This is a genomic window from Micromonospora sp. CA-111912 (assembly GCF_050948415.1).
Lineage (GTDB): Bacteria > Actinomycetota > Actinomycetes > Mycobacteriales > Micromonosporaceae > Micromonospora.
Map to the genome: position 1 here is coordinate 6,574,005 of NZ_CP192007.1, position 223,889 is coordinate 6,797,893.

The 223,889-nt window shown below is 73.7% G+C and carries 218 protein-coding genes, 1 tRNA gene, 5 pseudogenes and 2 riboswitches (2 of these 226 cut by a window edge); of the genes and pseudogenes, 92 read left to right on the plus strand and 132 right to left on the minus strand.

Annotation, left to right across the window (positions count from 1 at the left end):
- A protein-coding gene (locus ACQPZO_RS27880; protein WP_433344846.1) for a sensor histidine kinase crosses the window boundary here: on the minus strand, positions 1-1,084 show its 5' portion. It extends 218 nt beyond the left edge of the window; the window shows 1,084 of its 1,302 coding nt (coding positions 1-1,084); it begins with the start codon at positions 1,082-1,084; the stop codon falls past the left edge of the window.
- Between the two features lie 212 nt (positions 1,085-1,296).
- Here ACQPZO_RS27880 and phoU point away from each other — a divergent pair, with 212 nt between their 5' ends.
- A complete protein-coding gene (gene phoU, locus ACQPZO_RS27885; RefSeq protein ID WP_433344848.1) occupies positions 1,297-1,950 on the plus strand; it encodes a phosphate signaling complex protein PhoU in 654 nt (217 codons plus the stop codon).
- A 61-nt stretch (positions 1,951-2,011) separates the two neighbouring features.
- On the opposite strand, the gene ACQPZO_RS27890 is transcribed toward phoU, so the two are convergent.
- On the minus strand, positions 2,012-2,779 hold the full coding sequence (locus tag ACQPZO_RS27890; RefSeq protein ID WP_433344850.1) for a phosphoglyceromutase: 768 nt from the start codon (positions 2,777-2,779) through the stop codon (positions 2,012-2,014).
- A 151-nt stretch (positions 2,780-2,930) separates the two neighbouring features.
- On the opposite strand from ACQPZO_RS27890, the pseudogene ACQPZO_RS27895 reads away from it, so the two are divergent.
- A pseudogene (locus ACQPZO_RS27895) lies at positions 2,931-4,297 on the plus strand (MDR family MFS transporter).
- Between the two features lie 81 nt (positions 4,298-4,378).
- Positions 4,379-5,680 carry an MFS transporter gene (locus ACQPZO_RS27900; RefSeq protein ID WP_433344852.1) on the plus strand — a complete coding sequence of 434 codons (1,302 nt, stop codon included), beginning with the start codon at positions 4,379-4,381 and terminating at the stop codon, positions 5,678-5,680.
- 430 nt (positions 5,681-6,110) lie between these two features.
- Here the strand turns inward: ACQPZO_RS27900 and ACQPZO_RS27905 are convergent, their stop codons facing one another.
- The 3 genes from ACQPZO_RS27905 to mshA form a co-directional block, all read right to left on the minus strand.
- Positions 6,111-7,160, minus strand: a complete 1,050-nt coding sequence (locus ACQPZO_RS27905; protein ID WP_433351302.1) for a hypothetical protein — start codon at positions 7,158-7,160, stop codon at positions 6,111-6,113.
- Between the two features lie 188 nt (positions 7,161-7,348).
- A complete protein-coding gene (locus ACQPZO_RS27910; protein ID WP_433344854.1) occupies positions 7,349-7,876 on the minus strand; it encodes a YbjN domain-containing protein in 528 nt (175 codons plus the stop codon).
- A 97-nt stretch (positions 7,877-7,973) separates the two neighbouring features.
- A complete protein-coding gene (mshA, locus tag ACQPZO_RS27915; RefSeq protein ID WP_433344855.1) occupies positions 7,974-9,338 on the minus strand; it encodes a D-inositol-3-phosphate glycosyltransferase in 1,365 nt (454 codons plus the stop codon).
- A gap of 192 nt (positions 9,339-9,530) precedes the next feature.
- On the opposite strand from mshA, the gene ACQPZO_RS27920 reads away from it, so the two are divergent.
- Both ACQPZO_RS27920 and ACQPZO_RS27925 read left to right on the plus strand, forming a co-directional pair.
- Positions 9,531-10,298 (plus strand): SDR family oxidoreductase, encoded by a 768-nt coding sequence (locus ACQPZO_RS27920; protein ID WP_433344857.1) that lies wholly within the window; start codon positions 9,531-9,533, stop codon positions 10,296-10,298.
- A gap of 42 nt (positions 10,299-10,340) precedes the next feature.
- Complete coding sequence (locus ACQPZO_RS27925) at positions 10,341-11,120, plus strand: class I SAM-dependent methyltransferase (RefSeq protein WP_433344859.1); 780 nt, start codon at positions 10,341-10,343, stop codon at positions 11,118-11,120.
- A 160-nt stretch (positions 11,121-11,280) separates the two neighbouring features.
- Here ACQPZO_RS27925 and ACQPZO_RS27930 read toward each other — a convergent pair whose 3' ends face one another.
- Positions 11,281-12,321: a UDP-N-acetylmuramate dehydrogenase gene (locus ACQPZO_RS27930; RefSeq protein ID WP_433351303.1), complete on the minus strand. Its 1,041-nt coding sequence runs from the start codon at positions 12,319-12,321 to the stop codon at positions 11,281-11,283.
- 119 nt (positions 12,322-12,440) lie between these two features.
- Between ACQPZO_RS27930 and ACQPZO_RS27935 the strand changes: the two genes are divergently transcribed.
- The 5 genes from ACQPZO_RS27935 to ACQPZO_RS27955 all read left to right on the plus strand — a co-directional run bounded on the left by ACQPZO_RS27935 (position 12,441) and on the right by ACQPZO_RS27955 (position 17,256).
- Entirely contained in the window at positions 12,441-13,199 is a 759-nt protein-coding gene (locus ACQPZO_RS27935; RefSeq protein WP_433344861.1) for a maleylpyruvate isomerase family mycothiol-dependent enzyme, read from the plus strand.
- A gap of 283 nt (positions 13,200-13,482) precedes the next feature.
- Entirely contained in the window at positions 13,483-14,862 is a 1,380-nt protein-coding gene (locus tag ACQPZO_RS27940; protein ID WP_433344862.1) for a GH1 family beta-glucosidase, read from the plus strand.
- A gap of 19 nt (positions 14,863-14,881) precedes the next feature.
- A complete protein-coding gene (locus ACQPZO_RS27945; protein WP_433344863.1) occupies positions 14,882-15,889 on the plus strand; it encodes a LacI family DNA-binding transcriptional regulator in 1,008 nt (335 codons plus the stop codon).
- 57 nt (positions 15,890-15,946) lie between these two features.
- Entirely contained in the window at positions 15,947-16,363 is a 417-nt protein-coding gene (locus ACQPZO_RS27950; protein WP_433344864.1) for a RidA family protein, read from the plus strand.
- On the plus strand, positions 16,360-17,256 hold the full coding sequence (locus ACQPZO_RS27955; protein WP_433344866.1) for a GNAT family N-acetyltransferase: 897 nt from the start codon (positions 16,360-16,362) through the stop codon (positions 17,254-17,256). The genes ACQPZO_RS27950 and ACQPZO_RS27955 overlap by 4 nt, the downstream gene beginning before the upstream one ends.
- Positions 17,257-17,320: 64 nt before the next feature.
- Here the strand turns inward: ACQPZO_RS27955 and ACQPZO_RS27960 are convergent, their stop codons facing one another.
- Positions 17,321-17,845 (minus strand): hypothetical protein, encoded by a 525-nt coding sequence (locus ACQPZO_RS27960; RefSeq protein ID WP_433344868.1) that lies wholly within the window; start codon positions 17,843-17,845, stop codon positions 17,321-17,323.
- Between the two features lie 219 nt (positions 17,846-18,064).
- Positions 18,065-18,733: an SDR family NAD(P)-dependent oxidoreductase gene (locus ACQPZO_RS27965; RefSeq protein WP_433344870.1), complete on the minus strand. Its 669-nt coding sequence runs from the start codon at positions 18,731-18,733 to the stop codon at positions 18,065-18,067.
- A 144-nt stretch (positions 18,734-18,877) separates the two neighbouring features.
- Between ACQPZO_RS27965 and ACQPZO_RS27970 the strand changes: the two genes are divergently transcribed.
- On the plus strand, positions 18,878-19,264 hold the full coding sequence (locus tag ACQPZO_RS27970) for a winged helix-turn-helix transcriptional regulator (RefSeq protein ID WP_433344871.1): 387 nt from the start codon (positions 18,878-18,880) through the stop codon (positions 19,262-19,264).
- 39 nt (positions 19,265-19,303) lie between these two features.
- Here the strand turns inward: ACQPZO_RS27970 and ACQPZO_RS27975 are convergent, their stop codons facing one another.
- Positions 19,304-19,567, minus strand: a complete 264-nt coding sequence (locus tag ACQPZO_RS27975; protein ID WP_433351305.1) for a hypothetical protein — start codon at positions 19,565-19,567, stop codon at positions 19,304-19,306.
- A gap of 426 nt (positions 19,568-19,993) precedes the next feature.
- On the opposite strand from ACQPZO_RS27975, the gene ACQPZO_RS27980 reads away from it, so the two are divergent.
- Entirely contained in the window at positions 19,994-20,215 is a 222-nt protein-coding gene (locus ACQPZO_RS27980) for a helix-turn-helix transcriptional regulator (protein WP_433344873.1), read from the plus strand.
- Positions 20,216-20,398: 183 nt separating this feature from the next.
- On the opposite strand, the gene ACQPZO_RS27985 is transcribed toward ACQPZO_RS27980, so the two are convergent.
- Together ACQPZO_RS27985 and ACQPZO_RS27990 are read right to left on the minus strand one after the other, a co-directional pair.
- Positions 20,399-20,908 (minus strand): O-acetyl-ADP-ribose deacetylase, encoded by a 510-nt coding sequence (locus ACQPZO_RS27985; RefSeq protein WP_433344874.1) that lies wholly within the window; start codon positions 20,906-20,908, stop codon positions 20,399-20,401.
- A 1-nt stretch (position 20,909) separates the two neighbouring features.
- Positions 20,910-21,734 (minus strand): EI24 domain-containing protein, encoded by an 825-nt coding sequence (locus ACQPZO_RS27990; protein ID WP_433344876.1) that lies wholly within the window; start codon positions 21,732-21,734, stop codon positions 20,910-20,912.
- A gap of 34 nt (positions 21,735-21,768) precedes the next feature.
- Between ACQPZO_RS27990 and ACQPZO_RS27995 the strand changes: the two genes are divergently transcribed.
- Positions 21,769-22,758, plus strand: coding sequence for a helix-turn-helix transcriptional regulator (locus tag ACQPZO_RS27995; RefSeq protein WP_433344877.1), 990 nt, complete (start codon positions 21,769-21,771; stop codon positions 22,756-22,758).
- A 36-nt stretch (positions 22,759-22,794) separates the two neighbouring features.
- On the opposite strand, the gene ACQPZO_RS28000 is transcribed toward ACQPZO_RS27995, so the two are convergent.
- Positions 22,795-23,712 (minus strand): SDR family oxidoreductase, encoded by a 918-nt coding sequence (locus ACQPZO_RS28000; protein WP_433344879.1) that lies wholly within the window; start codon positions 23,710-23,712, stop codon positions 22,795-22,797.
- A gap of 77 nt (positions 23,713-23,789) precedes the next feature.
- Between ACQPZO_RS28000 and ACQPZO_RS28005 the strand changes: the two genes are divergently transcribed.
- On the plus strand, positions 23,790-24,482 hold the full coding sequence (locus ACQPZO_RS28005) for a nucleotidyltransferase domain-containing protein (protein WP_433351307.1): 693 nt from the start codon (positions 23,790-23,792) through the stop codon (positions 24,480-24,482).
- 7 nt (positions 24,483-24,489) lie between these two features.
- Here ACQPZO_RS28005 and ACQPZO_RS28010 read toward each other — a convergent pair whose 3' ends face one another.
- From ACQPZO_RS28010 to ACQPZO_RS28025, 4 genes are all read right to left on the minus strand, one after another.
- Positions 24,490-25,377 carry an alpha/beta fold hydrolase gene (locus ACQPZO_RS28010; RefSeq protein WP_433344881.1) on the minus strand — a complete coding sequence of 296 codons (888 nt, stop codon included), beginning with the start codon at positions 25,375-25,377 and terminating at the stop codon, positions 24,490-24,492.
- Positions 25,374-25,691 carry a DUF2516 family protein gene (locus ACQPZO_RS28015; protein ID WP_433344883.1) on the minus strand — a complete coding sequence of 106 codons (318 nt, stop codon included), beginning with the start codon at positions 25,689-25,691 and terminating at the stop codon, positions 25,374-25,376. Before ACQPZO_RS28015 ends, ACQPZO_RS28010 begins: the two co-directional genes overlap by 4 nt.
- 82 nt (positions 25,692-25,773) lie before the next feature.
- The gene (locus tag ACQPZO_RS28020) at positions 25,774-26,499 is read right to left on the minus strand and encodes a hypothetical protein (protein ID WP_433344885.1); all 726 of its coding nucleotides are present in this window, start codon (positions 26,497-26,499) and stop codon (positions 25,774-25,776) included.
- Positions 26,496-27,113, minus strand: coding sequence for a helix-turn-helix domain-containing protein (locus tag ACQPZO_RS28025; protein ID WP_433344887.1), 618 nt, complete (start codon positions 27,111-27,113; stop codon positions 26,496-26,498). Before ACQPZO_RS28025 ends, ACQPZO_RS28020 begins: the two co-directional genes overlap by 4 nt.
- A gap of 112 nt (positions 27,114-27,225) precedes the next feature.
- Here ACQPZO_RS28025 and ACQPZO_RS28030 point away from each other — a divergent pair, with 112 nt between their 5' ends.
- On the plus strand, positions 27,226-28,023 hold the full coding sequence (locus tag ACQPZO_RS28030) for an alpha/beta fold hydrolase (RefSeq protein ID WP_433344889.1): 798 nt from the start codon (positions 27,226-27,228) through the stop codon (positions 28,021-28,023).
- A 52-nt stretch (positions 28,024-28,075) separates the two neighbouring features.
- Here ACQPZO_RS28030 and ACQPZO_RS28035 read toward each other — a convergent pair whose 3' ends face one another.
- The 6 genes from ACQPZO_RS28035 to mtfM all read right to left on the minus strand — a co-directional run bounded on the left by ACQPZO_RS28035 (position 28,076) and on the right by mtfM (position 32,584).
- On the minus strand, positions 28,076-29,035 hold the full coding sequence (locus ACQPZO_RS28035; protein ID WP_433344891.1) for an asparaginase: 960 nt from the start codon (positions 29,033-29,035) through the stop codon (positions 28,076-28,078).
- Positions 29,036-29,197: 162 nt separating this feature from the next.
- Entirely contained in the window at positions 29,198-30,028 is an 831-nt protein-coding gene (locus ACQPZO_RS28040) for a 3-keto-5-aminohexanoate cleavage protein (protein WP_433344892.1), read from the minus strand.
- Between the two features lie 56 nt (positions 30,029-30,084).
- Positions 30,085-31,197: a YgfZ/GcvT domain-containing protein gene (locus ACQPZO_RS28045; protein WP_433344893.1), complete on the minus strand. Its 1,113-nt coding sequence runs from the start codon at positions 31,195-31,197 to the stop codon at positions 30,085-30,087.
- The gene (locus ACQPZO_RS28050; RefSeq protein WP_433344895.1) at positions 31,194-31,622 is read right to left on the minus strand and encodes a Fur family transcriptional regulator; all 429 of its coding nucleotides are present in this window, start codon (positions 31,620-31,622) and stop codon (positions 31,194-31,196) included. The genes ACQPZO_RS28045 and ACQPZO_RS28050 overlap by 4 nt, the downstream gene beginning before the upstream one ends.
- A gap of 149 nt (positions 31,623-31,771) precedes the next feature.
- Positions 31,772-32,365: an FABP family protein gene (locus ACQPZO_RS28055; protein ID WP_433344896.1), complete on the minus strand. Its 594-nt coding sequence runs from the start codon at positions 32,363-32,365 to the stop codon at positions 31,772-31,774.
- 114 nt (positions 32,366-32,479) lie between these two features.
- Positions 32,480-32,584: a small membrane protein MtfM gene (gene mtfM / locus ACQPZO_RS28060; RefSeq protein ID WP_036376929.1), complete on the minus strand. Its 105-nt coding sequence runs from the start codon at positions 32,582-32,584 to the stop codon at positions 32,480-32,482.
- A 23-nt stretch (positions 32,585-32,607) separates the two neighbouring features.
- On the opposite strand from mtfM, the gene ACQPZO_RS28065 reads away from it, so the two are divergent.
- Complete coding sequence (locus ACQPZO_RS28065; RefSeq protein WP_433344897.1) at positions 32,608-32,970, plus strand: DsrE family protein; 363 nt, start codon at positions 32,608-32,610, stop codon at positions 32,968-32,970.
- A gap of 31 nt (positions 32,971-33,001) precedes the next feature.
- Here the strand turns inward: ACQPZO_RS28065 and ACQPZO_RS28070 are convergent, their stop codons facing one another.
- Positions 33,002-33,853: a hypothetical protein gene (locus tag ACQPZO_RS28070; protein WP_433344899.1), complete on the minus strand. Its 852-nt coding sequence runs from the start codon at positions 33,851-33,853 to the stop codon at positions 33,002-33,004.
- Positions 33,854-33,996: 143 nt separating this feature from the next.
- On the opposite strand from ACQPZO_RS28070, the gene ACQPZO_RS28075 reads away from it, so the two are divergent.
- Genes ACQPZO_RS28075 through ACQPZO_RS28085 form a run of 3 tightly spaced genes read left to right on the plus strand, consistent with a single transcriptional unit; the run spans position 33,997 to position 35,065 of the window.
- Positions 33,997-34,374, plus strand: coding sequence for a DUF2089 domain-containing protein (locus tag ACQPZO_RS28075; RefSeq protein ID WP_433344900.1), 378 nt, complete (start codon positions 33,997-33,999; stop codon positions 34,372-34,374).
- Positions 34,374-34,631: a hypothetical protein gene (locus ACQPZO_RS28080; protein ID WP_433344901.1), complete on the plus strand. Its 258-nt coding sequence runs from the start codon at positions 34,374-34,376 to the stop codon at positions 34,629-34,631. The genes ACQPZO_RS28075 and ACQPZO_RS28080 overlap by 1 nt, the downstream gene beginning before the upstream one ends.
- A gap of 11 nt (positions 34,632-34,642) precedes the next feature.
- The gene (locus ACQPZO_RS28085; protein ID WP_433344903.1) at positions 34,643-35,065 is read left to right on the plus strand and encodes an SHOCT-like domain-containing protein; all 423 of its coding nucleotides are present in this window, start codon (positions 34,643-34,645) and stop codon (positions 35,063-35,065) included.
- Positions 35,066-35,191: 126 nt separating this feature from the next.
- Here the strand turns inward: ACQPZO_RS28085 and ACQPZO_RS28090 are convergent, their stop codons facing one another.
- From ACQPZO_RS28090 to ACQPZO_RS28110, 5 genes are all read right to left on the minus strand, one after another.
- Positions 35,192-35,902 carry a hypothetical protein gene (locus tag ACQPZO_RS28090; RefSeq protein WP_433344904.1) on the minus strand — a complete coding sequence of 237 codons (711 nt, stop codon included), beginning with the start codon at positions 35,900-35,902 and terminating at the stop codon, positions 35,192-35,194.
- A 1,136-nt stretch (positions 35,903-37,038) separates the two neighbouring features.
- A complete protein-coding gene (locus tag ACQPZO_RS28095; protein ID WP_433351309.1) occupies positions 37,039-37,650 on the minus strand; it encodes a LuxR C-terminal-related transcriptional regulator in 612 nt (203 codons plus the stop codon).
- Between the two features lie 23 nt (positions 37,651-37,673).
- Entirely contained in the window at positions 37,674-38,912 is a 1,239-nt protein-coding gene (locus tag ACQPZO_RS28100; protein WP_433344905.1) for a sensor domain-containing protein, read from the minus strand.
- A 40-nt stretch (positions 38,913-38,952) separates the two neighbouring features.
- Entirely contained in the window at positions 38,953-39,822 is an 870-nt protein-coding gene (locus ACQPZO_RS28105; protein WP_433344906.1) for a hypothetical protein, read from the minus strand.
- Between the two features lie 300 nt (positions 39,823-40,122).
- Positions 40,123-40,293 carry a helix-turn-helix domain-containing protein gene (locus ACQPZO_RS28110; RefSeq protein ID WP_433344907.1) on the minus strand — a complete coding sequence of 57 codons (171 nt, stop codon included), beginning with the start codon at positions 40,291-40,293 and terminating at the stop codon, positions 40,123-40,125.
- Here ACQPZO_RS28110 and ACQPZO_RS28115 point away from each other — a divergent pair.
- Positions 40,284-40,514: a hypothetical protein gene (locus tag ACQPZO_RS28115; protein ID WP_433344909.1), complete on the plus strand. Its 231-nt coding sequence runs from the start codon at positions 40,284-40,286 to the stop codon at positions 40,512-40,514. The genes ACQPZO_RS28110 and ACQPZO_RS28115 overlap by 10 nt on opposite strands.
- 43 nt (positions 40,515-40,557) lie before the next feature.
- On the opposite strand, the gene ACQPZO_RS28120 is transcribed toward ACQPZO_RS28115, so the two are convergent.
- The gene (locus ACQPZO_RS28120; RefSeq protein ID WP_433344910.1) at positions 40,558-40,797 is read right to left on the minus strand and encodes a winged helix-turn-helix domain-containing protein; all 240 of its coding nucleotides are present in this window, start codon (positions 40,795-40,797) and stop codon (positions 40,558-40,560) included.
- 327 nt (positions 40,798-41,124) lie between these two features.
- Here ACQPZO_RS28120 and ACQPZO_RS28125 point away from each other — a divergent pair, with 327 nt between their 5' ends.
- Together ACQPZO_RS28125 and ACQPZO_RS28130 are read left to right on the plus strand one after the other, a co-directional pair.
- Entirely contained in the window at positions 41,125-41,388 is a 264-nt protein-coding gene (locus ACQPZO_RS28125) for a DivIVA domain-containing protein (RefSeq protein ID WP_433344911.1), read from the plus strand.
- Entirely contained in the window at positions 41,385-41,645 is a 261-nt protein-coding gene (locus ACQPZO_RS28130) for a hypothetical protein (RefSeq protein WP_433344913.1), read from the plus strand. Before ACQPZO_RS28125 ends, ACQPZO_RS28130 begins: the two co-directional genes overlap by 4 nt.
- A gap of 46 nt (positions 41,646-41,691) precedes the next feature.
- Here the strand turns inward: ACQPZO_RS28130 and ACQPZO_RS28135 are convergent, their stop codons facing one another.
- The 5 genes from ACQPZO_RS28135 to ACQPZO_RS28155 all read right to left on the minus strand — a co-directional run bounded on the left by ACQPZO_RS28135 (position 41,692) and on the right by ACQPZO_RS28155 (position 45,261).
- On the minus strand, positions 41,692-42,012 hold the full coding sequence (locus ACQPZO_RS28135; protein ID WP_433344914.1) for a DUF1416 domain-containing protein: 321 nt from the start codon (positions 42,010-42,012) through the stop codon (positions 41,692-41,694).
- Between the two features lie 3 nt (positions 42,013-42,015).
- A complete protein-coding gene (locus tag ACQPZO_RS28140; RefSeq protein WP_405115975.1) occupies positions 42,016-42,864 on the minus strand; it encodes a sulfurtransferase in 849 nt (282 codons plus the stop codon).
- Positions 42,865-43,068: 204 nt separating this feature from the next.
- On the minus strand, positions 43,069-43,146 hold the full coding sequence (locus ACQPZO_RS28145) for an Ms5788A family Cys-rich leader peptide (RefSeq protein ID WP_350888370.1): 78 nt from the start codon (positions 43,144-43,146) through the stop codon (positions 43,069-43,071).
- Positions 43,147-43,251: 105 nt separating this feature from the next.
- A complete protein-coding gene (locus tag ACQPZO_RS28150) occupies positions 43,252-44,040 on the minus strand; it encodes an LmeA family phospholipid-binding protein (RefSeq protein WP_433344916.1) in 789 nt (262 codons plus the stop codon).
- 165 nt (positions 44,041-44,205) lie between these two features.
- Complete coding sequence (locus ACQPZO_RS28155; protein WP_433344917.1) at positions 44,206-45,261, minus strand: hypothetical protein; 1,056 nt, start codon at positions 45,259-45,261, stop codon at positions 44,206-44,208.
- A gap of 298 nt (positions 45,262-45,559) precedes the next feature.
- On the opposite strand from ACQPZO_RS28155, the gene ACQPZO_RS28160 reads away from it, so the two are divergent.
- The 7 genes from ACQPZO_RS28160 to pstB all read left to right on the plus strand — a co-directional run bounded on the left by ACQPZO_RS28160 (position 45,560) and on the right by pstB (position 53,106).
- Positions 45,560-46,228, plus strand: coding sequence for a winged helix-turn-helix transcriptional regulator (locus tag ACQPZO_RS28160; RefSeq protein ID WP_405116659.1), 669 nt, complete (start codon positions 45,560-45,562; stop codon positions 46,226-46,228).
- 663 nt (positions 46,229-46,891) lie between these two features.
- The gene (locus tag ACQPZO_RS28165) at positions 46,892-47,782 is read left to right on the plus strand and encodes a polysaccharide deacetylase family protein (RefSeq protein ID WP_433344918.1); all 891 of its coding nucleotides are present in this window, start codon (positions 46,892-46,894) and stop codon (positions 47,780-47,782) included.
- Positions 47,783-47,871: 89 nt separating this feature from the next.
- Entirely contained in the window at positions 47,872-48,798 is a 927-nt protein-coding gene (gene mshD, locus ACQPZO_RS28170; protein WP_433344919.1) for a mycothiol synthase, read from the plus strand.
- Between the two features lie 197 nt (positions 48,799-48,995).
- Positions 48,996-50,102, plus strand: coding sequence for a phosphate ABC transporter substrate-binding protein PstS (gene pstS / locus ACQPZO_RS28175; RefSeq protein ID WP_433344920.1), 1,107 nt, complete (start codon positions 48,996-48,998; stop codon positions 50,100-50,102).
- Between the two features lie 45 nt (positions 50,103-50,147).
- On the plus strand, positions 50,148-51,236 hold the full coding sequence (gene pstC / locus ACQPZO_RS28180) for a phosphate ABC transporter permease subunit PstC (protein ID WP_433344921.1): 1,089 nt from the start codon (positions 50,148-50,150) through the stop codon (positions 51,234-51,236).
- On the plus strand, positions 51,233-52,309 hold the full coding sequence (gene pstA / locus ACQPZO_RS28185) for a phosphate ABC transporter permease PstA (protein WP_433344923.1): 1,077 nt from the start codon (positions 51,233-51,235) through the stop codon (positions 52,307-52,309). Before pstC ends, pstA begins: the two co-directional genes overlap by 4 nt.
- A 20-nt stretch (positions 52,310-52,329) precedes the next feature.
- A complete protein-coding gene (gene pstB, locus ACQPZO_RS28190; protein WP_433344924.1) occupies positions 52,330-53,106 on the plus strand; it encodes a phosphate ABC transporter ATP-binding protein PstB in 777 nt (258 codons plus the stop codon).
- 131 nt (positions 53,107-53,237) lie between these two features.
- Here the strand turns inward: pstB and ACQPZO_RS28195 are convergent, their stop codons facing one another.
- Positions 53,238-54,071, minus strand: a complete 834-nt coding sequence (locus ACQPZO_RS28195) for an NUDIX hydrolase (RefSeq protein WP_433344926.1) — start codon at positions 54,069-54,071, stop codon at positions 53,238-53,240.
- Positions 54,072-54,152: 81 nt separating this feature from the next.
- Here ACQPZO_RS28195 and ACQPZO_RS28200 point away from each other — a divergent pair, with 81 nt between their 5' ends.
- A complete protein-coding gene (locus ACQPZO_RS28200) occupies positions 54,153-55,121 on the plus strand; it encodes a Gfo/Idh/MocA family protein (protein WP_433344928.1) in 969 nt (322 codons plus the stop codon).
- Positions 55,122-55,168: 47 nt separating this feature from the next.
- On the opposite strand, the gene ACQPZO_RS28205 is transcribed toward ACQPZO_RS28200, so the two are convergent.
- The 4 genes from ACQPZO_RS28205 to ACQPZO_RS28220 form a co-directional block, all read right to left on the minus strand.
- A complete protein-coding gene (locus ACQPZO_RS28205; RefSeq protein ID WP_405115956.1) occupies positions 55,169-56,176 on the minus strand; it encodes an inorganic phosphate transporter in 1,008 nt (335 codons plus the stop codon).
- 4 nt (positions 56,177-56,180) lie between these two features.
- A complete protein-coding gene (locus ACQPZO_RS28210; RefSeq protein WP_161686268.1) occupies positions 56,181-56,807 on the minus strand; it encodes a DUF47 domain-containing protein in 627 nt (208 codons plus the stop codon).
- A 154-nt stretch (positions 56,808-56,961) separates the two neighbouring features.
- Positions 56,962-57,918 (minus strand): PPK2 family polyphosphate kinase, encoded by a 957-nt coding sequence (locus ACQPZO_RS28215; RefSeq protein WP_433344929.1) that lies wholly within the window; start codon positions 57,916-57,918, stop codon positions 56,962-56,964.
- 136 nt (positions 57,919-58,054) lie between these two features.
- Positions 58,055-58,561, minus strand: coding sequence for a DUF402 domain-containing protein (locus ACQPZO_RS28220; protein WP_433344930.1), 507 nt, complete (start codon positions 58,559-58,561; stop codon positions 58,055-58,057).
- Positions 58,562-58,671: 110 nt separating this feature from the next.
- Here ACQPZO_RS28220 and ACQPZO_RS28225 point away from each other — a divergent pair.
- Positions 58,672-60,861 (plus strand): annotated as a pseudogene (locus ACQPZO_RS28225) (ATP-dependent DNA helicase); the annotation flags it as partial.
- A gap of 74 nt (positions 60,862-60,935) precedes the next feature.
- On the opposite strand, the gene ACQPZO_RS28230 reads toward ACQPZO_RS28225, so the two are convergent.
- Complete coding sequence (locus ACQPZO_RS28230) at positions 60,936-62,297, minus strand: AI-2E family transporter (protein WP_433344932.1); 1,362 nt, start codon at positions 62,295-62,297, stop codon at positions 60,936-60,938.
- 142 nt (positions 62,298-62,439) lie between these two features.
- Here ACQPZO_RS28230 and ACQPZO_RS28235 point away from each other — a divergent pair, with 142 nt between their 5' ends.
- Entirely contained in the window at positions 62,440-62,787 is a 348-nt protein-coding gene (locus tag ACQPZO_RS28235; protein ID WP_387014582.1) for a GroES family chaperonin, read from the plus strand.
- Between the two features lie 137 nt (positions 62,788-62,924).
- Entirely contained in the window at positions 62,925-63,092 is a 168-nt protein-coding gene (locus tag ACQPZO_RS28240; RefSeq protein WP_350888362.1) for a hypothetical protein, read from the plus strand.
- A 74-nt stretch (positions 63,093-63,166) separates the two neighbouring features.
- Here the strand turns inward: ACQPZO_RS28240 and ACQPZO_RS28245 are convergent, their stop codons facing one another.
- Positions 63,167-64,660, minus strand: a complete 1,494-nt coding sequence (locus ACQPZO_RS28245; RefSeq protein WP_433344933.1) for a PrsW family intramembrane metalloprotease — start codon at positions 64,658-64,660, stop codon at positions 63,167-63,169.
- A gap of 24 nt (positions 64,661-64,684) precedes the next feature.
- A riboswitch (SAM riboswitch) is annotated at positions 64,685-64,804 on the plus strand.
- 47 nt (positions 64,805-64,851) lie between these two features.
- On the opposite strand from ACQPZO_RS28245, the gene ACQPZO_RS28250 reads away from it, so the two are divergent.
- On the plus strand, positions 64,852-66,123 hold the full coding sequence (locus tag ACQPZO_RS28250) for an aminotransferase class V-fold PLP-dependent enzyme (protein WP_433344935.1): 1,272 nt from the start codon (positions 64,852-64,854) through the stop codon (positions 66,121-66,123).
- Between the two features lie 7 nt (positions 66,124-66,130).
- On the opposite strand, the gene ACQPZO_RS28255 is transcribed toward ACQPZO_RS28250, so the two are convergent.
- Positions 66,131-67,390, minus strand: a complete 1,260-nt coding sequence (locus ACQPZO_RS28255) for an FUSC family protein (RefSeq protein ID WP_433351311.1) — start codon at positions 67,388-67,390, stop codon at positions 66,131-66,133.
- Positions 67,391-67,456: 66 nt separating this feature from the next.
- On the opposite strand from ACQPZO_RS28255, the gene ACQPZO_RS28260 reads away from it, so the two are divergent.
- On the plus strand, positions 67,457-68,119 hold the full coding sequence (locus tag ACQPZO_RS28260) for an HD domain-containing protein (RefSeq protein ID WP_433344937.1): 663 nt from the start codon (positions 67,457-67,459) through the stop codon (positions 68,117-68,119).
- A 343-nt stretch (positions 68,120-68,462) separates the two neighbouring features.
- Here ACQPZO_RS28260 and ACQPZO_RS28265 read toward each other — a convergent pair whose 3' ends face one another.
- The gene (locus ACQPZO_RS28265; RefSeq protein ID WP_433344938.1) at positions 68,463-68,735 is read right to left on the minus strand and encodes a DUF4031 domain-containing protein; all 273 of its coding nucleotides are present in this window, start codon (positions 68,733-68,735) and stop codon (positions 68,463-68,465) included.
- 35 nt (positions 68,736-68,770) lie between these two features.
- Between ACQPZO_RS28265 and ACQPZO_RS28270 the strand changes: the two genes are divergently transcribed.
- On the plus strand, positions 68,771-70,171 hold the full coding sequence (locus ACQPZO_RS28270; RefSeq protein WP_433344939.1) for an FAD-binding oxidoreductase: 1,401 nt from the start codon (positions 68,771-68,773) through the stop codon (positions 70,169-70,171).
- A gap of 24 nt (positions 70,172-70,195) precedes the next feature.
- Here the strand turns inward: ACQPZO_RS28270 and ACQPZO_RS28275 are convergent, their stop codons facing one another.
- Entirely contained in the window at positions 70,196-72,064 is a 1,869-nt protein-coding gene (locus ACQPZO_RS28275; RefSeq protein WP_433344941.1) for a glycerol-3-phosphate dehydrogenase/oxidase, read from the minus strand.
- 27 nt (positions 72,065-72,091) lie between these two features.
- On the opposite strand from ACQPZO_RS28275, the gene ACQPZO_RS28280 reads away from it, so the two are divergent.
- The 3 genes from ACQPZO_RS28280 to ACQPZO_RS28290 all read left to right on the plus strand — a co-directional run bounded on the left by ACQPZO_RS28280 (position 72,092) and on the right by ACQPZO_RS28290 (position 76,103).
- Entirely contained in the window at positions 72,092-74,635 is a 2,544-nt protein-coding gene (locus ACQPZO_RS28280) for a S8 family serine peptidase (protein WP_433344942.1), read from the plus strand.
- A gap of 93 nt (positions 74,636-74,728) precedes the next feature.
- Positions 74,729-75,667, plus strand: a complete 939-nt coding sequence (locus ACQPZO_RS28285; protein ID WP_433344943.1) for a GNAT family N-acetyltransferase — start codon at positions 74,729-74,731, stop codon at positions 75,665-75,667.
- 190 nt (positions 75,668-75,857) lie between these two features.
- Complete coding sequence (locus tag ACQPZO_RS28290; RefSeq protein WP_433344944.1) at positions 75,858-76,103, plus strand: hypothetical protein; 246 nt, start codon at positions 75,858-75,860, stop codon at positions 76,101-76,103.
- 75 nt (positions 76,104-76,178) lie between these two features.
- On the opposite strand, the gene groL is transcribed toward ACQPZO_RS28290, so the two are convergent.
- Both groL and ACQPZO_RS28300 read right to left on the minus strand, forming a co-directional pair.
- The gene (gene groL, locus ACQPZO_RS28295) at positions 76,179-77,801 is read right to left on the minus strand and encodes a chaperonin GroEL (RefSeq protein ID WP_387014555.1); all 1,623 of its coding nucleotides are present in this window, start codon (positions 77,799-77,801) and stop codon (positions 76,179-76,181) included.
- Between the two features lie 1,050 nt (positions 77,802-78,851).
- Complete coding sequence (locus tag ACQPZO_RS28300; protein ID WP_088998148.1) at positions 78,852-79,055, minus strand: cold-shock protein; 204 nt, start codon at positions 79,053-79,055, stop codon at positions 78,852-78,854.
- A 225-nt stretch (positions 79,056-79,280) separates the two neighbouring features.
- Here ACQPZO_RS28300 and ACQPZO_RS28305 point away from each other — a divergent pair, with 225 nt between their 5' ends.
- The gene (locus tag ACQPZO_RS28305; protein WP_433344945.1) at positions 79,281-79,874 is read left to right on the plus strand and encodes a GNAT family N-acetyltransferase; all 594 of its coding nucleotides are present in this window, start codon (positions 79,281-79,283) and stop codon (positions 79,872-79,874) included.
- Between the two features lie 77 nt (positions 79,875-79,951).
- Here the strand turns inward: ACQPZO_RS28305 and paaN are convergent, their stop codons facing one another.
- The 3 genes from paaN to thrC form a co-directional block, all read right to left on the minus strand.
- The gene (gene paaN / locus ACQPZO_RS28310) at positions 79,952-81,625 is read right to left on the minus strand and encodes a phenylacetic acid degradation protein PaaN (protein ID WP_433344947.1); all 1,674 of its coding nucleotides are present in this window, start codon (positions 81,623-81,625) and stop codon (positions 79,952-79,954) included.
- A gap of 121 nt (positions 81,626-81,746) precedes the next feature.
- Positions 81,747-82,766, minus strand: coding sequence for an N-acetyltransferase family protein (locus ACQPZO_RS28315; RefSeq protein WP_433344949.1), 1,020 nt, complete (start codon positions 82,764-82,766; stop codon positions 81,747-81,749).
- A 386-nt stretch (positions 82,767-83,152) separates the two neighbouring features.
- On the minus strand, positions 83,153-84,439 hold the full coding sequence (gene thrC / locus ACQPZO_RS28320; protein WP_433344950.1) for a threonine synthase: 1,287 nt from the start codon (positions 84,437-84,439) through the stop codon (positions 83,153-83,155).
- 12 nt (positions 84,440-84,451) lie between these two features.
- Positions 84,452-84,583, minus strand: a riboswitch (SAM riboswitch).
- A gap of 197 nt (positions 84,584-84,780) precedes the next feature.
- Between thrC and ACQPZO_RS28325 the strand changes: the two genes are divergently transcribed.
- Together ACQPZO_RS28325 and ACQPZO_RS28330 are read left to right on the plus strand one after the other, a co-directional pair.
- Entirely contained in the window at positions 84,781-85,236 is a 456-nt protein-coding gene (locus ACQPZO_RS28325; protein ID WP_433344951.1) for an Rv0361 family membrane protein, read from the plus strand.
- Between the two features lie 121 nt (positions 85,237-85,357).
- Complete coding sequence (locus ACQPZO_RS28330) at positions 85,358-86,068, plus strand: hypothetical protein (protein WP_433344952.1); 711 nt, start codon at positions 85,358-85,360, stop codon at positions 86,066-86,068.
- A gap of 15 nt (positions 86,069-86,083) precedes the next feature.
- On the opposite strand, the gene ACQPZO_RS28335 is transcribed toward ACQPZO_RS28330, so the two are convergent.
- Complete coding sequence (locus ACQPZO_RS28335; protein WP_433344953.1) at positions 86,084-86,533, minus strand: DoxX family protein; 450 nt, start codon at positions 86,531-86,533, stop codon at positions 86,084-86,086.
- Positions 86,534-86,719: 186 nt separating this feature from the next.
- Between ACQPZO_RS28335 and ACQPZO_RS28340 the strand changes: the two genes are divergently transcribed.
- The gene (locus ACQPZO_RS28340) at positions 86,720-87,181 is read left to right on the plus strand and encodes a GNAT family N-acetyltransferase (RefSeq protein ID WP_433344955.1); all 462 of its coding nucleotides are present in this window, start codon (positions 86,720-86,722) and stop codon (positions 87,179-87,181) included.
- A 51-nt stretch (positions 87,182-87,232) separates the two neighbouring features.
- Here ACQPZO_RS28340 and ACQPZO_RS28345 read toward each other — a convergent pair.
- Positions 87,233-87,400 (minus strand): annotated as a pseudogene (locus ACQPZO_RS28345) (type II toxin-antitoxin system VapC family toxin); the annotation flags it as partial.
- 487 nt (positions 87,401-87,887) lie between these two features.
- Here ACQPZO_RS28345 and ACQPZO_RS28350 point away from each other — a divergent pair.
- Positions 87,888-88,116 (plus strand): annotated as a pseudogene (locus tag ACQPZO_RS28350) (hypothetical protein).
- Here the strand turns inward: ACQPZO_RS28350 and ACQPZO_RS28355 are convergent.
- Both ACQPZO_RS28355 and ACQPZO_RS28360 read right to left on the minus strand, forming a co-directional pair.
- The gene (locus ACQPZO_RS28355) at positions 88,106-88,978 is read right to left on the minus strand and encodes an ABC transporter permease (RefSeq protein WP_350881588.1); all 873 of its coding nucleotides are present in this window, start codon (positions 88,976-88,978) and stop codon (positions 88,106-88,108) included. The pseudogene ACQPZO_RS28350 and the gene ACQPZO_RS28355 overlap by 11 nt on opposite strands.
- Positions 88,978-91,848, minus strand: a complete 2,871-nt coding sequence (locus tag ACQPZO_RS28360; RefSeq protein ID WP_433344956.1) for an alpha/beta fold hydrolase — start codon at positions 91,846-91,848, stop codon at positions 88,978-88,980. Before ACQPZO_RS28360 ends, ACQPZO_RS28355 begins: the two co-directional genes overlap by 1 nt.
- 374 nt (positions 91,849-92,222) lie before the next feature.
- On the opposite strand from ACQPZO_RS28360, the gene ACQPZO_RS28365 reads away from it, so the two are divergent.
- From ACQPZO_RS28365 to ACQPZO_RS28395, 7 genes are all read left to right on the plus strand, one after another.
- A complete protein-coding gene (locus ACQPZO_RS28365) occupies positions 92,223-93,446 on the plus strand; it encodes a hypothetical protein (protein ID WP_433344958.1) in 1,224 nt (407 codons plus the stop codon).
- Positions 93,433-96,420 (plus strand): nitrate- and nitrite sensing domain-containing protein, encoded by a 2,988-nt coding sequence (locus ACQPZO_RS28370; protein WP_433344960.1) that lies wholly within the window; start codon positions 93,433-93,435, stop codon positions 96,418-96,420. The genes ACQPZO_RS28365 and ACQPZO_RS28370 overlap by 14 nt, the downstream gene beginning before the upstream one ends.
- Positions 96,417-96,890, plus strand: coding sequence for a roadblock/LC7 domain-containing protein (locus tag ACQPZO_RS28375; RefSeq protein WP_387014522.1), 474 nt, complete (start codon positions 96,417-96,419; stop codon positions 96,888-96,890). The genes ACQPZO_RS28370 and ACQPZO_RS28375 overlap by 4 nt, the downstream gene beginning before the upstream one ends.
- Entirely contained in the window at positions 96,887-97,375 is a 489-nt protein-coding gene (locus tag ACQPZO_RS28380) for a DUF742 domain-containing protein (RefSeq protein ID WP_433344963.1), read from the plus strand. Before ACQPZO_RS28375 ends, ACQPZO_RS28380 begins: the two co-directional genes overlap by 4 nt.
- Positions 97,353-98,150, plus strand: a complete 798-nt coding sequence (locus tag ACQPZO_RS28385; protein WP_433344966.1) for a GTP-binding protein — start codon at positions 97,353-97,355, stop codon at positions 98,148-98,150. Before ACQPZO_RS28380 ends, ACQPZO_RS28385 begins: the two co-directional genes overlap by 23 nt.
- 44 nt (positions 98,151-98,194) lie before the next feature.
- A complete protein-coding gene (locus ACQPZO_RS28390) occupies positions 98,195-98,944 on the plus strand; it encodes a hypothetical protein (protein ID WP_433344969.1) in 750 nt (249 codons plus the stop codon).
- Between the two features lie 146 nt (positions 98,945-99,090).
- Positions 99,091-101,370, plus strand: a complete 2,280-nt coding sequence (locus ACQPZO_RS28395) for an AAA family ATPase (RefSeq protein ID WP_433344972.1) — start codon at positions 99,091-99,093, stop codon at positions 101,368-101,370.
- 84 nt (positions 101,371-101,454) lie between these two features.
- Here ACQPZO_RS28395 and ACQPZO_RS28400 read toward each other — a convergent pair whose 3' ends face one another.
- From ACQPZO_RS28400 to ACQPZO_RS28470, 15 genes are all read right to left on the minus strand, one after another.
- Positions 101,455-101,865 (minus strand): gas vesicle protein K, encoded by a 411-nt coding sequence (locus ACQPZO_RS28400; protein WP_433344975.1) that lies wholly within the window; start codon positions 101,863-101,865, stop codon positions 101,455-101,457.
- Positions 101,862-102,122, minus strand: coding sequence for a gas vesicle protein (locus ACQPZO_RS28405; protein ID WP_433344977.1), 261 nt, complete (start codon positions 102,120-102,122; stop codon positions 101,862-101,864). The genes ACQPZO_RS28400 and ACQPZO_RS28405 overlap by 4 nt, the downstream gene beginning before the upstream one ends.
- Positions 102,116-102,964, minus strand: coding sequence for a GvpL/GvpF family gas vesicle protein (locus tag ACQPZO_RS28410; protein ID WP_433344979.1), 849 nt, complete (start codon positions 102,962-102,964; stop codon positions 102,116-102,118). The genes ACQPZO_RS28405 and ACQPZO_RS28410 overlap by 7 nt, the downstream gene beginning before the upstream one ends.
- The gene (locus tag ACQPZO_RS28415) at positions 102,948-103,322 is read right to left on the minus strand and encodes a gas vesicle protein (protein ID WP_433344982.1); all 375 of its coding nucleotides are present in this window, start codon (positions 103,320-103,322) and stop codon (positions 102,948-102,950) included. Before ACQPZO_RS28415 ends, ACQPZO_RS28410 begins: the two co-directional genes overlap by 17 nt.
- Before the next feature lies 1 nt (position 103,323).
- Entirely contained in the window at positions 103,324-103,677 is a 354-nt protein-coding gene (locus ACQPZO_RS28420) for a gas vesicle protein (protein WP_433344983.1), read from the minus strand.
- Positions 103,678-103,693: 16 nt separating this feature from the next.
- The gene (locus tag ACQPZO_RS28425) at positions 103,694-103,987 is read right to left on the minus strand and encodes a gas vesicle protein GvpG (protein WP_433344986.1); all 294 of its coding nucleotides are present in this window, start codon (positions 103,985-103,987) and stop codon (positions 103,694-103,696) included.
- 3 nt (positions 103,988-103,990) lie between these two features.
- Positions 103,991-105,178, minus strand: a complete 1,188-nt coding sequence (gene gvpJ / locus ACQPZO_RS28430) for a gas vesicle protein GvpJ (RefSeq protein WP_433344988.1) — start codon at positions 105,176-105,178, stop codon at positions 103,991-103,993.
- Entirely contained in the window at positions 105,175-106,317 is a 1,143-nt protein-coding gene (locus ACQPZO_RS28435) for an SRPBCC family protein (protein WP_433344991.1), read from the minus strand. The genes gvpJ and ACQPZO_RS28435 overlap by 4 nt, the downstream gene beginning before the upstream one ends.
- A 777-nt stretch (positions 106,318-107,094) precedes the next feature.
- Positions 107,095-107,604: a GNAT family N-acetyltransferase gene (locus ACQPZO_RS28440; RefSeq protein WP_433344994.1), complete on the minus strand. Its 510-nt coding sequence runs from the start codon at positions 107,602-107,604 to the stop codon at positions 107,095-107,097.
- 173 nt (positions 107,605-107,777) lie between these two features.
- The gene (locus ACQPZO_RS28445) at positions 107,778-108,092 is read right to left on the minus strand and encodes a hypothetical protein (RefSeq protein WP_433344996.1); all 315 of its coding nucleotides are present in this window, start codon (positions 108,090-108,092) and stop codon (positions 107,778-107,780) included.
- Entirely contained in the window at positions 108,089-108,619 is a 531-nt protein-coding gene (locus ACQPZO_RS28450) for a hypothetical protein (protein ID WP_433344999.1), read from the minus strand. The genes ACQPZO_RS28445 and ACQPZO_RS28450 overlap by 4 nt, the downstream gene beginning before the upstream one ends.
- 202 nt (positions 108,620-108,821) lie before the next feature.
- A complete protein-coding gene (locus ACQPZO_RS28455) occupies positions 108,822-109,301 on the minus strand; it encodes a DUF3263 domain-containing protein (RefSeq protein WP_433345002.1) in 480 nt (159 codons plus the stop codon).
- Between the two features lie 124 nt (positions 109,302-109,425).
- Positions 109,426-110,445 (minus strand): ABC transporter permease subunit, encoded by a 1,020-nt coding sequence (locus ACQPZO_RS28460; protein ID WP_433345004.1) that lies wholly within the window; start codon positions 110,443-110,445, stop codon positions 109,426-109,428.
- Positions 110,442-111,365 carry an ATP-binding cassette domain-containing protein gene (locus tag ACQPZO_RS28465; protein ID WP_433351313.1) on the minus strand — a complete coding sequence of 308 codons (924 nt, stop codon included), beginning with the start codon at positions 111,363-111,365 and terminating at the stop codon, positions 110,442-110,444. The genes ACQPZO_RS28460 and ACQPZO_RS28465 overlap by 4 nt, the downstream gene beginning before the upstream one ends.
- Before the next feature lie 184 nt (positions 111,366-111,549).
- Positions 111,550-112,335 carry a DeoR/GlpR family DNA-binding transcription regulator gene (locus tag ACQPZO_RS28470; protein WP_350881641.1) on the minus strand — a complete coding sequence of 262 codons (786 nt, stop codon included), beginning with the start codon at positions 112,333-112,335 and terminating at the stop codon, positions 111,550-111,552.
- A gap of 197 nt (positions 112,336-112,532) precedes the next feature.
- Here ACQPZO_RS28470 and ACQPZO_RS28475 point away from each other — a divergent pair, with 197 nt between their 5' ends.
- From ACQPZO_RS28475 to nagA, 3 genes are read left to right on the plus strand one after another with little or no spacing between them, the layout of a single operon-like run.
- Positions 112,533-113,462, plus strand: a complete 930-nt coding sequence (locus ACQPZO_RS28475; RefSeq protein ID WP_433345006.1) for an SIS domain-containing protein — start codon at positions 112,533-112,535, stop codon at positions 113,460-113,462.
- A gap of 44 nt (positions 113,463-113,506) precedes the next feature.
- Positions 113,507-114,379: an ROK family protein gene (locus ACQPZO_RS28480; protein WP_433351315.1), complete on the plus strand. Its 873-nt coding sequence runs from the start codon at positions 113,507-113,509 to the stop codon at positions 114,377-114,379.
- Positions 114,379-115,488: an N-acetylglucosamine-6-phosphate deacetylase gene (gene nagA, locus ACQPZO_RS28485; protein WP_433345009.1), complete on the plus strand. Its 1,110-nt coding sequence runs from the start codon at positions 114,379-114,381 to the stop codon at positions 115,486-115,488. The genes ACQPZO_RS28480 and nagA overlap by 1 nt, the downstream gene beginning before the upstream one ends.
- A gap of 372 nt (positions 115,489-115,860) precedes the next feature.
- On the opposite strand, the gene ACQPZO_RS28490 is transcribed toward nagA, so the two are convergent.
- Positions 115,861-117,084 carry a DUF4032 domain-containing protein gene (locus ACQPZO_RS28490; RefSeq protein WP_433345011.1) on the minus strand — a complete coding sequence of 408 codons (1,224 nt, stop codon included), beginning with the start codon at positions 117,082-117,084 and terminating at the stop codon, positions 115,861-115,863.
- A gap of 77 nt (positions 117,085-117,161) precedes the next feature.
- On the opposite strand from ACQPZO_RS28490, the gene ACQPZO_RS28495 reads away from it, so the two are divergent.
- Positions 117,162-117,953 (plus strand): phosphatase PAP2 family protein, encoded by a 792-nt coding sequence (locus tag ACQPZO_RS28495; RefSeq protein WP_433345013.1) that lies wholly within the window; start codon positions 117,162-117,164, stop codon positions 117,951-117,953.
- A 35-nt stretch (positions 117,954-117,988) separates the two neighbouring features.
- Here ACQPZO_RS28495 and ACQPZO_RS28500 read toward each other — a convergent pair whose 3' ends face one another.
- Complete coding sequence (locus tag ACQPZO_RS28500; protein WP_433345015.1) at positions 117,989-119,785, minus strand: potassium channel family protein; 1,797 nt, start codon at positions 119,783-119,785, stop codon at positions 117,989-117,991.
- 89 nt (positions 119,786-119,874) lie between these two features.
- Here ACQPZO_RS28500 and ACQPZO_RS28505 point away from each other — a divergent pair, with 89 nt between their 5' ends.
- The 4 genes from ACQPZO_RS28505 (at position 119,875) to ACQPZO_RS28520 (ending at position 123,923) form a co-directional block, all read left to right on the plus strand.
- A complete protein-coding gene (locus tag ACQPZO_RS28505; protein ID WP_433345017.1) occupies positions 119,875-120,357 on the plus strand; it encodes an MSMEG_6728 family protein in 483 nt (160 codons plus the stop codon).
- Positions 120,358-120,427: 70 nt separating this feature from the next.
- Positions 120,428-121,969: an FAD-dependent oxidoreductase gene (locus ACQPZO_RS28510; protein ID WP_433345019.1), complete on the plus strand. Its 1,542-nt coding sequence runs from the start codon at positions 120,428-120,430 to the stop codon at positions 121,967-121,969.
- A 77-nt stretch (positions 121,970-122,046) separates the two neighbouring features.
- On the plus strand, positions 122,047-123,258 hold the full coding sequence (locus ACQPZO_RS28515) for a hypothetical protein (protein ID WP_433345021.1): 1,212 nt from the start codon (positions 122,047-122,049) through the stop codon (positions 123,256-123,258).
- Between the two features lie 221 nt (positions 123,259-123,479).
- Positions 123,480-123,923, plus strand: coding sequence for an HNH endonuclease (locus tag ACQPZO_RS28520; RefSeq protein ID WP_433345023.1), 444 nt, complete (start codon positions 123,480-123,482; stop codon positions 123,921-123,923).
- A 133-nt stretch (positions 123,924-124,056) separates the two neighbouring features.
- Here the strand turns inward: ACQPZO_RS28520 and ACQPZO_RS28525 are convergent, their stop codons facing one another.
- Positions 124,057-124,830: an enoyl-CoA hydratase/isomerase family protein gene (locus ACQPZO_RS28525; protein ID WP_433345025.1), complete on the minus strand. Its 774-nt coding sequence runs from the start codon at positions 124,828-124,830 to the stop codon at positions 124,057-124,059.
- Positions 124,831-124,958: 128 nt separating this feature from the next.
- Complete coding sequence (locus tag ACQPZO_RS28530; RefSeq protein ID WP_433345028.1) at positions 124,959-127,337, minus strand: M4 family metallopeptidase; 2,379 nt, start codon at positions 127,335-127,337, stop codon at positions 124,959-124,961.
- 167 nt (positions 127,338-127,504) lie between these two features.
- Here ACQPZO_RS28530 and ACQPZO_RS28535 point away from each other — a divergent pair, with 167 nt between their 5' ends.
- Complete coding sequence (locus ACQPZO_RS28535; RefSeq protein WP_433345030.1) at positions 127,505-128,056, plus strand: hypothetical protein; 552 nt, start codon at positions 127,505-127,507, stop codon at positions 128,054-128,056.
- A 237-nt stretch (positions 128,057-128,293) separates the two neighbouring features.
- Positions 128,294-128,881, plus strand: a complete 588-nt coding sequence (locus ACQPZO_RS28540) for a hypothetical protein (RefSeq protein ID WP_433345032.1) — start codon at positions 128,294-128,296, stop codon at positions 128,879-128,881.
- On the opposite strand, the gene ACQPZO_RS28545 is transcribed toward ACQPZO_RS28540, so the two are convergent.
- From ACQPZO_RS28545 to ACQPZO_RS28560, 4 genes are all read right to left on the minus strand, one after another.
- Positions 128,869-129,492: a histidine phosphatase family protein gene (locus ACQPZO_RS28545; RefSeq protein WP_433345034.1), complete on the minus strand. Its 624-nt coding sequence runs from the start codon at positions 129,490-129,492 to the stop codon at positions 128,869-128,871. The genes ACQPZO_RS28540 and ACQPZO_RS28545 overlap by 13 nt on opposite strands.
- 63 nt (positions 129,493-129,555) lie before the next feature.
- On the minus strand, positions 129,556-129,975 hold the full coding sequence (locus ACQPZO_RS28550) for a VOC family protein (protein WP_396670538.1): 420 nt from the start codon (positions 129,973-129,975) through the stop codon (positions 129,556-129,558).
- Positions 129,976-130,010: 35 nt separating this feature from the next.
- Positions 130,011-130,409: an AraC family transcriptional regulator gene (locus ACQPZO_RS28555; protein WP_350881519.1), complete on the minus strand. Its 399-nt coding sequence runs from the start codon at positions 130,407-130,409 to the stop codon at positions 130,011-130,013.
- Positions 130,410-130,640: 231 nt separating this feature from the next.
- Positions 130,641-130,717: transfer RNA gene (locus ACQPZO_RS28560), tRNA-Thr, on the minus strand.
- Between the two features lie 364 nt (positions 130,718-131,081).
- Between ACQPZO_RS28560 and ACQPZO_RS28565 the strand changes: the two genes are divergently transcribed.
- Positions 131,082-132,173: an ABC transporter ATP-binding protein gene (locus tag ACQPZO_RS28565; protein ID WP_433345037.1), complete on the plus strand. Its 1,092-nt coding sequence runs from the start codon at positions 131,082-131,084 to the stop codon at positions 132,171-132,173.
- A gap of 143 nt (positions 132,174-132,316) precedes the next feature.
- On the opposite strand, the gene rlmB is transcribed toward ACQPZO_RS28565, so the two are convergent.
- Both rlmB and cysS read right to left on the minus strand, forming a co-directional pair.
- Positions 132,317-133,450, minus strand: a complete 1,134-nt coding sequence (rlmB, locus tag ACQPZO_RS28570) for a 23S rRNA (guanosine(2251)-2'-O)-methyltransferase RlmB (protein WP_433345039.1) — start codon at positions 133,448-133,450, stop codon at positions 132,317-132,319.
- Positions 133,450-134,865, minus strand: a complete 1,416-nt coding sequence (gene cysS / locus ACQPZO_RS28575) for a cysteine--tRNA ligase (protein WP_433345042.1) — start codon at positions 134,863-134,865, stop codon at positions 133,450-133,452. Before cysS ends, rlmB begins: the two co-directional genes overlap by 1 nt.
- A 62-nt stretch (positions 134,866-134,927) precedes the next feature.
- On the opposite strand from cysS, the gene ACQPZO_RS28580 reads away from it, so the two are divergent.
- Positions 134,928-135,617 (plus strand): IclR family transcriptional regulator, encoded by a 690-nt coding sequence (locus ACQPZO_RS28580; RefSeq protein ID WP_433345044.1) that lies wholly within the window; start codon positions 134,928-134,930, stop codon positions 135,615-135,617.
- Positions 135,618-135,766: 149 nt separating this feature from the next.
- Positions 135,767-137,089: a hypothetical protein gene (locus ACQPZO_RS28585; RefSeq protein ID WP_433345047.1), complete on the plus strand. Its 1,323-nt coding sequence runs from the start codon at positions 135,767-135,769 to the stop codon at positions 137,087-137,089.
- A 64-nt stretch (positions 137,090-137,153) separates the two neighbouring features.
- Here the strand turns inward: ACQPZO_RS28585 and ACQPZO_RS28590 are convergent, their stop codons facing one another.
- From ACQPZO_RS28590 to ACQPZO_RS28600, 3 genes are all read right to left on the minus strand, one after another.
- Complete coding sequence (locus tag ACQPZO_RS28590) at positions 137,154-138,836, minus strand: S8 family serine peptidase (protein ID WP_433345048.1); 1,683 nt, start codon at positions 138,834-138,836, stop codon at positions 137,154-137,156.
- Between the two features lie 149 nt (positions 138,837-138,985).
- Positions 138,986-139,687, minus strand: coding sequence for an HAD family hydrolase (locus ACQPZO_RS28595; RefSeq protein WP_433345050.1), 702 nt, complete (start codon positions 139,685-139,687; stop codon positions 138,986-138,988).
- A 39-nt stretch (positions 139,688-139,726) separates the two neighbouring features.
- Complete coding sequence (locus ACQPZO_RS28600; RefSeq protein WP_433345052.1) at positions 139,727-140,701, minus strand: EamA family transporter; 975 nt, start codon at positions 140,699-140,701, stop codon at positions 139,727-139,729.
- 75 nt (positions 140,702-140,776) lie between these two features.
- On the opposite strand from ACQPZO_RS28600, the gene ACQPZO_RS28605 reads away from it, so the two are divergent.
- On the plus strand, positions 140,777-141,322 hold the full coding sequence (locus tag ACQPZO_RS28605) for a CGNR zinc finger domain-containing protein (RefSeq protein ID WP_433345054.1): 546 nt from the start codon (positions 140,777-140,779) through the stop codon (positions 141,320-141,322).
- A gap of 106 nt (positions 141,323-141,428) precedes the next feature.
- Here the strand turns inward: ACQPZO_RS28605 and ACQPZO_RS28610 are convergent, their stop codons facing one another.
- From ACQPZO_RS28610 to ACQPZO_RS28620, 3 genes are all read right to left on the minus strand, one after another.
- Positions 141,429-141,830 carry a pyridoxamine 5'-phosphate oxidase family protein gene (locus ACQPZO_RS28610; protein WP_433345056.1) on the minus strand — a complete coding sequence of 134 codons (402 nt, stop codon included), beginning with the start codon at positions 141,828-141,830 and terminating at the stop codon, positions 141,429-141,431.
- Positions 141,827-141,979: a DUF397 domain-containing protein gene (locus tag ACQPZO_RS28615; protein WP_433345058.1), complete on the minus strand. Its 153-nt coding sequence runs from the start codon at positions 141,977-141,979 to the stop codon at positions 141,827-141,829. The genes ACQPZO_RS28610 and ACQPZO_RS28615 overlap by 4 nt, the downstream gene beginning before the upstream one ends.
- 404 nt (positions 141,980-142,383) lie before the next feature.
- A complete protein-coding gene (locus ACQPZO_RS28620; RefSeq protein ID WP_433345061.1) occupies positions 142,384-143,784 on the minus strand; it encodes a class II fumarate hydratase in 1,401 nt (466 codons plus the stop codon).
- A 336-nt stretch (positions 143,785-144,120) separates the two neighbouring features.
- Between ACQPZO_RS28620 and ACQPZO_RS28625 the strand changes: the two genes are divergently transcribed.
- A complete protein-coding gene (locus tag ACQPZO_RS28625; protein WP_433345063.1) occupies positions 144,121-146,541 on the plus strand; it encodes a hypothetical protein in 2,421 nt (806 codons plus the stop codon).
- A 309-nt stretch (positions 146,542-146,850) separates the two neighbouring features.
- On the opposite strand, the gene ACQPZO_RS28630 is transcribed toward ACQPZO_RS28625, so the two are convergent.
- From ACQPZO_RS28630 to ACQPZO_RS28645, 4 genes are all read right to left on the minus strand, one after another.
- Positions 146,851-147,090: a GntR family transcriptional regulator gene (locus tag ACQPZO_RS28630; protein ID WP_433345066.1), complete on the minus strand. Its 240-nt coding sequence runs from the start codon at positions 147,088-147,090 to the stop codon at positions 146,851-146,853.
- Between the two features lie 389 nt (positions 147,091-147,479).
- The gene (locus ACQPZO_RS28635) at positions 147,480-149,144 is read right to left on the minus strand and encodes a fumarate hydratase (protein WP_433345069.1); all 1,665 of its coding nucleotides are present in this window, start codon (positions 149,142-149,144) and stop codon (positions 147,480-147,482) included.
- A gap of 80 nt (positions 149,145-149,224) precedes the next feature.
- On the minus strand, positions 149,225-150,694 hold the full coding sequence (locus ACQPZO_RS28640; RefSeq protein ID WP_433345071.1) for a PQQ-binding-like beta-propeller repeat protein: 1,470 nt from the start codon (positions 150,692-150,694) through the stop codon (positions 149,225-149,227).
- Positions 150,695-150,803: 109 nt separating this feature from the next.
- Positions 150,804-151,307 carry an Lrp/AsnC family transcriptional regulator gene (locus ACQPZO_RS28645; protein ID WP_433345073.1) on the minus strand — a complete coding sequence of 168 codons (504 nt, stop codon included), beginning with the start codon at positions 151,305-151,307 and terminating at the stop codon, positions 150,804-150,806.
- A gap of 139 nt (positions 151,308-151,446) precedes the next feature.
- On the opposite strand from ACQPZO_RS28645, the gene hppD reads away from it, so the two are divergent.
- Genes hppD through hisC form a run of 4 tightly spaced genes read left to right on the plus strand, consistent with a single transcriptional unit; the run spans position 151,447 to position 155,590 of the window.
- Entirely contained in the window at positions 151,447-152,652 is a 1,206-nt protein-coding gene (gene hppD, locus ACQPZO_RS28650; RefSeq protein ID WP_433345075.1) for a 4-hydroxyphenylpyruvate dioxygenase, read from the plus strand.
- Positions 152,653-152,673: 21 nt separating this feature from the next.
- On the plus strand, positions 152,674-153,450 hold the full coding sequence (locus tag ACQPZO_RS28655; RefSeq protein WP_433345077.1) for an RDD family protein: 777 nt from the start codon (positions 152,674-152,676) through the stop codon (positions 153,448-153,450).
- Positions 153,447-154,490, plus strand: a complete 1,044-nt coding sequence (locus ACQPZO_RS28660) for an RDD family protein (protein ID WP_433345079.1) — start codon at positions 153,447-153,449, stop codon at positions 154,488-154,490. The genes ACQPZO_RS28655 and ACQPZO_RS28660 overlap by 4 nt, the downstream gene beginning before the upstream one ends.
- Complete coding sequence (hisC, locus tag ACQPZO_RS28665; protein WP_433345081.1) at positions 154,487-155,590, plus strand: histidinol-phosphate transaminase; 1,104 nt, start codon at positions 154,487-154,489, stop codon at positions 155,588-155,590. Before ACQPZO_RS28660 ends, hisC begins: the two co-directional genes overlap by 4 nt.
- Positions 155,591-155,611: 21 nt before the next feature.
- Here hisC and ACQPZO_RS28670 read toward each other — a convergent pair whose 3' ends face one another.
- From ACQPZO_RS28670 to ACQPZO_RS28690, 5 genes are all read right to left on the minus strand, one after another.
- Positions 155,612-156,865: a PQQ-binding-like beta-propeller repeat protein gene (locus ACQPZO_RS28670; protein WP_433345084.1), complete on the minus strand. Its 1,254-nt coding sequence runs from the start codon at positions 156,863-156,865 to the stop codon at positions 155,612-155,614.
- A gap of 49 nt (positions 156,866-156,914) precedes the next feature.
- Positions 156,915-157,397 (minus strand): SRPBCC family protein, encoded by a 483-nt coding sequence (locus tag ACQPZO_RS28675; protein WP_433345086.1) that lies wholly within the window; start codon positions 157,395-157,397, stop codon positions 156,915-156,917.
- A gap of 122 nt (positions 157,398-157,519) precedes the next feature.
- Positions 157,520-157,729 (minus strand): DUF397 domain-containing protein, encoded by a 210-nt coding sequence (locus ACQPZO_RS28680; RefSeq protein ID WP_433345089.1) that lies wholly within the window; start codon positions 157,727-157,729, stop codon positions 157,520-157,522.
- 203 nt (positions 157,730-157,932) lie between these two features.
- On the minus strand, positions 157,933-159,129 hold the full coding sequence (fahA, locus tag ACQPZO_RS28685) for a fumarylacetoacetase (RefSeq protein ID WP_433345092.1): 1,197 nt from the start codon (positions 159,127-159,129) through the stop codon (positions 157,933-157,935).
- Positions 159,126-159,992 carry a hypothetical protein gene (locus ACQPZO_RS28690; protein ID WP_433345094.1) on the minus strand — a complete coding sequence of 289 codons (867 nt, stop codon included), beginning with the start codon at positions 159,990-159,992 and terminating at the stop codon, positions 159,126-159,128. Before ACQPZO_RS28690 ends, fahA begins: the two co-directional genes overlap by 4 nt.
- A 94-nt stretch (positions 159,993-160,086) precedes the next feature.
- Here ACQPZO_RS28690 and ACQPZO_RS28695 point away from each other — a divergent pair, with 94 nt between their 5' ends.
- Together ACQPZO_RS28695 and ACQPZO_RS28700 are read left to right on the plus strand one after the other, a co-directional pair.
- The gene (locus tag ACQPZO_RS28695) at positions 160,087-161,253 is read left to right on the plus strand and encodes a homogentisate 1,2-dioxygenase (RefSeq protein ID WP_433345096.1); all 1,167 of its coding nucleotides are present in this window, start codon (positions 160,087-160,089) and stop codon (positions 161,251-161,253) included.
- A gap of 105 nt (positions 161,254-161,358) precedes the next feature.
- Positions 161,359-162,303: a hypothetical protein gene (locus ACQPZO_RS28700; RefSeq protein WP_433345098.1), complete on the plus strand. Its 945-nt coding sequence runs from the start codon at positions 161,359-161,361 to the stop codon at positions 162,301-162,303.
- A gap of 131 nt (positions 162,304-162,434) precedes the next feature.
- Here the strand turns inward: ACQPZO_RS28700 and ACQPZO_RS28705 are convergent, their stop codons facing one another.
- The 5 genes from ACQPZO_RS28705 to ACQPZO_RS28725 form a co-directional block, all read right to left on the minus strand.
- Positions 162,435-164,012 (minus strand): chitinase, encoded by a 1,578-nt coding sequence (locus ACQPZO_RS28705; RefSeq protein WP_433345100.1) that lies wholly within the window; start codon positions 164,010-164,012, stop codon positions 162,435-162,437.
- A 183-nt stretch (positions 164,013-164,195) separates the two neighbouring features.
- Entirely contained in the window at positions 164,196-165,269 is a 1,074-nt protein-coding gene (locus tag ACQPZO_RS28710) for a tetratricopeptide repeat protein (RefSeq protein WP_433345102.1), read from the minus strand.
- A 7-nt stretch (positions 165,270-165,276) separates the two neighbouring features.
- Positions 165,277-165,759 carry a 2-C-methyl-D-erythritol 2,4-cyclodiphosphate synthase gene (gene ispF, locus ACQPZO_RS28715; protein ID WP_433345104.1) on the minus strand — a complete coding sequence of 161 codons (483 nt, stop codon included), beginning with the start codon at positions 165,757-165,759 and terminating at the stop codon, positions 165,277-165,279.
- A gap of 16 nt (positions 165,760-165,775) precedes the next feature.
- Positions 165,776-166,471, minus strand: a complete 696-nt coding sequence (gene ispD / locus ACQPZO_RS28720; RefSeq protein ID WP_433345106.1) for a 2-C-methyl-D-erythritol 4-phosphate cytidylyltransferase — start codon at positions 166,469-166,471, stop codon at positions 165,776-165,778.
- Between the two features lie 54 nt (positions 166,472-166,525).
- Positions 166,526-167,011: a CarD family transcriptional regulator gene (locus ACQPZO_RS28725; protein WP_350881453.1), complete on the minus strand. Its 486-nt coding sequence runs from the start codon at positions 167,009-167,011 to the stop codon at positions 166,526-166,528.
- 328 nt (positions 167,012-167,339) lie between these two features.
- On the opposite strand from ACQPZO_RS28725, the gene ACQPZO_RS28730 reads away from it, so the two are divergent.
- The gene (locus tag ACQPZO_RS28730; protein ID WP_433345108.1) at positions 167,340-168,071 is read left to right on the plus strand and encodes a hypothetical protein; all 732 of its coding nucleotides are present in this window, start codon (positions 167,340-167,342) and stop codon (positions 168,069-168,071) included.
- A gap of 8 nt (positions 168,072-168,079) precedes the next feature.
- Here the strand turns inward: ACQPZO_RS28730 and ACQPZO_RS28735 are convergent, their stop codons facing one another.
- The 3 genes from ACQPZO_RS28735 to ACQPZO_RS28745 form a co-directional block, all read right to left on the minus strand.
- Positions 168,080-168,757, minus strand: a complete 678-nt coding sequence (locus ACQPZO_RS28735) for a hypothetical protein (RefSeq protein ID WP_433345110.1) — start codon at positions 168,755-168,757, stop codon at positions 168,080-168,082.
- Between the two features lie 131 nt (positions 168,758-168,888).
- Positions 168,889-169,947, minus strand: a complete 1,059-nt coding sequence (locus ACQPZO_RS28740; protein WP_433345112.1) for a type III polyketide synthase — start codon at positions 169,945-169,947, stop codon at positions 168,889-168,891.
- Between the two features lie 196 nt (positions 169,948-170,143).
- Complete coding sequence (locus ACQPZO_RS28745; RefSeq protein ID WP_433345114.1) at positions 170,144-170,914, minus strand: methyltransferase domain-containing protein; 771 nt, start codon at positions 170,912-170,914, stop codon at positions 170,144-170,146.
- A gap of 45 nt (positions 170,915-170,959) precedes the next feature.
- On the opposite strand from ACQPZO_RS28745, the gene ACQPZO_RS28750 reads away from it, so the two are divergent.
- The 4 genes from ACQPZO_RS28750 to disA all read left to right on the plus strand — a co-directional run bounded on the left by ACQPZO_RS28750 (position 170,960) and on the right by disA (position 175,591).
- A complete protein-coding gene (locus ACQPZO_RS28750; RefSeq protein WP_433345116.1) occupies positions 170,960-171,790 on the plus strand; it encodes a UbiA family prenyltransferase in 831 nt (276 codons plus the stop codon).
- Between the two features lie 136 nt (positions 171,791-171,926).
- Entirely contained in the window at positions 171,927-172,727 is an 801-nt protein-coding gene (locus tag ACQPZO_RS28755) for a hypothetical protein (RefSeq protein WP_433345118.1), read from the plus strand.
- A gap of 91 nt (positions 172,728-172,818) precedes the next feature.
- The gene (gene radA, locus ACQPZO_RS28760; protein WP_433345121.1) at positions 172,819-174,264 is read left to right on the plus strand and encodes a DNA repair protein RadA; all 1,446 of its coding nucleotides are present in this window, start codon (positions 172,819-172,821) and stop codon (positions 174,262-174,264) included.
- A 142-nt stretch (positions 174,265-174,406) separates the two neighbouring features.
- Positions 174,407-175,591, plus strand: coding sequence for a DNA integrity scanning diadenylate cyclase DisA (gene disA / locus ACQPZO_RS28765; RefSeq protein ID WP_433345124.1), 1,185 nt, complete (start codon positions 174,407-174,409; stop codon positions 175,589-175,591).
- A gap of 66 nt (positions 175,592-175,657) precedes the next feature.
- On the opposite strand, the gene ACQPZO_RS28770 is transcribed toward disA, so the two are convergent.
- From ACQPZO_RS28770 to ACQPZO_RS28780, 3 genes are all read right to left on the minus strand, one after another.
- Positions 175,658-176,410: a hypothetical protein gene (locus tag ACQPZO_RS28770; protein ID WP_433345126.1), complete on the minus strand. Its 753-nt coding sequence runs from the start codon at positions 176,408-176,410 to the stop codon at positions 175,658-175,660.
- A 161-nt stretch (positions 176,411-176,571) separates the two neighbouring features.
- Complete coding sequence (locus ACQPZO_RS28775) at positions 176,572-177,132, minus strand: peptide deformylase (RefSeq protein WP_396670580.1); 561 nt, start codon at positions 177,130-177,132, stop codon at positions 176,572-176,574.
- Positions 177,129-177,641 (minus strand): glycine cleavage system protein R, encoded by a 513-nt coding sequence (locus ACQPZO_RS28780; protein ID WP_433345128.1) that lies wholly within the window; start codon positions 177,639-177,641, stop codon positions 177,129-177,131. Before ACQPZO_RS28780 ends, ACQPZO_RS28775 begins: the two co-directional genes overlap by 4 nt.
- Positions 177,642-177,737: 96 nt before the next feature.
- Between ACQPZO_RS28780 and ACQPZO_RS28785 the strand changes: the two genes are divergently transcribed.
- The gene (locus ACQPZO_RS28785) at positions 177,738-178,649 is read left to right on the plus strand and encodes an A/G-specific adenine glycosylase (RefSeq protein WP_433345130.1); all 912 of its coding nucleotides are present in this window, start codon (positions 177,738-177,740) and stop codon (positions 178,647-178,649) included.
- Between the two features lie 161 nt (positions 178,650-178,810).
- Here ACQPZO_RS28785 and ACQPZO_RS28790 read toward each other — a convergent pair whose 3' ends face one another.
- From ACQPZO_RS28790 to ACQPZO_RS28835, 10 genes are all read right to left on the minus strand, one after another.
- The gene (locus tag ACQPZO_RS28790; RefSeq protein WP_433345132.1) at positions 178,811-181,342 is read right to left on the minus strand and encodes an ATP-dependent Clp protease ATP-binding subunit; all 2,532 of its coding nucleotides are present in this window, start codon (positions 181,340-181,342) and stop codon (positions 178,811-178,813) included.
- A gap of 545 nt (positions 181,343-181,887) precedes the next feature.
- Entirely contained in the window at positions 181,888-182,232 is a 345-nt protein-coding gene (locus tag ACQPZO_RS28795; RefSeq protein WP_433345134.1) for a histone-like nucleoid-structuring protein Lsr2, read from the minus strand.
- A gap of 115 nt (positions 182,233-182,347) precedes the next feature.
- Complete coding sequence (gene lysS, locus ACQPZO_RS28800) at positions 182,348-183,856, minus strand: lysine--tRNA ligase (protein WP_433345136.1); 1,509 nt, start codon at positions 183,854-183,856, stop codon at positions 182,348-182,350.
- 192 nt (positions 183,857-184,048) lie between these two features.
- The gene (locus ACQPZO_RS28805) at positions 184,049-184,807 is read right to left on the minus strand and encodes a type III pantothenate kinase (RefSeq protein WP_350881422.1); all 759 of its coding nucleotides are present in this window, start codon (positions 184,805-184,807) and stop codon (positions 184,049-184,051) included.
- An 89-nt stretch (positions 184,808-184,896) separates the two neighbouring features.
- Positions 184,897-185,802, minus strand: a complete 906-nt coding sequence (gene nadC, locus ACQPZO_RS28810; protein ID WP_433345138.1) for a carboxylating nicotinate-nucleotide diphosphorylase — start codon at positions 185,800-185,802, stop codon at positions 184,897-184,899.
- Between the two features lie 40 nt (positions 185,803-185,842).
- On the minus strand, positions 185,843-187,537 hold the full coding sequence (locus ACQPZO_RS28815) for an L-aspartate oxidase (protein WP_433345140.1): 1,695 nt from the start codon (positions 187,535-187,537) through the stop codon (positions 185,843-185,845).
- A gap of 77 nt (positions 187,538-187,614) precedes the next feature.
- Positions 187,615-188,511, minus strand: coding sequence for a septum formation family protein (locus ACQPZO_RS28820; protein WP_433345142.1), 897 nt, complete (start codon positions 188,509-188,511; stop codon positions 187,615-187,617).
- 113 nt (positions 188,512-188,624) lie between these two features.
- Positions 188,625-189,050: an aspartate 1-decarboxylase gene (gene panD / locus ACQPZO_RS28825; protein WP_350881414.1), complete on the minus strand. Its 426-nt coding sequence runs from the start codon at positions 189,048-189,050 to the stop codon at positions 188,625-188,627.
- 26 nt (positions 189,051-189,076) lie between these two features.
- Positions 189,077-189,925: a pantoate--beta-alanine ligase gene (panC, locus tag ACQPZO_RS28830; protein WP_433345144.1), complete on the minus strand. Its 849-nt coding sequence runs from the start codon at positions 189,923-189,925 to the stop codon at positions 189,077-189,079.
- Positions 189,922-190,902, minus strand: a complete 981-nt coding sequence (locus tag ACQPZO_RS28835) for a Rossmann-like and DUF2520 domain-containing protein (RefSeq protein WP_433345147.1) — start codon at positions 190,900-190,902, stop codon at positions 189,922-189,924. The genes panC and ACQPZO_RS28835 overlap by 4 nt, the downstream gene beginning before the upstream one ends.
- A 183-nt stretch (positions 190,903-191,085) precedes the next feature.
- On the opposite strand from ACQPZO_RS28835, the gene ACQPZO_RS28840 reads away from it, so the two are divergent.
- Positions 191,086-192,252, plus strand: a complete 1,167-nt coding sequence (locus ACQPZO_RS28840; protein ID WP_433345149.1) for an SAM-dependent methyltransferase — start codon at positions 191,086-191,088, stop codon at positions 192,250-192,252.
- The gene (locus ACQPZO_RS28845; protein ID WP_433345151.1) at positions 192,249-193,418 is read left to right on the plus strand and encodes an NADH-quinone oxidoreductase subunit D; all 1,170 of its coding nucleotides are present in this window, start codon (positions 192,249-192,251) and stop codon (positions 193,416-193,418) included. The genes ACQPZO_RS28840 and ACQPZO_RS28845 overlap by 4 nt, the downstream gene beginning before the upstream one ends.
- Positions 193,419-193,489: 71 nt before the next feature.
- On the opposite strand, the gene ACQPZO_RS28850 is transcribed toward ACQPZO_RS28845, so the two are convergent.
- The 4 genes from ACQPZO_RS28850 to ACQPZO_RS28865 all read right to left on the minus strand — a co-directional run bounded on the left by ACQPZO_RS28850 (position 193,490) and on the right by ACQPZO_RS28865 (position 198,106).
- Positions 193,490-195,307, minus strand: a complete 1,818-nt coding sequence (locus ACQPZO_RS28850) for a hypothetical protein (protein ID WP_433345153.1) — start codon at positions 195,305-195,307, stop codon at positions 193,490-193,492.
- A gap of 102 nt (positions 195,308-195,409) precedes the next feature.
- Complete coding sequence (locus ACQPZO_RS28855) at positions 195,410-196,276, minus strand: glycine betaine ABC transporter substrate-binding protein (protein ID WP_433345155.1); 867 nt, start codon at positions 196,274-196,276, stop codon at positions 195,410-195,412.
- 326 nt (positions 196,277-196,602) lie between these two features.
- Complete coding sequence (locus ACQPZO_RS28860; protein WP_350881398.1) at positions 196,603-197,328, minus strand: ABC transporter permease; 726 nt, start codon at positions 197,326-197,328, stop codon at positions 196,603-196,605.
- A 94-nt stretch (positions 197,329-197,422) separates the two neighbouring features.
- Positions 197,423-198,106 (minus strand): ABC transporter permease, encoded by a 684-nt coding sequence (locus tag ACQPZO_RS28865; protein WP_433345157.1) that lies wholly within the window; start codon positions 198,104-198,106, stop codon positions 197,423-197,425.
- A 2-nt stretch (positions 198,107-198,108) separates the two neighbouring features.
- On the opposite strand from ACQPZO_RS28865, the gene ACQPZO_RS28870 reads away from it, so the two are divergent.
- A complete protein-coding gene (locus ACQPZO_RS28870; RefSeq protein ID WP_350881394.1) occupies positions 198,109-199,098 on the plus strand; it encodes an ABC transporter ATP-binding protein in 990 nt (329 codons plus the stop codon).
- 51 nt (positions 199,099-199,149) lie between these two features.
- Here ACQPZO_RS28870 and ACQPZO_RS28875 read toward each other — a convergent pair whose 3' ends face one another.
- The 7 genes and pseudogenes from ACQPZO_RS28875 to folP all read right to left on the minus strand — a co-directional run bounded on the left by ACQPZO_RS28875 (position 199,150) and on the right by folP (position 203,948).
- Positions 199,150-199,650: a hypothetical protein gene (locus tag ACQPZO_RS28875; protein ID WP_433345159.1), complete on the minus strand. Its 501-nt coding sequence runs from the start codon at positions 199,648-199,650 to the stop codon at positions 199,150-199,152.
- A gap of 62 nt (positions 199,651-199,712) precedes the next feature.
- Positions 199,713-200,021 carry a hypothetical protein gene (locus ACQPZO_RS28880; protein WP_433345161.1) on the minus strand — a complete coding sequence of 103 codons (309 nt, stop codon included), beginning with the start codon at positions 200,019-200,021 and terminating at the stop codon, positions 199,713-199,715.
- Positions 200,022-200,150: 129 nt separating this feature from the next.
- Entirely contained in the window at positions 200,151-201,368 is a 1,218-nt protein-coding gene (locus ACQPZO_RS28885) for an ABC transporter permease (protein WP_433345163.1), read from the minus strand.
- Positions 201,369-201,486: 118 nt separating this feature from the next.
- Positions 201,487-202,026: a DUF3180 domain-containing protein gene (locus ACQPZO_RS28890; RefSeq protein WP_433345166.1), complete on the minus strand. Its 540-nt coding sequence runs from the start codon at positions 202,024-202,026 to the stop codon at positions 201,487-201,489.
- A gap of 19 nt (positions 202,027-202,045) precedes the next feature.
- Positions 202,046-202,573, minus strand: a complete 528-nt coding sequence (folK, locus tag ACQPZO_RS28895; RefSeq protein ID WP_433345168.1) for a 2-amino-4-hydroxy-6-hydroxymethyldihydropteridine diphosphokinase — start codon at positions 202,571-202,573, stop codon at positions 202,046-202,048.
- Positions 202,574-202,704: 131 nt separating this feature from the next.
- Positions 202,705-203,058: pseudogene (gene folB / locus ACQPZO_RS28900) on the minus strand (dihydroneopterin aldolase); the annotation flags it as partial.
- Positions 203,055-203,948, minus strand: a complete 894-nt coding sequence (gene folP, locus ACQPZO_RS28905; protein WP_433345170.1) for a dihydropteroate synthase — start codon at positions 203,946-203,948, stop codon at positions 203,055-203,057. The gene folP and the pseudogene folB, both read right to left, overlap by 4 nt.
- 354 nt (positions 203,949-204,302) lie before the next feature.
- Here folP and ACQPZO_RS28910 point away from each other — a divergent pair, with 354 nt between their 5' ends.
- The 7 genes from ACQPZO_RS28910 to ACQPZO_RS28940 are packed head-to-tail and all read left to right on the plus strand — an operon-like array spanning position 204,303 to position 212,752.
- Entirely contained in the window at positions 204,303-204,617 is a 315-nt protein-coding gene (locus ACQPZO_RS28910) for a hypothetical protein (RefSeq protein ID WP_350881380.1), read from the plus strand.
- Between the two features lie 10 nt (positions 204,618-204,627).
- On the plus strand, positions 204,628-204,990 hold the full coding sequence (locus ACQPZO_RS28915; RefSeq protein ID WP_350881378.1) for a hypothetical protein: 363 nt from the start codon (positions 204,628-204,630) through the stop codon (positions 204,988-204,990).
- Between the two features lie 49 nt (positions 204,991-205,039).
- Positions 205,040-208,468 carry an ATP-binding protein gene (locus ACQPZO_RS28920; protein WP_433345172.1) on the plus strand — a complete coding sequence of 1,143 codons (3,429 nt, stop codon included), beginning with the start codon at positions 205,040-205,042 and terminating at the stop codon, positions 208,466-208,468.
- A gap of 1 nt (position 208,469) precedes the next feature.
- Positions 208,470-210,440: an MFS transporter gene (locus ACQPZO_RS28925; protein WP_433345174.1), complete on the plus strand. Its 1,971-nt coding sequence runs from the start codon at positions 208,470-208,472 to the stop codon at positions 210,438-210,440.
- Positions 210,437-210,994 (plus strand): hypothetical protein, encoded by a 558-nt coding sequence (locus ACQPZO_RS28930; protein ID WP_433345176.1) that lies wholly within the window; start codon positions 210,437-210,439, stop codon positions 210,992-210,994. Before ACQPZO_RS28925 ends, ACQPZO_RS28930 begins: the two co-directional genes overlap by 4 nt.
- Positions 210,991-212,139, plus strand: a complete 1,149-nt coding sequence (locus ACQPZO_RS28935) for a M23 family metallopeptidase (RefSeq protein WP_433345178.1) — start codon at positions 210,991-210,993, stop codon at positions 212,137-212,139. Before ACQPZO_RS28930 ends, ACQPZO_RS28935 begins: the two co-directional genes overlap by 4 nt.
- Before the next feature lie 13 nt (positions 212,140-212,152).
- Positions 212,153-212,752, plus strand: coding sequence for a hypothetical protein (locus tag ACQPZO_RS28940; RefSeq protein WP_433345179.1), 600 nt, complete (start codon positions 212,153-212,155; stop codon positions 212,750-212,752).
- A gap of 3 nt (positions 212,753-212,755) precedes the next feature.
- Here the strand turns inward: ACQPZO_RS28940 and ACQPZO_RS28945 are convergent, their stop codons facing one another.
- Positions 212,756-213,316 carry a hypothetical protein gene (locus tag ACQPZO_RS28945; protein ID WP_433351316.1) on the minus strand — a complete coding sequence of 187 codons (561 nt, stop codon included), beginning with the start codon at positions 213,314-213,316 and terminating at the stop codon, positions 212,756-212,758.
- Positions 213,317-213,625: 309 nt separating this feature from the next.
- On the opposite strand from ACQPZO_RS28945, the gene ACQPZO_RS28950 reads away from it, so the two are divergent.
- The gene (locus tag ACQPZO_RS28950) at positions 213,626-216,382 is read left to right on the plus strand and encodes an FtsK/SpoIIIE domain-containing protein (RefSeq protein WP_433345181.1); all 2,757 of its coding nucleotides are present in this window, start codon (positions 213,626-213,628) and stop codon (positions 216,380-216,382) included.
- The gene (locus tag ACQPZO_RS28955) at positions 216,379-217,344 is read left to right on the plus strand and encodes a hypothetical protein (protein WP_433345183.1); all 966 of its coding nucleotides are present in this window, start codon (positions 216,379-216,381) and stop codon (positions 217,342-217,344) included. The genes ACQPZO_RS28950 and ACQPZO_RS28955 overlap by 4 nt, the downstream gene beginning before the upstream one ends.
- A gap of 105 nt (positions 217,345-217,449) precedes the next feature.
- Here the strand turns inward: ACQPZO_RS28955 and folE are convergent, their stop codons facing one another.
- A complete protein-coding gene (gene folE, locus ACQPZO_RS28960) occupies positions 217,450-218,076 on the minus strand; it encodes a GTP cyclohydrolase I FolE (RefSeq protein ID WP_433351318.1) in 627 nt (208 codons plus the stop codon).
- Between the two features lie 71 nt (positions 218,077-218,147).
- The gene (gene ftsH / locus ACQPZO_RS28965; RefSeq protein WP_433351320.1) at positions 218,148-220,118 is read right to left on the minus strand and encodes an ATP-dependent zinc metalloprotease FtsH; all 1,971 of its coding nucleotides are present in this window, start codon (positions 220,116-220,118) and stop codon (positions 218,148-218,150) included.
- On the opposite strand from ftsH, the gene ACQPZO_RS28970 reads away from it, so the two are divergent.
- Positions 220,023-220,220 carry a hypothetical protein gene (locus tag ACQPZO_RS28970; RefSeq protein WP_387016076.1) on the plus strand — a complete coding sequence of 66 codons (198 nt, stop codon included), beginning with the start codon at positions 220,023-220,025 and terminating at the stop codon, positions 220,218-220,220. The genes ftsH and ACQPZO_RS28970 overlap by 96 nt on opposite strands.
- A gap of 322 nt (positions 220,221-220,542) precedes the next feature.
- Here ACQPZO_RS28970 and hpt read toward each other — a convergent pair whose 3' ends face one another.
- Together hpt and ACQPZO_RS28980 are read right to left on the minus strand one after the other, a co-directional pair.
- Positions 220,543-221,115, minus strand: a complete 573-nt coding sequence (gene hpt, locus ACQPZO_RS28975; protein ID WP_161686501.1) for a hypoxanthine phosphoribosyltransferase — start codon at positions 221,113-221,115, stop codon at positions 220,543-220,545.
- A gap of 99 nt (positions 221,116-221,214) precedes the next feature.
- On the minus strand, positions 221,215-221,352 hold the full coding sequence (locus tag ACQPZO_RS28980) for a hypothetical protein (protein ID WP_433345185.1): 138 nt from the start codon (positions 221,350-221,352) through the stop codon (positions 221,215-221,217).
- A gap of 152 nt (positions 221,353-221,504) precedes the next feature.
- Here ACQPZO_RS28980 and ACQPZO_RS28985 point away from each other — a divergent pair, with 152 nt between their 5' ends.
- On the plus strand, positions 221,505-222,467 hold the full coding sequence (locus ACQPZO_RS28985; protein WP_433345187.1) for a GlxA family transcriptional regulator: 963 nt from the start codon (positions 221,505-221,507) through the stop codon (positions 222,465-222,467).
- Positions 222,468-222,554: 87 nt separating this feature from the next.
- Here ACQPZO_RS28985 and tilS read toward each other — a convergent pair whose 3' ends face one another.
- A complete protein-coding gene (gene tilS, locus ACQPZO_RS28990) occupies positions 222,555-223,616 on the minus strand; it encodes a tRNA lysidine(34) synthetase TilS (protein ID WP_433345189.1) in 1,062 nt (353 codons plus the stop codon).
- Positions 223,617-223,626: 10 nt separating this feature from the next.
- Positions 223,627-223,889 carry the end of a zinc-dependent metalloprotease gene (locus ACQPZO_RS28995; protein WP_433345191.1) on the minus strand. Its footprint extends 805 nt past the window's final position, so the window shows 263 of its 1,068 coding nt (coding positions 806-1,068); the start codon falls outside the window, past its right edge — the gene reads right to left on this strand; the stop codon is at positions 223,627-223,629.

Sequence of the window (223,889 nt, forward strand, 5' to 3'; positions counted from 1 at the left end):
CGGCGCGGTAGAACCGTTCGAAGACCCGCTCGACGTCGGTCGGCGCGATCCCGATCCCCTGGTCGGCGACGGAGATCGCGACGTGTTCGCCGTCGGCCCGGGCGGTGACCCGGACCGTGGTGTCCTCGCCCGAGTAGTTGACGGCGTTCTCGACCAGGTTGGCCACGGCGGTGGCGATCTGGGAGTCGCTGCCGTACACGGTCAGCCCGCGCTCGCCCTCGATGATCACCTCGACGCGGCGGGCGGCGGCGCTGGTGCGGGTGCGGTCGAGCACCTCGGCGACCACCCAGTCCACCGCGACCGGCTCGGGCGCGGGCTGCGGCTCGGCCCCCTGGAGCCGGGTCAGCTCCAGCAGCTCCTGCACCAGCCGGCCCAGCCGGGTCGACTCGTGCTGGATGCGCTCGGCGAACCGGCGGGCGGCGACCAGGTCCTCGGGGAGGTCGAGGGCCGCCGCGCCGGCCGGCTCGGTGGCGTCCAGCAGCGCCTCGGCGAGCAGTTGCAGGGCCCCGATCGGGGTCTTCAGCTCGTGGCTGACGTTGGCCACGAAGTCCCGGCGGACCTGGGCCAGCCGGTGCGACTCGGTGACGTCGGCCGCCTCGACCGCCACGTGCCCGCCGCCGACCGCCATCGCCCGCAGGTGCACGCCGAGCGGGCCCGGGCCGGCGTTGTCGCGGCCCCGCGGCAGGTCCAGCTCGATCTCGCGCCGCGCGCCCGTGCGGCGCACCTGCCCGGCCAGCGTACGGATCAGCGGGTGCACGGCGATCGTGCCGGGGGTGGCCCCGGTGCGCAGCAGCCCCATCGCCCGGGCCGCCGGGTTGACCAGGACCGGCACGTCGTCGGTGTCGAGCACCACGACGCCGGCGCGCAGCGAGTCCACCGTCCGGCGGCCGAGGCTGGACAGGACGGTCTGCTGATCGTCGACCATCGCGGGCCTCCCCCTGCTCCGGAGCAGGCGGCCGAACCCGCTGCTCCCGGCGGCCGGGCCGCGGCGGCGCCACGCCCCCACGAGCCGGGGCAGCAGCGCCCCGATGGCCAGCCCGGCCACCAGCGCCACGACCATCGCCGCCGTCACCGCCCATTCCACCCGGCGATCGTAGGGTCATTGTTCACCGGGGTATCGCCACAAACGGGATGAAGCGCCCTCGCTTCCGGCAATGTTCACTCCTCGGTCCCGTGCCGTTCACCGGCGTTCACCTCCGGTCATCTCCCCCGACCTACGGTGGTCGCGCACCTGCTCGACCCCTGCGCCGACGCCCGGACCGCCGGGCCGGCGACCACCGACCACAGGACGTGATGATGCGCGACGAGTTCCGGGCCGACCTCCAGATCGTCAGCCAGTTGCTGGTGGACATGGCGGAGGCCATCCGTGCCGCCATGCGCGAGGCCACCCGCGCCCTGCTCACCGCCGACCGTCAGGCGGCCGAGACCGTGATCGAGCGGGACGCCGAGATCGACGACCTCTACCGGCACGTCGAGGAGCGGGTCTGCGACCTGCTCGCCCGGCAGGCGCCCGTCGCCTCCGACCTGCGGGCCATGATCACCGCCCTGCACGTCGCCGCCGACCTGGAGCGGATGGGCGACCTGGCCGACCACGTGGCGAAGACCGCGTTGCGCCGGCACCCGTCCCCGGCGGTGCCGGCGGAGCTGCGGACGGTCTTCACCGACATGGCGTCGATCGCCGACCGGATGGCCGAGAAGATCGGCAGGGTGCTGGCCGAGCCCGACGCCGACCTCGCCGCCGAACTCGACCGCGACGACGACACGATGGACGACCTGCACAGGAGCCTGTTCGCGGTGCTGCTCGGCGACGACTGGCCGTACGGGGTGGAGACGGCGATCGACGCCACCCTGCTGGGCCGCTTCTACGAGCGGTTCGCCGACCACGCGGTCAACGCCGGTGAGCGCGTGGTCTACCTGATCACCGGGGAGCCCGCCTCGTCGGCCGAGTGAGCCGGTCCGGAAGGGGCCCCTGCCGCGCACGAGGCGTCGGCAGGGGCCCCTTCCGACGTCGTCAGCGGCCCTGGTTGGCGACCGCGGCGGCGGCGGCCTTGGCGGCGGTCGGGTCGAGGTACGTCCCGCCCAGGGTGAGCGGGCGCAGGTGCGGGTCCAGGTCGTAGCGCAGCGGGATGCCGGTCGGGATGTTCAGCTTGGCGATCGCGGAGTCACTGATCTGGTCGAGGTGCTTGACCAGGGCGCGCAGCGAGTTGCCGTGCGCGGCCACCAGCACCGTCCGCCCGGCCAGGATGTCCGGCACGATCGAGTCGTACCAGTACGGCAGCATCCGCTCGACGACGTCCTTGAGGCACTCGGTGCGCGGCATCAGTTCCGTCGGCAGCAGCGCGTACCGGGGGTCGCCGACCTGCGACCACTCGTCGTCGTCGGCGATCGGCGGCGGCGGCGTGTCGTACGACCGGCGCCAGAGCATGAACTGCTCCTCGCCGTACTCGTCCAGGGTCTGCTTCTTGTCCTTGCCCTGCAACGCGCCGTAGTGACGCTCGTTGAGCCGCCACGACCGGCGCACCGCGATCCAGTGCCGGTCGGCGGCGCTCAGCGCCAGCTCGGCGGTGCGGATCGCCCGGCGCATCACGCTGGTGTGCACGACGTCCGGCAGCAGGCCGTGCTCGCGCATCAGCTCGCCGCCGCGCCGCGCCTCGACCTCACCCTTGGCCGTCAGGTCGACGTCGACCCAGCCGGTGAAGAGGTTCTTCGCGTTCCAGTCGCTCTCGCCGTGCCGCAGCAGGACCAGCGTCCCGATGGTGGGCCCTTCGCTCGCAGTCATGCCGATCATCCTGCCGTACGCCTCCGGCGGACACGCGGGGACGGGCGGTGACGACCACCACGTGGAAAAGCTGGTGACCGGCGATCACGGGCGGGACTAGGTTGTAAGGCGCTTTAGATAGGTCGGTCATTACCGAGGCGGGGGCGCGAGCGTGCGGACGATGCGGGGCTGGTTCCAGGACACCACCGGCGGACTGCCGAGGACCTTCTGGTACCTGTGGGCCGGCACCCTGATCAACCGGCTCGGCTCGTTCGTCCTGGTCTTCCTGGCCATCTACCTCACCCAGGAGCGCGGCTTCGACGAGCTCGCGGCCGGCCTGGTGCTCAGCGCCTCTGGGGCGTCGGCGGCGCGGTCGGCACCACACTGGGCGGGACGCTCTCCGACCGGTGGGGCCGGCGACCTACGCTGCTCACCGCCCACCTCGGCGCGGCGAGCATGATGCTCACCCTCGGCTTCGCCCGGGAACTCTGGGCGGTCGCCGTCGGCGCGCTGCTGCTCGGCCTGTTCGCCGAGGCGGCCCGGCCGGCGTTCGGCGCCATGATGATCGACGTCGTCCCGGAGCGGGACCGGCTGCGCGCGTTCTCGCTCAACTACTGGGCGATCAACCTCGGCTTCGCCAGCGCCGCGATCCTCGCCGGGCTCGCCGCCGAGGCCAGCTACCTGCTGCTGTTCGTGATCGACGCGGTCACCACCCTGGCCACCGCCGTGATCATCTTCGTCAAGGTGCGGGAGACCCGGGTCCCGGCCGTCGCGGTCGCGCTCGCCGCCGGGGCGGCCCGCCCCCGGGGCGCGCTGCGCACCATCCTCACCGACCGGGTGTACCTGGGCTTCGTCGCGCTCAACCTGCTCAGCGCGCTGGTCTTCCTCCAGCACATCTCGATGCTGCCGATCGCCATGGGCGACGACGGCCTGAGCCCGTCGACCTACGGCACGGTGATCGCGCTCAACGGGGTGCTGATCGTGGCCGGGCAACTCTTCGTCCCCCGGCTGATCCGGGGGCGCAGCCGCTCACACGTGCTCGCCCTGGCCTCCGTGGTGATGGGGGTCGGCTTCGGGCTCACCGCGTTCGCGGACGTCGCCTGGTTCTACGCGCTGACCGTGCTGGTCTGGACCGTCGGCGAGATGCTCAACTCGCCGTCCAACTCCACCCTGATCGCCGAGCTCTCCCCCGCCGAGCTTCGCGGCCGGTACCAGGGGGTGTTCTCGCTGTCCTGGCAGCTCGCCGGGGCCGCCGCCCCGCTGCTCGGCGGCCTGATCCGGCAGCAGGCCGGCAACGGCGCGCTCTGGCTGGGCTGCGCGGCGCTCGGCGCGGTGATGGCGGTCGGCCACCTGGTCTCCGGCCCGGCCCGGGAGCGGCGGGCCGTCGCGCTGCGCCCGCCGGTCGAGCCGGTCACCGTCGTCCGCCCCCCGGCGCCACAGGCCGCCGAGGCCGCGGCCACCGCGCCCGCCGAGCCGGTCGGGTCCGCCACCGACGGGTACGCCCCGGAGCCCGACCGCCGGGCCGCCCCGGCCCGGTGACCAGGAACACGCTGGCGCGCCCGGCCCTGGCCTTCCTACCGTCGACGCCGGAATTGTCAACAAACTTCACCGGGAGGTCGGATGCAGCCCCTGCGGCGCTGGTGGCATGACTCCGCAGGCGGTCTGCCCGCCACGTTCTGGTACCTCTGGGCGGGTCTGCTGATCAACCGGGCCGGCGCGTTCGCCATGCTCTTCCTGCCGCTGTACCTGGCCGAGGCGCGCGGGGCGAGCACCGCGCTGGCCGGCGCGGTGGTCGGGGCCTACGGGGCCGGCGGCGCGGTAGGCGTGCTGCTCGGCGGGGTGCTGGCCGACCGGTGGGGGCGGCGGGCCACCCTGCTCGCCGCGCACCTCGCCACCGCCGGGCTGATGGTCGGGCTGGCCTTCAGCCGGCACCTGGCCGCCATCGCCGCGCTGGCCGCCCTGGTCGGGGTGGTGCACTCCATGCCCAGCCCGGCCTTCGTCGCCGCGATCGTCGACGTGGTGCCGGAGCACCGCCGTTCCCGCGCGTTCAACCTCCAGTTCTGGGCGTTCAACCTGGGCATGGCCGTGGCCTCGCTGCTGGCCGGCCTGCTCGCCGAGGCGAGCTTCCTGGCGCTGTTCCTGGTCGATGCGGCAGCCACCCTGGCCGCCGCCGTCGTGATCGCGTGGAAGGTCCCCGAGACCCTCGCCCGCGTCCGGTCCACCCGGTCCCCGGACGGCCACCGGGCCGCCCGGACGGGAGGCGCCCGGCGGCCGCGCCAACCCGGGCTGCACACCGCGCTCACCGACCGGACGTTCCTGGTCTTCGTCGGGCTCACCTTCGTGCTGGCCGTGCTCACCATGCAGACCTCGACGATCATGCCGCTGGCGATGCGCGCGGATGGGCTGGGGCCGTCGGCGTACGGGACGGTGGTGGCGCTCGGCGGTGCCCTGATCGTGCTCGGCCAGCTCTTCGTGCCCCGGCTGATCGACCGGTACCGAAAGGGTGTCGTGCTCGCCGCGTCGACCGCGCTGCTCGCCCTCGGCTTCGGCGCCCTGGCCTTCGCCGGGACGCTGCCGGCGTACCTGGTCGCCGCGGTGGTCTGGACGGCCGGCTCGATGCTCGCCGCCCCGCCGAACGCACAGATCAACGCCGACCTCGCCCCGCCCGGGCTGCGCGCCCGCTACCAGTCGGTGTTCTACCTGGCCTTCCCGGCGGCGTCGTTCGTCGCGCCGGCCCTGGGCGGGCTCAGCCTCCAGCACCTCGGCGACCGGCACTGGCTGATCGTCGGCGCGCTGGGCCTGCTGGCCGCCGGGGGGCACCTCCTGGCCGGCCCGCCTCGGGAACGCCACGTGGCCGCCCTGCGGCACGGGGAAGGGCAGCACCTGGCCAGGACCGCCGCTGGAGCCGGCAGCCGCGGTTGACACCGACGGTCGGGCCGACGACACCGGAACTGCGCCGTTTCATGATCCGGGCCGTGGAACGTGCAGAGCGTCCACCTCGACCTTGGGCCGTGGTGGACGCTCGCAACGTGCCCGGCGGCGGCGGGCGACCCTCACCCCCGTAAGCGTCGCCCGCTCGCGCCGCCGGATCCCCCGGATGGCACCGTCCCCCAACGGTGTGACCCATCCGTTCCCCTGCGCCTCGCCCGTGCACGGATCTGATCGATCCGCCGCTCCCCCGAACGTTTCCGAGCTTGGCGCGGTGCAATAAAGCTAGTTCGCCCAGATTGCGGATTCAACCCGGATCGGCTGTCTCGCCGGTCACAGCACCGTCGTCCGGAACCGGGAACCACACTTTCTCGGCGTTGCCTTGAGCCAACAGGGTCTACCCGCCGGGCATTCCCGCAAACCCTCAGGCGTCAGCCCGATCGGGCGACTCGGTGCGGAAGAAGTTGCTCTGCCGCCCGTCACGCAACTGCTCCTGGTAGATGAGGTTCAGCCGGCGTACGTCGAAGGTGTCGAACCACTCCTCCCAGGTGATCTCGCGCATCCGGCTGCTCTCCCGGTAGCCCGGCATGTTGAACGTCAGCACCCCCGCCCGACCCTCCCGCTCGGTCCCGGCGATCGTGGCCGGCCGCGCGCCGCGCTCCCCCGCCCAGCGCCGGATCACGTCGTGGTCGGTGGTGACCAGGCTGCGCCCCGGGCGCTCCGGCCGGTCCTGGATCGACGTGATGAGCTGCGAGGACCGCACCGAGCGGGACGTCGAACCCCCGGTCCGGAGGGCCGACTGCTGCCGGTTCGCGGCACCCTGGCGAGCCGGGGCCGGCGCCTGCCGCTGGTTGGTGCCCGACCGGCCGGCCGCCGACGGAACGGCCTGCCGCTGGTTCGCGGCGGCCTTCCGGGCCGGGGCGGGGGCCGCCCGCCGATTACCGGCCGCCGTCGTCCCGCGGGCCGGAGCCGCCTTCCGGGCCGGGGCGGCAGCCGCCCTGGCCCGAGCCGGAGCGGCCTTGGCCCCAGCCGGAGCCGCTTTGGCCCGAGCCGGAGCGGCCTTGGCCCGCGACCCCGTGGCCTTTGCCCGCGCCGGGGCCGCCTTGGCCGGGGTCGCCTTCGCCCGCGACCCCGTGGCCTTCGCCCGCGCCGGAGCCGCCTTCGCCCGCGACCCTGTGGCCTTCGCCCGCGCCGGAGCCGCCTTCGCCGGGGCCGCCTTCGCCCGCGACCCCGTGGCCTTGGCCCGGGCCGGGGCCGCCTTGCGGGCACCCCCGGTCGCCTTGCGCGCGCCGGCTGCGGCCTTCGTGCCACGGGCCCGGCCCGCCGGCCCGGTGCTGCCCCGCGCCGCGCCGCCGGAGCGGACCTCGGCGCGCAGCGTCCGGGTCAGGGTCTTCACCAGTTCCGGCTTACGCAGGGCGGAGATCCCGGAGACGCCGCGGCGACGCAACTGGCCACGGATGTCGTCGGCCCTCATCCGGGAGATCTCCGACTCGGAGATCCCCGGCGTGTTCGGGGTCTGGTTGCCCGCCTGCCGTTTCGTCCTGGTCGCAGTCCCGCCGCGACCTGAGCTGTTTCGCTGAGCCATGGGATGCACGCTCCTCGACAGTCCGTCCTCGGCGCGCGGTCGGTCCCAGTGCCGCACCGCGCGGTGCGGCATACCCCTCAGGACGGCTCCGAACCCCCCGCCTGCGCCGACGACGGCTCGAAGAGGTGCGCGAACGCAGCCAGGTTGGCGGTCGACTCGCCGCGCTTGACCCGCCACTCCCACTCCCGCCGGATGGCGGCGCCGAAGCCGATCCCCAGCATCGTGTCGAAGGACTCGTCGGCGTACGTGAGCACCGCGCCGAGCAGCCGGTCCAGCTCGGCCTCGTCGAGCCCTCCGAGGTTGACCCGGCCGGTCAGGTAGACGTCGCCGGCCGCGTCGATGGAGAAGGACACCCCGTACATCCGGGCGTTGCGTTGCAGCAGCCACGCCCACAGCTCCTCGCGCCGCTCGTCCGGCTGGCGCATCACGAACGCCTCGACCCGCAGCGCGTGCTCACCGACGATGAGGTTGCAGACCGTCTTGAGCTTGTGGGTGCCGGGCAGGGTGACCGCGTACGACGCCTCGCCGGTGGACTCGGCGACCAGCTCCCGCTCCGCGCACACCGACTCGATCAGGGCGGCGACTTCGCTCTTCGCGCTGCTCATCCGCCCCACTCTACGGCCGCCCAGCCCCGCCCACCGGACGGTCGCCGCCGGCGAAGGGGCACCGGAGGTCTCGATGGACACGATGCCCTGCCCCGTCTCACCACGAACAGCTCAGGGCGGGGTCGCCGGCGAGCTGGGCGGCCATCCGGCCGCGCCGCTCGGCGATCGTCTCGCCGTACACGTTGAGCAGGTGGGAGACCGTCCGGTCCCAGGAGAAGTTGCGGGCGTGCCGCTCGGCGCCCAGGCCCAGGGTGGCCCGGCGCACCCGGTCGGGCAACAGGCGGGTCAGCTCACGAGCCCAGTCGACCGGGTCGTGGCCGTCGATCAGCACCCCGCTGACCTGGTCCCGGACGGCGGTGACCAGGCCACCCACGGCGGCGGCCAGCACCGGCGTACCGCACGCCTGGGCCTCCAGGGCGACCAGCCCGAACGACTCGTTGTGCGACGGCACCGCGACCAGGTCGGCGGCCCGGTACACGGCCGGCAGGTCGTCGCCCGTGCACGGCGGCAGGAAGCGCAGCCGGTCGGCGACCCCGAGCGAGCCGGCCAGCTCGATCAGGGCGGTCGGCCGGTCCAACCCGCTGCCACTCGGGCCACCGACGATCACCACGGTCAGCTCGTCGGCGAGCAGCGGGTCGCGCTCACGCAGCGCGGCGGCGGCACGGATCAGCACGTCGGGGGCCTTCAGCGGCTGGATCCGACCGACGAAGGCCACCACGTACCCCTCGGCGGGCAGCCCCAGCCGGCGGCGGGCGGCGAGCATCGCGGCGTGCCGGTCCCCGGCGGCGGGGCGGAACCGGCCCAGGTCGACGCCGGGCTCGACCACGGCGACCCGGGCCGGGTCGGCGGCGTACCGGTGGAGCAGGTCGCGGGCCTCGACCTCGGTGTTGGCGACCAGCCGGTCGGCCTCGGCGACCACCTGCTCCTCGCCGATCACCCGGGCCTTCGGCTCCGGCCGGTCCCCCGCCGCAAGCTGTGCGTTCTTCACCTTGGCGAGGGTGTGCGCGGTGTGCACCAGCGGCACCCCCCAGCGCTCCTTGGCCAGCCAGCCGATCTGCCCGGAGAGCCAGTAGTGGGAGTGGATGAGGTCGTAGTGGCCCGGCGGGCGGGCCGCCTCGGCCCGCAGCACCCCGGCCGTGAACGCGCAGAGCTGGCCGGGCAGCTCCTCCTTCGTCAGCCCTTCGAGGGGGCCGGCGGTGACGTGCCGGACGTGCACGCCGGGTGCCATCTCCACCACCGGCGGCAGGTCGCCGGAGGTGGCCCGGGTGAAGATCTCCACCTCGACGCCGGCCTCGGCCAACCGGCGGGCGACCTCCAGGATGTACACGTTCATCCCGCCCGCGTCGCCCGTGCCGGGCTGGTGCAGGGGTGATGTGTGCACCGACAGGGTGGCGATGCGCCGGGGCAGCGGCCACGGCCGGGCACCCCGCTGACGACCGATACCGGTGTGCAATTCCGCCACGTCCGCTCCCTCTGTCACGGTTGACGCCGTCCCGCACGACCGGCGCTTCTCGGTCAACCTGCGCGCCGGGTGTCATCTTCCCCATCGGGTATCGGAAATGCGTCCCGCCGACCCCCGGGCGTGACGGACCTCATCAGCGCCGCGCACCCACCCATTGGCACCGGACCCGCCCGACCGGGCGAGAATGGCCGGATGACCTCTGTCGCGATCGTCACCGGGGCGTCCAGCGGAATCGGGGCGGCCACCGCCCGCCGGCTGGCCACCGAGGGATTCCACGTGCTCGCCGCCGCCCGCCGCACCGACCGGCTGGCCGAGTTGGTCGCCGGGATCGAGGCGGCCGGCGGGGCGGCCACCGCAGTGGAGTGCGACGTCACCTCGCAGGAGTCGGTCGCCGGCCTGGCCGAGGCCGCCGCGGCGGCTCCCGGCCCGGTCACCCTGCTGGTCAACAACGCCGGGGGCGCACGCGGGTTGGACCCGGTGGAGTCCGGCTCGGTGGACGACTGGCAGTGGATGTACGACGTGAACGTGCTCGGCACCCTGCGGGTCACCCAGGCCCTGCTGCCGGCACTGGAGGCGTCCGGCGCCGGCACCATCGTGGTCGTCTCCTCCACCGCCGGCTTCGTCGTGTACGAGGGCGGGGGCGGATACTCCGCCGCGAAGCACGCGCAGACGGCGATCGCCGGCACGCTACGGCTGGAGCTGTGCGGCCGGCCGGTCCGGATCATCGAGATCGATCCGGGGATGGTACGGACCGACGAGTTCGGGCTGGTCCGCTTCGACGGCGACGCCGGGCGGGCGGCGGCGGCCTACGCGGGGGTGGCCGAGCCGCTGGTCGCCGAGGACGTCGCCGACTGCATCGCCTGGTGCGCGACCCGCCCGCAGCACGTGAACATCGACCGGCTGGTGGTCCGCCCGCTGGCCCAGGCCGCCCAGCACAAGGTGCATCGGACGAACCCGTGAGGCACCCGGAGTGATCCGGTCCCGCAAACGGGGGCGGCGCTGATGCGACCCCAGGGCGTGGTCACCCGGGGCACGACGAACCCCAACCGGCTGCGCCGGGTGGACAACTGGATCGTCGAGACGTGCGGCAACCGGCTCCGGGCGGCGCCGGACCCGCTGGTGGTCGACCTCGGCTACGGCGCCACGCCGGTCACCGCCGTGGAGCTGCGCGCCCGGCTGGCCGCCCGGGTCCGCGCCGACGTACGGGTGGTCGGGCTGGAGATCGATCCGGTACGCGTCGCCGCCGCCCGGCCCGCCGCCGACCCGCCGGGGCTCACCTTCACCCGGGGCGGGTTCGAGCTGGCCGGGCTGCGGCCCGTCCTGGTCCGGGCGTTCAACGTGCTCCGCCAGTACGACGAGGGCGAGGTCGCCGACGCCTGGCGCACGATCACCGACCGGCTGGCCCCGGGCGGGGCACTGGTCGAGGGCACCTGTGACGAACTGGGCCGGCTCGGCGGCTGGGTGCTGGTCGACGCAGCCGGCCCGCGAACGCTCACCCTGGCCGCCAAGCTCACCACGCTGGGCAGCCCCGCCGAGCTGGCCGAGCGGCTGCCGAAGGCGCTGATCCACCGCAACGTGCCGGGCGAACCCATCCACGCCCTGCTCCGCGACCTGGACGACGCCTGGCGGGCCGCCGCCCCGTACGCCCCCTTCGGCCCCCGCCAGCGCTGGCTGCACGCGATCGCGGCGGTCCGGGCGGCCGGCTGGCCGATCGAGTGCCGCCCCCGCCGCTGGCGCCTCGGCGAACTGACCGTCCCCTGGCCCACCGTCACCCCCGCCTGACCCACCCACCCACCCACCCCACCCCACCCCACCCCACACCTCCGCGATCTTGCACTTCCGGCCCCTCGATCGCCCCTTTTGCCCGATACGTCGGGGCCGGAACTGCAAGATCGCGCAGTGGTGGGGGTGGGGTGGGGGTGGGGTGGGGGTGGGGTGGGGGTCAGAGGGTGCAGTTGATGAGGATCGGTTCGGGGTGGAGGGTTACCGCGAAGCGGGCGTGGACGCCGTCGCGGATGTCGCGGGCCAGGGCGATCAGGGCCGCCGTGCTGGCGGTGCCGGCGCGGTTGGTGAGGGCGAGGGTGTGCTTGCCGGAGATGGCGACCCCCTCCGGGCCCGGGTGGCCCTTGGCGAACCCGGCCCGGTCGATCAGCCAGGCCGCGCTGACCTTGACCGTGTCGCCGGCCCCGGGCCAGTGCGGCGGCTCGCCGAGGTCGGCGGCGCGCTCGCGCAGCAGCTCGTAGCCCTCCCGGTCCAGCACCGGGTTGGTGAAGAACGAGCCCACCGACCAGGTGTCCGGGTCACCGGCGTCGAGCACCATGCCCTTGCCGGCCCGCAGCCGCAGCACGGTCGCCCGCGCGTCGGCCAGCGGCACCCGGTCGCCGACCTCGACGCCGAGCGCCCGGGCCAGCTCGGCGTAGCGGACCTGGCCGGACAGCGGGGACCGGGCGAGCCGGAAGTCGACCGAGAGCACCACCCAGCGTTCGCTGTACTTGAAGATGCTCGACCGGTACGCGAAACCACAGTCGGCCGCCTCGACCCGGCCCACGGTGCCGTCGGCGTGGTCGTACACCTGGACGCCGGTGATCGTCTCGGCCACCTCCTGGCCGTACGCGCCGACGTTCTGGATCGGGGTGGCGCCGGCCGAGCCCGGGATGCCGGACAGGCACTCCAACCCGGACCAGCCGTTGGCCACGGTCGCGGCGACCAGGTCGTCCCACGGCTCGCCGGCCTCCACCCGTACGGTGACGGTGTCGGTGTCCTCGGCGACCACCCGCAACCCCCGGGAGCGCACTAGCACGACGGTGCCGGGGAAGCCGGCGTCGCCGATCACCACGTTGCTGCCCCCGGCGAGGATAAGCACCTGGTCGTCCCGTAGGCGCGCCTGCTGCACCTTTTGTACGATCTCCTCGGCGCTGGCAGCGGTCTCGACCCGTCCCGCCGCGCCACCGAGGCGCAGGGTGGTGTATCTCGCCAACGACATCGGGTCGGCGGCGTGGGTTTCGGTGGCCGGCTGGGCACTAACGTCTGACACGCCTTTCACCCTAGGCTGAGGGGCAGCCGTGGCACCCACTGGTGGCCCGGTCGCCCGGAAGGATCCTGATGAGCAGACTGCACGGCACGAAGGACTTCTGGATCGGCGCGCTCCGGGCGGAGGGGCCCGCGTTCGCCGCCGCCGTCGCGGAAGCGCCTCCCGAGACACCCGTGCTGTCCTGCCCCGGCTGGACGATCACCGACCTGACCCTGCACCTCGGCGAGGTCTACCGCCGGGTGCAGATCTACGTCACGGCCAACAGCACCACCCGGCCGGAGGGTGTCGAGGCGGGCGGGCCGCCGCCGGAGCTGACCCCGTTGCAGTTCTTCCAGCAGGGGTACGACCGGCTGATGACCACGTTCGACGGGCTGGACCCGGAGGCCCCGGCGTGGAACTGGGCGCCGCAGCCGAAGAAGGCGGGGTTCTGGCCCCGCCGGGTGGCGCACGAGACGTCGGTGCACCGGTGGGACGCCCAGCTCGCCATCGCCGCCGGCGAGCCGATCGAGGCCAAGCTCGCGGCCGACGGGGTGAGCGAGGTGCTGGACACCTGGCTGCCCGCCGGCAAGCGGACGGCGACCGGCCGGTGGCACGGGGTCGTGCACCTCTCCGCGCCCGACGCCGGCCAGGACTGGTACCTGCGGCTGCGCGGAGAGGGCGTCGCGCTGCTGGACACCGACACCATCCTCGACCACGACGAGCACCACGCCCGGGCCGAGGTCACGGGGACTGCGAGCGACCTGCTGCTGGCCCTGATGGGCCGGGTCAGCTTCGACACCCTCGGCGTGGCCGGGGACCGGACGCTGCTCAACGGCCTCCGCACGGGCTGAGGCGCCGGCGGGCGCCGGACCGCGCGCCCACCTGGGCCGTAGCGCACAGCCGGACCGCGTCGACGCGAACAGGGGCCCGCCGACCCGGAGGGCCCCTGTCCGGGTCGGCGGCACGCGCCTTGAGAGCGCTCTCTTGACATCGGGCGAGGGAGGCACCACTCTCGGGCGAGAGCGCTCTCTCATGTCGGTCGGGCCGCCCTGGAACGACTCCCTCTGGCCGTACCCTGTCCTCGAAAGACCCGAGAGAGACCATCGGCGGGATCACGGAAGGTGCGGTCAAGGCGTGAGTGAACTCCGATTCCCCGAAGGCTTCGTCTGGGGTGCGGCCACTGCGGCGTACCAGATCGAGGGCGCGGCCCGCGACGGCGGCCGGGGCCCGTCCATCTGGGACACCTTCAGCCGTACGCCGGGCAAGGTCTTCGCCGGCCACACCGGCGACGTCGCTTGCGACCACTACCACCGGTACGCCGACGACGTGGCCCTCATGGCGGAGCTGGGGCTGAAGGCGTATCGGTTCTCGGTCGCCTGGTCGCGGATCCAGCCCGACGGCACCGGACCGGTGAACCCGCGCGGCCTGGACTTCTACGACCGGCTGACCGACGCGCTGCTGGACCGGGGCATCGACCCGATCGTCACGCTCTACCACTGGGACCTGCCGCAGACCCTCCAGGACCGGGGCGGCTGGACCAGTCGGGAGACCGCCGAACACTTCGCCACGTACGCGGCGGCGGTGCACGGCCGGCTCGGTGACCGGATCCGCACTTGGACCACGCTCAACGAGCCGTGGTGCTCGGCCTACCTCGGGTACGGCAACGGGGTGCACGCCCCCGGCGTACGGGACGCGGGGGCGGCCTTCGCCGCCGTGCACCACCTGCTGCTCGGGCACGGCCTGGCGGCCCGGGCGCTGCGCGCGGCCGGCGCGGAGGTCGTCGGGATCACGCTGAACCCGGCGGACGTGCAGCCGGCGGACCCGGGCAGCGCGGCGGACGCTGCGGCGGTCCGGCTGGTCGACGGGTTGCAGAACCGGATCTTCCTGGACCCGCTGACCGGCGTCGGCTACCCGGCCGACGTGCTGGAGCACGTCTCCCGGATAGTGGAGCCGACCTTCATCCGGGACGGGGACGAGAAGCTGATCGCCGCCCCCATCGACCTGCTCGGGATCAACTACTACGCCCCGACGTACGTGGCCGGCCGGCCGGACGGTGCCGGCGGCGGGGCGTACCCGGGGACCGAGCGGGCGGTGGAGTTCCTGCCGGCGACCGGGCCGCTGACCGAGATGGGCTGGATGATCGAGCCGGCCGGACTGACCCGCCTGCTGGAGCGGCTCGCCGCCGACTACCCGGGCCTGCCGCTGATGATCACGGAGAACGGCGGGGCGTTCCCGGACCGGGGCGGCGAGGCAGGGCCGGACGGGGCCACTCAGGTGGCCGACGCCGACCGGATCGCCTACCTCGACGGGCACCTTCGGGCGGCACACGAAGCCATCGCCCGGGGAGTGGACCTGCGCGGCTATCTCGTATGGTCGTTGTTGGACAACTTCGAGTGGGCCGAGGGCTACCGCAAGCGGTTCGGGATCGTCCACGTCGACTACCTGACCCAGCGGCGCACACCGAAGGCCAGCGCCCGGTGGTACCAGGGGGTGATCTCCCGGAACGGGCTGTGACGAGGTGGTGAGCACTCCGATGACGACGGTCCAGCGGCCGACCCTGGAGGCGGTGGCCCGGCGGGCCGGCGTGTCCCGGGCGACGGTCTCGCGGGTGGTGAACGGTTCCACGACCGTCGCCGAGCCGATCCAGGAGGCGGTCCGCCTGGCGGTGGCCGAGCTGGGGTACGTGCCGAACCTGGCCGCCCGCAGCCTGGTCACCCAGCGGACCGACTCGGTCGCCCTGGTCCTGCCCGAGGAGGCGACCCGGGTGTTCTCCGACGACCAGGTGTTCCCGAGCATCATCCGGGGGGTCGCCCAGGAGCTGGAGGCGGCCGACAAGCAGCTCGTGCTGATGCTGGCCGGCTCACCGGCCGGGCACGCCCGGGTGGAGCGGTACACCACCGGGCGGCACGTCGACGGGGCGATCTTCGCCTCGCTGCACGGGGCGGACCCGCTGCCGGGGAAGCTGGCCCGGCTGGGCATCCCGGTGGTGTGCAGTGGCCGCCCGCTCGGCGACGTCGGGGTGCCGTACGTCGACGTCGACCACGTCGGCGGGGTGACCCGGGCGGTGCGGCACCTGCTCGACTCGGGGCGGCGGCGGATCGCCACCATCGCCGGCCCGCAGGACATGATCGCCGGGATGGAGCGGCTGACCGGGTACCGGGAAACGGTCGCCGAGGCCGGGTTGCCGGAGCTGGTCGCGTTCGGGGACTTCACCCGCGAGTCGGGGGCTGCGGCGATGCGCCGGCTCCTCGACGCCCACCCCGACCTGGACGCCGTCTTCGCCGCGTCGGACCTGATGGCACACGCGGCCATGCGAACGCTGCGCAAGGCGGGTCGCCGGGTGCCCGAGGACGTCGCGATGATCGGCTTCGACGACATCGAGACCGCCGCGTACACCGAGCCGCCGCTGACCACAGTGCGGCAGCCGCTGCTGGAACTGGGCCGGGAGGCCGCCCGCCAGCTGCTGCGGATGGCGGCCGGCGAGGAGGTCGAGGTGGCCCTCGTCCTCCCCACGGAACTGGTCGTCCGCGCCTCCGCGTGAACCGCAGTGTGGGTAATTGCGTGGCGACCGAGAGTGCCGCGCACTAGCGTCGCGCGGATGAGCGATGCCGTGGCGCTGGTGCGCGTACCCGAACTGTCCGACGTCGCCGAGTACGCCTACGCGGCCACCGTCGACCCGCCGGCCCGGCTGGTGTTCACCGCCGGGGCCTGCCCGCTGGACGCCGAGGGTCGTACGGTCGCGCCGGGCGACCCGGCGGCGCAGGCCCGGCAGGCGATGGTGAACCTGGAGGTCGCGCTCGCCGCCGCCGGGGCCCGGCTCGCCGACGTCGTCAAGACCACCGTGTACGTCGCGTCGGCGCGGCAGGCCGACCTGGTGGCCGCGTGGGAGGTGGTCCGGGACGCGTTCGGCGACCACGATCCGCCGAGCACCCTGCTCGGGGTGGCCGTGCTCGGCTACACCGACCAGCTCGTCGAGGTGGAGGCCGTCGCCGCCGTCTGGGAGCAGAGCCGATGACGATCCGCGTCGCCCGGCCGGACGACGCCGCCGACGTGGTGGCCCTGCGGGCGCTCGTGTTCCCGTACCTCGTGCGGAGTGTGGCCTCGACCCGGCAGATGATCGCCGAGCCGTCGCCCGGCGAGGACTGGACGGCCTTCGTGGCCGAGGTCGACGGCACGGTGGTGGGCTGGGTGTCGGCGTACCGCGACGGCCGGACGTCCGAGGTGGGGTCCGGCAACGTGTCGCTGCTGCACGTCCACCCCGGGCACCGGGGGCGGGGTATCGGCTCGGGGCTGCTGGCCGCCGCGCTGGACCACCTGACCCCGCTCGACATCCGCCGGGTGCACGGCTGGGCGCTGGCCGAAGGGCTGCCGTTCGCCCGTCGACACGGGTTCACGGCGGGCCGGGAGATGCGCTACTCGGCGGTGGAGCTGCGCCAGGCTCCCCCACCGCCGGCCGCGCCCCCGCACGTACGCCTGTCCCCGCTGAGCGGGCTCGACCCGTACCAGGTCTACCTGGCCAACCGGGCGGCGGCGGTGGACGAGCCGGGCAACGTGCCGAGGGACGTCATGAGCTACGAGAGCTTCCGGTACGAGGTCTGGGACAACCTCGGCCTGGACCGGGATTCGAGCACCGCAGTCGTGGCCGACGGGGTGGTCGTCGCGTTCAGCCTGGTCAAGCGGGACGGCGACCGGATGTGGTCGGACTACACCGCCACGGTGCCGGAGCACCGGGGCCGAGGGCTGGCCCGGCTGGCGAAGGCGAACGCCCTGCACCGGGCCGCCACCTCGGGGGTGCGCGTCGCGTACACCTCGAACGACGCGGCCAACGCGCCGATGCTGGCGATCAACGAAGGGCTGGGGTATCGGCCCGTGGCCACCCAGTGGTCCTGCCTGCGCGAGCTGTCCTGACGCCGGCGCGGGGATCGCCCCTCGCGGAGGGGCGGCGACGAGGGCGGGCCGGCTGACGGCCCGCTCAGGGCGATCCCGGGGGCGACGGCCGACTGGCCGCGCAGACGCGGGCGAGCACGAAGCGGCCGGCTTCCCCGGCGATCGTCGCCGTTCCGCCCACCAGCGTCCATCCGGCCGGCAGGCGGAGCCACGCCAGACTGGCACCGCGGTCGTCGACGATCGCGCCGCCCTCGGCCGGTACGGCGGTGACGACCCGCCCCTGATCTTCGGTGGCGAACGCGGGCGTCACCGCGATGAACCGGGCCGCGACCGCACTGGCCGGCAGCCCGAACACCCAGACGTCCTCGTCGGGGTAGGGGCCGCCGCCCAGCTCCCGCGTGCAGGCACGTTCCCGGGTGGCCGCGACGGTGGGCCCGTCGGCGGGGTCCAGCCCGATCGTGGTCCGGGGGCCGGGCGGGAGCGGCACGGGGCGCTCAGCACCGGCTGGCACGGCCTCCGGCGGCGCGGACCGGGCCAGATCGGCCGCGCCGAGCACCAGCAGGCAGGCCGTGGTCACCCGGACGGCGGACCTGAGCCGGGCAGCTTCCACGCGACGCACTCCTGACGATTTTGCACCTTTTGCTCCTATCAGGATAGGGGCCTCGCGCCACCTGTGTCCGCTTTTGTCCGCTCTAGCCTACTTTGCGCCCGAATACGCTCAGTAGCTGTAGGGGCCGTCCCCGGACGGCCGGCTGGTCGAGTTCGTCGGCAACGTTCACGGGGCAGCTCCTTCATCCAGGCGGGATCCGACGACCCGGGTCATGCCGGGTCAGGGAGTGAAGATCTTCTCGGCCTGGTCGCGCTGGACATGCAGGTCCCAGTACATCGGGGAGATCTGGCCTGCGGAGGCGCTGGGTGTGCCTTCCGGTGCGCGGTCACCGATCCACGCTCCGATGGCCACGTGTGCGGCTTGGATGCCCTCGGGTTCGAGTTCCTTGTGCAAGTTCAGTACCCACGAGCGCAGGGCCGCAGCGGCGGTGTTGATGTCACCGAACATCGGCGTGGGATCCACCGACCCCGCTCCGGTGGTGAACAGCAGCGTGCCCGTACCGGCCTGCCGCATCGCGGGTAGCACTACGCCGGTAGCGGCGATCGCGCCGTAGACCAGGTACTGCATCTGCAGGTCCACGTCCGCGGCGGTGACCGCGGCGGGCGTGAGGAACTTCGGCTCGGGTCCGCCTGGGGAGTACTCGAGCACGTCGATTCCCCCGAAGTGCTGTGCTGCGGCTTTGAGGGCGCCGGTCAGAGATTCGGTGTCCAGGACGTCTGCCGCGAACCCCTTGGCGGTGATGCCTTCGGTGGCGAGGGTTGTGGCGTGGGCGTCGAGGTTGGTCTGGCTGCGGGACAGCAGCGCCACGTCGAAGCCGTGGGAGCCGAAGGTGCGGGCGATGGCCAGGCCCATACCGGGTCCGGCGCCGACGACAGCGATAGTAGGCACGGGGAGAGCTCCTTCGGGTGGTCCGGCTGTTCCGGGTGAGGACGAGAAGCCGGTGGTTATCAGTAGTTCCTTGGTAACTTTGGATAACCATCTTCGGGTGGTCAAGAAGGCACTTCGAGGTGCCGTGGTTCTGTGGAGGTAACCATGCAGGCCAGCGACGACATCGACCCGATCTGCGGACAGGGCGGCACCCGGGCCCGAGAGGTCCTGGACCTGGTCTCGGACAAGTGGTCGCTATACGTCGTGGCCGCCTTGGGGCAAGGCCCGCTGCGGTTCAGTCAGGCCCGGCGGGTCGTCGTCGGGATCAGCCAGCGCATGCTCACCGTAACCCTGCGTCAACTCGTGCGTGACGGTCTGGCCTCACGCACAGTAACCCCCACGGTGCCGCCGCAGGTCACCTATGCGCTGACCGAGACCGGGCACAGTCTGCGTCTGGCCGTCCAGCCGTTGATCGAGTGGGCTTTCGCCACCGTCGATGACATCGACGCCGCTCGCGCAGCCTACGACGCCCAAATCGATGAGCAGGCATGACCACGACTCCGTGGGCTGTCGGAAATTGACGGACCTGCCCTAGTCCCTCATCTTCGACCTGGAGCGCCCTGGTTGCGCCGGGGCGATTCGTCGCAGCATGACCAACCCCGCCGGTTGCACGAAGATCGACCGGCGCGCCACCGCGTCGCCCTCGGCATCGATCTCGTACCCGTCAAGCCAGATCCACCCGTCGTAGGTGATCCAATCCAGCGCGCGGATCACCCGGAACATGATCGGCCTGACGAACTGCACGCTGGCCGCGCTGGTCACGTGCACCAGGTCACCGGCCTTGGGCGCGCTCATCGCCAGCCGAACACAGAGCGGTACCTGCGCCATGCCATGATCCGATTGCGCGCGGCCTCCACCATCGGGCAGAAGCCGGAATCCATGCACTTCCGGCAGCGGCCATGGCGGTGGTAGTCCAGGCAGCACCAAGCCGACTGCACCAGGAACGGCACCTCGCGGCGTGTGGTCACCTCCTCCTCGCGCGGAGATCCTGGCTCGGCCGCACGAGGGCTAGGTGTCGAGCGTCTTTCAACCTCATCGGCTCCTCCCACGGGACTGCCGGGTCCGGCCTTCTGCGGCGCCCCGCCCCACCGAGCCCAGCTCCACCAGGGCGGGGGCACCGCGTAACCGATCACACACCCCCAGCCACCCCCCTGTCAATATGGGTAGACCACATAGAGTGGACCGCATAGGGTAGATCTACCCATGCCTACCGTCATTCGCATGGGTGAGCCGGAGGTCCCGGGACCGCTCGTCGGTCCGGGTGAGATCATGATCATGCTCGGCGTAGGCCGATCGCGGTTCAGGCAGATCACGGTGCAGCCGCATTTCCCGCGCCCGTTTCAGACCTTGCAGGCCGGCTCGGTATGGCTGCGGTCCGAGGTCGAGGCATACATCCGGGACTACCGCCAGCCACGCCCAGCGGACGAAGAAGAGCAAGGCTGACCAAAACGCCCACACCGCTCAGGTCCGCGCCAGCAAAGACCCGCAGTGGCCGGCGCCAGCGCTCAGCGCAGGTCAGTGGGCCGGCTTCATCGAGAGCGTCAAGGCCGGCAAGTTCGATGCCTGAGCAACGGTGCCGGGTGCGGCTGATGGCCACACCCGGCTGCCGCAAAGAACGTCATGTCGTCAGGAGGCGAGCCGCCGGGCCGCCGCGTACGTCTCGGCCCCGAAGAGGACCAGGCGGGCCTCGGTGACGTGCGCGGGGGTCGCCGCCCGGAGCACCGCGAGGGCCTGACGTACGGCGTCCTCCACCGGCCAGCCGTAGACGCCGGCCGAGATCAACGGGAACGCCACCGTGGCGGCCTGCAACCCGTCGGCCACCGCCAGGCTGTTGGCATAGCAGTCCCGCAGCAGCGCCGACCGGTCCTCGGTGGCCGAGAAGACCGGCCCGACCGTGTGCACGACCCAGCGGGCCGGCAGCTGGCCGGCGGTGGTGGCGACCGCCTGGCCGGTCGGCAGGCCCCGGCCGTACCGCGACGCGCGCAGCGCCCGGCACTCGGCCAGGATGGCCGGCCCGCCCCGCCGGTGGATCGCGCCGTCCACACCCCCGCCGCCGAGCAGCGACGAGTTGGCCGCGTTCACGATCACGTCGACCCGCTGCGCGGTGATGTCCCCCTCGACCAGGATGATCTCCACGTCAGCGCTCCTCGATGGACTGGCCGAAGGAGCGGCGGGTGAGCAGGGCCGCGCCGGCCACCGCCGCCGGCATCACCAGCACCGCGCCGAGCGGGATCAGGAAGCAGACGAAGACGGCCGTCCCGAAGCCGAGTGCGGTGGGCCGGTCGACCTTCAGCCGGGCCCGGCGGTCCGGCAGCCGCAAACCACGCCGGGAGAACGGCGCCCCGGTCAGCTCCAGGGCGAGGAGCCAGCCACCCACCGCCGCCCCGATCACCGGCACGACCGTCTGCCCGACCACCGGGATGAACCCGGCCGCGAAGAGCGGGATGCCGACCAGCACGGAGATCGCGACCAGTCGCAGCGAGTCGACGAGGCTGCGGCGCAGCGACGACCAGAACGGCACCTCCACCGCGCCGGGGGTGCCGCCGTACCGTTCCTCCACCCGCTCGGAGATCTTCTCGTAGAACGGGTCGCCGATGACCAGGGTGACCGCGGTGAAGGTGAGCACCCCGAGCAGCCCGCCGACCCCGAGGAAGGCCAGGCCGGCGACCACCCGGACCAGGCTGCGGGCGGTGGCGGACCAGTCGTCGGCGAACGGGGTGACCAGCCCGGCCAGGTCGTCCACGAAGTACACCAGGGTGGCGAACGCTCCCACGAACAACACCCCGGAGAGCAGCGCCGGGACGATGCCGAGCAGCATCAGGCCGGGGCTGCGGACGTACAGGCCGAGGCCGCGCAGGAGCAGGCCGACCCCGGAGAAGAACCGACCGACGGCGCCGGTCACCGGCGCGGTGATGTTGCTGGGTACGTTCACGACCGCTGAGCCTAACGGCGACCGGCACATCCGGCCCGTCGTCCCTGCCCGACACAATGGGTGGGTGCGGGCCTCTCGGTTGATCTCGTTGGTGCTGCTGCTCCAGTCCCGGGAGACGATGACGGCCGCCGAGCTGGCCCGGGAGCTGGAGGTTTCCGAGCGGACCGTGTACCGGGACGTGCTGGCGCTCTCCGCCGCCGGGGTGCCGGTCTACGCCGATCGGGGCCGCTCCGGCGGGTACCGGCTGATCGGCGGGTACCGGACCCGGCTGACCGGGCTGACCCGGGACGAGGCGGAGGCGCTCTTCCTGACCGGGCTGCCCGGCCCGGCCGGGGACCTGGGGCTGGCCGACGCGGTCGCCTCCGCCGAGCTGAAGGTGCTGGCCGCGCTGCCCCCCGCCCTGCGCGACGCGCCGGCCCGCGTCGGGCAGCGGTTCCACCTCGACGTGCCGGGCTGGTTCCGGGACGCGACGCCGCCGCCGTGGCTGGCCGAGCTGGCCCGGGCGGTGTGGCGGGACCGGGTCGTCGAGCTGCGCTACCGGCGCGGCGAGCGGGAGGTCGGCCGGCGGCTGGAGCCGTACGGGCTGGTGCTCAAGAGCGGGGTCTGGTATCTGGTCGCCCGGGTCGGCGACGCCACCCGGACGTACCGGGTGGACCGGGTGGTCGACGTGCTGACGGCCGAGGAGACGTTCGACCGGGACGAGGGCTTCGACCTGGGCGGCCACTGGCACGACCAGGCCGAGGCGTTCCTGCGCAGCATGCAGCGGGCCGAGGTCGGCGTCCGGCTCAGCCCCGCCGGTCTGCGCGCGCTCCGCCGGGCCCCGGAGGCCCCCTTCGGGTACGCCGAGGCGACCCGCGCCGCCGGCGAGCCCGACGGGCGGGGCTGGGTGGTCACCCGGCTGCCCGTCGAGTCCGTCGAGGTGGCGTACGAGTTGCTGCTGCGGCTCGGGCCGGAGGCGGAGGTGCTCGACCCGCCCGAGCTGCGGGAGCGGGTGGCCGACGCCGCCACCCGGCTCGCCGCGCTGTACGGCAGGCCGGGCGACGGGACGCAGTGACCGGGCGGCCGGCGTGGCGGGGACGGGACGGGACGGTCAGCGGTAGTCGGCGACGTCGGCCGGCTTGCCGCCGTCCACCACCTCGCTGATGTAGCGGAAGCCGTCCGGTTGGCTGCCGTCGAGGTCGGTGAAGCCGTACACCCGGGCCAGCTCGCCGCTGGAGACGGACTTACCGTTCCAGCGGGCCCGGTCGGAGTCGGCGGCCAACGCGGCCACCGCCCGCCCGACGTACGCCGGGGTCTCCGAGATGAGGAAGTGCGGGTCCCCCGCCGCGCCGTCGCGCCAGTTCTCCTCCGTCACCCCGAAGCGCTCCAGCATGGACTCGGAGCGGATCCAGCCGGGAGTGAGGGCGACCGCGGTGCCGCCGTGCGGCTCCAGCTCGTGCGCCTGGGTGAAGGCGAGCCGGTTCACACAGGTCTTGGCCAAGTCGTAGAAGACCGACAGCCGGTAGTGGGCGTCGTTGTACTCCCGGGTCCCGTCGCCGATCTCCACCACCAGCCCGCCGGGGCGGCGGATCAGCAGCGGCAACGCGAAATGGCTGGTGACGATGTGGGTCTCGACCGCCAGCCGCAGGGTGCGGAAGCCGGGCTCCAGGGGCTGCTCCCAGACCGGCTTCTCCCAGGTGACCAGGTGGTCGGCGCCCCAGATGTCGTTGACCAGCACGTCGAGCCGGCCCTGCTCCGCGTCGATCCGGGCCGTCAGGTCGCGGACCTGGTCGGGGACGAGGTGGTCGACCCGGACCGCGATGCCGGTGCCGCCGGCGGCGGTGACCAGCTCCGCGGTCTCCTCGATGGTCTCCGGCCGGTCCAGCTCCGAACGCCCGGCCCTACTGGTGCGGCCGGTCGCGTACACCGTGGCCCCGGCGGCGCCGAGCTGCACCGCGATCTGCCGGCCGGCGCCCCGCGTAGCCCCGGCGACGAGCGCGATCTTCCCTGACAGGGGTTTCGTCGTCATGCGATCGACCCTGACAGCAATACCTGACACCCGAAGTCCGGTTTCGCGAACGGGTGTCCTGCGTCATGCTCAGCGCCATGCACCTGCTGCTCTCCGGCATCGTCGGCTCGGTCGCGTACGGGCTGGCCGGGCCCGGGTCCGACGTCGACCGGATCGGGGTGTACGCCGAGCCGACGGTCGCCTTCCACGGGCTGCGCCCGCCCCGCGAGTCGGTGGTCACCACCGACCCGGACGTCACCCTGCACGAGGCCGGCAAGTACGCCCGGCTCGCGCTCAGCGGCAACCCGACCGCCACCGAGCTGATGTGGCTGCCCGACGCCTGCTACGAGACCCGCACGGAGCTGGGCGACCGGCTGGTCGCCATCCGCTCGGCGTTCCTGAGCGCGCCCCGGGTCCGCGACGCCTACCTGGGGTACGCCACCCAGCAGTTCCGCAAGCTGGCCTCGCGGGGCGACGGGACGTTCTCGGCCGACACCCGGCGGCGGACGGCCAAGCACGCCCGGCACCTGGCCCGGCTGGTGCACCAGGGTCAACTGCTGTACGCCACCGGCGTCCTGGAGATCCGGCTGGCCGACCCGGAGCGGTTCCGGGCGTTCGGCGACCGGGTGGCCGGCGGCGAGCTGGACGCGGCGCGGGCCCTGCTCGCCGAGGCGGAACGGGACTTCGACACCGTGCGTACCCCGCTGCCGGACCGGCCCGACGAGGCTACGGTCGAGCGCTGGCTGCTCGACGTGCGGGCCGCCCACCTGCCGCCGGAGCTCACCGGCTGACAGCAGGTCAGCCGTTGAGGAACGTGGAGATCCGTTCCCGCAGGTCGGCGCGTTCCGACCAGAGCACGCCCGGGCGGTCGTACACGTGCAGGGTGGCCCGGGGCAGGGCGGCGGCGAGCTGCTCGGCGACCTCGACCGGATGGAGGTCGTCGCCCGTGCAGGCGAGCACGAGTGCGGGGGCGTCCACCGCCGCCAGCGCCGCCCGGTCGTCGAGCGGAACCTGGTCGGGCAGCCCGGCCAGGCCCGCCGCGAGGCCGTCGCGCAGGAGCTGGTCCAACCGCTGCCGCAGGTACGCCCACCCGGCCGGGGTGTTGCGCACGGCGGGCGGCATCTCCACCGCGACGACGTCGGCGACGGCCGAGGCGTCGCCGCTCTCGACCGCGGCGACCAGGTCGGTGATCCGGTCCCGGGCGACCTGGCCCCGCGGCCGGTCGAGCGCGGCCGGGAGGAAGAAGACCAGCCGCTCGAAGCGCTCCGGGCTCTCGGCCAGCAGCCGGCAGAGCGCGCCCGCGCCGAGGCTGGCCCCGAACGCCCGGGTGGCCCCACCGAGGTCGGCGACGGCCCGCAGGTCACGGGCGAGGTCCAGGTAGCTCCACGGGCCGGGTGGCGCGTCGGAGCGGCCGTGCCCCCGGAACTGGAAGAAGACCTTACGGCCGGTGACCCCGCTGCCGAACGGGCGGGTGGTGGCGATGCCGTTGCCCAGCCCGTGCGCGAACACGGTGGCCGGGACGCCGACGCCGGTGACGAGCTGTTCGAGCCGGACCCCGTGCGGGGTGGTGACCAGCTCGGTCTCCGGCTCGGGCAGGGCGGGCCGGCCGGTACGCGGGGCGCCGGGACCCGGGCCCCAGGTCCGTGGCCCGCCGTCCGGCGGCGGTGGCCAGCGGAACCCTCTCACCAGGACGACCCCCGGCCGCCGTGCAGGTCGCGCAGCCCGGCCCGGACGTCGAGCAGGTAGATCAGGGCGGCGGCGATGCCGACCAGGCCGAAGATGTTGAGCACGTTGTTGGTCAGCAGGGTGAGCACCAGGCAGACCGCGAGGATGGCGATCCACCCGCCCTTGGGCAGGGTGCCGATCGCGGCGAAGCCATCGCCGCGCTGGGTGATCGCGTGCACCAGTGCCACCCCCTCGATGACGAGGGCGAACACCAGCAACAGCATGGTGATCCAGTACTGGACCTCGAAGGCGAAGATCGGCGCGGCGTTGGCCATGCCGGCAAGCTTATGCCGACGACCCCGGATCCGTCCGTCAGGACGCATCCGGGGTCGTTGCCGCACGGGTTCGGCGGGTTGGCTACTCGGCGGCCGGGCCGGTGCGCCGGGCGGTCTTCGGCAGCTTGGCCGACGGGGTGTCGGTGGTCGCCGTCGGAGCCGTCTTGCCGGTCGCCTTGGCCGCGGTCGCCTTGGTGGCCCGGGTCCGCGGGGTCTTCGCGGCGGCCGGCTTGGCCTCCACGACCTCGGCCACGTCGGCCGGGGTCGGGACGTCGGTCTTCGCCGCCACCGGGGCCTCGGTCACCGCCGGGGTCGCGGTCAGCTCCGCCTCGGTCGCCTCGATGTCGGCGTTGACCGCGTCGGCGGCGTCCAGCACCCCGGCGCCGACCACCCGCTCGCCGCGGGCGACCAGCTCGCCGTACGCGGCCAGGGCCCGCACCTGGGCGGCCTGCGCGCCGGCGACGACGACGGCGGCGTTGCGGGTGGCCAGCTCGCGGATCCGGTCGAGGTCGGCGGCCTCGCGCAGCCGGTTGACGTCGGCCGCCTCGCGCAGGCGGTTCAGCTCGGCCTGGACGCCCTTCCCGCTCAGCTCGGTGGCGGTCTGGTTGGCGGTGCGAAGCGTCTCGGCGGCCCGCTGGCGCAGCTCGAAGCCGGTCACGACGGCCTTGCCGCCGAGTCCGGCGACGACCTTGCCGCCCAGGTCGGTGACGACCGTCGGCAGCTTGCGCAGCTGCTCGATCGCCAGGTCACCGGCGCCGGCGGCGGCGTAGAGCGGGGCCGGGATGCGGTTGGTCTTCGGCTGGGTCATGACTTCTCCTCCTCGACCGCGGCAGCGGTCTTGTCCTCGTCGACCGCGGCGGCGGTCTTGTCGGCCGCCTGCGGGGCGGCCTTCGTCGCTGGGCTGTTGCTGCGCGGGGCTGGCGCCGAGCCCGCCTCGGTGACGGCGACCGACTCCAGGACCGCCTCGGTCGGGGTGCCCTCCGGCGTGGTGGGCCCGGTCGCGGCCGGGGTCGCCGTGGCGGGGGCCTGCGGCGCGCTGGCCGTCGCCGGGGCGTCGGCGCTGGCCGTCGCCTCGGCGAGCCGGGCGTTCTCCCGGCGGAACGTCTCGTAGATCTGGGTGAGGGACTGCTTCTGCGCCATGGTCAGGTCGGGATCGACCGCGATGGCGGCGAGCACGCCCTGCCCCTCCTTGTCGTCGAGCAGGCCGGCGCGCAGGTACATCGCGGGAGTGGAGACCCGCAGCGCGCTGGCGAGCTGCTGGAGCACCTCCGCGCTGGGCCTGCGCAGGCCGCGCTCGATCTGGCTGAGGTACGGGTTGCTGACGCCCGCCTGCTCGGCGAGCTGCCGCAACGAGATCTTCGCGTTGCGTCGCAGGTCACGGATGAACCCGCCGACATCGGGTAGGTCCTTGGAGCTGGCCATGGCCCCACGCTAACCGGGACCGCTAGCTCCTGCAAGCAGAATGCTAGCCAGAGTTAGCGAGGTCTCAGAACCGGTTTGCGCGCCCTCTGTCCGGTCCGTACCTTTTCCCATCGTGACGAAGATCGAGATCAACGGCGCGAACCTCGCGTACGACGACACCGGCAGCGGATCCCCCGTCGTGCTGCTGCACGCCGGCATCGCCGACCGGCGGATGTGGCGGGAGCAGGTGCCCGCCCTGGCCACCCGGCACCGGGTGATCACCCTGGACCTGCGCGGCTACGGCGACTCCGAACTGCCTCCCGACCCGTTCGCCCACCACGACGACGTCGTCGGGCTGCTGGACGCGCTGGACCTGCCCCGGGCCGCGCTGGTGGGCTGCTCGTTCGGCGGGGCGGTGGCGGTCGACACCGCCCTGGCGCACCCGGGGCGGATCCGCGCGCTCGCGCTCCTCGGCACGGCGATCGGGGGCAACGAGTGGTCCGAGGAGACCAACGACCTCTGGGACGACCTCGTCGGCGAGACCGACCCCGAGGACTTCGCGGCCGGCGCGGCCGGCGAGGTGCGGTTCTGGGTGGTCGGCCCGGGCCGCCGCCCGGAGGACGTCGACCCGGCGCTGGTCCGGTTCGCCGAGGAGATGGACCGGCAGGCGCTCGCCGCCGAGCTGGCGTTGAGCGCCGTGGACGTGGCCGAGCTCGACCCGCCCGCGATCGGGCGGCTCGGCGAGCTGCGCGTACCGGTGCTGGTGGCCGCCGGGGCGGCCGACGTGCCGGACATCCGCCGGCTCGCCGACCGGATCGCCGCCGAGGTCCCCGGCGCGGTCCGGCTGCCGGACGTTCCCGACGCCGGCCACCTGCTCCCCCTGGAGCGCCCGGACGCCGTCAACCCCGCCCTGCTCGACCTTCTCGGGTGAGAACTGACCTCCTGGTGTGAGGAAGTGCCGCCCGGCGAGGGCGCCCGCCGGGTCACCAGAGCGGGCGGACCGCCCCGACCGGGAGGCCGCCGCCGAGCAGCGGCAGCTCGGCGTACTCGTCGAGGACCGGCGCCCTGACGCCCAGCCGGCGCAGCGCGGAGACCAGGACCGGCATCCGGGCCCGCGCCGCCCCGTCGTCGATCTTCACGGCGACCGCGCCGACGCCGGGCAGCGCTGCGGCGATCACCCCCTCCGCGCCGATCTTGACGAGCGCGCCGGGCAGGCCGCGCATCAGCCTGCTGTCCTCCGCCCAGGTGCCACCCACGACCTCCGGGTACGCCCGCATGGCGTCCGCGACCGTCCGCGCCGCCGAGCCCGGCTCGGCGGTGACCAGCCGCAGGAACGCCCCGGCCAGCCCGGTCAGCGAGACGGCGAGCACCGGGGCCCCGCAGCCGTCCACCCCGACGGCCGCCGCCCGCTCCCCGGTGAACTCCTCGACAGTCTCCCGCAGCCGCTGCTGCAACGGATGCTCCGGACGCCAGTAGCCCTCCCGGGGCCAGCCGGCGGCCAGGCAGGTGAGCACCATGCCGGTGTGCTTGCCGGAGCAGTTCATCCGGGCCCGGGTGGGCCCGCCGCCGGCCCGCAGCACGGCCTCCCGGGCCAGCTCGCCCATCGGCAGGTCGGGTGGGCAGCCGAGGGCGGACTCGTCCAGCCCGGCGGCGGCCAGCAGCTCGCCCACCCGGGCCACGTGGAACTCCTCCCCCGCGTGGCTGGCCGACACCAGCGCCACGTCGGCCGGGTCGCCCAGCGGCAGCCCGGCGCGGAGCATGCCGATCGCCTGCATCGGCTTACTCGCCGAGCGGGGAAAGATCGGGGAGGTGACGTCCCCGGTGCTGGCCACCGGCTCGCCGGCCGCGTCGAGCACCGCCACCGAGCCGCGGTGCAGCCCCTCCACGAATCCCGAACGGATCACCTCGGCGAGCGGCGCGCCGCCCTCGTACGTCGTTCTCACAACGTGGACGGTACCGACGGGGCGGCGGCGGCCGTAACGAGGGTGAGCAGGCCGGTTGCCCGCCCGACGACAGGGGCGCGGGCCGAAGCGGGACTTACCGGCGGAAGCCGGCGCCGGCCCGCCCCGCCGTGGACGGCGGGCGGGTCACGACGGCGAACGCGGTCAGGAGAGGCCGAGCAGCTCGCGGGCCGCCGTCGTGGTCAGCGGCGGGCGCTGGGCGAGCTGGGCGAAGCCGACCGCCCGCGCGACGAGCTGCATGTTCGACTCGACGGGCTGCCCCTTGGCGTACGTGGTGGTGTCCTCCATCCCCACCCGCAGGTGCCCGCCGGCCGACAGCGAGGCCAGCATCACCGTGATGCTGCTGCGGCCGATGCCGGTGGCCGAGAACGTGGTCCCCTCCGGCAGGTCGCGCAGCGCCTGGTGGGCGGCGACCAGCGCCTGCGTGGTGCCCGGCATACCGCCCGGCACCCCCATCACGAAGTCGACGTGCACGTGCCCACCGTGCGGCAGGCCGTACTTGCCGAGCAGGCGCTGCAGGGCGGTCAGGTGGCCGAGGTCGAAGATCTCGTACTCCGGGACGATGCCGCGCTCCTGCATCCGGGTGTGCAGGTCGACGATGAACTCCCAGCGGTTGAGGAAGACGTCGTCGCCGAAGTTGAGCGTGCCCATGGTGCAGGAGGCCATGTCCGGCCCGGCGTCCAGCACGGCCAGCCGGTCGGCCTCGGGGTCGGTCACCGCCCCGCCGGAGGAGAGCTGCACGACCAGGTCGGTGCTCTCCCGCAGCGCGGCCACCGTCTCCCGCAGCCGCCCCTGGTCGAGGGTGGGCCGCGCGTCGTCGTCGCGGATGTGGATGTGGATCACGGCAGCGCCGAGCGCCTCGCACTCCTTCGCGGTCAGCAGCAGCTCGTCGAGGGTCACCGGCAGCGCCGGGACCTCGGCCTTCGCCGACTCCGCACCGGTGGGGGCAACCGTGACCAACGTCCCTGTCGTCATGCCGGCGATCCTAGACGGCCCGCCCGGGCAAATCGACCGTCGGACTGAACGCCAGTTCAGGAAGGGTCGATCGCGGCGGCCGTCTCGCCGACCAGGAGGCTGGCGTCGTCTCCGACGTTGCGCTTGACCACCGCCAGGGCTACCTGGCCCAGCTCGTGGTGGTGCACGGCGGTGCCGACGAAACCGACCGCCCGGCCGTCCAGGGTCACCGGGGTGCCGGCGGCCGGCAGCAGGTCGGTGGTCACCCCGTCCAGGTGCAGCAGTACGAGCCGACGCGGCGGCCGCCCCAGGTTGTGCACCCGGGCGACGGTCTCCTGGCCCCGATAGCAGCCCTTGTCCAGATGCACGGCCCGGGCGATCAGGTCCACATCGGCCGGGATGGTCCGGTGGTCGGTGTCCACCCCGACCCGGGCCCGCCGGGCGGCCACCCGGATCGCCTCGTACGCCCACAGCCCGACCACCGGCACCCCCGCACCGCGCAGCTCGGCGACCACCTGGTCCATGGCCACCCGGGGCACCAGCAGGTCCACGCCGAGCGGGCCCCGGCGGGCCCACCCACCGATCGGCAGCGGCGCGACGGCGTACCGGACGGTGGGCCGGGACGGCATCTCGCCGGTGCGGAACTTCGGACCCGGCACCCCGACGGCGTCGGGCTCGGCCAGCCCGGTCACGCCCAGCGTGCCGAGCGCGCCGGCCGCCTCCGGGCCGACCAGGGAGAGCAGGGCGTGCTCGGCGGTGGCGTCACGCGGCTCGACCTTGCTGAAGAACCGCATCCGCTCCAGGTACGTCAGCAGACCGCCCGTGGCACCCGGCTCGGTGTCCAGCCAGGTGGTCTCGCCGTCCTCGGCGACCATCGCGTGCTGCTCGACGTGGCCATGTGGGGAAAGCACCAGCAGCTCCGTGCCCTCGCCGGCCTTCAGCGTCGCCAGGTGCTGGGTGGTGAGGGTGTGCAGCCAGCCGATCCGCTCCTCGCCGGGCACGGCGATGATCCCCCGGTGCGACCGGTCGACCAGGCCCACGGCGGTGTCGAGGGTGCGCTGCTCCCGCATCGGGTCGCCGTAGTGGGCGGCGACCCCGCGCACCCCGGCCGCCCGGTGCGCCGGCTCCGGCTGGTCCCGCGTCTGTTCGTCGATGGCCTCGGCCGCGACCACGCCCGCGATGTCGATCATTTCCGCTCCCCGTCCTCGCAGCGACCGCAGACGCCGAAGAGCGCCACGTGCCCGATGTCCACCCGGAACCCCCGATCGTCGGCAAGCCGGTCGGCGAGTGGCCGGAGCATCTCCCGGTCGATCTCGTCGATCGCGCCGCACTCCCGGCAGACCAGGTGGACGTGCTGGTGTTCACCGGCCGCGTGGTAGGTGGGCGAGCCGTGCGACAGGTGGGTGTGGGTCACCAGGCCCAGACGTTCAAGCAGCTCCAACGTCCGGTAGATGGTGGTGATGTTGACGCCGGCGGCGACCTCACGGACCGCACCGTGCACCTGTTCCGGTGTGGCGTGCCCGAGGTCCAGCACCGCCTGGAGGATCAACTGCCGCTGCGCCGTCAGCCGCAGCCCACGAGCGCGGAGCACTTCCGCAAGGGAGGATTCGGACACCGTCCGACTATAGTTCGCCGACCGGCACCCACACCCACCCCCACTTCCGTCTCCACCCCGCCCCGCTCATGTTGATCAAGAAGTTTGCGTCCCGGGGATGCTCCAAACGTGACGCAAACTTCTTGATCACTCCGGCATTTCGGTGCGGGTTAACCGGCTGTGCGGAGGAGCCGGGCGGAGAGGTGGGGGGTCAGGGGGTGGCCGACGGCGGCCATGTCCTGGGCGTACAGCAGGGCGCCCTCGACGATGCCGAAGAGCCGGTGCCCGGCCGTGACCTCCTTGGCGGTGGAGGTGCGGACCACCGCGTCGGTGACGAACTCCAACTGGGTGCCCTTGCGCTTGCCGATGTGCAGCTCCATCACACCCGTCGGCACGGACATCAGGGCCTCCAGCTCGTCGGTGGCCCGGCCGTCGCCGTCGAGCACCGGACGCCACCAGCCCACCTCGCGGCCGGCGGGGCGCACCGGCCGGCTCTCCTCGTCGAGGATCCAGGCCCGCGACTCGTAGCACAGGAACGGCCGGCCGTCGTGGCTGATCCGGATCTCCTGGGCGTAGTCGAAGTCCTCGATCGTCGGGTATCCGCCCCGACCCCGGCCCCGCCACACCCCGACGTAGGGCAGCAGTCCGTCCAGCGCCGGATGCAGCTTCGGGCCCACCCGCAGGTCGTGGCTCTCCTCGTACGGGTACGGATCGACCGGGGGCGCATTCAACCAGGGCGGCTGTAGGGCGTTCTCGCCGCTCACAGGTTCGTCTCCGTTCGCGACTGCGGGGCTCGCAGACCCGGCTCACTCCTCGCGCTCACAGGTTCGTCTCCGTTCGCGACTGCGGGGCTCGCAGACCCGGCTCACTCCTCGCGCTCACCAACGTCCTCTCGACATGCGTACAGCTAGGTAGACCAGGCCACCGGCGAGCGCGCCCAGGCCGGCGACCAGCAGGCTGACGAACCCGATCTCGGTAACCATCCGGGTCATCCTATGCTGGCGCCATGGCCCGTACTCTCGTCGTCAAGGTCACCGCCGGCGCCGACGCGCCCGAGCGGTGCGCACAGGCCTTCACCGTCGCCGCCACCGCTGCGGCCTCCGGGGTGGACGTCTCGCTCTGGCTGACCGGGGAGTCCACCTGGTTCGCGCTGCCCGGCCGGGCGCAGGAGTTCGAGCTGCCGCACTCCGCGCCGCTGGCCGAGCTGCTGCACGTGATCATGAGCACCGGCAGGGTGACGGCCTGCACCCAGTGCGCGGCCCGCCGGGACATCGGCCCGGACGACGTGTTGCCCGGCGTACGGATCGCCGGGGCGGCGGTCTTCGTCGAGGAAGCGATGGCCGACGGGGCGCAGGCGCTCGTCTACTGACGGCCGGTCCCCTGACCCGCCGCCAGGTGGGTCAGCCTCCGCAGCCGGTGCTGGCGGTGAGCTCGGTGCCGGCCAGGGCCACGGTGACCGGGCCCTGTCGGTAGGCGTACCCCTCGGTGGCGTCGAAAAGGACGGTGTCGGCGGCGACCGGGGCGAGCGCGCGGGCCGGTTCGGCCGGGGCGGGGTCGAGGGTGACGCGGGCGGTGCGGGCCGGCCCCCCACCGCCGGGACACGGCGCGGCGACCAGCACAGGAGCCGGCGCGGCCGGGGTGCCGAGTGCCCGCAGGGCGGCGGCGAGGGCGGCCGTCTCCGGGCCGCCCTGGGCGGCGGAGGCGCGGTAGCCGTCGCCCACCGGGCGGCACCCGGTGCGGACGCTCAGCCGGACCCGGCCGTCGCCGGCCGGACGCCCCTCCACCAGCACGAACTCCCCCGCGTCGGCACGCAACCGGGGGCCGTCGCCGGTCACCCGGACCCCGGCCCGCCAGGCAGCCGGCAGCCGGTCGGCGATCTCGGTGAGCACGGCGCGCGGGTCCGCGCCGGGCGCGACGACCTCCACCGCGCGCGCCAGCGTCGCGCCGTCGAGCAGGGGCGTCACCGTACAGCCCTGCTCGATCCGGTCCGGTACGAGCGCGACGGCCCGGTCCCCGGCAGCCGCCGCGACCAGCTCGCCCACCGCGCGGTCGACCACCGGCCCGGCCTGGGCCAGGGTGCGCTGTTCGCGGACGGTCGGCCCATCGTCGCGGACCGACACCCAGGTGAGTACGCCCAACAGCACCGCCCAGGCCACGGTCACGGCCAGCAGCCAGCGGGACCGCCGGCGGGCGGGCGTCGGCTCGCTGGGATCGGTCGGCGGGGCGTATCCCGGCTGTGCAGCACCACTCACCGGGCCATCGTGTCACGCGGTGTCGCCACCCCGTCCGGCGCGCCGACTCCACCCGCCGGTGCAGGCGACCGCCGAAGCGCTCGTTGAAGAAAATTAAGATCAACATGCAGAAAGTTGAAGTTAAGTGGGGTACAAATCTAGATATGACAGAGCAGGCGATGGACTGGCAGGAACTCACCAACCTGACCCGGGGCCAGCCGTTCGTCGTCGAGCGGGTGCGCCTGGCAGGCAACGGCGTCGCGATCGAGGGCGAGTTCGAGCTACCGCAACTGGCTCAGCTCAACGTCGAGGATCAGGTCTTCGTCACGGCGTTCGTGCGGTGCCACGGTTCCATCAAGGAGATGGAGCGAATCTTCGGGGTGAGCTACCCGACGATCAAATCCCGACTGAACCGGATCATGCAGATGCTCGACTTCGTCGAGACCGATCCGGCACCGTCCCGGGCCGACGTCATCGATCGGTTGCGTCGTGGCGAGATCACCGCACAGCAGGCGCTGTCCGAACTGGACGGCCGAGCGTGATGCCGCAGTTGTTGACCGTACGGCTCAAACGCCCGGACGGTCGTCCCATCCGGATCTGGGTCCCGGTGCTCCCCGTGGTGCTCGTGTTCTCGCCGGTCGTGGTCCTGGCCGTGCTGGTGGCGGCCGTGGTCTGCCTCGTGTACCGCGTCAGTGTGGTGCGGGCACTCGGCGCCGGCTGGGGCGTCGTCTCCGCGTTGCCCGGCACCCGGGTCGACGTCGAGCAGGGCCGTACGGCTGTGCTCGTAACCATTCGATAGGAGAGGTACCGATGAACGAACAGCGCAAGGACATCCTCGACATGCTGGCCGAGGGCAAGATCACCGCAGAGGAGGCGGAGCAGCTCATCGCCGCGCTCGAACGAGACCAGCCGCCAGCGGCGTCGAGCCTCGATGCCCGGCCGAAGGGCAGGGCGAAGTACCTGCGGGTGGTAGTCGACACCCTTGAGAACGGCGAGCCGGGACGGGTCAACGTGCGGGTGCCGCTGCAACTGCTGCGGGCCGGGGTACGGCTGGCGGCCCTGATCCCGCCGCAGGCACTGGGCCAGGCCAACGCCGAACTGAAAAAGTCGGGCGTGCCGTTCGACCTGACGCAGCTCAAGCCCGAACAGCTTGAGGCGCTCGTGGAGCACCTCGACGAGATGACCGTGGAGGTGGACCAGCCCGATGCCAAAGTGCGGGTCTTCTGCGAGTAGGCGCCGTCGGAGTCGGACGGACCCCCGAGAGGGTGCTGGAACACCCTCCCGAGGCCGCGCCCGCCACAGCAGCGCACGGTTGAACTGCCAACCTGAAGCCTAGCCGCGCAACCGGCCGGGTCGACATCAACATCGGGAGCGGCAAGGTCCGCGCGAGGCCGGACCCCGGCGAGGTGGGCGCACGTCCTGGCCGGGTACCCGGAAAGGCGGGCGGGTGCCGCAACGGCCACGGCTCGGGCCGGTCACTCTGAGGACGACCGGCCCGAGCCGATGCGCAACGGTTGGCGGCAGCGATGCGGCGTCGAGCGGAGCGGCCCATCCGCTTCTGCCGACGAGCGCGAAACTGTGGGAGCCGTCGGCCGGCAAATGATCAGTACGTGCAGTGCGATGTCTGTTCGAGGAGGTGCCGTGGTCAACTGTGTGACTGCTGACCGGCTGACGCTCGTCAACGTGGTGGATCACTGGTTCTACCTGCAAGAGCCGACCTTCATCGCCGCCGGGCAGGCCTATCGCCGTCGTGCAGTCGTCCCACCCGTGTGCCATCCAATCCGCCGGATCACCGAGGGACCACCAGGTGGCGAGGTTGCCGAGGACGTCCTCCCGGTACGTCCGCCGGCGGGTCTGGCACCGGCGGTGCAGGGCGTCGACGACGTCGACCAGCGGCATGCCCTCGCCGGCGAGCCGGAGCGCGAGGGCGGTCAGCTCGGCGGCGGCCAGGGCGGTCGGGTGGGGGATCGCCGGGCTGTGGTCCGGGGCGGGCAGGTGCGACGGCGGTACCCGCGTGTAGAGCGCCGGGCTCTGGGCGAACTCGTGACGCCGGCGCGCGTCCAGGCGCACCAGGTGGACACCGACCGGGGCGGGCCTCCACCGGGGCGCGCCCCACTGCAACCAGAGTCCGACCGGGCCGCCAACTCCACGCGGGAGGGTGCTTCCCGGCGTACCTGCCACCGTTGCCCGCGCGCCCACCGGCTCACCTGCTCGGTCAGCAGCTCGGTCACCTGGACCGCCCGTAGGTCGGTGAACGCGACCGGCTCCAACCAGGCGGCCAGGGACAGCGACAGGGACCGGCCATCATCCGCGAGCACCCGTCGACGGTAGACGCGACCGCCCACCGACAGGGGGCCGCGTGGTCTTTCGGCAACTCGCGCTCGCGCTGTCTTGTGAACCTTTCCCGGAGATTTGTGGACCCCTCCCCGCAGCTCGTCGACGGCGGCCGGCACCGCCTGGTGCTCGTCGACGAGCGTTCGGCAACTCGCGGCGGGCAGCTCGTCGACGTCGGGCCCACCCTTGGGGTGGTCGGCACTCATGGGCTCCCCCGATCCGTTCGGCAACCGCCGGCGCGGTGTCCGGCCCGCCGGGCGGCTGACCGCCCCGGCTGGCCGCCAGGCCGGGCCGGGCGGCGTGCCGCCGGGCCGGCTTGCCGCGCCCCTTGATCCCGTAGAGGCCAATTCGGCAATTAGTTCCGGCTGCTTGTCGGCGTGCAACCGTTGCCGCTCGGCAACGTCGTCGTCCTGGTGCTCGTCGACGTCGTGCCCGTCGACGGGGCCCGTGGGCGCGGCCGGTGTGCAGCGGCAGCGAAGCGACCGGACGCGCGTCCCCTGTCGACCGGCACGAGCGGCCCCGGCCGGGGCCGCCTTGAAGACGTACAGAAACTTTGAACCGCTCTGCTCGGCAACCCCTCATGGGCGCCCAAGGTTGGCACGTCTTATGGGTTGGCTGATTTCGGCAGGTTGAACTGGCACCACCCGGGCAGGTTCTTCGGGCACCACCTGCCGTCGTGGTCAATCGCCTGCCGTTGATGGTTAGCTGCTTTGGGTACCAGAAAGTTGCCCTTCATGATCGGCGTCTTGTTTCGGCGCCAGGTCCGTCCGACCGGTAGGGCTGCGTGAGGGGTGGTGGCTCCGGATGCACGCGCAGTTCGCCGCTCGCGCGCGCCGTTTGCGCCGTCGCTGCCGCCGCCGACTCGGGTGCGGTCAGCTTCGCAGGTAGGTCAGGACGGCGAGTACCCGGCGGTGGCCATCGGCCTCGGGGAGGTCGAGTTTGGTAAAGATGTTGCCGATGTGTTTGGCCACCGCGGCGTCGCTGATTCCGAGCGTTCGGGCGATGGACGGGTTGTTGTGTCCTTCGGCCATCTGCCCGAGCACCTCCCGTTCCCGTGTGGTCAACCGGTCGAGTGGGTTGGTCGTGCGTCGGCGGTTCAGCAACTGCCGTACCACGTCGGGGTCGATGACGGTTTCGCCGGCCGCGACCCGCGACACCGCGTCGGAGAAGTCGGCGACCTCGCCGATGCGGTCCTTGAGGAGGTAGCCAACTCCGGCCCGTCCGAACGGGCCGAGCAGTTCAGCGGCGTACGCGGTGGCCGCGTACTGCGACAGCACGAGTACCGCCGCGCTCGGGTCGCTGGCGCGTAGTGTCACCGCAGCGCGCAGCCCTTCGTCGGTGAAACTGGGCGGCATGCGGACATCGGTGATGACCAGGTCGGGTCGGTGCTCTCGGGCGGCCGCCACCATCGAGTCGCCGTCGCCGACCGCCGCGACCACGGTGTGGCCCAGTCCTTCGAGCAGGCTGACGAGGCCGGCCCGCATGAGCGTGGCGTCTTCGGCAAGCACTATTCGTAGCGACACGGCAGGTCGATCCGCAGTGTGGTGGGTCCTCCTTGGGGGCTGCTGATCTCCAGGGTGCCAGCCACGACGGCCACTCGGTCGGCCAGCCCCCGCATGCCCGTGCCCAGTGACGGTTCAGCGCCGCCCCGACCGTCATCGACGATTGTCAGCGCCAGCCGTTGCCCAGCGAGTCCGCCACCGATCTGGATGCGAGTGGCTGCGGCGTGTCGTATCGCGTTGGTCAGGGCCTCCGAGACCACGAAGTAGGCGGTGGACTCGATCTCGGGCGGCAGCCGGCCGGGCAGGTCGAGGTCGACCTCGACCGGAATCGGACACCGTTCGGCGAGTTCGCGGATCGCCTCGGTCAGCCCGAGATCGGTGAGGATCTGGGGGTGGATGCCGTGGATCTGGTCCCGGAGGGTTGTGAGTGCCAGCCGGGCCTGTTCGTGGGCCTCGCCGACGAGTTCGCCGGCGCGTCCGCCCGCGTCGGCCATATGCCGCTCGGCCAGGCCCAGCTTCATCGTCAGGAGTACCAGGTGTTGCTGCGCGCCGTCGTGCAGGTCTCGCTCGATCCGACGGCGTTCGGCCTCGAACGAGTTGACCAACCGACTGCGCGACTGGGCCAGTTCCTCGACCTGACGGTTTGCCTCGGTGCCGGTGGGTGCGAGCAGCCACGTGGCGAAGGCGGCCTGGGCGCCGCCGAGCACGCTGATTCCGTACAGGGTGACGACCGTCGCGGGCACCCCGACCAGACCGGCGACGGCGCACGCCTGCCCGACGGTCTCGACCGTCCAGGTGCCCACCGCCATGTGGGCGTCCGCGCCCACCCCGACCAACAGCGGCAGCGCCAGCAGGAGGAGGCAGATGAACAGGACGAACACCGCGGCGAGGTCGAGGAGCGCAAGCACCGACAGCAGGCATGCGCAATAGCCGAGTTCGCGCCAGGTGGCAGCCTCGGTCACCCGCCGCCGCACCCACGCCCAGCCGCCCGGGGGTGGGGGTGCGTGCGGGTCGCGGACCGCCAGCGGCTCCATGAGGCCGAGCCGGTGGCGCTCCAGCGCCCCGATCGGTATGCCGACGAGCACCAGCAGCGGCGGAAACAGCAGCAGCGGCAGAACGGCGAGCCAGACGATCGAGATGACCGCCACGCTACTGACCACATAGGCCAGGCTGCGCCATGGCCATGGCGATAGGACGAATCGGACGGGGTTGCTCGCCATCGCCCGCCACACGCTCGTCGCCACGGTCACGACTTTACGACGCAGCAGTGGTGGAGGAGCGGTGTCAGCCCGCACCGACGACGCCGAGCAGCCAGGTGGCGGGTTCCAGCGCCGAGAATGCATAGGCCGCTGTCACAAGTAGCAGCAGACATGCGGTCAGGGCCGTGATGACACCGAGTGTGCTGTGCATGAATCTGACGCGTGTGGCGCTCGGGTCGGCGGCGATACGCCGCTTCCAGAAAAGGACGCTCGCCAGGACGGTTGCCATCATCAGCGTGGCGGAAATCGCCACCATGACCCAGAAGTATCGCTCGACCTCGCCGAGCAGTACCGTCAGCGCAGGGGAACCGGCGTGCGGGCTGGCCGATTTCGTCAGCCCTTCGCGCATCTGACTTAAAACCTGTGCGAGTTTTCCGTCGGCGGTTCTACCGGGTAGCAGCCCAAGCAACGCGACCAGCGGTACGGCCGTCGCCTGAATGTTCAGCACCAGCACTCCCGTGGCGGCAACCGTCGACACCGTTGCGGCTGTGGCAACCGCCGCGTACCAGGCCTGGTTACGCAGGTATCTCTGCCACAGCGCGGTGGCGAGCAGGGCGAAGACAATGACCGACAACGAGCTGATTGCCACCTTGATCGCATGCCATTGGAACCAGTAGTCGACCAACGTCGTCAGACTGGCGGGGAACGCCGGAGTTCCGCTTCGCCAATACTCGACGAGAGCACGCCCGAAGGCGTCGTGCAGTTTCGCGTCACTGTAAGCCCCGAAGTTTCGCTTCAGGAGGGCCCTGGGGGCGAACTCGAATGCTGCCACCAAAGCTGCGCCGGCCGCCAGCAGCAAGCCGATCGTAGACCTCGAATGCAGTCGAACATTTTTGCGGTCGGAACCTCGTGTTGGTTCGGCGGCACCAGTTGTCGTGATCGGTCGAAATCGCATGGGACGACGGTAGAGAAGGGCCGCTCGGAGCGCGATGGCGCCTGAGCTAGCACAACCGGGTGAGGCTGCGCTACCCGTGCGGTATAGCTGGCTCTACCTCAGGTCGAGTAGCCGGGAGGAGTCTCACCTCCCGGCTACCCCAGATTTGGGCGCAACAGTATCCCGTTGCCCAACTCCTATCTGCCGGGCGAAGCGGACCCACGCCAGTGGTGGTCAGCAAGCTGAGAAAGCATCTTGTCGTGCCGCGATCCGCGCGTGGGCTGTCCGCTGCGGTCAGGCGTTGGCACTCGGTGGCGGGCGTCAGCGGGGCGCGGTGTCAAGGGCGCGGCTGAGTGTCCAGCGGGAGACGCGGAGCTTGGCGGCGACGGCGGTTCGGGTTTGCCCGGCGCTGAGCAGGATGCGGGCGTCGGCGATCTGTTCGGAGGTCAGCGCGCCAAGGCGGCCACCGACGCTCGTCGTTCTTGACCACAACGGCGCAGTTCAGTTGGCGCAGCAGTTGGGATCGGCTCGGCGGCAGCGCCGGCGCCGACTTCGACCTGGACAGCGACCACATCCTCTGGGTCCGCCTGGCCGGCACCAAGGAACTTGTCGCCATCCACGCCACGACCGGCAAGGAGATCCATCGCACGCCGCTGCCAGGCCCCGAGGCTGCCTGTTTCGTGTACCGACCCGTGGACACCTGGACCCTCTGAACCGTACCCGGCGCGTCTTCGGCGTCGGCCAGAGGAAGCGGGGTTAAGGCTTCCGCATCCAGGTGTCGGGGTCGGTGACGAACACTCCCTTGCCCTGGTGACGGTGGACCACTTCCAGGGCCTCAAGCCGGATGTAGACCTGGCGAATGGTTGACGCGCCAACCTCGTGCTGCTTGCACAGCTCGGCGATCGACGGCAACTTGTCGCCCGGCTTGAGCCTTCCGCTCCTCACGTCGGACATTATCGCGTTCGAAATTCGGAAGTAATCGGGTATAGCAGGCATGGCGCTCCTCGCGTGGCACCTCCGATTTGATCACGCAACCCGCCCCCTCGACAAGCAAAGTTCACGCGAAAACGCCGGGCGCACGGATTGACTCACGCGCCATCCGCGCATAAGTTGGCTCCCGAGCCTCCTCGCGTGGCAACGGGCAGCGCTCACTCCCCCGCCGGGGCGGGCCGTCGCAGGAATAACGGCCCGCCCCGGCCCCCACACCGCCCCGGCAGGGCACCTCGGGAAGGTGGACCGACCGTGCGCAATCCGTTCCGACGTCTCCGCCGCGACACCCGTCCAACAGGCACGGCCGCCCGGCACCGACAACCCGAACAGGTAGTGCCGGTCGGCGCGAGCAACACCGGCCGGCACTACCTCTCGGCGGCGTACCGTCCGCTCTGCGCCGGGCGGGTCCGGGAGCGGCAGTTCACGCTGGTCCGACGGGGCCTGGACCCCGGCGAGGTGAGCACCTTCCTGCACCGGGTCGCCAACGACCTCGCCGCCCTGCACGCCGAACTGGACCGCACCCGGGACGAGAACGCCCACATCAAGCAGACGTTGCGGGACTGGCAGTCCCGGTTCGCCCTACGGGCGTACCGGTGAGCGAAGCCGAGCGGTTCGTCGTACACCTGACGGTGCTGGCGGCCGACCTGGCCGCCGCGCACGTCCTGGCCCGCGCGCTGACCCGCTCGTTGGGGTTCCTGCCGCAGGTGCAGGTCGGCGAGACCACCCTCTCCGCCGAGGGCGACCTCAGCGGGCAGCATCAGGTGTTCTGCGATCGGCGGCTGCCACACCGACGGCGCTGCCTGCTGCGTCCTGGCCACCCGGACGGCTGCACCCACAACCTGAGATGTCGATAAGGCCCCCTGCCATGCACGAAGCGACAGCAGGGGGCCTTACACACACTCAGGCGACCGTGACGGCGACCTCGTTGATCCCGCGCGTGGCGGTGACGGCGGCGTCGCCGTTGCCGTGCCGGGACAGGGCGCGCAGCGTCCAGCTCCCCGGCGCGGCGAAGAAGCGGAACTGGCCGGCCGGGGAGGTGACCACCTCGGCGGTGAACTCACCGGTCGAGTCGAGCAGCCGGACGTACGCGCCCGCGACGACCTCGCCGGCCTCGGACCGGACGGCGCCGGTGATGACGGTTTCCTTCTCCAGGTCCAGGCTGGCCGGCAGCGGGGCAGCCTGGTCGGGCGCGGCGCACCCGGCAGCGGTGGGAGCGGTCATGGCTCAGGCCTCCCCGGGCTCGTCGCCGAGCGCGACCGGCACGCCGACCAGCGAGCCGTACTCGGTCCAGGAACCGTCGTAGTTCTTCACGTTGGGGTGGCCGAGCAGCTCCTGGAGCACGAACCAGCTGTGCGAGGAGCGCTCGCCGATCCGGCAGTAGGCGATGGTCTCCTTGCCGTCGTCCAGCCCGGCGGCAGCGTAGATCTTGCGCAGCTCGTCGTCGGACTTGAAGGTGCCGTCCTCGTTGGCCGCCTTCGACCACGGCACGCTGATCGCGGTGGGGATGTGCCCGGCGCGCTGGGCCTGCTCCTGCGGCAGGTGGGCGGGGGCGAGCAGCCGGCCGGCGAACTCGTCGGGGCTGCGCACGTCGACCAGGTTCTTGGTGCCGATCGCGTCGACGACCTCGTCGCGGAAGGCGCGGATCGTGGTGTCCGGCTCCTGCGCGACGTACTCGGTCCTCGGCCGGGTCACCGCGTCGGTGACCAGCGGTCGGGCGTCCAGCTCCCACTTCTTGCGACCGCCGTCGAGCAGCTTGACGTCGCGGTGGCCGTAGAGCTTGAAGTACCAGTACGCGTACGCGGCGAACCAGTTGTTGTTGCCGCCGTACAGCACGACGACGTCGTCGTTGCCGACGCCGCGCTCGGAGAGCAGCGCCTCGAACTGGCTCTTGTTGACGAAGTCCCGGCGGACCTGATCCTGGAGGTCGGTTCGCCAGTCCAGCTTGATCGCGCCGGCGATGTGGCCGGTGTCGTAGGCCGAGGTGTCTTCGTCGACCTCGACGAAGACGACGCCCGGGGCGTCGATGTTCTTCTCGGCCCATTCGGCCGAGACGAGTGCGGTGTCGCGACTCATCAGATCACTCCCTGGTGAGGATGGATGGTGAGCCTGCGCGGGATCGAATAGGTGACTGTCGCACCACGCGCGGGACCCAGTGGGAAGGACGGGATCACGGGTTCGTGCGACGGCGCCGCTGCCGGGCGAAGAGGGGGAGAACCGGAGGGTACGCAGACCCTGTGGCCGGTGGCCGCCGTCAGGCGGCCGAGGACAGCCCCGCCGTCAGATGACGGGGCGACACAGGCAGGTGGCCACGCGACACAGGTCGATCGCGCGCCGTTTGGTGAGGTGCATCCCCATGAACAGGGAGGCTACCAGCCGTCCTGCGGAGTGCCACCGGCTCGACCAGCATCCGGGACGGCCGTCCCGGCCGGGCGACACCGCCCCGGCCGGGACTCGGGCGGTTCAGCCGGCCGAGCTGATCGGGACGTCCTTCGCGGCGGCGGTCACCGCGAGCCCTCCGGGCAGCGGCCTGACCTCGCGTACGACGAGCTGGAACGGCAGCTCGGGCAGGGGCACGTCGATCGAGATGCCCTTGGCGTAGTTGTTGAGCAGGGTGCGGGCCAGCGGGATGTTCGGCAGCCCCTCGGCGTCGAGGTCGGCGAAGCTCAGCGACACCTGCCCCTCCTTGCCGACGGTCACCTTGGCGGTGCCGGTGACGGTCAGCTTCTGCCCGAGGATGTCGACCGGGGCGGTGACGGCGAGCTGGCCGTCCCGCTCGCCGAGGGTCAGGCCGGGCCGGTCGAGGAGCTTGGCCAGGCTGTCATACGTGATGGTGCCGGTGCCGTCGACGGTCTCGGCGACCACGTCGCCCTGCTGGGTGCGCAGGGTGTCCAGGGAAGCCCGCACGTTGCGGGCGTCGACGTCCAGCGTCGGCAGGCTGACCGCATCACCCCGCACCGCGCCCTGCACGTCGCGCAGCTTGATGGTGATCCGCTCGTACCTGCCGTCGAGCACCTGGGTGAGGAAGGGGAAGCCGCCAACCTCGACCTCGGGCGCCGAGGACTGCGCGTCCTGCTTGGCGATCTCCTTGGTGACCTGGTCGGCGATGGCCCGCTCGGCGACCCCGACGGCGATCCGGTCGGCGGCCACCAGCAGCCCGGCCAGGATCACCAGCAGGACCAGGAGCGTGATGAGCACCTTGCGCCCACGTCGCCGGGGGCGCTCCTCGTACGCCGGGTAGGCCTCCGCCACGCCCGCCTCCTTCTGTCCTGGCCGGCGCCCAGGGGACGTCGACGGTCCGGTTCTGCCGCCCTACGGCTACTTGCCGCCCTACGGCGCACCGGACAGTACCCGGGAGGGGAAACCCTCAACCGCCGGCCGAGCCCGGCCTGCGGGCGGGCGCCGCCGGCCGGTCGCTCACAGGAACAACACGCACATCGCGTACGCCGCCGGGGCGGACAGGGCGAAGCCGCCGAGCGGGCCCTGCATGTGCCGGGCGGCCCACATCGTCGGCGGCTCGCCGGCCATCAGCCGGCCCGCCTCGGCGTACCCGACGGCGAGGTCGGCCAGCACGGCGGTGGCGGCGGCGACCAGCCCGATCACCGCACCGCTGGTCGGGGTGAAGCTGACCAGGTAGCTGCCCAGCACGGCGCTGGCCAGGGTGCCGGCCATCGCGCCGGCCACCACGCCCGCCGCGCCCCGGGGCACCTGCGGCGCGAGCCGGGGCCAGGGCAGCACCGCGTCGGTGAGCCGGGCGACGGTCAGCGCGACACCGGTGGCGGTGAGGCAGACGGTGATCGCCTGGGTGCCGGCCGGGATCCGGCTGAGCACGATGAGGGTGGCGAAGGCGACCACGCCGACCACGATCAGCAGGGTGGTGCCGAGCGAGTCGGTGACCCGGACCCGGTCGACCCGGCGGACGAGCTGCCCGAGCACGCCGAGCAGGAAACCGCCGGCGGCCAGGTACCCGAGCGGGGCGAGGCCGGCGATGTCGGACTGCACGGCGGCGGTGTCGGCGGCGGCGGCCACCACCGCGCTGACCAGGGCGACCAGCAGCAGCGCGGGCGGGCGCATGGCCATCGTCCAGGCCAGGACGAAGATCAACTGCACGCCGAAGATGATGAACGCGAACGGCAACCGGTGCCCGGGCCCGGCGGTCTGCGCGCCGAGCACCAGGCCGACGCCGAGCAGCGCGGCGAACCCGGCGACGGTGAGCGAGAGCGGCCGGCGCACCTCGACCGGCTCGAACTCCTCCTCGTCGACGTCGTCGTCGGCCTCGTCGTCGGGCCGCCAGCCCGGGTCGCCGCCGCGACGCAGCCGGCGGGGGCGACCCCGCCGGGCCGGGGGACCGTCGGCGTCGACGTCCGGGCCGGTGCGCGGGACCGGTGGGTGCGCACGACCGGCCGGCCCTGGTGGGACGTCGTCGTCGACCCACGGGTCCCGGCCGGCCTCGGAGGAGGTCGGGGGATACACGTCCCGATCGTGCCAGACCCGGGTGCCACCGTGGTGACCACCGTTTCGGCAACGTTAAAACCTGCGGCGTGATCGCGGGCAAGGCGGACAAAGGGGAAGCAGCGCAGAAGCGCAGGCCAGGCGATCAGTTACGCTCAAGCCGATACCCGCCCGTCAGCGACGCCGGGACCCACGCAAGTTCTCAGCGCCACCCCCACCAGGGAGTGTCGCTGGTCGCGCGCGGCCGCAGGGCCGCCGGGACGGAGGTGATCGTGTGGAGATCCTGCTGCTGGTGACCGCACGCGCAGGCGAGCCGTCGATGGTGCTGCCGGCGCTCGACCTGCTGCCACACTCGGTGCGCACCGCGCCGCGCGACGTCCGCACCCTGGTCGCCGGGCCCAGCCCGGACGCCGTGCTGGTGGACGCCCGGTCGGAGCTGAGCGAGGCCCGGGCCACCTGTCGGATGCTGCACGCCACAGGGCTCGGCGTGCCGCTGGTCGCGGTGGTCACCGAGGCCGGGCTGATCGCGCTGAACGCCGACTGGGGCGTCGACGACGTCATCCTGGCCGGCGCCGGGCCGGCCGAGGTCGAGGCCCGGCTGCGACTGGCGGTCGGTCGACTGAGCAACGCCACCGCCGGGGCCGGCGGCTCGATCCGGGCGGGCGAGCTGACCATCGACCCGGACACCTACGCCGCGAAGCTCAAGGGCCGGCCGCTCGACCTGACGTACAAGGAGTTCGAGCTGCTGAAGTTCCTGGCCCAGCACCCGGGCCGGGTGTTCACCCGGGACCAGCTCCTGCGCGAGGTCTGGGGCTACGACTACTTCGGCGGCACCCGGACGGTGGACGTGCACGTGCGGCGGCTGCGGGCCAAGCTCGGCTCGGAGTACGAGTCGATGATCGGCACGGTCCGCCAGGTCGGTTACAAGTTCGTCGTGCCGCCGTCGCGGTCGCTGCCGGAGCCCGAGCACGCCCCGATCCCGGTCTGAGTCACGATCCCGACCTGGGGCCCCGTACCGCCTGGGGGTAAGTCCGATAGCTGCGGGCTTGATCGATGGATCGTGGCGAAAACCCTGACCATTTTATAGACCCCCACCGATACGGGTGGGCGGGTGAGGTGGGACAGCGGGCCCGCCGTCCAACCGGCTCGGGTGCCGGTCGGGTAATGCCACCTCGTTCCCTTTGCTCTGCTGCCGCCACCGCAACACCAGCACCTGCCGTGCCACACCAGCACCAACGTCGCGCAATCGCTTCGCGTCGGGTGCTGGCACGAGAGGTCGGCAGAACCGTCACGCTCCGCGAGCGTTGCGCCGGGGACAGCAGAGCAAAGGGGGCGCTGCGGGTTGCCCGCCGCTCAGCGACGACAACAGCGTCGACGTTCCCGCCCCGCACCTGGAGCGGGGCCGGACTTCACGCTCGTCTGCTGATTTCGGAGAACCCGCCCGGCGCGTGGGCTCACAAATCAGCAGACGATCACGCCAGGCCCGGCCAGGACTGTCCCGTCAGACACCCTGTTCCCGATTTGCCCTTTTTGCACGACTCGTCGGTCTTATTCTGACTGTCGGGTTGGCGGCGGAAGGGGCGACGGTGCGTGCGATGACCACGGGGGCGAACAGGGGCCGGTCCCGGTGCCCGAGTGGCGGTGTCGGCTGATGGCCCCCACAGCGGGCGGGCGCTTCGTCGGGCTCGCCGCGGTCGTGGTGGCCGCGCTGCTCGGCTCCGCGTACGCGCTCGGGCAGAGCATGGCCCCCGAGCCGAGGCCACAACCCACGGGAGTCTCGGCGCACGCGGACGACCCACCGCACGCCGACCAGCCGCCGGGGGACCGCCCCCGGCCACCGGCCCCGACCTCCGGTCCTGCCGGGCCCACTGCCAGTCCCACCGTGGGCGGCCAGAACGGCGCCACCGGACAACCGCCGGAGACGGCGGGCGACGGCCTGTTCGGCGCCCGGGTCGGCACGGGCTCGGCGGTGGTGGCGCTCACCTTCGACGACGGGCCCGACCCGCGGTACACCCCGCAGGTCCTGGCCCTGTTGCGGGATTACGACGTCAAGGCCACCTTCTGCGTGGTCGGCGAGAACGCCCGGAACCATCCCGACCTGATCCAGGCGATCGTGGCCGACGGGCACACCCTCTGCAACCACTCCTGGCAGCATGACGTGCTGCTCGGCAAGCGGTCACCGGACGTGATCCGCGCCGACCTGCTGCGCACCAACGCGGCGATCCGGGACGCCGTGCCCGGCGCCCCGATCGGCTACTTCCGTCAGCCCGGCGGCGCGTGGACCTACCCGGTGGTGTCGGTGGCCGAGGAGATCGGCATGATCCCGCTGCACTGGACCGTCGACCCGTCGGACTGGAGGGCGCCGGGGGCCGCGAAGGTCGCCGCCGTGGTCTCGGCCGAGGTGCGGCCGGGCGCGGTCGTACTGCTGCACGACGCGGGCGGCGACCGGCAGGGCACCGTGGACTCGCTGCACGAACTCCTGCCGGACCTGACCGGCCGGTTCCGGCTGGAGGCCCTGCCCATCCCCACCGGCGCCACCTGAGCGACCACCCCGCCGGCAGGGAACAGGCGGAGGCGGGGTACCGCCATCGGCACGGCCACGGCCCGGGCCGCACCCGTTACGGTTACGGAATGAGCAGCGCCGAGTTGACGACCGACCGGGTGACCCACAGCGCGGCGCTGACGGCGGCCGAGGCGGCCGACGTGTTGGCCCTGGCCCGGGCGGCCGGGGACGCCGACGGGGCCGACCCGTTCGACGAGCACACGCTGCTGCGGTTGCGTGACCCGCGGGCCCCGGCCGTCCACTTCGCCGCCCGCGCGCCGGACGGGACGCTGACCGGCTACGCCCACCTGGACACCACCGACCCGGCGGCCGGCGTCGGCGTGGAGGTGGCCGTCCACCCCACCCGTCGGCGGCGGGGCACCGGCCGGGTGCTGGCCCGGGCAGCGCTCGACGCGGCCACCGGGCCGGTACGGGCCTGGGCGCACGGCGACCACCCGTCCGCCGCCGCGCTGGCCGTCGACCTCGGCCTCACCCGGGCCCGGGTGCTCTGGCAGCTACGTCGCCCGCTGGCCGACCCGCCGGCCGCGCCGCCCCTGCCCGACGGGGTGGTCCTGCGCGCGTTCGTCCCCGGGGCGGACGACGATGCCTGGCTCGCGCTCAACGCCCGGGCCTTCGCCAGCCACCCCGAGCAGGGCCGGTGGACGGCAGCCGACCTGCGGTTACGCCTCACCGAGCCGTGGTTCGACCCGGCCGGCTTCCTGCTCGCCGTCGAGTCCGCCACGGGGCGGCTGCTCGGCTTCCACTGGACCAAGGTGCACGAGCGGCCCGGGTCGGCCCGGATCGGCGAGGTCTACGTGCTCGGGGTCGACCCGGCGGCGCACGGCGGCGGCCTGGGCCGGGCGCTGACCGCGGCGGGACTGGCGTACCTGCGGGACCAGCGAGGGCTGGACCGGGTGATGCTCTTCGTCGACGAGTCGAACACCGCGGCGGTCGCGCTGTACGAGCGGACCGGCTTCGCCCGCTGGTGCGCCCACGTCAACTACCACCTCGGCTGAGGCCACCAACTTCACTAATTGGACAACCCGTCCTCAGCCGATGGCCACCTGTCCGGCCGCACCTGTTCACCCCTCGTTCACTTCTGACCGGCGATCCGGCTACCTGGCGCTCCTAGCTTTCAGGTCAGCCGGTCACGCCGGCCTCCCCGGGCCCCCATCCGGAGCGGCCCGTCCAGATGTGAAGGGAAACCCCTCAGGTGAAGCTCCAGCGGCACGGCACTATCGCCTGCCTCGCTCTTACTGCGGTGCTCGGTCTCAGTGCATGCGGCTCGGACAACAACGAGCCCGCCGGCGGTGCCTCCGCCTCCGGGTCGGCCGCCGCGGCCGACTGCGCCACCGGCACCCTGAACGCGCAGGGCTCCTCGGCCCAGAAGAACGCCATGGCCGAGTGGATCAAGGCTTACCAGCAGAAGTGCGCCGGCAGCACGATCAACTACGAGCCGTCCGGCTCGGGCGCCGGCATCCAGGCGCTGATCGCCGGCACCGCCGACTTCGCCGGCTCCGACTCGGCCCTCAAGCCGGAGGAGCAGCCGCAGGCCGACGCCAAGTGCTCCGGCGGCAAGGCCGTCCACCTGCCGATGGTGATCGGCCCGGTGGCCGTCGCCCACAACGTCAACGGCGTGGACGACCTCCAGCTCAAGCCGGCCACCCTGGCGAAGATCTTCGCCGGCGAGGTGACCAGGTGGGACGACCCGGCCATCAAGGCCGACAACCCGGACGCCAAGCTGCCGTCGACCACCATCCAGACGGTGCACCGCTCGGACGAGTCCGGCACCACCGACAACTTCACCAAGTTCCTGGCCAAGACCGCTGGTGCGGACTGGACCTTCGAGAACGCCAAGGCGTGGAAGGCACCGGGCGGCACCGGCGCCAAGGGCTCGGACGGCGTGGCCAGCTCGGTCAAGGGCGCCGACGGCTCGATCGGCTACATGGAGTGGTCCTTCGCCGAGAACGCCGGTCTGAAGATGGCGAAGATCGGCAACGGCGCGGGCGAGTTCGCCGAGCTGACCGCCGAGAACGCGGGCAAGACCATCGCAGGGGCCAAGGTCGAGGGCCAGGGCGACGACCTCAAGATGTCGGTCGACTACAACACCAAGGAGGCCGGGGCGTACCCGATCGTCCTGGTGACGTACGAGATCGTCTGCGGCAAGGGCCTCGCGGCCGACAAGCTGCCGCTGGTCAAGGGCCTGCTGGGCCACGCGGCCAGCGCCGAGGGCCAGGCCGAGCTGACCGACCTGGGCTACGCCCCGCTGCCGGACTCGGTCCGGACCAAGGTCGAGGCCGCGGTCAAGAACCTCTCCTGACCCCACGCCACGACACCACTCCCTCAACTCGAAGCGAGCGAGCAGATGGGTGAAACCCCTTCCCGCTCGGCCGACGCCGGCACCGGCGGGACCCGCGTGGCCTCAGGCCAGGAGCGGCCCGCCGGCTCGGCGCGGGTGGCCGAGTCACCAGTCAGCACCCGTACTCCCGCCGGGGGCGGCCTCGGCGGCGGCGGTGGCCTGCCCCGGGCGCGGGCCTTCGGCGCGGAGCGCGCGTTCCGCGGCCTGACCCTGGCCGCCGGCACCGCCGTCCTGGTGATCATCGCCGCCATCGCGGTCTTCCTGATCGCCAAGGCGGTGCCGGCCCTGCGCGCCAACACCGCGAACTTCTGGACGTACGAGGGCTGGTCGCCGAACGACACCGCCCCGAAGTTCGGCATCGGCGCGCTCGCCTTCGGCACGGTGCTCAGCTCCGCGCTGGCCCTGCTCATCGCGGTGCCGGTGGCGCTGGGCATCGCGCTCTTCCTCTCCCACTACGCCCCGCGCCGGCTCGGCACCGCCCTCGGCTTCCTGATCGACCTGCTGGCCGCCGTGCCGAGCGTGGTCTTCGGGCTCTGGGGACGAGACGTCTTCGTCACCCCGGTCCGGGACTTCTCCGCCTGGCTGAACCAGTACTTCGGCTGGATCCCGATCTTCGGGGGCGACGGCCCGTTCGGTAAGTCGATCATGCTCGGCTCGCTGGTCCTGGCGATCATGGTGTTGCCGATCATCACCTCGCTCTCCCGCGAGGTCTTCCTCCAGACCCCGACCGCGAACGAGGAGGCGGCGCTCGCGCTCGGGGCGACCCGCTGGGAGATGATCCGCACCGCCGTTCTGCCGTACGGCCGCCCCGGCATCATCGCCGCGGTGATGCTCGGCCTGGGCCGGGCGCTCGGCGAGACCATCGCATTGGCGATGACCCTCGGCATCACCTTCGGCATCTCGTTCAACCTCATCGAGAACGGCGGCAACACCATCGCCGCCAACATCGCCAACGCGTTCGGCGAGGCGAACGACACCGGGCGGGGCGCGCTGATCGCCTCCGGCCTGGTGCTGTTCACCATCACGCTGATCGTCAACATCACCGCCCGGGCGATCGTCCACCGTCGCCGGGAGTTCACGGAGTCGGCCGCATGACCACCACCGTCGCCAACCACCACACCCAGCCGCCCGACCTCCGGGCCAAGCGCCTGCCCCGGTACGCCGCCCCCGTGATCGCCCTGGCGGCCCTCGTGGTCGCCACCGCGATCGTGTACGGCGCCGGCATCGGCGGCCCGGTCCTCGTCGTGGTCCTCGCCGCGCTGCTCCACCTGGCCGGCCTCTTCGCGGCCAGCAACGCCGTCGAGGGGCGGCGGTCGGCCCGCAACCGCACCTGGAGCGCGCTGATCCACTCCGCGTTCGTGCTGGCCGTCCTGCCGCTGGCCTCGGTGGTCTGGACGCTGGTCAGCAAGGGCGTCGAGCGTCTCGACGGCGACTTCTTCAACACCTCGATGAACAACATCGGGGCCCGGGACCCGAACGGCGGCGCGTACCACGCGATCGTCGGGACGCTGGAGCAGGTCGGCATCGCCGCGCTGATCACCGTCCCGCTCGGCATCCTCTGCGCCATCTACGTGGTCGAGTACGGCCGGGGCCGGTTCGCCTTCGCGATCCGGTTCTTCGTCGACGTGATGACCGGCATCCCGTCGATCGTCTCCGGCCTGTTCGTGCTGGCGTTCTGGGTGCTGGTCGTCTCGCCGGTGTTCAACGACGGCCGGCCCAGCTTCTCCGGCTTCGCCGCCGCGCTCGCGCTGAGCGTCCTGATGCTGCCCACCGTGGTCCGCTCCACCGAGGAGATGCTCCGGCTCGTCCCCGCGCCGCTGCGCGAGGGGGCGTACGCCCTCGGCGTGCCGAAGTGGAAGACCATCCTGCGGGTCGTGCTGCCGACCGCGCTGCCCGGCATCGTCACCGGCGTCATGCTCGCCGTCGCGCGGGCGGCCGGCGAGACCGCGCCGGTGCTGCTCGTCGCCGGCGGCGGCGCGGCGATCAACTTCAACCCGTTCGAGAACAACCAGTCGTCGCTGGCCCTCTTCGTCTACCAGCAGGCCGGTGACGCGTCCCGGTACGCCCCGGCACGGGCCTGGACCGCGGCGCTGACCCTGGTCGCCCTCGTGCTGATCCTGACGGTCGCGGCGAAGCTGCTGGCCCGCCGGAACCGGCTCGGCCGATGAACCCCGGAGGTACCACCACCATGGCCAAGCGCATCGACGCCTCGAACGTCACCGCCTACTACGGCGCCTTCAAGGCGATCGAGAACATCAACCTGACCGTCGAGCCGAAGACGGTGACCGCCCTGATCGGGCCGTCCGGCTGCGGCAAGTCGACGTTCCTGCGGTCGATCAACCGGATGCACGAGGTGCTGCCGGGGGCCCGGGTCGAGGGCGACCTCACCATCGACGGGCAGAACATCTACGACCGCGACGTGGACGTCACCGCCGTGCGCCGGACGATCGGCATGGTCTTCCAGCGGCCGAACCCGTTCCCCACCATGAGCATCCACGAGAACGTGGTGGCCGGGCTGCGGCTCAACGGCGTGCGGAAGAAGTCGATCCTGGACGAGGCCGCCGAGCGGGCGCTGCGCTCGGCGAACCTGTGGGACGAGGTGAAGGACCGCCTCGGCAAGCCGGGCGCGGGCCTGTCCGGCGGTCAGCAGCAACGGCTCTGCATCGCCCGGACGATCGCGGTCGAGCCGCAGGTGGTGCTGATGGACGAGCCCTGCTCGGCGCTGGACCCGATCTCCACGCTGGCCATCGAGGACCTGATGTTCCAGCTCAAGGACAAGTTCACCATCATCATCGTCACGCACAACATGCAGCAGGCCGCCCGCGTCTCCGACCGCACCGCGTTCTTCTCGATCGAGAAGACCGGCGACCCGGGCCGCCTCATCGAGTACGACAACACCCAGAAGATCTTCAGCAACCCGACCCAAAAAAAGACCGAGGACTACATCACCGGCCGCTTCGGCTAACAACCCGCCCCGCCCCGCCCCGCCCCGCCCCGTCGATCTTGCAGTTGCGGCCCCCGTTTTAAGCGGTGTGCCGGATTTGACCGGGCCGAAAGTGCAAGATCGGCGAGGAGGGGGTGGGGTGGGGTGGGCGTTTAGCCGAGCACGAAGCGGGGTTCGCCGGTCTCCGGGAGGTCCAGGCGGGGGGTGATGGGGGTGGCGGCGTCGCGGGTGGCGGACGCGCGGGCCACCCCGGCCAGGTCACCGGCGGCAGCCACCTGGGCCAGGGTGACCAGGGTCGGCGGCAGCATGGTCAGCTCGCCGGCCTCCGCCCGGGCCAGGGCGTCCGCCGGGCGGACCCACATCGTGTGGTCGGCCTCCCCGGAGACGTCCCGGGTCCGTTGCCCCTGCGGTAGCAGAGCCACGAAGAAGTACGTGTCGAAGCGGCGCGGCTCGAACTCCGGGGTGATCCACCGGCTCCACGGCAGCAGCAGGTCCGACCGGAGGGTGAGCCCCCGGCCGGCCAGCAGGTCGGCGAAGCCCCGGCGGCGGGCCTCCAGGTCCTGCCGCGCGGCCTCCCAGTCGTCGCCGCTGACGTCGCCCACCACGGTCGCCGCGTCCGGGCCGGCCAGCAGCACCCCGGACTCCTCGAAGACCTCCCGGGCGGCGGCGCACACCACGGCCTGTGCGGCGTCCGGCGCGACGCCCAGCCGCCCGGCCCACGCCGCCGGCTCGGGGCCGGCCCAGTCGAGATGGGCCTGGGAGTCCGACGGGTCCACCCCGCCGCCGGGGAAGGCGTACACGCCGCCGAAGACCATCGCGGCGACGCGGCGGATGACGTACACCTCGAAGTCGACGCCCGCCGGGCGGAGCAGCAGCACGGTGGCCGAGACCCGGGGCCGCGCCGGCGGGTTGCCCTCGGCGCGGAACCGGCGGGCGTGCTCGACCAGGGCCGGCGGGGCGGCGAAGCCGTCGCTGTCGATCGTCATGCGTCGAGCCTAGTCCCGCAGGGTGGGCCGCCCGATTCGGCGGACGTCGGGGCCCGGACCGGCCCCGACTAGCGTGGACGCATGACACGTTGGGGGATTCTGGCCACCGGCCACATCGCCGGCCGCTTCGCCGAGGACCTCCGGCTGGTGCCGGGAGCCGAGCTGGTGGCGGTCGGCTCGCGGACGCCGGAGGGCGCGCGGCGGTTCGCCGACAAGCACGGCGCGGAGCGGGCGTACGGCTCCTGGGCGGAACTGGCCGCCGACGACGAGGTGGACGCGATCTACGTGGCCACGCCGCACGTCGCGCACCACGAGGCGACCATGACCTGCCTGGCCGCCGGCCGGGCGGTGCTGGTGGAGAAGCCGTTCACCCTCGACCTGGCGGACAGCACCGAACTGGTCGAGGCGGCCCGCACCCGGGGGGTCTTCCTCATGGAGGCCATGTGGATGCGGACGAACCCGCTGATCCTGCGGGTGGTCGAGCTGATCGCCGACGGGGCGATCGGGCGGGTCACCGGCGTGCAGGCGGACTTCGGGGCGGCCGGGCCGTTCGCGCCGGAGAGCCGGATGCGGGCCCGCGCGCTCGGCGGCGGGGCCCTGCTCGACCTGGGCGTCTACCCGGTCAGCCTGGCCCACCTGCTGCTCGGCGTCCCGCAGCACGTCCGGGCCTGGGCGAAGCTCGGCCCGGAGGGGGTCGACGAGAACACCGGCATGGTGTTCGGGTACGACTCGGGGGCGGTGGCGACGCTGAGCTGCGGCATGATCGGGGCCACCCCGATGGTCGCCTCGATCACCGGCACCGCCGGCCGGATCGACCTGCCCGCGCCGTTCTTCCGGCCGCCGTCGGCGACCCTGCACCGGGCCGGGGCCGACCCGGAGACGATCCCCGCCGACCTGACCGGCGGCGGCTACCAGTACGAGGCCGCCGAGGTGCAGCGCTGTCTCGCTGCGGGGCTGACCGAGAGCCCGCTGGTCCCGCACTCGACCACCCTTGAGGTGATGGCCCTGCTGGACGCCGTCCGCGAGCAGATCGGCGTGCGCTACAAGTGAGTCGGAGGGGCTCCCCGTCGACGCGGGGAGCCCCTCCGAACCGGCTGTCAGCCGAAGAGCGGGCGGACCAGCAGGTACGTGACGCAGGAGATCAGCGCCGCGGCCGGGAACGTGATGACCCAGGCGATCACGATGTTGCCGGCGACGTTCCAGCGCACGGCGGAAAGCCGTTTCGTGGCCCCCACGCCCATGATCGCCGAGGTGATCGTGTGGGTGGTGGAGATCGGGGCCTTGAGCACCAGGGCGTTGAAGTAGAGCACCGCGCTGGCCACCGCCTCGGCGGCGAAGCCCTCCGGCGGCCCCAGGTCAATGATCTTGCGACCCAGGGTCCGGATGATCCGCCAGCCACCGGCGTACGTGCCGGCCGCCAGCATGGCCGCCGAGGTCCAGAACACCCAGCCCGGGATGTGGCTCTTGTCGTCCTGGAAGCCACCGGTGTAGAGGGCGAGCACCACGATGCCCATGGTCTTCGCGGCGTCCTGCATGCCGTGGCCGACCGACATGGCCGCCGCCGACGCGGTCTGCGCCCAGCGGAAGCCCCGGTTGAGCTTGCCCGGCTGCCCGTTGCGGAAGATCCACAGGATCGCCAGCATCAGCAGGTAGCCCAGGGTCAGGCCGATGATCGGCGAGAGCACCATCGGCAGCAGGACCTTCTCGCCGATGGTGATCCACTGCACCACCCCGCCGGCCGACAGCAGGGTCGCCCCGACCAGGCCGCCGAACAAGGCGTGCGAGGACGACGACGGCAGGCCGAAGTACCAGGTGATCAGGTTCCAGGCGATCGCGCCGAGCACCCCGGCGAAGAGCACCCCCAGGCTGGCCACCCCGGTGGGCAGGGTGACCAGGCCGTCACCCACGGTCTTGGCGACGCCGGCGCCGAAGTGGGCGCCGACGAAGTTGCCGACCGCGGCGAGGGCGAGCGCCACCCGGGGGGTCAGGGCGCGCGTCGAGACGCTGGTCGCGATCGCGTTGGCGGCGTCGTGGAAGCCGTTGGTGTAGTCGAACGCCAGGGCCACCGCGATCACCGCCAGCACGGCGATGAGTTCGGGAGTCACAGGATCAGGACTCCTTGACCGCGATGGTCTCGACGGTGTTCGCCACGTGCTCGAAGGCGTCGCAGGCCGCCTCCAGCTCGTCGGCGACCTCCTTCATCTTGAGCACCGTCAGGGCGTCGTACTCGCCGGAGAAGAGGCGGACCAGCAGCATCCGGTACACCTGGTCGCCGTCGTTCTCCAGCCGGTTGCACTCGATCCAGTAGTCCTCGAGGTCCTTCATCGACTTCAGCCGGGGCATCGCCTCGGCGGTCAGCTTGGCCTGCTGGTCCAGCACGTTGACCAGGTCGTGCAGCTCACGCGGGAGCGACGGCAGCTTGGTCAGCCCGTACAGGTAGAGCAGGTTGCCCACGGCCTCCAGGTGGTCCATCACGTCGTCGAGCAGCGAGCCCAGGCGGTAGATGTCCTCGCGGTCGAACGGGGTGATGAAGGTAGAGTTGATCTTCTTGTACAGGTCGTGGGTGATCTGGTCGCTGTCGTGCTCGACCTCGGTGAGCCGCTCGCTGACCGACTGCACGTCCACGCCGGGCAGGGCCAGCTCGTTCAGCAGCGCGGTACCCCGCACCAAGTTCTGCGCGGCCCTGGTGAAGAGCTCGTAGAAGGCGCCCTCGGTGGGGCGGAAGGAAAACTTCACAGCCTGGACCTCGTCGTGTCGGTGGAAGGGCGGCGGACGCCCCGGGGGTGCCTGCAGTGGGAATGCTAGGAAACGGCAGAACCACGAATTCCTCGGCCCACCCTCGGCCAGCCGCCATTTACTGGTCGTTCACCTGACGTTCACCTTGACCCGGTCAATCGCCGCACAACCGCCTACGCTCCGCCGCCACGTCGAAGTCCGCCGCCGGATACCCCAGATCCAGGTCACCGAACGTCTCCCCGAGCAGGTGGGCCACCGCCCAGTCGCGGTACCACTTCCGATCGGCCGGCACCACGTACCAGGGCGCGGCGTCCGTGCCGCACCGCTCCAGGGCCTCGGCGTACGCGGCCTGGTAGTCGTCCCAGCGGGCCCGGGAGTCCAGGTCGCTCGGGTTGTACTTCCAGTGCTTGGCCGGGTCGCTCAGCCGCTCCGACAGCCGTTCCCCCTGCTCGGCGTACGAGATGTGCAGCATCACCTTGACCAGGGTCACCCCGGCGTCGGTCAGCTCCCGCTCGAAGGCGTTGATCTCGTCGTACCGGGCCCGCCAGGTGGCCTCCGGCACCAGCGACTCCACCCGGGCGATCAGCACGTCCTCGTAGTGCGAGCGGTTGAAGATCCCGACGTACCCGGGCGGCGGCACGGCACGCCGGACCCGCCGCAGGAAGTCGTGCCGCCGCTCCGCGGCCGTAGGCGGGCCGAACGAGCGGATGTGCAGCCCGAGCGGATTCATCACGCCGGCCACCCGCTTGATGGTGCCGTCCTTGCCACCGCAGTCCATGGCCTGGAGCACCAGCAGCACCCGCCGGGGGCGACCCCGTCCCAGGCCCTCGCCGGCGGTCGTCGGGGCGCTCGCCGGGGCATTCGGCCCGGCCGCGCCCTTGGCCGCGGCGAACAGCATCTCCTGCTGTCGCCCCAGCCCCGCGCCGGCCAACTCCACCTGCTGTCGCGCCCACACCTTGCGGGCGCTGCCGCGGCCCGCCGCCGCGGGCAGCCCCGGCGTCGACCGGGGATCGACCGCCCCCAGGTCCACCGCCCCGCCGCCCACCCGCAGCAACTCCCGCACCGTGCCGCCCTCCGGCGCCACGACCTCCACTCCACCGAACGCGTCCATCCCCGGATCATCGCCCACCTCACCCGCTCCCGCCCGGTGAGCGCCCGAGGGGTGGGGGTCACGTTCGGGGGTGGGGGGCCTCGGGAAGCGGGGGGCCTGGCCACCGCGCCGGTGACGCCCCGGCCGGAGGGCGGGCTCAGAGCACCAGGGCCAGCCACTTCCGGTACGACGCCGCAAACGGCTCGCTGCCGTCGCCGAGCGCGACCAGCAGTCGGCGGGACGCGGCCTCGGCCTCGGCGACCAGGTCGGCCGGGTAGCCGAAGCGCTCCCGGTGCTCGGCGAACTCGTCCTCGTCGCGCAGCTCGACCAGCCCGGTCCCCCGGCGGCGCACCACGTCCAGGTCCAAGTCGATCAGGTGGACGGTGTCGTCGCCCTCCCACCGGGCCGGGGTGGTGATGTCGCAGTAGACCTCGCTGGTCCGCGGCGGCGGGTTGAACATCCCCGTCCACCAGGCGTGCCGTGGCACCAGCAACACGAAGGGGATCTGTTCCACCGAGGGCCGGCCGTGGTAGACCGACTCGGTGCCGGTGGGCACGCCGAGCCAGACGCCGAGGTCGTCCTCGGCCAGCCGATGGGCCGGGTAGTCGCGGTGGGCGCTGCCGTCGTACTTGCGGTAGATCACGCGGACCACGTCGCTCGGCATGAGTCGCACCCTAGTCGATACCGCCCATCGATCGCGCGGGAGAAGTAACCGGATGCGGCCCGTGGGATTCCGTAGGGTGACCCCGCCACGCGGGGCGGGGCGTGCCCGGCGTCGACGGCGGCGGGTACCGTCGCACGGTGACTCCGCCGCGCACCGCTTTCGGTTCCGCCCTCCCCCGCAGCGCATCCCGGCGGCGCGGGAAGCGGGCGAGCGCCGGGGAGCTGCTCGCGGCAGCGGTCGGCGCGGTCCCCGGCGGGGCGGCCCGCCCCGGCCAGCAGGAGATGGCCACCGCGATCGAGGAGTGCGTGACCTCCCGCGAGCACCTGCTGGTGCAGGCCGGCACCGGCACCGGCAAGTCGCTGGCCTACCTGACCCCGGCGCTGACCGTGGACGGCCCGGTGGTGGTCTCCACCGCGACCCTGGCGTTGCAGTCCCAGCTCGTCGACCACGACCTGCCCCGGCTCGCCGACGCGGTGGAGCCGGTGCTCGGCCGCCGGCCCACCTTCGCGGTGCTCAAGGGGCGGCACCACTACCTCTGCCTGGCCCGGCTGGACAACTCGACCGAGGACGAGCCGACGGACACCCTCTTCGACGCCGTGGAGCCCCGGGCCGGCGGAGGGGGCGGGAAGTGGCTCGGCGAGGCCGGCCGGATGGGCAAGCAGATCCAGCGGCTGCGGGACTGGGCGCTGGAGACCGACACCGGCGACCGGGACGAGCTGGACCCGGGCGTCGACGACCAGGCATGGCGGCTGGTGTCCATGCCGGCCCGGGAGTGCGTCGGGGCGTCCCGCTGCCCGTTCGGCGCGGAGTGCTTCGCCGAGGCGTCCCGGGCCCGGGCCCGCGAGGCCGACCTCGTGGTCACCAACCACAGCCTGCTCGCCGTCGACATGCTCGCCGGGCGGCACATCGTGCCGCCGCACAAGCTGCTCATCGTGGACGAGGCGCACGAGCTGGCCGACCGGGTCTCCTCCGCCGCCCAGGCCGAGCTGGTGCCGGAGCTGATCGACCGGGCCGCCCGGCGGGTCCGGCCGCTGCTGCGCCCCGAGGTCGCCGAGCGGCTCACCGAGGCCGGTGGCACCCTCGCCGCCGGGCTGGCCGAGGTGCCGGCGGGCCGGCTCACCGCCGGGCTGCCGGGGCCGCTGCGCGAGGCGTGCACGCTGCTCGACGCGGCCACCCGGGCCGCCCTGGACGCGATCGGCGACGTCAAGTCCGACGACCCGGACCCGGTACGCAAGCAGCAGGCCAAGGCGGTGCTGGACGAGCTGTCCACCACCGCCCAGCGGCTCCTGGAGGAGGCCGAGCACGACGTGGCCTGGGTGGAGAAGCCGGACAACAACAGCCGCCGGGCGCTGGTGGTGGCCCCGCTCTCGGTCGCCGGCACCCTCGCCACCCACCTCTACGACGAGCGCACCGTCGTCGCCACCTCGGCGACCCTGGCGCTGGGCGGCCGGTTCGACACGGTGGCCCGGGCGCTGGGCCTGGACGCGCCGACGCCCTCCCCGCCGTCCCCGGCCGCCGCCGCGCTGGCCGTCGCCACGGCCCGTGGTGACGCCCCGCCCGGTGCCGCCCCGGTCGCCGCCGCGCCGGGCAGCCGCCCCACCACCGGCACCGTCCCGGCCACCGAGGGGCCGGGCTGGCGGTCGCTCGACGTCGGCTCGCCCTTCGACTACGCCCGGCAGGGCATCCTGTACGTCGCCGCGCACCTGCCCCGCCCCAGCGTCTCCGGGCTGCCCGAGGCGGCCGGCGAGGAGCTGCTGGCGCTGGTCGGCGCGCTCGGTGGGCGTACCCTCGGGCTCTTCTCCTCGCGGCGGGCCGCGCAGCAGGCGGCGGAGCTGCTGCGGGCGCGGACCGACCTGCCGGTGCTGCTCCAGGGCGAGGAGTCGCTGCCGCTGCTGGTCCGGAGGTTCCGCGAGGAGCGGTCGAGCTGCCTGTTCGGGGTGATGTCGCTGTGGCAGGGCGTGGACGTGCCGGGCGACGCCTGCCAGCTCGTGGTGATCGACCGGCTGCCCTTCCCCCGCCCGGACGAGCCGCTCGCGGCGGCCCGCGCCGCAGCCGTGGACTCGGGCGGCGGCTCCGGCTTCGCCGCGGTGAGCGTGCCGATCGCCGCCGTCCGGCTGGCCCAGGGGGTGGGCCGGCTGATCCGGGCCACCGGGGACCGGGGCGTGGTCGCGGTGCTCGACTCGCGGCTGGAGACGGCGCGCGGCTACGGCCCGTTCCTGCGCCGCTCGCTGCCCCCGTTCTGGTACACCACCCGCCCCGAGGTCGCCCGGGGCGCCCTGGAACGCCTCGGCCGGTCCTGACCGTACGCGTCCGGCAAGAGACGGGCCCGCCCCCGCGCGGCGGCGGGGACGGGCCCGGTGGCTCCACGGGACGGTCAGGGTGCCCTCGAGGCGACCACCACGGCGTCCGGCGGTGTGTCCGGCACGGTACGCGCGGCGAGCCGACGGACCGCCGTGTTGAGCACCGCGATCAGCGGCACCGAGACCAGCGCCCCGGTGATTCCGGCGAGCACCACGCCCGCCGCGATGCCGATGATCACCGCGAGCGGGTGGATGGCCACCGCCCGGCCCATGATCAGCGGCTGGAGGATGTGCCCCTCGACCTGCTGCACGCCGATCACCACGCCCAGGATGATCAGCGCGGTGACCGGGCCGCTGTCGACCAGCGCGACCAGCACCGCGACGACGCCGGAGAGCGCCGCACCGACGATCGGGATGAACGCCCCGAGGAAGACCAGCGCGGCCAGCGGGAACGCGAACGGGATGTCGAAGACGACCAGGAAGGCGCCGATGCCGACGGCGTCGATGAACGCGACCAGCACGGTGGCCCGGACGTAGGCGCCCAGGGTCTCCCAGGACGCCCGGCCGGCGTCGTCGACCTTCCACCGGGCGGCCACCGGCAGCAGACGGACCATGAAGCGCCAGATCCGGCTGCCGTCACGCAGGAAGAAGAAGGTGGCGAAGAGCACCAGCACGATGCCGGTCAGCACCTCGGCCAGGGTCGCCGCGGTGGAGACGGCCCCACTGGTGAACTTCTCGGTGTTGTTGTTGATCCAGTCCTGCGCCTCGTCGATGTACCGGGTGAGCTGGCTGTCGGACAGGTGCAGCGGACCGGTCTTGAGCCAGTCCTGGATCTGCCGGACGCCCTCGGACGACTTCTTGCTCAGCTCCGGCACGCCCTTGATGAACTCGTTCACCACCAGCGTCAGCGTGCCGATGACGCCAGCCAGGCCGCCGACCAGCACCACCGCCGTGGCCAGCGAGCGGGGCAGCCGCGCCCGCAGCAGCCAGCCGACGGCCGGCGCGAGCAGCGCCGAGAGCAGCAGCGCGATGGCCAACGGGATGATCACGATGCTGATGGTGGCGATGATCTTCAACAGCGCCCAGAACACCACACCGACGACGATCAGCCGCCACGACCAGGCGGCGGCGATCCGCAGGGCGTGCGGCACGTCGGCGTCGTCCCGGCTGGCGGTGGAGTTGTGCATCGCGGCGGGCGGCTCGGCGCCGACCACCGTCGCCGACGGCGGGGCCGCCGGGCCCGGCGAGGTGGGGGACGCCACCCCGGCCTCCCCGGTGGAGTCGACGCCGCCCGTCGCCACGGCGCGGCCCGGTCCCCCGTCGGCGACGGTGGTCGGGTCGGCGCGGGCCCGCCGCACCGACTCCCGGCCCGACTCGTACGCGCGGCGGAGCCGTCCGCGTACCCGCTCGAAGCGGCTCAAGCGCACCTCCCGCATCAGAATCAACCTGCCCGAAGGACAGGGGGGACAGGATACTTCCGTCGCCCCAGCCTAGGGCGGTTCCGCCACACATTGCCCCGGCCGGCGTCCGCGCAACCACCCCCGGGGCGGCCCGGCCGGACGCGGTACCGTTCCGTCCGTGACCGCCGACCAGAACCTCGACTCCGGCCTGCCGATCCGTCTACTGCACGACCGCGTGCTGGTGAAGGTGGACGGCAGCGAGGGTGAGCGCCGCTCCACCGCCGGCATCGTGATCCCGGCGACCGCCGCCGTGGGTAAGCGGCTGGCCTGGGCGACCGCCGTGGGCGTGGGGCCGCACGTCCGCTCGATCGTCTCCGGTGACCGGGTGCTCTTCGACCCCGACGACCGCTCCGAGGTCGAACTGCACGGCCGGGGGTACGTCCTGCTGCGCGAGCGGGACGTGCACGCCGTCGCCGCCGAGCGGATCGAGTCGGAGTCGAACGGCTCCACCGGCCTGTACCTGTAACGCCTCCGGCAGGCCCTTCCGCTTCCTCCCCCGGGGTCCGTCCCGGCCTCCGCCGTCGTCCGCCCCGGTCGGCGACGCGTCGTTTGCGGCTGCCCGCTACGGGAAGCCAGGCACGTCCAGCGCCCTGGGGAGGGATCGTGCCGGTATTCGTGAAGAAGGTTCTCCTCTGGGGAAGCGTCGCGTTCCTGATCTACTTCGTGGCTTTCCGGCCGGACAGCGCGGCGCAGATGTGCAAGGCGATCGGGGCGGGCCTGGCGGCGATGGCCGTGGGCATCGGTGACTTCCTCACCGGCCTGATGACCTGACCGGCCGACCCGCCCCGCCTGACCGGCCGACCCGCCCCGTCGGGCGGCACCCGCCTGACCGGCCGACCCGCCCGTCAGGCGGCGCCCGGTGGCCAGGGGGCGGCCGGGCGGGCGCCGTACCAGCCGGGCGGGCCGTAAGGCCCCGGGTGGGCCGGGGGCGGCGGCGGGGCGAGCACCACCGGGATCGGCACCACGGGTTCGTCCGGGGCGTCGACCGGCCGCTGCGACCCGTCGGGGAACCGCAGGTGGTAGCGGTGGCCGTCCCAGCTCCCGACCGGCACCTGCGGATCCCGGCCGACGAAGAAGGACCGGTACGCGGTGATCGCGTCCAGCAGCTCCCGTTCCTCCCACGCGGTCCGTTCCCGGTCGGCCGGCCGGCGGTCCAGCCCTCGGTGCATCCCGTCGCGCAGCAGCGCCAGCCGGGTGGCGGAGAACTGGTACCCGCGCATCGCCTTCACCCCCGCGTCGCCGGCCACCCGCCGGGCCCAGGTCCGGGCGGCGTGCCGCCGGCCCAGGCTGCCCAGCGCCGCCACCTCCGGCGGGGTCAGCCACCCGGCCCGCACGTAGTCGGGCAGGGTGCGCTCGGTCAGCCGCCCCTCCCAGCCGCGCAGCCAGACCGCCAACCCGACCATGCCGAAGAAGATCGGCACCATCACCCCGAGGTAGCCGTACAGGGCGACCGTCGTCTGCCCGGTGGCCTGGGCCAGCGACGGCAGCAGGTTCCAGGTGCCGTGCAGCATCATCGCCAGCAGCAGGCCCGCGACCGGGGCGAGGAAGCGCACCCGACGATCCGCGGTCCGGGCGGCGATGCCGAGACCCACGCCGGTCATCGAGGTGAACAGCGGGTGGGCGAAGCCGAACAGCAGGATCCGGACGATGAAGATCGCGATGACCTGCCGCGCCCCGGTCGCCGGACCGTACTCGTTGACGCCGGAGGCGTAGCCGTAACCGCCCAGGTAGAGGATGTTCTCCACCATGGCGAAGCCGACCGCCGACAGCCCGCAGTAGACCAGGCCGTCGGTGATGCCGGACCATTCCCGGCGGCGGAAGATCAGCAGCAGGATCGGGCCGAGCGCCTTGGTCAGCTCCTCGATGAACGGGGCGACCAGCACCGCGGTCAACGCGTCGGGCAGCCCCCAGTCGGCGAACCGGGCGGCGAAGAACCCGTTGACGGTCAGCGAGGCGGCCGTGGAGACGAACGCGCCCCAGACGAAGCAGAAGATCAGATACTTCAACGGCTCCGGCTCGTACCTGTCCAGCCACAGGAAGCAGGAGACCAGCACCGGCACCGGGAGGATCGCGGCGACCACGCCGATCAGCAGCGCCTCCGGCCCCAGGTTGAAGCCGAGCTTGAAGAGCATGTAGACCGCGCACGCCGCGATCAGCAGCACCACCAGGACCACCACCAGGACCCGCCGCCAACCCAGCCGGCGCACCGGCATCCGGGGGGCGGCCCCACCGGGCTGCGAAGGGAGATCGTGCGGGGTCCACGGCGACGCGGCGCCGCCGGGCGGGGTGTCGGCCATTACATCAGCGTAGTCATCCCCCGCCGGCTGTTCCGGCCGCATCGGTCGACCGTTACCCTGTCGTCAGGTCACGAGCGCCAGCGTCAAGCCCCGGCTTGCTGGCCGGCAACCCTCGTCGAGTTCGCGGTGGGGTGCCCCGGGTGATGACCGGGCCCAGCCCTGTCCGGCGCTGGGCAAGCGCGGACCCCGTCCCGGTGGTGTCACCCGGGGTCCCCGGACCCGGAGGTCGTGCCATGACCGTCACCCTCGTACCCTCGCTCACGCCACTGCCCGCGCGGACCGTGCCGGCGTCGTCGCGGCCGCTCGACGTGCTTGGCGTGCCGGGCCAGATCAACCTGGACTACGCCGCCAGCGCGCCGTGCGCGCGGGCCGCGGCCGACGCGGTGGCCGAGCTGCTTCCCTGGTACGCCAGCGTGCACCGCGGTGCCGGCGCGCTGTCGCGGCGCTGCACCCTGGAGTACGAGCGGGCCCGGCAGACGATCGGCGACTTCTTCGGCGCCCGCGCCGGCGACCACGTGGTGTTCACCCGCAACACCACCGACGCGCTGAACCTGCTGGCCCGGACCCTGCCCGCCGGGACCACGGTGGTGACGTTCGCCGGGGAGCACCACGCCAACCTGCTGCCCTGGCCGCGCGGCTCGGTGCGGCTGCCGGTGCCGGCCGCCCCCGCCGAGGCGGTCCGGGCGTTGGACGCGGCGCTGACCGAGCTGCGCCGGGGCGCCACCGCCCACCCGCCGGTGCTGGTGGCGGTGACCGGGGCGAGCAACGTGACCGGCGAGCGCTGGCCGGTGGCCGAGCTGGCCCGGGTGGCCCGCCGGCACGGCGCCCGGATCGCGGTGGACGCCGCCCAACTCGCCCCGCACACCCCGGTCGACGTGGCCGCGCTGGACGTGGACTATCTGGCCGTCTCCGGGCACAAGCTGTACGCGCCGTTCGGCGCGGGGGTGCTGCTCGGCCGGGGCGACTGGCTGGACGCGGCCCCGCCGTACCTGGCCGGTGGGGGCGCCACCAGTCACGTCGGCGCCGCCACCCACGATGTGCGCTGGGCCACCGGCCCGGCCCGGCACGAGGCCGGCACCCCCAACCTGCTCGGCGCGGTCGCGCTCGCCTCGGTGTGCGCGGCGCTGGCCGGGGCGGACCGGGTCGCGCTGCACGCCCGCGAGCAGACGCTGCTGGCCCGGCTGCGGGACGGGCTGGCCGCCCTGCCGCACGTGGTGGAGCTGCGCACCTTCGGCCCGGACTCGCCCCGGGTGGGCATCGTCTCGTTCGTGCTGGCCGGCCGGGACTCGGCCGAGGTCGCGGCGGAGCTGGCCATTCGGTACGACATCGGGGTCCGCGACGGGTTGTTCTGCGCCCATCCCCTGGCCCGTCGGCTGCTCACCGAGGCCGCCGCGCGCAGTGGGCACCGGAACCTGCCCCCGACCGCCCTGCGGGCCAGCATCGGCCTGGGCAGCACGCCGGTGCATGTCGAGAGCCTGCTCACCGCCCTCGCCGAGCTGGGCTGAGCGCGCCTCAGCCCAGCGGCGGGGCCGTGGGCGGCTTCGGGGCGGGGACGCTCTCGGCCGGGCCGACGGTCGGTTTCTCCTGCTCGCCGAAGGCCACCCGGATCAGCCGGTTGGCCTCCTCCTGGTCGATGCCGGAGGTGACCAGCAGGTCGCTGGCGGTGGTGCGCACCTGCGCGATCACCACGCTGCCGGAGAACCCGACCCCCTGCGCGTACGCCCGGCCGGCCTCACTGACCGCGCGCAGGGACCGTTCCCGGGCCTTCTCCGGTTCCGCCCCGACGGAGAACTCGTGACGGAGCAGGCGGACCGACTCGGCGAGGTGGGCCACCGCGTCCGGCATCGGCTCCGGCACCGGCTCCCCGTCCTCGATCATCGTCACGGAACGCCGGATCAGGGTCCCGGTGTTGCGCATCGCGCGGTCGATGGGGTCGGCCGCCTCGGTGTAGTGGGTCAGCTCGCTGCGCCGGTGCCAACGGGCCGGGGAGAGGATGCTGGTCTCCTTCGCGCCCTCGATCGCCTCGATGAGGGTGGCCAGCTCCTCCTTGTTCTCGCGGAGCCGTTCCAGGGCCCGCTGGGCGCTGTCCCGATCCCGCCCGCGCAGCGCCCCGGCGGTGGCGTCGAGCTGGTCGGCGAGCAGGTCCAGCGCGGGCCGGGCGGCCCGGTTGATCACCCGCAGCGGGTTCAGCGGCAACAGGACCGCCGTCACCACCAGCGCGATCCCGCCGCCGATCAAGGCGTCGATGAAGCGCGGTATCTCCAGGTCCTCGGTGGACGGGCTGAGCGTGACGATCAGCACGGCGGAGGCGGCGGCCTGGATGACGACCGACACGCTCCCACCGAAGAAGAGGGTCAGCACGATGGACGCCGTCACCACCAGCCCGAGCTGCCAGCCCCCGGTGCCGACCAGGTAGATCAGCAGGTCGCCGAGGAACACCCCGACCGCCACCCCGACGATCAGCTCGACGGTCCGGCGCAGCCGCTGGCCGACCGACGCGGCCAGGGCGCCGACCGCCGAGATCGGCGCGAAGACCGGCTGCGGGTTGCCCAGCAGGTGGTGGGAGATGATCCAGGCCAGCGTGGCGGCCAGCCCGGCCTGCACGGCCAGGCCCCCCGCCATCCGGACCCGGTGCAGCCGATCGTGCAGGGTGGCTCTGCCGCGACGGCGAAGCTCCTCCATCGCCGCCGAGATCCGCGCCGAGTCGATGTCGGCCACGCCGTCGTGCAGGCCGGCGCGCCGCAGCAGCGACGATCGGCGATCCCGGGCCACGGCCATGGCGGGGACTACCCACCGTGAGTGCGGTGAATCCTCGCCCGCTCCGGCAGACTCGGCCAGATGACGGACTCGGACGGCCGCCGGGGAACGGTGGAACTGATCGGCCGGTGGCGGGCGGCGGCCCTGGGCGCCGGGGCCGGGGACTCACCGGCACTGACCGACGCCGGGGCGGGCCTGCTGGCCCGCTGGCGGGAACCGCACCGGCACTACCACACCGCCCGGCACCTGACCGCCGTCCTCGATGTCGTCGACGCGCACGCCGAACTGGCCGACGACCCCGACCTGGTCCGGCTCGCCGCCTGGTGCCACGACGCGGTCTACGACCCGCGTACCGGCGGGGACGGCAACGAGCGGGCCAGCGCCGACCTCGCCGACGCGCTGCTGACCGGGGTCGGGGTGCCGACCGTGGCGGTGGCGGAGGTCCGCCGGCTGGTGCTGCTCACCGCCGGGCACGCGGTCGCGGCCGGGGACCGCGACGGCGCGCTGCTCTGCGACGCCGACCTGGCCGTGCTGGCCGGCCCGCCCGACGAGTACGACCGGTACGCCGCCGCCGTCCGCCGGGAGTACGCGCACGTGCCGGAGCCGGCGTTCCGGGCCGGGCGGGCCTCGGTGCTCGACGGCCTGCTGGCCCTGCCCACCCTCTACCGGCTGCCCACCCTGGCCGCCCGCTGGGAGCACCCGGCCCGCGCCAACCTCCACCGCGAACTAACCACCCTCCACTAGCCCACCCCCACCCCACCCCGCCTCTCCCCACCCCGCGACCCGCCCGCGCCCCCGCGACCCGCCCGCGCCCCCCGCGATCTTGCAGTTGCGGCCCGCGTCCCGAGGGCGGCGTCCGGGCGACAATCTGAGCCCGGTGCGCGTGTCCGGCACCCGTGCCCGTACCCCCGCGATCCCGTGCCCGTACCCCCGCGATCTTGCAGTTGCGGCCCTCATATATGCCATCTAAGGCCCAAAACGGGGGCCGCAAGTGCAAGATCGCGGTGGGCGGTGGGCGGTGGGCGGTGGGCGGTGGGACGGGGTGGGCGGTGGGACGGGGTGGGACGTGGGGTGGGGGTGGGGTGGGTCAGGGGGTGGGGTGGGACAGGTGTTTGGGGCGGCGGAGGCCGGATGCGCGCAGGAGGCGGACCAGTTCGCGGCTGGGGACCACCCTGGCTCCGAGGTGCACCGCCATGGCGTACCGCTCGGCGGGGATGTCGTAGTGGTCGCGGTCGAACGCACGGCGGGGCGCGCCGAGCACCTCGGCGAAGGCGTGCAACTCGGCGGGCGAGACGTCGCTGATCAAATGTGACCAGAGCCGCCCACGGGCCGGCCAGGCGGGCCGGTCAAGATAGAGCATGGTCGCCAAACTAGCCGGGGGTTAGCCTCTGCTGCATGGTTGCCTCACCCCTCCTCGCCGACCTGCGCGCCGTGCTCGGCGACGACGCCGTCCTGACCGATCCGGACCTGCTCCGGATGCACGAGCGGGACGAGGCCGACCTGTGCGCCTCCGGGACGCCGCTGGTGGTGGTCCGCCCACGCGGCACCGACGAGGTCGTCGGCGTGGTCCGGGCGGCGGCCCGGTACGGCGTACCGGTGGTGCCGCAGGGGGCGCGGACCGGGCTGGCCGGCGCGGCGAACGCGGTGGACGGCGCGATCGTGCTGAGCACCGTGGCGATGGACCGGATCCTGGAGATCGACCCGGTGAGCCGGATCGCGGTGGTCCAGCCCGGCGTGGTGAACGCGACGCTGGCCGGGGCGGTACGGCGGGAGGGGCTGTACTACCCGCCGGACCCCGGCTCGTGGGAGTCGTCGACCATCGGCGGCAACGTCTCCACCAACGCGGGCGGCATGTGCTGCGTCAAGTACGGCGTGACCACCGAGTACGTGCTCGGCCTCGAGGTGGTGCTCGCCTCCGGCGAGGTGCTGCGCACCGGCCGGCGCACCGCCAAGGGCGTCGCCGGGTACGACCTGACCAGCCTCTTCGTCGGCTCGGAGGGCACCCTCGGGGTGGTCACCGAGGTGACCGTCGCGCTGCGGCCCGCCCCGGAGGCGTCGCTCACCCTCGTCGCCGTGTTCGACTCCACGGCGGAGGCCGGCGTGGCGGTGGCGGAGATCGCCGCGAAGGGGCTCACCCCGAGCCTGCTGGAACTGCTCGACCGGACCCACCTGGCGGCGATCGAGGCGTACCAGCCGATGGGGCTGCGCACCGACGCGCAGGCGCTGCTGCTCGCCGCCGTGGACACCGGGTCGCGGGCCGCCGAGGACCTGGCCCGGATCGCCGAGGTGTGCGAGGCGGCCGGGGCCGACGAGGTGTACGCGGCCACCGACGCGGCGGAGGCGGCGGCGCTGCTCCAGGCCCGCCGGCTGGCCCACCCGGCGATGGAGAAGTTCGCCGCCGACGCGTACCCGGGCGGGAACGGCGGGCTGATCATCGACGATGTGGCCGTCCCCCGGGGCTCGCTCGCCGCGCTGCTCGACGGGGTGGCCCGGATCGCCGAGGAGTGCGACGTGCCGATCGGCGTGGTGGGACACGCCGGCGACGGCAACCTGCACCCGAACATCGTGGTCGACCGCGCCGACCCGGCCAGCCTGGACCGGGGCCGGCGAGCCTTCGACGAGATCATGCGGCTCGGCCTGGAGCTGGGCGGCACCTGCACCGGCGAGCACGGGGTGGGGCTGCTCAAGCGGGACTGGCTGGCCCGGGAGATCGGCCCGGTGGGCGTTCGGGTGCACCAGGCGATCAAGGCTGCGCTGGACCCGGAGGGGCTGTTCAACCCCGGCAAGGTGCTCTGACCGCGGCCTGCGGCAGGGGGTCGGTCAGCGGGGGAACGACGGGAGTTCGACGGGATCGCCGTCGGCGCCCCGGTCCGCCGCGAAGCCCCGCACGTCCGGCGCGCCGAGCCGGGCCGCGTCGGCGGTCGCGTCGTCCGGCATCAGCTGGGATTGCCGCTCCGCCTCCACCCGTGCCCGGTAGTGCTCGACCTCGCGCGCCCGGGTCGCGGCGTCCCAGCCCAGCACCGCGCCCATCAGCTCCGCGGCGTGCTCGGCGGACTCCAGGCCGCGGTGGGTGGTCTCGAAGGAGATCCGGGTACGCCGGGTCAGCACGTCCTCCAGGTGCAGCGCCCCCTCGGCGCGGGCCGCGTACGTCACCTCGGCCGCGAGGTATTCCGGTGCCCCGGCCAGCGGGGACGCCAGCAGCGGATCGACGTCGACCAGGGCGAGCAGGGCGAGGGTCAGGGTGCCGTACCGCTCCAGCAGGTGCTCGACCACCCCGACCGGCACCCCGTGCCGGCGGGCGAGGTCGGCCCGGTCCCGCCACATCGCGGCGTACCCGTCGGCGCCGAGCAGCGGCAGGTCGGCGGTGCGCGACGGGCGAACCCCGCCGAGCCGGCGGGCCGCGCGGTCCACCACGTCGGAGGCCATCACCCGGTACGTCGTGTACTTGCCCCCGGCGACCAGCAGCAGCCCGAGCATCGGCTCGATGACGGCGTGCTCCCGGGACAGCTTGGAGGTGGAGTCGGCCTCGCCGGACAGCAACGGGCGCAGCCCGGCGTAGACGCCCTCGATGTCGGCGGTGGTGAGCGGCCGGTCCAGCACCGTGTTGACCTGGTCCAGCAGGTACGCGATGTCGCGGGCCGAGGCGGCCGGGTGGGACCGGTCCAGCCGCCAGTCGGTGTCGGTGGTGCCGATGATCCAGTGCCCGCCCCAGGGGATCACGAACAGGACGCTGGTGGCGGTGCGCAGGATCAGCCCCGTCTCGCCGGTGATCGCCGAGCGGGGCACCACGAGGTGCACCCCCTTGGACGCCCGGACCCGGAAGCCGGGGCGCAGCCCGACGTCGTTGAGCATCCGGGACATGTCGTCGCTCCACACGCCGGTGGCGGCGATCACCGTACGGGCGCGCACCTCGAACTCGGCGTCGGGCGAGCCGGGTGGGGCCTCCAGGTCACGGACCCGGACGCCGGTCACCTCGCGGGCCTGCCGGATCAGGCCGACCGCGCGGGTGCTGTTGACCACGGTCGCGCCGAGGCTGGCCGCGGTGCGGGCCAGGGTGACCACCAGCCGGGCGTCGTCGACCTGCCCGTCGTAGTAGCGGATCGCCCCGGCCAGGGCGTCGGCGCGCAGGCTCGGGAAGATCCGCCGCGCCCCCTCCCGGGTGAGGTGCCGGTGCAGCGGCATCCCCCGGCCGCCCCCGAAGAGCCCGGCGAACGCGTCGTACGCGGCCACCCCGAGGCCGTAGTAGGACCGGCGGAAGGTGCGGGCCGGCACGTCCCGTGCGCCCCGGCCGGCGGGCAGCGGGATCAGGATCGGCACCGGCCGGACCAGGTGCGGGGCGAGCCGGGTGGCGAGCAGCCCCCGCTCGGTGAGCGCCTCGTGGACCAGGTGGAACTCGAACTGCTCCAGGTAGCGCAGGCCGCCGTGGATTAGCTTGCTGGACCGGCTGGAGGTGCCGGCCGCGTAGTCGCGCGCCTCCACCAGGGCCACCTTCAGCCCCCGGGAGGCCGCGTCGAGCGCCGCCCCGGCACCGGTGACGCCGCCGCCGATGACCAGGACGTCGAACCGCTCGGCGCGCAGCCGGCGCAGGTCGGTGGCTCGGCGCGCCGGGGAGAGCTGACCGGCGACGGTTCGGGAGACGTTGGGGTCACGCACCCGTCCACGGTAACCGTCCCGGCCGTCCCGCGGCATGTCGTGATCACGCCGTACTGTCTGGGGATGGAGGTCGACCCCCCACCGTTCGCAGGTCAGCCCCGGCCTCCGGCCGTGCCGGGTCCGCCGCCGTCGGGCCCCGGCCCGTGGCCCGTGGTGGCGGCGGTGCTGGTCGGCTGCTGGGCTGTCGCGGTCACCGTCTCCGGCGAGCTCGCCGGCTGGCTGACCGACCAGATCATGCTGATCAGCGGGCTGGACCGGGCGGTCCGGATCTGGCCGGTGGTGGCCGGCGTCACCGTCCTGCTGGCCGGCGTGCCGGCGCTGCTGCTCACGCTGCTGCCCCGGTCCGGGACGGTCCGGGCCACCGGCCGGGCCTGGCTCGCCGGGCTGCTGGCCGTCGGCGCGCTCACCCTGCTGCGCGCCCTGCCGCCGGTGCACCACGAGGCGTACCTCGCCGCGCTGGCCGTGGCGGCCGGCCTGCTCGCCGCCGTGCTCGGCCGGCTCGCCCGGGGCCGCGCCCAGGCGTCCCCGGGTGCCGGAACCGGCCGGCCGGCCGGCGACGCGGAATCCGCCGGGACAGTCCCGGGTGCCGGGACGGTCGGGGGACCGGGCACGTCCGGACGGCTTGCCCCGGTGCCGCCGGCCGCCGGCGGGAACGGGACGCTGACGCTGCTGGCGGTGGCCGCCGGGGTGGCGACCGTGCTGCCCTGGGCCTGGCTCGGGGCGCTCGGGGGGCTGCTGGAGACCGTCCTCGCGGCGGTCGCCGCCGCGGCGGTCGGCGTCCTCGCCGGGGCGCTGCTCGACGCCCGGTTCTGGGCGCACTTCGCGGTCGGCCGTCCGCCCCGGCCGGCCCGGCTGGTGCTGGTCGGTGGCCTGGTCGCCGGGGTGACGCTGCTGCTCGTCGCCGCCGGGTCCGGGCAGTCCGGGGCGCAACTGCCCGCCCTGCTGACCCTGCCACCGCTGGGCTTCGTGCTGGCTGCCCTCCAGGCCCCCGCCGCCCGTGCGGGCGGGTCCGCCGGGCCCGGCCCGACGCGCTGGCTCGTCGGGCTCGGCGTTCTCGGGCCGCTGGCCTTCGTCGACCCGGAGGAGAACACCCTCGTCCTGGCGGCCACTCGCGACGTGCCGTTCTGGGTGGCGGCCACCGCCGCCGCCGGGCTCGCGGTGGCCGCGGTGCTGTCCGTCGCGTACGGCGTGCTGCTGGCCCGTCCGCGCGGTCGGACGCCCAGCCGGCCGGTGGCGGCGGCGACCGCCGTGGTCCTGCTCGCCGGGGCGGCGGCGGTGTACCTCGGGCCCGGCCGCCCCGGCCTGCACGGCGAGCGGCTGCTGGTGGTGCTGCGCGAGCAGGCCGACCTGAGCGGGATCCCGGCCGGCGCACCGGGCCGGGGAGGCCGGGACGCCCGGGCCGGGGAGGTCTACCGGCGGCTCGTCGCCACGGCCGAGCGCACCCAGCCCGACCTGCGCCGCGACCTGGCCCGGCTGCGGCTCGACCCGACGCCGTACTACCTGGTCAACGCGATCGAGGTGGACGGCGGTCCGGCCGTGCGGGCCTGGCTGTCCGGCCGGCCGGAGGTGGCCCGGGTGCTGGTCAGCCAGCGGCTGCGCCCGCTGCCGGCCGCCGCGCCGACCAGCCGGGGCGACGCGCCCGCGCCGGCCGGGCCGGCCTGGAACGTGTCCCTGATCGGCGCGGACCGGGTCTGGGCCGGGCTGGGGGTGACCGGCGCCGGCGTGGTGGTGGGCAGCTCCGACTCCGGGGTGGACGGCCGGCACCCGGCGCTGGCCGCCGGCTTCCGGGGCGGCGACGACTCCTGGTACGACCCGTGGGACCACACGACGGCGCCGACCGACCAGGGCGGGCACGGCACGCACACGGCGGGCAGCGCGGTGGGGCGCGGTGGCATCGGGGTGGCCCCGGGTGCCAGCTGGGTCGGCTGCGTGAACCTGGACCGCAACCTCGGCAGCCCGGCCCGCTACCTCGACTGCCTCCAGTTCATGCTGGCCCCGTTCCCGACCGGCGGCGACCCGTTCACCGACGGGCGGCCCGAGCGGGCCCCACAGGTGCTGACGAACTCGTGGGGCTGCCCGCCGATCGAGGGCTGCGACCCGGCGGCGCTGCGGCCGGCGACGGCGGCACTGGACGCGGCCGGCATCTTCGTCGTCGCGGCGGCCGGCAACACCGGGCCGCGCTGCGGGTCGATCGAGGACCCCCCGGCGCCGTACCCGGACGTGCTCACGGTCGGGGCGGTGGACCGGGACCGGAAGGTCGCCTCCTTCTCCAGCCGGGGGCCGGTGCCCGGCGGGAGCAAGCCGGACCTGGTCGCCCCGGGCGTCGGGGTGCTCTCCGCGATGCCGGGTGGCACGTACGCCACGCTGGACGGCACCTCGATGGCGGCCCCGCAGGTGGCCGGGGTGGTGGCGCTGATGTGGTCGGCGAACCCGGCGCTGGTGGGCGACCTGGACCGGACCCGGCGGATCCTGCGGGACACCGCCACCCCGGCCGACGCGACGTACCGTTCCCGCAACCCGGCGGACGCCTGCGGCGGCGACGCGAACATCACCGGCGCCGGCCTCGTCGACGCGTACGCGGCCGTCCGCGCCGCCCGCGCCGGATGACCCGCGGGGGCCTCGTCGACGCCCACGGCGCGGGAGGTGCGGCTGGGCGCCGGCAGGTGCGGCGGGGCGGTCGGTGATCTAGGGTCGGCGACCATGGACGTGCAGATCACCCTGGCCGAGCTGACCCCCGGCGCGCTGCCCGCCGTGGTGGACCTGTGCCGGCACGCGCTGGACCTGCCGGAGGACGCGGCCGAGGCGGCGGCCGTGGTGGACACCCTGCACACCCGCGCCGGGGCGGACCGGACGGTGCTGGGGCTGGGCGCGTACCACGGGACGGAACTGGTCGGCGCGCTGATCGCCTCGCTCTCCGACGGGGAGCCCCCGGTCGGGCACGTCGACCTGGTGGCGGTGGCCCCCGAGCGACGGCGTCGGGGCGTGGGGCGGGCCCTGCTGGACCGGGCCGAGCGCGATCTCGCCGGGCGGGGCGCGACCGAGGTGCTGCTGGCCGGCAACCCGCCGTACTACGCCTGGCCGGGGATCGACGTGCGGTACACCCCGGCGGTCTGCGCCGCGCTGGCGCTGGGCTACGCCCAGGACCGCACGGCGTGGAACATGACGGCCGACCTGTCGTACGACGAATCGCCCGCGCTGCGGACGACGGAGCCGGCGGAGCGGCGGCTGGCCGAGCGGGGCGTCACGGTGCGGCGCGCGGAGCCGGCGGACCTGCCGGCGCTGGCCGCGTTCGCCCGGTCCACCTTCGGCGGCGCGTGGGACAGCGAGCTGGCCGGTTCGCTGGGACGCCCCGGCGCCGGGGCACACCTGGCGGAACGGGCCGGCACGGTTCTCGGCTTCGCCGCCTGGGGCTCGTCCCGGCCGAGCTGGTTCGGCCCCATGGGCACCGATCCGGAGGCGGAGGGCACGGGGATCGGCGGGGTGCTGCTGCGCCGGTGCCTGCGCGACCAGCGGGCCGAGGGGGTGGAATCCGCCCAGATCGGCTGGGTGGGCCCGGTGTCCTTCTACTCGGGCAGCGCGGGGGCCCGGATCGAGCGCGTCTTCTTCCTGTACCGCAAGGCGCTGCCGGCCGCCGGATGAGCGGGGAAGCCCGGGCCGCCGCCCGGGCCGCCGAGTGCTGCGTGGCAGGCCGTTCCATCGAGTACTGCGTGGCAGGCCGGGCGGCCGGGTGCGTGGCAGGCCGGGCGGCGAAACGGGCAAGGGCCTGTATAGCGCCGTTCGGCCGCGTCGGCCATCGACGGCCCCTACCGTCTGGGTAGAGGAGGCGGTCATGGCCACGGACGACGAACAGACCGACGACGCGCAGCGGGCCACCTGGGTGCCGGTCGAGGAGATCCCGGGCCAGTTGCCGTTCGACCGGCTGGACTACGGCGACGCCGAGCAGCTCGCGGAGATGACGGAGGACGACGCGCTCCCGGCCGAGGAGCCGGTGGTCCTGGTGGACGAGCCGATCCGCATCCACCCGCCGTACGACCGGACCCGGAAGCGACGCAACCAGCGACCCCTACCGACGTGACCGGCGGGCCGGCAGACGACGGAAGGGGCGGGCCGTGTCAGCGGCCCGCCCCTTCGGCGTTCGGTGGAGCTGGACTCAGAAGTCCATGTCCCCGCCACCCGGGCCAGCCGGGGCAGCCGAGGCCTTCTCCGGCTTGTCCGCGACGACGGCCTCGGTGGTGAGGAAGAGCGCCGCGATGGAGGCGGCGTTCTGCAGCGCCGACCGGGTGACCTTGGCCGGGTCGATGATGCCCGCGGCCAGCAGGTCCACGTACTCGCCGCTGGCGGCGTTGAGGCCGTGGCCCGGGTCGAGGTTGCGGACGCGCTCGACGACCACGCCACCCTCAAGGCCGGCGTTGACGGCGATCTGCCGCAACGGGGCGTCCAGCGCGATCTTGACGATCTGCGCGCCGGTCGCCTCGTCGCCGGTCAGGTCCAGCTTCTCGAAGGCGGTCTTGCCGGCCTGCACCAGCGCGACGCCACCACCCGGGACGATGCCCTCCTCGACGGCCGCCTTCGCGTTGCGAACGGCGTCCTCGATGCGGTGCTTGCGCTCCTTGAGCTCGACCTCGGTGGCCGCGCCGACCTTGATCACCGCAACACCGCCGGCCAGCTTGGCCAGGCGCTCCTGCAGCTTCTCGCGGTCGTAGTCGGAGTCGCTCTTGTCGATCTCGGCCCGGATCTGGTTGACCCGACCCTGGATCTGCTCGGCGTCGCCGGCACCGTCGACGATGGTGGTCTCGTCCTTGGTCACCACGACCTTGCGGGCGCGGCCCAGCATGTCGAGGCCGACGGCGTCCAGCTTGAGACCGACCTCCTCGCTGATGACCTGGCCACCGGTGAGGATGGCGATGTCAGCCAGCATGGCCTTGCGGCGGTCACCGAAGCCCGGCGCCTTGACGGCGACCGACTTGAAGGTGCCACGGACCTTGTTGACCACGAGGGTGGCCAGGGCCTCGCCCTCGATGTCCTCGGCGATGATCAGCAGCGACTTGCCCGACTGCATGACCTTCTCCAGGATCGGGAGCAGGTCCTTCACCGAGGCGATCTTGCTGTTGACGATGAGGAGGTACGGGTCGTCGAAGACGGCCTCCATACGCTCCGGGTCGGTCATGAAGTACGCGGAGATGTAGCCCTTGTCGAAGCGCATGCCCTCGGTGAGCTCAAGCTCCAGGCCGAAGGTGTTGCTCTCCTCGACGGTGATGACACCTTCCTTGCCAACCTTGTCCATCGCCTCGGCGATGATCTCGCCGACGGTGCTGTCACCGGCGGAGATGGAGGCGGTGGAGGCGATCTGCTCCTTGGTCTCGACGTCCTTGGCGAGCTTGGACAGCTCCTCCGAGACGCTGGCCACGGCGGCCTCGATGCCCCGCTTCAGGGCCATCGGGTTGGCGCCGGCGGCCACGTTGCGCAGGCCCTCACGGACCAGGGCCTGGGCCAGGACGGTCGCCGTCGTCGTGCCGTCACCGGCAACGTCGTCGGTCTTCTTCGCGACCTCCTTGACCAGCTCAGCGCCGATCTTCTCGTAGGGGTCCTCGAGCTCGATCTCCTTGGCGATGCTCACACCATCGTTGGTGATGGTGGGGGCACCCCACTTCTTCTCGAGCACCACGTTGCGGCCCTTGGGGCCGAGGGTCACCTTCACGGCGTCGGCGAGCTGGTTCATGCCCCGCTCGAGGCCACGGCGAGCCTCTTCGTCAAACGCGATCATCTTGGCCATACGGCGTTGTCCTCCTGGACACTCACGGGCCACCCGAGTGTGTGTCCCGGATGGGCCGCCTGGTGTACGCACCTTGGGACGTCGCCACCTGGCGACGACGACGTCTCCTCGGCCGGGCCGGATAGCCCGCGACGACCGGCCTTGCGCCACCCGGCGGTTGCCCGCCGGGAGCCCGTGGCCCCACCGTCCCGACCATTGGCACTCACGGTATGCGAGTGCCAATGACTTGTTTAGCACTCTGCCTTGCCGAGTGCAAGCACGATGCCGGGTCCCGACCCGGTTCGCGAGCCCTGACCAGCGCTGTCCGGCCGCCGACTCGGCCAAGTTCACCCACTTGCCGACGGCGGTCACCGGACCACCGCACGCCGGGCACCCTTGCCCGGGTACTGACGACCGGGACGGTCAGGTGAGCCGAGACGGTCAGGTGAGCCGGGACATCCGGGACCGCGTACGTGGAGTCTCCCGGCCCCGCTGCGTCAGCCGGCGGGCCGGCCAGGGGCCCGGCCTGCGGGCGGGCGAATTGGCGGACCCGGGTCGGCGGGGCGGGGCAGAATCGGCGACGCGGGACTGGCGCGGGCAGGATCGGTGGTGCCGCACTCGAAGGGCGAGACCGGGCCGAACCGGCTCCACGCGCCCCCGTCACGGACAGGCAGAAGCTCGAGGCAGCCGTCGGGCTGCGGGCCCGGCATGGGACGCCGGGCGGCATGGGACGCCGGGCGGCATGAGGCACCGGCGGCGGGGCCGCAGGCGGCCGGGACCCGAGGTACAGGCGTGCCGCCAGCAGCAACGTGGGCGTCGCCAGGGCTCGACTGGGCTTCCGGCCGGGGTGGGGGCACCCAGCGGCGCGGCGCAGCACGCCGGCGCACCGAAGAGTCAGCCCCGCGTCGAGACCCGGCCCCGCGTCGCCGTCCCGCCCCTGGGGCCACCGCATCCGGCTAAACGCACCCGGCCACGGCATCCGGCTGACCCATCCGGCGGGGTGCCCGTCGTCGCGGTCGCGGGCGGGTCGGCCCGGGCCCGCCAGCCGCGGGCCCCGGACCTGGTCGGGGGTCAGGCGACGACGCGGACCCGCTCGGCCTGTGGCCCCTTCTGCCCCTGGGCGATCTCGAACTCCACCCGCTGTCCGTCGTCCAGCGCCTTGTAGCCGTCCATCTCGATCGCGGAGAAGTGGACGAAGACGTCCTGCCCCCCGTCGACGGCGATGAAGCCGTAGCCCTTTTCGGAGTTGAACCACTTCACGGTGCCCTGTGCCACGGTGCACTTCCTCACGTCGCGCGGCCTGCCGAACCGGCGGGACGCCGGCGCGAACCGGCGGCCCCGGACCACCGGCTCCGGGGTCGGACGACGACCCCGAATTCAGTGACCAAAATCGCACGGTACACGAGCCGTCACGCAGGCGCACGACCGCAAATCAGGCTATACCGGACCGACCTCGACCCGGAGACGCATAGGCGGGCGTCACTGCGGTAAGCATGCGGGATGACAGCAGGTCCCCGCCCGTCGGCCGCCGGGCGTCCCGCGCCGGACAGGAGGGTCGCCCCGGCCACGCGGGCGGCCGTCGTCCACCGGGTGACCCCGTGGGACGCGGCCCGGATGCGCGCGCTGCGGCTGGAGATGCTCGCCGACGCCCCGCTGGCCTTCCTGGAGACCCTGGCGGACGCCGCCGCCCGCCCGCACGCCGACTACGCGGCCCGGATCGCCTCGGTCGCCGTCGGCCGGCACACCGCGCAGTTCGTCGCCGACCCGGGCACCGACCGCCCCGGCGGCCCCGCCGGCCGGCTCCTGGGGCACGCCGGCGGCACCGTCGCCCCGGACGAGCCGGGCCTGACCATCGTGTACGCCGTCTACGTCACCCCGCAGCGGCGGGGCACCGGCCTGCTCGCGGAGCTGATCGACGCGGTGGCCGGCTGGTCCCGCGAGTGCGGCCGGCCGGAGCTGATGCTGGAGGTGGTGGTCGGCAACGACCGCGCCTACCGGGCGTATCAGAGGCTGGGCTTCGTCGACACGGGCGTCCGGGTCCCCCACCCGGTGATTCCGGCCCTGCGCGAGCTCCAGATGCGCCGCCCCGCCTGAGCGCCCCGGCGCTTGAGTTTGGCGTGCCCAGGGGCCCGCCCGACGCCCGCGCGCCGAGAGGGCCCCTGGGCGCCTCGTCAGGCGGGGCGGCGGCTCTGCACGACGCGGAACCGGTTCGCCACGTACGCGCCGTCGGTCAGGGCCGCGTTGGCGGCCGGGTTGGCGCCGCTGCCGTGGAAGTCGGAGAACGCCGCCGACTGGTTCACGAACACGCCCCCGGTCAGGTTGCACGACAGGTGCACCCCGGTGTCGACCGCAGCCGCCTCGGCGGCGTCCAGCACCGCCTCGTCGGTGGAGTAGACGGCCGCGGTCAGCGCACCCTTCTCCCCCACCGTGGAGCGCAGGATCTCCAGGCCGTGCGCGGTGGAGTCGGTCGCGATGACGAACGAGATCGGCCCGAACCACTCCCGCGAGTACGTCCCGGTGTCGCCGGCCGCCAGCTTCACGATCGTCGGGGTGCGGACCACCGCGCCGGGGAATGACGGGTGCTCGACGGCCCGCGACTCCAGCACGGCCTCGCCGACCTTGGTGACCTCGTCGAGGCGCTCCAGCACCCCGTCGTTGACGATCGCCCCGGTCAGCTCGACGCCCCGGGCCGGGTCGGCGGTGATCTTGCCGACTGCCGCAGCGATCCCGGCGGCCACCTCGTCGAAGCTCCTGTGCCCCTGGTCGGTGGCGATGCCACCCGACGGGATCAGGATGTTCTGCGAGGTGGTGCACATCTGGCCGCTGTAGAGGGTCAGCGTGAAGCCCAGGTTGCGGCACATCCCGGCGAAGTCGTCGGTGGAGTCGATCACCACCGTGTTCAGGCCGGCCTTCTCGGTGTAGACCGCCGCCTGCCGGGCGTTGGCCTCCAGCCAGTCGCCGTACTCGGTGGAGCCGGTGAAGTCGACGATCTTCACGGCCGGGTGCAGGGCGAGCGTCGAGGCGAGCTTCTCGCCGGGGGCCTCGGGGGCGAGCAGCACCAGGTTCGGGTCGAAGCCGGCCTCGGCGAGCACCTCCCGGGCGTAGCGCACGGTGATGGCCAACGGCAGCACCGCGCGCGGGTGCGGCTTGACCACCACCGGGTTGCCGGTGACCAGCGAGGCGAACAGCCCCGGGTACGAGTTCCAGGTCGGGAAGGTGTTGCAGCCGATGACCAGGGCCACCCCGCGCGGCACCACGTGGAACGTCTTGGTCATCCGCAGCGGGTCGCCCTTGCCTGCGGGCTTCTCCCAGCCGGCCGTCCCCGGGAGCCGCGTCATCTCCGCGTACGCGTAGGCGATCGCCTCCAGCGCCCGGTCCAGCGCGTGCGTCCCGCCGGCCTGGAAGGCCATCACGAACGCCTGTCCGCTGGTGAACTGCACCGCGTTGGCCAGCTCGAAGACGTGCTTGTGCAACCGGTCGAGGATCTCCAGGCAGACCCCCGCCCGGGCCTGCGGGCCGGCGTCGCGCCAGGCCGGCAGCGCGGCGGAGGCGGCGGCGACCAGTTCGTCGGCGCCGGCGTGCGGGTAACGGACGTTCAGCTCCAGCCCGAACGGGCTCGCCTCGGTGGCCACCCGGTCGCCGACGCCCGGCTGGTCGAGCGGGAAGTCGCCGTTCAGGTACGCCTCGAAGGCTGCCTTGCCGTCGGCGGCGGCGGTCTCGCCGTACACCCGGGGGCTGGGTGATTCCGGGTAGGCGGACCAGTACCCACGCTCCGCGATCGCGGTCAGCGCACGGTTGAGGGTGTCGGCGTGCCTGTCGTGCAGGGGATGCGGGGTCTCCGTCATGCCCGCCATCATGCCCCAGCGGCGAACCGGACAGTAGGGGCCGGCGACCGCCGCCGGCGTGCCGGGACGCCGACCGGGCCGGCGCGGCGCTGAACAGCCGGGCGGTCGCACGGTGGCCCGGTCAGATGGTGAGCTGCCAGTCGGTCCAGGCGTCGACGGGACGGAAGCCGAGCCGCTCGTTGATGGCGATCATGTGCCCGTTGGCTGCCGCGTTGAACGTGTCCACGAAGCGCAGCTCCGGCTCGTGGGCCAGGCCGTACCGCAGGTTCTCCACCTTCGTCAGCAGCCCGAGCCGGTGCCCCCGGTGCGCCGGGTCGACGATGGTGATCTGCTGGAACGCGTGCCACGACGCGCTGGGGCCGACGTCGAGCAGCGTCCAGGCGACCAGCCGGCCGGACGCCACGTGCACCGCCCCGTGGTGGTAGCGGCGGCGGCCCCGGGCGTCGAGCGCCCGCTCGGTGCCACGTATCCGCTCGACGTCGACCCGCTCCGGCTCCCACTCCAGGTCCCCCAGCGGGGCGTCGGTCATCAGCCGGCCGTCGAGGTGGGCCACGTCGGCGACGTACTCCTCGGGGGCGGCCCCTTGCCAGCGGACGGTGCGGTAGCCGGCGGCGCGGGGCCGCGCGTCGGCGAGCAGGGCGTCGAGCACGGCCTGGTCGAGCCGGGCCGCGTCGAGCCGGCGGCGGACCTCGGCGAGCACCGGTCGCCCGCCCACCACGGCGGCGAACGCTCCGCCGGCCCCGGCACGTTCCGGCCCGTCGGGCAGGGCCGCGACGGCCATCCCGACCACCCGTTTGCGCCCCCGCTCGCGCAGCACCCGCAGGCCGTGCTCGTGCAGCGCCCGGCCGACCCCGTGCCGGCGGTGCGACGGGTCCACGAACAGGTCCACGTTGGCGTTGTCGGTGTTGTCGAGCTGCGGCAGGTCCAGGGCGAGGTAGCCGGCCGGCACGCCGTCGCGGCGGGCGAGCGCCCAGACCGGCGCCCCGCCCGGCATCGGGTGGCGGAGCCCGGCCTCCAACCGCCGCCGGCACAGCGGCGGGAAGTCGGGGACGTCCGCCGCGTCGGCCGCCGCCCTGATCCGGTACGCCGCGTCGACCGCACTCTGGTCGGCCGGGTCGATCGGCGTGATCGTGATGCCCATGGGCTGAGGGTGACCCGGGAAAGACGATCGGGCCAGCGAATTAATCGCTGGCCCGATCGGACGTGGTCGGGAGGGACGATCGCACAACGCCTTCGGCGTTGGGTCGCAAGAACTAAAAAGTCTTCGGCGAAACGCCCTCCCGCACCGAGCATCCTGCGCCGTCCGGTTCCTGCCGTCAAGTCCTCGGCGGCGGGTTTCTCTCACCCAGGGCTAAAAGTCGGTTACTCGGGGGATCCGCCCCATCCTCCGTCCGGGCGATCCACCCGTCCACCGGACGGTCGGGTCCGGGGCGGCGGGCAAGGGCCGGGGGAGTGCGGCATGCGGCGCGCTTCCGGGCCGGGAAGGGGGAAGGGCCGCAGGCCGCACCAGGGTCGATCCGAAACAGGTCAGCCGAGCAGGCCGGCGTCCCGGGCGGCGCGCAGCGAGGGCCTGATCCGGTGGGTCGGGCCGACCTGGCCGGCGACGGCGTCGATGGTCTTCAGCCCCTCGCCGGTGTTGAACACCACAGTCTCCGCCGTCGGGTCCAGCCGGCCGGACTCGACCAGCTTGCGCAGCACGGCGACGGTCACCCCGCCGGCCGTCTCGGCGAACACCCCGGTCGTCCGGGCCAGCAGCCGGATGCCGTCGCGGATCTCGTCGTCGTCGGCGTACTCCATCCAGCCGTCGGTGCGCCGGACCGCCTCCAGGGCGTACAGGCCGGCGGCGGGATCGCCGATGTTGAGCGACTTGGCGATGCCGGTCGGCCGGACCGGGGTGATGATGTCGGTGTCGGCGTGCAGGGCGGCGGCGATCGGGTTGCAGCCGGCGGACTGGGCGCCGAAGACCTTCCAGCCGCCGGCCGGGGCCTCGACGAGGCCGATCTCGACCAGCTCGCTGAACGCCTTGTCGATCTTGGTTAGCAGCTCACCGCTGGCCATCGGGATGACCACCTGGGCCGGGATGCGCCAGCCGAGCTGCTCGGCCACCTCGTACCCGAGGGTCTTGGATCCCTCGGCGTAGTACGGGCGGACGTTGACGTTGACGAACGCCGTGTCCTCGAACTCGTCGGTCTCCACCAGCTCACCGCAGAGCCGGTTCACGTCGTCGTACGAGCCGTCGATGGCGACCAGCTCGCCCCCGTAGACGGCGGTGGTGACCACCTTGCCCGCCTCCAGGTCGCTCGGGATGAACACGACCGAGGGGACCCCGGCGCGGGCCGCGTGGGCGGCGACCGAGTTGGCCAGGTTGCCGGTCGAGGCGCAGGCGAACCGGGTGAATCCGAGCGCCCGGGCGGCGGTGAGAGCCACCGAGACCACCCGGTCCTTGAACGAGTGGGTGGGGTTCGCGCTGTCGTCCTTGACCCAGAGCGGGGCGGTGATGCCCAGCTCGGCGGCGAGGTTGGGCGCGGCGACCAGCGGGGTCAGCCCCGGGTCGACGGTCACCCGGGTGGCGGGGTCCTGGCCGGCCGGGAGGAGGGCGGCGTACCGCCAGATGTTCTGCGGTCCGGCCTCGATCTGCTCGCGGGTCACCCGGGCCAGGGCGGCGGCGTCGTAGTCGACCTCAAGGGGGCCGAAGCACTCGTAACAGGCGTGCTGCGCGGCGAGCGGATAACGCGCGGTGCAGGCCCGGCAGACCAGGGCGCGGGCGGGGCTGGCGGTGGTGTCGATGCCGGACGCGGCGAGGGTCGACGTCATGTCGAGGAGGTCCTCTCATCTTTCCCCGCATCGCACCCTGCGGCGGGGACGGAATTGGCACCTGTCCGCACCGCTCGTCATCGAGCGCGCGGGTGGTTGCCGGGGCTTCGTCGGGCCGTATCCCTCTGCCCCTCTGGATGAGGTATTCAGTTGTGCGCCCGAGTCTACGGCGGATCGCCGGCTCCGCCACCCGAGGTTCCAGCGTTGGGCCACTCCAAGGGCATTGAATTAATCACACCGTCACCGTGGGAGTCGACGCCACCACCACCCGCAACGTTGGACTTGATCAATTCCAAGGGGGGCCTGCATGGGGTCTGGCCTGGGGTTTCTACGCTCACCGCGTGACGTACCCCCCGACGCCCGGCATGCCCGGGCCACCCCCGAAGTCCCGCGGGCTCAGCCGGACGACCCGCACCGTGATCATCGTGGTCGCCGTGGTGGCACTGCTCTGCTGCGCCGGAGCGGTCGGCGGCGGCTTCTGGCTGTTCCGCACCGTGCAGGGCACCATCACCCCGGCCCGGGACGCCGCGACCGCGTACCTGGACGACACGAAGGCGGGCAACTACCCGGCCGCGTACGCCCGGCTCTGCGAGCGACTGCGCAGCCGGCAGACCGAGGCGCAGTTCACCCGGGCCCGGCAGGCCGAGCCACCCCTGGACGAGTACCGCGTCACCGACACCCAGGTGCACACCAGCAACGGCGACACCAGCGCCGAGGTGACCGTCAGGATCGCTGACCGGAACAGGGTCATCAGCCTGGTCAAGGAGGGTGACCAGTGGCGGGTGTGCGGGGGCTGATCGGGTGACCCCGGCCGGCCGGGCCTCCGCGCCGACGGGGCCCGGCCGGGGCCACGATCATCCGGGTGGCGTGGGGCCGCTACGGTGCGGGAAGCCCACCCCCCGAGAGAGGAACTGGCCGATGCGCCGGACCCTGCCCAGCCTCGCGATCCTCGCCCTGGCCTGCCTGTTGACCGCGAGTTGCGACCCTGGGGGGTCGACCTCCTCGGCGGGTACGACCACCGCTCCCGCCGCCGCCGATCCGGCCACCCCGGCGGAGGACGGCCCGGAGCCGGCCCCGGCGACGACGGGCCCCGCCGCCCCGCCGGAGCCGACCGTCGCCGGCACCACCGCCGCGCCGCCGAAGCCCGCGCCGAAGAAGGTGCCCGCTCTGACCTGCAAGCAGCTCGCCGGCGCCCACGTCGGCAGCACCAAGGTCCCCTACCAGGGGTACGCCGACTACCTCCCACTGGCCGAGGGCGTCTGGTCCGGCGAGGACGGCGACACGGTCACCCTGCAGAAGCCCTGCGGGATCGGTGACCTCGACGGCGACGGCGCGGCGGACGCGGTCGGCGCGGTCGCCCTCAAGAGCGGGGGCAGCGGCACCTTCTACACCCTCGTGGTGTGGCGCAACGCCGACGGTGAGCCGGTCTACCGCAGCCTGGCCGAGTTGGACGACCGGACCCCGGTCGTCTCGATCACCGTGTCGGGCGGCCGGGCGAAGGTTGTCTGGCTGACCCGCTCCGCCGAGCGCAGCATGGCGGAGCTGGACATCCGGCGCACCTCGTACTACCAGCTCTCCGGCAGCACGTTCACCGAGGTCAGTCACACCGACGCGCCGTACAAGCCGTAGCGGCGGGGGTACGACTCAAGCCGGCACGGACCGCTTGCCCGGCACCGGGGCCGCGGCGGCGGGCTCCCGACGGCGGCGGAGCAGGCTGTCCAACGCCCAGGTGCCGGGGCCGAGCACCGCGACGAGCGCGAACGACCAGCAGAACAGCGCCGCCAGCTCGCCGCCGTTGCGCAGCGGGAACAGCCCGTCGGGCTGGTGCACCACGAAGTAGGCGTACGCCATCGAGCCCGAGGCGACCAGCGCGGCGGGCCGGGTGAACAGCCCGGCCAGCACCAGCACGCCGCAGGCTGTCTGGATCAGCGCCGCCCACCAGCCCGGCCACTCGCCGAACGGGACGGCCTGGCCGGTGCCCCGGGCACCGCCGAGCACGCCGAACAGCGACGACAGCCCGTGGCACAGGAAGAGCAGGCCGACCACCATGCGGAACAGGGACAGGACGAGTCCGCCGAGTCGGTCGAACTTCATGCGACACCTCCAATGACGCTGATCGATGCACCAAGCATGCGGGGAAGGGTGGGGGGTGTCCACGAAATCCCTCCCTGTAGGAACGCTTTCACAGCGTCGACACGTCGGCCGCTCCGGCGCCGGCCGGGGGCGCGGCGATCGAAATAAGGGGATGCACGGATTCCTACCGGGCGTCAGGATCCGGTCATGACCACGTTGCTCACCGGCCAGGACGACCCCGAGTTGGAACGTCGCCTCTCAGACGAACTGGACGCCATCAACCGATCCTCCATCGCCTCGGACGACGAGACGCCGTTGTCCATCCGGGCCACCGACGACGCCGGCACCCTCCTCGGCGGGATCACCGGGTGGACCTGGGGCGGCTGCGGCGGCATCGCCTCCCTGTGGGTGGAGCCGGACCAGCGAGGCCGTGGCCTGGGTCGTCGCCTGTTGGCCGCCGCCGAGGACGAGATCCTGCGGCGCGGCTGCGACCGGGTTGTCGTGGCGACCATGTCCTTCCACGCGCCCGGCTTCTATCACCGTCACGGCTATCAGGAGGTCGGGCGCACGCCAGAGATGCCGGACGGCACCGCGAAGCACCACTTCCACAAGCGACTGGTCACGGTGCACCCCGCAGTTCACGCAGGCGCTTCACCTGTTACCGGGTGAAGCGGCAACCGAGAGGGGCTCGTGAGCTGTCAGCACAGAACCCGGACCGGGTCACACCTTGAGGACGTCCACGTCATACAGCGCGATCGACGCGTCGCAAGTGACCAACGTCAAGCCCTCGGTGACCGCTTGCGCCACCAGCATCCGATCGAAGGGATCACGGTGATCGAACGGAAGGCGGCCGGCGGCGATCGTCTGGGCGTGGGTCACCGGTAGCTCGCTTGCTGGAGGGCGCGGCCCGAACCCCGGAGCTGGGAGATCTTGGAAGCAAACGGCCCTTCCAGGGGCCGGAATTTTCCAAGATCTACCCGATCTCCCGGCGATCGGCCGGTACGTCACGCGCGGTCGTGCCGGTCGACCCCGCTCGCCCCGGCGCCACAGATCGGCCGGACTGCCCGGCCCGCGACACCGATCTCCCGCGCGGCACCCGCTCGCACCGGAAGGGCGAGCCAGCCGTGCTCCACCCAGCCATCCGACGCCTGCTACCGCAGCACGTCCGCGCCGCCACCTTCGGCAGTCGTCGGTGGCGCGGCCCCGACCCCGACCAGGTGTACGCCTAGCTCGACCGGATCGCCGACGAGTTGGAGCGGCTCACCCGGGGGGCGATCACCGCCAGGACCGAGACCGAGCGAATCCGGCAGGCGTTGTGGCAGCGGCACGCCGCCTGCCTGCGCACCCCGAAGAGTACGAACGGGCGGTGGCCGCGATGAGCGATCCGCACTGGGCCATCCACCTGCCGACCACGCTGACCCGGGTCGACGACGCCGCCGCCCTGGCCATGGCGCTGCGCCGCTCCCTCGGGCCACGTGCTCGCCATCGACTTCGGCGAGACGGCCCTGTCCGAGGAGGACCGGCAGTCCGCGCGTACCCGGGTCTGGTGCGACGCCCGCCTCGACGGCCCCGACCGCTGCCCACGCCCGGCGGTCAGCTCGTGATGTCCTTGCGGGTGAAGCGCCAGAAGGCCAGCGACCAGAACAGGGTGGCGTAGGCGATCGCCGAGATGCAGCCGCGCACCACGTCGTCGGTCTGCACCGGTGTCGACAGCAGCCCCAGCCAGGCGTTGGCGTAGTGGGTGGGCAGGAACGCCCGGATCCCGCCGAGCGCGGTGATCTGGTCCAGGATGCTGGACAGGATCCACAGCAGCACCGCGCCGCCGACCGCGCCGAGCGCCGCGTCCGTGACGACCGAGAGCAGGAACGCCAGCCCGGCCACCGCCAGCAGCACGACCGCCAGGTAGCCGAGCACGGCCAGCAGCCGCAGCAACCCCTCCCCCGGCTCCAACTGGGCCGCCACCTGGCTGCTCAGCGGCTCCCAGCCGTACCGGAGGGTGCCGGCGAGCAGGGCGGTGCCGGCGAGCAGCAGCAGGGCCAGCCCCGAGTACGCGAGCGCGACCACCAGCTTCACCGCGAGCAGCCGGGCGCGGGGCACCGGGACGGCCAGCAGGTAGCGCAGGCTGCCCCAGCTCGCCTCGCTGGCCACCGTGTCGCCGCAGAACAGCGCCACCACCACGACCAGCAGGAACGATGCCGAGACCAGCAGCGCGAAGAGGGTGAAGTTCAGCCCGCCCGAGGTGGCCAGGTCAGACAGGCTGGCGAACTCGCCCCCGCCGTTGCGGTCGTCCTCGCCGGAGTCGAACTGGAACGCGATCAGGATGATCAACGGCAGCAGCACCATGAACCCGAGCGCGAGCTGGGTACGCCGCCGGGACGCCTGCCGGCGGAACTCCGCCGCGAACGGCAGGGTGGCCGAGGGGCGGTAGCCCGCCGCCGCGCCCACCGTGGAGGACGACTGCGCCATCACCGGTCCCCGCTTCCCCGAGAGTTCTCGCCCACCAGGGCGAGAAACGCGTCCTCCAGGCGGCGGCGCGGCACCACCCGGTCCACCCCGATCCCGGCCCGGACCAGCTCGGCCACCACCTCGCTGCGCGCGGTGCCGTTGGTGTCCACCACCAGGTTCCCGTCGGAGTCCGGCAGCACCGTGACCCCGTCGAGCCGGCCCAGCACCTCGCGCGCGGCGGCCGGGTCGGTGACGTCGAGCAGCACGCTCGGCGACTCGCCGACGATGTCCTCGACCGGGCCGGACGCCACGATCCGCCCCTTGTTGACCACCACGGCGTGGGTGCAGGTCTGCTCCACCTCGGCGAGCAGGTGGCTGGAGACCAGCACGGCCCGCCCGTCGGTGGCGTAGCGCTGGAGCACCCGGCGCATCTCGGCGATCTGCGGCGGGTCCAGGCCGTCCGTCGGCTCGTCGAGCACCAGCAGCTCGGGCAGGCCGAGCATGGCCTGGGCGATGGCCAGCCGCTGCCGCATGCCGTGGCTGTACTTGCGGGTCCTGCGGTGCACCGAGTCGCCGAGCCCGGCGATCTCCAGCGCCTCGTCGAAGTGCGCGTCCGCCCACGGCCGGCCGGTGGCCCGCCAGTACGCCTTGAGGTTGTCCAGGCCGGACAGGTGCGGCAGGAAGCCGGGGCCCTCGACCAGCGACCCGATCCGGGACAGCACCGGCGAGCCGGGCACCAACCGGCGGCCGAAGACGTAGATCTCCCCGGCGGTCGGCTGGGTCAGCCCCATCAGCACCCGCAGCGTGGTGGTCTTGCCCGCGCCGTTGGGCCCGAGCAGGCCGACGACCTGGCCGGGGTGCACCTCGAAGTCGACGTTCGACACGGCGACGAAGCCGTCGGCGTACTCCTTGCGGAGCTGCCGGACGGCCAGCGGGACGCCCGCGTACTCGGGGTGGACCGAGCTGTCCTGGCGGCGGTGCCGGCGGCGGGCCAGCAGGACGACCGCGACGAGCCCGACGGCGATCGCGGCCAGCAGCCCGGCGAGCACCCAGCGCCAGACGACGGCCGTGGTGGGGATCGGCTCACCGGCCACGGTGGGCAGCACGACCGGGCCGTCGCCGGCCGCCACGGTGTAGACGGTCGGCTCGACCGGCGTGGTGTACGCCTGGTCGGTGGTGGCCACCGTGATCCGCAGCCGGTGCCCGGCCTCGATCCGGCGGACGATCGCCGGCAGCGTCACGGTGACCGGCGTCGCGGCACCGACCTCCGTCGGCAGCCCGGTGAGCCGGACCGGGGCGACCAGCCCGTTCGGCAGGGTCGCCGCGCCGGTCGGGTCGACGTCGTAGAGCTTGACGAACAGCACCGCCTCGCCGGTGGGCGACGCCGCCCGGATCGAGACCGTCGGCGCGCCGGCCACGTCCACCGCCTCGGCCAGCGGCTCCGACTCGAACCGGGCGTGCTGGCCGGGGACGTCGCCGGCCACCCCGTCCAGCAGCGAGCCGAGCGCGCCGGCGAACGGCACCGACGAGATGGCCGCCGGGTTGCCGTTCGGCGGGTTCGCGACGGGCTGGGCCGGGCCGGTCACCGCGACCTCGCGGCGTCCGTCGCCGGCCAGGCCGGGGTAGTCGGCGGTGCGGAAGCCGGTGGCGACCAGGCCGCGGTCGAGGGCGTCGAAGCCGGCGATCCGGGAGTACGTGAAGTCGTCGCCCGGGGCCGACCCCTCGCCCTTGACGTAGTGGTCGAGCCACTGGACGGTCAGGTACTTCACCCGGTCGGAGTCGTTGCGCGGCCCCGCGCCGCCGTCGTGGCCGCCGGTGTACCAGGCGACCCGGACCGGGGTGCCGTTCGCCGCGATGCCGCGCGCGTTGGCGTCCGCCTCGGCGATCGGGAAGAGGCTGTCCGCCTCCCCCTGCACCAGCAGGGTCGGTGCCTTGATCTTGTCCAGCACCGGGGCCGGGCTGGACCGGCGCAGCAGCTCCACGTCGGCCTGTTCGGCCCGCCCGGTGGTGGCGATCCGCAGGTACGCGGCGCAGACGTCGGCGGCGAACCGGCCGCAGGCCGGGTCCGCCGCGCCCGCCGGGGTGCGCCCGGAGCCGGTGCCCGGCCCCGAGCCCGGTGCCGGGCTGGGCGGCCCGGCCGAGGCGGGGGCACCCTCCGGCTCGGCGGCCGAGGTGCCGGAGAGCCCTGCGGGGCCGGAGCCGGCGTTGCCACCGCCGCCGAAGAAGATCCCGGCCCAGCCCTTCTTGAACACGCCGGAGGTGGCGTCCTTGCCGGTGCTCTCCGGCAGGAACGCGCGGGACAGGTCGTTCCAGGTGATCATGGGGACGATCGCGTCGACCCGCTGGTCCTGGGCGGCCAGCAGCAGGGCCAGGCCGCCGCCGTACGAGCCGCCCACCACGCCGACCCGGGGGTCGCCGGGGGCGTCGGTGCGCACCTCCGGCCGGGCGGCCAGCCAGTCCAGCAGGCGCTCGCCGTCCCGCACCTCGTGGTCGGGGCTGTCCAGGTGGATCTGGCCGCCGCTGCGACCGAAGCCCCGGGCGGTCCAGGCGAGCACGGCGTACCCCTGGGCGGCCAGGTCCTCGGCGTCGGCCCGGACCGACTCCTTGGTGCCGCCGAAGCCGTGCGCGAGCAGCACCGCGGGCACCTTGCGGCCGGCCGACGCGTCGTCCGGCAGGTAGAACGTGGTGTCCAGGTCCACCGGCTCGCCGCCTGTCGGCCCGGACCGGACGGTGACCAGCGCGGACTCGGTGCGGAAGCCGGCCTCGTCGGACCGGGTCGCCCATACCGCGACGGCGGCCACCAGCACAGCCGCCACCGACCCGGCGACGATCCGGCGGCGGCGGGTGCCCAGGGCCCGTCGGACCGGCGCGACCGGCAACGGCGATCTCATGGGGCACAACGGTACGGGGCAATTCCTGAGCGTTGGCTGAGATCCTCCGTACGTCCGTCCGGTGAGGCCGATCGGCGGCCGGATCGGATCGACCGCGCAGGGTACGGCGCGGCCCAGTGAGATGAATTCGGATCACGTGAATTCCGATGTTCCTCCCAAAATCGCATCCGATCCATCCATGTCAACCGAACCGTCGACACCAAGAGTGCAACCGATCTACACAAGGCGTGACATCGCTCGAAGTGACGCAAAACTGACCGACCGGCGGCTCTGCCGGCCCTGGCTGGTCGGTTAGTTTTCCGGTCCGGTGAGCGGGACTGCATCGGCGACCCCCGACACCTGCCCGTCCCCCGCCGTCGCCGGAGGAGCCATCCATGACCGTCCCTGCGGAGCGGGTCCCCCGACGGCCCGCCCTCCCGGGTCGCGTGCTGCCGCTGCTGCTCGTCGTGGCACTGCTCGTGCCGGTGGCGTTCCTCTTCGCCCAGCAGCGGAGGCTCACCGACGACGACCGAGGGCTGGCGGTCCGTGAGCGGATGGGCGTGGAGTACCTGCGTGCCCTCGGCCCCGTCACCCTGGCCCTGGTCGACGCCCAGTCAGCCGCCGTCGCCGGGCGGACCGCGTCCCGCGAGGCGCTGAACCGGGCGGTGCAGGACGCCGCCTCAGTGGACACCCGCATCGGCGACCAGCTACGCACCCACGACCGGTGGACCGGGCTCCGGGCCAAGCTGGAGGCGCTGCCCGACCGGACGCTGACCGATCCGGAGGCGGCCTTCGTCGCGTACGGCGAGGTCACCGACCTGCTGCTGGCCCTGCACCGCAAGGTGCGGGAGGGTTCCGGGCTGATGCGGGACCCGCAGTCGGACTCGTTCTTCCTCCAGGACGCCGTCAGCGAGGAACTACCCGAGGCGCTCGTGACCGCCGGCCGCCTCGCCGACCTGGCCACCCTCGCCGCCCGCCGCCCCGCCGCCGAGCGGATCCGCACCGGGCCCGAGCTGGCCGGCCTGCGGGTGGCCGCCCTCACTCCCGCCACCGACCTGGTCGCCGACCTGCGCGCGGCGGTCGACAGCACGGAGAGCACCAAACTCGGCGCCAACGTGCTCACCCCGCTCGACAACTACCAGCGGGCCGTCGAGCGGCTCTCCGCGCTCTCCGCCCCGACCGGCCAGGCCGGCACAGAGGATGCCCCGCTGACCGAACTCACCGCCGCCCGGAACAACGCGCAGAGCGCCGCCAGGCAGCTCCAGCCGGTCATCCTCGACGAGCTGGACGTGCTGCTGCGGGAACGGATCGACCGGCTCGACCGGGAGCGGTGGCTGGCCGGGGCGGCTCTCGGGGCGGCCGTCCTGCTGGTCGCCGCGCTCGCGGCGATGCTGGTCGCCGCGTACCGTCGGGCCCGCCGTCGGGTCGTCGGGGAGCACCGGGCCGACGAGAACGCCGGCGCGTCGCCGGGCGGCACCGGCTGGGAACCGCCGGGCGAGCCCCGGGGGCCCGCCCCGCTCGGCACGCTCGCCCCGGCCGAGCCCCGGACGCTCCAGCCGGCAGGGCGAGGCCGCGCCGCCGGCACCGAACGGTGGGGGCCCTTCGATGCTGCTCGGTAGGCTCCGCATCCGGGGCAAGCTCGCCCTGCTGGTGATCATTCCGCTGCTCAGCATGGTCGGGCTCGCCGTGCCGGTGGTGCTCGATCGGATCGCCGCCGCCGGGCGGGCCGCGGACACCGCCGAGAGCGTCCGAGTGGCCAACCGGGTCGGCACCCTCGTGCAGGGCATCCAGCAGGAGCGCCTGCTCTCGGTCGGGCTGCTGCTCGGCCGGGTCACCCGCACCGAGCTGATCCAGGCGTCGGCCACCGTGGACGACCGGGTCGCCGACCTGCGCGCCGAACTGGGCGACCAGCTCCCCGCCCGGGTCGCCACCGCCCTGGACGGGGTGCGGCGGCTGGCCGACCTGCGTACCGCCGTGCTGGCCGGCCGGGCCACCCCCACGCAGGTCATGGAGACCTTCGGCCCGGTCTCCATGACGCTGATCGAGTCGCTGCGGCTGCCCTGGCAGGTCGACACCACCACCACGATCGGCCAGCAGGTGCTGGCCCTGGACGCGCTGCTGCGCGCCGACGAGTGGATCGGGGCGTGCGCCACCCTGATCGTCCTGGTCCGGGCCACCGGCGACCCGCAGGTCTCCGCCAGCTACCTCGCCTGCATGGCCAAGCTGAACGTGAACAACGAGCGGTTCCGCAACCTGATCACCCCGGAGCAGCACCAGCTGGCCATGCTCGACGACGCGGCGGTGGCCGCCCGGACCAGCCCGGCGTTCCTCGCCCACAGCGTGCGGGACCCCGTCGCCGCGATCTCCATGATCCCGCTGGACACGCTCTTCCCGTCGGTCCGCTCGATGATCACCCTCGGCCAGTTCGTCGAGAAGAAGATCATCGCGGACGTCACCACGCAGGTACGGGCCGACGAGCAGCGGGCGCTCGTCGCCGCCTGGCTGGTCGGCGACGTGGCGTTCGCCATCCTGCTGGTCGTGGTGCTGCTCAGCGTGGCGGTGGCCCGGACGGTGGCCCGCCCGCTGACCCGGCTCACCCACAGCGCCGATCGGGTCGCCCGGGCCGCCGAGGCCGAACTGGTCCGGATCGCCGACGACGAGATCGAGAGCGTCCCGCCGATCCGCCTCGACCCGGTCGACGTCCGGGGGCGGGACGAGGTCGGCGACCTGGCCCGCGCGTTCGAGCGGGTGCAGACCACCGCGGCGCGGCTGGTGGAGCGGCAGGTCGCCGGGCGACGCAACGTGGCGCAGATGTTCGGGCACGTGGGACGCCGCACCCAGAACCTGGTGGGCCGGCAGCTCGCGCTCATCGACCAGCTGGAACGGCAGGAGACCGACCCGACCCGGCTGGAGCACCTGTACCGCCTCGACCACGTCTCCAGCCGGCTACGCCGCAACGCCGGCAGCCTCGTCGTGCTCTCCGGGTCGACCGACGCCGACGGGCACGTCGCCCCGGTGCCGCTGGCCGACGCGGTGCGCCTCGCCCTCGGCGAGATCGAGGACTACACCCGGGTCGACGTGCAGGTCCCGCCCGGCGTGTCCGCGGCACCGGCGATCGTCGGCGACCTGGTGCTGGCGGCGGCGGAGCTGATGGAGAACGCCACCGTCTTCTCCCCGCCGCACACCCGGGTGACGGTCACCGCCGCCCCGACCGAGGGCGGGATCCGGCTGTCGGTGGTGGACCGGGGCATCGGGATGACCGAGGAGCGGCTGGCCGAGGCGAACGCCCGGTTCACCCGCCGGGAGCGGCTCGACCTCGCCCCGACCGAAGTGCTCGGCCTGTTCGTGGTGGGCCGGCTGGCCCGCCGGCACGGCTGGACCGTGGACCTCGTCCCGACCGCTGTCGGCGGGGTCACCGCCCGGCTGGAGATCCCGTCGGCGCTGCTGGTCGTACCGCCGTGCGACCGGGCGGGGGCCAACGTGGCCCGGGCGTCGGTGCCGGACCGGGACCGGCGGACCAGCCCCGCCCGGCCGGAGCCGACCGGCCCCAGGCGGGCCCTGGCCGCCGTCGCCGCGTCGCCCCACCCGACGGTCGGGACCGACCCGCTCGACCCGACGGCGTCGCCCGGGTTCGACCCCGAGCTGCTCAGCCGGGCCACCCGGTCCATGGAGTCCGGACACTCCTGGAACGCCTTCGGGGCCGAGATCGGGGCCCCGGTCACCGGGGCCAGCGGGCCGGGCCGGACCGGAGCTCCCGCCGCCGGCCCGCCGCCACCCGTGATCACCCCGCCGACCGCCGACGTCACGCCGGTCGTGTCCGGTGCCGCCGCTCCCCCGGCGGCCTCCGGCGCGACCCGGCCGCACCGTGACGGCGCGGCGGTCGGCGGGGCCGGCCCCACCGCCGCGCCGCCGCTGCCCGTGCGGACCCGGGGCACGTCCTTCCCCGCCGGGCCGCTGTTCGGCAGGCCCGGCGACCCACCCGCCCCGCCGACCGCCCCGCCGACTGTCCCGCAGATCGCCCCGCAGACCGGGCCGCCGACCTGGCCGATGTCCCGGGCGGGGGCGGGCACCAGGTCGGCCCCACCGGTCGCCGGGTCGGGCGGGTCGGTGGCCGGGTCGGGCGGGTCGGTGGCCGGGTCGGGCGGGTCGGTGGCCGGGTCGGGCGGGTCGGTTGCCGGTGCGGGCGGGTCGGTTGCCGGCGCCCTGCGCGGCGGCTCGGGCATCCGGCAGCGCATCCCCGGGGCGAGCCTGCCCCAGACCGGGTCGGTGGCCGGCCCGGTGGACGCGTCCACCGCCGATCCGGCCGCCGCCCGCGCCCTGGTCGAGGAGTTCGAGGCCGGGGTACGCCGGGCGGGGCTGCGGGCCCCGACCGGCGACCCGGCCGCAGCGGACGCGCCGCCGGTTTCGCCCCGGCTGAGCCGGCGGGTCCCCGGCGCCAACCTGACCGTCTCGCCGCCCCGACCCCTGCCGGTCTCCGACCCCGGCGACCCGGCCGAGGTGCGGGACCTGATCAACCAGTTCGAGGCGGGCGTCGCCCGTGCTCTGCGCGAGATCTGTCCAGCCCGCCGCCATGAAAAGGGATCAACACGGTGACCAGCCCGTTCCTGCACGACAACGTCGAACATCAGAACCATCCCGGCGCCGGGGACCTCAGCCCCGAGGCCCGGACGTTCAACTGGCTGCTGGACTCCTTCACCTCCAGCACCGCCGGGGTGATGGAGGCGATCGCGGTCTCCTCCGACGGGCTGCTCATGGCCATGTCGGCGATCAAGGACCGGTCGAACGCCGAACGCCTCGCCGCCGTGGTCTCCGGCATGACGAGCCTCGCCGGCGGCGCGGCGAGCTGGTACGCCCTCGGCGGGCTGAACCGGGTGATCGTCGACATGACCGACGGCTACCTGTTGATCAGCGCGATCAGCAGCGGATCCGTGCTCGGGGTGGTCGCCGACCGGTCAGCGAACCTCGGCACCGTGGCGTACGAGATGACCCTCTTCGCCGGGCGGGCCGGCGGCGCCCTCACCCCACGACTGATCGTCGAGCTGAAGAACGCCGTCCAGCAGTGAGTTCAGACGCCGCCGGCACCGGGCCGGGTCCGGAACACACGGTCCGGATCCGGCCCTACCTGCGGGCGTCGTCTCCGGGCGGCGACGGCGGGCCGGACGGCGTCCCTGGCGCGCCGGCTGCCCCCGATCCGGAGCGGCCGGCCGGCCCGCGCCCGTTCGTGCTGACCGCCGGCCGGGTGGCCGGGGCGGACCCGGCGATCGGACTGGAGACCCAGGTGACCGCCCGCGCCGAGGCCGGCGGGTGGAACTCCGCACCCGTGTCCCGGCTCGCCCCGGAGCTCCAGGCGATCATCGCGCTCTGCGGCGAGCCGATCTCGGTCGCCGAGATCTCGGCCCGGACCCGCATGCACTTCGGCGTCACCCGGGTCCTGGTCGGCGACCTGCGGGGCGCCGGCCACCTCGACGTGCACGTCGGCACGGCCGAGGACGCCCTTGACCCCGACATCATCCTGCGAGTGATTGATGGACTCCGTGCGATCTCCTGAATGGCCGGCGGCCCCGCTCGGCGGGCTCGCCGCCAACAGCGCCACCACCCGCTACGGCACTCCGGCGGGCACCGCGCCGGCCACCGGACGGGCCACCCCGCCGGCCCCGCCGCCAGTTCCGCCGACAGCCCCGCCGCCGACAGCTCCACCGCCGCCGTACCGGCCGCCGGCCGGGCCGCAGCACGCCGCGCCGGATCGCGGCCCGGGCCGGGTCGCCCCACCGATCCCGGTCAAGATCCTCATTGCCGGCGGGTTCGGGGTCGGCAAGACCACCACGGTCGGGGCCATCTCCGAGATCACGCCGCTGACCACCGAGGCGGAGATGACCAGCGTCGGGATCGGCATCGACGACCCGGGCGGGCGGTCCGGCAAGACCACCACCACGGTGGCGATGGACTTCGGCTGCGTGACCATCGACCGCAGCCTCAAGCTCTACCTCTTCGGCACCCCCGGCCAGGCCCGGTTCGGATTCATGTGGGACGACCTGGCCCGGGGAGCGCTGGGCGCGCTGGTCGTGGTGGACAGCACCCGGCTGGACGACTGCTATCCGGCGATCGACTTCTTCGAGCGGGCCGGGCTGCCGTTCGTGGTCGGGGTGAACGCCTTCGACGGCCGGCTGGCCCTGGACCTCACCTCGATCCGGTGGGCCCTGGCCATCGGCGACCAGGTGCCCCTGATCCGGTTCGACGCCCGGGACCGGCTCTCGGTGCGGGACGCCCTGCTGGTCGTCCTGGACCGGGCGCTGGACCGGGCCACCCGGGAGGGACGGGACTGAACGAGCCCTGCCTCGGGATCCGATTCACCGGAAGGGGTGGCGACATGAGAGGTGACCTGGACGAGACACTCGCCCGGCTGGCCCGGCGCGAGGAGGCACTCCGCCGGCGGGGCGCCGAGCCGGCCGAGGAGCCCGGCCGGAAGGCGGCAGCCCCGTCCGCTGCCGACGCCGCCGGGGTGCCGCCGGGAAGCGACGCCGGGCGGGGCGGGGCAACCGTCCCGAGTCTGCCGGCGAGCGACCCCGTCCCGGTTCCCCTGGAGGGCGGTGACGTCGGCCCGAGCGGGGCGGCGACCGGCAATCCGCCGGACCGGGCAGGCGGGGACGCGGACCGGCTGGCCGGCCCGACGGGCCGGGCAGGGGCCCTCCGCGCCCTGCCGGCCGGCCCTACGGGCGGCACGACGGGCAGCCCGGTGGGCGGCACGACGGGCAGCCCCGTGGGCGGCGGGGCAGGGTCTGCCGGCGGCACGGTGGACGCCCCCGTCGGGCGGGACCCGGTGGCGGAGGTGGCCGAGGCGGTCGCCCGGGTGGTGGCGACGCACCCCGGCGTGACGGTCACGGTCCGGGTGGAGCACGACGGGCAGGCGTACCCGCTGCGGGTCGGCTGGTCGGGCGGGCGGGTCACGGTCGGCGCGGAGGCGGCCACCGTCCCGCCGCCGGTCTGGCCGCTGTCGGTCAGGACCGTGCCGGCGTGGGTGCCCGACCCGGACCGGCTCACGGCGGACCCGGCGGCCCGGCTTGCGGAGCTGATCCGGCGCGACCAGTCCCTGCTCGGCGACCCCGGCGACCGCCCCTGACTCCACCGCCCTGAACCCCACCGCTCTCGTCCGACGGCCGACACCGACGGGCGACGAACGTGTGGGCGACGAACGTGTGGGCGGTCCGGCCCGGCTCGGCGGCGCTTGTGCGGTGTCTTCCTTTTCCCGGCGGCTACCCTCGGGCGATGGCCGCACCCGACCTGACCCTCACCGCCAGCCTGCGCCCCGCAGCGCTGGACGCCCGGCGCGGCGTTGTCCGGCTGCACCCGGAGGTGCTGACCGCACTGGCGCTGCGGCCCGGCGACCCGGTCCGGCTGGCCGGGCGGCGGGTGACCGCCGGCATCGTCGCCCCGGCCGGGCCGGCCGCGAGCACCGCCCTGCTCTACGCCGACGATCTGCTGCTGGGCAACCTCGGCATCCGCGACGGCGGGCAGGTGACGGTGAGCCGGGCGCCGGTGGTCCCCGCCCGCCGGGTGACCCTGGCCGGACCGGTCCAGGTGGTCGCCGCCGTCTCCCCGGAGATGCTGCGGCTCGCCCTGCTCGGCAAGGTGGTGACCGCCGGGGACGACGTCTCCCTGCTGCCCCAGGACGTGCTGCCGGACGCCTCCGTACGCACCCTCGTCGAGGCAGCCCGGCGCAGCCTCTCCAGCACCGTCGGGTACGCCTGGACCAGCACCCTGCTCACCGTGACCGCCGCCGAGCCGGGCTTCGGGGCGCTGGTCACCATGGACACGGTGGTCGGCTGGGAGCACGGCCAGACCACCCGGACCGGCGGCCGGCCCGGCGCGGCCCGGCCCGGCACCGGGCCGGACGGCGGTACGGCCGACCGGGCCGACCGGACCGACGCCTCGGCCGACCGGGCCGACGAGCCGGCCGACGACGCGGGCGGGGCCGAGGACGCGCCCGGCGTGGACGAGCTGCCAGGGCTGCGGGCCCAGGCCGAGGAGTTGACCGAGCTGCTCGACCTCGGGTTCCACCACCGGGAGGTGCTGGGCCGGCTGAGCACCGCCGTGTCGCTCGGGGTGCTGGTCGCCGGGCCCGCCGGGTCGGGCAAGTCCGCGCTGGTCCGGGCCGTCGCCGCCCGGGTGGGCGCGACCGTCCGCCCGCTCTGGGCCCCCGAGCTGGCGGCGCTCACCAACGACGCGGCGGCGCGACGGCTCCGCGCCACCGCCGACGAGGTACGCGGAAACAACCCGGCCGTGCTGCTGATCACCGACGTGGAGGCGCTCGCCCCCGCCGAGAACCCCGGGCCGCTGTCCACCGTCTTCCGGCAGCTGCTCGCCGAGACCGTCCGGGCCGGGACGGCGGTGGTCTGCACGACCAGCCGTCCCGAGGCGGTCGACCCCGCGCTGCGCGCGCCGGACCTGCTCTCGCTACGGATCACCGTCCCCCTGCCCGACCAGGCACTGCGCCGGGAGCAGCTCACCGTGCTGACCCGACAGGTGCCGCTGGCCGGGGACGTCCGGCTCGACGAGGTCGCCGGGCGTACCCCGGGGTTCGTCGCCGCCGACCTGGCCGCGCTGGTCCGGGAGGCCGGGGTGCGGGCGGCTCTGCGGCAGAAGTCGGCCGAGTCGCCGACGGTGGCGATGACCGACTTCACCGCCGCCCTGGAGGTGGTCCGGCCGACCACGATGGCCGGGTCCACCCTGGAGCTGGCCAACGTCACCCTCGACGACGTGGGGGACATGGTCGAGGTCAAGGAGACGCTGACCGAGTCGGTGCTCTGGCCGCTGACCTACCCGGACACCTTCGCCCGGCTCGGGGTGCAGCCGCCGCGCGGGGTGCTGCTCTACGGGCCGCCCGGCTGCGGCAAGACGTACCTGGTCACGGCGCTGGCCGGGTCGGGCCGGGCGAACGTGCTCTCGGTGAAGGGCGCGGAGCTGCTGTCGAAGTGGGTCGGCGAGAGCGAGCGGGCGGTCCGGGAGCTGTTCCGCCGGGCCCGGGAGGCCGCCCCGACGCTGGTGTTCCTCGACGAGGTGGACGCGCTCGCCCCGGTTCGCGGGCAGGCCAGCGACGGGGGCACCACCGACCGGGTGGTCGCCGCCCTGCTCACCGAGCTGGACGGGGTGGAGTCGCTGCGCAACGTGGTGGTGGTCGGCGCGACCAACCGCCCCGACCTGGTGGACCCGGCTCTGCTGCGGCCCGGCCGGCTGGAGCGGCTGGTGTACGTGCCCCCGCCGGACGGGGCGGGCCGGGCGGAGATCCTGCGCGCCGCCGCCCGCAACGTCCCGCTGGCCGACGACGTCGGCCTCGCCGCGCTCGCCGACGGGCTGGACGGCTTCTCGGCTGCCGACTGCGCGGCGCTGGTCCGGGAGGCCGCGCTCGCCGCGATGCGGGAGTCGATGACCGCGTCGACGGTCACCGCCGGGCACGTCGAGTCCGCGCGACGGCGGGTCCGGCCGTCCCTCGACCCCGACCAGGTCGCCTGGCTGGCGGCGTACGCGGAGGCCCGGGCGGCGCGCTGAGGACGCGGGCCGGCGCGGGGGCGGTCGGCTGGTCGCGACGGGGTCGGTCCGCCGCGCGGTCGACCGGTCGGCCGGAGCGGGTGGTCAGTCCGTCGGCAGCAGCGGGCCGAGGGGGCCGAGGTCCAGGTTCAGGTCCTCGGGGGCCAGGCCGAAGTACTCCCGCAGCCCGGTCATCTGCTCCTCGAGCGCCATCAGCGTGACGCCGATCCGCTCCACCTGTTCGCCGGTGAGGTCGCCCACCTCGACCCGGCGCAGCGCCTGGCGTTCCATGAGCTGTCGCAGCAGCTCGATCACGGTGAGCACGAGACTGGCCAGCCCCCGCTCGACGGAATCCCGGTCCACGGCGAGCCGCCGATCCAGCGGCGTCACCCGGGGCGCCCGCCACCGCGGCTCGTCAAGGGCGGCGGCCAGTTCCCTCGCCTCCTCGCACCGGACGATCCCGGTCGTGCCGTCCCGCCGGGCTCCGGCGTCCCGATCGGGGTCGGTCCCGGTCATTCCGCCGCCCCGTCCGCCAGGCCGGGCGGGTACGGCCCCGCTGCCACCGGCGGTTCAGGCGGGACGAGCGCGCCGATCGAGGCGACCAGCGCCCGCAGAGAGATCCGCACCAGGTCGACGTCGGCGATGGCGATGGTGATGTCCCCGGAGACCACCACGCCCCGGGCGAGCACCCGGTCGAGCACGTCCACCAGCGCCACCGACCGGTACGCCAGCGGGTCGTCCGCGCTGCTCGGCGCGAGGGCGGTGGTCACCATGCCGGCTCCTTGACGGTCAGCGCCGGCTCCGGCGGGCGGTCCTCGGCGAAGGAGTACGCCGGCCAGGGGCCCGTGAGCTCCAGGCGCACCTCGGGGTGCCGGCCGGCCAGTGCGGCGACCAGGCCGGTGAACCCGCCGAGGGTGGGGACGTCCACCAGGTACGCCCCGTTGAGCACCATCGCGGTGGGCGCACCGGAGAGCCGGCGGTCCTGTGGGGCGTGCCTGCGGGCGGCCACGGCGTACCCGGCGAGGGCGTCGTGCACGGCCGCGGCGGCCTCGGCGGCGGCCCGCTGCCCCTCGTCCCGGGCCGTCAGCTCGGACCGGCGCCGCCGCAGGTACGCGGCCCCGGCCCCCTCGGGCGCGCCCCCGCTGCCTGCGGCGGCGGGGGCGGTCGCGCCCGGCACGGCGTATCCCTTGACGCCCCACTCGGCGCGGCCGGTGAGCCGGTCGAGGGTGGCCGCCAGCTCGGCCCGGCGTTCGGCGAGCAGCCGGGCGACGCCCCGCTCGTCGCGGTAGACGGTGGCGAGCCGGGTCGGCACCACCGCGCCGGCCCGGGACAGCGCGGCAACCACCTCGTGGTGCGTGCGCGCGGCCCGCTCCAGCCAGGTCAGGTCCTCCAGGTTGCGGCGCAGCGCCTCCTCGCCGTACTCGGCCGGCGGCGCGGTGCTCACCACGGCGACCAGACCGGCGGCCGGCACGGCCCGCAGCGGCCCGCCGTCCATCCCGGTGACGGCGGCCAGCGTGCCCGGGTCGGCCTCGCGGGCCACCCCGTGCAGCCAGCACCCGGCGGCATCCCCGGCGGGCTCCGGGTCACCCGGAAGCGGCTCAGCCGTGCAGCTCATCGCGGTCCTCCCTCAACACGGTGGCCCGCCGGGCCACCCGGGGCCGCCGTTCGGCCTCGACCTCCTCGGGGTCCCGGGGACCCGGCTCCACCGGCGGGCGGGCCCGCGAGCTGAGCCACGGGTCGTGCTCCCACCAGTCGATGCCGATCTGCCGCGCGGTGTCGACCGATGCGATGACCAGGCGCAGCTTCAGCGTCAGCAGCTCGATGTCGAGCAGGCTGACCCGGATGTCGCCGGCAATCACGATGCCCCGGTCGAGCACCCGTTCGAGGATGTCGCCGAGGTTCGCCGGCTCGTGGCCGGCCGGCAGCACCTGGCCGGAGTTCTGCACCACCGACGGGGTACGCGGACTGGTCATCTCAGCCCACCTCGCCCTTCCCGCGCTGGTAGCGGCGCACCCGCCGGTACCCGAGCAGCTCCCCGTCGACGTCAATGTCGATCTCGTACAGGCCGAGCAGGTCGGTGGAGGAGGGAATCCGGTGGTCCTCGACCACCTCCACCCCCACCCGCCAGCCCTCGTCCGTGGACTCCAGCGAGACGACGCCCTGCGGCTCCCGGCCGGCGAGGGTGGTGATCAGGCGCAGCCCTTCGCGCGCCGCCTCGGCCGCCGGCAGCGGTTCGGGGTACTCCTCATCGTCGTACCGGTCGTCGTCGCCTTCCCCCGGCCGCCCGTCTGCCGGCGCGCCGACGTCCCGGATCCGTCCCTGGGTCATCCCGCTCACCTCCCTGTCACCCCTTCTGCCTGCCGTTGCCGGCCCGCCGCCGCGCGCCGCCGTCGGCCCGCCTCGTCCCGCGCCCGCCCGTCGGCGTCAACCGGTCGAGGACCCGCTGCTGGCCCCGGTCCCGCTCCCGCTCCGTGATGTCGCCGGCCGCCGCCGCCCGGTCGAGTTCCTCCAGCTCCCGGCGCACGTTCGCCGGGTTGTGCTGCTGGGACTCGGCCTCCCGGGCGATCACCTTCACCACCGCGGTCAGCCCCCGCACCGGGGCGTACGGCAGGGTCAGTAGCGCCCAGAGGATGTCCACCGGTCACCCCGCCAGCTGGTGCTCGGCGACGAAGTCGTACGGGGCGTGCGGGCCGAGCAGCCGCATCCGGAGCAGGTCCCGGCGCCGCCCGGCGTACGCCTCCAGCGCGTCGACGAACTCGTCCGCCCGCGCGGAGTCCACCAGGAACGCCAGGTTCACCGCGTCCAGCTCGCTGCTCGGCTGACGGACCGCGCTGTCCACCACGAGCGGCGTCACGGCGTCCAGGACGTGCCGGTTCTCCGCCTCCCGGCGCAGCTCCACCGCCTGGCTGACGATCTCGCCGAGCCGGATCCGCTGCGGCCGGGTCGCCACCTCCGGCTGCCCGCGTACCTGCCGAGCCAGGTCGGCGGCCTCCGGGTCGGTGGCGAGCAGCTCCCCGAGCAGCGGCTGCTCGTGGTAGCGGGCGTGCACCATGTACTCGATCCGGTCCTCGAGCCCGTCGAGGGCCGCCGCGAACCGGTCGTGGTGGGCGGTGAGCAGCTCGGTCACCGCGTCCGGGCCGGTGACCACGGTGCCGAAGCGCACCGGCAGCACCGGCGCCACCGCCGCCGTCCCGTCCAGCAGTTCCTGGTACGCGGTCAGGTCGGCCGGCCGACCCAGCGGCTCCTCCAGACCCACCTCGCTGACCAGCGCGGCCAGCTCGCCGTGCCGAATCGCCCCGACCTCGCCCGGCGGGTCGCCGACCCCGGGGGCGTCCGGGGTCGGCTCCACATCGGACGGCACGATGCCGTAGACGAACAGGGCCGTCCCGTCGGCCACGTCACCGCCCCCCGTTCCCCCGACGTGCTCGCTGGGCCGCCTCCCCGACGCCGCCGGTCGCGCCGCCCCACTCCCGGCCGGTTCCGCCAAGTTCCCGGCCGGTTCCGCCGGCCGCGTCGCCGGGGTCGGCGGTAAGCCCCGCGCGGCTTCGGTGACGTTCCCGACCAGGCCGGCGAGCCCGTCGCCCTCGGCGGGGGAGATGTCCAGCCGGTCCACCATCTCGGCGAAGCACAGGTACGTCTCGATGCTCGCCACCACCACCCGGGCGTTGATCTCCATCAGCGGAATGCCGAGCACTCCGACGGCCACCTGGGCGTCGATCACCACGCCCTTGTCGAGCACGGTCTCCACCACGTCGGCCAGTCCCCCGACCGCGCCGCCGGCCTGCTCCAGCGCGCCGCCGCCCCCGGCGCCTCCCGTGGCGACCGTCACTCGCCCCGCTCCTGTCGCCGACGTCGCACCACGGGTCGCCAGGGCGGCTCCGGACGGCGGCGGGCCGCCGGGCGGGGACGTTCCGGCTCCTCCCGGGGCGCCGGTTCCTCCCGGGGCTGCGGTCGGCGGGGGCGTTCCGGCTCCTCGCGGGGCTGCGGGCGGCGGGCCCGCTCCGGCTGGCGGCGGCGCGGCGGCTCCTCCTCTGCCTCCTCCTCGTCGTACTCCTCGTCCGCGTACTCGTCGTACTCCTCGTCGCGGGGGCGGGGGCGCTGCTCGCGCTGCTCCCGCTCCTCGCGCTCCTCGCGAAGGGCGGTCTCGTGGTCCCGCACCACCTCCGAGTCCTCGATCTCGCCGCGCCAGCCCTGTACGGAGTCCGGGTCGAGGACCGTCTGCGTCATCACGTGCCGGACGAAGTGCTTCAGCTCCAGCCGCACCCGCCGGCCCTGGGCCCGCCAGAGGTTGCCGGTGTGCTCGAAGAAGCCCTGCGGGTGGTACTCCAGAACGACCAGGATGCGGGTCAGGTCGGGGGTCAGCTCGTGGAAGCTGACGGTGCCGTCCACCGAGCCCTTCTCGCCCTTCGAGCGCCAGTGGATCAGCCGATCCGGGATCTGCCGGACGATGGTCGACTCCCAGGTCCGGTGTGACCAGAGCACCTGCGCCTTCCAGGTCAGCTTCTCGTCGCCGTCCGTGTCGACGGTCTCGACCTTCTTCATGAAGCTCGGGAAGTCGCCGAACTGCGTCCACTGGTCGTATGCGACCCGGATCGGCACGCCCACCTCGATCGACTCGACGATGTTGGTGACCTTGAGCTTCTTCGAGCCTCCCTTGCCGCCCCCCTTGCCGCCTCTGCCGAGAGCCGACATCAATTTCTCCTTACCGCCGGCCAGGCCGGCATGGAACATGGCCTTTACCGGGGCCTTGCCCTCGGCGAGCTTCTGGGTGCCCGTGGCCGCGGCGATCAGGCCAGGGCCGCCGCCCTGCTGGGCGTACTCGCTGAGCCGCCCGGTCGCGCCGGTGACCTTCTCCGTCACCGCCGTCACCGCGCGCTCACCGATCGCCGAGGCGAGGTTGCGCAGCGCGCCGCCGAGCTGGTCGCAGGCCCTGCCGGCGAGGCCACCAGGCTTCATGTTCTCGGCCATGGTCACCGTCCCCGCCGGCTGCCGGTGTCCTCGGTTCCGGGCTTCGACCCGTCCCCCTGGCCTTGGCCCTGGCCCTGGCCCTGACCTTGGCCCTGACCCTGGCCCTGACCTTGGCCCTGACCCTGGCCCTGGCCCTGGCCTTGGCCCGACTCTTCGCGTCGGCCGTCGTTGCCCCCTGACGCGCCGGACGACCTCCGGCGCAGGGCGTCCGCGCCACCGCGCAACCGGCCGCTCACGGCGTCGATGCTGTTGCCGGCCGCGGCAGTCGCGGCGGCCCTGCCGGCCGAGACGAGGGGTCCGCCGAGGCGGCTGAGGCCGCTCAACTGGGGGGACGACTGGAGCAGTTCCCGGCCCTGCTTCAACAGCCCCCCGGGACTGCGGCTGGCCCGCCCGGCCGCCACGGCGGTGGCCAGGACGAGGGCGGTGCGCAGCTTCCGCCGGCGACCGAGAAGATAGCCGAAACCCACCGCGAGTCCGATTCGTGCTCCGCTCTTCATCAGTTCTCCTCAGCTCCCCGGTAGGAGGGAAGGTCCATTTCGGGAAAGGCCGGGAAACAGCTACCGGGGATCAGCGCAACAGCGGCCTCTGCCTGGACGTCCCGCTTCAAGCGGACGGGCGGGCAGTACCCCGTCAGCGTTACCGCGAAACGTCAGGTCGCACCTGCTGGACAGGCCGGACGGGCGCATCAGGAGGGCCGGTCGGATACCTCGCGGGATAGGGTGAAGACGACAGCAGGAACGATCCCTGCCACGGGAGACAATCGTTTCCGGGGTGGGCTCAAAAAGTGGGCGGGGTGGCGTCGAGACTGATTTCCGCCCGCACCGCGTCGCCGTCCTCGACCAGTTTCGCGCCGCATTTGCGGAGCACGGAAATGGCTCCGGCGTTGTCCCGCGTGGTTTCCGCCACGACAGTGTGCATTCCGGCCGCCGCCGCGAGGTTGAGCAGTTCGCGCAGGGCCGCCGCGCCCACGCCCTGCCCCCGGGCGGACCGGCCGAGCCAGACGCCCGCCTCCACCGTCCCCGGCTCGGCGCGGCGGGTCATCCGGATCATCCCCAGCACCTCGCCGCTGACCAGCACGGCGTACATCGCGGTGCGGGAAGGGCCGGCGAGGCCCGCGAAGCCCGTCCGGTAGTAGTCGCGGAACGCCTGCCGGCGGGCGTGCGACCACCCGGCCGGCGCGTCGACCGGGGGCATCACGTCGTCCGGCTCGGCCTCGGCGACCGCCACCGAGAGCAGCGGTTCGAGGTTCCGCTCGCCCACCGGCTCCAGCCGCACCGCACCCGTCACGTGCCGCAGTCTGCCGGTCCGCACCCGCCCGAGTCCACCCTTTGCCGTCCCGCTCCCCCGGTCCGACGGCGGGTACGACCTGGTCGGACCCGGTCTGCGCCCCGCCGCAGCGGAGCGGGCGACGGCCCGGCCGAGGCGGGGCCGGGCGGGCATCGGCCGCCGCCCGGCGACCGTCACGCCAGGTCGAACTCGCAGAGGACGGCCGAGGCGTCGTCGGTGGGCTTGTGCCGGCGCAGCCGGTCGGGCCGGTCGCGCTCCGCGGCGCGGACCCGGTCGACGAGCGCGCCCGGCCCTTCGGCGGTGACCAGGTCCAGCAACCCCGCCCAGTCGAAGAGCCCGAACTGCTCCACCGCGCACGAAGCGCCATCGGTGAGCAGGGCGGCGCGGCGCAGCCCGCCCGGCCCGCGCAGCGGCACCGTCCCGGTGAGCGCGTGGTACGCGGCGTCGGGGTCGGCCGCGGCGACCCAGTAGCCGTGCGTGCGGTTCATCCGCTCCCGTTGCAGCCCCACGGCCCGCCGGAACCGGTCGGTGCGGTCGCCGTCGTCGGCCGGTTCCCGGGCAGGGTGGCCACCGTCCGACGCAGGTCGGCAATCGCGGTCTCCAGCCGGTCGTCGGCGATCACGTCGACCCGGCCGCCGACGTCGAGCACCAGCGGACTGTCGCAGAGCACCAGCCAGTCGACCTCGCTCCCGTCGGCGCGCAGCAGGCAGACCGTCGACGAGGGTGTGCCTGGGTGGTCGAGGTCGCAGTCGCCGCCGTGGTCCGCCCGAACCGCCAGGATCGCCGCCGCGAGGCTGCTCATCAGGGTGGCCGCCGGGCGGGCGGCGGTGGCCAGCCCGAGCCGGGCGGCGAGGTGCCGGACGTACCAGGCCGGCCCGTGCCGGCAGCCCGTGTCGAAGCCCTCCGGTACGGTCGCCCCGTCCAGGACCCCGACCAGGGGGCCGAACCGGAAGACCAGGTCCTCGTTGACCGCTCGGCCGGGGGCCGGAGCGGACGCCGACCGTACCCGCATCATCGGTCCCGCCAACCCGGCGCGGGTCCCCGGCCCGGCCGCCGCCTCCGCCGTCGTGGTGTCCGCCCGCCCGGCATGATTCCTGCCGGCCGATCCGCCCCGGTGCCCTGCCGTCATCCTCCGCTCCTTCCGCCACCGCGCCGGCTACCCGGCCCTGCCGGGGACATTCCCGGCCGGGGCGAGCCACGAGGCCGACCGGGCCGGGTCAGCGCCGCCGGTTGCGGGCCCGCGAGGAACGCAGGCGGCGCAGCCGGCCGATCAGCACCGGCTCGGCGGCCAGCGCGGCCGGATTGTCCAGCAACGCGTTCAACAGCTGGTAGTAGCGCGTCGCGGAGAGGCCGAAGCCGTCCCGGATCGCCTGCTCCTTCGCGCCGGCGTGCCGCCACCACTGCTGCTCGAAGGCGAGGATGCGCCGCTCGCGCTCGGTGAGGCCGGCGGCACCGGGGGCCGGTGCGGGTGGCGCGGACGCCGACGCGACGGACTCGGGCGGGGACGTCGGCGCGACGGACTCGGACACGGACGCCGGCGCGACGGACTCGGGCGCGGACCGGGGCAGCGGGACGACCTGCTCCCGGCCGCCCGCGCCCTCCGGAGCCGCCGCGCCCGGAATCGCCCGGCCGCCGTCGCCGGGGCGTCCCGGCTCGGGCCGGTCGGTGGCGGCCGGGGAGGCGTCGGCAGGCGGCATGGCGCTCCTCACGCGGGCGTGCGAAGGGCCGGCAGAGGCACACCGACCAGGGGATCACCAGCCTAACCAGGGGCGACCCGGACCGCATCGGACGTGCGGTCCGGGTCGCCCCGGCGGAGCCCGGTCAGGCGATGTCGCGGCGGCGCATGGTGACCAGCGCCGCGCCGAGGGCGGCCACCAGCCCGACGGCGAGCAGGATCGAGGCGTGCTGCCAGGTCAGGTCGAGGGTGTCCGGCTTGCACTCCCCGTAGTAGGTGGCGTTGCAGGCCTCGTAGTCCTCCAGGGTGACCTTCTTCTGCATCCAGGCCAGCGCGTACGTCGGCAGCAGCCATGCCTCGATGAACCGGGTCCCGGCCATCGACAGCAGGATGCCGACGCCGAACTGGCCGACCACGGCGAGCCCGATCGCCCCGCCGAGGGCCATCGCGGTGTGCCGGCCGAGCGAGGCGAGCGCGAACCCGATGGTCGCCGCGACCACGATCAGCACCAGCCCGCGCAGCCCGGTCAGCGCGAACGACTGCCACGTCCCGCCGGTCATCTTCGCGGTGCTGCCGCGCAGCGTGCCGACCAGCCAGAACCCGGCGGTCCAGACCGCGGCGGCGGCCACGGTCAGGGCGACCAGCCCGGTCAGCAGCGCCGCCAGCTTGGTCAGCAGCACGGTGAGCCGCCGGGGCCGCCAGAGCAGCAGGTTCATCATCCCGCCGGAGCTCCACTCGGCGCCGACGAAGGAGGCGCCGACCACGAACCCGATCACCGCCAGGATCGCGGTGAACGTGACGATCATTTCCTCGAAGCTGCCGCGGAAGTTGAACGTCGACGGCAGGAACCACTCCGCCTGGATGCTCTCCCGCGGCGGCCCCTCGATCATCGCGCAGTCCGGCGGGTACCGGCCCTCCGACTGCTCCTGGCCGGACGCCTTGGCCTGCACGCAGGCCGTCCGTTCCTGCTCGGCCCAGCGCGCCTGCTCCTGGTACTGCTGCTCGGCCTGGCGCTGCGCGGCGGCCTGCTGGTCGGCGCCGATCTTCTGGTTGGTGAAGAAGACCCCGACGAGCACCGCCCCGAGGACCAGCAGGCCGAGCAGCGTCGCCCAGCGGGTGAAGCGCCGCTTGCCCAGCCGGCGTAGCTCCGTGCGATAGAGGCTCATGCGCCCCAACCTCCTCCGACGGCGCCGGGCTGACCCGCGCCGCCGACCTTCGTGGACTCGTCGACCTGGCGGTGCTGCCCCGGCACGGGGGCGGTCGCGGTCAGCTCCAGGAAGACGCTCTCCAGGTCGACCGTGACCGGGGCCAACTCGCTGACGTAGAGACCCTGATCGGCGAGCAGCCGGCTCACCATGGCCGGCTTGTCGACCCCGGCGAGCATCAGGTGGTCGGGCTGGGCGGTCACCGCCACGCCCGCCCGGGTCAGCGCGTCGGCCGCCCTCGGCAGGTCGGTGGCCGCCTCCAGACGGACCCGCACCGCGCCGCCGGAGTGCTCGGCGAGCACCTCGTCGACCGGGCCGAACGCGACCCGCCGGCCGAGCGAGATGATGGTGACCGAGTCGCAGATGAGCTGGATCTCGCCGAGGATGTGGCTGGACAGCACCACGGTCATCCCCGAGGCCGCCAGATCGCGCGTGAGGGTGCGCATCTCCCGGATGCCGCCCGGGTCGAGGCCGTTGGCCGGCTCGTCCAGGATCAGCAGCTTCGGCTTCTTGAGCAGGGCCGAGGCGACCGCGAGCCGCTGCTTCATGCCCAGCGAGTACGTCTTGACCCGCTCGCCGGCCCGGTCCCGCAGGCCGACCAGCTCCAGCACCTCGTCGACCCGGTTCTGCGGCACCTCGCCGGCCCCGGCGAGCAGCGACAGCGTGTCGCGGGCGGAGAAGTGCGGGAAGAACTGCGGGCTCTCCACGATCGCGCCGACCTGGCTGGCCACGGCGGACAGCGCGGACGGCACCTCCTGACCGAGGATCGCCATCCGGCCGCCGTTGGGCCGGATCAGGCCGAGCAGGGTACGCAGGGTGGTGGTCTTCCCCGACCCGTTGGGGCCGAGGAAGCCGTGCACCTGGCCCTGCTCGACCAGCATGTCGAAGCCGTCCAGGGCGTGTCGCACGCCCCGGCGTCGGCTCTTGTACGTCTTACGTAGACCTTCTATTTCCAGGACAGCCGGCAAAGCTGCGCCTCCCCCGATAGCTACAGGTGACGAGGCACACCATACGCGGTATACACCGGCCCGCAATACCCGGTATGCAGTTCGGCGTGTCGGCCGCTCAGGCGCAGATCACGTGCACGCCCGCCGCCCGGAACGCGTCGACCAGCCCGGCATCCGCGCCAGAGTCGGTCACCAGCGTCTCCACCCGGTCGACCGGGCAGATCCGGGCGAACGCGTGCCCGCCCAGCTTGGACGAGTCCGCGATGATCACCACCCGCTTCGCCCGGGCCACCATCAGGTTGTTCATCGCCGCCTCGCCCTCGTGGTGGGCGGCGGCACCGAGCTGCGGGTCGATCGCGTCCACCCCGAGCAGGGCCACGTCCAGGGTGACCTCGCGCAGCAGCGCCCCGCCCAGCGGGCCGACCAGCTCGAACGACTTGGGCCGGACCACCCCGCCGGCCACCACCACCTTCATCCGGGACCGGACCAGCAGCTCGTTGGCGATGTTGAGCGCGTTGGTGACCACGGTGAGCTGGGCGCCCTCGGCGTTGGTGTTCAGGTCCGGCCGGACGGCCAGCGCCCGGGCCACCTCCGTGCTGGTGGTGCCGCCGTTGAGGCCGACCACGGTGCCCGGGGAGACCAGCGCGGCGGCGGCGGCGCCGATCCGCTGCTTCTCGGCCGAGTGCTTGGCGGTCTTGTAGCGCAGCGGCAGGTCGTAGGAGACGCCGTTGGCCACCGCGCCACCCCGGGTCCGGGTGATCATCTGCTGCTGGGCGAGCTGGTCGAAGTCGCGCCGGATGGTGGCCTGGGAGACGTCCAGCCGCCCTGCGGCATCCTCGACGCTCACCCGGCCGTTGTCAGTGAGCATCTCCAGCAGCGCGTTCCATCGGGCGTACCGGTCCACCGCGGGTGCCTCCACCGAATCTGCACGAAGGGTGATTGATTGCGTGCACAGTAGTGCGCGAAACTACGTAGGTGCAAAACTTCGCCCTGCGCGATCGGGCAGCCGGTTGCCAGGGTCGCGGTGTCTCGCGCAGAATAACGCGCGAAAGACGGCCATATTGCGCCGTATTGCGCACGGCCTCCCGGCGAGGAGTTCTCATGGCGTTCGTCCACGCGGAGATCGCGAGTCAGCCCGACTGTTGGCGGGAGGCTGCGCTGCTGGCCCCCACGGTCGCCGAGCACCTGCCGCGCCCCGGGGAGCGGGTCGCCATCGTCGGCTGCGGCACGTCGTGGTTCATGGCGACTGCATACGCCGGGCTGCGTGAGGCCGCCGGCCACGGCGAGACCGACGCCTTCCAGGCGTCCGAGTTCCCGCCCGGCCGCCGCTACGACCGGCTGATCGCCATCACCCGCTCCGGCACCACCACCGAGGTGCTGGAGTTGCTCGCCGCGCTGCGCGGCCAACTCCCCACCACCGTCATCGTCGGCGACCCCGGCTCCCCGGCCGTCGAGTTCGCCTCCGCCGCCATCACCATGCCGTTCGCCGACGAACGCTCGGTCGTGCAGACCCGGTTCGCGACCACCGCGCTGGCCCTGCTCCGCGCCCACCTCGGCCACAACCTCGCCGCGCTCTCCGCCGATGCCGAGGTCACCGTCCGGGCCCCGCTGCCGATCGAACCGGCCCAGGTCGAGCAGGTCACCTTCCTCGGCCGGGGCTGGACGGTCGGCCTGGCCCAGGAGGCCGCACTGAAGTGCCGCGAGACGGCCACCTTCTGGGCCGAGGCGTACCCGGCCATGGACTACCGGCACGGCCCGATCTCGATCGCCGCCCCGGGCCGGCTGGTCTGGGCGTTCGGCGACATCCCCGAGGGGCTGGCCGAGGACGTCGCAGCCACCGGGGCCGCCTTCGTGCACAGCCGTACCCACGGCTGCCACACCGTGCTCACGAGCTGGGCGGCCGGGCGCACCCCGGTCGACCCGATGGCCGACCTGATCCTCGCCCAACGCTTCGCCGTCGCCCTGGCCACCAGCCGCGGCCTCGACCCGGACGCGCCCCGGCACCTGAGCCGCTCCGTGGTGCTCACGTGAGCCCAGTCGACGTCGTCGTCGCGCTGGACGTGGGCGGCACCGGGATGAAGTGCGCCCTGGTCAGCCGGGACGGCGGCGCCCTGCGCGCCGAGCGCCACCCCACCGACGCGGGCCGGGGCCCGGACGCGGTGGTCGACACCATCCTGGACGTCGCCGAGGGACTGGCCGGCAAGGCGCGGGCCGACGGGTTCGAGCCGGTCGCGCTCGGCATCGCCGTCCCCGGCGTCGTCGACGAGGCCGCCGGGGTGGCGGTGTGGTCGGCGAACGTCGGCTTCCGGGACGTACCGCTGCGGGACCTGGCGGTGGCGCGGCTCGGGCTGCCCACGGCGCTCGGCCACGACGTGCGCGCCGGTGGCCTGGCCGAGGCCCGGCTCGGCGCGGGCCGGGGCACCGGGCACGTGCTGTTCGTGGCGATCGGCACCGGCATCGCCGCCGCGCACGTGGTCGACGGGTCGGCCGCCACCGGCGCGCACGGCGCCGCCGGGGAGATCGGCCACATCCTGGTACGCCCCGGCGGCCCGCGCTGTGGCTGCGGCCGGCCAGGCTGCCTGGAGGCGGTCGCCTCGGCCTCGGCGATCGCCCGCCGGTACGCCGAGCTGACCGGCGTCCCCGCGACCGCCGCCGAGGTGGCCGACCGGGCCGCAGCAGGCGAGCCGGCGGCGACCCGGGTCTGGGCGGAGGCCGTCGAGGCGCTGGCCGACGGCCTCGCCTCCGGCCAGTCCCTGTTCGACGTGGAGACTGTCGTGGTGGGCGGCGGCCTGGCCCAGGCCGGGCCCCTCCTGTTCGACCCGCTGCGCGCGGCGCTGCACGAGCGGATGACCTTCCACCGGGAGCCGCGTCTCGTCGCGGCGGCCCTCGGCGACGAGGCCGGCTGCCTCGGCGCCGCCCTGCTCGCCCTCGACAGTCTGGAGAAGTGATGGCGCTTCGGGTGAACGGCAAGGTGGTGACCCCGACCGGCGTGGTCCGGCAGGGCTGCGTGGAGCTGGACGGCGACCGGATCACCGCCGTCGCCGAGTATCCGTCCGCGCGCGACGGGCACTGGATCGTGCCGGGCTTCGTGGACATGCACACCCACGGCGGGGGCGGGCACACGTTCACCACCGGCGACGCCGACTCCGCCCGGCAGGCGGCATCCTTCCACCTGGGACACGGCACCACCACGCTGCTGGCCAGCCTGGTCAGCTCACCGTACGAGCTGATGCGCGACGCCACCGCCGCGTTCCGGCCGCTCGTCGAGGAGGGCGTGCTGGCCGGCGTCCACTTCGAGGGGCCGTACCTCTCCTCGGCCCGGTGCGGCGCGCAGAACCCGGAGTTCCTTCGCGACCCGTCCACCGACGAGCTGGCCGCGCTGATCGAGCTGGGCGGCGGCGCGGTCCGGATGGTCACCCTGGCCCCGGAGCGGGACGGCGCGCTGGAGGCGATCAAGCTGCTCACCGCCCACCGGGTGGTCGCCGCGGTCGGCCACACCGACGCCACGTACGACCAGACCCGGGCCGCGGTGGCGGCCGGCGCGAGCGTCGGCACTCACCTGTTCAACGGCATGCGCCCGGTGCACCACCGCGAGCCGGGCCCGGTGGTGGCCCTGCTGGACGCCCCGAGCGTGGTCTGCGAGCTGGTCGCCGACGGGGTGCACCTGCACGACGGGATGCTCACCTTCGCCACCTCGACCGCCGGCCCGGAGCGGGCCGCCCTGATCACCGACGCGATGGCCGCCGCCGGCATGCCCGACGGCGAGTACGAGCTGGGCGGCCAGACCGTCACCGTGGCCGACGGGGTGGCCCGGCTGGCCCGGGACGGCGCGATCGCCGGCAGCACCCTCACCATGGACGCCGCCCTGCGGCACGCCGTGCACGCCGGCATCCCGATGGCGGACGCCTGCCGGATGGTGGCCACCACCCCGGCCCGGGCCATCGGCCTCGGCGACCGGGTCGGCGCGCTCCAGGTCGGCCTCCGCGCCGACCTGGTCGTCCTCGACGACGACCTGAACGTGGTCCGGGTGATGAAGGGCGGCTCCTGGGTGGAGTGATGCCGCCCCGGGGCCGGCGGGGTCGGGAACGGCGGGGTCGGGAACGGCGGTTCGGGGACGGTGAGTCGGGGACGGTAGGTCAGGGCTGGCCCTGACCCGGCGCGGTCCCTTTGGAGCTGCCCCGTCCATGCGCCCACGCCCGACGCATGGCCCGGTTCGGTCCCGTCCACGCGCCCGCGCCCGACGGGCACGGTTCGGCCGCGTCCACGCGCCCACGGGCATGGCCCGGTTCGGTCCCGTCCACGCTGCCCCGTTTATGCGGACAGCTCCAAAGGGGGCCGAACTGGCATACCCGCTGGACAAGGTGACGCGCCCCAGCGACACCTCGCCGGTGCGGAACGCCCCGGGCAGGTGTCGCGGCCCGGCGGGCGCTCAGCCGAAGGCGTCGACCTCGACGCCGAGGACGGCCTGCTCGTCGGGGCGGTGCACCAGCACGTCGGACAGGAACGACTGCACCGCCGGGCCCATGCCGACGTCCCGGCCGGCCCGCTCCGACAGCAGCCACTTGTGCTCGATGATCTGCGCGAACAGCTCCTGCGGCTCCAACTTGCGGCGCAGGTGCGCCGGCACCGCCCGGACCACCGGCTCGAACACCTCGGTCAGCCAGCGGTGGGCGGCCTGCTGCTCGTCGGACAGGTCGCTCTCCGCCCGGTACGCGTCCAGGTCGTTGAGGAGCCTGCGGGCCTGGTTCTCCTCGGCGTCCAGGCCGGTCAGCCGCAGCAGCCGGCGGTGGTGGTGGCCGGCGTCGACCACCTTGGGCCGAACCAGGTAGCGCCCGTCGGCGATGGTCGACAGGGCCACCTCGGCCACGTCGAAGCCAAGCTCGTTGAGGCGGCGGATCCGGCCCTCGATGTCGTGCCGGGCCTCCCGCTCGATCTGCTGCTCGTAGGTGATCTCGTGCCAGAGCCGCTCGTAGCGCTGCACGACCTCCTCGCAGACCACCTCGGGGTCGATGGACTCGTGCAGCAGCCCGGCCGCCTGGAGGTCGAGCGCCTCGCCGAAGATGTTCACCTGGGCGATCTCCAGGTCCTCGCCCCGCTGGCCGTTGGACAGGGTGTTGTGCAGCGCCCCGGTCTCGGCGTCGACGAGGTAGGCGGCAAACGCGCCGGCGTCCCGGCGGAACAGGGTGTTGGACAGCGAGCAGTCGCCCCAGAAGAAGCCGGTCAGGTGCATCCGGACGATCAGGGCGGCCAGCGCGTCGAGCAGCCGGCCCATCGTCTCCGGGCGCAGGGTGTGCGAGAACAACGCCCGGTAGGGCAGCGAGAACTGGAGGTGCCGGGTGATCAGCACCGGGTCCAGCGGCTCCCCGGCATCGGTCTGCCGGTCGGCGACGATGGCCACCGCCTCGACCGACGGGAAGTCGATCCGCTCCAGCGCCCGGAGCAGGTCGTACTCCCGCTCGGCGACCCGCTCGCCGGTCTCCTTGACGGCGTAGACGTACCCGCCGAACCGGACGAACCGGACGATGTGCCGAGAGATGCCCTGCGGCAGCGCCACCAGGTGCTCGGCAGGCCACTTCTCCAGCGGGGTCGACCAGGGGAGGTCGAGCAACGCCGGGTCCACAAGGGCAGAGGTGATCCGCACGCCGACAAGCATGCCGGGTAACCCGGCCGAGCGCCTCCCTTCGTGGCTCGGCCCACAGCCGCCGGGCGGCGGGCCGGTAGCGTGGTCGCGTGCGGGAAACCCAAGCGGTACGGCGGAAAGCCCAGCTCCGGCCCGTACGGCCGGCGGGCTGGTGGTGGGACGCGCTGCTGGTCGCCGCCCTGGTCGGCCTGACGGCGGCGCTCGCCGCCGACCGGCTGTTCGGCGTCGACCGGGCGGTGGCCGACTGGGCCGAGGCGCACCGGCCCACGGCGGCGTACTGGGTCGCGGTCGTGTTCAACTACCTGGGCCAGGGCAGCCCGCTGACCCTGATCGCGCTGGGCATGGGGGTGCTGCTGGCGGTCCGGGCGCGGTCGGTGCGGCCGGTGCTGCCGCCGGTGCTCGCCTTCCTGCTCACGAGCTTCACCATCGGCCCCCTGAAGGTGTGGACCGCGCGGCCCGCGCCGAGCGCCGACGTCAAGGAGCCGTTCCTGCCCGCCGAGGCGACCCTGCCACTGTTCCAGCACGACCTGCCGGTGCGGTTCGCCCAGTCCTACCCGTCGGGGCACGTCGCCAACGCGATCGTCTGGTACGGCGTCATCGCGCTGCTGCTGGCGCCGCTGCTGGCCACCTTCAACCGGAGTGTCCCGCCGTCACTGGTCACCGTGGTCCGGGCGGTGCCGCCGGTGGTCGTGTTCTGCACCACCACGTACCTGGGCTGGCACTGGCTGACCGACTCGGTCGCCGGGCTGCTGCTCGGGCTGTTCCTCGACCGGCTGCTGCGCCGGGTGCCGTGGGACGACGTTCCGCTGCCCGGACGGCTGGGCGCCTGGAACCGGCCCGCGCTGTTCACCGGGTACGGCGTCCGCCGCCGAGGGCGCTGATCAGGCAGTCTCGCGCGGGTGGCCGACGCCGGCGTTCATTCCCCGCTCGCCCGGGGCGGAGGCGGGCCGGCGGGCGCGTCGGGCGGGTGCTCCGGCGGGGGCGGTGTGGTCTCGCGTAGCAGGGCGGTCAGCCCGGCCCGGCGGGCCACCACGGTCAGCCGGTCGCCGGCGGTGACCACCAGGCGGGGATCGGCCGACCAGTCCGCCTTCAGCCCGGCGCGGGTGTGCGCGAGCAGGCGTACCTCGCCGGGGTGGGCCACGGCGGAGAGCGGGCGGCCGTCCAGCGGCGAACCGGCGGCCACCGGCACCTCGGTGACCAGCAGCGCGTGCCGGCCCACCGGGATGGTGGCGATCACCGCCCGGTCCAGCAGGGCGGCGGCGAACGAGGGCGCGGCCAGGTACGACACGCTGCGCGAGATGCCGATCCCGAACGCCTTCTGGATGCGCTCGGCGAAGTCGCCGTCGAACAGCCGCAGCACCACCCGCAGGTCCGGGTTGAGCCCCCGACCGTTCAGCGCGGCCCGCAGGTTGACCCCGTCGTCGGTGGAGGCCACGACGAGCGCCTGGCAGGTCTCCACGGAGGCGGACCGCAGCGTCTCCTCCAGCGCCGCGTCGCCGACCAACACGGGCACCCCGAGCCGGTGGGCCAGCGCGGCGCCCCGCGCGTCCGGGGTCCGGTCGATGGCCACCACCTCGATGCCGAAGTCGTGCAGCTGGGCCATCACCCGGGTGCCGATGTTGCCCAGCCCGACGACCACCACGTGCCCGGACCGGTCGGGCTGGATCCGCCCGGCGTGCAGGGCCAGCCGGGCGTTGACGATCCCGTCGACCACCACGGCGGTGATCAGCGGGATCAGCGCCAGCCCGGCCAGGTTGAGCACCACCTGCATGACCTGCGCGGCGACGGGCTTGGTGACGTCCGGATCCTCGCCCGTGAGCGTGGTGACCAGGGTGAGGTAGAGCGCGTCGGCCCAGTTGACCCCGGCCGCGCGGGAGTTGAGCCAGCCCAGCGCGGCGATGACCGCGAGCAGCACCAGCACCGCGATGCCGATCTTGCGGGTGGCGAAGCTGCGGACCGCGCGGAGCAGCACCGCGACCGGCTGGCGACGGCGCCGGGCACGGACCAGCCTGCGGGCGGCCAACTCGGTGCCGGGCGGCTGGCCGGTCGCCTCGGCGAGCACCACGTCGGCGGTCGCCTCGTCGGCGGGCAGCACCCGGGGCCGGGACGGGTCGCCGGTGTCGGCCACCCCGCACACCACGTCCTGCGGGCGGACGTCGGTGCGGCGGGCCACGTAGAGGGTGCGTCCGCCGTGTCGGAAGTGTGTCGGGGCGACCTCGCCGAGCGCGGCGGCCACGAACGCGGGGGCGGCCATCGACGCGTCGGAGAGCACCGCCGAGTCGGGGAAGAGTTGCCGCACCCCGTTGGCCAGGCTGGTGTTGAACATGCGCACCACCAGCCGCAGCCGGGGCTCCACCTCCTGGGCGCAGAGCGCGGCGTGCATGTTGCCGACGTCGTCCTGGTGCAGCAGGGCCAGCCCGGCCGCGCCGGCGAGCCCGGCTCGGCGGAACGTCGCCTCGTCGAGCCGGTCCGCCCGGACGACCTGGATGCCGTCGACGTCCCGGCCGTCCGGGCCCTCGGAGCGGCGCCGCTCGGGCACCACGAGGGTGATCCGGATCCGGCCGGTGTCCAGCTCGGTGGCGAGCAGCGCCCGCACCACCCAGTACGCCAGCGGGTCCGACCCGCAGACGACGTAGTGCGGGCGGTTCTCCCCGTTCATCCGCAGTCGCCACCCGGTGGCGCGACGCGCGCGATCACGCAGGGGCTCCGCCATGCGCCGAATCGTAGTCAGCCGACGGGCGACCGCGCAGCCCCACACGATCATGAACGAATGTCGCGGCCCGGTACGGGTAGAGCAGCGGCATGCAGACGTTCCTGCCGTACGCGGACTTCCTGGCCAGCGCCCGGACGCTGGACCAGCGGCGGCTGGGCAAGCAGCGGGTGGAGGCCATCCAGGTGCTGCGCGGGCTGACCTGGCCGGGGTACGGCTGGCGCAACCACCCGGCGGTCAAGATGTGGGCCGGGTACGAGGAGGCGCTGGTCCGTTACGGCCTGGACGTCTGCGCGGTGTGGTGCGAGCCGGGCCGGGCCGACACCTGCGCGGCGACGCTGGCCACCGACCTCGCCGCCGCCTGCGGCGTCGCCACCGTGCGCACCCAGGAGGTGCTGGCGCAGGCCGGTGAGCTGCCGCCCTGGCTGGGCCGCGACGACCTGCACCGCAGCCACCGCTCCTCACTGCTGCGCAAGGACCCGGAGCACTACCGTCCGTTCTTCGACGACGTCGGGCCCGACCTGGAGTACGTCTGGCCCGCCTCCGACCGCGAGCCGCACTGCCGCCCGTCGTGAGCGGAAGCCCTCGCCGGCCACCCCGCGTCGGAAGCGGCCCCTGCCCCGCCCCTCGGGCAGACTGAGTCGCATGGCGCTGTCGCGGCTGGTGGGCCGGTTCATCGGCGTACGGGAACACGTGGTGGACCCGGGCGGCGGTGCCGCCCCGCGCGTGCCGCGCCCGGTCGAGGCCGTGGTGGTCGGCGGCGGGATCGCCGGCATGTCGGCGGCGGTGGTGCTCGCCGAGCGCGGGGTGCGGGTGGCCGTGCTGGAGGCCGCGCCGACCCTCGGCGGCCGGTTGGGCGCGTGGCCGGAGCCGCTGGCCGACGGCACCCAGGTGAACGAGCACGGCTTCCACGCGTTCTTCCGGCAGTACTACAACTGGCGGTCGATCCTGCGCCGGATCGACCCGGGGCTGGCGTTCCTCAGGCCGGTTCCCGGGTACCCGGTCCTGAGCGCCGAGTGGCCGACGGAGGAGTTCGGCAGGCTGCCGCCGGCCCCGCCGGCGAACCTGCTCGCCCTGCTGCTGCGCAGCCCGAGCCTGCGCCTGGCCGACCTGCGCGGGATGGACCGGGACGCCGCGCTGCCGCTGCTCACCTACGACCCGGTGCGCACGTACGCCGAGTTCGATGGCGCCACCGCCGACGAACTGCTCACCTCGCTGCGACTGCCGGACCGGGCCCGGGCGATGCTGTTCGAGGTCTTCTCCCACTCGTTCTTCAACCACGAGGCGGAGATGTCGGCCGCCGAGATGATCGCCCAGTTCCACTTCTACCTGCTCGGAAACCCTGAGGGGTTGACCTTCGACTGCCCGGACGCGGACTACGCCACCGCGATCTGGCAGCCGCTGACCCGGCACGTGGAGAAACACGGCGGACGGGTGGTCACCGGGGCAGCCGCGACCCGGCTGGACCGGGGCCCGGACGGTTGGCGGGTGACCACCGCCGACGGCACGTCGTACCAGGCGGGGCACGTGGTGCTGGCCGTCGACCCACCGGCGCTGGCCCTGCTGGTGGGCGCCTCACCGGTGCTCGCCGGCGCCGCCCCGGAGCTGGTGGCGGCCATGCCCGCGTTCGGCGCCCCCGGCCCGCCGTACGCGGTGGCGCGGTACTGGTGCGACGGGGACGTCGACGCAGGGCGGGCGGTGTTCAGCGGGGTGTCCCGGCAGCCCACGCTGGACTCGGTGACCCTGTACCACCGGCTGGAGGACGAGTCGCGCCGCTGGGCGGAGCGCACCGGCGGCTCGGTGGTGGAGCTGCACGCGTACGCCTGCGACGAGGGGGTGCCGGCCGAGGAGCTGGCCGAGCGGATGCGGGTCGAGCTGGTCGCGCTCTGGCCGGAGGCGGCCCGGCTGCGGGTGCGTGAGCTGCGCGCCCGGGTGGAGGCGCGGGCCCCGGCGTTCACCCCGGGCGGTCACGCGTGGCGGCCGGGCGTGCACACCGGCGCCGACGGGCTCTACCTGGCCGGCGACGGCATCCGGACCGACTTCCCGAGCGCGCTGATGGAGCGGTCGGCGGCGACCGGGATCATCGCGGCGAACCACGTCCTGCGGGCCGAGGGGGCGGCGGCCGAGCCCGTCCGCTCGATCCGCCCACGCGGCCTGCTCGCGCGGCGACGGTCGCAAAAGCCCTGATTCACCACAAACTGCCGCAAATCTGATCTATCCTCGGCTGACATCCACCGGCGTCGCCGGCACGGGAGGTCGAGAGGGTGTCCACGGTGCACCGGCGCGACGCGGCCGGCGGGCCGCCCGGCGACGAGGCGGGCGGCGGCCGGTACGACGACGCGTACGGGCTGCTGCGCGACGAGCGGGCCTGCATCGTGACGGCGCTGCGGCTTGGCTGGTGGTTGGCGGACGCGTACCACCACGCGCGGACGACCGACCTGTCGACGGACGAGCGGCCGGCGCAGCCGCCGGCGAAACTGACCAACTTCACCGAGATGTCCGGCCGGCGGCGGCTGGGGATGTACCTGGACGGGATCGACGTGGCGCTCGCCCAGATCGTCGGGCTGACCCGCGGCGGCACCGCCGCGCCGCCCACGGTCGCCCCGGGCGGTGGCGTCCCGTCCACCGGGGACACCCGGGCCGCCCTGTCGGCCGGGGCCGGGACGCTGCTGCTGGCCCTCGACGACCTCAACGTAGACGTGCTGCGCTGGGCGATGGCGACCAACCACCGGGTCGGGCTTGCCTACCGGCTCGGCAGGTCGCTGGCCGACACCGTCCGGCGCGGCGACGCCGACCAGGTGCCGTGGCGCTTCGCCGGCCGGCAGGTCGAGATCAGCCGCTGGCTCGACGAGCTGGCCAGCGTGCTGCCGCCGTACTCGGCCGCGGTGGTGCGCCGATCGCTGCGGGTATGGGCCGACGCGGTCACCCGGGCCGGGGTCGGCGACCCGGCCGAGGCCGGCCTCGCCGAGCTGGCCCGCGAGCTGCGCAACCAGGGCGACCTGTGGCGCAGCGTGCTGACCGGCGGGCTGCAACCCCGGGACCTGCTTGACGAGGAGGACTACGCGGTCGTCGCGCGCAACGTGATCATCCGGGACCGGAAGTTGGTGGCGCGGGCGGCCCGGGGCATCTTCTGGCCGGTACTGGCCCCGCTGCTGGTGGTGCTCCTCGCCGTGGTCGGGGTGAGCGCCGCCGCCGCGGCCGGCTCCCCCGCCACCCGGGCCGCCGTCGCCCTGGTCGGCCTGGGCGCCGGGCTGACCGCGGTCTGGCGGACGGTGTCCGGGCCGGCCCTCGCGGTGGCCGGGGAGGTGAACCGGCCGCTGCTGGAGGGCGAGCTGACCGTCCGGATGGCAGACCGGGTGACCCGGCCGCTGGCCGCCGCCCGCGCCACCGCCCGGTCCCGCCGCCAGCGCGGGCCCGGCGAGGTCGCGGGCGGATCGAAATACGTTGCCGGCCTCACCCCCGCCGACCTACCGTGATCGCGCAAGGTCAACCAGCCCGGCGGGAGCAAGTCATGCCGTTGTCGCACTTCAGCACCGCGCCGACAATGCTGCCCGTCGATGGTTGTCGCAGTGAGGCCCCCCGGGACGGGTGGCCCGGCTGACGCGTACCCGCACGCGTCGAGCCGCCCGTCCCCCGCTGGACCGGACGGCTCCCCGCCGGCCGGCCCACCCACCGTCGATCCTGGAGGGAGTGCCCGGTGGACGCCGTTCTCGTCATCAACGCCGACCTCGGCCCGCTGCACCGGGTCACCGTGCAACACGCGATCCGGATGCTCTGCCGGCGGGTCGCCGAGATCCACGAGGCCGAGCCGGACCGCGTGATCGGGGTCTTCCCGGTCCCCCGGGTGGTCCGCCTCGTCCGGTACGTGGTGACCCGCTGGCGGTTCAGCGCCGGCCCGGCCTGGTCCCGGGCGGGCGTGCTGCGCCGCGACGGCCACTGCTGCGCCTACTGCGGCGGGCCGGCCGGCACCGTCGACCATGTGCTGCCCCGCTCGCGCGGCGGCCGGAACACCTGGCGGAACACCACCGCCGCCTGCTACGGCTGCAACCAGCGCAAGGGCGACCGGACGCCGGCCGAGGCGGGCATGCCGCTGCGGCACGAGCCGGGCACGCCGAGCTGGGCAGCGCTCGCCGGGCGGTGACGGACCGGCCGGCGGGAACGGGGGGCCGCGTCAGGGGTACGCCCCGGCGCGGCACCCGCCGGCCCCTGGCGGTCGTGGGGGGCCGGTCGGCAACGGCCCACCCGCGCCCGGCCCCGGGCGGTCGTGCCCCGGGTCAGCCGGCGGCGGGCGGGGCCCAGCCGAACCGGGGCGGCCGGCGCTCGTTGGCCGCCGCCACCCCCTCGCGGGCCTCCCCGCTGGCCCGGACCTGCCCGTGCCACCAGGCGATCCGGTCCTCGTCGGCCCGCTCGTCGACGATCTCCTTGGCGGCGGTGACGGTGAGCCGCGAGCGTTCGGCGATCGCGGCGGTGACCGCACCCACCCGGGCCGCGAGCCCGTCGGGCGGCAGCACCTCGTCGACCAGCCCGATCCGTAGGGCCCGCTCGGCGTCGATCAGCTCGGCGGTGAAGAGCAGATGCTTCGCGGCGGACGGGCCGACCAGCCGGGCCAGCCGCCGGGTGGTGGGCGCGGGGTAGACCAGGCCCAGCCGGGCCGGCGGCACGGCGAACCGGGCGTCGGCGGCGGCGAGGCGCAGGTCGCAGGCGACCGCGAGCTGACAGCCGCCCCCGACGCAGGCGCCCTCGATCGCGGCCACGGTCGGCCGGGCGAACGCGGCGAGCCGTTCCTCGGCGGCCACGGCGATGCTGGCATCCCCCGCGTCCAGCAGCTCGTCGAGGTCGCCCAGGTCGGCCCCGGCGCAGAAGGTGCCGGCCGCGCCGGTGAGCACCAGCGCGCGGACCCGTTCGTCCACCTCCAGCCGGTCCAGCAGCACCGGCAGTTGCCGCCACATCGCCGCAGTCATCGCGTTGCGCCGCCCCGGATTGGAGATCACGATCGTGGCCACCGGTCCGGCCGTCCCGACGGTCAGCTCCGCGTCCGACACCCCCACCAACTCCCTCGCATCGCCGGCTCCGGTCCGCAGCGCGAGCTCGCCGGGCCGGTGCGGCGACCATAACGAGGCGGGCCCGACGACCACCCGTGTGGGGTGGCCGCCGGGCCCGCCGGGGTACGGCTACGTCAGGCGACGTTGACCGCGGTGTCGTCGACGACGAAGGAGGTCTTGAGCGAGACGTCCTCCGTGCCGGTGAACTTCAGGGTGACGGTCTGGCCGGCGTACGAGGCCAGCGAGAACGACTTCTGGCTGTACCCGGTGGCCTTGTTCAGGTTCGAGTAGGTGGCCAGGGTCGCCAGCACCGTCCCGGACGAGTTGAGCACCTGCACCGAGAGCTTGTCGTACTGGATGCTGGTGGTGGTCTCGGTCGAGTCGATGTGCAGCCAGAAGCTGTAGTTGTACGAGCTGCAACCCGCCGGCAGGCTCACCGACTGGGAGAGCGTCTCGGTGTTGGTGGTGCCGCGCCCGTTCAGCCAGGCGCTGTAGGTGCCGGTGCGGGCGGGCTGGCTGGTGCCGTGCTGGGCGATGACGCCGGAGCTGGCCGTCCACACCGTGTTGCCGGACTCGAAGCCGGGGTTGCCGAGCTTCTGGCCCGCGCCGGTGCAGCCGCCAGTGCCGGTGACGGTCAGCGTGTAGGTGGCGCTGTGGGGCACCGTGCCGGTGCCGGTGACCGTGACGGTGTAGGTGCCCGCCGGGGTGCTGGCCGTGGTGGCGATGGTGAGGGTCGACGAGGCACCCGAGGTCACCGAGGCCGGGCTGAACGACGCGGTCGCGCCGGTCGGCAGGCCGGACGCGGAGAACGTCACGGTCTGCGCGGTGCCGCTGGTGGTGGCGGTGGCCACGGTGGTGGCGACGGAGCCGCCCGGGGCGACCGAGCCGGAGGTCGGCGACAGCGTGACGGAGAAGTCGTTACCGGTCGACGAGCAGGGCGCGTCGTTGCCGGCCACGTTCACCGCGGTCCACGCCGCCTGGACGGCCTTGTACTCCGTGGAGCAGTTGCCGTACAGGTCGGTCGCCGCCTTGAGGGTGTACGCGCGGGAGGTGTTCGCCGGGGTGGTGGTGTTGACGTACGACGTGTTGGAGGTGAAGTACACGTCGAGCGCCCGGAACCAGATCTTCTCGGCCTTGGCCCGGCCGATGCCGGTCACCGCCGGGGCGGAGCCGCAGACCGGCGAGGTGCCGTACGCGGTGGCGCCGGTGCCCTCGGCGAGGTTGAAGTAGAAGTGGTTGCCCACGCCGGAGGAGTAGTGCACGTCCTTGTTCTTCGTGCTGGTCGACCAGCACGAGTCGGACGAGCCGTCCAGCGTCGGGTTGTACATGTAGCGCAGCGGCGTGTTGTTGCCGTTGATGTTGATCTTCTCGCCGACCTGGTAGTCACCCGGGTCGCTCGGCGCGTTGGCGTAGAACTCCACCATGTTGCCGAAGATGTCACTGGTGGACTCGTTGAGGCCGCCGGACTCGCCGGAGTACACCAGGCCCGCGACGGCCTCGGTGACGCCGTGGCTCATCTCGTGGCCGGCCACGTCGATGGAGACCAGCGGGCGGGAGTTGCCGCTGCCGTCGCCGTAGGTCATCTGCGCGCCGTCCCAGAACGCGTTGACGTAGGCGTTGCCGTAGTGCACCCGGCTCGGCACGCCGGTGCCGTTGCCGAAGATGCCGTTGCGGGCGTGCACGTTCTTGAAGTAGTCGAACGTCATCGCGGCACCGAAGTGGGCGTCCACGCCGGCGGACTGCCGGTTCGTGTTGGCGCCGTTGCCCCAGGCGTTGTCGGCGTCGGTGAACGTGGTGCAGGTCGACGTGCCGTTGTTCATGTCGCAGGTACGGCCGTTGCCGCGCACCGGGTCGATCATCTGGTACGTGCTGCCGGAGAGCGTGGTGTCGATGCTGACCGCGCCGGTGTAGATACCCGTGCCGCTGCCGACGACCGTCTCGATCTCGTCGTACGAGCCGATCACCTTGCCGGTGACCGCGTCGGTGATGACGTGCAGCTTCGAGGGGGTCTGCTTGTCGGCCTTCCAGCCGGAGGCGACGGTCTCCCAGGCGAGCCGGCCCTTGCCGGAGCTGGCGTCGACGAAGAGCTCCGGGGCGCCCACGGCGGTGAGCGAGCCCGAGAACTCCTTGCGCGCGGCCTCCTTGGCCTTGGCCGAGGTGACCTTCGGGCTGGCGGCGAGGGTCAGCGGGGCCGCGAGGCCCACCGAGGCCCCGGCGTACTCGCCGTTCGCCTTGGCGTGGATGACGAAGTCACCGCCGTAGACCCGCAGGCCCTGGTAGGTCCGGGAGTAGCGGGTGTGCGAAGCGCCGTCGGCGTCCACCTTGGTCCGAAGTGCCTGGTACGCCTCTCCGCTGGCACCCTGGACGGCGCCGGGGTTGCTGCGGAGGACCGAGTCGGCACGGGCTGCCGACGGATCCGGGGTGGGGGCTGCCGCTTGCGCCGTGGTGGCGACGCAGGTGAGCAGGCCGCCGGTAAGCAGCGCTGCGCTAGCGGCGGCGAGGGTTTTCTTCACGTGCCCTCCTGGCAAGGAATGTGTGACGGGGGTAGTCACGCATGTAGATATAGTGATCTCCCGACGAAAGGGGAAGGGGGCGACCACTTCCGGACTCCAACACTGACCGAACGGATGAGGAGGACAAGGTGACGGAACCGGGCGGAGTCCGGACACGTCCGACGGGCATGAGATCGACCCCCCTCCGCATCGCCATGATCGCCGCGCTGCTGGCGGCGGCGAGCGGGTGCGCGGCCGGCGATCCCGGCACCCCCGCGCCGCCGCCGTCCGCCACCGTCTCGCCGCCCGCCGCGACCGCCTCCCCCGGGACGACCGCCGCGCCGGGCACCACTGCCGGAACCCCCGGCGCCAGCGTCCCGACCGAGGCGTCCCCGGCCCCGGCCGCCCGGGTGGTCGTCCGACGATCGGGCGGCTTCGCCGGGGGCAGCGACACGGTCACCGTCGAACCGGACGGCCGATGGACGGCGGTCGACCGCGCCGGCACCCGGCGCACCGGCCGGCTCACGGCCGCGGATCTCGACCGGCTGCGGCGGCTCGCCGCCGAGCCCCGGCTCACCGAGGGCGGCACCGCCGATGCCGCCGGCCGCTGCTCCGACGCCTACGAATACCGGCTCACCGTCGGCACCGCCACGATCGACTGGACCGACTGCCCGGTCGCGGGCACGCCGCCGCAGGCCGCGTCGGCGCTGGCCGCGCTCGTGCTCACCGCCGCCGGTTGACCCGCCGCCGACCGGCCCGGCCCGGCACCGGCCGGACCCCCGGTCGGCCCGCGCCCTGGCCAAGGCCATGGTGAGCCTCCTGCCCACCCGCTGCCCCCCGGACACCGTCGATCATGGAATCCACAGTCGACGACCGTGATCAGCGGGGCGGACGGCGGGTGGGATATCGTCCTGCCGCCGAGGACGAGAGCGGGGCGGCGCATGACGGGAACGGGGTCGACGGGGGCGGGACCACAGGTGGCACGCTTCGCCGCCGCGCTCGCGCTCAGCGGGGTGCTGCTCACCACCGGGTGCGCCCGCCTTACCGACGACGTCGGTCGCCGGCTCGCCGACCGGCCGTCGCCCACACCGGCGGCAGAGATGCGACTGGACGCGCCGGACGTCCTGCTGGGCTGGCCGCAGTCGCTGGACAGACGCATCCGAGAGTCTGCGGAGAGTGCCATGGGCCATTTCAAGCAGCTCCTCGACGGCGACACGACCAGCGCCGTCGGCACCGCCTGGGCGCCGCTGGAGGGCGGGTCGGCGCTCATGGTCAGCGGCGTCTCCGGGCGGGTCCGCGACCCGCAGGCGACCCTGGACCGGGTCTTCGCCGGCCTGCCCAAGGTGAGCGACGTACAGCCGGTGCCCCCGGGGCCGCTGGGCGGCGTCGCCGCGTGCGGCAGCTACTCGACCGAGGACCTCACCGCGCACGCCTGCGCGTGGGCCGACAACGGGAGCTTTGCCCTGGTGAGCATGCTGAACCTCCCAGCCGGCAAGCGTCCCGAGGAGCGCCTCGTCGAGGTACGCGGCACGCTGGAGCACGCGGGCGGGCGTCAGAACCGGTAGTCCGGGGGCAGCCCGGTGCCGCGTAGCTCGGCCGGCAGGTGGGCCACGTCGTTGACGGCGATCAGATTCGGCGGGCCGGCGTCGGAGTAGCGGATCACGGCCAGCCCGGCGTTGTGGTGGTTCAGCCCCAGCCAGCGCCCGGGCGGGGCGTCCAGCGCGTGCCGGACCAGCCAGGCGATCAGGAACGTGTGGGTGACCACCAGCACCCGGTCGTCTCCGTCGGCCGGCGGGGCGGCGAAGCGCGCGACGGCCGCCGCCGTCAGCCGCGGCCCGTCGACCCGCTCGCTCGCGGAGAACCCCGCCAGGAGCCTCGCGTACGCCCGCGGCAGGCCGGCCGGGTCGGTGTCGTGCGGGAGGTGGTCGCCGGCCAGCTCGGTGGCGTACACCGGGACCCCGGGCAGCGACCGGGCGACCAGGCCGGCGGTCTGCGCGGCCCGGGGCAGCGGCCCGTGGTGCACGGCGGTGAAGGGCCCCCCGGCCAGCCGCTCGCCGAGCAGGGCCGCCTGCCGCCGGCCCCGGGCGGAGAGCCCCGCCTCCGGCGGGTCGTCGGTAGTGCCGGCGGGCCGGTCCTGCTCACCGTGCCGGGCCAGGAACAGCAGGCGGCTCGCCATCGTCACCTCGTACGGGTCGGGAGGCGCGATGCTAACCCGCGCCTCCCGACCCACCCGCCCCGCTCAGCCGCGCGGGAACATCTGACCGATACGGATCTTGTTACCGAACGGGTCCCGGACGCCGAAGTCGATGCCGTACGGGCGCTCGGTCGGCTCGTCGGTGATCTCCACGCCCTTGGCAACCAGGTCCTCGTACGTCTTGTGCGCGTCGTCGGTGGTCATGAAGAGGTAGCCGCCCAACGCCCCCTTGGTGAGCAGCTCGCGGACCTGCTCGGCCGTGGCCGGGTCCAGGGCCGGCGAGCCGGGCGTCTCCAGCAGGATCTCCCGCTCCGGGTCGCCGGGCAGGTTGACCGTCAGCCAGCGCATGAAGCCGAGGTCCTGGTCGGTGTTGACCTCCATGCCGAGCTTGCCGACGTAGAAGTCGAGGGCCTCGTCCTGGTCGAGCACGTAGATCTGGGAGCGGCTGATCGCGTTCATCGTCATGCCGAGAACGCTATTCGACCGCCCCGACCTGCTGCTTATCCAAAACTGCTAGGTCGCATCCAGGCCTTGGCGAAGCACGCGGGCACGTCCGCCGGCACCCTGCGCCGGCGGTACTCCGTCGGCGACTCGCCGACGATCTGGCGGAACGTCCGGCTGAAGGTGCCGAGGCTGTTGAACCCCACCGCGAAGCAGACCTCCGTGACATCCCGGTCGGTCTGGGCGAGCAGGTACATGGCCCGCTCGACCCGACGCCGTTGCAGGTACCGGTGCGGGGTCTCGCCGAAGGTCGCGCGGAAGGTGCGGATGAAGTGCGCCTCGGAGACGTGCGCGATCCGGGCCAGGGCGGGGATGTCGAGCAACTCGGCGTACGCCCGGTCCATGGCGTCCCGGGCGCGGAGCATGGCCCGGTTGGACTCCTCCACCGCGCGGCTCATCCCACCTCCGTCCAGCGCCGGCATACCGTCCTCCAGGACACCGGCAAAACTGTGGAGCCCTCGGCCGGGATCGAACCGGCGATATGATTGGCAGAGGTGGCGGCGCCCCCAGATGGGGTCAACCAACCTCAGCCGCTCGTCCGTCCCGCCGCCCGTAAGCCCGGTTACTGTCAGCGCTGCCGACACTCCGGCGAGCAACGGCGGCGAGTGCCACCGAACGCCTTGTGAAATTGGAGCCCCCGGCCGGGATCGAACCGGCGACATCTCGCTTACAAGGCGAGTGCTCTGGCCAGCTGAGCTACAGGGGCAGGTCGTGCGTGGTCAGCATAAGCGACAGACCTCGGGAGTTGTCCCTCGGCAGGCCCTCCCAGCACGGAAAACGCCGATTTGCCGACCCTGTCGGCTGTCATCCGATGGCGGGCGGGCGGAACCGCGCGGAGATTGATGCCTGGCTGTGCCCGACTGCCCGGAATGTGAATGCCGTCCGTCCCATCCGATGCTTCTCGTGTTGGCAGGTTGCGGAAACCCGTTTACGGTGCAGTGACACGGATGACAGTTCCGGCGGCCCCCGCTGCCGGAGCGTCGCCCGGATGGCCGGCGCCACAGGGCACCGGCTGCTCCTTCACTCGGATCGTCCGGCACGTTCCTGCCGGTGAGAGGAAGCGCTCCACCATGGCCACGGTCACTTACGCGAAGGCGTCCCGGATCTACGCGGGCACCGAGCGTCCCGCAGTGAATCAGCTCGACCTCGAAATCGGCGACGGCGAGTTCCTCGTCCTCGTCGGCCCCTCCGGTTGTGGCAAGTCCACCAGCCTGCGCATGCTCGCCGGCCTGGAGGACGTCGACGACGGCGCGATCTACATCGACCAGCGCGACGTCACCCACCTCCCGCCGAAGTCCCGCGACATCGCGATGGTCTTCCAGAACTACGCCCTCTACCCGCACATGTCGGTGTACGAGAACATGGCGTTCGCGCTGAAGCTGCGCAAGATCCCCAAGGCCGAGATCGACCGGCGGGTCAAGGAGGCGGCCGGGCTGCTCCAGTTGGAGGAGTTCCTCAGCCGCAAGCCGAAGGCCCTCTCCGGCGGTCAGCGCCAGCGGGTCGCGATGGGCCGGGCGATCGTCCGCGAGCCGCAGGTCTTCCTCATGGACGAGCCGCTGTCGAACCTCGACGCCAAGCTCCGGGTGCAGACCCGTACCCAGATCGCGTCGCTGCAGGCGAAGCTCGGCATCACCATGGTCTACGTCACCCACGACCAGGTCGAGGCCATGACCATGGGCCACCGGGTGGCCGTCATGCTCGACGGCGTCCTTCAGCAGGTGGACACCCCCCGGGCGCTCTACGACACCCCGGCCAACGTGTTCGTCGCCGGCTTCATGGGCTCCCCGGCCATGAACATCAAGACCGTTCCGCTGAACGAGCAGGGTGCAACGTTCGCGGAGCTGGACATCCCGCTGACCCGCGAGCAGGTCGCGGCGGCCCGCGCCGAGGGCGGCGACAGCAAGGTGACCGTGGGCTTCCGCCCGGAGGACTGCGACATGGTGAGCCCGACCGAGGGCGGCATGCCGGTCGTGGTCGAGCTGGTCGAGGACCTCGGCTCGGACGTCAACGTCTATGGCCACGCCGCGATGGAGGGCCACAACGAGCGCTTCGTGGTCCGCACCGACCGGCGCACCATGCCGAACATGGGCGACACCGTGTTCGTGAAGCCGCGGACCGGCCGTACCCACGTCTTCAACGCCGCCACCGGCAAGCGGGTCTGACGTACGACGCAACTGGGGGTGCCCGCCGATCGGTGGGCACCCCCATCGTGGTCTCCGGAAGGCCGGTATCCGGGTGATCAGGCCCCGGACAGGCGAAGGGGCGGCCCGCATCTCGGCGGACCGCCCCTTTCGTGTCTGCGGGATCAGCCCTCGGCGGCCCGGCGGCGGGACACCTCGGCGAGGGCCACCGCGGCGGCGACGCTGGCGTTGAGCGACTCCACCTCGGAGATCATCGGGATGCTCACGGTCAGGTCGCAGGTCTCGCCGACCAGCCGGGACAGCCCGCGCCCCTCCGAACCGACCACCACGACCAGCGGCCCGACGGCGGCCTCCAGGTTGTACAGGTCGGTCTCGCCGTCGGCGTCAAGGCCGACGACCATGAAGCCGGCGTTCCGGCAGGCCTTGAGCGACCGGGTCAGGTTGGTGACCTGGGCGACGGGCACCCGCGCCGCCGCGCCGGCGCTGGTGCGCCAGGCGGTCGCGGTGATCCCGGCAGCCCGCCGCTCCGGTACGAAGACACCCTGCGCGCCGAACGCGGCGGCGGACCGGATCACCGCGCCGAGGTTGCGCGGGTCGGTGACGCCGTCCAGCGCCACCAGCAGCGGGGCGGTCTGCTCCAGCGACGCGGCGACCATGTCGTCGAAGGACTCGTACGCGAACGGTGGCACCTGGAGGCCGACGCCCTGGTGCAGCACGCCGCCGGTCATCCGGTCCAGTTCGGCGCGGCTGATCTCCAGGAGGGCGATGCCCCGGTCGGCGGCGGTGCGGATGATCTCGTTGATCCGGTCGTCGCTCTCGATGCCCTGGGCGATGTAGAGCGCGGTGGCCGGCACCTGGGTGCGCAGCGACTCCAGCACCGGGTTCCGCCCGACCAGCAGCTCGGGGCTGTCCTTCGCCGGGTTGGACCTGCGGCCCGGCGCGACCCGGGGGCCGGTGCGGCCGGTCGGCTTTCCGCCCCGGCCGGCGGCCCCGCCGCCCCGGCCGACCGGAACGCCCCGACCGCCACCCCTGCCCCAGGTGGTGTCCTTGGTGCCCGGCTTGCCGATCTTCGGGGCACGCCCCTCCTCGGCCGCCGCCCGGAGCTCCTTGTCCTGCTTCCAGGCGGTGCGCTGCGGCAGCTTCTCGGTGCCCGAGTACCCCTTGTGCCAGGGGCGCTCGTCGGCGGGCAGGGTCCTGCCCCGGCCCGCGAGGGAATCCTTGTTCTTGCCTCCGGAGCCCTTCGGGGCACCTGCCTTCGACGTCAGTCGCCGGCCACGGCGCTGCGAGTTGCCGGCCATCAGTCCTGCTCTCCAATAGTCCAACGGGGGCCCTGGGGGGTGTCCTCGATCATCACACCGGCCTGCTTGAGCTGGTCGCGGACGGCGTCCGCGGCAGCCCAGTCCTTGCGGCTGCGGGCCTGCGCGCGCTGCTCCAGGGCCAGCGCGACCAGCGAGTCCATCACGTCGCGCAGGTCACCCACGCGACCGCCGCCCGTCCAGGCCTCGTCCAGGGGGTCGATCCCGAGGATATCCAGCATCGCCCGCACGGAGGCGAGCGCCGTGCGGACGGTCACATCGTCGCCGGAGGTCAACGCGCTGTTGCCCTCCCGGATCACCTCCTGGAGCACCGCGAACGCGGCCGAGGTGTTCAGGTCGTCGTCCATCGCGGCGACGAAGGCCTCCGGCAGTTTCCCGAACTCACCCGGGCCGACCCGCTCGGCGGCCCGCTGGACGAACCCCTCGATCCGCCGGAAGCCGGTCGCCCACTCGCGCAGCGAGTCCTCGGTGTAGTCGATCAACGAACGGTAGTGCGCGACCGCGTAGTAGTAACGCAGCTCGATCGGGCGCACCCCGAGCGACGCGACGTACGCCAGGTCGAGAGCGTTGCCGGCCGACTTGCCCATCTTCGCGCCGCCGATGCTGAGCAGCCCGTGGTGCACCCAGTAGCGGGCGAACGGCAGGCCGGCGGCCTGCGACTGGGCGATCTCGTTCTCGTGGTGCGGGAAGGTCAGGTCGAGCCCGCCGCCGTGGATGTCGAACTCGGCGCCCAGGTAGCGCCAGCACATCGCCGAGCACTCGATGTGCCAGCCGGGCCGCCCCCGGCCCCACGGCGAGGGCCAGTACGCGTCGGCCGGTTCGTCGGGCTTCACGCCCTTCCACAGCGCGAAGTCGCGCGGGTCACGCTTGCCCCGCTCTTGGGCGTCGCCGGCGGCCTGCATGGCGTCGGGCGACTGGCCCGAGAGCGCGCCGTAGGCCGGCCAGGAGGCCACGTCGAAGTAGACGTCGCCGGAGCCGTCGGTGGCCGGGTAGGCGTGCCCGGTGTCGATCAGCTTCGCGATCAGCTCGTGCATCTCCGGGACGTGCCCGGTGGCCCGCGGCTCGTACGTCGGCGGCAGCACGTTCAGCGCCTGGTACGCGCCGGTCAGCGCCCGCTCGTTGGCGTACGCGATCGACCAGAACGGCCGGCCCTGCTCGACGGCCTTGACCAGGATCTTGTCGTCGATGTCAGTCAGGTTGCGGATGAACCGGACCTCGAACCCCTTTGCCAGCAGCCAGCGGCGCAGCACGTCGTAGTTGACGCCGGAGCGAAGGTGACCGATGTGCGGGGGTGCTTGGAGGGTGAGACCACACAGGTAGACCCCCACCTTGCCGGCTTCCTGCGGGACGAAGTCCCGCACCGATCGGGTGGCAGTGTCATACAGGCGTAGCGTCACCTCACAAGGGTAGCCGTCCACGCATTCCAGGGACGCCCGGTGCCGGGTCGTACGCTGCCCTCGTGGATGAGGCGGCACGGCAGTACGGCACGACGGCGCGACCCGGCGACGGGCCGCGCGGGGGCGAGACGGCCCAGACGCTGGACCGGGGGCTGCGGCTGCTGCACCTGGTCGCCGACGCCCCGGGCGGGCTGACCGTCACCGAGGCGGCGAACCTGCTGGGCATCGGCCGGGCGGCCGTCTACCGGCTGGTCGGCGCGCTGAGCGGGCACGGCATGGTGCGGCGGGACGGCGACGGCCGGCTGCGCCTCGGCGCGGGGGTGCTGCACCTGGCCCGCCGGGCCCAGCCGCTGCTCGCCGAGGGCGCGCTGCCCGCCCTGCGCCGGCTGGCCGAGCAGGCCGGCGCGACCGCCCACCTCACCGTGGTCGAGGGCGGCGAGGGGGTCGCGCTGGCGGTGGTGGAGCCGAGCTGGACGTCGTTGCACGTGGCGTACCGGACGGGGACGCGGCACCCGTTGGAGCGGGGGGCGGCCGGTCGGGCCATCCTCGGCGGCCGGTCGGGCTCCGCCGACCCGGTGTGCACCAGCGGCGAGTTGCAGCCCGGCGCGTACGGGGTGGCCGCGCCGGTACTCGGCGTGCCGGGCTTGGAGGCGAGCGTCGGGGTGGTCGCGCTGGCCCCGCTGGACCCGGAGGTGGTCGGCGAGCAGGTGCTCGCGGCGGCCAGCGCCATCGCCACCGCCCTCGCCCCCTGACGCCGACCGCCGGGCCCCGACGCGTCGGGAGGGGGCCATTAGCACAGCCGGAGGGCATCCGGCTGGTTGTCCACAGGGGGATCGGTCGACCGGGCGGGGCGTTGTCCACAGGGGTATCCAGGCGCGGCGGCTGCCGGGAGCCTGGGCGCATGCCCCGACACCCTGATCGCCCGTCCGCCCTCGCCTGGCAGGTCTTCCGTGCCTCCGAGGCGATCCGGCTGGGCCTCGTCACCGCGCACAAGCTACGAAGCTCGGCCTGGGTCAACCTGCGCCGCGACATCTACGCCGACTCCCGCCTCGACCTGGACCACACGCTGGCCTGCCGGGCGGCGTCCCTGCAACTGCCCCCGGGCTCGGCGCTCGCCGGCCCGTCGGCGGCGCTGCTGTACGGGGTCGAGCACGCCGCCGAGTTCTCCGACGAGGTGCACGTGGCCAGCCCCCGCGCGGCGGGGCTGCGCAGCCAGCGAGGGCTCCGGGTGCACCTGACCGACCTGCGCCCCTCCACCTCGCCACCGGCCCCCACAACGCTGCTCACTCCCGCCCCACTGCCCGCCTCCGCCCCGCTCTCGCCGCACGTTCCGCTGCCCCCGCATGTTCCGCTGTCCGCCCACGTTCCGCTGTACGCCCACTCCTCGCTGCCGGCCCACGGCCCGGCCACGATCGGGGCAGCACCATCACCCGCCCGGGGTGCCATCCGCCCGACGCCGCAGCCGCGCGACACCGCCCGCACGGCACCACAGCCATGCGACACCACCCGCGCGACGCCACCACCACGCGACGCCGCTCGCGCCGGGCCGCGAATCGGCGGGGACGCCGTGGGTGTCGCGGGCGCCGTGGACACCGCGGGTGTCGCGGGTGTCGCGGACGTCGCGGGTGTCGCGGGGCGCCCGGAAGACCCGGCCGTCGCCGGGGCTCCGCCGATCGCGGTCGCGGCGGCGGCGTGGGCGCTCCCCCGCACCGATCCGGCGACGGCGGCCTGGGAGACCGCCGTCTGGCTGGAGCCCCTCCGGGCCGTCGGGATCGTCGACAGCCTGCTCCGCAAGGGCCTGACCACCCGTGACGCGTTGACCGCAATCGGGGTCCGCAACGCGGACCGGCCCGGGGGCCGGCGGGCGAGGTGGGTCTTCGGCTTGGCCGATCCCGGGGCGCAGTCACCACCGGAGTCCGAGTTGCGGGTCCGGCTGGTCCTCGCCGGGCTGCCCCGCCCGGTCGCCCGGCACCCGGTCCGGCTGGCCTCGGGGCTCGTCCTGCATCCGGGCCTGGCCTGGCCGGAGTTCCGCGTCGCGGTCGAGTACGACGACAACTCGCACGTCGACCCCGAGCAGTTGCACCGCGATCGCCGGCGGCTCAACCAGCTCGTCTGCGCGGGATGGATCGTGCTGCACGCGCCGGGCCGCCGCCTCCGGCACGACTTCCCCGCGTTGACGCGGGAGGTCCATGCCGCCCTGGCCGCCCGGGGTTGGCGGCGTTGATCCCCGGGACGACGAAGGGCCCGGGCGACCGTGGTCGCCCGGGCCCTTCCGGTGGAACCGGTGGTCACCCGCGGGTCTTCACCGCCGCGTACGCGTCGATGATCCCGTGGCCGTAGAAGCCGTTGAACTTCGAGTCACCCGCGCAGTAGGCGTTGAACTCGGCGTCCCGGCCCTCGTTAATGTACGTCTGCAGGCGCGGCTCCGGGCAGGCACGCTCCGTGGCGGTGCGGTAGAGCTGCCGCTCGACCTTGGCCGGGTCCATGCCCAGGCCGTCCCGGGTCTTCTTGCCGTACTTGCTGACGATCAGCGCGGCGACGCCACTGACGTGCGGCGACGCCATCGAGGTGCCCTGAAGGTAGGTGTAGTACCCGCAGTCGCCGTTGGCCTTGCACTGCTTGAACACCGACTCCTCGAAGCCTTCGACGATGTTGCCGTTCTCGTCGACCGACCCCTCCTCCTGGAGCACGTGCTTCGGGTACGTGGAGAGGATCATGTTGGCGTCGAGGCGGTAGGTGTCCGTGCCGAAGCCGTCGCGGAACCAGCCACCCGGCGCGGCGACCGAGATCTGCTCGGTGCCGTAGTTCGAGTAGTCGGCCTTCTTGCCGGAGGGGCCGACCGCCGACACGCCGATCACGTGCGGGCCCTCCACCGGGAGGTCCCAGCAGGTGGCGTTGTCGATCGGACGGTCGTACGGGTCGGCGCCGTAGTCCGGGCTGGAGGTGTCGGTGCGCGGCGCGCCCAGGTCCTCGTGGTTGTTGCCCAGCGAGCCGACCAGGGTGACGCCCTTGCGGTGGGCGAAGTCGAGCGCCCGCTTCATGGCCTCGATGGTCGCCCGCTGCTCGGTCTGCGCCTGCGGCGAGTCGGCCGGGTTCGCGGTGCAGTTGTAGAGCCACGGGTCGACGTAGAAGGACATGTTCACCACGTCGAGGCCGACGTTGCCCGCGTGCACCAGGGCGTTGACGACCGGGTCGAGGAAGAAGTAGCCGGAGTCCTGGCCGCCCTTCAGCTCGACCAGGGTGACGTTCGGGGCGACGCCGGAGAGACCGAACCCGTTCGCGGCGGCGCCGATGGTGCCGGCGACGTGGGTGCCGTGGCCGCCGTCGTCGGTGCCGACCGGGTCGAGGCAGCTCGCCACCTCGCACTCCCCGTCGACCTCGGGGATGTCCGGGGCGAAGTTGCGCGACAGGGACCAGCTGAAGTTCTGCGCGAGGTCGGGGTTGCTGGCGTCGACACCGGTGTCCAGGATGCCGACGGTGACCCGACGGTCGCCCGGCTCCACCTTGCGGGCCTCGTCGGCCCGGATCATCTCCAGCCCCCAGAGCTTCTCGTCCAGCGGGTCCATCTTCTTGCCCCGCTTGGCGACGGTGCCCTTGGCCTTGGCCTGGGCCTGGGCCTGGGCCTGGGCGAGGAGGTGCTCCTGCTCGACCCGGTCGAGCTTGGGCTTGCGGCCGATCGCCTTTCGCTCGGCCGCGCCGAGCAGGGCCGCGTTCGCGGTCGCCCGGCTGGCGAAGTCGGTACGGTCGCTGGTGACCTGGAACAGACCGACCTCGTCGGTGCGGGAAACCACGGTGCCACCCGCGGCGGTGATGGCGGCGATCGCCGCGTCGGCGGAGACGCCGGCCTCCGCGACGACGGTGAACTCCCGGGTCGCGGTCGGCTCGGCGTTCGCCGTGCCCACCACGCCGGTCACCGTGAGTGCCAACGCCGTTGCGGTTGCGACGGCACCGGCGGTGAAGCGCTTGCTCACCACATCAGATCCTCTCGTTGAGGGACGTGGCAGTCATCCCATAGCACCGATGGGCGTTCCGCCAGATGGGCGTCCGTATTACACGGCATTCAGGCTTTCGTCGGCTCACTGTCATCGCGGCGTCGGCGGGCGCCCCGGCGCGGAAGGAGCTACGCCTCGCTCATCTCGCGGCCGGCGCAGAGCCGGTCAACCGCGTCCGGCAGGTCGGCCAGGGTGGAGACCTCGGCGTCGGCCGGCACACCGGGCGGCCGGGGCAGGCCGAGGCGGTTGAGCCAGACCGCCCGCAGCCCGGCCCGCCGGGCCCCGAGCACGTCGAGGCTGGGCGAGTCGCCCACGTGCACGATCCGCTCCGGCGGCGCCCCGGCCGCCTCGACCACCGCGGCGAAGAACTCGGGGGCGGGCTTCTTCGGCAGGCCGTTCTCGTGCGCGTACAACTCGAAGGCGAACTCGCCGGCGAGGCCGCAGCGGTCGGCGCGGCTGTTGCCGTTGGTGGCGTAGCCCAGGGTGTACCGGCCACGCAGCGCGGCGAGCGCCGGCAGCACGTCGGGGAAGGGGCGGGTCAGCGCGAAGCGCCGGGCGAAGAAGACCGTCGCGACGTCGTCCAGGTGCGCGTCGAGGCCGGCCCGGGCGAGCGACCGGGCCAGCGCGGCCCGCCGGATCTCCAGGACGGGGGCGGCGCTCATCGCGCCGAACACCGCGTGCCAGTCGGACTCCAGCTCCGCGAGGCTGATCCCGGCCGCCGCCGGGGTCAGCCTCCGCATCTCCTCCAGTACGGCCACCAGCCCGCCGGTGACCGCCGGGCGCAGGTCGATCAGGGTCTCGTCGGCGTCGAACACGACATGGGTCAGCATCCGGCCAGCCTTCCACCCACCGGCGCGCCCGTGGGGGCGTCAGCCCTCGGCGGCGAGCGCGGGCTCGGCGGGACGGCCGCCCGGCCGGTCGTCGACGGGCGACCCGCTCAGCTCGTCGAGGCGGACCAGGGCGACCCCGGCGACGATCAGGGCACCGCCGAACAGTTGCACGACGGTCGGCAGCTCGCCCAGCACCAGCCAGGCGATGAGCACTGCGAACATCACCTCGGTCAGCCCGAAGAACGAGGAGAGCCGGGCCCCGAGGATCCGGGTTCCGGCGATCCCGGCCAGGTACGCGACCACTGCGGCGACCAGCGACAGGCCGGCGATGGGGAGCAGCCAGCTGGTGCGCTGCCCCGCGAAGGTCACCTCGCCGAAGGTGGCCCGCAGCGGCAGCACCCCGGCCAGGCCCAGCAGGAGCAGGACCGCCGCGCCGACGGCCATGCCGGCGCTGGCCATCGTCACGGACGGCAGGCCGTCGTCGAGGCGGCCGGCGACCACGAAGTACCCGGCGAGCCCGACCGCCGCGCCCAGCCCCCACAGCACGCCGACCGGGTCGAGGCGGCCGGCGCCGGTCAGGTCGAGGACGCCGACGAGACCGGCCAGCGCGGCGACCGCCCCGGCCACGGTCAGCCGGCGCGGACGCTGCCCGTGGACCAACCACATCCAGCCGACCACGAGGATGATGCCCAGGTACTCCAGCAGCAGCGCCACGCCGACCGGGAGGTAGCGGACGGCGTTGAAGAAGCACGCCTGGGCGAGCGCGACGCCGAGGAGCCCGAAGACGCCGACCGGGGCGAGGTTGCGCCGCAGCACGCCCCACCGGCCGCGCACGGCCAGCACCCCGGGCACCGCGAGGACGGCGGCGGCGAGGCCGACCCGGGCGACCACCGCGGCCTCCGCGGACCACCCGGCCTCGATCAGCGACCGGGCAAAGGTGCCCGAGGTGGCGAACGTGACGGTCGACAGCAGCACCAGGCCGAGACCGGTGCCGGCGGCGGGTCGTGGACGCATCGAATTCCCCAGTACGTCATGAGTGAAGTAGCCTTACACCGATGACGCTAGGCGGGTCGCCTGACAGGAGTCAAGTTGCTTTTCGCCCATGACACCGAGGACGGGCTGATCGCCACCGCCGCCCTGGTCAACACCACCGGAGACCACGGCGAGGCACTACCCGACGTGGCCGCCCTGGACGCGCTCTTCGCCGCGCACGGCTGGACCGGCCGGCACGAGCACACCGATGCGGAGCTGCGGTCCGTCCGGAACCTGCGTCCGCGGCTACGCCGGATCTGGCACGCCGACACCGACGAAATCGTCGCCATCGTCAACGGGCTGCTGCGCGAGGCCGGGGCGCTGCCGCAGCTCGTCCGGCACGACGACGAGCCGTACCACCTGCACGCCGTGCCCGGGGACGCACCGCTGGCCACCCGGATGGCGGTCGAGGCCGCGATGGCCCTGGCCGACCTGGTACGCAGCGGCGAGCTGAGCCGGCTGCGCGTGTGCGACCACCCGGACTGCGACAACGTGCTGGTCGACCTGTCGAAGAACCGTTCCCGGCGGTACTGCGACGCGAGCTGCGGAAACCGCGCCGCGGTCACCGCCTACCGGGCCCGCAGGGCCGCCACCCGCCCCTGACCCACGTCACGCCACTACCCGCCCTCATGGCGGATTCGCGACGCCTTGACACCGCCGCGTCGTTGACACGGATTCGATCAATCGGCAGGCGGTCGGGGAAGCGTGGTCAGGAGGAGGTGTCCGTCATGAGCCAACGGGAGACGGCGACGCGAAGCAGGACGTTGTCCCCGGCGGGCCCGGCCGGGGCTGTGACGTCCCAGTCGTACTTGCGGCGGAACCCGTCGACGGCCCACTCCGGAAAGGGCGAACGCACGATGGTGACCGCGCCCTCCGCCACCACCGGGTACACGCCGTCCGGCAGCGCCAGCGACACCCGGGGATCGGCAACAATGTTATGGGTCTTCCGGTTCCGCTCCTGCGTGCAGATCCACCACTCGCCGTCCCGGTACAGGAACCAGACCGGCGTGACGTGCGGCGACCCGTCCGGTCGCACCGTGCACAGCCAGACGATCCGTTCCCGCTCGAGCCGCTCCAGGATCTCCGGGTCGAGCACCATCTCTCCGATCACTGCGGCATCGCCGCGACGAAGGCCAGCCACGAGGCCGGTCCGACGGTCAGCAGCGGCCCCGTCGGGTCCTTACTCCGGCCCCGACGCATCGGCGGCCGGCCCGGCTCCGCCACCAGGAAGGCCGACGCCGTCGTCTGTTCAACGATCATCGACAACCGCCCTCCACACCGATGGTGATCCACGCCGACACTCCGCAGCCTACGGAAGGCCCAGCACAAAACGGATCCCGCAGCCGTCGGCTACTTTACCGATCATCTGACCGTGAAGGACGGACGGCCGCGCGGGCCTGTCCCCCGGCCCGGTCGTCCGCTGCGGCCGCCCTGCTCCCCAGGCGGGTGCGGTCGCCATCGCCGCAGTGATGACGCAGACGATTCAGCTCCACAGGGAGGCCGATCTATGCCCCCGGCCCCCGCACAACCAGCGGGCTGCACCCCCGCCAGGCAGAGCCCGGGCCAGGCGGGCCAGGCCAGGCGGGCCACGACGGGGGCCGGTAGCGTGGACGGGGCAGCTCCAAAGGGCCAGCCGGCAGGGTCCCGCCCGTGGCCGGACGGGGTCAGGGATGGGTCATCCGGAGCAGGTCGAGGGCCTCGTCGAGCTGGTCCGCGCTGAGCCTGCCGTCGGCCACGTGACCCCGGGCGATCACCACGTCCCGGATGGACATCTCCTTGGCCAGCGCCTCCTTGGCGATCGAGGCGGCCTCGTCGTACCCGAGGTGACGGTTGAGGGGGGTGACGATCGACGGCGACCCCTCGGCGTACGCCAGGCAGACGTCGGCGTTCGCGACCAGGCCAGCCACGCAGCGGTCGGCGAGCAGGCGGCTCGACGCGGCGATCAGCCGGATCGACTCCAGCAGGTTGCGGGCCATCACCGGCAGCATGACGTTCAGCTCGAAGTCGCCCTGCGAGCCGGCGAAGCCGACCGTGGCGTCGTTGCCGACCACCTGGGCGCAGACCTGCCGGACGGCCTCGGCGACGACCGGGTTCACCTTCCCCGGCATGATCGACGAGCCGGGCTGGAGGTCCGGAATGCGCAGCTCGCGCAGGCCGGCCCGGGGGCCCGAGCCCATCCACCGGATGTCGTTGGCGATCTTGTAGAGGCCGACCGCGATGGTCCGGAGCTGCCCGGACGTCTCCACCAGCGCGTCCCGGGCACCCTGTGCCTCGAAGTGGTTGCGGGCCTCGGTCAGCGGCAGGCCGGTGGACTCGCGCAGCTTGGCGATCACCGCCGCGGCGAAGCCGAACGGGGTGTTGATCCCGGTGCCCACGGCGGTGCCGCCGAGCGGCAGCTCGGCCAGCCGGGGCAGCGCCCCCTCCAGCCGTTCGACGCCGTAGCGGACCTGGGCGGCGTACCCGCCGAACTCCTGGCCCAGGGTGACCGGCGTGGCGTCCATCAGGTGGGTGCGGCCGGCCTTGACCACGGTCTCGAACTCGGCCGACTTGGCCTCCAGCGCCTCGGCGAGGTGGGTCAGCGCCGGCACCAGGTCCTCCACGACGAACTGGGTGGCGGCCAGGTGGATCGAGGACGGGAAGACGTCGTTGCTGGACTGGGACGCATTCACGTCGTCGTTCGGGTGCACGTCCCGGCCCAGTTCCCGGCCGGCCAGGGTGGCGATCACCTCGTTGGTGTTCATGTTGGACGAGGTGCCCGAGCCGGTCTGGAAAACGTCGATCGGGAACTGGTCGTCGTACCCGCCGTCGGCCACGTGTGCGGCGGCGGCGGCGATCGCGGCGGCCACGTCCGCGTCGATCACGCCCAGCTCGCCGTTCACCTGGGCAGCCGCGCCCTTGATCTGGGCCAGGGCCTTGATCTGGGCCGGCTCGATCCCCCGCCCGGAGATCGGGAAGTTCTGCACCGCGCGCTGGGTCTGCGCCCGCCACAGCGCCTCGGCGGGCACCTCCACCTCGCCCATCGAGTCGCGTTCGATGCGGTAACCCGCTGCCTCTGAAGTCGTCACGCCCTCCATCCTGCCGCGCCCGGCAGCTACTCGCAGCGAGGCTCAGGAGAAAACGGGCCGGAGGCGAGCAAACCTCGATGCAGCCCGGGACGCCAAAGGGTCATCTCATGTTGTACCGATGACCGGAGCTCACCAGCCTGCCCAGAAGCCGAAGGTAGCGCGGCCACGACATGACCAGGCCCTCCGGGCGGGCTGCCCCTCGCCACCTCGGCCGCCGCCTTGTCCGGCATGTCGTTCCACCTTCCGGGCCCGCAGATCGCGCCGAAAATCGAAGGCGCGTAGACAGTCGCGAATATAAGATCATGGAGTCGTTGTCTCCGACCGGAGGTCCTCAACTTGCAGTTCAACCGGGGTTTCACCGGCGTCCCTTCCGGACGCCTCCGGCACGCACCGCGCCGGTTCCTCACTGCGGGCCTCGCCGGCCTGCTCGCCGGCGCGAGCGCACTGGCCGTCACCACCGGGCCGGCCGCCGCCGGCGTGACCCAGTACGTCCTGCCGACCAGTGTCAGCTACACCGACGCCCGGCAGCCCACCCTCGCCTTCCCCACCACCGCCGCCGACGTGCCCGTCGGCACGTGGCAGGCCGACGGGGTGAAGCACACCTCGCGGGCCTACTTCACCTTCGACCTCACCCCGTACCGGGGCAAGGAGGTCATCACCGCCCAGGTCGTCACCGGGGAGTCGGCGGTCACCGACTGTGACCGGCCGCGTAAGCTGGAGCTGTGGCGCACCGACACGCCGGCTGCCGCCCCCACCTGGAACACCGCTCCTGCCGTACGCGAGAAGGTCGGGGACGTCGGCCCGACCGCACCCTGCCCCGCCAGCTACCTGGAGATGGGCGCCACCGAGGTGTTCCGGCAGGCCGTCGCCGACGGGCGCGACTCGCTCACCCTGATGGCCCGGATCGCTGGCGACCACGAAGAGAACAAGCACTTCGGGCGGCGGGTGAAGAAGCCGGGAGCCTCGCTGCTGGCCAACGGCGCGCCCGACGTGCCGAGCAAGCTGATCGTCGCGGGCCGGGCCTGCACCGACGGGCTGCTGATCGGCACCACCACCCCGATCCTCACCGCCGAGGTGACCGACCCGGACAAGCTGGAGCCGTATGCCGGGGACCAGGTGCGGGCCACCTTCGCCTGGTGGCCGGTCGACCGGCCCGCCGAGCGGACCGAGTGGACCTCCTCCGGCTGGTACGCCCCCGCCCTGATCCAGTACACGGTGCCGAGCGGCCTGCTGGTCGACGGCGGCACGTACGCCTTCGTGGTCCGCGCCGCCGACGAGCACGCCGCCTCCGGCTGGTCGCCGGAGTGCCGGTTCACCGTGGACACGGTCCGCCCGCCCGCGCCCACGGTGGTCTCCACCGACTACCCGGCCGACTCAGGCTTCCCCGGCCACGGCGGCCCGGGGATCGCCGGCGACTTCACCTTCAGCAGCGCCGCCGACGACATCGCCGGATTCTGGTATGGCCGTTCCGGCCTCACCACGTACGCCGCCGCCGGCCCCGGTGGCACCGCGACGGTCAGCTACACCCCCGACAGGTACGGCCCGAGCTGGCTCAACGTGCAGGCTGTGGACCGGACGGGCAACCGCTCGACGCAGACCCGGTACGAGTTCACCGTGCGCAACACCGCGCCGACGGTCACCGACGGCGACCCCGACGCCTGGCTCGGGCAGCCGCGCGAGTTCACCTTCGCGCCGAACATGACGGACGTGGTGGAGTACGTCTGGTCGCTCAACAACGGCACCCAGCAGACCGTGGCGGCGGACGCCGCCGGCACCGCCACGGTGACGGTCACGCCGACGTTGGTGCACAACACGGTGCACGTGCGCAGCCGCACCCGGGACGGGGTGCTCTCCGGCGACGCCGGGTACACGTTCTCCGTCCGCACCGCCCCGTTCGTCACCTCCGAGCAGTGGACGTTCGACGGGATGCCGGGCGCGCCGGCCGGCACCGAGGGGAGCTTCACCTTCAAGCCGGCGATGGCTGACGTCACCGAGTACGTCTACGCGTTCGACTACGGCGACCCGCGGACCGTACAGGCGGACGCGGACGGCAGCGCGACCATCTCGTACACGCCGGCCAACGCCGGTCACCACACGATCGAGGTGTTCAGCCGGACCAGCGCCGGGGTGCAGTCGGCCTCGGTCGGCCTGGCGTTCTACCCCGCCTCGATCGCGCCGACCGTGGCGTCCGAGGTGTACCCGCGCAACACGACCGGCGGCGGGCCGGGCGTGCCGGGCACCTTCACCTTCGCCCCGCACTCCTCGGTCACCGGCGTCACCTCGTACGTCTACCAGTTCCGGGGCGAGCCGGAGCGGACCGTGGCGGCGAACGCGGATGGCACCGCCAGCGTCGAGTGGACGCCGTCGGCGTACGACAACGAGTACGGCGGTTGGACGGAGCTGCGGGTGCGGGCGCGGACGGCCGCCGGGGTGACCACGGACGCGCAGTACTACTCGTTCCGGGTCGACCCGCAGAGCCCGCTGGTCACCTCGGACGTGTTCGGCTGGCAGGGCGGTGCCGTGGTCGGGCAGACCGGCGAGTTCGTGTTCACCGCCCAACTGCCGGGCACCACGGAGTTCGTCTACTCGTTCGACGATGGCGCGGAGAGCACCGTGGCGGCGGGCGCGGACGGCACGGCCCGGGTGAGCTGGGCGGCGGACTCGCCGTACGGCCACAGCCTGACCGTGCGCAGCCGCACCGCAGCGGGTGTTGTCTCCGGCCCGGCGTACTACAACATTTTCATCGACCCAAGCTGATCCGACGGGGTACGCCAAGGGGCACCGGGCCTGCGCCCGGTGCCCCTTTCGTCATGCGCGGGACGGTCAGCGGCGGCCGACGGTGAGCACGGGCTTGGTGACCTAAGCGTCAGGGCTCCGGATGCCCTCGGGCTCCACGCCGAGGGCTCCGCCCTCGCCCCGCTGGCCCGCGCCGATCTTGCAGTTGCGGCCCGGACAAAAGGGGCTAAGCGCCCTCCCGGGGGGCCGAAAGTGCAAGATCGGCGCGCATTGGAGGGCGAGGAAGCGGGGCGTGGTGGAGGGCTGGGCGGCTGGGTCGGGCCTTGACTTTCAAGCGTCAGGATTCCCGGTTGCCTCGGGCGGGACGTGCCAGCCCACGCCGGGAACCATGACGGCCAGAGAGTCGGCCGCCAGTGCGTCCATTGCCTTCGAGGCGGTCTCGCGCGCCACCCCGTAAATCTGGGTCAGCGTCTTCTCGGACGGGAGCCTGCTGCCCGGCGGGTACTCGCCGGCCTCGATCGCCTTCCGAAGAATCGCGGCGAGTTGCCGGTATCGCGGCACCGGCGACATCGGGTCGATCCTCGCAGTCATGGCTTCATCATTGCGGGCAACAGGAGCGCCCACGGCGATAGCGGCACCCAGGGCACCCTAGGCAACCTAGGCAGCAGGGCGTAGAGTAACTGCATTCCTCGGGCGCTCGGCGGCCGGCAACCCTCGAAGCACCCAGGGCTTCCAGAGCAGGTGGCCCCCGGCAAGCGCAGCCACACGAACCGGGGGCCTTGATCGGACACGGGAGGTCCGACCCAATGAACAGTTTCCCTGACCCCCTCCAGCCGCCCCCGACCCGAAGACGCACCTCATGACGATCCTGGTGGTCGGCCGACGGGAGCTACCGGATATGGGCACGGTAGAGGTGTGGTTCGACGCCGGTAGCGGAACAACGGGGCTGGACCGGCCGGCTAGCGGCGGCCGACGGTGAGCACGGGTTTGGTGACCTCGGCGAAGAAGTCGTTGCCCTTGTCGTCGACGACGATGAAGGCCGGGAAGTTCTCCACCTCGATCTTCCAGACCGCCTCCATGCCCAGCTCGGCGTATTCGAGCACCTCGACGTGCTTGATGCAGTCCTGGGCGAGCCGGGCGGCCGGGCCGCCGATCGAGCCGAGGTAGAAGCCGCCGTGCTGGGCGCAGGAGCGGGTCACCTGGGCGGACCGGTTGCCCTTGGCCAGCATCACCATCGAGCCCCCGGCGGCCTGGAACTTCTCCACGTACGCGTCCATCCGGCCGGCCGTGGTCGGGCCGAACGAGCCGGAGGCGTACCCCTCGGGGGTCTTGGCCGGGCCGGCGTAGTAGACCGCGTGGTCGCGCAGGTACTGCGGCATCGCCTCGCCCGCGTCCAGCCGCTCGGCGATCTTCGCGTGTGCGATGTCCCGGGCGACGACCAGCGGGCCGGTCAGCGACAGCCGGGTCTTCACCGGGTACTTGGACAGCTCGGCGCGGATGTCGTCCATCGGCCGGTTGAGGTCGACCCGGACCACCTCGGACGCGTCGAGCGTCTCGTCGGTGACGTCGGGCAGGTACCGCGCCGGGTCGGTCTCCAGGCGCTCCAGCCACACACCCGACGGGGTGATTTTGGCGACCGCCTGCCGGTCCGCCGAGCAGGACACGGCGATCGCCACCGGGCAGGACGCGCCGTGTCGGGGCAACCGGACCACCCGCACGTCGTGACAGAAGTACCGGCCGCCGAACTGCGCGCCGATGCCGAAGTTGCGGGTCAACTCCAGCACCTCGGCCTCCAACTCCAGGTCCCGGAAGCCGTGCGCGGTCATCGAGCCGGAGGTGGGCAGCGCGTCGAGGTACTTCGCCGAGGCGTACTTGGCGGTCTTGAGGGCGTACTCGCCGCTGGTGCCGCCGATGACGACGGCCAGGTGGTACGGCGGGCAGGCCGAGGTGCCGATCAGCCGCAGCTTCTCCTCCAGGAACTGCATCATCCGCGTCGGATTCAACAGCGCCTTGGTCTCCTGGTAGAGGTACGACTTGTTGGCCGAGCCGCCCCCCTTGGCCATGAACAGGAACTTGTACGCGTCCGGGTGGCCGTCCGGGTCCTCGGCGTAGATCTCCACCTGGGCGGGCAGGTTGCTGCCGGTGTTCCGCTCGTCCCACATGGTCAGCGGGGCGAGCTGCGAGTAGCGCAGGTTCAGCTTCGTGTACGCCTGGTACACGCCCCGGGAGATCGCCTCGGCGTCGCCGCCGTCGGTCAGCACGTGCCGGCCGCGTTTACCCATCACGATGGCCGTGCCGGTGTCCTGGCACATCGGCAGCACCCCGCCGGCGGCAATGTTCGCGTTGCGCAGCAGGTCCAGCGCGACGAACCGGTCGTTCGGTGAGGCCGCCGGGTCGTCGATGATCGACCGGAGCTGGGCCAGGTGCGCGGGGCGGAGGTAGTGGGCGATGTCGTGCATCGCCTCGGCGGTCAGCGCGGTCAGCGCGGCCGGCTCCACGGTCAGGAAACGGCGCCCGCCCGGCCCGTGGACGACGTCGACGCCCTCGTCGGTGACCAGGCGGTACTCGGTCTGGTCGGGCCCGGTCGGCAGCAAGGGAGCGTAGGAGAACGCGGCACTGCTCATGAGCGGAAAGCCTAGGGCAGACCGGTCGATCGGTGGCACCCGACGGGTCGGTCCTGGGACGCCGCTCTCATCCGCCGCGCTCAGCCGTCCTTGTCGTCCCGTTCGGGGCAGAGTTCCCGCTTCGGCCCGCAATCGCCGTCGTCGCCGGGGCCCCCGTCGATTCCCCCGCCGGGGTCACCCGGGCCGGGATCACCCGGGCCAGGGACGCCACCGTCGCCGGGCGGCCGTGTGGGGGCTGTCCCGCCCGCGCCGAAGCGGACGTACCCGATCTCCCGGCCCTCGCCGATGACCATGCCGGCCGGGCCGATGGCCAGGGCGTTCGCCGAGGTCCGCAGCACCAGCAGCTCCTTTCCGGTACGCGGGTCCAGCGCGATCAGCCGGCTCGGCTTCTCCTCGGCGAGCACCGCCGCGTACGGGGTGAGCGTCCCACCGCTCCGGCCGCCGGCCGCCCGGGTCCACCGGTTCCGGTTCGCGCCCAACTCCCGGGCGACGATCGACCGCTTGTCGGCGGTGCGGACCAGCGCGTACCGGTCGTCGACCGCGATCAGCTTCTCCCCCTCGCCGTTGACCTGGAGCAGCCGGCCGTCGTACCCGTCGATGACGGACTCCCGGCCGTTCGGGGCGACGCCGATCAGCACGTTCCGCGCGCCCTGCGGGTCCTCCCGCTGGGCGCAGCCGGCGCTGTCGGCGGTGCGCAGGTTGACCCCGGTGCGCCGCCACACCTCCCGGCCGGTGGTCGGGTCGTGGGCGGTGAGGGTGAACGCGCACGCCCCGTCCTGCGAGACCGCCCGAATCCGCAGCATCCGGCCGCCGACCACCGCGAGCCGCTCGTCCCGGCCGGGCTCGACGTCCTGGAGCACCCGCCCGGTGGCGGTGTCCACGACGTGCACCCGGCCGTCGACCGGGAAGCCGAGCAGCGGGGGCACCGCCTCCGGGCCGGCCACCCCGTCGTCGACCCGGGTGGTGCTCAGCCGGCGGGTGCCGAGCAGGTCCGGGTTGTCGGCGAAGAGGCCGGTGCTGACGCCGGGCAGGAACGCCGTCCACAGGGGCGCGGTGCCGCGCGGGTCCCAGGCGCTCAGCGTGCAGTCGGTCGCCTCGGTGCACCGGGCGTCGAGCAGCAGGTTCCGGTACGTCCACACGGCCACCGCGTCGTCGTCGCGGCGGCGGGTCGCCCCGGTTGTCGGGTCGAGCAGCTCGTACCCCTTGACCAGGAGCTTGCCCACGGCGACGACCGGGTCGCGGTCGCCGCCGGCCACGGCGGACCAGTCGGCCTTGCGCTCCCAGAGCTGGACGCCGGTGGCGAGGCTGCGCGCCTCTACCCGGGTACGCTGCTCGACGACGACTGCCCCGCCGGCGATCGTGACGCTCTTCGGGGTCCCGCCGATCCGCTGCTGCCAGACCACGTCGGGCTCGGAGATCGGCTCACTGCGGTCGACCCAGTCCCACACCCCGGGCCACGGGTTCCACACCCCGGCGGCGGCGAGGACGACCACCGTGACGAGGGCGAGCAGCAGCCAACCACGCAACCTGAGGCCGCCCACCTTCGCCACACCGGACACGGTAACGACGATCACCGCCGGGTCGAGTGCCCGCGCGCCCGTGTCGCGGCGCTTTCTGCGCGGCGGACGTGTTAAGAGGGCCTCTGCTGCACCGGGGACGTCAGGAGGGTGCCCTTGCCTCCCGGGCCGCGGAGCGGACGAGGGGGAGCACCCGGTACGGGATCTGCTGGGCGAGCGCGATGATCGTCGACGCCCGGCGGATGCCCTCGTACGAGACGATCTGGTCGATCACCCGCTGGAGGTCGGCGTTGGACCGGGCGACGATCCGGCAGAGCAGGTCGCTGGAGCCGGTGATGGTGTGCGCCTCCAGCACCTCGGGGATCGCCGCGAGGTGCGCGGTGACCGCGTCGTGCCCGAGCCGCTGGCTGATCTCCAGGGTGACGAAGCTGGTCACCCCGAAGCCGATCGCGGCCGGGGAGACGTCCGGCCCGAAGCCGCCGATCACGCCCCGGTCGACGAGCTTGTCGAGCCGGGCCTGGACGGTGCCCCGGGCCACCCCGAGCCGCCTGGAGCACTCCAGCACCCCGATCCGGGGCTCCTCGGCGAGCAGCCCGATGAGTCGCGCGTCCAGTTCGTCGAGCTGGACATCCTGCACAGCGGTCACGGATGCAGACCATACCGAATGCGCAACCTGACCAGGGATTCGGCCAACTATTGCCCAACCACCCGCAATCCGGCGATCCTCGCCAGACAACCCACCGACGGCGGCCCGCGAGGCCGGCCGGTACGCAAGGGAGGTCACCATGACCCAGGCGATCGACCGACCCAAGTCGACCGAGGACATCGACGTCGACGTGCTGGTCGGCGCAGTCGACCACGACATCAGCCGCGACCCGTTCCCGGTCCGGGGGCTCGACCACCTGCACTTCCTGGTCGGCAACGCCAAGCAGGCCGCGCACTACTACTCGACCGCGTTCGGCATGACCTGCGTGGCGTACCGGGGGCCGGAGCAGGGCTACCGGGACCACGCCGAGTACGTGCTGACCAGCGGCTCGGCCCGGTTCGTGCTGACCGGCGCGGTGCGCCCGGACGCGACCGGCGCGGACCACGTGACGAAGCACAGCGACGGCGTCAGCGACATCGCGCTGGAGGTGCCGGACGTCGACGCCGCGTACGCGCACGCCACCGCGCAGGGCGCGACCGGCCTGATCGAGCCGCACGACGTCTCCGACGAGCACGGCACCGTGCGGATGGCGGCCATCGCCGCGTACGGCGACACCCGGCACACCCTGGTCGACCGGTCCCGGTACACCGGCCCGTTCCTGCCCGGCTTCGTGGCCCGGGGCCCGATCGTGGACCGGCAGCCGATGATCGACGCCGGCCTCCAGCCGAAGCGCTTCTTCCAGGCCGTCGACCACGTGGTCGGCAACGTGGAGCTGGGCCGGATGGACGAGTGGGTGGAGTTCTACAAGCGGGTGATGGGCTTCTCCAACATGGCGGAGTTCATCGGCGACGACATCGCCACCGACTACTCGGCCCTGATGAGCAAGGTCGTCGCGAACGGCACCCGGAAGGTGAAGTTCCCGCTCAACGAGCCGGCCGTGGCCCGCAAGAAGTCGCAGATCGACGAGTACCTGGAGTTCTACCAGGGGCCCGGCGCCCAGCACATCGCCGTGGCCACCAACGACATCCTGAGCAGCGTCGACGCGATGCGCGCGGCCGGCGTCGAGTTCCTGGACACCCCGGACTCGTACTACGAGGACCCGGAGCTGCGCGCCCGGATCGGCAACGTGCGGGTGCCGATCGAGGAGCTGAAGGCCCGCAAGATCCTGGTCGACCGGGACGAGGACGGCTACCTGCTCCAGATCTTCACCAAGCCGGTGCAGGACCGCCCGACGGTCTTCTTCGAGCTGATCGAGCGGCACGGCTCGCTGGGCTTCGGCAAGGGCAACTTCAAGGCCCTGTTCGAGGCCATCGAGCGGGAGCAGGAGAAGCGGGGCAACCTGTAGCCACCTGCGACACTGTCCAGCGTGACCCAGCCTCCGACGTACCCGACGCCGCCGGCCGGTGGGCAGCCGCCCGCCGCCGGTGGCGTCGCGCCGCCCCCCGCCCCGGCCCCGCAGGGGTACGCCGTCCCGGCGCAGCCCGGCCCCACCGGCTACGCCCCGCCGGGCGCCTCCGCCGGTCCGCCGCCGTCGCCCGGCTGGACCGGCCCGCCCGGGTACGCCCCGCCGCCCGGCTGGGCCCCGCCGCCGCGTCCCGGGTTCCCGCCGGTGCCGGTCGCCCCCAACGGGCAGCCGCTGGCCAGCTTCAGCGACCGGCTGCTGGCCCACCTGATCGACAGCGCCGTCGCCGGCGCGGTCGCCATGGTGCTGTTCCTGCCGGTCTTCATGATCTTTGCGTTCAGGATCTTCGGCGGCATCGACCAGGCCCACCCGGCTGGCACGTACTACGCGGCCGACGCGGGCGACTTCATCACCGGCTTCATACTGCCGCTGCTCCTGGCCGAGCTGGTGCTCTTCGTCCTGATGCTCGGGCTCTACTGGCTCTACCACGTCGAGTACCTGCGCCGGACCGGGCAGACACTGGGCAAGAAGGTGATGAAGATCCGGGTCGTTCCGCTCGACCCGAACCAGACGCTGGACCGTGGCATTGCCGGGCGGCGGTACCTGGTGCAGTTCGTCGGGGCCATGTTCGTGCCCGGGCTCAGCTACGTCGACGGGCTCTGGCAGCTGTGGGACAAGCCCTGGCAGCAGTGCCTCCACGACAAGTTCGCCCGGACGGTCGTCGTTAAGGTTGCTCCGTGAGCGTGCAACCAGGCTGGTACGTCGACCCCGCCGACCGCGAGACCAGGCGGTACTGGGACGGTGGGGGCTGGATCGGTGCGCCGATCCCGGTCGACGCCACCCCGCCGGAGGGCCCACCCCCGGTCGAGCCCCCGCCCCCGGTCAGCCCCGCCGCGCCGCCCGGCCAGCAGGCCACCCGCCCGGGGCAGCAGCCCGCGCCGCACGGGCAGCAGGCCACGCCCCCGGTGCAGCAGCCCGGGTCGCCCGGCGCCCTGGGGCCGTCCGGGCCCGGCCCGTTCCCCGGCTGGCCGGGCCCCGGCCCGCAGCAGGGACCAATCGGCGGCCCGCCGCAGGGCCCGGGACACGGGCACGGCCCGCCACCCGGGTACGGGCACCCGCAGGGGCCGCCGCCCGGCTGGCCGTACCCGAACTGGCCCGGGCGCCCGCCCGCGCCCCGCCCGCACGGGCTGCCGCTGGCCTCCTTCGGCGCCCGGCTGATCGCCCGGCTGATCGACTTCGGCGTCGTGTTCCTGCTCAACGCGGTCGTCAACGGCTGGTTCGTCTACCGGTACGTCGAGGAGATCACCCCGTACTTCCGCGAGGTGCTGCGCCGGGCCGTGGCCGGCGACTCGTCCACCGAGGGGCTGCCCCAGCCGGGCGAGCAGGCCGGCGGGCTCCAGGTCGCCATCCTGCTGATCGCCACCGCGCTCTGGTTCGCCTACGAGGTGCCGACGATGGCCGGCAACGGGCAGACCCTCGGCAAGCGGATGATGGGCGTACGGGCCGTGCCGGTCGAAGCCGACCAGCCGCTCGGCTTCGGCCGGGCGCTGCGCCGGTGGAGCACGCTGGGCCTGCCCACCCTGCTCTGGTACTGCTGCGGCTTCGGCCTGCTGCTCCAACTCGTCGACGCGCTGTCTCCGCTGTTCGACCATCCGCTGCGCCAGGCGCTGCACGACAAGCGCGCACAGACCGTGGTGGTCCAGCTCCCCCGCGTCCCCCGTACCGGCAGTGGCTCCGCCGCCCCGAAAGACTCCGCCAACCCCCCGGGAGACACCTCATGACCGACACCGGACGCCACCGGCCGCCGCTGCGGCTGACCCGCGCCGACCTCGACGCGCTGCCGAACTACGTGCCCGGCCGCAGCCCCGCCGACCTGGCCCGCGAGCTGGGCCTGGCCGAGGCGATCAAGCTGGCCAGCAACGAGGTGCCGTACGGCCCGCTGCCCGGCGTGGTGGAGGCGGTCGCCGAGGCGGTCGCCGGCTCGCACCGGTACCCGGACATGGGCGTGGTGGCGCTCCGCGCGGCGCTCGCCGAGCGGTACGGGGTGGACGCCGACCGGATCGCCACCGGCTGCGGATCGGTGGCGCTGGCCGAGCACCTGGTCCGGGCCACCTGCCTGCCCGGCGACGAGCTGCTGTACTCGTGGCGCTCGTTCGAGGCGTACCCGATCATCGCGGCGACCAGCGGCGCGACCAGCGTGCGGGTGCCCAACGACGCCGGGCACGGGCACGACCTGACGGCGATGGCCGCGGCGGTGACCGACCGGACCCGGATGGTGCTGGTCTGCAACCCGAACAACCCGACCGGCACGGCGGTGCGCGGGCCGGAGCTGGACCGGTTCCTCGACTCGGTCGGCGACGACGTGCTGGTGGTCATCGACGAGGCGTACCGGGAGTTCGTCACCGACCCCGAGGTGCCCGACGGCCTGACCTACCTGGACCGGCCGAACGTGGTGGTGCTGCGCACCCTGTCGAAGGCGTGGGGGCTGGCGGGCCTACGGATCGGCTTCCTCGTCGCCGCCCCCGAGGTGGCCGCCGCCGTGCGAAAGGTGGTCACCCCGTTCTCCACGAGCATGGCCGCCCAGGCCGGCGCGCTCGCCGCGTTGGCCCAGGCCGACGAGGTCCAGCGACGCTGCGCGCTGGTCGTCGCCGAGCGCGACCGGGTCACCGAGGCGCTGCGCAAGTTCGTCCCGGACGTGCCGTCGAGCCAGGCGAACTTCGTCTGGCTGCCGCTGGGCGACCGGGCGGTGGAGTTCGGCCGGGCCTGCGAGGTGCGCGGGGTGATCGTCCGGCCGTTCCCGGGCGACGGTGTCCGGGTCACCATCGGCACCCCGGCGGAGAACGACGCCTTCCTCGCGGTGGCCGGGTCCGCCCTGTCGTGACGGCAGGGGCCGGCCCACGCCTCAGGTGGCGGCGAGCACCACCGGCTCGGACATCAGGAAGTAGCGCTGGTCGTCGGCGTCCGGGTCGGCCGGCTCGCGGAGCCGCTCCATCGCCACGTAGCCGCCCCCCGCGTACGCCAGACCCGGCACCCAGCCGATGCCGTCCCGGCCCACGTCCAGCGGGAAGCGGGAGCGCTCCGCGCCCGAGCTCGGGTCCAGGGTGACCAGGTCGTTCGCCTCGGTCAGCAGGTGCACCCGGCCGGGCTGGGCGGCGATGATCCGGGCCGGCCCCAGGTCTGCCCGACGCCACAGCTCCTCGCCGGTCCGGGCGGCCCGCCCGCTCACCGCCCCGTCGGCCGCCGCGACGACCCGTTCGCCGTCCAACTCCGACCCCGCCGGGTCCAGGGCCGGGGCGGCCACGGGCGAACCCGCGCCGACCAGCCAGCCACGTCCCGCCCCGTCGGCCGGGCCGGTGGTCCGCAGACCCCGGCACCGGGAGCGGTGACTCACGCACCCGACCGGGGTGACGGTCAGCTCGGCGGTCGCTTCCGGGGGCGCCCAGCGGGTGGTCTGCGTCCCGGTGGCCACGTCGCGGAACTCCACGGTGGCCGGCCCGGCGCAGCGGTCCACGGCGACGAACTGCCCGGCCGCCGTGGTGGCCACGTCGGCACGGCACCCGCCGTCCACGTCCGCCGACCAGAGCTGCCGGCCGTCGGCGAACGCGATGCCGCGTACCCCGTCTGCCCCGGAGACCACCAGCACCGGCCGGCCGTCCGCGGCCCGGGCGAGGAAGAGCCCCGGCGGGTCCCAGACCGCCCCGGCCCCGGTGCGGCGGGCGGTCCAGCCCTCGGCGGGCGCGGGGCCGTCGGCCTCCCAGGCCACCCGGCCGGTACGCGCGTCCAGCGCCACCAGCTTCCCGTCCGACCACCGGCTGACCACGGTGGTCCCCTCCGCCACCACCCCGCTGACCTCGGCCGGCCAGCGCCGGTACGACCAGTACGGGGTGACCCGGTACCGGCTGTCGGCCGGCTGGTCGGCGTACACCTGACGGGTGGCGGCGTAGACGCGGAGGCGGCCGTCCACGATCAGCGGGGCCACCGGCAACCGGCCCACCACCCCGACCGCGGGGGTGACCGCCGCCGGGTAGCCGGCCCGGGCGGGCGTGTCGACCTCGGCGGGAGCGAGCACCCGGTGCACGACCACCGCGACCGCCCCGGCACCGACCAGTGCCGCGACCGCCATCGCGACCCGCCGCCGCCCCCTCGCGAACACCATGCCGCACCTCCGCCCGGCACCCTACCCAGGAGGGCCGCCGTCGCCCCGGTCAGGCCGCCTCCGCGGCAGCCGCCGGGTCGACAGCGCGGGCGAGGTCGGCGAGGTCCCGGCGGAAGGTGCCCTCGACCGCGCGGGCGGCCAGGCCGCCGAAGAGCAGAGCCAGGACGCGACCGTACGGGGCGGTGGACACCGCCTCCTGGCGCACCGTCACGGCGGTGCAGGACCGGCGGCGGCGCCGCACGGGATGCAGCGTCCAGGTGGTCCGGTAGCTCACGCCGATGCCGAGCGAGGTGAGCACCAGCCGGCGGGGCGGCGCGGCCTCCAGCACGACGAACTCCTCGGCCTGTCCGCCGCCGTCCGGCCGGGTGCGGGTCTCCCGCCAGGCCGTGCCCGGGGCGAGCTGGCCCGGGGTGAGCAGCTCGACCTGGCCGACCGTGCAGAGCCAGTCCGCGCGGGCCGGCAGGTCGACCAGGATCCGCCACAGGTCGACGGCGGGTGCCTGGATGAACTGGGTGACCGCGACCGTCGACATGACACCTCCCGTGTCCTCCACGGTACGGTGGGTGAGCGTGCGGCGGGGCCCCAGCGGCGGGAATTCCGCCGCTGGGGGCCGTCCCGGGGCGAGGCGGCACCGGGCCTCCCCCGGGATGTCGATCAGGCCCGGAACCGCCCGACCTGGATGGCGTCGACGAAGGCGGTCCAGCCCGGCGGGCTCACGGCCAGCGCCGGCCCGGCCGGATTCTTCGAGTCGCGTATCGCGACCACGCCGGCGGTGTCGACCAGGTTGTCCGCCACCTCCACGCACAGTCCCTGGTCGTTGGAGCGGCTGCTGGTGCGCCAGACGGCGCCCGCGAGATCGGTCATGCTCTTTACCTTCTGTCCGCTGAGACGTCCACGACGGCCGGCGTCGCTGCGCTGCGCCGCCGGCCGGGGCCGCCGCGACGGACGGTCCCGACGCTCAACGCGGATACGCCGGACCCCGATCGCACAGCGGGTGCGATCGGGGTCCGGTGGTGCGTCGAAGCGGCGTTCCGGTGGCGCGGCGGGGCGGCTCGGCTCGGCCCCGGTCAGCGGGCCGGGTGGACGGTCCCGGTTACCTCGCCGAGGGCGACGGTGGTGCCGTCCGGGCCGGGCGCGGTGGCGGTGAGGGTGACGGTGTCGCCGTCCTCCAGGAAGGTCCGGGTCTCGCCACCGACCTTGACCGGCTCGGCACCGCCCCAGGTCAGCTCCAGGAACGAACCGACCTGCCCCCGATCGGGACCGGACACGGTGCCGGAGGCGTACAGGTCGCCGGTGCGCAGGGACGCGCCGTTGACGGTGAGGTGGGCCAACTGCTGCGCGGGGGTCCAGTACATGGTGGCGAACGGCGGCTCGCTGACCCGCTCGCCGTTCCACTCCACGGCCAGCCGCAGGTCCAGCCCGACGTGCGGCACGTCGCGCAGGTACTCCGTCACCGGCGGGTCCTGGTCCGGCGCGGGCACGAACGCGTCGGCCAGCGCGTCCAGCGGGGTCACCCAGGCCGACACGGAGGTGGCGAAGGACTTGCCGAGGAACGGGCCGAGCGGCTGGTACTCCCAGGCCTGGATGTCCCGGGCGGACCAGTCGTTGACCAGCACCACCCCGAAGACGTGGTCGGCGAAGTCGGCCGCCGCGACCCGGTCACCGAGCGCGCTCGGCACGCCGACGACGAAGCCGACCTCGGCCTCGATGTCGAGGCGTACGGACGGGCCACAGACCGGGCCCTGCGGGGTGGCCCGCTGCCCGGTCGGGCGGACGATCGGCGTGCCGGAGACCACCACGGTGCCGGCCCGACCGTGGTATCCGATCGGCAGGTGCTTCCAGTTCGGCAGCAGGGGCGGCTGGCCGGGGCGGAAGATCTGCCCGACGTTCCCGGCGTGGTGCTCGGAGGAGTAGAAGTCGACGTAGTCGGCCACCTCGAACGGCAGCAGCAGCTCGACCTCGGCGAGCGGGACGAGCAGCGGTTCCACCGCCGCCCGGTGGGCCTCGTCGGTGAGCAGCTCGGTGACCCGCTGCCGCACGGCCGTCCACTGCGGGCGGCCCAACGCCAGGAACGCGTTGAGGGAGGGCCGGCCCAACGCGCCGGCGGCCAACACCAGCCCGGCCGCCTCGGCACCGGCCAGGTCGAGCACGAAGTTCCCGATGCGTACGCCGATCCGGGGATCGTCCCCGCCCCACCGGAACACCCCGTACGGCAGGTTGCGCACCCCGTACGCCGAGCCTTCGGCCTCCGTCACCCAGGTCATCCGTCGTACCCCCCGTTCACCAGCCCCAGCCGGATCAGATCGGTCAGTGGTTCCTCGATGCTGCACGAGCCGAAGCCCACCCACAGCGGCCGGTCGCCGTCCCGCCCGGTGCGGGCCCGCTCGACCAGCGGCGCCGGGTCGGTCGCGGCGAGCAGGACGGCCACCTCGGCCACCTCGGCCCCGTCGGCGGCGGCGAGGGTCGCGGCGAGCACGTTGCCGAAGCCGTGGTGGGTGAAGCCGGTCTCCGGGTCACGGTGCCGCACGGCGTGGTGCAGCCCGGCGGTCAGCTTGAACGGCAGCTCCCGGTCCCGGCAGGCGCAGATGACGGCGGCCAGCTCGGCCGGGGTCGGGAACAGCTCGGCGGCCAGCCCGCCGGTGCGGAACTTGGCCGCGACCGGCACCCCGTCGGCGCGGGCGGCGGCGACCGTGTCCAGCGCCCCCATCAGCCCGAAGGTCAGCGGGATCTCGGCGTAGACGTCGACGTCGCCCCACCGCCCGGTCAGCTTCAGCAGCTCGGTCAGGCCGGGCTGCGGGTCCTCGCCGCGCCTGGCGACCGCCACCTCGATCTGGCGGGCGGTGACGCCGGCCGGGGCCAGGAACGACAGCGCGGCGGGCAGCCCCTCGACGCCGGTGTCGCCGATCAGCCCGACGACGAGGCCCTCGGCGGGGTCGACCAGCGGGGTCAGCTCGCCGGCGACGACGGCCGAGGCGGGGACGAGCAGCGGGCCGACCAGGCCGGCATGCCAGGAGTCGCGGTGCCCGCGGTGGGCGGCGACCGCGTCGGGCAGCGTCGCGCTGCCGGGCGGGAAGACGGCGGCGTCGTCGACGAGTCCGGCGAAGAGGCGGGGCACCTGCGTTGACACGACACAAGAACTTACGGGACGCTACAAGGAACGGACAACAGCGTCCGACTATCGGACGCCAACGGCCGGTTAACGGGACGAATCGGGAGGCGACATGCCGTACTACCGCAGCGTCGGCGAGGTGCCCCGGAAGCGGCACACCCAGTTCCGGCAGCCCGACGGCACCCTCTACGCGGAGGAACTGGTGGGCCAGGAGGGCTTCTCCTCCGACTCGTCCCTGCTCTACCACCGGTACGCCCCGACCGCGATCGTCGCCGCCGAGGAGTACACCCCGCAGGCCGTCACCCGCGCGCCGAACCTGCCGCTCAAGCCCCGCCACCTGCGCACCCACAAGCTCGACGGGACCGGGGCCGACCCGGTGCTCGGCCGGCGGTACCTGCTCGCCAACGACGACGTCCGGATCGCGTACGTGCTCGCCGACCGGCCGTCCCCGCTCTACCGCAACGCCACCGGCGACGAATGCCTGTACGTCGAGTCCGGCGCACTGCGGGTGGAGTCGCCGTTCGGCGTGCTGGACGCGGTCGCCGGCGACTACGTGGTCATCCCCACCTCGACCATCCACCGCCTCGTGCCCACCGGCGACCGACCCGTCCGGCTGCTGGCCGTCGAGGCCACCGGGCACATCGGCCCGCCCAAGCGCTACCTGTCGGTGCGGGGCCAGTTCCTGGAGCACTCGCCGTACTGCGAGCGGGACGTCCGGGGGCCGGACGCCCCGCTGCAGGTGGACGGCGAGGACGTGGAGGTGCTGGTCCGGCACCGGCGCGGGTGGACCCGGTACGTCTACGCCAACCACCCGTTCGACGTGGTCGGCTGGGACGGGCACCTCTACCCGTGGGCGTTCTCCATCCACGACTTCGAGCCGATCACCGGCCGGATCCACCAGCCGCCGCCCGTGCACCAGACGTTCCAGGGCCCGAACTTCGTGATCTGCTCCTTCGTGCCGCGCAAGGTCGACTACCACCCCGACGCCATCCCGGTCCCGTACAACCACCACAACGTCGACTCCGACGAGATGCTCTTCTACACCGGCGGCAACTACGAGGCCCGGCGCGGCTCCGGCATCGAACAGGGCTCGATCTCGCTGCACCCGTCCGGCTTCACCCACGGGCCCCAGCCGGGGGCCGCCGAGCGGTCGATCGGCGCCGACTACTTCGACGAGCTGGCCGTCATGGTCGACACGTTCCGCCCCCTCGACATGTGCGACGCCGCGACCGAGTGCGAGGACCCGGGCTACGCCTGGACCTGGGCGCGCCAGGGCTAGGGCCTGACGACCGCGGTCTCGTCCACCCGCCCGGGGGCGGCCCGCCGAGGCGCGATCGGCGTAAGTCGGTGGACCGGCCCGGCCGACGTCGGCCATCGTGGCCGGATGAACGGTGACGCAATGTCGGACGCCGAGCGGCGGGTGTGGGCGGCGCTGCCCGCCGACGTACGCGAGGGGCTGGACGCTCTGCCGGCCTCGGACCTGACCACGCTCCTGCTCTCCCTGGCCCGGACGCGGGCCGCGCGGGTGCAGCCGGCCGAGGTGCTGCGCCGCTGGCGGGAGGACCGTTTCGTACGCCCGGCCGACTGCGACCCGCGCGCGATGGCCGCCATGCAGACGCTGCTGTGGGACCTGCTGCCCGCGGAGGTGGCGGGCGTCGAACTGTCCCCCGTCGTGCCGCTGGGCACCTGTGCGGCGGTCACGCCGGGCAGCCAGAACCGGATCGTCACGGCGACCCGCCCGGTCGAGGTCGTCAGCGACCCCACCAACGCGCTGGCGGTCGAGGCCGCCGACCGACGGCTGCGCGGGGACGGGCCGGGCGAGGTGCACCTCGCCGCCGGCCACCGGGTGCTGCGGGCGCAGCGGTTCGGCGCGGGGATGCAGGCGCACTTCCGCCTCTTCGCCCTGGTGTCCAGCGCCCGCGACACCGGCTCGGGCCACACCGAGGCCCGGCTCCTGACGCTGCACCTCGGCTACTGGCAGCGGGTCCTCGCGCGCCTCGTCCCGTCCGCCGCGCCGCAGCTGCGGTTCACCGTCCTCGGCTCCCCCGTGGTGCGGGAACGCGTCGCCGACACGGTCCGGCCCGCCCTCGCGTCCGGCGAAGTGCCGCTCGTGGAGGAGCCCGACCGCACCCGCGGACGGGGCTACTACGTCGACGCCGCCCTGCGGATAACCGCAGGGCACGACGGCGAGATCGTCGACCTCGGTGACGGCGGGTTCACCACGTGGACGGCCCAGCTCACCAGCGACGCCAAGGAACGCTGCCTGACCTCCTGCGTGTCGGTCGACCGCCTCGCCGCCCTCGCCGCCACGAACCGCCCTGCGGCCTGACGGCCGAGCCGAGGGGACAGGCGCGCCCCGCCTCGCGCTCACCGGTCGCGAGGGGCGGCCGTCGCCTCCGCCGGCCGCCACCACTGGGGCGGCGGCCGGCGACGGGTCAGCGCATCATCTTCGGGCCCGGGTCAGGGCAGCGCCTTGAGGAACGGGCCGTGGCTGAGCCGGAACTCCCAGGCGTAGTACCGGTCCCAGTTGATCGACCAGGTCATCAGGCCCCGGAAGCCGGGGTTGGTCCCGCTGCGCGGGGCGTAGCCGCCGCAGTTCTGGCCCTTGACCAGGCAGGTCACCGCCTGTTGCACGCCCGCGGGCGCGAGGTATCCATTGCCCGCGCTGGTCGAGGAGGGTGCGCCGAAGGCGACCTGGTCCTCGCGCAGGGCGGGGAAGACGGCGTTGGCGTTCCCGGCCACCGGGAACCCGGTGAGCAGCATGTCGGTCATCGCGATGTGGAAGTCGGCGCCGCCCATGGTGTGGTACTGGTTGTCCAGCCCGACGATGGGGCCGGAGTTGTAGTCCTGCACGTGCAGGACGGTGAGGATGTCGCGCAGCGCGTGGATCACCGGCAGGTACGACCCGGCCCGGGGGTCCTGTCCGCCCCACGGGCCTGACCCGTAGAACTGGTAGCCGAGCTGCACGAAGAACGTCTCCGGGGCCATGGTGAGCACGAAGCCAGCCCCGTAGCGCTGCTTGAGGGTGCGGATAGCCGAGATCAGGTTGACCACGACCGGCGTGGTGGGGTTGCGGAAGTCGGTGTCCCCGGTGTTGAGGTAGAGGGAGTGGCCCTCGAAGTCGATGTCCAGGCCGTTGAGGCCGTACCGGTCGATGATCGCGGAGACCGACCGGACGAAGGTGTCGCGGGCGGCGGTGGTGGTGAGCTGCACCTGCCCGTTCTGGCCGCCGATCGAGAGCAGCACCTTCTTGCCCTGCTGCTGCTTGGCCCGGATTGCCGCGGTGAACTCCGCCTCGGTCTCCACGCCGGGGCACTCGGTGGCGGGGCAGAGCTGGAAGCGAATGTCGCCGGAGGTGACCGAGGTGGGTTCGCCGAAGGCGAGGTTGATGACGTCCCAGTCGGCGGGCACGTCGGCCATCCGCAGATAGCCCGCGCCGTTGCCGAAGCTGGCGTGCAGGTAGCCGATCAGCGCGTGCTTGGGCAGCCCACCGACCGGCGGGGTGGTCGGCGGCGGGGTCGTCGGCGGCGGGGTGGTGGGCGGCGGGGTCGTCGGGGGTGGGGTGGTCGGCGGCGGGGTGGTGGGGGGTGGGGTGGTCGGGGACGCCGTCGAGGTGGGCGGGGAGGTGGGTGTGCCGCCACCGCACGGTGCCCCGTTGAGGGTGCAGTCGGTGGGGGAGCCCGCGCCGGTGGCCAGGAAGCCGAACGACACCGAGGCCCCAGGGGCGACGGTGCCGTTCCAGGACCGGTTCGTGAAGGTGTGCCGCTGGCCGGCGCTGCTCACCGTGGCGTCCCAGTACGACCCGAGCGTCGTGCCGGTCGGCAGCGTGAAGGCGACCTGCCATCCGGCGATGGTGCCCGGGCCGCCGTTGGTGATGGTGAAGCGGCCCTCCCAGCCGGTACCCCAGTCGGAGGTCTTGGTGAAGGCGGCCGTGGGGCCGGCGGCCAGGGCCGGGGTGGCGAGGGTCAGGGTCGCTGCGGCGGCGGTGGCGAGGGCCGCCAGGACGGCCAGGAGCGGTGTTCGGGAACTGCGCTGCATCCGGTCCTCCCGGTAGGGAATCGCCCCGCCGGAGGCGTATCGACGGGTGGCTAATTATTAGGTTTGTTAACTGTAAATGTCCAGAGCTGGTCCCCACCGAAGGTCCGATCGTCGGCGCTGCGCCGGATCCGCGCGGACGGGCGCCGGGGAGGCCCGCCCCGGCCCGGCCCGCCGGACACGGCCTCAGCGCACGGTACGAGTGAACACAGCCAACTCGGCCACGGCGGTGACGGCGATCGTCAGCACCAGCGGCCAGGGCGTGCCGACCACCGCGTAGAGCACGAGCAGCACCGGCGCGGCGGCCACCCCGTACACGGCCAGGGCCAGCGACCGATCCGAGCGCAGCAGGCCCGGCAGCACGGTACGGGTCAGCCCCGGCACCCGCGCCGCGAGCAGCCAGCCCACCAACGCCCCGCTCAGCGCCACCAGCACCGCGAGGAAGCGGGACGGGCCGGCCGCGCCGGCCGCCGCGATCGCCACCAGGACGGTGCCCACGAGCGACCAGCCCGCCCCGTACAGCACCAGGCGGCGCAGCTCATCGGTGGTGCCCCGCCGCGGGTCGACTCCGTCCTGACGCGGGCCGGCCTCGCCCCGACGCGGATCGGCTCCGCTCCGGCTCGGGTCGGATGGTGCCGGGGTGAGCGGGACGGTCTCAGCCAGCTCCGCCAGCGCCTCGGCGTACCGGCGCCGCTCCAGCCGGACGATGCCCGGCTCGTCGCCGGCCCCGGCCAGCTCCGGGTCGAGCCGCAGCGCCTCCCGGTACGCCCGCTCGGCCAGGTCGTAGAGCCGCAGGCGGCCGGCGACCAGGGCGAGGACAAGGTGCCCCTGCGGCTCCTCCGGGGCCAACTCCACGCCCCGCCAGGCCGCGTTGAGGGCCGCCTGCCCGCCGCGCGAGCCGGACAGGATCGCGGCGGCGCTGCGCTGGGCGTACGCGTCGGCGGGGCCGACGGTGAGGAGCCGGTCGGCGGTGCTCGCCGACTCGGCGTACTCGCCCAGGTCGGCCAGCGCCAGCCCACGCACCACCAGCGGGCCGACCGCGTCCGGGGCGACGGCCAGGGCCGCGTCGGCGGCGGCGCGCGCCTCGGCGGGCCGCCCGGCAGCGAGGTGCACGCGCCCGAGAGTGGCCAACGCGGCGGCGTTCGCCGGCTCCAGGGCCAACGCGAGGCCGACCTCGCCGGCCGCCTCGTCGTAGCGCCCGAGGTCCGCCAGCAGCTGGGCGCGCTGGAGATACCCCTCGGCGGTGGCGTCGCTGGACATCGCGGGCCTAGCCGGCCGGGGCCTGGTGGACCAGGGCGACCGCGATCCCGGTCAAACCCTCGCCGCGCCCGGTGAAACCCAGCCCGTCGGTGGTGGCGGCGGAGACGGTGACGGGGGCGCCGACCGCCTCGGACAGCACCGCCTCGGCCTCGGCCCGACGCGGGCCGATCTTCGGGCGGTTGCCGATCACCTGCACCGACACGTTGCCGATCTGGAAGCCGGCCGCCCGGACCCGGCGGGCGCTCTCGGTCAGCAGCGCCACCCCCGACGCACCCGCCCACTCCGGCTCGGCCACCCCGAAGTTCGACCCGAGGTCGCCCAGCCCGGCGGCGGACAGCAGCGCGTTGCAGGCCGCGTGCGCGGCCACGTCGGCGTCGGAGTGACCGGCCAGGCCGTCCTGGTCGGGCCAGTGCAGGCCGGCCACCCAGCAGGGTCGGCCCGCCGCGAAGGCGTGCACGTCGGTGCCGATGGCCACCCGAGGAACGATCATGCGCCGAGGGTACGCGTCACGCGCCCGCAGCCAGCAGGTGCTCGGCGAGCGCCAGGTCGAACGGGCGGGTGACCTTGAACGCGTACTCGGAGCCGGGGACGCACACCACCGGGATGCCCTGCTTCTCCACGAGGCCGGCGTCGTCGGTGAGCGGGTCGCCGGCCGCCGCGTGGGCGGCGGCCAGCACCGACCGGCGGAACCCCTGCGGCGTCTGCACGGCCCGCAGGGCGGACCGGTCCACGGTGCCGAGGACCACCTCGCCGGCACCGACCTCCTTGATCGTGTCGACCACGGGGAGGACGGGGATCACCGCGTCGTGCCCGGAGCGGACCGCCCCGGCCACCGACTCGACCAGATCGGGCGGGGTCAGGGCACGGGCCGCGTCGTGCACCAGCACGATCCCCGGGCCGGCGGGGACGGCCGCGAGCGCGGCGGCCACCGACGCCTGCCGTTCCGCCCCGCCGGGGACGACCAGCACCGGGGCGACCGGGGCGAGGAGCCGGCGGACCGCCCCGACCTCCCCGGCCGGCGCGGCTACCACGATGGTGTGCACGGAGCCGGCGGCGGCGATCCGGCGGACCGCGTGCACGAGCAGCGACTCCCCGGCGAGCAGGCGCAGGGCCTTGGGGACGCCCGGACCGAGCCGTACGCCGGCACCGGCCGCAGGCACGAGGACCGCGACGTCACCGCGCGGATTGAGCTGCGCGGTCACGTCGCGGTCCTCGGGTTTCTCTGCTGCGGGGTGGGTACGACGATGCTGTGCGGACTAGCCCTCGGTCAGCACCTTGTCGAGCAACGTCTCCGCCCCGTCCTTGGTGCTCTTCTCGGCCAGCGCGACCTCGCCGACGAGAATGTCGCGGGCCTTGGCGAGCATGCGCTTCTCGCCCGCGGACAGGCCCCGCTCCCGCTCCCGACGCCACAGGTCGCGGACGACCTCGGCCACCTTCAGCGGGTTGCCGGAGGCCAGCTTCTCCAGATTCGCCTTGTAACGCCGCGACCAGTTGGTCGGCTCCTCGGTGTGCGGAGCCCGGAGGACGTCGAAGACCTTGCCGAGGCCCTCTTCGCCGACCACCTCACGCACGCCCACGATCTCGGCGTTCTCAGCGGGCACCCGGACCGTCAGGTCACCCTGCGCGACCCGCAGGACGAGGTACTCCCTGGGCTCGCCCTTGATGACCCGAGTCTCGATTGCCTCGATGAGTGCGGCCCCGTGGTGGGGGTAAACAACGGTCTCGCCGACACTGAAAACCATAGGTTCGAAACCCCTTTCGCTGTGTCTAGGGTAACACGCTCAGGCACCGATGTCCCACCGCTGTCCTGACCGTTGGCGCAGCTCAGGGGCCCTGTGAGAGGTCTTTCTTCGGCTTGACAGGCGGCCAAACCGATGGTCTGAACACGCTCCGTAACCGACAGGTGACCCCCCGGTGGAGGGTGGGCGGAGCGTGGATTTGTGGGCGATGCGCTCTTTCCATGGTAGCCCGGCCGCACCAGCCCCGCTCAGATGTAGCGGGAGGAGGGGCCGGTGCGGGACCCTTGAGGCGAACCGCTGTCCGCACACCGAGCCGGTTCGAGGGGGTCCGATGGGCATGCCCGACGCAGATGGTCACGGCCCCTCCGACGGGCTCCCCGGCCTGCCCCCGGAGTGGGGCCGGGTGGTGGTGCCGGACGACGCGTCCGCGCTGGCCGAGGAGGCTGCGCAGGTCCGGCTCGAGCTGCGCCCACAGGCCGGCCGGAACCGGTGGTGGCGGCTGCTCGGCCTGGCCGTCCCGAGGGACGGCCGGCTACCGCTCGGCCTCCCGCTGCTGGTGCTGTTGGTGGCGTTGCTCACCACCGCCGCCGGACTGTTCGCCGTCACCTGGCCCCGCACGCCCCGCTCAGGCGACCGCCCCACCGTCGTGCCGTACCCGACGGCGACCGACCTGACCGGTCGTACGCTGCCGGCCCTGGAACTGGTCGACGCCGACGACTCGATCGTGTCGTTACGCGCGCTGCTCCCCGCAGTGATCGTCCTGGTGGACGCCTGCACCTGCCCCGACCGGGTGGCCGAGGCCGCCGCGCTCGCGCCGCCGGGGGTCACCGTGGTCACCGTCCACGGCACCCGCGCGCTGCGTGCCACCCCGGTGCCGGCCGGCGCGACCGTGCGCGCCCTCGCCGATCCGGGCGGCGGGCTGCGCGCGTTCCTGCGCGTGCCGCCCCGCCCCGGCACCGCCACCGCGCTGCTGGTCGGCCGCACCGGCAACCCGGTCCGGGTGGTGCCGGACCTGCACTCCGCCGACGACTACCGCGCCGACCTGACCCGCCTCGGTTCCTGACCGTTGGCTCACCAGAACGCCCGGGCCACCACCCGGGCGTCGACCACGATCGGGGCAATTCCCGGGGTGGCGGTGGCCAGCTCGATCCGGATCGGGCCGCTCCCGCGGCTCAGCCACATCGCGGCGAGCGAACCGTCGCAGGTCGCCCGGCGACTGTCCCGGTGGCCGGAGCGCACGGTCACCAGCAGGAGCTGCCCCGGACCGACGCACCGGTACTGGACCAGGTGCGCTCGCGTGGTGGCCTCGACGACCCGTCGCTGCGAGGGCTGGCCGGGGCGCAGCGTCAGCCGGGCCTGCCAGACGGTCCCGGTCACCCCGCCGAGCCCGCCGTCGGGGACCTCGCCGTAGCCGGTGCCCGGGGCATACCGCTCGATCGCCCGCCCGGTCGCCGGATCGATGACGACGCCGGACGTCACGCGGCCGGCCCGGTCGACGGTGACGACCAGCCGCGCGTCGTCCCGGGACACCCGGCCCGGGCCGCCGGACGTCGCCCCGGACCCGGTGCGCCGGGTCCCGTCACCGGGGCCGCGCCGCTCGTCGGCCCCGGACGCCGTGGCGGGGCCGCCGGTCGGACCGACCGCAGGGGCCACGGCCCGCCACCATCCGGCGCCGGCGGCCACGACGAGGACGGCCAGCGCGGCGAGCCCTCCGCCCCGGAGCCGGTCAACCACGTCGCTGCCCACCACGCGGTCGAGCCTAGCCAGTCCCCGCCGACCGCGAGACCCGGCAAGAGCCCCACCGGACGGCGGCGCGGTCAGCGGGGGCGGCCCGGGCCGGTCAGGCAACGCAGCCCGGGGCTCAAGCGGGGGCGAACCGGTCAGGCGGAGCGGTCCAGGAGGGCCGCGTAGAGGGTCAGGCCCGGCCCGAAGGCGAGCATCAGCACCCGGTCGGGCGGCTGCGCCGCCCGCATCAGCCGGTCGAGGATCAGGAGCACCGTAGGCGAGGAACAGTTGCCGTGCTCCTGCAACGTCGCCCGGGACGCGGCCAGCGCCCGCGACGGCAGCGCCAGCTCGCGTTCCACCACATCGAGGATCCGCGGGCCGCCCGGGTGCACCGCCCAGCCGTCCACCTCGGTGAGCCGGGTGCCGTGCCGGGCCAGCAGGCCGTCGACCAGACCCCGGACGTGGGTCGAGAGCACCTGCGGCACCTGCGGCGACAGTCCCATTCGGAAGCCGGTGTCGGTGACCTCCCAGGTCATGTGGTCGGCCGTGGAGGTGTCGGTGACCGAGGTGACCTCGCGCAGCGCGTACCCCCGGCCACCGGGGAGGACCACGGCGGCGACGGCGGCGTCCGAGAAGAGCGCGTGGGAGACGATCTGCTGGGTGTCCAGCCGGGCCGTGGCCGGCTGGATGTGCAGGCTGGTCAGCTCGGCGCAGAGCAGCAGCGCGGGGCGCTGCCGTGCGGTGACGAAGTCGCCGGCCGCGCCGAGCCCCGGCAGGGCTGCGTAGCAGCCCATGTGCCCGACGAACATGCGCTGGGTGTCCGGGGCCATGCCCAGGTCCCGGGCGAGCAGGATGTCCAGCCCGGGAGTGGCGTACCCGGTGCACGAGCAGACGACGAACAGGCCGATGTCGCGGGCGTCCAGACCGGCGGCGGTGAGCGCCCGGCCGACCGCCTCCTTGCCCAGCGGCAGCGCCTCGACCTGGTAGCGGCGCAGCCGGCGCTCGGTCGACCAGTCCGAGACGTCCTCCAGCAACGGGTTGACCGCCGCCTGCCGCCGATTCACCCCGGAGTTGGCGAAGATCCGTTCTGCCAGCGCCCGGGTCCGGCCCGAGAAGTGCTTCGAGAAGAAGCCCTGCCAGAGCTCGTCCTGCGCGGCACCTGGCGGCTGCGCCGCCCCCATGCCCGCGATCACCGGTACGGCCACGTTCCCCACCTCTCGTCCGCGAACCCCCATGTGGTCCCCGTGTCGCCTCCGTCCGACGACCACGGGACCACCTTCCTCACGTTCACCAACGAGGGCCGGGCCGCCGCGGTCCGGGACGCCGCCCGGGTCGCGGGCGGGACACCCGCGACGCGCACCCTCGGGGTGGCCCCTTCCCGGCGCCCCCAGTACCCCGACGCCGACCCGGCTACCCGCGCCGGACCCCCCGACCCTGGTACAGCACCGAAGTCGACCAGGTCGGCCTGATCCGTGGCACCCGCCCGACCGTCGTCGGCTGTGGACGACCACCGGACCGGATCCGGCGCAGCAGCCAGGCCAGCGTCCCGACCAGCCCCGGGCGGATGCCCCGGACCCGCAGGTCGACGCCGTGCCGGGCGCACTCGGCGATCAACTCCCGGTGGTCCACGAACAACCGTGGATCGTGGATGCCCCGGGGCACCGTCGGCAGCCGCTCGCCGATCTCGACCGCGATCAGCCGGCTCAACGCGGTGTCGTTGAGGGTGTCCAGGACCAGCAGCCCGCCCGGACGGAGCAGCCGACACGCCTCGGCCACCGCCCGCCGCCAGTCGGGCACGTGCTCCAGCAGCTCGCCGGCGGCCACCACGTCGGCGCAGCCGTCGGCCAGCGGCACGGCGGTGGCATCGCCGTTGACGGGGGTCACCCCGTGCCGCGCGGCCTGGGCCAGGGCCGAGCGGGTGAGGTCGACCCCGACGTGCCGGTAGCCCCTGCCGGCCAGGTGCGGGGCGAGCAGCCCGGCGCCGCAGCCCAGGTCGACCAGGAGCGCGTCGGGCCGGGCGGCCGGCGGCACGAGGGCCGCCCGGGCCCGGGCCAGCCAGTGCAGCATGGCGAACGCCCCGTCGGGACGCCACCACTCGTCGGCCAGGTCGTCGTACTGCCGTGGATCGTTCGGGGGCAGCAGGCGGGGGCGGTCGGACACCCGGGACGAACCGTCGCGCATGGCACGAGCGTGGCACGACTGGACGGTAACGACCAGACTTCCCTTATGTCGACGACGGTGTTAGGGCTGGTCAGGGCAAGTCATCCCGAGCCCGCCGTGGCGGTGACCGTGGTCGCCGGGCTGCTCGCCCAGGGAGTGGGGCACCGCCCGTCCGGGGTGGCCGTGGTGGCGTTGACGGTGCTCGCCAGCCAGCTCGCGGTCGGCTGGTCCAACGATCACCTGGACGCCGGCCGGGACGCCGCGGTGGGGCGTACCGACAAGCCGGTCGCGAGCGGCGCGGTCAGTGCGCGGGCGGTCGGCCTGGCCGCAGGGGTGGCGGCCCTGGCCACGTTCGGACTGGCGGCGGCGACGACCAACCGGACGGCGGCGGTCTGGGCGGCCGTGGCCCTGGTCTCCGCGCTGTCCTACAACTGGCCGCTGAAGTCGACCCGGGTCTCGGTGCTGCCGTACGCGGTCTCCTTCGGGGCGCTGCCCGCCTTCGTGGTGCTGGCCCTGCCCGGTGCGCCCGCCCCGCCGGCCTGGCTGGTGGCCGCCGCCGCCCTGCTCGGGGCCGGGGCGCACTTCGCCAACGTGCTGCCGGACCTGGCCGACGACGCCCGGACCGGGGTACGCGGGCTGCCGCACCGGCTCGGCGCGGCCGGCAGCCGGGTGGCCGCCGCCGGGCTGCTGCTCGCGGCGACCGTCACCCTGGTCGTCGGGCCGCCCGGGCCGCCGTCGTGGGCCGGGCTGTCGGCCGTCGCGACCGCCGCACTGGTGCCGCCCCTGACCTGGTACGCCGGCCGCGGCGCCCGCCGGGGGGTGGCCGCCTTCCGGGCGGTGATGCTGGTGGCGCTGATCGACGTGGTGCTGCTGGTGGCGAACGGCCGGGTGGTCTGAGCGCCCCCGGGAAGGTGGTGGTACCGGGTCGGCGTGCGGCTCCCGATCAACCCCAACTACCCTGAAGCCGGTCTGCGCGGGTATGGCCACCGTGCCCGGTGACGACCGGGTGGGGATCGTGACGAGGAGGACCGACGTGACGCGCTCGATCAGGGGTTCCCGGCGGGCGGCCCTGCTGCTGTCCGGCGTGGCGGCGGCGACCGGCCTGCTGGCGACCGGTTGCGGCGCCGGCCAGGTGGCCGAGACCGCCAACAAGACCCCGTCGGTCCAGGGCGTCAACGTCCAGACTCCGGACAACGCCTACAAGGTCCGCGGCCTGTACGTCGAGTACCCGGGCGGCGGTGACTACCAGTCCGGCGGGAACGCCGCCGTCAACGCGGTGCTCTACAACGACACGCACAGCCCGGTGACGGTGACCGTCACCACGGACAGCGCGCGGGAGATCGTGATCACCGGCAGCGCGTCCGGGTCGGCCAGCCCGTCCGCGTCGGGCAGCGCATCGCCGTCGGGCAACGCATCGCCGTCGGGCAACGCGTCGCCGTCGGGCAGCGCCAGCCCGTCCGGGTCGGCCAGCCCGTCGGGGGGCGGCTCGCCGTCCCCGTCGGGGGGCGGCTCGCCGTCCCCGTCCGAGGGCGCGTCGGAGAGCCCGTCCGCCCCCGCCGGCGAGCCGGCCCGGATCGAGATCCCGGCCCTCAGCTACGTCCAGCTCAACGTGCAGGGCGGCCGGTCCCTTCAGCTCGTCGGCCTGAACGAGGCCCTGCTCGTCGGGCAGCAGGTCAACCTGACCTTCGACTTCGGCAACGGCACGACCCTCAACACCCCGGCTCCGATCGGCGTCCCGCTGACCCCGCTCCCGCAGCCCTCCCAGATCGTCGAGCGCGAAGGCTCGCACGGCGAGGAGGGCGGCACCGAGGCCGGCGCGGGCCACGGCGGCTGACGCCCCGCACCACCGACCGTCGACGGCACCGCCGGCGTGGCACCCGCCACGCCGGCGGTGTTTCGTCGTACGGGGGGACTAGCGTTCCGGTGTGACGACGCCCCGATCGACACCCTCCCGAGCGACCCCGCGCGCGGGCCGGGCCGCCCGCGAGCCCCGTCCGGCCTACGAGTGCGACGCCTGCGGGCACCAGCCCCCGAAGTGGGTGGGGCGCTGCCCGGAGTGCGGCGAGTGGGGCTCGGTGGTCGAGTCCACCGTGACCGGTCCGACCGTCGCCGGCCGGGTGGTCAGCTCCCGGCTGCCGGCCGAGCCGGCCCGTCCCATCGCCACCATCAGCGCCGCCCCCGCCAGGGCCCGGCCGACCGGGGTCAGTGAGCTGGACCGGGTGCTCGGCGGCGGCCTGGTGCCCGGCGCCGTGGTGCTGCTCGCCGGCGAGCCGGGCGTGGGCAAGTCCACGCTGCTGCTCGACGTGGCCCAGCAGTGGGCGGCCACCGCCGGCAGCCCGTCGCTCGTGGTCAGCGGCGAGGAGTCGGTCAGCCAGGTGCGGCTGCGCGCCGAGCGGATGGGCGCCCTGCACGACCAGCTCTGGCTGGCCGCCGAGAGCGACCTGGGCGCGGTCCTCGGCCACCTGGACGCGGTGAAGCCGGGGCTGCTGGTGCTCGACTCGGTGCAGACCATCTCCACCCCCGGCACCGAGGGGGTGCCCGGCGGGGTGACCCAGGTGCGGGCCGTCACCGCCGCCCTGGTCGCGGTGGCCAAGGAGCGCGGCCTCGCCACCGTGCTGGTCGGTCACGTCACGAAGGACGGCCAGGTGGCCGGCCCCCGGGTGCTGGAGCACCTGGTCGACGTGGTGCTGCACTTCGAGGGCGACAAGCACTCCTCGCTACGGATGGTGCGCGGCGTGAAGAACCGGTACGGCGCCGCCGACGAGGTCGGCTGCTTCGAGATGCACGAGGGCGGGATCAGCAGCCTCGCCGACCCGTCCGGGCTGTTCCTGACCCGCTACTCGGAGCCGACGCCGGGCACCTGCGTCACGGTGGCGATGGAGGGGCGGCGGGCACTCGTCACCGAGGTCCAGGCGCTGATCGGCGCGACGGTCGCGGGCTCGCCCCGGCGCACGGTGTCCGGGCTGGACGGGGCCCGGCTGGCGATGGTGCTGGCGGTGCTCCAGCGACGCGCCGATCGGCTGACCCTGCACGACCGGGAGGTCTTCGCGGCCACCGTCGGGGGCATCCGGGTGGTGGAGCCGGCGGCCGACCTCGCGGTCGCCCTGGCGGTCGCCTCCGGCGGGCTCAACCTGGCCATCAACCCGCACCTGGTGGCGATCGGCGAGGTCGGGCTGACCGGAGAGGTGCGCCGGGTCGGCGCGGTGCCGCGCCGGCTGGCCGAGGCGGCCCGGCTCGGGTTCCGGGTGGCGCTCGTCCCGACCGGATGCGGCCCGGAGAGCGTCGGGGCGGGCCCGGAGAACATGCGGGTGATGGAGGTCACCGACGTCCGCTCGGCGCTCCAGTGTGCCGCCCGCGCATCCGCGGAGTGACCGACGGTGGCGGCAGGGCAGGACCGCTCGTGCGATACCGGACAAGCGCGGCAGAGCACCCGGCGTGGCCATCGGGGGCCGTCGTGACACATCACAGTAACCACGACAGCACCCACCGCACGCCAGTCCGTAGACTGTGCGGGTGCCGATCGACCGCGATGCCAGCAAAACCGCCGGCGCGACACCCCACGCCCGCACCGGCGCCGTGGGCTCGCCCGCCCGTCCGATCAGCGTCAGCGTGACCGGGAGTGCCAGCGGCGCGAGTGGGGACCCGCTACGGGCCAACCTGGCGCTCATGGCGCCCGGCACCGCGCTGCGTGACGGCCTGGAACGGATCCTGCGCGGCCGGACGGGCGCGCTGATCGTCCTCGGCTACGACAAGGTGGTCGAAGCGCTGTGCACCGGCGGCTTCCCGCTGGACGTGGAGTTCTCGGCGACCCGCGTCCGCGAGCTGTGCAAGATGGACGGCGCGGTGGTGCTGTCCAGCGACGGCACCCGGATCGTCCGGGCCGCCGTGCACCTGATGCCGGACCCGTCGATCCCCACCGAGGAGTCCGGCACCCGGCACCGCACCGCCGAGCGGGTGGCCCGGCAGACCGGCTACCCGGTCATCTCGGTCAGCCAGTCGATGCGGATCATCAGCCTCTACGTCAACGGCCAGCGGCACGTGCTGGACGATTCGGCGGCCATCCTGTCCCGGGCCAACCAGGCCCTGGCCACGCTCGAGCGCTACAAGCTGCGCCTCGACGAGGTCTCCGGCACCCTGTCCGCCCTGGAGATCGAGGACCTGGTCACCGTCCGGGACGCGGTGGCGGTGGTGCAGCGGCTGGAGATGGTCCGCCGGATCGCCGACGAGATCGCCGGGTACGTGGTGGAGCTGGGCACCGACGGCCGGCTACTCGCCCTCCAGCTCGACGAGCTGATGGCCGGCGTGGACGCCGACCGTACCCTGGTCATCCGGGACTACCTGCCCACCGGCCGCAGGCCCCGCACATTGGACGAGGCGCTGGTCGAGCTGGACCTGCTGGGTTCCACCGAGCTGATCGACCTGGTCACGGTGGCCAAGGCGATCGGCTACCCGGCGGCCTCCGACGCGCTGGACGCGGCGGTCAGCCCGCGCGGGTTCCGGCTGTTGGCGAAGGTCCCCCGCCTGCCGGTGGCGATCGTCGACCGGCTGGTGCTGCACTTCGGCAGCCTCCAGCGGCTACTCGGGGCCACCGTGGAGGACCTACAGGCCGTCGAGGGCGTCGGCGACGCCCGGGCCCGGGGCGTCCGGGAGGGGCTGTCCCGGCTCGCCGAGGCGTCCATCCTGGAGCGCTACGTCTGACCTGACCCGCCCTGACCCGCCCTGACCCGCCCCGCCCCGCCCGGCCCGCACGACGGGCCGTTCGGCTCAGCCCGTGACGGTGAACTTCACCGGCTCGCTCAGCTTGGTGTCCAGCCGCCCGAAGACCTGGTAACTCCCGGCCGGCGGGAACGGGCCGTTCGCCAGCCCGTCCTTGCAGCGGCTGGTGTCCTTGCCGTTCCAGTCCACCTGGTACGACCGCTCGAAGCCCGGGGTGAACGACTGCACGTCCGAGCCCTTCACGTTGCCGCAGGTGTCGGAGGACCAGACCTTCTCCGCGCCGGACTTCACGTACAGCTCCTGGAAGTCCGCGCCGACGTCCCGGCTGCAGGTGCGGTTCGATCTGTTCTTGATCTTGAGGTGGAGGCTGACCACGGCGCCCCGCTGCGCCGACGACGGCGCCGCCACCGGCGTCACCGAGATCTCCGCGTCGGTGCAGGCCCCGACATCGGTGCCCGGGGCCGCCGGAGCGTCGTTCCCGGTCGGACCGGCCGAGGATCCCGGGTCGCGCGGGGCGCCGGACGAGCCGGCGTCGTCCGAGCCGCCGGGCGAGGTGCCGGTCTGCGGGGGCAGCACCGAGCCGCTCGGGTCCGGCGCCGCGGACGGGTCGCCGGCAGCCGGGGCCGCAGTCGGCGTCGGGGTCGGGGTCGGGGTCACCTTCGACTGCGGGGTGGTGCCGGTGTTACCCGCATTGTTGCAGGAATAAAGCAGGACAATCAGGAAGAGAAGCCCCGCTCCGACCACGACGGCTCGACGCCGCCAGTACACAGCGGATGGCAGGGGGCCGACCGTCAGACGCATGATGCCTCCACCGTAACGGCGTGCCCCACCCTCGTCCGGCACGACGCGCCGGACCACCCTCCGGTCACCGGTACGACTCTCCACTCACGACGACCGCCCGCCCCGGGCCGCCCGCGACGCCGGGCGGGCCGCCTCCCGGCCCGGGCCCCGCCCGGCCAGGCTCACAGGTACACCTTGCGCTGGTAGATCGCGTGCGCACCGGCCACCCGGTCGAGGAAGAGCAGGCCGGCGCAGTGGTCGATCTCGTGCTGCACCGCCCGCGCCTCGAACCCGTCGGTGACCAGCCGCACCGGCGCGCCGGTGCCCGGGAGTACCCCCTCGACGACCAGCCGGCTGGCCCGCTTGACGTCGCCCGTCAGATCGGGCACCGACATGCAGCCCTCCCGGCCCGCCTTCCACCGGCTCGCCTCGACCACCCGGGCGTTGCACAGCACGAAGGTTCCGTGCACGGTCACCGCCTTCGGGTGCCCGGTGATGTCGACCGCGAACATCTGGGCGCTCACGCCGACCTGGGGCGCGGCGAGGCCCACGCAGCCCGGCGAGACGCGCATCGTGGCGACCAGGTCAGCGGCGAGGCGGACCACCTCGTCGGAAGTCGGGTCCACCTCCGACCCGGGCCTGCCGAGCACCGGGTCCGGGGCGGAGACCACCGGACGCACCTCGCCGGGCGCCGCCAGCGCCTCGGCTGTCCAGTCGCCGAGGCCGACGTACTCTGCGGTCACAGCAGGTCCGAGTCCGCCGGGCGGAGGCTGACCCCGACGCCGAGTTCCGCGGCTTTACGGGCCAGCCGGCCGGCCACCTCGTCGGAGGAATTCGGCGGCAGCTCGACCTCGGCCACCACCACGTACAGCGAGCCGGTCAGCCGGGTGCTCAGGTCGGTGACGTTGCCGCCCACGTCGGTCAGCACCCGGGTCATCGCCGCGACGATGCCCATCCGGTCCGCACCGTGCACCGAGAGCACGTACGGCTCACCGGTCGGCGGCGTCGCGCCGTCGGGGGTGACCGCCCGCACGGTGGCCAGGAGCTGACCGTCGGCGGCGAGCGGGGCCAGCCCGGCCTCGACGTCGGCGGCGGCCGGACCGACGCAGATAAGGGTCATCGCGAAGTGACCCCGCAGCCGGGTCATCGTGGAGTCCGTGAGGTTCGCGCCGAGCCGGGCGAGCACCTCGGCGACGTCGGCCACGATGCCGGGCCGGTCCCGGCCGATGACGGTGATCGCGAGCTCGTTCATCCGGGCATTCTGCCCGATCCGGTCCCGTCCCCCGCACCGCCCCGCCCGGCCCGCCCAACCTGCGGGAAGATCGCCCGTGACATGATCGGCGACGCGATGTCCGAACCCACTTTCGCCACCCTGGTCAGCCGGTGGTACGAGCAGAACGCCCGCGACCTGCCGTGGCGCGTGCCCGATGTGGGCGCATGGGCGATCCTGGTCAGCGAGGTCATGCTCCAGCAGACGCCGGTGGTGCGGGTGCTGCCGGCCTTCCAGGCGTGGCTGGCCCGCTGGCCGACCCCCGCCGCGTTGGCCGCCGACACGCCCGCCGAGGCGATCCGGATGTGGGGACGGCTCGGCTATCCCCGCCGGGCGGTGCGGCTGCGCGACTGCGCGGTGACGATCGTCGAGCGGCACGGCGGCGCGGTGCCGGACCGGCTGGACCAGCTACTGGCGCTGCCCGGCGTGGGCACCTACACGGCCCGCGCGGTGGCCGTCTTCGCGTACGGTCAGCGGCACCCGGTGGTGGACACCAACGTGCGTCGGGTGGTCTGCCGGGCGATCGCCGGGGAGCCGGACGCCGGCCCGGCCACCCGCCCCGCCGACCTGGTGGCCACCGAGGAGCTGCTGCCTTCGGATCCGGCCGCCGCCGCGCTGGCGAGCGCCGCCTTCATGGAGCTGGGGGCAATGGTCTGCATCGCCCGCTCGCCCCGCTGCCCGGGGTGCCCGGTGGAGTCCGTCTGCGCCTGGCGGGCGTCCGGCCAGGCGGCCCCGGCCGGCCCGACCCGCCGGCCCCAGCGGTACGCCGGCACCGACCGGCAGGTACGCGGACTGCTGTTGGCGGTGCTGCGGGAGGCCACCGGCCCGGTGCCGCACCAGCGGCTGGACCAGGTCTGGACCGACGACGTGCAGCGCTCCCGGGCGCTGGCCGGGCTGGTCACCGACGGCCTGGTGGAGCCGGTCGGCGAGGCGGAGTTCCGCCTGGCTGGCGACGGCTCCACGGCACCGGCGCTGCCCACGGGCGGCTGACCCACCGCCCCGGCCAGGGCCCGGCCCGCCGCGCCCCCGGACGACCCGTCGGGGTGGGAACGGCACGACGAAAGGCGCACGACGAAAGGCGACGGCCCCGGTGGCTCTCGCCGACCGGGGCCGTCGCCCTCCTGCGCTGTCGTCTACCCCAGCGCTGTCGCCTACTCGTCCGCGCCCGCGGCGGCGGTACCGCCGAGGTCTGCCGGGACGGCGTCCGGCACGGCTTCCGGCCGGTCGGTGCCCCGGAAGACGAGATGGGACTTGTCGATGTTGTTCGGGTCGCCCTCGCAGTCCACGACCACGATCTGACCCGGGGTCAGCTCGTTGAACAGGATCCGCTCGGACAGGTTGTCCTCGATGTCGCGCTGAATCGTCCGACGCAGCGGACGCGCCCCGAGCACCGGGTCGAAGCCCTTGAGCGCCAGGTACTTCTTGGCGTTTTCGGTCAGCTCCAGGCCCATGTCCTTGTTGCGCATCTGGCCCTCGATGCGGGCGATCATGATGTCCACGATCGACAGGATCTCCTGCTGACGCAGCTGGTGGAAGACGATGGTGTCGTCGATCCGGTTCAGGAACTCCGGCCGGAAGTGCTGCTTGAGCTCGTCGTTGACCTTCTGCTTCATCCGGTCGTAGTTGGACTCGGAGTCGTCCGACGCCTGGAAGCCCAGCGACACCGCCTTGGCCACGTCACGGGTGCCCAGGTTGGTGGTCAGGATGATGACCGTGTTCTTGAAGTCCACGATCCGGCCCTGACCGTCCGTCAGACGCCCGTCCTCCAGGATCTGGAGCAGGGTGTTGAAGACGTCCGGGTGGGCCTTCTCGATCTCGTCGAACAGGACCACCGAGAACGGCCGGCGGCGCACCTTCTCGGTCAGCTGCCCGCCCTCGTCGTAGCCGACGTAGCCGGGAGGGGCGCCGACGAGCCGGGACACCGTGTACCGGTCGTGGAACTCGGACATGTCCAGCTGGATCAGGGCGTCCTCGCTGCCGAACAGGAACTCGGCGAGCGCCTTGGACAGCTCGGTCTTACCGACGCCGGACGGGCCGGCGAAGATGAACGAGCCGGACGGCCGCTTCGGGTCCTTCAGACCGGCCCGGGTCCGCCGGATCGCCCTCGAGACCGCCTTGACCGCGTCCTCCTGGCCGATGACGCGCTTGTGCAGCTCGTCCTCCATGCGCAGCAGGCGGGAGGTCTCCTCCTCGGTCAGCTTGTAGACCGGGATGCCGGTCCAGTTACCGAGGACCTCGGCGATCTGCTCGTCGTCGACCTCGCTGACGACGTCCAGGTCGCCGGCCTTCCACTCCTTCTCCCGCTGTGCCTTCTGGCCGAGGAGCTGCTTCTCCTTGTCGCGGAGCTGGGCCGCCCGCTCGAAGTCCTGCGCGTCGATCGCGGACTCCTTGTCGCGGCGGACCTGGGCGATCCGCTCGTCGAAGTCCCGCAGGTCTGGCGGCGCGGTCATCCGGCGGATCCGCATCCGAGCACCGGCCTCGTCGATCAGGTCAATCGCCTTGTCCGGCAGGAAGCGGTCGGAGATGTAGCGGTCGGCCAGGGTCGCGGCGGCCACCAGGGCAGCGTCGGTGATCGACACGCGGTGGTGCGCCTCGTAGCGGTCGCGCAGGCCCTTGAGGATCTCGATGGTGTGGGCCAGCGACGGCTCACCCACCTGGATGGGCTGGAACCGCCGCTCCAGGGCGGCGTCCTTCTCCAGGTGCTTGCGGTACTCGTCCAGGGTGGTCGCGCCGATGGTCTGCAGCTCACCCCGGGCCAGCATCGGCTTCAGGATGCTCGCCGCGTCGATCGCGCCCTCGGCCGCGCCCGCTCCGACGAGGGTGTGGATCTCGTCGATGAACAGGATGATGTCGCCGCGGGTGCGGATCTCCTTGAGGACCTTCTTCAGCCGCTCCTCGAAGTCACCGCGGTAGCGGGAGCCGGCGACCAGCGCGCCGAGGTCGAGGGTGTAGAGCTGCTTGTCCTTCAGCGTCTCGGGCACCTCGCCCTTGATGATCTTCTGGGACAGGCCCTCCACCACGGCGGTCTTGCCGACGCCGGGCTCACCGATCAGGACCGGGTTGTTCTTGGTGCGGCGGGACAGCACCTGCATGACCCGCTCGATCTCCTTCTCGCGCCCGATGACCGGGTCGAGCTTGCCCTCCCGGGCGGCCTGGGTCAGATTCCGGCCGAACTGGTCCAGCACCAGGCTGGTCGACGGCGCGGCCTCGCCCGGGGCGGCCCCGGCGGCGGCCGGCTCCTTGCCCTGGTAGCCGGAGAGCAGCTGGATGACCTGCTGGCGGACCCGGTTCAGGTCAGCGCCGAGCTTCACGAGGACCTGGGCGGCGACACCCTCGCCCTCGCGGATCAGGCCGAGCAGGATGTGCTCGGTGCCGATGTAGTTGTGGCCGAGCTGCAGCGCCTCGCGCAGCGACAGCTCCAGCACCTTCTTCGCCCGAGGCGTGAACGGGATGTGCCCGCTCGGCGCCTGCTGGCCCTGGCCGATGATCTCCTCGACCTGCTGACGGACGCCCTCGAGGGAGATGCCGAGGCTCTCCAGGGCCTTTGCCGCGACACCCTCACCCTCGTGGATCAGGCCCAGCAGGATGTGTTCCGTCCCGATGTAGTTGTGGTTGAGCATCCGGGCCTCTTCTTGGGCCAGGACGACAACCCGTCGCGCTCGGTCGGTGAACCGCTCGAACATGCCCTCGTGCTCCTCACGTGCCGTGCGCCTTGATGTCAGATCTCGGCGGGGCCGGTGCGCGGACGTCCGGGATGGGCGTCCGTGCCTCCTTACTCTATCGCCGCGGACCGACTCCGCTGAGGTCGTGTGTCCTCGGCGGGAGCCCGGTAAGCGTCCTTTCTGACAACCGTGCGCGCTCAGGCGCTGTTCCGGTACCCCCGGCTGTACGCGCAGAGCGAAATTCGGACCGCCGGCCGGGCCCGCTTCCCCGGCCCCAACAGGCCCCTCCAGGGCCCTGCGGCCGCTCCGGTCGCCCCGACGGACGGTTGTCCACAGGCTGTGGACAAGTTCTCCACCGGCTGTGGACAACGCCGGCCAGGGTCCGGCTCTTCCCACCCGGCAAGCCGCCGGGACGCCGAGGACGCCAGGCCCGGGAACGGCGACGCCGGGCCGGAGACATGCTCCGGTCCGGCGTCGGTGTCGCCCGCGTCCCCCGTGTCGGGTCCACCCCCGAGATCCCCGGCACGCCCTTCGGCGCCCGGGCCGTGACCCCGCGGCGTCCTCGCTCAGCGCGTGGCGTGGAACTCGTCGACGATCTCCTGGGGGATGCGCCCCCGGTCGGAGATGTCCTTGCCCTTCCCCTTGGCCCACTGCCGGATCGCCTTGTTCTGCTCGCGATCGGCGGTGGCGCCACCCCGGCCCCGGGCGGCCCGGCCGCCGACGACCACTCCACCCCGGCCCACCTTGGTGCCCGCGCCGACGTACGGCGAGAAAACGTCACGCAATTTCGCGGCGTTCGCCTTGGAGAGGTCGATCTCGTACTGAACACCGTCGAGCGCGAACTTGACTGTCTCGTCAGCGTCCCCGCCGTCCAGGTCATCGACCAGCTTGTGAATGATCTGCTTGGCCACGTCCCACATTCCTTTCGAGCAGGGTGTTCCTGCAAACTGACAGCACAATAACCCGCCCGACGCTTGTCACGTCAATAGGATGCGGTATCCGACACCGTCCGGGGGCCCGGAACCCCTACTCGGGCCGGGCCAACGGGAAGAGGATGGTTTCCCGAATTCCCAGGCCGGTGAGCGCCATCAGCAGCCGGTCGATTCCCATTCCCATACCCCCGGCCGGCGGCATTCCGTACTCCATGGCCCGGAGAAAGTCCTCGTCCAGCCGCATCGCCTCGTCGTCGCCCCGGGCGCCGAGTTGCGCCTGTGCCACCAGCCGATCCCGCTGCACCACCGGGTCGACCAGCTCCGAGTACGCCGTGCCCAGCTCGAACCCGAGGACGTACAGGTCCCACTTTTCGGCCAGGCCCGGCTCGCCGCGGTGCGCCCGGGTCAACGGGCTGGTCTCCTCCGGGTAGTCCCGAACGAAGGTGGGCGCTCGCAGCCCCGGCACGACCAGCTCCTCGAAGAGCTCCTCGGCCAGCTTCCCCGGCCCCCACTTCGGGTCGACGGCCAGGCCGATCTTGTCGGCGTACTCGACCAGGAGGGCCCGCTCGGTGCGGACCGTGACCTCTTCGCCGAGCGCCTCGGAAAGCGCCCCGAAGAGCGTCACCGAACGCCACTCGCCGCCCAGATCGAACTCCTGACCATCCGCGTGCGTCACCACGGTCGACCCGGCGACCGCGATCGCCGCCTGCTGCACCAGATTGCGGGTGAGCGCGGCCATGGTGTCGTAGTCGCCGTACGCCTGGTACGCCTCGAGCATCGCGAACTCGGGCGAGTGCGAAGAGTCGACACCCTCATTACGGAAGTTGCGGTTGATCTCGAAGACCCGGTCGACACCGCCCACGACGGCCCGCTTGAGAAACAGTTCCGGCGCGATTCGGAGATACAGATCAGTGTTCAACGCATTGCTGTGGGTCACGAATGGCCGGGCGGCGGCCCCGCCGTGCAGCAACTGGAGCATCGGGGTTTCCACCTCGATGAAGTCCTGCCGGTGCAGCGAGTCACGCAGGCTACGCACCACGGCGGCCCGGGTCCGCACCATCTGCCGCGCCTGGGGGCGGACGACCAGGTCGACGTACCGCTGACGGACCCGGGCCTCCTCGCTGAGCGGCTTGTGCGCCACCGGCAACGGTCGCAGCGCCTTGGCGGTGACCGCCCACTGCTCGACCAGCACCGACAGCTCACCCCGACGGCTGGTGATCACCTCGCCGGTCACCCCGACGTGGTCGCCCAGGTCGACCAGGCGCTTCCAGTCCTCCAGCCGCTTCGCGCCGACCCGGTCCAGGGAGAGCATCGCCTGGAGCTCGGTGCCGTCGCCGTCGCGCAGGGTGGCGAAGCACAGCTTGCCGGTGTTCCGGACGAAGATCACCCGTCCGGTGACCGAGGCCCGGTCGCCGGTGGCGGTGTCGGTGGGCAGGTCGGCGTACTTCTCGCGGATCTCCGCCAGCGTGCTGGTCCGGGGGTATCCGACGGGGTACGGCTCGACGCCCTCGGCGAGCATCCGGTCCCGCTTCTCCCGGCGGACCTTCATCTGCTCGGGAAGGTCGTCGGCGGGGTCGACTGGCACGGCGTTCTGCTCGGTCACGGCACGCTTCCTCAGTAGGGAGATTTCGGCGGGGTCAGGCCCCGAGCGTACTCAAGCGCCCCGGCGGTCGTTACGGGATAACCTGCCCGCCATGACCGACCCCACTGCCGCCCTGCCGTTCGGCGCCGCCGCGTGGTGACTGGAACGGGGTGGCGCGGGTTTCCCGCTCACGTCGGGAGGGCGTGTCGCGGGTCAGACGTTGCGCTCGTAGACCATCCGCAGCCCGATCAGGGTGATCATCGGCTCGTGGTGGGTGATGGTCCGGCACTCGCCGATCACCACGGACGCCAGCCCGCCGGTGGCGATCACCGCCTTCACCTCGCCCAGTTCCTCGACCATCCGCTCGACGATCCGGTCGACCTGGCCGGCGAAGCCGAAGTACAGGCCGGACTGGAGGCACTCGACCGTGTTCTTGCCGATCACCGACCGGGGCCTGGTCGCCTCCACCTTGCGCAGTTGGGCGGCGCGGGCCGCGAGCGCGTCGAAGGAGATCTCGATGCCGGGGGCGAACGCGCCGCCGAGGAACTCCCCCCGCCCGCTGATCACGTCGAAGTTGGTGGTGGTGCCGAAGTCCACCACGATCGACGGCCCGCCGAAGAGGGTGTACGCGGCGAGCGTGTTCACCACCCGGTCCGAGCCGACCTCCTTGGGGTTGTCGATCGCCAGTTGCACGCCGGTGCGCACCCCCGGCTCGACGATCACGCTCGGCAGGTCGGCGTAGTACCGGGCCAGCATGTTGCGCAGCGAGCGCAGTGCGGCCGGCACCGTCGAGCAGGCTGCCACGCCGGTGATCTCCACGGCGTCACCGGCCAACAGCCCCCGGAACATCAGCCCGAGTTCGTCCGCCGTCGAGCGGGCGTCGGTCTTGACCCGCCAGGAGTGCACCAGCTTGTCGCCGTCGAACGTCGCCAGCACGGTGTTGGTGTTTCCGATGTCGATGCAGAGCAGCACGCACGCAGCCTAGACGCCGGGCTCGCCGGACGGCACGGACCGGCCGCCCGCGGGCAGGCGGCCCGCAGGCGGCAGCGCCCTGGCCCGGCTCACTGTGTCCGCAGGTCCAGCGCGACGTCCAGGATCGGCGAGGAGTGGGTCAGCGCACCCACCGACAGGTAGTCCACTCCGGTCGCCGCGTACCGCGCGGCCACGTCGAGGGTCAGCCCGCCGGTGGCCTCCAGCTCGGCCCGGTCGCCCACCGCGGCCACCACCTCGGTCAGCGTGGCCGGGGTCATGTTGTCCAGCAGCAGGAAGTCCGCGCCGGCCTCGACCGCCTCCAGCGCCTCGGCGAGGGTGTCCACCTCCACCTGCACCGGCACGTCCGGGAAGGCCGCCCGGACCCGGCGGTAGGCCGCCGCGACACCGCCGGCCGCGAACTTGTGGTTGTCCTTGATCATCGCGACGTCGTACAGGCCCATCCGCTTGTTCGTGCCGCCGCCGGCGCGCACCGCGTACTTCTCCAGCGCCCGCAGGCCCGGGGTGGTCTTGCGGGTGTCCAGCACCATCGCCTTGCTGCCGGTCAGCGCGTCCGCCCAGGCCCGGGTGTGGGTGGCCACCCCGGACAGCCGGCAGAGCAGGTTGAGCGCCGTCCGCTCGGCGGTGAGCAGCAGCCGGGTGGGCCCGGTCACGGTGGCCAGCACGTCGCCGCGGGCCACCCGCTGGCCGTCGTGGGCCACCAGCGACACCTCGGCGGCACCTGCGCCCCCGTCGGCCCCGCTCACCTCGCCGACCACCTCGAACACGGCCGCCGCGACGGCCAGCCCGGCCACCACCCCGTCGGCGCGGGCGACCAGGTCGGCGGTGTCGGTCTGGGTGGCCGGGATGGTGGCGACACTGGTGACGTCCAGGAAGTCCGGGCCGAGGTCCTCGGTGAACGCGTTGACGATCACCCGCCGCACATCGGCCGGGTCGAGCCCGCCGGCCCGCAGCGCCTGCTCCGTCGTCTCCCTCACTGAAACTCCCTCGGTTCGCGACTACAGGGCTTGCAAGAACTCACCATGTCCCCTCCCACCGGGACGTCAACCGGCCCTGCGACCCGATCGCGCCGGCCAGGTGGCCCAGCCACCGCTCGTCCGCCGTCGGGAAGTCCTCCCGCCAGTGGCAGCCCCGGGTCTCCTGGCGGGCGTACGCGGAGGCGACCAGGGCCGACGCCACGGTGATCAGGTTCGTCGCCTCCCAGTCGACGGTGCGGGGCACACCCCGGCCGGCGCCCAGCTCGCCGAGGTCCTCGGCCGTGCCCGCGAGTGTCCGCGCCGAGCGGAGCACCCCGGCGCCCCGGGTCATCGCCCGTTGCAGGGCCGGCGTCCCGTCGGCGGGCAGCACCCAGCCGCCCCCGCCGGCCCACGCGCCGGTGGCCGCCGGCTGGGCCTGGTCGGGCAGGCCGGCGGCGATGTCCTCGGCGATCCGGCGGGAGAAGACCAGCCCCTCCAGCAGCGAGTTGCTGGCCAGCCGGTTCGCGCCGTGCACGCCGGTGCAGGCCACCTCGCCGCAGGCGTACAGGCCGGGGATGGAGGTGCGACCGCGCAGGTCGGTGCGGACGCCGCCCGACGCGTAGTGGGCGGCCGGGGCGACCGGGATCAGGCCGGTGGCCGGGTCCACCCCGATGGCCAGGCAGGACGCGACGATGGTGGGGAAGCGCCCGGCGAGGAAGTCCCCGCCGAGGTGCCGGGCGTCGAGGTACACGTGGTCGGCGCCGGTGGCCAGCAGCACCCGGTGGATGCCCTTGGCCACCACGTCCCGGGGCGCCAGCTCGGCCAGCTCGTGCTGGCCGACCATGAACCGCTTGCCGTCGCCGTCGACCAGGTGCGCGCCCTCACCGCGCAGGGCCTCGGAGACCAGCGGCTGCTGGGCCCGGCCGGCCCCGGGCACCCCTGCGCCGGCCGGGGTGATCAGCGCGGTCGGGTGGAACTGGACGAACTCCACGTCGGTGACCGTCGCACCGGCCCGCAGGGCGAGGGCCACCCCGTCGCCGGTGGAGACCGCCGGGTTGGTGGTGGCCGAGAAGATCTGCCCCATCCCGCCGGTGGCCAGCACCACGGCCCGGGCCAGGATCGCCCCGACGCCGTCCTCGCTACCCTCGCCGAGCACGTGCAGGGTGATCCCGCAGGCCGGGCCGAGCCCGCCCGGGCCGTCACCGGGGGCGCGCAGCAGGTCCAGCACCAGGGCGTGCTCGAACAGCCGGATCCACGGGTCGCGGCGGACCGCCGCGTGCAGCGCCCGCTGCACCTCCGCGCCGGTGGCGTCCCCGCCGGCGTGCACGATCCGGTCCGCCCGGTGCCCGCCCTCGCGGGTGAGCATGAGCGAGCCGTCCGGATGGCGGTCGAACTCCGCGCCGATGCGCATCAGCTCCCGCAGCCGGGTCGGCCCCTCCGCCACCAGCACCCGCACGGCCGCCGGGTCGCACAGCCCGACGCCGGCGACCTCGGTGTCCGAGGCGTGCGCCTCAGGGGTGTCCGCCGGGTCGAGCACGGCGGCGATGCCGCCCTGCGCCCAGCGGGTCGAGCCGTCGTCGATGTTGACCTTGGTGACCACGGTGACGTGCAGGCCGGCCTCGCGCAGGTGCAGCGCGGCGGTGAGCCCCGCCACCCCGGAACCGACCACGACCACGTCGGTGGTCTCCACCCAGCCGGGTGCGGGCGCGGCCAACAGCGACGGCAGGGCGGGCAGGTCGACGGTCGGTACGTCCATGAGCACAGTCAACCCGAAGGTTCCTCGCCCCGGGCGGCGGGGGCACGACGAGCGGTTCCGGCTACGACACGGCGCCGCTACTTCGTCCGAACCGGGATCCCCGCCGGGCCGGCCCCCTTGAGCGAGGCGGTCACCGAGCGGTCGCTGAGCCACAGGTAGCAGCGGACACCCCGGTCGCCGACCCGCCACCGGCCCGCTCCGGGCGGGCGGACCATCACGCCGCTGCGGTAACCCAGGTCGCCGTCGTCCGGCACGCCGACGTAGCGGGCGAGCACCGAGCGGCAGCCGGTGTAGAAGGGCGCCCAGTCGGCGTCCCGGGCCGGGTACGGCCGGTCCGGCGCCTTCCACACCCCGACGAACTCGGCGTCGTGCCGGGTGGCGCACCCGACCGGCGTCAGCACCTGCGCCCCCCGCGTCCCGGCGGACCTGGTGCGCTGGCAGCCCAACCGCAGCGGCGACGCCGCCTTCAACGCGTCGCGCAGGCTGCCGGTGCGGGTGACCGGCACGGCCCCCACCTCGGCGGTGCTCACCTCGGTCAGGTCGCAGCGGTACCAGCGGGCGCCGGACGCCCAGCCGAGCTTCGACGGCTGCGCCACGGCCAGCCGGAGCCGGCCGGCCCGCCAGTCGTCGCCCACGTACCCGGTGGCCTTCGCGTCGCAGTCCGCGAACGCGCCGCGCAGCTCCGTCGACCCACCGGCCGGCGGGGCGGCCCGCTCCGCCGGGAACGCGCCCACGTGCACGGTCTCCACCCGGTGCGCGACGGCGCAGTCCACCGGCGCGTACGCCGCCAGGGTGACCGTCTCGGTGAAGTCGGCGACCTGACACACCCCCGTAGCCGGGGTGAAGGGCCCGGCCGGGGCGAGGGCCGCCCAGTCGTCGGTGAGGTCGCCGTCGAGCCCCGTGGACGCACCACAACCGACCAGCACGACCGCCACGGCCAGGGCCGCGCACAGGGTCGTCATCGCACGGCGCATCGGGCCTCCCCAGCCACCAGCTCACGACGGCGACCCCAGAGTAACCAGGAATGACCATCGGTGACAGACCGCGTACGAGCCGAAGTTCGCAGACGGCCGACCCGACCGGCCGGTCAGCCGACGACGGCGAGCGGGCTCGGGACCGGATCGCCGGCCGTGCCCGGCGCCACTGCGGCCGGGTCGCCGCCCAGCTCGACCACCCGGTTGTCGGCGTCCACGTGCACCACCCGGGGCCGGTACGCCCGCGCCTCGGCGTCGTCCAACTGCCCGTACGAGATCAGGATGACCAGGTCGCCGGGGTGCACCAGATGCGCGGCGGCGCCGTTGATGCCGATCACGCCACTGCCCCGCTCGCCGGGGATCACATACGTCTCCAGCCGGGCCCCGTTGGTGACGTCCACGATCGCCACCTGCTCGCCCGGGAGCAGGTCGGCCGCGTCGAGCAGGTCCTGGTCCACCGTCACCGAGCCCACGTAGTGCAGGTCGGCCTGGGTCACCGTGGCGCGGTGGATCTTCGACTTGAGCATGGTGCGGAACATCGGGGTGCCTTTCGCGCGCGGAGAGGTCAGGAGCGGGGGGCGAGCCGAATCGCCGCGTTGTCGATGAGCCGGGTCGCGCCGACCCAGGCCGCGACCAGCAGCCGGGCCGGGCCGGCGACCGGGCCGGGTTCCAGGTCCGGGTCGGTCAGCACCAGGTAGTCGAGCCGGGCCCCGGCCGCGCCGGAGCCGAACGCCCCATGGGCCTCGGCCAGCACCGCGCCGGCGTCCAGTCCCCGGTCGGCGGCGTCCGCGCCGGCCCGCAGCGCGGCCGACAGGCTCAGCGCCGCCTCCCGCTCCTGCGCCGAGAGGTAGCGGTTGCGGCTCGACAGGGCCAGGCCGTCCGGCTCCCGGACGGTCGGCACGCCGACCACCTCGACCGGCACGTCGAAGTCCCGGGCCATCCGCCGGACCAGGGTGAGCTGCTGGTAGTCCTTCTCGCCGAAGAACGCCAGGTCGGGCCGGGTGAGCTGGAACAGCTTGAGCACCACGGTGAGCACCCCGTGGAAGAAGCCCGGCCGGCTCAGCCCCTCCAGGTCGTCGCCGAGCAGGCCCGGGTTCACCCGGACCCGGGGCTCACCGTCCGGGTACATCTCCTCCCGGTCCGGCGCGAAGACCAGGTCCGCTCCGGCCCGTTGGCAGGCATCCAGGTCCGTCGCCAGGGTGCGCGGGTACCGGTCGAAGTCCTCGCTCGGGCCGAACTGGAGCGGGTTGACGAAGATCGTCACCAGCACGTGGTCGGCCCGTTCCCGGGCAGCCCGCAGCAGCGTCTCGTGCCCGGAGTGCAGCGCGCCCATGGTCATCACCACCCCGACCGTGCCGGTCAGCCCGGCGCGCGCCTTCGCCAGCTCCTCGCGGGTCCGCACCAACTCCGTCACTGTGCTGCCACCTCCCGATGGGTCCCACTGAGCACGTCGAGCAGCGACTCGGCGTCCGCCGGTCGCAGCCGGCCCGCCGCGATGGCCCGGTCCGCCGTCCGCCGGGCCAGGGTCAGGTACGGGGCCACCGACTCGGGCGCGGTCGCGGCCAGCCGCTCCAGGTGCCGGCGTACGGTGCCGGCGTCGCCCCGGGACACCGGGCCGGTCAGCGCGTCGTCGCCGAGTCGCAGCGCGTTCTCCAGCGCCGCCCGCAGCAGCGGGGCGAGCACCTTCTCCGGCTGGCCCACCCCGGCGTCACGCAGCCGGTCGGCCGCCTCGTTCACCAGGGTGACCAGGTGGTTCGCGCCGTGCGCCAGCGCCGCGTGGTACAGCGGCCGGTCGACCTCGGCCACCCACTCCGGCACCCCGCCGAGGTCGGCGGCCAGCCGGACGGCGAGCGGACGCAGCTCGGCCGGGGCGGTCACCCCGTACGAGATTCCGGCGAGCCGGCCGAGGTCGTCGGGCGTACCGGTGAAGGTCATCGCCGGGTGCAGGGCCAGCGGACGGGCCCCGACGGCGGCGGCCGGGGCGAGCACGCCCAGCCCGTGCGCGCCGGAGGTGTGCGCGACCACCTGGCCGGGCCGCAGCGCGCCCGTCTCGGCGAGCCCGGCCACCACCCCGGCCAGCGCGTCGTCGGGGACGGCGATCAGCAGCAGGTCGGTGGCGGCCCGGGCCACTGAGGTGGCGGAACGGTTGCGGGCGTCGGGGAGCAGCAGGGCGATCCGGGCCTTGGCCACCCCGGAGACGCCGGAGGCGGCGACCACCCGGTGTCCGGCGGCGGCGAGCGCGGCCCCCAGCACGGCGCCGACCCGACCGGCGCCGATGACGCCGACGGTGAGCACGCGGGGGAAGACGAGCGGGGCGCCGGCAGGGGCGCCGCCCGCGGGTACGGCGGCCCTGGAGGGGACGGCCGGACGCGGGCGCAGCGGTGCGCTCATGGCAACGATCCAGTCCTCGAAAAGGGGGTACCGGTCGATCGCAAGTATGCGCCGCGGCCACGGACCCGCAACAAGAAGGTGTGAAAACCTTCACCGATGGGCGTCCGGCAGCCACGGCGTCGCTCTTGTGGCCGCAGACCGTAGGGTCGGCACGATGACGGCTCCTGAACACGGAATGAACTGATGCCGGTCCGCTGGCGGGACGCGATGAGCCTGGCGCTGTACGGACCCGGGGGCTTCTTCGTGTCCGGCCCTGGCCCGGCGGGTCACTTCCGGACCAGCGTGCACGCGTCTCAGGCGTTCGCGGCGGCGCTCTTCCGGCTCGTCTCGCGGCTCGACGCCGACCTCGGGTTCCCCGACCCGTTCGACGTGGTGGACGTGGGCGCTGGACACGGCGAGTTGCTGCTCGCCCTGGCGGGGCTCGCCGGGGCGGCGGAGGCCGGTGACGACACCGCCGGGTCTGCGGTGGGGGGTGCCCGGGAGTCCACCCCGGCCGCCGGCCGCCCGTCGCCCGCCCGGCCGTCACCGGTCCCGCTGGCCCATCGGGTACGCCTCACCGCCGTCGAGAAGGCACCCCGCCCCGACGGCCTTCCGGCGGACATTGGCTGGGTGGACGAGATCCCGGACCGGATCACCGGCCTGTTGGTGGCCACCGAGTGGCTCGACAACGTTCCGCTGGACCTCGCCGTGCCCACCAGCGACGGCTGGCGCTACCTCCTGGTGGACCCCGGGACGGGCGAGGAGACACCGGGACCCCCACTGGCCCCCGAGGACGCCGCCTGGGTGGGCCACTGGTGGTCCACCCCGCCCCCGAATCCGTCGATCAAGAAGTTTGCGTCCGAGAAGAGCCCGGATTCAGCCGCAGACCTCTTGATCAACGGGGTTGAGGGGCGGGTGGAGGTTGGGCGGCTGCGGGATGAGGCCTGGGGTGGGGCCGTCGGGTGCGTCGAGCGAGGGCTGGCGTTGGCCGTGGACTACGGGCACCTGCGCGGGTCCCGGCCGGTGGGCGGGACGTTGACCGGGTATCGGGGCGGGCGGCAGGTCCCGCCCGTGCCCGACGGGTCCTGCGACGTCACGGCGCACGTGGCGATGGACTCGGCCGGCGCGGCCGGGGTGGCGGCGGGCGGCGGGGCGTACACGCTGGTGGGTCAGCGGGAGGCGCTGCGGGCGCTCGGGGCCGACGGCGGGCGACCGCCGCTGAGCCTTGCCGCCACCGACCCGGCCCGGTACGTGCGGGCGCTCGCCGCCGCGTCGGCGGTCGCCGAACTGACCGACCCGGCCGGGCTCGGCGGGCACCGGTGGCTGCTCCAACCGGTCGGCGTCACCGTCGATCCGCTCATGGCACGATGACGGGCATGACCACGGACACCGGTGACCTGCGCGAGCTGACCGTCGGCACCGGGGCCGGCGGGGAGCAGCTCGGCACCGACATGGTGCTCAACATCGGCCCGCAGCACCCGTCCACGCACGGGGTGCTGCGGCTGAAGCTGGTCCTCGACGGGGAACGGGTGATCGCCGCCGAGCCGATCGTCGGGTACATGCACCGGGGCGCGGAGAAGCTGTTCGAGGTGCGCGACTACCGCCAGATCATCGTGCTGGCCAACCGGCACGACTGGCTGTCGGCGTTCTCCAACGAGCTGGGCGTGGTGCTGGCCGTCGAACGGCTGATGGGCATGGAGGTGCCCGAGCGGGCCACCTGGCTGCGGATGGCGCTGGCCGAGCTGAACCGGGTGCTCAACCACCTGATGTTCCTCGGCTCGTACCCGCTGGAGATCGGCGCGATCACGCCGATGTTCTACGCGTTCCGGGAGCGGGAGACCATCCAGGCGGTGATGGAGGAGGTCTCCGGCGGCCGGATCCACTACATGTTCAACCGGGTCGGCGGGCTGAAGGAGGAGGTCCCGGCCGGCTGGACGGGTCGGGCCCGGGCGGCGATCGGCGAGGTGCGCCGCCGGATGCCGGACCTGGACAACCTGATCCGACGCAACGAGATCTTCCTGGCCCGCACGGTCGGGGTGGGGGTGCTGTCGTCCGCCGACGCCGCCGCTTTCGGCGCGTCCGGCCCGGTCGCCCGGGCCTCCGGACTGGACCTGGACCTGCGCCGCGACGAGCCCTACCTGGCGTACGACCAGCTCGACGTGCCGGTGGTCACCAAGACCGCCGGGGACTGCCACGCCCGGTTCGAGGTGCTGCTCGACCAGGTGTACGCCTCACTCGATATCGCCGAGCAGTGCCTGGACCGGGTGGACCGGCTCACCGGGCCGGTGAACACCCGGCTCCCGAAGGTGGTGAAGGCCCCCGAGGGGCACACCTACGCGTGGACGGAGAACCCGCTCGGCATCAACGGCTACTACCTCGTGTCGAGGGGCGAGAAGACGCCGTGGCGGTTGAAGCTGCGCACCGCGTCGTACGCGAACGTGCAGGCGCTGGCCACGCTGCTGCCCGGCTGCCTGGTGCCGGACCTGATCGCCATCCTCGGTTCGATGTTCTTCGTGGTGGGCGACATCGACAAGTAGCCGGGTGCTGTGCGCCGCGCTCCGCCGACGGCCGGTCGGCCGGTCGGCCGGCGGTCAGGGCGGCGGTCCGCCTAGCGGGTGCCACCGGCGCGGGGCGGGTCGTCGCGGGGCGGATGGCCGGACCACTCCCCGTCGGCGTGCTGATGCCGGCCGGTCTGGTCCGGGTCTGGCCGTCGGCCGCCCGGGTCCTCGTCCCACCGCCGCTCGCCCTGGCTCTGCCCGGCGCGGGGCTCGCTCCGCCGCACCGAAGCCCAGCGGTCCTCGACCCGGTACCCGCTGCCGTCGGCGTCGGCGTGCGCCGTGGCTCGCCGCTCACCGACCCGGACCTCCCGGCCCCGCTCGTCGTCGTGCACCTCCGCCCAGCGGTCCCCGGCCCGCAGCTCCGACCACTGGCCGGGTCCGGCGGGTGCCGGCTCGGGCTGGTACGGGCGGGCACGCCCGGCAGCGGCGGACCAACCCGGCGCGTCCCACGAGCCCCGGTCGGCGGGCCGGGCCCCGTCGGGCACACCCGCCCGTATTCCCCCGGACTCGTCGGCCCTGCCTCCCCGACCGGGCTCGTCGACGTGGCCTCCCCAGCCGGGCTCGTCGGCGGGGCGTCCCCATTCCGACCCGTCGGCGGGGCTTCCCCAGTCCGGCTCGTCGGCGGGGCCGCGCCCGTCGCGGTGATCGGACCGGTCGGCGTGGTCGTACCGGCCCACCCGGCCGGCGACGCCGTACTGACCCGCCCCGCCGGCGTCGTCGGGCCGGCCGGCCCACGCGGCCCCGTCGCGCGCTGCCACCCCGCGCAGGGCCTCGCCGCGCAGGGCCGCCCGGCCCGGTTCGTCCCGTGACACGGGCCAGGCGGGTTCCTCGCCCGGGACGGGCCAGGCGGGTGCCGCACGGGCGGCGGAGCGGCCGGGCGCGTGCCGTTCGGTCGGCTGCGGCGGCCGGGAGCGGTCGTCGGGCGGTTCGGGACGGACCCGGGCGGAGGAGTCGGCGTGCCCGGCCCAGTGATCCTCCGGCTCGGGGACGACCGCGCTGGCCCACGGCCGCTCCTGCGGCGTGGACGGCCACCGGCCGGCGGGACCGGCACCGTACAGGCCCACGCCCGGTTCCGGCCCGTCGACGACGGTGTGCCGGGTGGTGACGTGCACGGTCTCGGTGTGCCGGACCATGCCGACCGGGCGGGGAGCGGGCTCGGGGGCGACCGGGCGGGCGGCCGGCTCGGGGGCGACCGGGCGGGGAGCGGGCTCGGGGGCACCCGGCCCGGACGATCGGGCGTCGGGCTCGGCTGGCCGGGGCGCCGGTCCGGGGCCGCCGGGCTGGGCGGGACGCTCGGCCCCGGAACGCGGGGTCGGCCGGGGCCGGCGGACAGGAGGCTCGTCGTCGTGGGCCATCCCGGGCACCCGGACCCGCCCGGAAGGGGCTTCGTCGATGTCCTGGGGGCGGCGCGCGTCGTCGTACACCTCGGCGAGCGGAACCCGGGCGCGGCCGGTGCCGGCCGACCTTTCGGCGGGCGGCTCGGGGGCGGCGGCGGTCGCCACGGCGTCGAGCCGGCGACGCAGCGCCGCAACCTGGTCCTGGGCCCGCTGAGACGCGTCGAGCGCCTGGTTGCCGCGCTGCGCGGTGGCGACGATCTCGCCGTGCAGCTCGCGGCGCAGCTCCTCGATGTCGTCGTACAGGGCCTCGATCTCGGCCCGGCTGCCGCCGCCGTCCGTGCGCAGGGCGATCGAGAGACCGATCAGCACCACGGCCGTGATGGCGAGCACGGCGGCGAACCGCAGCGGTCCGTTGCCGTCAGCGACCAACAGGATCAGCGCCGCGACCGGGGCGAACGCCACGCCGGTCCAGAAGAGCACGGGCAGCAGACGGGACTCACGCCTGTCGGTGACGGCAACCGGGTCGGGCATGGGTGTGCAGCCTACCGAGAGTTCCAGCGGCTGGGAACGGGGCGGACGCCCTGACGGGCACCGGTCGCCGGCGGCGCGGGGCCGCCGACGACCGGTGGTGGGTCAGCCGACCGCGAGGGCCCCGTCGGAGGAGAGGACCAGACCGACGCTGGCGTTCCCCGTCGTCAAGGCGTTCTTGGTCTGCGGACCGGCCGCGTCCAGCGAGCTGAAGGAGCCGGCCTTGAAGTCGTAGACCCTGACCAGGCCGGCCTGGCACATCGGCCGCTTCGGGCACTCCGGCGGGCCGGCCAGCACGGTGGCGCTGCCGGAGCACTTGGCGGCCAGGTCGGAGAGGGTGATGACCCCGTACTTGTCGGCGAAGGCCTTGGTGACGGCGAACGCGTTCTGGTCCTGGGCGGCCGACGGCGCACCGAAGGCGAGGCCGGCCTTCTCGCCGCCGGCCTTGAGGGCTGCCACGGTCTTGTCCAGCTCAGGCGAGGAGACCGGCGGGGCGTCCTTGCCGTTGGCCTTGGTGTTCAGGAACTCGGCCATGGTCGCCGCGTACTCCGGGACGACCTGGATCTCGCCCTTCTCCAGGGCCGGCTCGTAGAGCTCCCGGTTGCCGATCTGCTGCACCTTGACCTGGTAGCCGGCGGCGGTGAGGGTGATCCGGTACAGCTCGGCGAGGGTCTCACTCTCGCTGAAGTTGCCGGCACCCACCACGATCGGGCCGCCCGGCCCCTTCTCCAGCCCCTGGGTGAGGTTGTTCGCTGCGGCGAACTCCGCCGCGGCGATCTTGGAGGTCTTGCGGTCCACGACGACGGCCTTGTTGAGGCCGATCAGCTTCGGGGTGTCCAGCGCCGCGGAGACCTTGTCGAGCGCCGCGACCAGCTGCGGCTTGGCCACCTTCGCGTTGATCGCCGGAAGGATGTTGTCGCTGTTCTGCAGCTTCTTGTCATCCGTCAGGACGACCAGCTGATCACCAGCCACCGGGGCGCACCCGGCCCCCGACGCGCCCTGCTCGGGCGCCTCGGTCCCGGAGGACCCGGCGTCGCCGCAACCGGTGAGAAACCCGGCCGCGGTAAGGACGCCGATCGCGCCGATTGCCAGGCGTGTACGTGCGCGCATCAAGCCCGCCTTCCGTGTCCCGGCGCGGCCCATTCGGGCCGGCCGCGTGTCCGACGGGCGATCCCTCTTGTTCATCGCCCGCGATCTCTCACCCAACATCCTGACGGCCGACCCCGCCAACCCGAGGCGCGCTTTGTCACCGGATCGTCACAACGGAGGCGTACGAGGGCGGTCGGACGGCCCTGCCCTCAGGTGCCGGCGACGGCGTCCGCGGCGCGGCGGTTCGCCCGACGCCGGGCCGGGCGCAGCGGGCGCGGGGTGACCACCCGCTCGACCAGTGCCAGCACCAGTTCGGCCAGCACCGCCAGCCCGGCCACCAGCAGGCCCCCGGCGATGATCTGCCCGCCCCCGGCGGCGATGTCCAGGCCGAAGCCGGCCCGGATGATCTGGCCCAGGCCACCGCCGTTGACGAACGACGCCAGCGCGGCCGTCGCCACCACCTGCACCGTCGCGGTCCGGAAGCCGGCCGCCAGGTACGGCACCGCAAGCGGCAGCTCCACCCGGCGCAGCACCTGCCCGCCGGACAGCCCCATTCCGCGCGCCGCGTCCCGGGCCTCCGGGTCGGCCTGACGCACCCCGGTGTACGCGTTGGCCAACAGCGGCGGCACCGCGAAGACTGCCAGCGCGACCACCACCGACGGTCGGCCGAAGCCGAGGAAGGTCAACGGCAGGATGGTCAGCAGGGCCAGGGTCGGCACGGCGAGGGTGACGTTGGAGACGAGCACGACCAGCCCGCCGCCCCGCCCGGTGTGGCCGAGCCAGAGCCCGACGGGCCAGGCCACCAGGCAGCCGAGCAGCACGGCCGCCGCCGAGATGCTGAGGTGTTCGCCGAGCCGGTCCAGGACGCCGCCCGGGTTGGTCCAGTTCAGCGGGTCGTTGAGCCAGAGCACCGCCTGGCCGACCGGGTTGCTCACCGGGCTACCCTCCCGCGGTCGTTCGTCGGCCCCGCCCCCAGGTCGCCCGGCGGGGGCGTGTCATGGCTGCTCGCCGGGCCCGTCCAGTGGCCGCTCATCGCGTCCCGCGCAGCCAGGGGGTGGCCGCCCGGCCGATCCCGGCGAGGATCAGGTCCAGCACCAGGGCCAGCAGGACGCAGAGCAGCGTGCCGGTCATGATCTGGGCCTTGTAGAAGTTGTTCTGGAAGCCGGCGAAGATGAGCTGTCCCAGACCGCCCCGGCCGACCACCACCCCGACGGTCACCAGCGCCACGGTCGACACGGTGGCCAGCCGCAGACCGGTGAGGATGCCGGGCAGGGCCAGCGGCAGCTCGATCCTCAGCAGCCGGCCCCACCGGCCGTACCCCATGCCCTCGGCGGCCTCGCGGACCTCGGGCGGGACCTGGCTCAGTCCGGCGACGGCGTTGCGGACGATGACCAGCAGCGCGTACAGCACCACCACGCTGAGCACGGTCACCGCCCCGATCCCCAGGTACGGCGCGAGGAAGGCGAACAGCGCCAGGGACGGGATCGTGTAGAGCACACCGGTGAATGCGAGAATCGGGCCGGCGAGCGGGCGGAACCGGTGTGCCACCAGGGCGAGCGGCAGGGCCACCAGCGCGGCGATCAGCACCGCCCGCGCGGTCAGCGAGGCGTGGTCGCGCAGCGCGGCGAGGATCGTGTCAGAGTTGTCCCGCACGAACTGCCAGGAGAACCACGGGTTACCCGGGTCGGCCCGGTAGCTCAGGCGGAAGGACATGCGTGGACGTTACCCCGGGAACCACCGGTGACGCCGGCCAGAGTGCCGCGTCGATCGCTCTGGAGGGCATCCGTAAGCGCTACCCGGACGGCACCGAGGCGGTCCGCGAGCTGAGCCTGGAGGTCAGGGCCGGGGAGCTGGTGGTGCTGATCGGCCCGTCCGGCTGCGGCAAGTCGACCGTGCTCAGGATGATCAACCGGCTGATCGAGCCGACCGGCGGCCGGATCCTGCTCGGCGACGAGGACGTTACCCGGGTCGACCCGGTCGAGCTGCGCCGCCGGATCGGTTACGTGATCCAGAACGTCGGCCTCTTCCCGCACCAGACGGTCCTGGCGAACGTCGGCACCGTCCCCCGGCTGCTCGGCTGGGCCCGGGACCGGGTGCGCCGCCGGTCCGAGGAGCTGCTGGAGCTGGTCGGGCTGGACCCGGGGCAGTTCGGTCGCCGCTACCCGCACGAGCTGTCGGGCGGCCAGCGGCAGCGGGTCGGGGTGGCCCGGGCGCTGGCCGCCGACCCGGTGGTGCTGCTGATGGACGAACCGTTCTCGGCCGTCGACCCGATCGTGCGGACCCGGTTGCAGGAGGAGTTCCTTCGGCTCCAGGCGGAGGTTCGTAAGACCATCGTGCTGGTCACCCACGACCTGGACGAGGCGGTCCGGCTCGGCGACCGGATCGCGGTGCTCTCCGAGGGCGGCCGGCTGGAGCAGTACGACACTCCGGCGGCCCTGCTCGGGGCGCCCGCCTCCCCGTTCGTCCGGGAGTTCGTCGGCGAGGACCGGGGCATCCGGGCGCTCGCCGTGACCCCGGTCACCCGGGACGCGCTGGACCCGGCACCGGCCGACCCCGCCGGGCTGCCCGAGGTGGCGCTGGGCTCGTCGGCGTACGACGCGCTGGCCGTGATGCTCACCGCCGGGGCAGACCGGGCGCTGGTGACCGCCGACGGCCGGCCGGCCGGGGTGCTCACCCGGGAACGCGCGTTGGGGGCGGGACGCTGACCCCGCCGGGCGGCCGGGTCCCACGCCCGCCGCCTGGCCCCGGCCGCCGGGTCAGGCCCGGCCGCCCAGGCTGGCGGTGCCGATGATCCAGCCGGAGAGGAAGCCGTAGGTGGCGCCGGTGCCGGCGGACTGAAGCGCGGCGAGCAGCGACGGGTCGGGCCCCAGCAGCGTGCTGACCAGCGCGGCCAGGCCGGCGGCCAGCACGTACGCCCCCCAGCCGGAGAAGAACTGGCTGAACGACCCCTGCACCCGGGCCACCTGCGAGGCCGGGAGCAGGTAGAGCAGGGCCCCCGCCAGGATGACCAGCAGGATGGCCCGCAGGTCGGTGGCGAGCACCCCCTGCCCCGGGTCGTCGGAGCTGAGGCGCCAGGCCGGCCAGGCGAGCAGCCGCAGGAACCAACCACCGGCCCCGTTCGGGTCGGTGTTGTCCTCCGCCCACCCGACGTACAACGGGCTGCCGCAGACCCCGACGAGCACCAGCACCGCGAGGATGCCGGTGCCGGCCGCGGTCCCGTACCTGCTGACCGTGGCGGAGCGGTTGGTGGGAGGCATGGCGCGACCAGTTCCCGGTACGCCCCGACGGGCAAACCTGCGGGCCACCACGGTCGGCCCGGCTAGCGCTTCATCAGGTAGTCGATGAACTTGGCCCGCAGCAGCGGAGCCGACTCCTCGTAGCCGTGCCCGGTCAGCTCCCGCCACAGCGCGGCCGCCTCGTCGATGGTCGGGCCGACCGAGTTCGGCGCACCGTCCAGCGCGGCGGCCTCGTCGGCGTTGGGCAGGTGGCGCAGCACCGACCAGTAGAACCTGGCGTCGCGACGCTCCCGGGCCAGCGCGAACGCCCGCTCCCGCAGCTCCTCGGTGGAGAGCGCGTCCAGCTCCTCGAACGTGTGCCCGCCCGTACCGGTGGAAGGTGTCTCGGTCATGCCGCCGAGCCTAACCGCCGAGATCACCGGGGGCGCGGCGGACGCGGCGCGGGCCGGGCGCGGGCGGCCACGCGGCGTACGCCGACACCGTGCGGGCCGAATGTCCGTCGGCGGTGTACGGACGGGGCGTCAGCGGTCGCCGCCGTCCCAGTGTCGGGGGCGGGTGTCCCAACGGGACGCGTCCCAGGGGTCCGCAGGCGTGTCGTCGGACCGGGTGGGCAGGGCGGGCGGCCAGTCCTCGACCGGCGCCGGCCGGGGCACCGACCAGCCGGAGCTGATGGCGCCGTCGCCGCTCGGACGGGCCTCCACGTCGGCACCCGCCGACCGGGGTCGCCCGTACGTCTCGACGAGCCGGGTCACCACCAGGCCGACGCCGAGCGCGGCCCCGCCCACCGTCCACCGGCTGACCTGCCAGCCCCGGGCCCCGGACCAGGCGAGCAGGACGGTGACCAGGCTCACCGCGAGCAGGGTCCCGAAGATCCCGCCGCGCCGGCCGTACGCGCTGGTGCCGGCGAGCAGCGCGGTGCCCACGGCGAGCACCGTCCAGCCCAGTCCCTCGGTCGGTACGACCGGCCCGGCGCCGTTGCCAGCGATCAGGATGCCGGCCAGCATGGCGAGGACGGTGGACAGGACGAACGAGACCACGACGATGGCACCCGCCGCCCCGCCCCGGCGGCTGGCCGGGTCGGCCACCGCCCGGAACCGCCCGACCAGCCGGCGCACCGGTCGGATCGCCCCGAACAGGCCGCCGAGCACCGCCACCGCGGCGAAGCCGACGAAGAGGTAGAACGCGCTGTCGCTGGGGTCGTACCCACCCTGCACGAGGACCGGCGTGGCTCGCCGCTCGATGTAGACCACCACGCCGGCCGCGCCGGCCAGGCTCGCCGCCCAGCCCGGCACGTGCAGGACGACCACGGCCAGCCCCACCAGCAGCCCGCCGACGGCGGCCACCGCCGCGGCGTGGCCCACCGCGACCTCGACCCCCCGGTCGCCCTGCTCGGCGAAGTGCAGCGCGGCGGCGACCGCGACCGGGCCCACCGCCAGGTTCACCGCCGCCGTCCGCAGGCTCAGTCCGGCGGCCAGGACGAGCAGCCCCACCGCCACCACGTCGACCAGCAGGACCCGCAGGCCGTCGTCGCGCAGCGCGGCCGGGTCGTCCCGCCACAGCAGCCAGGTCAGCACGGCCAGGCCGGCGGCGAGCAGCAGCTCCCAGGTGACGTGCACGGCGACCCGATCCCGCCCCGGCTCGCCGTGCGTCGGATCGTCGAAGACGTTCTCCAGCACCGCCGCGGGCACGCCCGACGAGGGCTGCACCGGGGCGTCGCGGCCCGGATCGTCGTACCCCATGACGCGTGCCCTCCCCAGGTCACGGCCGCAGGGTCCGACGCGGGCGGACCGGGGCGGCCGTTGCTCACCGGTCGCCAGGCACGGTACCTGCGCGCCGGGCCGGGCGTAACCCCCGCGCTCAGCGTCGACCCGGGCGGCTCTCCCGATCGCCGGTGTCGCGCTCGTCCTCCGGCTGGTCCGGCACCCGGCAGGCCCGCTCCAGCCAGATCGCGGCGGCCACCAGCGCGAGCGAGGCGAGCAGCCCCGCCCCGGCGGCCGGGCGGTCCTCGGTGGCTGCCTGGGTGCGCTCCACGAAGAGCCACCCGGTCAGCCCGGCGCACCAGCCGGCGAAGATCGCCCCGGCCAGCGCGGACGCCTTGGCCAGCACCACGAACCGGGCCACCAGCAGCGGATTGACCGGGTCCCGGCCCGGCCTGCCCTTGAGCCGGCCCTGGGTGTTGACCGCCGCGTACGCCTCCAGCACCGCCAGCGCGGCCAGCGTGACGACGGGCAGCCACGGCAGGCGGGGGAAGCCCTCGTAGTAGAAGCCGCTGATCGCCAGCCAGGCCACCGCTGCGGCGGCCAGTCCGGCGACGACCAGGGTGGAGATCCGGGTGGGGCCCATCCTGGACCGTTCGGGGTCCGTCCCGCGCGGCGGTGGGGACTGTGCCTGGGTCATGCCGGCCGGCTCCACTGGCTCATGCCGACGACTCTAACGCCAGATCCGGCCGGGGACTCAGTTCCAGGGCGTCACCGGCCACCGGTTCGGCGTTCAGCAGGTCGGTCAGCCAACCGTGCCCGGGCAGCCGCCCGTACGGCTGGATGTCGATCCACGGCCGCAGCACGAACGCCCGCAGGTGGGCCCTGGGGTGCGGCAGCGTCAGCTCGGGGTCGTCGCTGCGCACCGGCTCACCCGCGTCGTCCCACACCGCGACCACGTCGACGTCCAGCGTGCGCGGGCCGAACCGGCGCTGCGGGTCGCGCTCGCGGCCGGCCCGCCGCTCGGCGGCCCGGGCCCGCGTCAGCCAGTCCCGTGGGGCCGCCGCCGGGTCCTCGACCAGCGCCACCGCGTTGAGGTACGCCGGCTGGTCCGCGTCGCCCCACGGCGGGGTCTCGTAGACGCCGGAGACCAGCAGCACCGCCTCGCCGAGGGTGTCCACGGCCGAGCGCAGGTGGGCCAGCCGGTCGCCGAGGTTGCTGCCGAGGGAGAGCAGGGCGCGGGTCACGCCACGCCCCCGTTCCCGGCGGACGGGGGTGGCGGCTCCGGTTGCGACTGCGGTTGGGGCTGCGCCGGCGCGGGGCCGCCGGTGGTCGACGCCGGGCTGCCGCCGGGCGGGTGGGCCGGCGGGCCGGGACGGGTCCGGGTCATGGTCACCGCGACATCGGTGAAGGCGTGCGGGACCGGGGCCTCGGGCTTGTGCACGGTCACCGTCGCCCGGACCACCCGGGGGTCGGCCAGACAGATCGCGAGGAGCCGGTCGGCGAGCGTCTCGATCAGGTTGACCGGCTCCCCCGTGAGCACCTCGACCAGCCGGTCGGCCAGCTCGCCGTAGTGCACCGTGTCGGTCACGTCGTCGGAGCGGGCGGCCGGCGCGAGGTCCAGTTCGAGGACGGCGTCGACGACGAAGTCCTGCCCCCGCTCGCGCTCGAAGTCGTAGACGCCGTGCCGCCCGTGCGCCCGCAGGCCGGTCAGCGTGATCCGGTCGGTCACCGGTCCCCCTCCGTCTGGATTCCGTCGGCCCGCTTCCCGCCGGCCCGGTCGGACACGAGGCGGGGACGGCCGCTGGCCCGCCAGACGGCCAGCGCGTCGACGGTGCCGAGCACGTCGTGCACGCGTACCCCCCAGGCGCCCGCCGCCACCGCGAGCAGGCTGGTGGCGGCGCTGGCCGCCTCCCGCCCGGCGGTCGGCCGGGGGACGCCGTCGGCATCGGCGAGCAGCCGGCCCAGGTACGACTTGCGGCTGGCCCCGAACAGCAGCGGGAAACCGAGCTCCAGCAGCTCGGGCAGGCGGGCGGTGAGCTGCCAGTTGTGCTCGGCGGTCTTGGCGAAGCCGAGGCCCGGGTCGACGACGATCCGGTCGGCTGGCACACCGGCGGCCAGCGCGGCGTCGATCCGCTGGGCCAGCTCGGCCCGGACATCGATCACCACGTCGGTGTAGTGGGCCAGCTCGCGCATCCCCCGGGAGTGCCCCCGCCAGTGCATCAGCACCCAGGGGCAGCCGAAGTCGCGAACCACCCGGGCCATGTCCGGGTCCGCCAGACCGCCGGACACGTCGTTGACCACGGCGGCCCCGGCCGCGAGGGCGGCCTCGGCGACCCGGGCACGGCTGGTGTCGATGCTGACCGCGACGCCGGCGGCGGCGAGCTCCCGGATCACCGGCAGCACCCTGGCCGCCTCCGTCTCCGCGTCCACCCGGTCCGCACCGGGGCGGGTCGACTCGCCCCCGACGTCCACCAGGTGCGCGCCGTCCACCGCGAGTCGCACCCCGTGTGCGACGGCGGCGGTGGAATCGGCGTACCGGCCGCCGTCGGAGAACGAGTCGGGCGTGACGTTGAGGACACCCATCACCACCGGGGCCTGCGCCCGCACCAGATCGGTCACGACAGCACGGTACCGGTCGTTCCGGCGGCTCCCGGCGGCCCGGTCCGTCGCAGCGCGAACGGCCCTGACATGCGCATTGGAACAGGTGTACGATCGGACGTCCGGGTCGTTCCGGGTCGAGTCTTCACGGCTTGTCGCAAAGGGGGGCGGCCCGTACCCTTTGGAATTGCCCAGCAGTGAGACGGCGAAGCCTGGAGGGAGGGTCGAAGCGGGAAAAATCCCCCCAAAGCTCGCCACCCTCCGTGGTGGGCAACGGACGCAGGGTCGCCGACGCTGCGCCTAGTGAGCACCATCCCGCCAGGCTTGCCTACTGCACCGCCGCGGCTTCGCCGGCCGCGACATGGGGAGGTTCCAGTGATCGCCATCGAGCTCATGGAGACGACGACATCCGCCGTCAGCCACGCGCTCCACACCCTGGCGTCGACTCCACTCGCCGAGCCGGCGCCCAAGGGCATCGACACCAACAACATCGTCACCTTCTTCGCCAGCAAGATCGCTCCGATCCTGCTGGCCGTGCTCGGCGTCATCTTCATCGGCCGGGCCAGCCGCGGTGAGATCTCCAAGGTGCTGACCAGCTCCGCCATCGCGATCGTCGGGCTGGCCTTCATCGCCGGGGCGGCGACACTCTTCTTCATCGGTGACTACCTGATCGACCTGATCTTCGAATAGGCGCGGGCAAATGCGGCTGCGCACCGACGACGACATCTACCGGGCCCGCCTGGTCTACCTCGGGCCGCCCGGCTACACCCTGCCCGTGCACCTGCCGTACGCCCAGTACGGCCTGTTCATGCTGCTCGTACCCCTCTACATGTTCATCCACTGGCTGTTCACGCTGCGGGTCGAACTCTTCCCGGCCTGGGAGATCGCCCTCGCCATCGTGAGCACCTCGTTCATCTTCCGGTACGTCGACCCGGACCGGCCCGCGCGCATGGTGATCCGTACCGCGCTGACCGACTGGCGACGCACCCGGGAGTCGGCCGTCGAGCAGCGCGACCCGCGCATGGTGGCGAGCCGGATCAGGATCCGGGAGGAACTGGCATGACCGGGCGTACACCGATCGGGCGGTCGCGGCACTCGGGTGAGGCGGTGGCATGAGCCGCTCTTCCACGCCGGGTTCCCCGGCAGGACGCCACACCGCACCGCAGGGTAACCGTGCGCGCTCGTTCGACTACCCTGCGGGCGAGGAGCTGGATGAGGTCGCCCTCGACCCGGCGCTCGCCACCACGCCCGGTCACGGCCGGGTCGGGGTCTTCCAGGCGCCACGCCCCGCACCGGGACGCCCGGCCGCACCGGAGCCGCCCGCGCCGGTGGTCGCCGAGAACGCGGACATCGACTCCCCGTTCCTCGACCTGTTCGGCGGCGCCCACCCGGGGGCGTCCCGGCCCGCGCTGCCGGCCCCGCCCCGACCGACCGGCCGGGACCTGCCCGCGATCCCCCACCAGCAGGCGGCCGCCGTGCCGCCGCCCGCTCGCGCGGAGGCGCAGCCGGCCCTCGTCGAGCGGTCCCCCTCGCCGGTCGCGCGCACCCCGGCACCCGCCCCGCAGAGCCGGGCCAGGGTCCCCCAGCAGCCGGTTGACCGGCTCCCGGCGGTCCGTCCCGCCGCGGGCCCCGATCTGCCCCCGCCACCGCCCCAGGTCACCCAGGTCACCGACCCCGACGACGAGACGTACGGCTGGCGCGACGTCGCGCCGCCCGCCGTCCGGGAGCCGGAGCGGCCCCCGCACCGGGTGCCCGAACCGGGCCGGGCCGAACCGCACCGGGAACCGGAGCGGGCGACCCGCCACGCGCCCGAGCCGGCACCGGCTCCGGCCAGCCGGGAGGCCCCGGCGCTTGCCAGCCGGGAGGCCACGCCGCCCCGCCAGCGCACGGTCGACCGGCCAGGCAAGCCTTCCCGGCCCGACAAGGCCGGGAAGGCCGCGAAACCGGCCAAGCAGGCCAAGCCGGTCCGGGCACCGAAGATCAAGTTCGGCGACCGGGACCCGTCGGTCGAACTGGCCATCACGGAGATCGCCGGCCACCTGACGTTCACCCCCAACACCGTCACCGCCTGGTACTGGCTGCCCGAGGTGCGCTGGGCGTTCCGGCCGGACGCCGAACGGGAGGCGCTGCTCGCCGCCATCTCCGAGCAGTACGCCGGGCTCGCCGGATTCCGGCTGCACCTGCGCCGCACCACCCGGCCCTTCCCGGCCGACGAGTGGGCCCGCACCATCGACGCGCACACCACGGCCCCGCTGCCCGACGTGCCGGGCACCGCCGGCTGGGGCGACCACCTGGTGGCGGCCCAGCGGCACCTGCTCTCCGTCAACCACGCCGAGGGGCAGACCTACCTCGGCGTCACCTTCGCCCGGCGCTCCCTAGGCGACTCGCTCACCGAGCGACTGCTGCGCACCTTCGGCCGGGGCGTCGCCGAAGGCGAGCGCCGCAAGCTCGGCCGCACCGTCGAACAGTTCGACGAGGTGCTGGGCGCGTTCGGCATGCGCGGGCGGCGGGTGACCGCGCAGGAGCTTGAGTGGTTGCTCTACCGCTCGGTCGCGCTGTGCATGGCCCCACCCGGCACCCTCTCCCCCATCACCAACGGCCGGTGGGAGCACGGAGACCTGCTCGCCCTCACCGAGCAGGTCGAGCGCTACCGCACCCCGTACGGGTCGACGGTGAAGCTGGTCAACCGGATGACTGGCGAGGAGCGGCACGTGGCCGTACTCGCGGTCGGCCGGATGGAGCCGTTGGAGATCCCCGAGCGGCACGAGCCCTGGCTGCACTTCCACGAGCGGCTGCCCTGGCCGATGGAGATCTCCACCCGGGTCGACATCCTCGGCTCCGGTGACTCGTTCCGCAACCTTGAGCACCGGCTGCGGATGATCCGCTCACAGCAGCTCGACTACGCCGAACACGGCATCGACGCCCCGCCCGAGCTGGAGCGACTGGCCAAGCGGGCGCTGGTGATCGGCGACGAGATGACCACCGGCCTGCCGGTGGACTCCGCTCGGGCGCACGGCTGGCACCGAATCGCGGTCGGCGGCCGGACCCGGGAGGAGTGCCTGGAACGGGCCCGCCGGCTGATTCAGCTCTACTCCCGGGAGCTGCGCGTCTCGCTGCAACACCCGAAGAACCAGGACTGGCTGGCCCGGGAGTTCATCCCCGGCGAGCCGATCGCCAACACCGGGTACGTCCGCCGGATGCCGGTCAACCTGCTCGCCGCCGCGCTGCCACAGGCCGCGTCGACGGTGGGCGACCGGCGCGGCGACCTCATCGGGCGGACCGCCGGCACCTGCCGCCGGCCGGTCTTCCTCGACATGCACTTCCCGATGGAGGTGCGGGAACGCTCCGGACTCGCGGTCTTCGTCGCCGAGCCGGGCGGCGGCAAGTCGACGCTGCTCGGCGCGCTGGGCTACCTCGCCGCCCGGCGCGGGGTGCAGGTGACCCTGCTCGACCCGTCCGGGCCACTGGCCCGGCTGTGCAACATGCCGGAGCTGCGGCCGTACTCGCGGGTGCTCAACCTGACCGGCTCCGAGCAGGGGACGCTGGCACCGTACGCGCTCATCCCGACGCCGCTACGCAGCGAGTTCAGCACCGGCGCGACCGGCGACCGGGAGTTCGCGATCGCGATCTCCAACGCCCGCGCCGAGCGCCGCATGCTGGTACAGGACATCTGCATGATGCTGGTGCCGCCGCAGGTGGCCCGGGAGGCGTCCACCGCCACCCTGTTCCGGCACGCCGTGCGCCAGGTGCCGGCAGAGGAGACGTCCACCCTGGACGACGTGGTCGCCTGTCTGGGTCAGCTCGACGCCGACGCCGGCAAGGAACTGGCCAACCTGCTGCTGGACACGGCCGAGATGCCGCTGGCCATGCTCTTCTTCGGTCGCCCGCCGGAGGGGCTGCTCGGGGCCGACGCGGCGCTCACCGTGATCACCATGGCCGGGCTGCGGCTGCCCGACCTCAAGATCGAACGGGAGTACTGGTCGGCCGAGGAGGCCCTCGCGCTGCCCATGCTGCACACCGCCCACCGGCTGGCGGTACGCCGCTGCTACGGCGGTTCGATGTCGTCCCGGAAACTGGTCGGCCTGGACGAGGCGCACTTCATGGAGGGTTGGCGCTCCGGCCGATCCTTCCTGGTCCGCCTCGCCCGGGACTCCCGCAAGTGGAACCTCGCCGCCCTGGTCGCTTCGCAGAACCCGCGGGACATCCTCGGCCTCGACGTCCAGAACCTCGTCTCCACCGTCTTCGTCGGCCGGATCGCCGAGGACGCCGAGATCGCCTCCGAGGCGCTTCGGTTGCTCCGCGTCCCGGTCAACGACGGGTACGAGGCCACCCTCGCCTCGCTGTCGACCGCGGACGCCACCTCGGCCGTCCGGCTCGGCTTCCGCGAGTTCGTCATGCGCGACGTCGACGGGCGGGTGCAGAAGGTCCGGGTGGACGTGTCGTACGTCGACGGGCTGCTGGATCACCTGGACACCACCCCCGCCGCAGTCGCCGCGGCGGCTGGGCAACTGCCGACCAATCTTCCGGACCTGGAGGCGTGACATGGCGAGGGTGCGGGCCCGGTTAGCGGCGTTCCTGCTCGCGCTCGGCGTACTCGCCGGGGCCACCGTCGCCTGGCCGGTGGTGGGCGGCGACCCGGCGTACGCCGCCCCGCCGACGACCCAGGCCCGCGCGGATCTGTGCACCACCCAGGAGTGGCAGGCCGACTTCCGCACCTGCGTCGGCAAGCTGACCGAGGTCAGCAAAGACCAGGTCAAGTGCCGCAATGCACCGGTCCCTGCGGCACCCGACTCCGGGCTCGCCGGCTGGTTCGCCGCCCGTCCGGACTCCGCCAAGCTGCCCGGCCCGAAGGGCCTCTACAGCGACTACGGGTACGCGGGATACAGCTACCCGACGTACGACATCCCGGGCGGCTGCGCCTCCGCGGTCATTCACCCGGACTACAAGTTCACCACTACCGTGGCGAACGGCGAGTTCATGATCGCCACCGCCATCATCGGCGGCTCGAACGCTCTGCGAGAACGGGCCTGGGACCCCCGGTCGATGTGGGGCTGGGCCGACCCGCTGGTCGAGCAGGCCACCAAGGCCGTCTACCAGAAGGTGTTCAGCGTCTTCGGCATCGTCACGCTGTGCGTGGTGGGCCTCTACCTGCTCTGGCGCTCCCGCCAGTCGGACATGAGCAACGCCATGACCACTGCGGGCTGGGCCCTGCTGGTGATGGTGGCTGTTACGGCCCTGGCCGCCTGGCCGGTCAAGTCCGCGAACATCGCCGACGGCACGCTCGTCACCACCCTCGGCGTCGTCCACGACGCGGTCGGGCCCGCGACCAGAGACACCCCGCCTGATCAGTGCGACGACCCCAACCCCGACGCTTGTAAGGACAACCGTCCCCCTGCCGTCCGGGCCAGTGACACCGCCACCGAGTCCATGCTCTACCGGAACTGGTTGCGCGGAGTGCTCGGATCGGCCGACAGCGAGACGGCCAAGAAGTACGGCCCAGTGCTCTACGACGCGAAGTCGATCTCCTGGGAGGAGGCGGAGAAGCTCCGGTCCAATCCGAAGACGCGCGAGGCGACCCTCGACGCCAAACAGCAACAGTGGGCGCGGGTCGCGCAGCAGATCAAGGACGAGGACCCGGAGGCGTACGAGTACCTCCAGGGCGTCCGGGACATGGACCGGGTCGGTTCCGGTTTCATCGCAGTGCTCGCCGCGCTGCTCTTCGCGATGTTCGACCTCACCGCCTCGCTGCTGGTCCTACTGGGCTTCCTCATCTTCCGGTGGGCGGTGATCGCGGCCCCGATCCTGGGCACCGTGGGCCTGATGCGTCCGGCGAGCGCCGGACTGCGGCGGCTGGCCAACGCCGTCGTCGCAGCGGTGTTCAACATCGCCATCTTCGGCACCGGGGCCGCCATCTACCTCTTCGCCGTGGACCTGATCATGAGCACGGCTACCCTGCCAGGCTGGCTCCAGGTGGTGCTGGTGTGGCTCTGCGGGGTGGTCGGCTGGCTGCTGCTGCGCCCGTACCGTCGGATCACCCAGCTCGGCGGCAAGGACAGCAGCGAGGCCGTCAGCTCGGCCGGCTCGTGGCATCGTCGGTTCTTCCGGGACATGCGCACCGCCGCACGGTTGGACGTGGCCGAGCCGGGCGGCACCGCCGAGCCGGCCCTGGCCCGGCGACGAGGCGTGGGGCTGGAGCAGCGCAGCCTCCGACCGGAGGCCCGTCACGAGGATCCGAGCCAGGCCAAGGTCGCCACCACCACCACCACCGGCACCGGCACGGCAAGCGAGCGGCAGCGGCCGGACGGCAGCGACCGCTCGGATGAGGCCACCTCCCCCGAGCAGCGGGACACCGCGCGTCCCGCCGCGCCCCAGCCCCGGCGTCGCCAGCCAGCGACCTGGACCGAGCCGGACGTGCCCGAGGAAAACCCGTCCTTCGTCATTTACCGTCCCGGCTCCACCAAGCCCGCGACCTCGCGGCCCACCGCACCGCGGATCCGCACCGAGGCGCGGTGAGTGTGATGCGACGGGCGATTGAATTCCTGTTCACGAAGGCGCTGCGGTCCCGGCTGGGCATCGCGTTGGCCATCGGCGTCCTCGTGGTCGGCGTTCTCGGAGCGGCCCGGCTCTTCTCCGACTCGGTGGGCCCGGCGACAGGCCTGAGCAACCGACCGAGTGAGCCGATCACCACAGTCGACCCGACTGCCGGTGACGACGGCGTGGTCGGGAGCACCACGCCCCCGTCACCAGCGACCCGTCCCGGTGCGCCGCGGCCCGAGCAGATCGCGGACAGGTTCACCGCCGCCTGGCTCGGCGGTCGCGACGGCGGGGCCGACGAATGGCATGCCGCCCTACGCCCGCTCTCCACGCCGGAACTGACCGAGGAACTCGCCGGTGCCGATCCGGCGGGGGTCCCTGCGGAGCGGACGACCGGAGAACCGAGCCTCCAGCCCCGGACGGAGCGCTTCGTGGAGGTGTTGGTGCCGCTCGACTCGGGGCGTCTACGGCTGGAGCTCGTGGCCCCGGACGGGCAGTGGCTGGTCGACGCTGTGGACTGGGAGCGGACATGAGCGATCACCAAGGCGGGGCCCCGCGCCGCCGGCAACTGCGCGTCGGCGCTCTGGCCGCCGCGCTGACCGCGGCCCTCACGCTGCTCTGCTGCACCGGCGGCACGGCGGCGTTCTTCCTCACCGAACTGAGCGGCGGTGGGGACGACCTCTCCCCCGAGGCCCGGTCCGGCTGCGGACGGACGCACCAGGTCAACGTCTCAGGAAAGATGCCGCGGTTCGCCCAGTACGGGGACAGCCAGATCCGCAACGCCGCCGTCATCATCAAGGTCGGCTCCGACATGAAGGTTCCGCCCCGGGGATGGGTCGTCGCGATCGCCACCGCCATGCAGGAGTCCGGTCTGCGCAACTTGCCCCACCTCGGCAGCCGCAACGACCACGACTCGGTGGGCCTCTTCCAGCAACGCCCAAGCCAGGGCTGGGGCTCACCGGAGCAGTTGCAGGACCCGGCCTACACGTCCCGGAAGTTCTACGAGAAGCTGGTGAAGGTCCCCAACTGGGAGCAGATGCCACTGACCCGAGCCGCCCAGCGGGTGCAGGTCAGCGCCTTCCCGGATGCCTACGCCAAGCACGAGGAACTGGCCAGCAAGATTGTGGACGCGCTCGCCGGGGGCGCAGCCCGCACGGTGCAGGTTGCGAAGAAGAACATCTGCAACGCGGCCACCCGGGGCCAGATCGCCGCCTCGGGCTGGACCGCGCCGATTCCCGGCGGCGTCGGGTCCGGGTTCCGGACCGGGAGACGTCCCAGCCACAACGGCGTGGACATCGGCGCGCCGAAGCACACCCTGATCCGCGCCGCCGCCACGGGCCGGGTGCTGGTAGCCCGCTGCGACCCCGACCACCGCGGCAGCCGGAGCTGCGACGTGGACGGTTGGCCGGGCAAGGGCGGGTGCGGCTGGTTCGTCGACATGCTGCACGCCGGCGGTTACGTCACCCGGTACTGCCACATGATCGTCAAGCCCCGAGTCGTCCCCGGTCAACTCGTGAAGGCCGGCGAGGTGATCGGGGAGGTCGGTACCAGCGGTAACTCCTCCGGGCCACACCTGCACTTCGAGGTGCACCTCGACGGGGATCGGTCCAGCCGGGGCGCCGTCAACCCGGTGTCGTTCATGCGGGACCGGGGCGCGCCGCTGAACGGCAAGGCGTAAGGCCCCGGGACGCATGACCGGACCATTCCCCGACCCCTTCGCCGACCAACCCGACTGGGCCCCCCTGCCACCCCGGCCGATCGAGATCGTGCCCGCGACCGTCCGGGTCGACCTGCGCGGCCAGCGGGTCCTGATCGGACTACCGGGCCTCGGTTGGCGCGGTGACCTGCGTGCCGACGAGCGGGTGGTGCAGAACAGCCGCACCTACGTACCGGTCATTCTAGAGCAGGAGTGGTATCGCGCCGAGTCCGAGCAGGTCGAGGTGTTCGCCCCACTCGTGCCGGTCGAGCGGGTCTGGGTAGAGGCCGTCGGAACCCGGCCGGGCGGCGGAGCACCCCAGGAATCCGGTGTCCACCTGGTGTCCCTGGACGCGCCGACCCACCGCGCGCCGACCCCGGTGTTCGATGCCGGCGTTGTCACCGGGCGGCGAGTCGTGCACGTCACGGACACCGGCGAGCAACGGGACCTGCGTGCGGTGACCGAGACCTACTCGGGCACGGACGGAGACATCTGCGTGCGGGTCACTCCGGAGTTGGAGTGGTACCGCTGGGCCTGGCGAGGGCAGCCCCCGACGACCCTGGAGGTCCCGGTCCACCTGCTCTGGATCGAGTGATCCCTAGCCTGTCTTGCGCCCGCTGCAGACTCGCCAGTCCTCCCGTTCTTGTGTTACTTCGAACATCCAGTTCTCTCGGCGGCTGCTGCGTGGTTGGCCATCCGCTGAGCTTGAGATAGTCAGCGTCGTCTGAACTGACTCTCCGCCAGCCCGCTCCGATCGCTGCAAGGCACCCCAGCTGACTCGGACATCGACGCCATAGCCGGCTTCACGTTGTTCGATCTCATCACGGAGGTTCTTCATGGCCTCGACGGTGGTTCCCGAGCATGTGAATTGTTCGGCTCTGACATCGTTGCGGTCCACCAGGAAGGCGCGCAGGTAGTTGTCGACCACCACGTCGGGGGCGCTGCGGTCCGGGGTGGTGGCGCGTTCGTACAGGACGAAGGCGGTCGCCACGCCTCCGAGCATAAGCAGGCCGACCACCCCGGCGATCACGGTAAGAACGGTGCGCAACCGACGCGGCGGACGGACCGGGGCCGGCGCCCCGGACGGGGGCGCCAGTTGCTCCGGCGGGGTCCGTTGCGCCGGTACGCGGGAGACCTGGGAACCGGCGGAGGGCTGCACTGATTCCACACCTTGAGGCTATCGGCTGGACGCCTCGTACCCAATGCCCCAGACGCCACCGATCATGACCGGGGCACGACTGGCCCGGCCCGCCGCGCGCCCGATCGCCGAGGACGGGGACGTGGCCGCGCCGTGATCAGGGGACCGGTGCTCTCGACGCGAGAAGCCGCCCTGCACTACCACCACCGGGAAGCCCTCGTGCCGGTAATCACCCGGCACGTGGGCGCAGCGCCGTGGCGCATCCCGGAGGGGGGCGCCGACCTGGGATACGGTCACTGCGGGGAGGGGTTGCCAGCCTCGGGAAGAGGGGTGGACGCGGTGGCCGGTCCGAGGACACGCACAAACCGCGCCGCTGCCCTGCACCGGAGGGCGGAGGCGACGGCCACCGCAGCGGCCGGCATTCTGGACGAGACCCGGCCCGCGCCGGCCGACCAGCGCCGGCAGTACGAGCTCGCGGACCGGCTCCGTAGCACGGCGGCCCTGCTGGCGCCCGGCTGGGCCGGGGAACCACTGGAGACGGTCGCCGCGGAGGCTCCCTCGGGCGAGGGGCCACCGGCTTTCGTCCGGGTCGGCACCGCCGCCCCGCTGGAGGACGCGCGCTTCCCCGCGCTGGTGCCGCTGCTCGGAACCGGGCACTTGGCGATCGACACCGACGTTCGTGACCCGCGGGTGGCCGGGCTGCTCCGGGCGATCCTGCTTCGACTGCTCGCGGCGACGCCCGCCGGCTGCCTGCTGGTCCGCGCCGTCGACGCGGTCCGCACCAGCGACGCCATTCGCACCAATGCGAGTGCCGGGCCGGCCGGAGCGCTGCCCGACACCTTCGCGCCGTTCGCGGCGCTCGCGGACGCCGGGCTGCTGCCCCCGCCGGCGGTGGACGTCGCCGGACTGCGGGCGGTACTCACCGAGGCGGAACAGTGGGTGGCTCCGGGCACCGGCCGACCTCGCCGCCACGACCGTACGCTGCTGCTGGTCGTCGCCGCGCTGCCCGAGCTGACCGGGCCGACCGACCTGGGGCGGATCGAGGCGCTGGCCGAGCAGGGACGCGCCGCCGGGCTGCACCTCGTCGTGGCGGGTTGGCCCCCGGCCGGGCCGTACGCGACCCGCGCCCCCCTGCCGCAGGCCACCCCGTTGTCCGTACGCAACGCGTACTCGCTGTTGGGCGATCCTCCCGGCACCTCGTTCGCCGGCCCGGGCGCGGAGCCGCCCGGAGGGCTCAACTCGCCCGTCTTCGTCGACGACGATCCACCCCCGGCACTGGTCGACGAGGTCTGCCGACGGCTCGCCGAGGAGGTGGAGGCCGGCTCCCGGCTCAGCCTGGCCGACCTGCTCCCCGACCCGGACGAGCCACTGTGCACGGCCAGTTCGACGGAGGGGATCGCCACCACTGTCGGGGACGCCGGCGGCCGGCCGGTGACCGTCGGCTTCACCGAGCTGACCCCACACTGGCTGGTCAGCGGCCGGTCCGCCGCAGGCCGCGCCGCCTTCCTCACCAACGTGCTGCTCGGTCTCTCCGCCCGGTACGGCCCGGACGAGCTGGTCCTGCACCTGGCCGACCTCGGTGAGGGCGAGTCGTTCGCGGAGTTTCTCCAGACCGAGCGGGACCGGTCCTGGGTGCCCCAGGTCCGTACGGCGGGAATGGCCGCCGACCGGGAGTACGTGCTGGACCTCCTCGGTGAGCTGGCCGCGGAGGTCCAGCGTCGGGAGGAGGCCGGGCAGCGCGCCGGCGGCCAGCGGTTCACCGCCCTGCGGGAGCACCAGTCCCTGCCCCGCGTGGTGTGCGTGATCGACAACCTCCCGCTGCTCCTCGCGGACCGGGACCGGCTGGCCGCCGAGGCGACAGCCCGGTTGGACACCCTGGCGCGCTCGGGCCGGGCGTACGGGGTCCACCTGGTCCTGGCCGGGGAGGGGAACCTCGGGATCGCAAGTGGGCAGACGACCCGAGACTCGATGCTCGGGCAGTTTCCGGTGCGGGTGGCGCTGGCCGGCGGCGGCCCGGTGCTGGAGCCGAGCAACGACGCCGCCGCCGGCCTACCGGTGGGCAGCGCGGTGGTGAACACGGCGGGCGGGCTCGGCGGGCCCCGGGGCGCGACCCGGGGGCACGAACGGATGGTCCGGTTCCCCGACCCGCACGAGGTCCCGGAGAGCATCGCGGAGCTGCGGCACCGGCTCTGGGAGGCCCGGGCGGAGCGGTCCGCGCCCCCGGTCGTCTTCGCCGGCTGGGCGCGCCCACTCCTGCGCAACGACCCCCGCTACCGGGCAGCCTTCGCGGGTCGGGCCCGCGGCCCGGCCGCCCTGCTCGGCCGCGCGGTGGACCTGTCCCGGTCGACGGTGGCGGTGCCGATCGGCCCGGCCGCCGGCCGCAACATCGCAATCCTCGGCCCAGGGGTGGAGGCTGCCGCGCTGCTCGCGACCGCAGCCCGCAGCGTCGCCGCGCACCACCGGCCCGGCACGGGACGGTTCGTCGTGGCCACGCTCGGCGCCGATGCGGTGCCGGTGGCCGACGCGCTCGCCGCCGACCTCGCCGGCCAGCACCGGGTTGACCGGGTCGGCCTGCCGGGCCTGCTCGCCGCGCTGGACGCCGACGAGCCGGGCTACCTGGTGGTCTTCGGTCTCGACGGACCGGCCCCGCAGGAGCTGCCGCCGGACCGGCTGCGGGCCCTGCTGCGGGAGGGCCCCCCGTCCGGCCGGCACCTGCTCGGCTGGTGGCGCACGGTGCCGCCGTTCACGGCGGTCGTCCAGGCCGAGGACGAGGTCGACAAACTCGCTGCCGTCGTGGCGGTGGGCGTGCCGGGGACGCAGCTCACGGCGGTGTTCGGCCACCCGGTGCAGTGGCGTCCCCGCAAGAACCGGGCCGTGCTCTGGGACGGCCCGGACGAGCGGGGCATCCTCCTGGTGCCGTTCGCCGAATCCCCGGTGGGGTCCGTCCCCGGAAACGGAACCGACGCCGCGAACGGAACCGAACCCGCGAACAACGCCGGGGTCGACGCCGCGAACAACGCCGGAGGCGGGGACGCGCCCGAGGCCACCGGCAGGGCCGACGCCCCAGGGACCGGGGAGAGCGCATGAGCCGGGAGCCGACCAGCATCGCCGATGCGGCGACGGCTGCCGTCCCGGTCAGGCAGCGTTCCGGTGCCGATCCCGCGCCGCCCCGTCCCGCCGACGGCGCGACCGCCTGGACGGAGTACATCGCCGCAGCCCGGCAGCTCGACGGGGTGCGCCGGAGCGCGGCGACCGCCGCGACGGAGCAGGCCCGCGCGGTCCGGGCCGCCCGGGAGGAACTGACCGCGGTACGCGAGCGACTCGCCCCGCAGCGGTCCCGGCTGCGAGAGCTGGGCGTACCCCCGATGGTGCTGGTGCCGTCGCCGCCCGAGCTGACGGAGGCGGCCCGGAGCATGGTGGGTGGGCCGACGGCGGTGCTGGGCGCACTGCGGGCGGCCCGGGGCTGGGCGGACGCGGCGGACGGCGTGCTGGCCGCGCGCAGCCCGCTCCGCCCGGCGGCCTGGCCGCCGCAGGTCCGCAACCTGCTGGTGTACGGGCCGTTGGCGCTGGTCGTACCGCTGCTCCAGGTGGTGCTCTACCTGGCCACCGGCACCGGCCCAGCGAGCGTGGTCGCGTTGGTCTGTGGGGTGCCGATGCCGGTGGCTGCCTTCGTCGCCGGCTGGCTCGCCGTCGGCCGGCTGTTCGACGGGCCGACCGGTCCTGCGGCGGCCGGGGAAGCCACCCGCCGGACATCGAGCCCGGTTACGCCCGGCGGCCCGGCGGAGTCCGCCCCGGGTGTCCCGGTGGTTGCCGGCAACCGTGGTCGGGTGGACCCGACGGGCGTGTCGTTGGCGGCGGTCCGCGCGTCAGGCGGTCGGACCGGTGGGGACGGTGCCGTGGGCGATCCGGCGGCGATGGCCGTCGGGGCGGTGCCGAACCTGGAGACCGGTGGTCGAGTGGACCGGACCCCCCGGTGGGGTGCCCTGGTCTGCCTCGTCCCGGCGGTGTCGACCACGGCGGGACTCGTTCTGGCGATGCTGGCCGGCTGACCCGCCCGCCGGGCCGGACGTGGCGCGCCCGTGCGGGCCCATCCCGTCCTGGGCGGACTGCGTGAGGTCCAGCGACCCGGCGTCGTCCGCTGGGGAATCCCGCGGTCAGCGGTGGATGATCAACGCCATCGCCTCGGCCCGGGACTTCGCGTCGTGCTGGAGCGTGCCGCGCACCGCCGAGGTGATCGTCTTCGCCCCGGACTTCTGGATGCCGCGCATCGCCATGCACATGTGCTCGCACTCGAGCACCACCACGACGCCGCGCGGGGCCAGCTTGCTCATCAGCAGGTCGGCGATCTGCGAGGTGAGCCGCTCCTGCACCTGGGGACGGCGGGCGAAGACCTCGACCAGCCGGGCCAGCTTGGACAGGCCGGTGATCCGGCCGTCCGTTCCGGGGATGTAGCCGATGTGGGCGCTGCCCCGGAACGGGAGCAGGTGGTGCTCGCACAGGCTCATCACGTCGATGTCCCGGACGAGCACCAACTCCTCGTGGTTGGCCTCGAAGGTGGTGCTGAGCACCTGCGCCGGGTCGACCCGCAGGCCGGCGAAGAGCTCGGCGTACGCGCGGGCGACCCGGGCCGGCGTCTTGACGAGCCCGTCGCGGTCGGGGTCTTCCCCGACCGCGATCAGGATCTCGCGTACCGCCTTCTCGATCCGAACCAGGTCGACGGCCTCCTCGACCGGGCGCCCGGTCAACCTTCCGTTGACCAGGCGCGCGGCGAGGTAGTCCAGCCCGTCGGTGTCGGGCTCGGTCGACGAGGCTCCCTGGGTGGGGACCTCGGGACCGACCCCCGAGTCGGTACTCAGTGCATACCGTCCGAGTTGTTCGAGCTGGGCGTGCCGCCGCCGACGGACGCGCCGTCGGCCTGGGCCTGCGCCTTGAGCGCGTCCTTCTCGGTCGGGGTGAGCACCGGGGGCTCGGTGGAGGGTAGACGCTTGCCGAAGCCGTTGTACGGGGCCATCGGCGGGCGCTTCACCACCCGCCCAGCGATCCGGGCCATGTCGGCCGTGGAGAGGGTCTCCTTCTCGATCAACTCGAGCACGATGCTGTCCAGGACGTCCCGGTATTCCACCAGGATCTCCCAGGCCTCGTCGTGGGCCAGCTCGATGAGCGCCCGCATCTCGTTGTCGATCTCGGCGGCCACCGTGTCGGAGTAGTCCCGCTCGTGGCCCATGTTGCGGCCGAGGAACGGCTCGTCCCCGCTGGTGCCGTACTTGATCGCGCCGAGCTTGGAGCTCATGCCGTACTGGGTGATCATCGCGCGGGCCAGCCCGGTGGCCTTCTCGATGTCGTTGCCGGCGCCGGTGGTCGGCTCGTGAAACACCAGTTCCTCGGCGGCCCGGCCGCCCAGCGCGTACGCCAGGGTGTCGATCATCTCGGCACGGGTCTGGGTGTACTTGTCCTCGGTCGGCAGCACCAGGGTGTGGCCCAGGGAGCGGCCACGGGACAGGATCGTCACCTTGTGCACCGGCGCGGCGTGCGGCAGCGCCCAGGCGACCAGCGCGTGCCCGGCCTCGTGGTACGCGGTGATCTTCTTCTCCTGGTCGCCCATCACCCGGGTCCGACGCTGCGGACCGGCGATCACCCGGTCGATCGACTCCTCCAGGGAGTCGTTGTTGATCGCCCGCTCGTCCTTGCGGGCGGTGAGCAGCGCGGACTCGTTGATCACGTTGGCCAGGTCGGCGCCGCTGAAGCCGGGGGTCCGCCGGGCCACCGCGTCGAGGTCGACGTCGGGGGCGAACGGCTTGCCCTTGGCGTGCACCCGCAGGATCGCCTTGCGGCCCTCCATGTCGGGGGCGTCCACCGGGATCTGCCGGTCGAAGCGGCCCGGGCGCAGCAGCGCCGGGTCGAGGATGTCCGGCCGGTTGGTGGCGGCGATCAGAATGACCCCGCCCTTGGTGTCGAAGCCGTCCATCTCGACGAGCAGCTGGTTGAGCGTCTGCTCGCGCTCGTCGTGGCCGCCGCCCATGCCGGCGCCGCGGTGGCGACCGACGGCGTCGATCTCGTCGACGAAGACGATCGCCGGGGCGTTCGTCTTGGCCTGTTCGAACAGGTCGCGGACCCGGCTGGCGCCGACACCGACGAACATCTCGACGAAGTCGGAGCCGGAGATCGAGTAGAACGGCACCCCGGCCTCGCCGGCGACGGCGCGGGCGAGAAGCGTCTTACCCGTGCCGGGCGGGCCGAAGAGCAGCACACCCTTCGGGATCTTGGCGCCCAGAGCCTGGTACTTCGCCGGGTTCTGCAGGAAGTCCTTGATTTCGTGCAGCTCCTCGACGGCCTCCTCGGCACCCGCGACGTCCGCGAAGGTCGTCTTCGGGGTGTCCTTGGTGATCATCTTCGCCTTGGACTTGCCGAAGTTGAGCACCCGGGAGCCGCCGCCCTGCATCTGCGACATGAAGAACAGCAGCAGGAGCACGAGCAGCGCGATGGGGAGCAGGTTGACCAGCAGGCTCACCCAGATGCTGTCGGACGACACCTTGGTGTCGGCCGGTCCGGTGACCCGGTTGGCCGCCTTGGCGTCGAGGACCTCGTTCCAGACCTGGCCGCCCACCTCGTACGGGAACTGGGCCTCGATCCGGTCGGTGTCGGTGTCACCGAACTTGGTCTTGTTCTCCAGGTCGAGTTGGAGCGTCTGCTCCTTGTCCTGGAAGACCGCCTTCTTGATCTTCGCGGTATGCAGCTGATCGAGCGCAACGGAAGTGTCCACGCGGTGGTAGCTGGGACCAGCGGTGAACAGCTGACTGAGCACAACGGCGCCGAGGATGACCAGGATGATCCAGACCACCGGTCGGCGGAAGAAACGCGTACGTTCCATGCTGTCGTCGAGCGCCGAGACGCCCGCATCCTCCTGATCGACGTCCTGACCGTCTGAATGACTTGTCGCCGCCGAGGCGGCAGTCGGAGCCGCCGTGCGGGCCGGCCTCGACCCCGGGGTGCGTAACTGCCGCACCACGGTCACTCGACGGTACACCGTGCGCGCGACATGTGAGCTTGCGAGCCCAGCAGTTACGCGTAAGGCGAACCGGGTTTCAGCCGGCGTGGCGGGAGTTCCGCGCCCGGCCACCCGACCGCCCGGTCACGCGGGTCGAAGGGCCGGGCGTGGAGAGCTACTCCACGCCACCGCCCCCTACCGTAGACCGATCAGCTGAGAATGCGCTGAACGTCCGCTTGACGGGTACCGATACGAACGGGCCTCACGCCCGTGCGTAGACCTCGGGCTTGAGCACGCCGACGTAGGGCAGCTCGCGGTACCGCTCGCCGAAGTCGAGGCCGTAGCCGACGACGAACTCGGTCGGGATGTCGAACCCGACGTACTTCACCGGCACCGGGACCTTGACCGCGTCCGGCTTGCGGAACAGGGCGACGACCTCGACGCTGGCCGCCGAGCGCGACTCCAGGTAGCGCAGCAGCCAGGAGAGGGTGAGCCCGGAGTCGACGATGTCCTCGATGACCACCACGTGCCGCCCGGCGATGTCGCGGTCCAGGTCCTTGAGGATCCGAACCACGCCGGAGGAGGTGGTGCCCTGGCCGTACGACGAGATGGCCATGAAGTCCAGCTCGGCGGGAGGACCCTGCCGGCCCAGCGCCCGGGCGAAGTCGGCCATGAACATGACCGCGCCCTTGAGCACACAGACGAGCAGGAGTCCGTCGACGCCCGCGTAGTCAGCCGAGACCTGCTTGGCCAGCTCCGCCGTCTTCTCGCGGATCTGCGCCTCGGAAATGATCACGTGGTCGATGTCGGCGTCGTACCAGGAGCCGTCAGCCATGGCTCCTAGCCTGCCGTATGCCGGATGCCCTCCGTCGGCGGGGCCGCCCCTTTCGACGCGGTCCCGCCGGGATTTTCTCCGCATCCGGCGCGAACCGGGTCAGCAGATACTGGATCGCCACCGGCGACCCTCGTCGGTGGGCTTCCAGTCGGCCGAGTCCCGGGTGTCGGCGACCAGGCCGGAGACCGACGCGACGACGAGGAGGAGCAGGAAGAGCAGGAACGGCAGGAATGCCATGGCGGCGCTCGCTTTCGCGGGGGTTTTCGGATGTTTTCGCCGCCGGTGCGCACCGGACTGGAACCAGTCTGCGCGCCTGCCCACCCGCCAGACAGTGGCAGTTATGCCACCTGGCCTCGATTTCCTGCCACCCGTACGGTTACCCTCGTCACATGCTCCGATCTGTCGCCGTCCTCGCGCTCGACGGGGTGGCCCCGTTCGAGCTGGGGGTGCTCGCCGAGGTCTTCGGCACCGACCGGACCGCCGACGGCTTCCCCGGTTACCGGTTCACCGTCTGCACGCCCGACGGCGCCCAGGTGCGTACCTCCGTCGGGTTCCACCTCACCCCGCACGCTGACCTCGGGCCCGTCGAGGACGCCGACATGGTCGCAGTGCCCGGGCACTGCGGCGACACGGACGTGCCCCCCGCCGTACTGGACGCGCTGCGCCGGGCCGACGCGCGCGGCGCGTACGTGTTGAGCGTCTGCTCCGGGGCGTTCGTGCTCGGTGCGGCCGGGCTGCTCGACGACCGGGAGTGCACCACCCACTGGCGGTACGTCGACGAGTTGCAGCGCTGCCACCCCCGGGCCCGGGTCCGGTGCAACTCGCTCTACGTGGCCGACGGCCGGCTGCTCACCAGCGCCGGCACGGCCGCCGGCATCGACGCCTGCCTCCACCTGGTACGCCAGGAGCACGGCTCGGCCACCGCCACCCGGCTGGCCCGCCGGATGGTCGTCCCGCCGCACCGCGACGGCGGCCAGTCCCAGTACATCGAGGCGCCCATCCCGAAGGCCCCCGAGGCACCTACCCTGGAACCCGTGCTGGAGTGGCTGATGGGTCACCTGGACCGCCCCGTCACCGTCGACGGGCTGGCCACCCGGGCGGGGATGACCCCGCGCACCTTCGCCCGCCGGTTCCGCGCCGAGACCGGCACCACGCCCCACGACTGGCTGACCAACCAGCGGGTGCTGCTGGCCCGGCGGCTGTTGGAGGAGACCGGCCTGAGCGTGGAGGGCGTGGCTGGCCGGGCCGGCTTCGGCGACGCGGCTGCCCTGCGCCACCACTTCACCCGCCGGCTGGGCACCACCCCGCACGCCTACCGGGCCACCTTCCGCGACCGCGTCACGACCGGCTGACCCACCGGCCACCGGCTGACCCACCGGCCACCACCAACAGCCGAGCGGTCGACCTCAGCCGCCCGGTCGACCGGCGGCGGTGAGCCGTCAGGCGATCGGGCCTGCGGCGGTGAGCCGGCCGGCGCGGCGGACCACCCGGATGCCGCCGGGCAGATGGGTCGCGCCCTGCCCCCGCCAGTCGGTGACCAGTGCGTCCAGCGCGACGACGTGCCGGTGGGACAGCGCGGCGGGTGCCGCGCCGAGTTCCCGGGCCCAGGCGTGCAGCACCCGGCTCCGGACTGCCGGGGCGAGCCCGGCCAGCGCCTCGACCGACAACCCGCCGTCGGGCACCCGCACACCCGCCGGCGTCGGCCCCCTCGCCCCGCCGACGGCGGCCGGATCGGCCGGTACCGCAGGGGCAGGCGCGGCCAGGGCGTCGGCGGCCAGGGCATCGAGGGCGGTGGTGTCGGCGGCCACCAGGCGGGCAGTCCGGGCGAGGTTGTCCAGCACGGCGGGGCCGAGCGCCCGGACCAGTTCGGGCAGCACGTCGGACCGGACCCGGGCCCGGGCGTACGACGGGTCGGTGTTGTGCGGGTCCTCCCACGGGGTCAACCCGAGGGCGGCGCACGCCTTGCGGGTCTGCTCGCGGGTCACGTCGAGCAGGGGGCGCAGCAGCGGCACGCCGGACAGGTCCCGTCGGGGCGGCATCCCGGCCAGCCCACGCGGGCCGGCGCCCCGGGCCAGCGCGAGCAGCACCGTCTCCGCCTGGTCGTCGCGGGTGTGCCCGGTGAGCAGTGCCGCCGCCCCGTGCCGCCGGGCCGCCTCGACCAACGCCTGGTAGCGGGCCTGGCGGGCGGCCGCCTCCGGCCCTCCGGGGCGGCCGTCGACGTCGACCCGTACCGCCTCGGCCGGCGTGAACCCGGCCGTGGCGGCCCAGGCCGCCACGGCGGCGGCCCGTTGGTCGGAGCCGGCCTGGAGGGCGTGGTCGACGGTGACTAGTCCCACCCGCCGGCCGAGCCGGGGCGCGACGAACGCCGTGGCGGCGGCCAGGGCGAGCGAATCGGCCCCGCCCGAGCAGGCGACCAGCACCGGCCCGTCCCCGGCCAGCCCGGTCAGCGCGCGGCGGACCGCGAGCCGGACCGCGGCGACCGACGGGGCGAGCGCGGCCATCGGCGTACGGTCAGCCGACGGTCGGGGTGGCGGCGGCCGGCCCGTGCACCCGGGCGACCCAGGCGTCCGGGTCGCCCAGCTCGTCCAGCCGGGGCAGGGTCAGCGGGGAGTTGAAGATCTTGTTGAAGCCGTCCATGCCGACCCGCTCGACGACGCCGTGGACGAACTTGCGGCCCTCGGCGTACTGGCGCATCTTGACGTCGACGCCGAGCAGCCGGCGGATCGCCTTCTCCAGCGGGTTGCCCGTCTCCCGACGCCGGTTGAACGCGGCCC

Bases quoted from the DNA above. Each gene is read 5' to 3' on its own strand.
- ACQPZO_RS27930 (WP_433351303.1), bottom strand. From the start codon at position 12,321: ATGTCGTTGGCGAGATACACCACCCTGCGCCTCGGTGGCGCGGCGGGA.
- ACQPZO_RS28195 (WP_433344926.1), bottom strand. From the start codon at position 54,071: ATGACGATCGACAGCGACGGCTTCGCCGCCCCGCCGGCCCTGGTCGAG.
- tilS (WP_433345189.1), bottom strand. From the start codon at position 223,616: ATGGCCGCGCTCGCCCCGTCGGTCGCCGCGGTCCGGCTCGCGGTCCGC.
- ACQPZO_RS28925 (WP_433345174.1), top strand. From the start codon at position 208,470: ATGGCGAGGGTGCGGGCCCGGTTAGCGGCGTTCCTGCTCGCGCTCGGC.
- ACQPZO_RS28265 (WP_433344938.1), bottom strand. From the start codon at position 68,735: ATGCTCTATCTTGACCGGCCCGCCTGGCCGGCCCGTGGGCGGCTCTGG.
- ACQPZO_RS28670 (WP_433345084.1), bottom strand. From the start codon at position 156,865: ATGGTGTTCGCGAGGGGGCGGCGGCGGGTCGCGATGGCGGTCGCGGCA.
- ACQPZO_RS28600 (WP_433345052.1), bottom strand. From the start codon at position 140,701: ATGCGTCCACGACCCGCCGCCGGCACCGGTCTCGGCCTGGTGCTGCTG.
- ACQPZO_RS28355 (WP_350881588.1), bottom strand. From the start codon at position 88,978: ATGGCGCAGTCGTCCTCCACGGTGGGCGCGGCGGCGGGCTACCGCCCC.
- ACQPZO_RS28500 (WP_433345015.1), bottom strand. From the start codon at position 119,785: ATGGCGGAGCCCCTGCGTGATCGCGCGCGTCGCGCCACCGGGTGGCGA.
- ACQPZO_RS28445 (WP_433344996.1), bottom strand. From the start codon at position 108,092: ATGAACCGCACGCACGGCTACTGGGTCGCCGCGGCCGACCCCGACGCC.
- ACQPZO_RS28935 (WP_433345178.1), top strand. From the start codon at position 210,991: ATGAGCGATCACCAAGGCGGGGCCCCGCGCCGCCGGCAACTGCGCGTC.
- ACQPZO_RS28410 (WP_433344979.1), bottom strand. From the start codon at position 102,964: ATGAGCTGCACGGCTGAGCCGCTTCCGGGTGACCCGGAGCCCGCCGGG.
- nagA (WP_433345009.1), top strand. From the start codon at position 114,379: ATGGCGCTTCGGGTGAACGGCAAGGTGGTGACCCCGACCGGCGTGGTC.
- ACQPZO_RS28475 (WP_433345006.1), top strand. From the start codon at position 112,533: ATGGCGTTCGTCCACGCGGAGATCGCGAGTCAGCCCGACTGTTGGCGG.
- ACQPZO_RS28565 (WP_433345037.1), top strand. From the start codon at position 131,082: ATGGCCACGGTCACTTACGCGAAGGCGTCCCGGATCTACGCGGGCACC.
- ACQPZO_RS27920 (WP_433344857.1), top strand. From the start codon at position 9,531: ATGACCTCTGTCGCGATCGTCACCGGGGCGTCCAGCGGAATCGGGGCG.
- ACQPZO_RS28095 (WP_433351309.1), bottom strand. From the start codon at position 37,650: ATGCGGGCCGGCCTCGTCAGCCTGCTCGAAGGACTGGGCCACACCGTG.
- ACQPZO_RS28510 (WP_433345019.1), top strand. From the start codon at position 120,428: ATGGCGCTGTCGCGGCTGGTGGGCCGGTTCATCGGCGTACGGGAACAC.
- ACQPZO_RS27970 (WP_433344871.1), top strand. From the start codon at position 18,878: ATGCAGGCCAGCGACGACATCGACCCGATCTGCGGACAGGGCGGCACC.
- ACQPZO_RS28075 (WP_433344900.1), top strand. From the start codon at position 33,997: ATGACAGAGCAGGCGATGGACTGGCAGGAACTCACCAACCTGACCCGG.
- ACQPZO_RS28490 (WP_433345011.1), bottom strand. From the start codon at position 117,084: ATGCTTGTCGGCGTGCGGATCACCTCTGCCCTTGTGGACCCGGCGTTG.
- ACQPZO_RS28745 (WP_433345114.1), bottom strand. From the start codon at position 170,914: ATGCGCGACGGTTCGTCCCGGGTGTCCGACCGCCCCCGCCTGCTGCCC.
- ACQPZO_RS28835 (WP_433345147.1), bottom strand. From the start codon at position 190,902: ATGAGCGCACCGCTGCGCCCGCGTCCGGCCGTCCCCTCCAGGGCCGCC.
- ACQPZO_RS28700 (WP_433345098.1), top strand. From the start codon at position 161,359: ATGAACGGTGACGCAATGTCGGACGCCGAGCGGCGGGTGTGGGCGGCG.
- ACQPZO_RS28980 (WP_433345185.1), bottom strand. From the start codon at position 221,352: ATGGCATTCCTGCCGTTCCTGCTCTTCCTGCTCCTCCTCGTCGTCGCG.
- ACQPZO_RS28865 (WP_433345157.1), bottom strand. From the start codon at position 198,106: ATGTCCTTCCGCCTGAGCTACCGGGCCGACCCGGGTAACCCGTGGTTC.
- ACQPZO_RS27950 (WP_433344864.1), top strand. From the start codon at position 15,947: ATGAGCGATGCCGTGGCGCTGGTGCGCGTACCCGAACTGTCCGACGTC.
- ACQPZO_RS28955 (WP_433345183.1), top strand. From the start codon at position 216,379: ATGAGCCGGGAGCCGACCAGCATCGCCGATGCGGCGACGGCTGCCGTC.
- ACQPZO_RS28140 (WP_405115975.1), bottom strand. From the start codon at position 42,864: ATGAGTCGCGACACCGCACTCGTCTCGGCCGAATGGGCCGAGAAGAAC.
- pstC (WP_433344921.1), top strand. From the start codon at position 50,148: ATGGGTGAAACCCCTTCCCGCTCGGCCGACGCCGGCACCGGCGGGACC.
- pstB (WP_433344924.1), top strand. From the start codon at position 52,330: ATGGCCAAGCGCATCGACGCCTCGAACGTCACCGCCTACTACGGCGCC.
- fahA (WP_433345092.1), bottom strand. From the start codon at position 159,129: ATGACCTGGGTGACGGAGGCCGAAGGCTCGGCGTACGGGGTGCGCAAC.
- ACQPZO_RS28360 (WP_433344956.1), bottom strand. From the start codon at position 91,848: ATGAGATCGCCGTTGCCGGTCGCGCCGGTCCGACGGGCCCTGGGCACC.
- ACQPZO_RS28335 (WP_433344953.1), bottom strand. From the start codon at position 86,533: ATGAAGTTCGACCGACTCGGCGGACTCGTCCTGTCCCTGTTCCGCATG.
- ACQPZO_RS28970 (WP_387016076.1), top strand. From the start codon at position 220,023: ATGCAGCTGATCGAGCGCAACGGAAGTGTCCACGCGGTGGTAGCTGGG.
- ACQPZO_RS28145 (WP_350888370.1), bottom strand. From the start codon at position 43,146: ATGGGGATGCACCTCACCAAACGGCGCGCGATCGACCTGTGTCGCGTG.
- ACQPZO_RS27910 (WP_433344854.1), bottom strand. From the start codon at position 7,876: ATGAGCAGCGCGAAGAGCGAAGTCGCCGCCCTGATCGAGTCGGTGTGC.
- ACQPZO_RS28840 (WP_433345149.1), top strand. From the start codon at position 191,086: ATGCCGGTCCGCTGGCGGGACGCGATGAGCCTGGCGCTGTACGGACCC.
- ACQPZO_RS28815 (WP_433345140.1), bottom strand. From the start codon at position 187,537: ATGGACGTACCGACCGTCGACCTGCCCGCCCTGCCGTCGCTGTTGGCC.
- ACQPZO_RS28695 (WP_433345096.1), top strand. From the start codon at position 160,087: ATGCCGTACTACCGCAGCGTCGGCGAGGTGCCCCGGAAGCGGCACACC.
- ACQPZO_RS28120 (WP_433344910.1), bottom strand. From the start codon at position 40,797: ATGCCTGCTATACCCGATTACTTCCGAATTTCGAACGCGATAATGTCC.
- ACQPZO_RS27945 (WP_433344863.1), top strand. From the start codon at position 14,882: ATGACGACGGTCCAGCGGCCGACCCTGGAGGCGGTGGCCCGGCGGGCC.
- ACQPZO_RS28535 (WP_433345030.1), top strand. From the start codon at position 127,505: ATGAGATCGACCCCCCTCCGCATCGCCATGATCGCCGCGCTGCTGGCG.
- phoU (WP_433344848.1), top strand. From the start codon at position 1,297: ATGCGCGACGAGTTCCGGGCCGACCTCCAGATCGTCAGCCAGTTGCTG.
- ACQPZO_RS28555 (WP_350881519.1), bottom strand. From the start codon at position 130,409: ATGAGCCGCGCGGTGGAGGAGTCCAACCGGGCCATGCTCCGCGCCCGG.
- ispF (WP_433345104.1), bottom strand. From the start codon at position 165,759: ATGATCGTTCCTCGGGTGGCCATCGGCACCGACGTGCACGCCTTCGCG.
- ACQPZO_RS28480 (WP_433351315.1), top strand. From the start codon at position 113,507: ATGAAGTGCGCCCTGGTCAGCCGGGACGGCGGCGCCCTGCGCGCCGAG.
- ACQPZO_RS28940 (WP_433345179.1), top strand. From the start codon at position 212,153: ATGACCGGACCATTCCCCGACCCCTTCGCCGACCAACCCGACTGGGCC.
- ACQPZO_RS28200 (WP_433344928.1), top strand. From the start codon at position 54,153: ATGACACGTTGGGGGATTCTGGCCACCGGCCACATCGCCGGCCGCTTC.
- ACQPZO_RS28215 (WP_433344929.1), bottom strand. From the start codon at position 57,918: ATGGACGCGTTCGGTGGAGTGGAGGTCGTGGCGCCGGAGGGCGGCACG.
- ACQPZO_RS28455 (WP_433345002.1), bottom strand. From the start codon at position 109,301: ATGCCGCCTGCCGACGCCTCCCCGGCCGCCACCGACCGGCCCGAGCCG.
- ACQPZO_RS28880 (WP_433345161.1), bottom strand. From the start codon at position 200,021: ATGACCGAGACACCTTCCACCGGTACGGGCGGGCACACGTTCGAGGAG.
- ACQPZO_RS28730 (WP_433345108.1), top strand. From the start codon at position 167,340: ATGGGCATGCCCGACGCAGATGGTCACGGCCCCTCCGACGGGCTCCCC.
- ACQPZO_RS28585 (WP_433345047.1), top strand. From the start codon at position 135,767: ATGCCCCGACACCCTGATCGCCCGTCCGCCCTCGCCTGGCAGGTCTTC.
- ACQPZO_RS28275 (WP_433344941.1), bottom strand. From the start codon at position 72,064: ATGCCGCGGGACGGCCGGGACGGTTACCGTGGACGGGTGCGTGACCCC.
- ACQPZO_RS28045 (WP_433344893.1), bottom strand. From the start codon at position 31,197: ATGATCGACATCGCGGGCGTGGTCGCGGCCGAGGCCATCGACGAACAG.
- ACQPZO_RS28105 (WP_433344906.1), bottom strand. From the start codon at position 39,822: ATGCGATTTCGACCGATCACGACAACTGGTGCCGCCGAACCAACACGA.
- ACQPZO_RS28160 (WP_405116659.1), top strand. From the start codon at position 45,560: ATGGTGCTGCCGGCGCTCGACCTGCTGCCACACTCGGTGCGCACCGCG.
- ACQPZO_RS27955 (WP_433344866.1), top strand. From the start codon at position 16,360: ATGACGATCCGCGTCGCCCGGCCGGACGACGCCGCCGACGTGGTGGCC.
- ACQPZO_RS28080 (WP_433344901.1), top strand. From the start codon at position 34,374: ATGCCGCAGTTGTTGACCGTACGGCTCAAACGCCCGGACGGTCGTCCC.
- ACQPZO_RS28365 (WP_433344958.1), top strand. From the start codon at position 92,223: ATGACCGTCCCTGCGGAGCGGGTCCCCCGACGGCCCGCCCTCCCGGGT.
- ACQPZO_RS28415 (WP_433344982.1), bottom strand. From the start codon at position 103,322: ATGACCAGTCCGCGTACCCCGTCGGTGGTGCAGAACTCCGGCCAGGTG.
- ACQPZO_RS28230 (WP_433344932.1), bottom strand. From the start codon at position 62,297: ATGCGGGAGGTGCGCTTGAGCCGCTTCGAGCGGGTACGCGGACGGCTC.
- ACQPZO_RS28505 (WP_433345017.1), top strand. From the start codon at position 119,875: ATGCAGACGTTCCTGCCGTACGCGGACTTCCTGGCCAGCGCCCGGACG.
- panD (WP_350881414.1), bottom strand. From the start codon at position 189,050: ATGTTCCGCACCATGCTCAAGTCGAAGATCCACCGCGCCACGGTGACC.
- ACQPZO_RS28330 (WP_433344952.1), top strand. From the start codon at position 85,358: ATGCGCCGGACCCTGCCCAGCCTCGCGATCCTCGCCCTGGCCTGCCTG.
- ACQPZO_RS28370 (WP_433344960.1), top strand. From the start codon at position 93,433: ATGCTGCTCGGTAGGCTCCGCATCCGGGGCAAGCTCGCCCTGCTGGTG.
- ACQPZO_RS28290 (WP_433344944.1), top strand. From the start codon at position 75,858: ATGGCCACGGACGACGAACAGACCGACGACGCGCAGCGGGCCACCTGG.
- ACQPZO_RS28400 (WP_433344975.1), bottom strand. From the start codon at position 101,865: ATGACCGGGACCGACCCCGATCGGGACGCCGGAGCCCGGCGGGACGGC.
- hppD (WP_433345075.1), top strand. From the start codon at position 151,447: ATGACCCAGGCGATCGACCGACCCAAGTCGACCGAGGACATCGACGTC.
- ACQPZO_RS28705 (WP_433345100.1), bottom strand. From the start codon at position 164,012: ATGCAGCGCAGTTCCCGAACACCGCTCCTGGCCGTCCTGGCGGCCCTC.
- ACQPZO_RS28820 (WP_433345142.1), bottom strand. From the start codon at position 188,511: ATGCGCCGTGCGATGACGACCCTGTGCGCGGCCCTGGCCGTGGCGGTC.
- ACQPZO_RS28065 (WP_433344897.1), top strand. From the start codon at position 32,608: ATGGCCCGTACTCTCGTCGTCAAGGTCACCGCCGGCGCCGACGCGCCC.
- ACQPZO_RS27900 (WP_433344852.1), top strand. From the start codon at position 4,379: ATGCAGCCCCTGCGGCGCTGGTGGCATGACTCCGCAGGCGGTCTGCCC.
- ACQPZO_RS28875 (WP_433345159.1), bottom strand. From the start codon at position 199,650: ATGCCTCCCACCAACCGCTCCGCCACGGTCAGCAGGTACGGGACCGCG.
- mshD (WP_433344919.1), top strand. From the start codon at position 47,872: ATGAGCAGCGCCGAGTTGACGACCGACCGGGTGACCCACAGCGCGGCG.
- rlmB (WP_433345039.1), bottom strand. From the start codon at position 133,450: ATGGCCGGCAACTCGCAGCGCCGTGGCCGGCGACTGACGTCGAAGGCA.
- ACQPZO_RS28135 (WP_433344914.1), bottom strand. From the start codon at position 42,012: ATGACCGCTCCCACCGCTGCCGGGTGCGCCGCGCCCGACCAGGCTGCC.
- ACQPZO_RS28675 (WP_433345086.1), bottom strand. From the start codon at position 157,397: ATGTCGACGGTCGCGGTCACCCAGTTCATCCAGGCACCCGCCGTCGAC.
- ACQPZO_RS28615 (WP_433345058.1), bottom strand. From the start codon at position 141,979: ATGATCGTTGAACAGACGACGGCGTCGGCCTTCCTGGTGGCGGAGCCG.
- ACQPZO_RS27935 (WP_433344861.1), top strand. From the start codon at position 12,441: ATGAGCAGACTGCACGGCACGAAGGACTTCTGGATCGGCGCGCTCCGG.
- pstA (WP_433344923.1), top strand. From the start codon at position 51,233: ATGACCACCACCGTCGCCAACCACCACACCCAGCCGCCCGACCTCCGG.
- ACQPZO_RS28395 (WP_433344972.1), top strand. From the start codon at position 99,091: ATGGCCGCACCCGACCTGACCCTCACCGCCAGCCTGCGCCCCGCAGCG.
- ACQPZO_RS28785 (WP_433345130.1), top strand. From the start codon at position 177,738: ATGTCCGAACCCACTTTCGCCACCCTGGTCAGCCGGTGGTACGAGCAG.
- ACQPZO_RS28420 (WP_433344983.1), bottom strand. From the start codon at position 103,677: ATGACCCAGGGACGGATCCGGGACGTCGGCGCGCCGGCAGACGGGCGG.
- ACQPZO_RS28270 (WP_433344939.1), top strand. From the start codon at position 68,771: ATGGTTGCCTCACCCCTCCTCGCCGACCTGCGCGCCGTGCTCGGCGAC.
- ACQPZO_RS28405 (WP_433344977.1), bottom strand. From the start codon at position 102,122: ATGGTGACCACCGCCCTCGCGCCGAGCAGCGCGGACGACCCGCTGGCG.
- ACQPZO_RS28390 (WP_433344969.1), top strand. From the start codon at position 98,195: ATGAGAGGTGACCTGGACGAGACACTCGCCCGGCTGGCCCGGCGCGAG.
- ACQPZO_RS28025 (WP_433344887.1), bottom strand. From the start codon at position 27,113: ATGGCCAGCTCCAAGGACCTACCCGATGTCGGCGGGTTCATCCGTGAC.
- ACQPZO_RS28340 (WP_433344955.1), top strand. From the start codon at position 86,720: ATGACCACGTTGCTCACCGGCCAGGACGACCCCGAGTTGGAACGTCGC.
- groL (WP_387014555.1), bottom strand. From the start codon at position 77,801: ATGGCCAAGATGATCGCGTTTGACGAAGAGGCTCGCCGTGGCCTCGAG.
- hisC (WP_433345081.1), top strand. From the start codon at position 154,487: ATGACCGACACCGGACGCCACCGGCCGCCGCTGCGGCTGACCCGCGCC.
- ACQPZO_RS28450 (WP_433344999.1), bottom strand. From the start codon at position 108,619: ATGATGCGGGTACGGTCGGCGTCCGCTCCGGCCCCCGGCCGAGCGGTC.
- ACQPZO_RS27925 (WP_433344859.1), top strand. From the start codon at position 10,341: ATGCGACCCCAGGGCGTGGTCACCCGGGGCACGACGAACCCCAACCGG.
- ACQPZO_RS28595 (WP_433345050.1), bottom strand. From the start codon at position 139,687: ATGCTGACCCATGTCGTGTTCGACGCCGACGAGACCCTGATCGACCTG.
- ACQPZO_RS28680 (WP_433345089.1), bottom strand. From the start codon at position 157,729: ATGACCGATCTCGCGGGCGCCGTCTGGCGCACCAGCAGCCGCTCCAAC.
- ACQPZO_RS28020 (WP_433344885.1), bottom strand. From the start codon at position 26,499: ATGACCCAGCCGAAGACCAACCGCATCCCGGCCCCGCTCTACGCCGCC.
- ACQPZO_RS28845 (WP_433345151.1), top strand. From the start codon at position 192,249: ATGACGGGCATGACCACGGACACCGGTGACCTGCGCGAGCTGACCGTC.
- ACQPZO_RS28465 (WP_433351313.1), bottom strand. From the start codon at position 111,365: ATGCTGGTCGAGCAGGGCCAGGTGCACGGCTTCCTCGGCCCCAACGGG.
- ACQPZO_RS28260 (WP_433344937.1), top strand. From the start codon at position 67,457: ATGACGGACTCGGACGGCCGCCGGGGAACGGTGGAACTGATCGGCCGG.
- ACQPZO_RS28790 (WP_433345132.1), bottom strand. From the start codon at position 181,342: ATGTTCGAGCGGTTCACCGACCGAGCGCGACGGGTTGTCGTCCTGGCC.
- ACQPZO_RS28915 (WP_350881378.1), top strand. From the start codon at position 204,628: ATGCGGCTGCGCACCGACGACGACATCTACCGGGCCCGCCTGGTCTAC.
- mtfM (WP_036376929.1), bottom strand. From the start codon at position 32,584: ATGGTTACCGAGATCGGGTTCGTCAGCCTGCTGGTCGCCGGCCTGGGC.
- ACQPZO_RS27980 (WP_433344873.1), top strand. From the start codon at position 19,994: ATGGGTGAGCCGGAGGTCCCGGGACCGCTCGTCGGTCCGGGTGAGATC.
- ACQPZO_RS27890 (WP_433344850.1), bottom strand. From the start codon at position 2,779: ATGACTGCGAGCGAAGGGCCCACCATCGGGACGCTGGTCCTGCTGCGG.
- ACQPZO_RS28750 (WP_433345116.1), top strand. From the start codon at position 170,960: ATGTCGACGACGGTGTTAGGGCTGGTCAGGGCAAGTCATCCCGAGCCC.
- ACQPZO_RS28005 (WP_433351307.1), top strand. From the start codon at position 23,790: ATGCACCTGCTGCTCTCCGGCATCGTCGGCTCGGTCGCGTACGGGCTG.
- ACQPZO_RS28000 (WP_433344879.1), bottom strand. From the start codon at position 23,712: ATGACGACGAAACCCCTGTCAGGGAAGATCGCGCTCGTCGCCGGGGCT.
- ACQPZO_RS28305 (WP_433344945.1), top strand. From the start codon at position 79,281: ATGACAGCAGGTCCCCGCCCGTCGGCCGCCGGGCGTCCCGCGCCGGAC.
- ACQPZO_RS28710 (WP_433345102.1), bottom strand. From the start codon at position 165,269: ATGTCCAGCGACGCCACCGCCGAGGGGTATCTCCAGCGCGCCCAGCTG.
- ACQPZO_RS28040 (WP_433344892.1), bottom strand. From the start codon at position 30,028: ATGACGACAGGGACGTTGGTCACGGTTGCCCCCACCGGTGCGGAGTCG.
- hpt (WP_161686501.1), bottom strand. From the start codon at position 221,115: ATGGCTGACGGCTCCTGGTACGACGCCGACATCGACCACGTGATCATT.
- ACQPZO_RS27990 (WP_433344876.1), bottom strand. From the start codon at position 21,734: ATGTGCCGGTCGCCGTTAGGCTCAGCGGTCGTGAACGTACCCAGCAAC.
- paaN (WP_433344947.1), bottom strand. From the start codon at position 81,625: ATGACGGAGACCCCGCATCCCCTGCACGACAGGCACGCCGACACCCTC.
- ACQPZO_RS28435 (WP_433344991.1), bottom strand. From the start codon at position 106,317: ATGGCCGAGAACATGAAGCCTGGTGGCCTCGCCGGCAGGGCCTGCGAC.
- ACQPZO_RS28245 (WP_433344933.1), bottom strand. From the start codon at position 64,660: ATGCGGCCGGAACAGCCGGCGGGGGATGACTACGCTGATGTAATGGCC.
- ACQPZO_RS28460 (WP_433345004.1), bottom strand. From the start codon at position 110,445: ATGAGCCTCTATCGCACGGAGCTACGCCGGCTGGGCAAGCGGCGCTTC.
- ACQPZO_RS27905 (WP_433351302.1), bottom strand. From the start codon at position 7,160: ATGAGGGCCGACGACATCCGTGGCCAGTTGCGTCGCCGCGGCGTCTCC.
- ACQPZO_RS28280 (WP_433344942.1), top strand. From the start codon at position 72,092: ATGGAGGTCGACCCCCCACCGTTCGCAGGTCAGCCCCGGCCTCCGGCC.
- ACQPZO_RS28890 (WP_433345166.1), bottom strand. From the start codon at position 202,026: ATGACCCAGGCACAGTCCCCACCGCCGCGCGGGACGGACCCCGAACGG.
- ACQPZO_RS28220 (WP_433344930.1), bottom strand. From the start codon at position 58,561: ATGCCGAGCGACGTGGTCCGCGTGATCTACCGCAAGTACGACGGCAGC.
- ACQPZO_RS28015 (WP_433344883.1), bottom strand. From the start codon at position 25,691: ATGGCCAACGCCGCGCCGATCTTCGCCTTCGAGGTCCAGTACTGGATC.
- ACQPZO_RS28920 (WP_433345172.1), top strand. From the start codon at position 205,040: ATGAGCCGCTCTTCCACGCCGGGTTCCCCGGCAGGACGCCACACCGCA.
- ACQPZO_RS28285 (WP_433344943.1), top strand. From the start codon at position 74,729: ATGGACGTGCAGATCACCCTGGCCGAGCTGACCCCCGGCGCGCTGCCC.
- ACQPZO_RS28165 (WP_433344918.1), top strand. From the start codon at position 46,892: ATGGCCCCCACAGCGGGCGGGCGCTTCGTCGGGCTCGCCGCGGTCGTG.
- ACQPZO_RS28385 (WP_433344966.1), top strand. From the start codon at position 97,353: ATGGACTCCGTGCGATCTCCTGAATGGCCGGCGGCCCCGCTCGGCGGG.
- ACQPZO_RS28780 (WP_433345128.1), bottom strand. From the start codon at position 177,641: ATGAACGAGCTCGCGATCACCGTCATCGGCCGGGACCGGCCCGGCATC.
- ACQPZO_RS28885 (WP_433345163.1), bottom strand. From the start codon at position 201,368: ATGGGGTACGACGATCCGGGCCGCGACGCCCCGGTGCAGCCCTCGTCG.
- ACQPZO_RS28085 (WP_433344903.1), top strand. From the start codon at position 34,643: ATGAACGAACAGCGCAAGGACATCCTCGACATGCTGGCCGAGGGCAAG.
- ACQPZO_RS28985 (WP_433345187.1), top strand. From the start codon at position 221,505: ATGCTCCGATCTGTCGCCGTCCTCGCGCTCGACGGGGTGGCCCCGTTC.
- ACQPZO_RS28725 (WP_350881453.1), bottom strand. From the start codon at position 167,011: ATGGTTTTCAGTGTCGGCGAGACCGTTGTTTACCCCCACCACGGGGCC.
- thrC (WP_433344950.1), bottom strand. From the start codon at position 84,439: ATGACGTCGACCCTCGCCGCGTCCGGCATCGACACCACCGCCAGCCCC.
- ACQPZO_RS28630 (WP_433345066.1), bottom strand. From the start codon at position 147,090: ATGTCGCCGGTGCCGCGATACCGGCAACTCGCCGCGATTCTTCGGAAG.
- ACQPZO_RS28850 (WP_433345153.1), bottom strand. From the start codon at position 195,307: ATGCCCGACCCGGTTGCCGTCACCGACAGGCGTGAGTCCCGTCTGCTG.
- ACQPZO_RS28545 (WP_433345034.1), bottom strand. From the start codon at position 129,492: ATGGCGAGCCGCCTGCTGTTCCTGGCCCGGCACGGTGAGCAGGACCGG.
- ACQPZO_RS28770 (WP_433345126.1), bottom strand. From the start codon at position 176,410: ATGCGTCTGACGGTCGGCCCCCTGCCATCCGCTGTGTACTGGCGGCGT.
- ACQPZO_RS28550 (WP_396670538.1), bottom strand. From the start codon at position 129,975: ATGACGATGAACGCGATCAGCCGCTCCCAGATCTACGTGCTCGACCAG.
- ACQPZO_RS28315 (WP_433344949.1), bottom strand. From the start codon at position 82,766: ATGGGCATCACGATCACGCCGATCGACCCGGCCGACCAGAGTGCGGTC.
- ACQPZO_RS28250 (WP_433344935.1), top strand. From the start codon at position 64,852: ATGACCGTCACCCTCGTACCCTCGCTCACGCCACTGCCCGCGCGGACC.
- ACQPZO_RS27975 (WP_433351305.1), bottom strand. From the start codon at position 19,567: ATGAGCGCGCCCAAGGCCGGTGACCTGGTGCACGTGACCAGCGCGGCC.
- ACQPZO_RS28635 (WP_433345069.1), bottom strand. From the start codon at position 149,144: ATGAGCAGTGCCGCGTTCTCCTACGCTCCCTTGCTGCCGACCGGGCCC.